This window comes from Streptomyces hypolithicus (assembly GCF_052934925.1).
This window is the reverse complement of record NZ_CM128811.1, coordinates 3,179,217-3,403,706: the sequence shown is the minus strand read 5'-3', so window position 1 is coordinate 3,403,706 and position 224,490 is coordinate 3,179,217. Positions and strand designations below refer to the sequence as shown.

Below are 224,490 nucleotides of genomic sequence, written 5' to 3'. Positions count from 1 at the left end.
ACCCACCTCGACACCCTCGCGCCGCACGCCGCCGATCCCGGCCTCGTACGCCTCGCCGCGTGGTTCCACGACGCCGTCTACCGGCCCGACCGCTCCGAGAACGAGGAGCGCAGCGCCGCCCTCGCCGAGCGCGCCCTGCCCGAGCTGGGCCTGACCGAGCCCGCCACGGCCGAGGTCGCCCGCCTGGTCCGCCTCACCACCACCCACGCCCCGGCCCCCGGCGACACGAACGGCGAGGCCCTGTGCGACTCCGACCTCGCCGTCCTGGCGTCGTCGCCGCCCCGTTACGCCGCCTACGCGGCAGCGGTCCGCGAGGAGTACGCCTTCGTACCCGAGGAGGCTTTCCGCGAGGGCCGCGCCACCGTCCTGCGCGGGCTGCTGGCGCTGCCCGCCCTCTTCCGTACGCCGCACGGCCGCACCCACTGGGAGGCGCGGGCCCGCCAGAACCTCACCACCGAGCTGGAGCTGCTGGCCGCCGGGGCGGGCACGTAGGCGGCGCGGCGCGGCGGGAATGCAAGCGGCATCGGTGGTGTTCTGACCCGTCATGCCCGCCTCTGCTGATTCCTCCGACCGCAGCACCAGCCGTCCCGCCCGCACCCGCCGCACCCGCATGCCGCTCGCCGTGTACATCCTCGGCATGGCGGTCTTCGCACTCGGCACCAGCGAGTTCATGCTCTCCGGGCTGCTGCCGCCGATCGCCGACGACATGGGCGTCTCGATCCCGCAGGCCGGGCTCCTGATATCCGCGTTCGCCATCGGCATGGTCGTGGGCGCGCCCCTGCTGGCCGTGGCGACCCTGCGCCTTCCACGACGCACGACCCTGATCACCCTCATCACGGTCTTCGGCCTCGGCCAGGTCGCCGGTGCGCTGGCTCCCACGTACGAACTGCTCTTCGCCTCGCGCGTGGTGAGCGCGCTGGCGTGCGCCGGGTTCTGGGCGGTGGGGGCCGCGGTCGCCATCGCGATGGTGCCGGTGAACGCGCGGGCGCGGGCGATGGCCGTCATGATCGGCGGCCTCAGCATCGCGAACGTGCTGGGCGTACCCGCCGGGGCGTTTCTCGGCGAGCACTTCGGGTGGCGGTCGGCGTTCTGGGCGGTGGGCGCGGCCTCGGCCGTGGCCCTGGTGGGCGTGATGACCCTCATCCCGCGCATCCCGCTGCCCCAGCAGAAGCCGCAGCTGAGGCACGAACTGGCGATCTACCGCGACCGCCAGGTCTGGCTGGCGGTCACGATCACGGCGCTCGCGGCGGGCGGCGTCTTCTGCGCGTTCAGCTACCTCGCGCCGCTGCTCACCGAGGTGGCGGGGCTGGACGCGGGCTGGGTGCCGACGGTGCTTGGCCTGTTCGGGATCGGCGCGCTGGTCGGTACGACCGTGGGCGGCCGGGTCGCCGACGCGCACCTCTTCGGCGTACTGATCAGCGGCATCGCGGCCTCGACGGTCTTCCTGGTGGCGCTGGCCCTCTTCGCGTCGAGCGCGGTGGTCGCGGTGGCGCTGGCATTCCTGCTGGGCCTGTCGGCGTTCTATACGGCGCCCGCCCTCAACGCCCGCATGTTCAACGTCGCCGGCGCGGCCCCGACCCTGGCGGGAGCGACCACGACGGCCGCGTTCAACCTCGGCAACACGGGCGGCCCCTGGCTCGGCGGCACGGTGATCGACGCGGACTTCGGCTTCGCGTCGACGGCGTGGGCGGGCGCGGCGATGACTCTGCTGGCCCTGGCAGCGGTGGGCCTCGCCCTGCGCCTCCAGCGCGGCGGTGGATCACGTCTGGTGGCGGCGTCGCCGACAAGCGCGCCGGACCGCGCACCAGCCCAATCCGGCCCGCCGTCTTCCAGCCCGTCCGGCGTTTGAGGACCGGGGTCCGGGTCGGAGCCACGGCCTGGAACCCACCGCCCACTACTCCGGCGCCGGCCGCCCCTTCGGCCGCCTCAGCCCCGCATCCGTGAGCCGGCGTACGAGCTCCTTCGACCCCACCTCCACCGCCCCCGCCCGAACCGCGTCCGCGTACCGCACCTCGGGCACGTCGTAGTGGTCCCGTTCGAACGCCCGCGCCGGGCAGCCGATCGCGGCGGCGAAGGCGTGCAGTTCCTCGTACGAGACGTCGCTCACCAGGTGCGACCACATCCGCCCGTGCCCCGGCCACGTCGGCGGGTCGATGTACACCGTCACGCCAGCGCACCGACCGGCGCCACGACCACCGTCGCCTTCGCGCACACCCAGTGCGGATCCGCCCCCAGCTCCGGCTCGACCTCCAGCGCGTGCGGTTCCTCGTCCGAGCAGACCGGGCACAGCGGCCAGCGCCCGTGCCGATCCAGGAGCGCGTCCTGCACGTCCTGGGCGACCAGCCCCGTCACGTACGCCACGCCTTCGGGCCACTGCTCCGCCCACCACCGCCGGTGCGCCACCGCGTCCTCCACCAGCGACACGATGCCCGCGTCGGCGACGTGACGGGCGGCGAGATCGGCCATGACCCGGGCGCGGGCCGCGTGCAGTGCCTGTTCCAGGGGAAGGGGTGTGGCATCCATACGGCCATTGTCCCGCGCCGCGCCCTCTTCGTCCCGAGCCCTCCCCCTACCCCAGCTCGGACCGGCCGACACACGCGTCGGCGTACACCAAGGGGGGGTTGACGCCCAGGGTCCCACGAAAATATCTTTCAGTGGTGACCAATAACGTGAAGGAAATTTTCAGAGGACCGGGCGCCGCCCCACCGGCCCCGCCCGCCCCCGCCGCCCTGGCGGCCAAAGTGCGCACCCTCGCGCCCTCCATGACCCGCTCAATGCAGCGCGTCGCGGAGGCCGTCGCCGCCGACCCCGCAGGCTGCGCCGCCCTCACGGTCACCGGCCTCGCCGAACTCACCGGCACCAGCGAAGCCACCGTGGTCCGCACCGCCCGCCTACTCGGCTACCCCGGCTACCGCGACCTGCGCCTCGCGCTCGCCGGTCTCGCCGCCCAGCAGCAGTCCGGCCGGGCGCCCGCGGTGACCGCCGACATCGCGGTCGACGACCCGATAGCGGACGTCGTCACCAAGCTGGCGTACGACGAGCAGCAGACCCTCGCCGACACCGCCGCCGGCCTCGACACCGTCCAGCTCGGCGCCGCCGTGGCGGCCCTCGCGCATGCCCGCCGCATCGACATCTACGGCGTCGGCGCGTCGTCCCTCGTCGGCATGGACCTGGAGCAGAAGCTGCTGCGCATCGGCCTGATCGCGCATGCCCACACCGACCCGCACCTCGCCGTCACCAACGCCGTGCAGCTGCGCTCCGGCGATGTGGCGATAGCCATCACGCACTCCGGGTCCACCGGTGACGTCATCGAACCGCTGCGGGTCGCCTTCGACCGCGGGGCCACCACGGTCGCGATCACGGGACGCCCGGACGGACCCGTGTCGCAGTACGCCGACCACATCCTGACGACGTCGACGGCCCGCGAGAGCGAGCTGCGCCCAGCGGCCATGTCCAGTCGCACCAGCCAACTACTGGTCGTGGACTGCCTGTTCATAGGCGTGGCCCAGCGTACGTACGAGACGGCCGCACCCGCGCTCGCCGCATCGTACGAGGCCCTGGCCCACCGGCACACGCCCCGCAGCAGAAACAACAACCGTTAGCAGAGAAAGAGCCGCACATTTCATGACCTCCACCAGCACGAACACGAACCCGGGCACGGACGACGCCTCCGCATCCCCTTCCAGCCCCGCCCCCACCTCCACCCCCGCCTATGGCGAACTGCGCGCCGAGCTGGCCACGCTCACCACCGAGGCGTTCCGCCCGGAGCTCGCCGAGATCGACCGGCTCCCGACGGCCGAGATCGCCCGCATCATGAACGGCGAGGACCGCACCGTCCCCGACGCGGTCGCCGCGCGGCTCCCCGAGATCTCGGCCGCGATCGACGCGGCCGCCGAGCGGATGGCACGCGGCGGACGCCTGATCTACGCGGGCGCGGGCACGGCGGGGCGGCTCGGCGTGCTGGACGCGAGCGAGTGCCCGCCGACCTTCAACACCGACCCTTCCGAGGTCGTCGGCCTGATCGCGGGGGGCCCGTCCGCGATGGTCAAGGCGGTGGAAGGCGCGGAGGACTCCAAGGAGTTGGCGGCCACGGACGTGGACTTGCTCGGTGTCACCGAGAACGACACGGTCATCGGCATCTCGGCCTCCGGCCGCACCCCGTACGCGATCGGCGCCGTCGAGCACGCCCGTACCCGCGGGGCGCTCACCATCGGCCTGTCCTGCAACGCGGACAGCCCACTGGCGGGCGCCGCCGAGCACGGCCTGGAGGTCGTGGTCGGCCCCGAACTCCTCACCGGCTCGACGCGCTTGAAGGCGGGCACGGCCCAGAAGCTCGTCCTCAACATGATCTCGACGATCGCGATGATCCGGCTGGGCAAGACGTACGGAAACCTGATGGTGGACGTCCGCGCCTCCAACGAGAAGCTGCGGGCCCGCTCGCGCCGCATCGTGGCCCTGGCGACGGGCGCCGGGGACGCCGAGATCGAGGCGGCTCTCACCGCAACGGACGGCGAGGTCAAGAACGCCATCCTGGTCATCCTGGCCGACGTGGACGCCCCCACGGCAGCCACCCGCCTGGCAACCGCCACCGGCCACCTCCGCCAGGCCCTGACAACACCTCCCACCATCCCCTGACCCACCCCCAGCCCGTCCGGCGTGGTGAGGACCCTCCCAGCCCGTCCGGCGTGGTAAGGACCTTCCCAGCCCGTCCGGCGTTTGAGGACACCCTCCAGCCCGTCCGGCGTTTGAGGACACCCTCCAGCCCGTCCGGCGTTTGAGGACCGGGGTCCGGGGCGGAGCCCCCGGTTCCCCCAACACACCCGCACCGCACAGCAAGGCACCAACCCCCCATGACAGAGAACAAGAACCGCGCCACCGCCGCAGCGATCCTCCCCCTGGTAGGCGGCGCAGCGAACGTCGCGTCCATCGCCCACTGCATGACCCGCCTCCGCCTGGCCCTGCGCGACCGCACGCTCGTCCAGGACGAAGCCCTGAAGGCGCTCCCCGCCGTCATGGGCGTGGTCGAGGACGACACGTACCAGATCGTGCTCGGCCCCGGAACCGTCGCCCGCGTCACCCCCGAGTTCGAGGCCCTGGTCGAGGCCCTGGTCGAGGAGGAGCGCGCGGCCGCACCCGCGCGCGAACCCGCGCCCACCCTCACGCCCGCCGCCGACGGACTGGCCGCCCAAGGCGCAGCGATCAAGGCCCAGCAGAGGGCGAAGAACGCCACCCCCTTCAAGCTCTTCCTCCGGAAGATCGCGAACATCTTCGTCCCCCTGATCCCCGCCCTCATCGGCTGCGGCATCATCTTTGGCCTCAACGGCCTGATGATCAACCTCGGCTGGCTGCCCGCAGTAACCCCCGCCCTGGCCGCCATCGCCTCCGGCTTCATGGCGCTGATCGCCGTCTTCGTCGGCTTCAACACGGCGAAGGAGTTCGGCGGTACGCCGATCCTGGGCGGCGCGGTCGCCGCGATCATCGTCTTCCCGGGGGTCGCGAACATCGACGCGTTCGGCCAGTCCCTCGCCCCCGGCCAGGGCGGCGTGCTCGGCGCCCTCGGCGCGGCAGTCCTCGCCTCGTACGTCGAGAAGTGGTGCCGCAGATGGGTCCCCGAAGCCCTGGATGTCCTCGTGACCCCCACCCTCACGGTCCTCGTCTCCGGCCTGGTCACCATCTTCGGCCTGATGTTCGTGGCCGGTGAGATCTCCTCCGCCATCGGCGACTTCGCGAACTGGCTGCTGGCCACCGGCGGGGCGTTCGCGGGCTTCGTACTCGGCGGGCTGTTCCTGCCCCTGGTCATGCTCGGCCTGCACCAGGCCCTGATCCCGATCCACACCACGCTCATCGAGCAGCAGGGCTTCACCGTCCTGCTCCCTGTCCTGGCCATGGCAGGCGCGGGCCAGGTCGGCGCGGCGGCGGCCGTCTACTTCCGCCTCCCCCGCAACACCTCGATCCGCCGCACCATCAAATCCGCACTCCCCGCCGGTTTCCTGGGCGTGGGCGAGCCCCTCATCTACGGCGTCTCGCTCCCGCTGGGCCGCCCGTTCATCACCGCGTGCGTCGGTGGCGCGTTCGGCGGCGGCTTCGTCGGCCTGCTCAACCAGCTCGGCGACTCGGTCGGCTCCACGGCCATCGGCCCGTCCGGCTGGGCGCTGTTCCCCCTGGTCGACGGCAACAAGGGCCTCGGCACGACCATCGCGATCTACGCGGCAGGCCTGCTCATCGGTTACGTCGCGGGCTTCCTCGCCACCTACTTCTTCGGCTTCAGCAAGCAGATGCTCACCGACCTCAACACCGACCCCGCCGCCGAAACGCTCTCACCCCCGACCCACACCACCGCCCCCGGCGCCCCCACCCCGGGCAATCCGCAAAAAGAACCCGCGGCGCTCTGACACAGCCACCCGACGGCACGAGCAGCCGTGCCGGCCCGGCAACACCGAGCGTCTGGTAGACCTCCAGCTCCTCGGGCAGGTTCTTGTACAACCCGCGCTGCACCTTCGCCGCGATGCCGTTGTGGTGAGCTCGCACGGCTGGGCAGGACAACCGCAGATCGGCAGATCTGCGGCGTTGCCTCGCTCTCCTCACCGTCCCACGATCGGGTGACGCACGCACCGAACTGGCCCCGCCCGCGGCCCCTTAATCTTCCTTCGGCCGCCGCCACTGGTGCGCCCGCCGGCCCCCCGCCGCCTCCGTCACCGTCTCGGCGATACGCGCGGCCCGTGTCTGCGGCTTCTCCGCGTTGCCGATCCACTCCAGGATGGCGCGCCTGACCGAGCGCGGAAAGCCGTCCCACTGCGCTCGCGCCATGCCGTCCGCGTCCAGCGCCTTCGCCAGGTCGTCCGGTTCGGTGAGCTGCTCGACCTGGTCCAGGGCCGTCCACCGGCCGCTCACCTTGGCGATCTCCACCGCCGCGAGGCCACCCGGCTGCATCAGTCCCGCCGCTTCGAGCCGTTCGACACGCTCCTTGTTCAGGCGCGACCAGGCGCTGGCCGGCTTCCGGGGCGCCATGTACAGCATCGACCGGTGGTCATCGAGGCTGCGCTGCACGCTGTCGATCCAGCCGAAGCAGAGCGCCTCTTCCACGATCTCTTCGTACGTGAGCGTGCGCGCGAGGCCCTTGTCGAAGACGAGCCAGATGCTGCCCGAGGCCGCGGCGTTCGTCATGAGCCACTGGCGCCACGCGGGGCGGTCCTTGACATAGACCTGCTCGGTGTCAGGACCAGGCATGGCCGGGCTCGTAACGGCCGAAGCTCCACTCGTAGCCCTCCGGATCGAGCACCCGCGCCCGGCGCGACCCCCACGCGGTGGATTCGGGCGGGAACACGCCGGTGCCGCCGGCCGCGATGGCCCGGTCGTAGAACCCGCCCACGGCATCGACCCGGATGTACAGCCCATGCCCCACGGACCGCTCCTTGAGCACGGCGGTCGAGTACTCCTCGTCCTGGCTGGCCAGCATGACCACCACGTCCCCGAGGCGCAGCTCCGCGTGGGCCACCAGGCCTTCGTCGCCGTCCTGGCGCGTGACCGTCTCGAAGCCCAGTGCTGAAAGCCACTCGATCGCGGCGGGCGCGTCCCGGTAGCTCAGATAGGCGAACAGCGCGGGCGGCTTCTCAGGCATGGCATCCGCTCCTCGGGCTTTCGGCTCCTCAGCTCCTGTTCGTACTGCCAACAGCAACGTAAGAGCGCCCCCGGAGCCCGGCAAGTCGAGCGGCGCCCGAGGAGGCCGAGGACGCCCGGCGCACGGCGTCGGGCCCGGCAGAAGTCACTGCCGGGCCCGATACGACATCGCGCGGGGGTATCAGCGCTGTGTCAGTGCTTGAAGATGTCCTTCATCTTTTCCTTCGCCTGGCGCGCGTCGCCCTTGGCCTGCTCGGTCCGGCCCTCGGCTTCCATGGAGTCGTTGCCGACGGTCCGGCCGGTGGTTTCCTTCACCTTGCCCTTGGCCTGCTCGACCTTCGCCTTGCCCTTTTCGTCACTCACAACGCTCACGTCCTGCCGGTGGTCGGAAAAGTGGACACCCTACGTGTGACCGCCACACCCCCTGTCCAAACAGCGCCAATCCATCCGACCTGCGTTTGCGGAGAAGCGCCGCACCGGATCTCTCCGTCGTGCCAGTCACCGGTCGGCCTCAGCCCGCAGGCAGTGGCGACGGCCGCGGATGCCCGGTGCTCGGGGTGGATGTGGGCCACTACGGTCCCCACGCCCCGCTCGCTGAGCCAGGCCACGAGCCACCGCGCCGCTTCGGTGGCGATGCCCCGCCCCTGCCACGGGGTGCCCACCACCCACGAGATCTCGGCGACCGCACCCCCCGTGAGCAGTACGCGTGATCGTCGCTCCACGTAAAGCGACGCCGACGGCGACGGCGACAACTGCCTCGAGTGGCCGACGGTCACCCCGGTCGCCGCGCCGCCGCCGCACCTCAACCCGAGAGGAACCACGCATGACCGTTCAGCCCGTCCGTGCCAGAGGCGGGGCACGATGTAGGGGAGGAGGCGACGCCATGACCCCCAGCAGCACCGACCACGCCCAGATGACCATTGATGAATTCGAACAGATCGCCCGCAATGCCCCCGAGACCGTGAAGCTCGAATTCATCAAGGGAAAGCTAGAGGTCAAGCCCGTGCCGGATCAGCTTCACGGAGCCATCGTGATGTGGCTGCTTCGACAGTGCATGCAGCACCGCCCAGAGCTGGCGTTGTACCCGGAACAGGGTCTGGAGGTGGAGACCTACCGCAAGGGCCGCGCACGTGCGGACGGTGCTCTGGCACCGCTCGACCACTTCGTCGATCAGGAGGGCGAGTGGGCGCGCCCTGACGGCGTACTGATGGCCGTCGAGGTCACCTCCCAAGACTCCGACACCGATCGCCGCGACCGTATCGAGAAGCGCGACGGCTACGCGGCGGCGAGCATCCCCGTCTACCTCCTCATCGACCGCGACGCCGACACACTCACCGTGTACAGCGAGCCGGAGCGCGGGACCTACCAGCAGCGCCTCTCGTATGCGTACGGCGAGTCGGTCAAGCTCCCCGATCCGGTGGGCATCACCCTGGAGACCGGGAAGCTCAAGGACTACGCCCACTGAAACGCCGGAGGGCGGCACCCCTCCTTCCGTGCGGAAAGAGACGTGCCGCCCTCTGGCGTGTACAGCGGTGAAGCGGTGAAGCTGTGGAGCTACTGAGCCGTGGCTCAGAAGTCCATGTCGCCGCCCGGCATGCCGCCGCCCGCGGGGGCACCGGCCTTCTCGGGCTTGTCGGCGATGACGGCCTCCGTGGTGAGGAACAGCGCGGCGATCGACGCGGCGTTCTGCAGCGCGGAGCGCGTGACCTTCGCCGGGTCGAGGATGCCCTCGGCGATCATGTCGACGTACTCGCCGGTCGCGGCGTTCAGGCCGTGACCGATGGGAAGGTTGCGCACCTTCTCGACGACGACGCCACCCTCAAGACCACCGTTGACGGCGATCTGCTTGAGCGGGGCCTCCAGCGCGAGCTTCACGGCGTTGGCGCCGGTCGCCTCGTCGCCCGTCAGGTCCAGCTTCTCGAAGACGGCCGTGGCCTGCAGCAGCGCAACGCCACCACCGGCGACGATGCCCTCCTCGACGGCAGCCTTCGCGTTGCGCACCGCGTCCTCGATGCGGTGCTTGCGCTCCTTGAGCTCGACCTCAGTGGCGGCACCGGCCTTGATGACGGCCACGCCGCCGGCCAGCTTCGCCAGGCGCTCCTGGAGCTTCTCGCGGTCGTAGTCCGAGTCGGAGTTCTCGATCTCGGCACGGATCTGGTTGACGCGACCCTGGACCTGGTCGCTGTCACCGGCGCCGTCGACGATCGTCGTCTCGTCCTTGGTGATGACGACCTTGCGTGCGCGGCCCAGCAGGTCGAGACCCGCGTTCTCCAGCTTGAGGCCGACCTCCTCGGAGATGACGGTGCCACCGGTGAGGATGGCGATGTCGCCGAGCATGGCCTTGCGGCGGTCACCGAAGCCCGGGGCCTTGACGGCGACGGACTTGAAGGTGCCACGGATCTTGTTGACGACGAGCGTGGACAGCGCCTCGCCCTCGACGTCCTCCGCGATGATCAGCAGCGGCTTGCCCGACTGCATGACCTTCTCCAGCAGCGGAAGGAGGTCCTTCACGTTGGAGATCTTGGAGTTGACGATCAGGATGTACGGGTCGTCGAGCGACGACTCCATGCGCTCCATGTCGGTGGCGAAGTACGCCGAGATGTAGCCCTTGTCGAAGCGCATGCCCTCGGTGAGCTCAAGCTCAAGACCGAAGGTCTGCGACTCCTCGACGGTGATGACGCCTTCCTTGCCGACCTTGTCCATCGCCTCGGCGATGAGCTCGCCGATCTGCGTGTCGGCGGCGGAGATGGAGGCGGTCGAAGCGATCTGCTCCTTGGTCTCCACGTCCTTGGCCTGCTCAAGGAGAGCGGCGGAGACGGCCTCGACGGCCTTCTCGATGCCGCGCTTGAGGGCCATCGGGTTGGCGCCGGCGGCGACGTTGCGCAGGCCCTCACGGACCAGGGCCTGGGCGAGGACAGTCGCGGTCGTCGTGCCGTCACCGGCAACGTCGTCGGTCTTCTTCGCGACTTCCTTGACCAGCTCGGCGCCGATCTTCTCGTACGGGTCCTCGAGCTCGATCTCCTTGGCGATGGAAACACCATCGTTGGTGATCGTGGGGGCGCCCCACTTCTTCTCGAGGACGACGTTACGGCCCTTGGGGCCGAGGGTGACCTTGACGGCGTCGGCGAGCTGGTTCATCCCGCGCTCGAGACCGCGCCGTGCCTCCTCGTCGAACGCGATGATCTTGGCCATGTGAAGTGGTCCTCCCGGACTGGGGTGGAATGCGAGGACCGGAGGGCGCCCGCGACGGACGGCCTGCGACGCCGTGTGGTTCCTTGCCCCACCCGGCCTGCGGGCCTCGCCTACCCAGTCCTTCTGTCACTCTCACTGGGAGAGTGCTAATGCCAATGATTAGCACTCGACCCCTTCGAGTGCAAGCGTCCCCAGCGAAGACCACACGCGTGAAGGGCCCGTACCCCGAGAGGTACGAGCCCTTCATGCGTGAGTGCGTCGGTGGCCGATCGCGCCGAGATCAGACGGCGAGCTTGACCATGTCCGCCTGCGGACCCTTCTGGCCCTGCGAGATCTCAAATTCGACTCGCTGACCTTCTTCAAGGGTGCGGTACCCGTCCATCTGGATCGCGCTGTAGTGGACGAAAACATCCGCACCACCGTCGACCGCGATGAAGCCGTACCCCTTCTCCGCGTTGAACCACTTGACGGTGCCCTGAGCCATGCCTAACTCCCCTATTACTGGCCCTTGCACAGGCCCGCACTTCGCGGACCCGGGTCAGACCTCTACACCCCAACCAGCCCTCCAGCAGGAGGGGGTGTGCGCCGGAACGCGTCGACCGCCGCTGAATGTATCTGCCCAACTGCCCTCTGCAACAGGTCAATCGGACGAGAAATCTGGGCAGGGCTGAACACCCGAAGGGGGAGAATGTGGCGGAGTCCGGGGCAAGTCGGGTCGGACAAGGCGCGCAATAGCGGCAATTGACTCTGGTGATTTGGCTGTTTCTTGTCGCGCGGGACCGCATTCTCATATGCGCCGGGCACAAGCAGCGGGAGGGCCTTCCCCGACTCTACCGCGCTCAACCATGCAGAATTGCCCCCTCCGCCTGTGTCACGGAGAGGGCAATCGGCGTTGCTGTGCGTCGTTCGGCGGTGGCTGGCGCGTCGGCCGGGGCGGGGTCAGCCGCCGGCGACGGCCGGGATGATCGAGACGCCCGCGCCGTCCGGCGTGGCGGTCTCCAGGCCCTGCTCGAAGCGCACGTCGTCGTCGTTGACGTACACGTTCACGAAGCGGCGCAGCTTGCCCTGGTCGTCCAGGACGCGGGCCGCGATGCCCGTGTGGTTGTTCTCCAGATCGGCGATGACGTCGGCGAGGGTCTTGCCCTCGGCCGCGACCTCGGCCTTGCCGCCCGTGTACGTACGGAGGATCGTCGGGATACGAACATTGACACTCATGCGAGTCCAGCCTCTCGGAAAGAGTCCAGGTTGGGGCGGATGACGGCGGACTGGCCCGTGGTCGGGGCCACCGCCTCAAGGGTCTTCAGGCCGTCGCCCGTGTTCAGCACGACGGTGGTGAGGGACGGGTCGAGGAGACCGGCGTCGATCAGCTTCTTCGTCACGCCGACGGTCACACCGCCCGCGGTCTCCGCGAAGATGCCCTCGGTCTCGGCCAGCAGCTTGATCGCGTCCACGACCTGCTCGTCGTTGACGTCCTCGACCGCGCCGCCGGTGCGCCGGGCGATGTCCAGGACGTACGGGCCGTCGGCCGGGTTGCCGATCGCGAGCGACTTGGCGATGGTGTTCGGCTTCTGCGGGCGCACGACGTCGTGCCCGGCCTTGAAGGCCGTCGACACCGGGGAGCAGCCTTCGGCCTGGGCGCCGAAGATCTTGTACGGCTTATCCTCGACGAGGCCCAGCGCGATGAGCTCCTTGAGCCCCTTGTCGATCTTCGTGAGCTGCGAGCCGGAGGCGATCGGGATGACCAGCTGGTCCGGCAGCTGCCAGCCGAGCTGCTCGCAGATCTCGTAGGCGAGGGTCTTGGAGCCCTCGCCGTAGTACGGGCGCAGGTTGACGTTGACGAAGCCCCAGCCCTCGCCGAGCGGGTCGCCGATGAGCTCGGAGCAGAAGCGGTTCACGTCGTCGTAGTTGCCCTCGATGCCGACGAGCTCGCCGCCGTACACCGCGGCCATGATGACCTTGCCCTGCTCCAGGTCGTGCGGGATGAACACGCAGGAGCGGAAGCCGGCCCGCGCGGCGGCGGCGCCGACCGCGCCGGCCAAGTTGCCGGTGGAGGAGCAGGAGAGGGTGGTGAATCCGAAGGCGCGGGCGGCCTCGACGGCGATCGCGACGACACGGTCCTTGAAGGAGTGCGTCGGGTTGCCGGAGTCGTCCTTGACGTACAGGCCGCCGGTTACGCCCAGCTCGCGGGCCAGGTTGTCGGCCTTGACGAGCTTGGTGAAGCCGGGGTTCAGGCTGGGCTTGGACGCCACGTCGGCGGGGACGGGCAGCAGGGGCGCGTACCGCCAGATGTTGTCGGGACCGGCCTCGATCTGCTTGCGCAGCGCCTCCGCGTCTCCGAGGGGGAGGTCGTAGGCGACTTCGAGCGGGCCGAAACAGGAAGAACACGCGAAGATCGGGCCGAGTTCGAAACGTTCGCCGCACTCGCGGCAGGAAAGCGCGGTGGCGGGGCCCAGGTCTACGGGCAGGGAATGCGTGGCATTGGCGTTGGCGTCGGTTGCGACAGTCTGCACAGCCATGATGGCGAGGCCCTTTCTCCTCATCTTCCCCACGACGCATTTCGCCGTGAGACGGAATTGGCACCGTCCCCACCGTTACCTCGCGGTCGGCGGAATGGTTGCCGGGACTTCAACGGGCCGTTCCCTCTGTCCCTCTGGATGAGCGCTATGGCACCGGACGACAGACCCGATGCATTTGTTTCGCGCGGCGACCCCGACATGCGGGCGCCCTCCGCGTTGTTCAAGACTGTAACGGAAGGCATGGGCGGTTGAGACAGTCGTCCGCACCGCGAGATGGATCACCTTGAGAGGGGCAAGCGCGTGCTGGAAGAGGTGGAGCGCTGGCTGGACCTGCGGTCCTGGTCGGCGGCCGACCGCACGCCGGACCGGCTGATCGCGGCCAAGGCCGGGCGCGGCGCCACCGTCAGTGTCGTGCTGCCCGCCCTGGACGAGGAGGCGACGGTCGGCGAGATCGTCACCGCGATACGCCGCGACCTGATGGCCGGCGGACCGCTGCCGCTCGTCGACGAACTGGTGGTCGTCGACTCCGGCTCCACGGACCGCACGGCGCGGGTGGCGGCGGCGGCCGGGGCGCGGGTCGTGCACCGCGACGCGATCCTGCCGCGGGTGCCGACCGTGACCGGCAAGGGCGAGGTGCTGTGGCGGTCGCTGCTGGTCACCAGCGGTGACATCGTGTGCTTCATCGACGCGGACCTGAAGGACTTCTCGTCGTCGTTCGTGTCCGGGATCGTCGGGCCGCTGCTGACCGATCCGGATGTGCAGTTCGTGAAGGCGATGTACGACCGGCCGCTCGGCGCGTCGGCCGGCCAGGGGGGCCGGGTGACGGAGCTGGTGGCCCGCCCGCTGCTGAACCTGCACTGGCCGCAGCTCGCCGGGTTCGTGCAGCCGCTGGGCGGCGAGTACGCGGTACGGCGCTCGCTGCTGGAGCGGCTGCCGTTCCCGGTGGGGTACGGGGTGGAGCTGGGGCTGCTCGTCGACGCGCTGCACACCGTGGGGCTGGAGGCGCTGGCGCAGGTCGACGTCGGGGAACGCAGGCACCGTCACCAGGACGGGCAGGCGCTGGGCCGGATGGCCGCGGCGATCTACCGGACCGCCCAACTGCGGCTTTCGCGTGGGCACTTGGTGCGGCCCGCGCTCACCCAGTTCGAACGGGGCGAGCACGGGTTCGTACCGCGCACGCACGCGGTGGACACGGAGGAGCGGCCGCCGATGCGGGAGATCGCGGAGTACGCGGCGCGCCGGGCGGCGTGACGGACGGGACAGGCGGGCGGGACGGGCGGGCGGGCGGGACGGGCGGGCGGGCGGGACAGCCGGGCGGGCGTACGGGACAGGCGGGCGTGACCGTACGCACGTTTGGGGGGCGGGGCGACGGGCTAGGTTTCGGCACATGGTCTCCGCGCATGCTGCACAGGTTGCTGCCCAGGTTCTCGTCGCTTCCAATCGCGGCCCCGTCTCGTACACGCTCGGGAAGGACGGGTCGCTCGACGCCAAGCGCGGCGGGGGCGGGCTGGTCTCCGGCCTGTCGGCGATCGGGCAGGACGCCGATTCGCTGTGGGTGTGCTCCGCGCTGGGGGAGGGCGACCGGGAGGCGGTACGGCGCGGGGTGGGTGAGCCGGGCGTACGGATGCTGGACATCGACGCGGCCACGCACGCCGACGCGTACAACGGCATCGCGAACTCCGTGCTTTGGTTCGTCCACCACCTGCTCTACCAGACGCCGCTGGAGCCCGCCTTCGGCACGGAGTTCCGGCGCCAGTGGGCGGCGTACGAGTCGTACAACCGCGCCTTCGCGCAGGCCCTGGCGGCGGAGGCGGCGCCGGGGGCGGCGGTGCTGGTGCAGGACTACCACCTGTGCCTGGTGCCCGGCATGCTGCGCGAGCTCCGCCCCGACCTGCGGATCGGGCACTTCTCGCACACGCCGTGGGCGCCCGTCGACTACTTCCGGCTGCTGCCAAACGACATCGCCCGGCAGCTGCTGCGCGGGCTGCTCGGCGCGGACCGGGTGGCGTTCCTGACCCGGCGCTGGGCGGACGCGTTCGAGGCGTGCGCGACAGATGTGCTGGGCGCGGACGCCCTGGACGGGACGGCGGTGGGGGTGCACGGGCTCGGCGCCGACGCGGACTTCCTGCGGGAGCGGGCGCACCGGGCGGACGTGGAGGAGTGGCTGGGGCGGCTGCGGGAGCGCGTCGGGGCGGACCGGAAGACGATCGTGCGGGTGGACAGGACGGAGCTGTCCAAGAACATCGTGCGCGGGCTGCTCGCGTACCGGCAGTTGCTCGCGGAGCGGCCCGAGTGGGTCGGGCGGGTCGTGCACATCGCGTTCGCGTATCCGTCGCGGCAGGATCTGGCGGTGTACCGCGACTACACGGAGTCGGTACGGCGCCTCGCCCAGGAGATCAACGCGGAGTACGGGACGGACGGCTGGCAGCCGGTGCTGCTGGAGGTGGACGACGACTTCGCGCGGTCGCTGGCGGCGTATCGGATGGCGGACGTGGCGCTGGTCAATCCCATCCGGGACGGCATGAACCTCGTGGCGAAGGAGGTACCGGTCGTCTCCGACGAGGGGTGCGCGCTGGTGCTGTCGCGCGAGGCGGGGGCGTACGAGGAGCTGGGCGCCGACGCGCTCGTGGTGAACCCGTACGACGTGACGGCCACGGCGGCGGCGTTGCACGCGGGGCTCGTGATGGAGCGGGGGGAGCGGGCGGAGCGCACGAAGCGGCTGGCTGCGGCGGCGACGGCGCTGCCGCCGGCGGCGTGGTTCCTGGAGCAGTTGGACGCGCTGCGCGAGGCGTAGGGGCGGGCCCTGCTGGGGGGTGTTCCCCTTCCCGCCGCTTCCCGCTGCTTCCCGCTGCTTCCCGCTGCTTCCCGCTGTGGGATCGTGCGGCTCCGGCGCGCGGGGCGCCACCCCGGACCCCCGGCCGCCCTTCGGGCGTTGCCCTCAAACGCCGGACGGGCTGGATATCGCCGCCTGCGGCGGCGGTCAGGCCCGTCCGGCGCTCGCGGACAGGGCGGTGAGCAGGGCCACCACTCCCGAGGGGCCGTCCACCACCAGGTCCGCGCGCTCCGCGAGGGCCCGTACCTCCGTGCCACTGCTGACCAGGAGCCCCCGTACTCCCTCCGTCCGCAGCTTCTCCACAGCCGAGAACGCGGCGAGGTCTCCCAGGTCGTCCCCCGCGTACAACACGACGCTCGCGCCCGTTTCGCGTACGTACTCCGTCAGTGCCACGCCCTTGTCCATGCCAGGCGGGCGCAACTCCAGGACCAGGCGGCCCGGTTCGACCATCAGGCCGTGGCGGGCGGCGAGTTCCGCGAGCGGGCCGCGCAGCGACTCGAACGCCGTTACCGGATCGGCCGCCCGGCGCGTGTGCACGGCGACGGCCTGACCCTTCTCCTCTATCCAGGAGCCGCGCCACGCCCCGATGCCCTCCAGGAAGCCTGGCAGTTCGGCGCGGACCGCCTGTACGCCGGGGTGCGCGGCGGGGGCGCGGACCGTGCCGGTGGCGGCGTCCCAGCGCTCGGAGCCGTAGTGGCCGAGGACGACGAGCTGTTCGAGGCCGGGGACCGAGGCGAAGCCCCCGTAGCGGACGGCGACGGCCGCCGGGCGGCCCGTGACCACGGCCACCGAGCCGACGTACGGCGCCAGCGCCGCCAGCGCCGGTACCGCGCCGGGGTGGGCGCGGGCCTGTTCCGGGTCGGGGACGATGTCGGCGAGCGTGCCGTCGAAGTCGAGGGCGACCACGGCCTGTTCGGGCGCGGCCAGCAGCGCGGCGAGGCCGTCGCGGCCGGCGGGGGTCGCGGGTGTGAAGTCGGTCGGCAGGGGGTGCGGTTGGCTGCCCATGCGCCCGACCCTACCGGCGTACGCCCGAGTGCACACGGCCGTCGCTCAGCGGCGTTCGCGCCGGGCGTCGCGCACCCGGCGCAGCCGGTTGACCGTGACCGGGTCGTGGGCCAGGGCGCGCGGGTCGTCGAGGACGGCGTTCAGGAGCTGGTAGAAGCGCGTCGGCGAGACCCCGAGCTGCTCCCGGATCGCCCGCTCCTTGGCCCCCGGCGCCGGCCAGGACCGGCGCTCGACGGCGAGCACGGCCCGGACGATGCGGTCCCGCTCGGAGGGCTGCGGGAGAGGGGCGTCGTCGGGGGCTGGGGCGTCGTCGGAGGCTTCGGACATGGCGCCAGTCTAGGACTCCGGGGCGTCGGGACCCTGGGCCGTCGGGACCCCGGGCGGGCGGGCCCCTACTCGGCGTTCTCCTCTACCGCGCCTCGCGCCTGATCGCGCCGAGCGTACCGGCCGGGTCGCCGCCCGGGCCGACCGCCGCGCCTATCTGCTTCTTGATCTTCTCGCTGACGCTCGCCCACGTCTTTGGGGGCCTTGAGACCGAGACCGACCGTCGGACCGTCTGAGGAGAACAGCGGAGCAGGCGGCTGCTGGCCCCGAAGGGTCCGCAACACTTCGCCCACCGCTCGCCCGCCGCTGTCCCGGGCCCCTCGCCCGACACTCCCACCGAAGTGGACTAGACCTTTCTCGGGTCCACGCGCGAGACTGTCCTCGTGAGACACGTCATCGCCCTCGATGTGGGCGGCACCGGAATGAAGGCCGCGCTCGTCGGCGCGGACGGCGCACTGCTGTACGAGGCACGCCGGGCCACCGGCCGGGAGCGGGGGCCGGAGGCCGTCGTCGCGTCGATCACCGCCTTCGCCGCCGAGCTGCGCGCGTACGGCGAGAAGACGTACGGGCAGAGCGCCTCCGCCGCCGGAGTGGCCGTGCCCGGCATCGTCGACGCCAAGAACGGCATCGCCGTGTACGCCGCCAACCTCGGCTGGCGGGACGTACCGCTGCGCGCGATGCTCAGCCGGACGCTGGACAGCGTGCCCGTCGCCCTCGGCCACGACGTGCGCACCGGCGGCCTCGCCGAGGGGCGCGTCGGGGCGGGCCGGGGCACCGACCGGTTCCTGTTCGTACCGCTGGGCACCGGGATCGCGGGCGCCATCGGCATCAACGGCGCCATCGAGGCAGGGGCCCACGGCTACGCCGGCGAGATCGGCCACATCGTCGTACGTCCCGGCGGACCCGTGTGCGGGTGCGGCCAGCGGGGGTGCCTGGAGCGCCTCGCCTCCGCCTCCGCCGTGTCCGCCGCCTGGGCGGCCGCCTCCGGGGACCCGGACGCCGACGCCGCCGACTGCGCGAAGGCCGTCGCGTCCGGCGACCCTCGGGCCGAGAAGGTGTGGCAGGAGGCGGTCGACGCGCTCGCCGACGGCCTGCTCACCGCGCTCACCCTGCTGGACCCGCGCACGCTGATCATCGGTGGCGGACTCGCGGAGGCCGGGGAAACCTTGTTCACACCACTGCGCGCGGCCGTCGCGGAACGCGTCACGTTCCAGAAGCTGCCCCGCATCGTTCCCGCGGCCCTCGGGGACACCGCCGGATGCCTGGGGGCGGGCCTGCTCGCCTGGGACCTGCTCGACACGGAATCCACAGAAGCCACGGAGGTATCCGCCTGATGGCCGGACGCGCTGCAACCAAGGTTCTCTCCGGCGCCCGGGTGGTGCTGCCCACCGGGACCGTCGACGGCGGCCGGGTCATCGTCGTGGGCGGCCGCATCGCCGGCGCCGCCCCGGCGGACGCCCCCGCCCTGGACCTGTCCGGCCACTGGATCGTGCCCGGCTTCGTCGACATGCACGTGCACGGCGGCGGCGGCGCGTCGTTCACCTCCGGCACCGCCGAGGACGTGCTCCGCGGCGTACGGACGCACCGCGAGCACGGCACGACGACCATCGCCGCCTCCATGGTGACCGGCGAGATGGACACCCTGGCCCGGCAGGCCGCGCTGCTCGCCGAGCTGGTCCAGCAGGGCGACCTGGCCGGCATCCACTTCGAGGGCCCGTTCATCTCGCCGTGCCGCAAGGGCGCGCACAGCGAGGACCTGCTGCGCGACCCCGACCCGGCCGAGGTGCGCAAGCTGGTCGACGCCGCGCACGGCACGGCGAAGATGTTCACCCTCGCGACGGAGCTGCCCGGCGGCATCGAGTCGGTGCGGCTGCTCGCCGAGCACGGCGTGATCGCCGCGATCGGCCACACGGACGCGACGTACGAGCAAACCGTCCAGGCCATCGACGCGGGCGCCACCGTCGCGACGCACCTCTACAACGCGATGCCCGGCCTCGGCCACCGCACGCCGGGGCCGATCGCCGCACTCCTGGAGGACGAGCGGATCACGGTCGAGCTGATCAACGACGGCACGCACCTGCACCCGGCCGCGCTGGAGCTGGCTTACCACCGGGCGGGCTCGGAGCGGGTCGCGTTCATCACGGACGCCATGGACGCGGCGGGCTTCGGCGACGGCACGTACCACCTCGGCCCGCTGAAGGTCGACGTGCGCGGTGGCGTCGCGCGGCTCGCTGAGGGCGGCTCGATCGCCGGCTCCACGCTCACCCTGGACACCGCGTTCAAGCGCGCCGTGACCGTCGACGACATCCCGGTCGACGACGTCGTACGGTCCATCTCCGCCAACCCGGCGCGGCTGCTCGGCGTCGACGACCGGGTCGGCTCGCTGGAACCGGGCAAGGACGCGGACCTGGTGGTGCTGGACGCGGACTTCACGCTCAAGGGCGTGATGCGCAAGGGTGACTGGGTGATTGAGCCCAAGTAACCACAACTGGGTGGATTTAATCATCAGTTGATATCAAAGCGACATACGGCGGTTGGTCCGGAGCCCTGGGCCAACCGCTTTCTTTTTGGCATGATCGCCCCCGACAGACACCGACAGTGAGGAATCTCGACGGGGGTGCGGGACGAGTGATCCTGACCGTCACGCTGAACACCGCCCTCGACATCACCCACCGCGTCCCGGCCCTGACCCCGCACGCCTCGCACCGGGTGACCCACGTCGCCGAACGCCCCGGCGGCAAGGGCCTCAACGTGGCCCGCGTGCTCGCCGCCCTCGGCCACGACAGCGTCGTGACGGGGTTCGCCGGCGGCCCCTGCGGCGCCGTACTGCGCGACCTGCTCGCGCCGCTGGCCCCCGTCGACGCGCTCGTCCCCGTCGCCGGCCGGACCCGCCGCACGATCGCCGTCGTCGACGACTCCACCGGCGACACCACCCAGCTCAACGAGCCGGGCCCCGCCGTCACCGCCGACGAGTGGGCCGCCCTCCTGACCGCGTACGCCCGCCTCCTGCCCGGCGCCCGGGCGGTGGCCCTGTGCGGCAGCCTGCCACCGGGTGTCCCGGTCGGCGCGTACGCCGAACTGATCCGCCGGGCCCGCGCCGCCGGCGTCCCCGCGCTCCTGGACACCAGCGGCGAACCGCTGAGTCGGGGCCTCGCCGCCGGCCCCGACCTGATCAAGCCCAACGCGGAGGAACTCGCCCAGCTCACCGGCACCGACCTCACCGGCACGGGCCTCAGGGGCGCCGACCTCACCCGCACCGACCTCACCCGCACCCGCGACCCGCTGCGCGCCGTCCACGACGCCCGGCGCCGGGGCGCACACGCCGTGGTCGCCTCGCTCGGCGCGGACGGCCTGGTCGCCGCCGCCCCCGAGGGCCAGTGGCGGGCCGTGCCGCCCGCCCGGGTGAGGGGCAACCCGACGGGCGCGGGGGACTCGGCGGTGGCGGGGCTGCTGTCGGGGCTGGTCGAGGGACTGCCCTGGCCTCAGCGTCTCGCGCGGGCAGTGGCGCTGTCGACGGCGACCGTACTGGCCCCGGCGGCCGGGGAGTTCGACACCCGCACGTACGAAGACCTGCTGCCCCGGATCGAAGTCACCGCGCACGCGAGAGCGGCGTAACCGTCCGACCGCCCATCACCAGGGGATCACATGCCACTCGTCACCACCGGCGAACTAGTCACCGCCGCAAGGGAGTCCGGCCACGCGGTGGCCGCCTTCAACGTCATCACCCTGGAACACGCGGAGGCGATCGCGGCCGGCGCGGAGCGGGCGGGCGCGGGCCACGATGACGTACCGGCCATCCTCCAGATCTCCGAGAACGCCGTGAAGTTCCACGGCGGCGACCTCACCGCGCTGGCGGCCGCGGTTACAGCGGTGGCCCGCGCCTCGGCCGCTCCCCTCTCCCTCCACCTCGACCACGTCGAGTCCGTCGACCTGCTGCGGGCGGCGCACCCGGCGGGCTTCAGCTCGGTGATGTTCGACGCGTCGAAGATGACGTACGGCGACAACGTGAAGGCCACGGCGGACGCCGTCCGTTGGGGCCACGAGCGCGGCATCTGGATCGAGGCGGAGCTCGGCAAGGTCGGCGGCAAGGAAGGCGAGCCCCCGCTCGACGCCCACGCCCCCGGCGTCCGCACGGACCCCGCCGAGGCGGAGGGCTACGTCGCCGACACCGGCGTCGACGCGCTCGCCGTGGCCGTCGGCTCCTCGCACGCGATGACGGACCGCACGGCGGCCCTGGACCACGAACTGATCGGCGCGCTGCGCGACTCGGTCCCGGTGCCGCTGGTGCTGCACGGCTCCTCGGGCGTCCCGGACGAGGAGATCCGCCGGGCGGTGGCGGCCGGCATGGTCAAGATCAACGTGGGCACGGCCCTGAACACGGCCTTCACCGGCGCGGTCCGCACCTACCTGGCCGCGCACCCGACGACGGTCGACCCCCGGAAGTACCTCGTCCCGGCTCGCGAGGCGATGACCGGGACGGTGGCACACTTCCTGGGGCTCATGCACCCGTGACCCACGGCTACTCGATGTGGCCGGACTTGAGGTCGAGCCGGTCGAGGTTGGCCTCGCACTGGTCGCCCTCGCCGCAGGAGATCACGATACTGTTCTCGCCCTTCGTGAGGTTGACGAAGGCATAGGTGTTCGTCCAGCCCTTGTCCCAGGCGCCTTCCTCGGCGTTGGCGAAGTTCTTCATGTTGAGCCCGCCGCCGTGCGGCTTGCCGTTGACGATCAGCGAGGTCTTGGCGTCCTTGCCGGGCACGCCGTAGTCGATGGACAGCGTGTACGGGCCCGCCGCGGGCACCTTCACCGTCCACGTCGCCGTGGCCCCTGGCTGGTTCATCGGGACGTACGCCCCGCTCGACGACTTGGCGCCGGCAATCGTCTTGTCCGTCGTGAACCCGGAGAGCTGGAGCGTCGCCGCGTCCTGCTTGGGGAGCTTCAGCGGCTCCTGCGGCTTCTCCTTCTCCGGGTCCTCGCTCTGCTCGACCTTGTCGGCCCCGGAGGAAGCGTCGGCGGAGGGGCCGGGCTCGTTGCCCTTCGCCTCGCCCTTGTCGCCGCCGCCGAGCAGGGCGATGCCGATGCCGATGACCACGACCGCGACCACCGCGACCGCGCCGGTCAGCAGCGCCTTGGTGTTCGGGCCGCCGCCGCGGCGGCCGCCGATGCCCTCGGACGGGCTCAGGCGGGCGGGGGCGCCGCCGGGCTGGGTCTCGTGGGCGGCGTAGTGCGCGTTGGGGCGGCTGTACTGCTGCTGCGGGGGCACCTGGGCGTACTGCTGCTGCCCGTACGCCTGCTGCTGCCCGTACTGCCGCTCGCCGACCGTCCGCACCTGGTTGTACGACGTCCTCGGCACCCCCGGCTGCGCGGCCTGACCCGGGTAGCCGTAGCCACCGCCCGAGCCGGGCGGGACAGCGCCTGCCGCCCGTCCGTCCTCGTAGAGGTAGCCGAACGGATCGTCGTCCTCAGGCGTGCTCGTGCCGTTGTTCGCGGCAGTCATCCGGGTCACTCCTCACCATGTTCGCCAGCGTCGCCGACCCGGCGAGCCTACCCCGTACGGGCAACCCGAAGGTTTGACGTGGACCACAGTGCGGTAAGGGCGACCGTCAGCCGGCGCGCCGGTGAACCTTTGCGCGGGAGCGTTTCTCGATGTACATCCGCTGGTCAGCGGATTGCAACACTTCGTCGGCCGACATCCCGCAGCTCGCCCAGCCGATGCCGAAGCTCGCTCCGACCCGGACCGCCCGGCCATCGACACGAATGGGCGGAATGATGGCGTTCCTCAAGCGTACGGCCAGGTCGGCGGCGTCCACGTCGGCCAGACCGTCGGCGAGAACGACGAATTCGTCACCCCCGAGGCGGGCGACCGTGTCACCGTCGCGCACGCACGTCGTCAGCCGGCGGGCGACCTCGATGAGAACGGCGTCACCCGTGTGGTGCCCGAACCGGTCATTGATCGACTTGAAACCGTCCAGGTCGCAGAAGAGCACCGCGAGCCCCTTCGAGCCGTCGTCGGGCCCGCCGGCGGCCGACGTGGGCGCGACCATGTGGACGTGGTGGTCGAGGGAGCCCGCGTCGGTGTGCGGGTTGTAGTCGAAGCCGTGCTCGGGCACGGCCGTCCCCGGGGCGGCCCGTTCGCCGTACGCCGCGTCCAGCGCCTCCACCGCCGAGGCCCGCGCCGAGTACGGGCGGCGGCACAGCCGGGAGGCGAGTCGGGTGCGCAGCTCCGCGCTGTTGGGCAGGCCGGTGAGCGAGTCGTGCGAGGCGCGGTGGGCCAAGTGCAGCTCGTGGCGCTTGCGCTCCTCGATGTCCTCGACGTGGGTGAGCAGGAAGCGCGGCCCGTCGGTGGTGTCGGCGACCACGGAGTTGCGCAGCGACACCCAGACGTAACTCCCGTCCCGGCGCGCCAGGCGCAGCTCGGCCCGGCCGCCCTCGGCGGACGTCCGCAGCAGGGTCCCGATGTCCTCGGGGTGGACGAGGTCGGCGAAGGAGTGGCGGCGCATCGCGGAGGCGGGCCGGCCGAGCAGCCGGCACAGGGCGTCGTTGGTGCGCAGCAGCCGGCCGTGCTGGTCGCCGCCCATCTCGGCGATGGCCATGCCGCTGGGGGCGTACTCGAAGGCCTGCCGGAAGGATTCCTCGCTGGCCCGCAGGGCCTGCTGCTCGCGCTCCAGACGGACCAGGGCACGCTGCATGTTCGCGCGCAGCCGGGCGTTGCTGATCGCAATGGCGGCCTGGGACGCGTACATCTGGAGGGCCTCCTGGCCCCACGCGCCGGGGTGCCTGCCGCCGCGGGGCCGGTCGACGGAGATGACGCCGAGGAGTTCCTGGCCGCCGCCGGACGCGTACATCGGGGCGTAGAGCCGGTCGCGGGGGTGCCACTCGTCGGCGAAGCGGGGCTCGGGGCCGTCGGTGTGCCACTGCGGGACGTCGTCCTCGATGAGGACCCAGCCCTCGGTGTGCGGGATGAAGTGCAGGTCGCCCCAGGCCTCGCCCATGGCGAGGCGGCGCTCCCAGGAGGCGCGCGAGCCGACGCGGCCGGTGATCAGGGCCTCCGCGGCGGCGTTGCCCGCGAAGGCGGCGACGACCAGGTCGCCGTCGGGCTGGACGAGGTTGACGCAGGCCAGCTCGTACCCGAGGCCCCCGACGACTCCGTCGGCGACGGCCTGCAGGGTGTCGGCCAGGCTGGTGGCGCGGTTGAGGTCAGCGACCACCTTGTGCAGTTGCCGCAGCGTCGCCAGGCGGACGTACGGTTCGGACTCCGCCTCCATTGTTCGCTCTCCCCGAGACCTCGACAGCAACTCCAGGGTTTCTCATCGCCGCTATGTGCCGCACTGTGCTGCACTATCACGCCACTGAATCACAGCGAGCTGTCCACCCGGTACACAGGGTCAGCAATAACTCGACTCTGTGACTCAAGTCACGCTATGCCATGTCCGGTGCCGGACGGCCCACCGGGGCGTGTTGGAGCGCTCCGCAGTTTTCCGGAACGCAAATCGGCCGGGCCATACGCGGGTCCTAGGACCGGCCTGGTCCCAGCGCCCGATGCGGGAACGGCGGGGCCGGGCATACGGTTCCCGGTGTGTTCCAGACGACCTCACCCCAGAGCGCACCCCAGCCCTCATCCCAGCCCTCACCCGAGAGCCCAGCCAGGACCGCCGGCTCGATCCCCCATCCTGAGGGGGTGAGCAACGACGAGTTCCGCGCCGCCATGTCCCGCTTCAGCGCCGGCGTGACCCTCGTGACGGCACACGATCCGGACAGCGGGGCGCGCGGCGAGGATGTCGGGATGACAGCGACGGCCTTCATGTCGGTGTCGCTGGACCCGCCCCTGGTGATGGTGAGCGTCCGCAACGGCTCCCGCATGGACGATCTGCTGGCCGAGCAGCCCATGTGGGCGGTCTCGCTGCTGTCGGAGAACCAGCGCCACATCGCGGGCCGGTTCGCGATGAAGGGCCGCCTCAGCGACCGGCTGCTCTTCGCGGACGTACCCCACACCCATGGCGCGGTGTCCGGGGCGCCGCTGGTCGGCGGGGCGCTGGCGGTGGTGGAGTGCAGGACCGAGCAGCGGGTGGAGGCCGGGGACCACACGCTGGTGATCGGCCGGGTGCTCGACGTCGGCCTGCCGGGCGAGGACGACGGCCCGCTGACGTACTTCAAGGGCCGCTACCGCCACCTGGGGTAGGGGCGGGGCCAGGGGGGTGTCCGACGGGGCGAAGCTTGCCGGGAGGGGGCACTAGTCCCAGCTGCCGCCGCTGCGCCCGCGCTTGGTCTCTCCGCGGGCCTTCTTGTTGCGCAGGCGGCGCTCGTTGATGCCGCGGGGGATCTTGCGGGCCTTGCGCGGCTTGGGCGGCGGGGCGGTCGCCTCGGCGAGCAGCGCGGCCATGCGAACGAGGGCGGTTTCGCGGTTGCGCCACTGGGAGCGGTGCTCGGAGGAGCGTACGGAAACGACCCCGCCCACCAGCCGGGACGCGAGCCGCTCCAGGGCGCGGTCCTTCCAGACCGGCGGCAGGGCCTCGGTCTTCGCCAGGTCGAAGCGGAGCTCGACCTGGGAGTCGCTGGTGTTGACGTGCTGGCCGCCGGGCCCGGACGACCGGGAGAAACGCCACATGAGCTCCGCCTCCGGGAGGGAGACGGAGCCGCGGATGACATGGGGTCCGGACATGTGTCCCATGATCCCGCCTGCCGGGGCATCACGTCACCCTCTTTTCCACGGGTTTCGCGCCGCTTTCCACGGCTTTCCGGGGCTTTCCACGGCCTTCCGCAGGCATCCCACCCGGACCGGGAACCCTGCGGCGCGCTGTTCGCGTTATGACCAGTGACGGTAGCTTCGGAGCCGACATGTGCTGCGAAGCCCTCACGACTTCAAGGAAGAGGACATCCCGATGGCTGTAAGTCTCTCCAAGGGCGGCAACGTCTCGCTCACCAAGGAAGCCCCGGGCCTGACCGCCGTCACGGTCGGCCTCGGCTGGGACGTCCGTACGACCACCGGTACCGACTTCGACCTCGACGCGTCCGCGATCGCGGTCAACCCGACCGGCAAGGTCTACTCCGACGGCCACTTCGTCTTCTTCAACAACAAGGCGACGCCGGACCAGACCATCGTGCACACCGGTGACAACCGCAGTGGCGAGGGCGCGGGCGACGACGAGGCGATCAACGTCAACCTCGCGGCCCTGCCGGCCGACGTGGACAAGATCGTCTTCCCGGTCTCGATCTACGACGCCGAGACCCGCACCCAGAACTTCGGCCAGGTGCGGAACGCTTACATCCGCATCGTCAACCAGGCCGGCGGCACGGAGATCGCGCGTTACGACCTGAGCGAGGACGCCGCCACCGAGACCGCCATGGTCTTCGGCGAGCTGTACCGCAGCGGCGCGGAGTGGAAGTTCCGCGCGGTGGGCCAGGGGTACGCGTCGGGCCTGACCGGCATCGCCCAGGACTTCGGCGTCGGCATCTGACCAGGGCCGTGGCCAGGGAGCGCGCCGAGCGCCTGCTCGACCGCGTCGGCCTCGCCGACGGCATGACGGTCTGACGCCCGCCCGAAGCGTGTGCGGCGGGACCCACCAGGCAGAGGCAGGCCGGGGTCCCGCCGCGCGTTGCGGGCAGGCGCGTACCGGCGGGGCCAACCCGCCCCGGGCTCAACCCGCCCCGGCCGGGCGCCCCTTGCCGTACAGCCAGGTCTCCCACAGGCCGCTCAGGTCCTTCCCGGACTCCTCCTCGACATACGCCGTGAAGTCGTCCGTGGACGCGTTGCCGTGCCGGTGCGTGGCCGGCCAGCCGCGCAGGAGGGCCCGGAAGGTGTCTTCGCCCACCGCCTCCCGGATCTTGTGGATCACCATCGCGCCGCGCCCGTAGACCGGCGGCGCCGAGATGTCTGCGGCGGTCGGCGGATCGGTGGGCGGGAAAGCCCAGTTAGCCTGGTCGGCGTAGGCTTGGGCGAAACTCGACTCCGCGGGTATGTCTTCGAACTCCTCGTCCCACAGCCATTCGGCGTACGTCGCGAAACCCTCGTTCAGCCACATGTCCCGCCACGACTTCGGCGTCACCGAGTCGCCGAACCACTGATGGGCCAGCTCGTGCACGACGAGCCCCGTGTCGGGCACGCCCGGGTAGACCGGCTTCGTCTGGGTCTCCAGGGCGTACCCGGCGTCGTCGGCCCGCTCGACGATCGAGCCGGTGGAGGAGAACGGATACGGGCCGAAGGTCTCGACGGCCCACTCCATGATGCGCGGGACCCGAGCCAGCACCTTCCTGCTGTCGTCGGCCACGGTCGGGTCCACAGCCGTGAAGACGGGTATGCCGGACCCGGTGCGCGATGTCTTCGTCTCGAACTCGCCGATGGCCACGGTCGCCAGGTAGCTCGCCATCGGTTCGCCGCTCCGCCAGGCGAAGGCGGTACGGCCGTCCCGGGTGCGCTCACTCTGCAACTCGCCGTTGGAGATCGCCTTCAGGCCCGCCGGCACGGTGACCGTGACGTCGTACGACGCCTTGTCACTCGGGTGGTGGTTCCCGGGGAACCACGCCATCGCCCCGGTCGGCTGGCCCAGGGCGAGGGCGCCGTCCTCCGTCCGCAGCCAGCCCTCCCGGGAGCCGTCGGCGTCGGCGATGGCTGCCGGGTCGCCGGAGTAGCGGACGACGGTCGTGAACTTCTCGCCGTCCGCCACGTCGGTGGCCGGGTGCAGCATCAGTTCGCTGCCCGCCCGGTCGACGGAGGCCCTGGCGCCGTCGACGGTCACGTCCCGGACGTCGAGGCCGCGGAGGTCGAGGTTGAAGGAGCTGAGGTCCTGGGTGGCGCGGGCGGTGATCTCGGCGGTGGCCGTGAGGCGGCCCGTGCCGGGGGTGTAGTCGAGGGTCAGGGCGTAGTGCTGTACGTCGTAGCCGCCGTTGCCGAGGCGGGGGAAGTACGGATCGCGTACGCCGGGCGCTCCCGGTGTGCCGGCGCCGCCGACACCGCCCAGGGCGGTGCAGGAGGTGAGCGTGAGCAGGGAGGCGGCCGCTGCGGCGGGGACCGATCGGCGTACGCGAGTCCATTGATCCACAGCTGCGATTTTATCCGCGGAAAGCGCCGCGCACCTGTTCGAGGAGCTCGACGCGGCCGCTGACCTGCGCTTTCACTGCCCGCTGCGGGCCACGAGGGCCCCCAGCAAGCCATGGCGGACCGCCTTCGCGTGCAGCGGCCCTCCCCGGGGCAGGCCGCGCGGCCCGGACACCGGCCTCGTCCCCGCGGAATGCGGCGCCGAGCAGCCTGCGGTCGGCCTCCGGTCGGCGGTCGGCAGGGAGCGGGTTCATGGGAGGCCCTCCCTCGTCCGGACCGTCGCCGCTTGCTAATTTCCCAGCACCGCGACGCCCACCTGCGCGAACTTCTCGTCGAGGTCGCCGCTCGGCGCGCCCGCCACCCCGATGCCCGCCACCGGGGCGCCCTTGACCTGGACCGGGGCGCCGCCCGCGAGGAAGAGCGTGCCGGGAATGTCCTTGAGGTTCGGTGCCTGGGCGAGGCGCTTGGCCAGCTCGGAGGTGGGCGCGTTCCAGGAGACGGCGGTGTACGCCTTCTTCTCGGCCGACTCGTAGGACTGCGGGCCGGCGCCGTCGCCGCGCAGCGTGACGATGGTGTTGCCGTTGCGGTCGACCACGGCGACGGTGACGCGCTGGTTCTCGTTCTCGGCCGCGTCCAGGGTGGCCTCGGCGGCCTTGGTGGCGGCGGCGATCGTCAGGTGCGTGGACTGCTGCAGGTTCTTGTTCGCGGCGTCGGCCTTGACGGTGGCGGCCGGTGCGGAGGCGGGCTCGGTGGCGTTGGCGGACATGGCCCCGAAGGTCCCGGCGCCGAGGGCGGCAGCGGCGGCGACGCATCCGGTCAGGACACGAGTGCGCAGCGAAAGCTTCTTCATGGTGGGACTCCTGGTGTGTGGCTGCCGGGGTGGGAGCGGGCCGGTCGGACCCTGTTCGGCTCTGGTATCGATCCTGGGGCCGCTCCCGGGCCCGTACGGTCGGCGTTCCGGCTGCGTACGGCGCGCGGGACGGCTGACCCGCCCGTCAGCCGATCGGTTGATGCGGGCCTGGTCCCACCGGGTCACCATGGGGTCACAGGCAACAGAGATAGGCAGGCGCAGGCGCGAACAGGTCATCAGCGCCGAACGGAAGCGGTCGAAGAGTGCGGCAGGAGCAGGGCCCCGGGGAACGGCGCGACCCGCACGGTGACCAGCTGGACGGGCGGCACGGCGTCCAGCAGGACCCGGACGCGCGCTGGCTCGCCCCCGTCATGCACACCGCGTTCTTCCTGCTGCTCGGCGCCTCACTCGCCCGGTTCCTGCTGCGCCACCCCGGCGAGGTCCGCACCCCGTGGATCATCGTGCTGAGCATCGCGCTCGCGCTGCTGTACGTCCTCGGCCCCACCGCACCCGGCGCCGACGGCCGCCGCCTCGCGCCCCGGCGGCTGGTCTGGCTGGGCGCCGTCGTGGCCGTGTGGGTGGTACTGGTTGTGCTGGCACCCAGCTTCGCGTGGTGCGCGGTACCGCTCTTCTACACCGGGCTGCGTACGCTCCCGGGGCGCGCGGCGCTTGTCCTCGTCGGCCTGCTCACGGTGTTCGTGGTCGTCGCGCAGCTTCAGCTCTCGGACGGCGGCTTCGACCCGAACCTGGTGCTGGCGCCGCCCGCGGTGGCGGCGGTGGCGACCGCCGTGTTCGTCCACATGCAGCGCCAGGCGGTGCGCCAGCGGTCCCTGATCGGGGACCTCATCCGTACCCGCCGCGAACTGGCAGCCACCGAGCGCCGCGAGGGCACCCTCGCCGAACGCCAGCGGCTGTCGATGGAGATCCACGACACCCTGGCGCAGGGCCTGTCCAGCCAGCAGATGCTGCTCCAGGCCGCCGACCGGCAGTGGGACACGGACCCCGCGACGGCGCGGCGCCATGTGCGTACCGCCGAGTCCATCGCGGAACGCAACCTCGCCGAGGCACGCCGCTTCGTCCACGACCTGGCACCTGCCGACCTCGCGGAGGGCGGCAGCCTGGAGGAGGCACTGCGGATGCTCGCCGCCCGCGAGTCGGCGGCGTTCCGGGTGGACGGGGCGCCCGCCGCCGGGCTGCCCGACCGGGTGCAGTCGGCTCTGCTGCGCATCGCGCAGGGTGCGCTGGCGAACGTGCGCGAACACGCGCACGCTCAGGCCACGGTGGTGACGCTGACGTACCTCGGCGACCAGGTGGTCCTGGACGTGGCCGACGACGGGGCGGGGTTCACAGCCACGGCCACCACGTCCGACGGCGTACGCGGCCACGGCCTGCCCGCGATGCGCGCCCGGCTGCGCCAGCTCGGCGGCACCCTGACCATCGAGTCGTCACCGGGCGAGGGCACCGTGCTCTCGGCCGCGATCCCCCTGGAGCACGCAGCGTGAACGCGCCCGGCACGAATCCGGTACCGGTAAGGATCCTGCTCTGCGACGACCACGCGGTCGTGCGCGCCGGGCTGCTCGCCCTGCTCGGCAGCGAAGGGGACATCGAGGTCGTAGGGGAGGCGGGCAGCGGCGAGGAGGCCGTGGCGATAGCCGCCAAGCTGACGCCGGACGTGGTGCTGATGGACCTCCAGCTGGGCACCGGCATCGACGGAGTGGAGGCCACCCGCCGCATCGCGCCGACCGGCGTCCACGTCCTGGTCCTGACGACGTACGACACGGACGCCGACATCACCCGCGCCATCGAGGCCGGCGCCACCGGCTACCTGCTGAAGGCCGAGCGCCCGGAGGAACTCTTCACGGCGATCCGCTCGGCCGCGCAGGGGCGTACGACACTGTCCCCGCCGGTCGCGAGCCGCGTCATGGACCGCATGCGCGGCGCGGCCCGCCCGACGCTCACCGAACGCGAGAGGGACATCCTGGGCCAGCTCGCGCACGGCCTGGGCAACCGGGAGATCGCCCGCGCGCTGTTCATCAGCGAGGCCACGGTCAAGACCCACCTGGGCCGCATCTACGCCAAGCTCGGCGTGGACACCCGCTCGGGCGCGGTCGCGGTGGCCAAGGAGCAGCGGCTGCTGCCCTGACGCAAGGGAGGGCGGGGTCGGAACTCGCCGGCGTCGAGGTCGAATCCGAGGGGCTCGGGGGTTCGGGGGTTCGGGGGCTGGGGGGCCTCGGGGGCGCGGTCAGCCATATTGTGCAGTGACGTTTCCGCAGGCCAGAGGCGGGTGACGCGGAGCCGTCCGGTGGACGTGACACCATCGACCACGTGCTCGACATCGGCTACTCCCTCTCCCGCCGCTTCCCGGACCCCCCGCAGACCGACTACCGGCGGGCCGGTGTCCGCGACCTGCGGCACGACCTCTTCTGCGGAGACGTGTACCTGGCCGACACCAAAGCGGACCGTGAGGTGTCCACAGCCTGGGGATGGGTGCCCGTGCTCGACTTCGCGTGGGCGCTGTGCGACATCGTCGAGCTGCTCGACCAGGACCCGCGCGGCAGCCGCTCCGCCAAGCCGCAGTTCGCCGAACTGGACTTCACCGAGTCGACGGACCGGATGCTCTTCGAGCGCCGATTCGGCTGGGTCGACATCGCGGCCGACTGGATGCCGGTCGAGGAGGACCCGATCACCTTCGGCCACCGGCTGCTGCGCCGGGAGGCCCGCGACTTCCTGCACGACCTGATCGCGGACCTCACCGACATGCACGACGGCCTCGCCGACAACCCGGCGATCTGGGACCTCCAGGCCCGCTTCCCCCGCCTGCCTTCCTGAGGCTGAGCGACCCGGGCGAAGAACCCCCTACTCCCCCGCGCTCGCCACCCGCACCCCCATCTGCGCCGCGAACGCCGGTGCGAGCGCGAGCAGTTGGGACGGGCTGATGACCGAGCCCGTCAGCCGGTCCACGCCCCGCGCGATGTCCAGCTCGGCGACCGTGCGCAAGTCCACGTCGATCATGGTCACCGCGCTGAAGTCCGCCCGCCGCAGCACACAGTCGCGGAACTCCACCCGCTCCAGGCGCGCCCCGCCGAAGTCCGGCTCGACCAGCACGCACCCCTCGAAAACCACGTCCTTCAGGCGCGCCCGCCGCAGGTTCAGGTAGTCGATCTTCCCGCCGCGCACCACCACCCGCTCCAGTGACGACGCGTGCAGCTGTACGCCGCCGAGCCTGGCGTCGGTCAGCTCCACGTCCCGCAGCGACGCCTCGGCCAGGTCGGTGCCGACGCCCCGCACGCCCTCCAGCACCGAGTCCACGAAACGGGCCCTGCCCAGCCCGGTCTCGTCGAGCGCGACGCCGTACAGCCCGCAGTCCATGAAGCGGGCCCCACGCGCCCCCTGCCCGCCGAGATCCAGCTCCCGGAATTCGAGACCGTCGTAATCCCCGTCCGGCTCCAGCTCACCGGGGCCGAACGGCGCGAGCGGCGGCAGCCGCAGCTCGGGGCGCCGCACCGGACGTACGGCCGGGGACTTCTTCGCATCGCTGTTCCGTGCCATGCGTCCATGCTGGACCCCACCACTGACAATCGCCGATCCCCGGCCCCCAAGCCCGCGCGGCACCATGGACAAGGTGGTTCTCGTACCGTGAGAGCCGGGCCTCAGGCGCCGGACGGACTGGAAGGTGTGCTCAGGTGCCGGAAGGTGTGTTCAAGCGCCGGGCAGACTGGACCGGCTTCCCAGCTCCGCCAGCGCCCCTTCCGTCAGCCGGTACACCGACCACTCGTCCTGCGGCCGCGCCCCCAGCGCCCGGTAGAAGTTGATCGACGGCTCGTTCCAGTTCAGCACCGACCACTCCAGGCGCTCGTACCCCCGCTCCACACAGATCCGCGCCAGCGCGGCCAGCAGCGCCCTGCCGTGCCCGCCGCCCCGCTGCGAAGGCCGCACGTACAGGTCCTCCAGATAGATCCCGTGCACCCCCGTCCACGTCGAATAGTTCAGGAACCACAGCGCGAAGCCCACCGCCTCGCCATCCGGCGACTGGGCGATGTGCGCATACGCCGCCGGGCGCTCCCCGAACAGCGCCTCGTGCAGCTGCTCGGGCGTGGCACGCACCTCGTGGAGCGACTTCTCGTAGTCCGCGAGCTCACGGACCATCTCGTAAATGACAGGGACATCGGCAGGCGTGGCGGTACGAATCATGACCGAAGCGTCTCAGATTGGCTTGGGTTTCCTGGGTGATCCTGGTGTTGCGGGATCGCCTGGGAGACGGTCGGCCGCCCACGGCCTGCACCTGCGTCTCGGCCAGCCCGGCCGGAATGTCGATCATCCGCCGGATACCAGGCTCCCCCGTTGCGCGCCCCACCCCAGCGAGCTAGCGTCCCCGCACCACCACTGAGCGGCAGTGGGAAGCGAAACGAACGCAGGGGCATCATGAGCACCGTCAACGGCGGCATCTCCTACTGGTACGCGAACGAGGGCATACCCGCCCCACGTGAGCCCCTGCCCGGGGATGCGACGGCCGACGTCTGCATCGTCGGCGGCGGCTACACCGGCCTCTGGACGGCGTACTACCTCAAGAAGGCCGTCCCCTTCCTCAACATCACCATCCTGGAAGGAAAATTCTGCGGCTACGGCGCCTCCGGCCGCAACGGCGGCTGGCTCTACAACGGCATCGCCGGCCGCGACCGCTATGCGAAACTGCACGGCCACGACGCCGCCGTCCGCCTCCAGCAGGCGATGAACGACACCGTCACCGAGGTCATCAACACCGCCGCCGCCGAGAACATCGACGCCGACATTCATCAGGGCGGCGTACTCGAAGTCGCCTACACGCCCGCGCAGCTGACCCGCCTCAAGCACTTCCACGCCGCCGAGATCGCCTTCGGCGAGAAGGAACGCACCCTGCACGGCGCCCGCGAAACCGCCGACCGGGTCCACGTCACCGGAGCCGTCGGCTCCACCTGGACGCCGCACGGGGCCCGCCTGCACCCGGTAAAGCTCCTCAAGGGCCTGGCCACCGCCGTCGAAGCCCTCGGCGTGACCATCCACGAGTCGACCCCCGTCACCGAAATCAAACCCAAGCACGCCGTAACCCCTTACGGCACCGTCCGCGCCCCGTACATCCTGCGCTGCACCGAAGGCTTCACCGCCGGGCTCAAGGGCCAGCGGCGCTCCTGGCTCCCCATGAACTCCTCGATGATCGTCACCGACCCCATCCCCGCCTCCGTCTGGGACACCATCGGCTGGGAAGGCCGCGAAACCCTCGGCGACATGGCCCACGCCTACGTGTACGCCCAGCGCACCGCCGACGACCGCATCGCCATCGGCGGCCGAGGCGTCCCCTACCGCTACGCGTCCCGTACGGACAACGACGGCCGCACCCAGCCCGCCACGATCGAAGCGCTCCGCGAGATCCTGGTCCGCTTCTTCCCCACCACCGCGGGCATCCCCATCGCGCACGCCTGGTCCGGCGTCCTCGGCGTGCCCCGCGACTGGTGCTCCACCGTCGCCCTCGACCGCTCGACGGGCATCGGCTGGGCCGGCGGTTACGTCGGCAGCGGCGTGGCCACCACCAACCTCGCCGCCCGCACCCTGCGCGACCTGATCCAGCAGGACTCCGGCCAGGCCGGCCCCACCGACCTGACCACGCTCCCCTGGGTCAACCACAAGGTCCGCAAGTGGGAGCCGGAACCCTTCCGCTGGCTCGGCGTCCAGACCATGTACGCCGCCTACCGCACGGCGGACCGCCGCGAAGCCTTCGGCCGTACGACCGAGACGGACCCCATCGCCAGGTACGCCGACCGCATCGCGGGCCGCCACTGAGCCCCGGTTCGCAAACGGAACGCCGAACGCCCCGGACGATGACGGTCGGTGAAGCTTCCCCTTGATCGTGGACCCGCCGAGGCTGGATCGGCACCCGCTTCTGGCCCGACCGGGCCACCGCCACAACCAAGATCAGCGGGTCAGGTGAACCACCGAGGTTAAACAACAAGCTGAGAACGGCCCCTCCCGTAACACCATGTGATCAGCACTCGGCTGGGCGGTAGAACCACCGCCATCCGGCAACCGCGGGAATGGCCGAAGCGGCCCGGCGGGACGGGCAGACCCGGTACGGGTACCGGTGTCTCGCCCGGGCCGCGTGCACCGCGCCGAGTGCGCCGGTGTAGACGAGTGCGATCTCGTCCGGCTCAGGTGTGTCGAAGCGGTTGAAGAAGTCCCCCCGGCACGGAGGGGGTGACGGTCAGGGCGTTGGCGTCGGCACGCTGGTTGCGCTCGTTCAGCCGCCGCAGGAGTTCGTCCCGCTCGACTGGCAGGTAGACCAGCCGCCAGTGGCCGCCCGCGTGCTCGACGGGCTCACCTCTCGCGTGCGTCGCGCAGCCACAGGCCATGGTCGAGGACGACGTCGTGGCCTGTGGCGAGCTGCCGGCGGACGTCGTCGACGGAAAGGCGGACCATGCCGCGCGCCCGCTTACGGGCGGGCGCCAAGCGCGGGGAGGCAGACCCTCGCCATGGTGGAGGGCGGAAAAATCGCTGTAGGCCTGCTCGACCACTTCCGGGTACTCATGGGCGGCCTATGGATTCGTCGATTCGGCGGCGCGGCGGTATTTGGCGTTGATGCGCTGGGCTTCTTCGAGCTGGTCTTCGAGGATGACGATGCGGCAGGCAGCCTCGATGGGGGTGCCCTGGTCGACGAACTCCCGGGCGCGGGCGGCGATGCGCAGCTGGTAGCGGGAGTAGCGGCGGTGGCCGCCCGCGGAGCGCAGCGGGGTAATGAGGCGGGCTTCGCCGAGGGCACGGAGGAAGCCCTGGGTGGTGCCGAGCATCTCGGCGGCCCGGCCCATGGTGTAGGCGGGGTAGTCGTCGTCATCAAGACGTCCGAACGAGTCGTCTGCTGTCATTGCACCTCTCTGTGGAACGCGTGGAGGGGCCCTGGTGCCATGTGGCACCAGGGCCCCGAAGGAACTGCTACACCATCTGCCGACCCTGGTACTGCGCCGGCCTTCTGTTTCCGCAGACCCAACCTGAATGCTGTCGGGGTTGCGGGGATCGCGGTTGCTTGACCGGAGACCACCTCACTATCGATGTCCTGCGGTACCCGGACTCAGTGACTTCCGTCCGGGCGATCCTGATGGCGCTCAAGTCCTCCGTTCTTTCCCTCTGGATAAACTACTTGCCAAGCGGAACTGCGTACTGCTGGTGTTGCGTACTGCTGGTGGCCTGCCATAGCGCCACTCTTCGGCAGCCAGCCCCGTCGCCCGTCCTGCATCTGCTCTGGCTTAGAACCCCACTGCCGAACTTCCCGGCACGCGCGCCCGCAGCCGACGCCTTTACCGAGGAACCACTGAAAACCGCACTGCTGGTACTGCGGTACTACTCGCGGCGGCCCCTGATGACTGCGGGCCACCCGGTCCGGCCGTCAGTCCCGTCGCCGTCCTGCAACCGCTCTGGCTTCGGAACTCCACCACCGCACCGTCCTGCAACTGCGTGTACCACTGCCCGGCAGTTCATCTCTGCCGGGCCCTGCTCGATCTCGGCTACGAGAGAAACCATAACCACACCAGCACCCGATGTCTACTCCAGCCGACATAGATTTCCGCGTGTTCGACCGTGAGGTAGTCGGCTTCGAACGGACCAGGGGCAGAGCGGCCCCGCACCGGGCGGCCTCAGCGCTCAGGTTGGCGGCGTTACCTCGCTCTCGGCGCCGCGAGCGCCGCAGGCCACCCCGACCGGCTTCGCTCATGACCCGTCGCACGCCCCCGCCGCCGGCTCGGCGGGGCTGGCGGGGCGCATGGGCCGGGTGGACAGGACCGGGGCGTCAGGGCCGCAACCGATCGTTCCGCGATCGCCGCCGGCGCACGCGATAACACCCGAGCTTTCTGGAAGCTCGGGCCGGCCGGCCGGCCGCGCCCTTGTGCGGCGGCGCCTGCTCTGTGCGCGGCGGCAGGTCGGCCGTCGTTACGCGTGGTCGGGCCGGCCAGAGCGCTGGCCGCCGTGCCCGATGAGGGTGTCGAGTTGGGTGGCGAGGCGGGGACGGGCGGCGGTCAGGTAGGGGCCGAGGCCGTTGACGAAAGCGCAGCCCTGAATCGGAGCCAGCCGTTCCGCGCTCGCGCTCACACCACCGGTGAACTTGCCGATGCCCGGCAGCGTGGCGCCCCGCGATCGTGGCCGGGCCAGCCGACACGGCGGTAGCTCCCCGGTGCACCGATGCCCCAGGACGACGGGCCAACGGTTCCCCCTCCGGTGTCGCTCCGCCACAATCGAGAGGACCCCCCTCGTGCGACACCTCCCCTCCGGCGCTGCCCGCCAACGCCCCCGCCCCGCCCCGAAGAGCCGCTCCGGCGCAACCCGCCTCGGGCTGGCGGCTGCCACTGCGGTCATCGGCCTGTGCGCCACCCTCGTGCCCGGCGCCCAGGCCGCGGACAACGCCCAGGCCGCGGCCAATCCGTACGAGCGCGGTCCCGCACCGACCGTGTCGAGCATCGAGGCGTCGCGTGGCTCGTACGCCGTCTCGCAGGCCTCGGTTTCCTCGCTGAGCGTCACCGGCTTCGGCGGCGGCAGCATCTACTACCCCACGTCCACCGCGGACGGTACTTTCGGGGCGGTGGCCATCTCTCCCGGGTTCACCGCCACCCAGTCCACCATCGCCTGGCTCGGCCCCCGGCTGGCCTCCCAGGGCTTCGTAGTCTTCACCATCGACACCAACAGCACATTCGACCAGCCCGCGAGCCGGGGCCGCCAACTCCTCGCCGCGCTCGACTACCTGACTGGCAGCAGCTCCGTACGTACCCGGATCGACAGCACGCGGCTCGGCGTCATGGGTCACTCCATGGGTGGAGGCGGCGCCCTCGAGGCCACCAAGAGCCGTACCTCGCTGCAGGCGGCGATCCCTCTTACCGGCTGGAACACCGACAAGTCCTGGCCCGAGGTGCGCACCCCCACCCTGGTGGTGGGGGCCGACGGAGACACGGTCGCCCCCGTCTCCTCCCACTCCGAGCCCTTCTACACCTCGCTCCCCAGTTCCCTCGACAAGGCGTACCTGGAGCTCAACGGCGCCTCGCACTCCACGCCGAACACCTCGAACACGACCATCGGGAAATACAGCCTCTCCTGGCTGAAGCGGTTCATCGACGATGACACCCGCTACGAGCAGTTCCTCTGCCCGTTGCCGAGGCCGAGTACCACCATCGAGGAGTACCGCGGGAACTGCCCGCACAACTCGTAATAGCCGTCGGCGAGTTGCCCGGTGGGCGTGATGGAGGTCCATCACGCCCACCGGGCAACCGCCGTGCCCCCAGGGGCGCTGCGCCGACGTCGGCCCGGCCGCTGTGCCCGAGCACAGTGCCAAGCAGTCCCGACTGGGGTCACGCCCAGAGTTCACCGCTCTCCACAAGTACAGCGGACGCGTGCCTTCCGGGTTTTGTTTACGCGAGAGTAACGTAGCCGCGTGACTTCATTGACGACCGTGCGCAGACCCCTCCGACTGTACGGCCGAAGCAGTGAAATCGCCGTCATCGAGGGGTTGTTGACCAGCCTACGAGACGGGCGGGGCGGCGCGCTCGTACTCGCCGCGCCCCCCGGCCTCGGGCGCAGCGCCCTCGCGCGCCACACCATGGACAGCCATCACGACGGGCCCGTCCTGTATGCCGCCGCCGCTCCCGCCGAGCAGCACCTGCCGCACAGTGGACTGCACCAACTGCTCTGCTCCGGAGCCGGGTTGCTGCCGGACTCACCGCCCCTGCCGTCCGCCGACGTGCTGAGCGCCGGCTTCGCCCCCACCGCCCTGCTCGACCTGCTGCGCACCCTTGGCGCCCACCGGCCCCTGCTCGTCTGTGTCGATGACGCCCACGCCTGGGACCGCGACTCCAGTGCCGCGCTCGGCTTCGTGGCTCGTCGGCTCGCATCCGGCGCGCGGATCGCGGTCCTCATCACCATGGCCCGGCGGCCGTCCGACCAGGACGTGTTCGGTTGCCTGCCCGCCCTCCGTCTCGACCCGCTCGACGACGCCGCGTCCACCGCCCTGCTCGACGGGCTGACCGCCGACCGGATCGATCCCGCCGTACGCGAGGAACTGCGCCGGAGGTCCGCCGGTAATCCACGCATCCTCACGTGTGCGGCCGAGCGGCTCACCGCCGACCAACTGGCCGGCCGCGCACCCCTGCCCCATCGACTGCCGGGCGCCGAGCGCGTCGTGCAGGCCTACGCCACCCTCCTCGACGCGCTTCCCGACGACACTCGCACTGCGCTGCTGTTCGCCTCCGCCGCGCAGGAGCACGAGCCCCCTGGGGCCGGTGCGGACTGCGCCCTGTTGTGGCGCGCCGCGCAGCTGTCCGGCGAGCTGGACCCCGAATGCCTGGAGCCCGCCGAGCAGGCGGGCCTGATCCACGACAACGGTGTACGCGTCCACTTCACCCATCCGCTGATCAATACGGCACTCCTGCGCCGGATCCCGCCCGCCCGTCGCCGCGCCGTGCACCACCTGCTGGCCGGACTGCTCGACGGCCCGCACCGCACACTGCCGAGACTTGTCCAGCGGGCCTGTGCGACGAGCCGGTACGACCCGGCGCTGGCGGATGCGCTGGCTCGTGCGGCCGCAGCGCCACGACCGCACGCGGACCGCGCCGTGGCGCTCGCCCGCTCCGCCCTACTCTGCCCCGAAGGGGCCCAACGCGGCGCCCGGTTCGCAGCGGCGGCTGAACACGCCTGTCTCGGCGGGGACCCCGGGCGGGCACGTGATCTCCTGGCCCAGGTACGCGTCGTACCGCCTGCCGGGCATGTCCACTACGTACGCGGGCTGCTCGCCCTGCGCGACGGCCCCGTGGCCGACGCCCGGGAGACTCTGCTCGCCGCCGCGGCGCTGCTCGCCCCGCGCGATGAACGCCGCGCGGCGGAAGCCCTGCTCGGAGCGGCGGAGGCTGCTTGGGCAATGGGGGACGCGCCCGCCTTTCTCGACGCGATGAGCCGCGTTCCGGCGCCGCTGCCCGACCTGGCGGCGGAGGCGTACCGGGCCGGGATGTGCGCTGTGTTCGACGGCAGGGGAAGGCAGGGCCGCGAACTGTTGCGGCGCTGCCTTCCCCCCACGGCCGGCGCGGACGATTTGGCCGCGCTCCTCCGGGCGGGAGTCGCCGCGCTCGTCCTGGGCGAGGTCGACATGGCCTGCCGGACCGGCGCCAGGGCACTCGTGGCGGTCCGCTCCCACGGCCCGGAGTTCCTGCTCCCGCAGACCCTGGAGCATCTCGCGTACGGAGAGCTCAGAGCCGGTCGCCACACACGCGCCCGTGCCCACGCGAGCGAAGGACTGCGCGCCGCACACCGGCTGGGCCAGCGCAACCAGGCGGCCCAGCTGCGAGCCGTGCTCGCCCTCGTCGCGTCCGTTGAAGGCGGTGCGGCTGCCGCCGCCGAGCATGCCGCGTCCGCCGCGGCGACCGCGGGTCCGCACGGCCTCGTCCAGGCCGCCACACTCGCCACCTGGGCGGTCGCCCGGGCCGACCTGGCCGAAGGCAGATCCGCGGAAGCGGCGGCACGGCTCTTCCCTCTCGTCGGTCCCGGGCCGTTACGGGGCCATTTCGCGGCCCGGATGCTGGCAGCACCGTGCCTCGTGGAGGCGGCGGTGCTTTCCGGCCGCGCGGCCGAGGTCGCCGGGGCAGTCGACGAGTTCGCGGTGTGGACGACCGCGACCGCAGATCCACAGGCTCCGGCACAGCTGGCCCGGTGCCGGGCGCTGCTGGCGCCCGCTCACCAGGCCGCTGCCCACTATGAGGAGGCGCTCGCACACCACGCACGAGCGGGGGGCGACTTCGAAGGCGCGCGCACCCGGTTGCTTTACGGGCAGTGGCTGCGCAGGCAACGCAAGACCCGCGAGGCGCGCGGCCCGCTGCGCGACGCCCTGGTCGCCTTCGAGCGCTGCGGAGCGGGGGCCTGGGCCGAACGCGCCGCCGGGGAACTGCGCGCTGCCGGCGAGACTGTGGCCGGCGACACCGGAACAGGTCTGCAACCCCCTTTGACCGCACAGCAGTTGCGCATAGCCCGGTACGTCGCGCAGGGTGCCACCAACAGGGAGGTGGCGGCCCGCCTCTCAGTGAGCCCACGCACCGTCGACCACCACCTCAGAAATGTCTTCGCCGCGCTCGGCGTGCGCTCGCGCCTGGAACTGGCACGCCTGCTGGACCGTGAGGAGAAAGGTCGTGCGGTGCGAGAGGGTACGACCGCCGAACTTGATGAAGACGCCTGCGGCCGCTGACTCAGGCGTGCAGCGGGCAGAAGTTCACCGACGACACCGTCTCGCCTGTTGGCCGCGCGCCGCCTCGACGAGGCGTCTCTCTCCTTCGCACGGGTCTCGGCGGCTCTCGGTGAGCCCGTCAGTGTAGAGGATGAGGAGATCCCCCGGACCGACCCGCGTGTTGAGGATCCTCTCGCTCCCGGGTAGAGGGAACCCCACACCGCTGCTCATGACGTTGAGGTAACTCGCTGTGCCGTCAGCCCGGATCAGGAGCGCGGGCGGGTGGCTGCCGTTTGCGATGCGGAGTTCTCCGGTGACCGGGTCGAGGCGGGCGAGGAGAACCGTGGCCATCAGTTCGGGGTCGAGCGGCCACAGGATTTCGTGGGTGCGGGCGACGATCGACTTGAGCGGATGCCTTCGAGGAGGGTGAAGTCCGCAGCGCCGGCATCGAAGCGCAGAACGTTCACGACCGGCTCCTCCGTAGCGATGTCCCTGGATGATTCTCCACCAGTGGCCAGCGCGGCTCTCCTGGTTTAAGGGAACCCTTAACAGCCCGCCGCCAGCGGCCCGGTGTGCACCGCCTCGCAGCCCCATAGCCAGTCGCGCGATGGTCCGCTTCCCGCACGCCTGCTTGTCCACCGCTCTGCACGCTCGCTGCACGCGTGTCCACCGGCGACCCGGAGCGGCAGTCTTCGGGCCGGCCGAGCCCGGCAACACCTGGTCACAGAAAGTAAAAAGCCCAGGTCAGCGGCTTGCTGACCTGGGGTTTCCCGGAGCCCCCTGTCGGATTCGAACCGACGACCTACGCATTACAAGTGCGTTGCTCTGGCCGGACTGAGCTAAGGAGGCATCGCCCATGTCACAGCCGTGCGCAAGGGCTCCCACACTCTACACAGAGCCCGCTGGCGCGGAAGAAATTTCATCATGGTCCGGCTACTGACAGGACCCGCTCGGCCAGGTAGCGTCACCGCAGGTCCACAGGTGTGGACTACACCACTCCCTTACAACGGATCGTCCGGCACGTTCCTGCCGGTGAAGGAGAAGATCACCATGGCCACTGTCTCGTTCGACAAGGCGACCCGGGTCTACCCGGGATCCACCAAGCCCGCCGTCGACCAGCTCGAACTCCACGTCGAGGACGGCGAGTTCCTCGTCCTCGTCGGCCCCTCCGGCTGCGGCAAGTCGACCTCCCTGCGCATGCTCGCGGGTCTGGAGGACGTCAACGGCGGCGCGATCCGCATCGGTGAGCGTGAGGTCACGCACCTGCCGCCGAAGGACCGGGACATCGCCATGGTGTTCCAGAACTACGCGCTGTACCCGCACATGTCCGTCGCCGACAACATGGGCTTCGCGCTCAAGATCGCCGGTGTGAACAAGAGCGAGATCCGCAAGAAGGTCGAAGAGGCCGCGAAGATCCTCGACCTCTCCGAGTACCTGGACCGCAAGCCCAAGGCGCTCTCCGGCGGTCAGCGCCAGCGCGTGGCGATGGGGCGCGCGATCGTGCGTGAGCCGCAGGTCTTCCTCATGGACGAGCCGCTGTCGAACCTCGACGCCAAGCTGCGCGTCTCGACCCGTACCCAGATCGCGTCGCTCCAGCGCCGCCTCGGCATCACCACGGTGTACGTGACGCACGACCAGGTCGAGGCCATGACGATGGGCGACCGGGTCGCCGTACTGAAGGACGGTCTGCTCCAGCAGGTCGACTCCCCGCGCAACATGTACGACCGCCCCGCGAACCTCTTCGTCGCCGGCTTCATCGGCTCGCCCGCCATGAACCTGGTCGAGGTCCCGATCACCGACGGCGGCGTGAAGTTCGGCAACAGCGTCGTGCCGGTGTCCCGCGAGGCGCTGTCCGCCGCGGCCGACCGGGGTGACACGACCGTCACGGTCGGCGTGCGCCCCGAGCACTTCGACATCGTCGGGCAGAGCGGCGCCGCCGCGGCCTCGCTCACCAAGTCGGCCGACGGCGCACCGGCCGGTCTGGCCGTCACCGTCAACGTCGTCGAGGAGCTCGGCGCCGACGGTTACGTCTACGGCAGCGCGAACGTCGGCGGCGAGCACAAGGACTTGGTGGTCCGCGTCAACGGCCGCGCCGTACCGGACAAGGGCACCGAACTGCACGTGATCCCGCGGGCCGGCGAGACGCACGTCTTCTCGTCGTCGACCGGCGAGCGCCTCAGCGACTGACCCCGGCGCACCGAAGACACAGAGCGGGCCCCGCACTTCGGTGCGGGGCCCGCCGTGCGTGGCGGTGCTGTCGACGAATACCCCGGCAGGCGGGTCATTTCGGACCGCTCGCGTCAACACGCGATTCGAAAGAAGACATCGAACCATCACCCACGCGAGTGACTAAATGTCGCCAAATCATTACTGGCCGCTACGCTCACTCGCGTGACCCACACAGCCCGCCGAATCGGCCGAAGTCTCGCCCTCGTCCTGCCCGTCGTCATGGTCCTCTCCGGGACCCTGGCGGTCGCCCGCGTCCCGTGGACCACGACCGGGCCCGAGGCGCAGGTTCTGACCGCCTCCTCCCAGGAGGTCAACGTACGCGCCAAGTCGCGTGCCCCGCAGGACATCCTGCGCGACAAGCTCCTCGTCGAGCTTCAGGAGAAGAACCCGACCGTCGCGCTCACCCACCTCCAGCGCGAGGTCGAGCGGCGTCCTTCGCTCGCCCGACACTGCATGTCGATCGCCCGCTCGCTCGGCCGTGCCGCGGTCAACCAGTACGGGCCCACGCGCGCCCAGACGTTCTCGCGCCCCGTCTGCGACACGTCGTTCGCCTCCGGCGTCGCCCAGCAGACCGGCTGAGCGGCCGGACGAGCGAGCCGCCGAGAGGCTGACCGGAGCCGGGCACCGGCGGGACGGCGACGTCCCGCCGCATATCGTGCCCCGTATGACTACGTCTCCGACGCAGGCCGTGATTCTGGCAGGCGGCCAGGGCTCGCGACTGCGCCCGTACACCGACGACCGCCCCAAGCCGATGGTCGAGATCCCTGGCACCGGGACCCCGATCATCGGCCATCAGCTTGCCTGGCTGGCAGGCGAGGGGGTGACCGATGTGGTCATCTCCTGCGGCCATCTCGCCGGTGTGCTCCAGGAATGGCTGGACTCGGCCGACCTCCCGCTGCGTGTCACCACCGTGGTGGAAAACGAACCGCTGGGCCGCGGCGGCGGCCTCAAGTACGCCGCTGCGCACCTCCCCCACCCGGATCGCCCCTGGTACGCGACGAACGGCGACATCTGGACGCGCTTCTCGCTGCGCGACATGGCCGCCTTCCACGCCGAGCGCGACGCCACCGCGACGCTCGCCCTGGCCCGCCCCCGTATCCCCTGGGGGGCCGTCGAGACGGACGCGTTCGGGCACATCACGGACTTCATCGAGTCGCCGCCCTCGCCGTACCTCATCAACGCGGGCGTGTACGTGTTCTCAGCGGCCTTCCGCGGGCTTCTCCCGGACCTGGGCGACCACGAGCGCACCACGTTCCCCGGACTGGCGCGAGAGCGCCGTCTAGCGGGTTTCCCGCTGCCGAACGGGGCGTACTGGCGGGCCATCGACACGGCGAAGGACCTCACCGAGGCCGCCAAGGAGCTGGCCGCCGTGCGCGGTTGACCCCTGGGCAGCCCGCACCGCCAACGCGGAGAAGGGCCCGGCATGCGCGCATCCTCGCGCGTGCCGGGCCCTTGTGCCGTGTGCCGTGTGCCGTGGTGCCGCGCGCGTTGTACGGGCGCTAGCCGAGCAGTCCGCCGATCACCCGGCCGCCGCCGCTGCTCCCGCCGCTGCTCCCGCCGCTGCCGCTGCCGCTTCCGCTGCTGCTGCTTCCGCCGGTCGTGCCGCCGCTGCCACCGCCGGTTCCGCCACTGCCGCTGCCGCCGGGGGTGCCGCTCCCGGTCGTACCGGCGCCCGGGGCAGTGCCGCCGCCCGTGGTTGTGCCCCCGGTGCTTCCGGTGCTCCCGGTGCTCCCGCCGCTGGACGTCGGGCCTGCGCTGGTCGGGGGCGCCTGCGTGGGCGCGGTCTGCTGCGGGGGTGCCTGACCCGCTGTGGTGCCCTGCGTCTGGCTGGGCTGCTGGGCGCCCTGGGGGCCCGCCGTGGCGGTCCCGGGGGCCGTGCTCGGCGTCGTGGCCCCGGCCGAGGGGCCGGCGGAACTGGTGGCCGTCGGGGCGGTGGAGGGCGTGCCGGTCGGACCCTGCGAGGCGCGGCCCGCTGCTGCGCTTTCGCGGGGGAGCGGGGCGCCGGGGAGGTAGTTGGTCGGGTCGTCGTTCGGCCCCGGCACGGTCACCATGTCGGAGGAACGCACCGCGCCGCCCAGCATCGAGCCGAGCAGCAGCGTAAGTCCGACCACCACGCCGGCGACCAGGGAGCCGCGGCGCAGTACGCGCCGGCGCAGGTCCCAGAGTTCGGAGCGCGGTCCGAGCTTGCGCCAGGCCTCGCCGGCGAGGCGGCCGTCGACCGAGTACACGGGTGCGCCGGCGATGATCAGCGGCGACCAGGCGGCGAGGTAGATGATGTCCGGCGTGTCGTAGACGGGGACGGTCCGCCAGCTCACCGTGACGATGAGGGCGGCGGACAGCAGGGTCCCGAAGGAGGCGGCGAGGCGCTGCCACAGGCCCAGCACGGTCAGGACGCCGACGACGATCTGGAGGAACGCGACGGTCAGGCCTGCGCCCACCGGGTGCGTCAGCGCGAAGTCTCGCAGCGGCTCGGCCGCCGTCCAGGGGTTCAGCGACGTAAGCCACTTGACCATGGAGCCGCGTTCGCCGCCGTCGAAGTAGACGGGGTCGCTGAGCTTGCTGATCCCGGCGTAGAGGGAGATGAAGCCGAGGAACACCCGGAGCGGCAGCAGCACCACACCGAGGTTCATCCGCCGCCCGGGGTAGTAGGCGTGGCGAACGCTGTCGGGACCCGGGCGTCGGCCGCGTGTCCCGTCGGCGGCGTCTGTGTCGCCCGTGCCGTCCGTGTCGTCGTAGGGATCTGCGTCGCCGAACTGCCCGACGACGTACGTGTCTTCGTCCCCCGGGTCGGCGTCGTAGGCGCCGACGGCCTGCTTCATCCTCGGCAGCATCGGCGTCAGGGGCGGTTCGGGGCTGCGCGGCCCGACGACGGTGGGGATCGCCTCGGTGTCCTCCCCGACGGAGATCCGGGGGATGACCTGGGTGGCGCCGCCGCCGTCCAGCAGGGCGCCGCCCGCGCCGCCGCCGGCGGAGGAGGAGGAGTTGCGTACGGCCTGGAGGAGCCCGCCCGCGCCGGGGTCGCCGGGCGCGGACCTGCCGCTCCACACCACGGGCGCGCGCCGCCGGCCGGCCGCGCCGCTCATCGCCGGAATCCGCGCCGTGTTCCCCAGTCCACTGCCCACACCGCCCGCGCCCGCGTACGGGAGAACGGGCCGCCGGCTCTTGGCCGGGGCGAGCTGCACGCGGAAACTGGCGTGGTTGACGATGACCTGCGCTGGGTCGCAGGGCACCTTGACCATGCTCAGGGCGGGCTGATCGTCGAACCCGGGTGTTCTGGTGTCCACACTCATCTAACCGAGTGATGTGTGTTTAGGACACTGCCTTGACGGGCCCGATCTGTCCGAGACCCGTCAAGACTCCCTTACCGGACAAAACATCCGACCGGCCAGCGCCGGACAGGCCCTTGGGCCTACCGCCGCTGATCCGCCGGACCGGACCCGGGTCAGCGGCGGCGCTGCGCGGTCTCGTACAGCACGATGCCCGCCGCCACGCCCGCGTTCAGCGATTCGGCGCCGCCCGGCATCGGGATACGTACCCGGTAGTCGCAGGTCTCGCCGACGAGGCGGCCGAGGCCCTTGCCCTCGCTGCCGATGACGATGACGACGGGGCCGCCGAGTGCTTCGAGGTCCTGCACCGTGTGCTCGCCGTCCGCCGCGAGGCCGACGACGGTGATGCCGGCCTTCTGGTAGCCCTCAAGGGCGCGGGTCAGGTTGGTGACGCGGGAGACCGGCGTACGGGCGGCCGTACCGGCGGAGGACTTCCAGGCGCCCGCCGTCATGCCAGCCGCGCGACGCTCGGGAACGACCACGCCGTGGCCGCCGAAGGCGGAGACGGAGCGGACGATCGCGCCGAGGTTGCGCGGGTCGGTCACGCCGTCGAGCGCGACGATCAGCGGGTCCTCGTGCTTGTCGTACGCCGCCGCCGTGAGGTCCTCGGGGTGCGCGTACTCGTACGGCGGGACCTGGAGGACGAGGCCCTGGTGGTTCAGGCCGTTCGTCATCCGGTCGAGCTCGGGGCGCGGCGCCTCCATCAGGTTGATGTTGCCGCGCTCGCTCGCGAGCTGGAGCGCCTCGCGGACCCGCTCGTCGTTGTCGATGTACTGCTGGACGTACAGCGTCGTCGCCGGTACGCCGTCGCGCAGGGCCTCGTAGACCGGGTTGCGGCCGACGACCATCTCGGACGTGCCCTTGGCGCCGCCGCGGCGCGGGGCCGGGCGGCGGACCGCGGCCTGCTTGGCCTTGGCGGTGGCGATGCGGTTCTTCTTGTGCTTCTTGCGGGCCTCGGCGGGCGGCGTCGGGCCCCTGCCCTCCAGGCCCTTGCGCCGCTGGCCACCGCTGCCGACCTGCGCGCCCTTCTTGTTGGACGTGCGGCGGTTCTTGCGCTGGCTGTTCCCGGCCATGACGTGTACCTGTTTCGTTGCTTCAGACGTGCGTACGTATAAGGGGAAGTGTGCCGCCCGGGACGCCGGGCGGCACACCGCGCGTGGCGCGCGGGGTGTTCAGCGCGGTGTTCACCGCCGTGCTCAGCGCGGTAATCACCGCCGTGCTCAGCGCGGTCCGAGGGTCCACCGCGGGCCCGAGGGGCTGTCCTCGATGACGAGGCCGGACTGCTGGAGCTGGTCGCGGATGGCGTCGGCCGAGGTCCAGTCCTTGCGGTCGCGGGCCGACTGACGCTGGTCGAGTACGAGCCGTACGAGCGTGTCGACGACTCCGTGGAGGTCTTCGCCGCGGTCCGAGCCGCCGCCGGACCAGTGGTCGTCGAGCGGGTCGAGGCCGAGGACACCGAGCATGGCACGCACCTCGGCGAGCCGGGCGACGGCCTCGTCCTTGTCGTCGGCGGCCAGCGCGGAGTTGCCCTGGCGGACCGTGGTGTGGATGATCGCGAGCGCCTGGGGGACGCCGAGGTCGTCGTCCATGGCCTCAGCGAAGACGGGGGGCACCTCGCCGGCGGGCTCGACGGTCTTCCCCGCCTTCTCGATGACCCGCTGCACGAAGCCCTCGATCCGAGCGAAGGCGGACTCCGCCTCGCGCAGGGCGTCCTCGCTGTACTCGATGGTGGAGCGGTAGTGCGGCGTACCGAGGTAGTAGCGCAGCACGATGGGGCGCCAGGCCTTGACCATCTCACTGACCAGCACCGAGTTGCCGAGCGACTTCGACATCTTCTCGCCGGCCATGGTGACCCAGTGGTTGTGCACCCAGTACGTCGCGAAGTCGTCGCCGAAGGCCTTGGCCTGGGCGATCTCGTTCTCGTGGTGCGGGAAGATCAGGTCGATGCCGCCGCCGTGGATGTCGAAGGCCTGGCCAAGGTACTTGTGGGCCATGGCCGAGCACTCCAGGTGCCAGCCGGGCCGTCCGCGTCCCCACGGGGTCTCCCAGCTCGGCTCGCCGGGCTTCGCGGCCTTCCACATGGCGAAGTCGCGCGGGTCTCGCTTGCCGGTCTCGCCGTCGCCGGAGGGCTGGCGCAGGTCGTCGAGGTCCTGGTTGGAGAGCTCCAGGTAGCCGGGGTGGGAGCGGACGTCGAAGTAGACGTTCCCCTCGGCCTGGTATGCGTGCCCGCGCTCGATGAGGCCGCGCATCATCTCGACCATCTCGGTGATGTGGCCGGTGGCGCGGGGCTCGTAGGTGGGCGGGAGGCAGCCGAGCGCGTCGTAGCCGTCGTTGAAGGCGCGCTCGTTCTCGTAACCGATGGACCACCAGGGACGGCTCTGGTCCGCGGACTTCTTGATGATCTTGTCGTCGATGTCCGTGACGTTTCGGATGAACGTCACGTCGTAGCCCCGGTAGGTGAACCAGCGGCGCATGATGTCGAAATTCAGGCCCGACCTGATGTGCCCGATGTGCGGGGCGGCCTGCACGGTGGCGCCGCACAGGTAGATCGAGACGCAGCCCGGCGTGAGCGGGGAGAAGTCACGAGTCTGCCGGGCGCCGGTGTCGTACAGCCGAATAGTCACCCCACCAGGGTAGTGGGCCGACACCAGTGCCCCGCGACCCTTTCCGGGCCGCGGGGGGTGGTTTTCGCCGCTGCGGGGAGCGTCGTCCGGGTCAGAGACTCCCGACGATCTTGTGCGGCTTCACCCGGACCACGACGCGCTCGGCGTCCTCGCCGGCCGCCGGGTTGAAATCGGCGTACTGCTGGCCGGTGTACTTCATGGCCAGTTCGTCGATGAGCTCCTGGCCGCCCTCGGTGGTCATCTCGGCGGTACCGCGGATCTCGGCGTAGGTGTACGGGGAGTCGAACGGCAGCAGCAGGACGGTCACCCGGGGGTCACGGCGCAGGTTCTTCTCCTTGCGGCGCCCCACCGTCGTCGAGAACAGCAGGTCGTCGCCGTCCCGCTTCACCCATACCGGCGAGACCTGTGGGCTGCCGTCGGGCTGGATCGTGGAGACCTGGATGAAGACGGGGGTGTCGAGGCGCTCTTTGAGCTGGTCGGAGAGTGCGGCTGCCATGGTGGGGGGCCTTCCGTGGGGGACGCTGCCGGCTGACGGCTTTTCACGTACCCGATCCTCAGGCACCCCAGCGACTCCGCGCGGCATTTCAGCCGGTATTTCCGCGGGTACGGACCACCAGCGCCGTGGCGATCGCCGCGAGGCCTTCGCCCCGGCCGGTGAAGCCAAGGCCGTCGGAGGTGGCGGCCGACAGCGAGACCGGGGCGCCGGCCGCGGCGGAGAGGACCTTCTGCGCCTCATCGCGCCGCTTGCCGATCTTCGGGCGTACGCCGACGACCTGGACGGCGACGTTGCCGATGGCGAAGCCTTCGGACCGGACGATGCGGGCGGCCTCGGTGAGCAGGGTGATGCCGGAGGCGCCGGACCACTGGGGGCGGCCGGTGCCGAAGTGGGCGCCGAGGTCACCGAGACCGGCGGCGGAGAAGAGCGCGTTACAGGCGGCGTGCGCGACGACGTCGGCGTCCGAGTGACCGGCGAGGCCGGGGCCCTCGCCCTCCCAGAGCAGTCCGCCGCACCAGAGCTCGCGGCCCTCCTCGAAGGCGTGGATGTCGGTGCCGATGCCGACGAGGGGGAGCGGGGGAAGCGGGGCGGCGGGGGGCAGGTCCGCGGATTGGTCGCGCTGGTTGGCGGACCGGTCCGTGGGGAGATCAGAAGCCATCGGTGGCCCTCCTGCGGGCGAGAACCGCCTCGGCCAGGACGAGGTCCAGCGGCCGGGTCACCTTGAACGCCTCTTCGTGCCCGGGTACGACGACGACCTGTTCGCCGAGCTGCTCGACCATCCCGGCGCAGTCAGTGGCACCCTCGCCGCGCCCGGCGACCGTCTCGTGGGCGCGGACGAGGGTGGCGCGGTCGAAGCCCTGCGGAGTCTGTACCGCGCGCAGCAGGGCTCGCTCGGGGGTGGCGACAACGGGCTCGGGCCGGCCGTCGCCACTGGGCTCGACCTGCTTGACGGTGTCGGCCAGGGGCAGCGCGGGGACCACCGCGGGCGCTCCGTCCCGTACGGCCTCGATGACGGCGTCCACGGTGTCCACGGGCACGAGGGGGCGGGCCGCGTCGTGGACGAGGACGGTCGTGATGCCGGAGGGGAGGGCTTCGAGGCCGAGCCGCACCGATTCCTGCCGGGTGTCTCCGCCGGGTACGACGAGGTAGTCCGTGCGCTCGGGCAGGGCGTGTTCGTCGAGGAGGTTCTTGACCTCGACCGCGCCGTCCCTGGGGGCGACCACGACGACGAGTGACACGGCTCTGGAGTTGGCCATGGCGCGTACCGCGTGGATCAGCATGGGGGTGCCGCCCAGCGCGCGGAGCGCCTTGGGCGCGCCGGGACCGAGCCGCACCCCGCGGCCGGCCGCGGGGATCACGGCGGCGGTGCGGGGCAGGCGCGGTTCTGCGGTGGGGCGCGGTTCGTCTGTCATCGGTAGCTCCGGGGCCGACAGCTTCGGGAACGGGATGGATTACGTCGCCGGCCTCGGGTGCGCCGGGCTTGAAACGACAGGTTTGTGTCGGCGGGGCAGGTGGGTATGGCCACAACGTGCCCGGCGCGACGCCTTGACCGGCCCCTTCCGTGACGACCGGTCGAGTCGCCCGCTCGGGCGGGCACAGCTTGTACGGGCACAGCTTGTACGGGCACAGCTTGTACGGACGGCGCGGGAAGTATCGGTCGAAGGGCTCGGAAAGCCCGGCCCGGAGTCTGGCGTCGACGCACGAACGAGACATGCCGCAGCGCCCGGCAACAAAGGCTGGACGGCCTTGTCGGCGGGCACCACGGCAGCACGGGGTATCAGGGGTCTGGTCGGTGGGGCCGCCCATTTCCCGGGACCCGGATTCAGGACGCGAGGACCTCGTCGAGCAGAGCCTCGGCCTTGTCTTCATTCGTGTTCTCCGCGAGCGCGAGCTCGCTCACCAGGATCTGGCGGGCCTTGGCGAGCATGCGCTTCTCACCTGCGGAGAGACCGCGCTCACGCTCACGGCGCCACAGGTCGCGCACTACTTCTGCGACCTTGATGACATCACCGGAGGCGAGCTTTTCGAGATTTGCCTTGTAACGCCGGGACCAGTTCGTCGGCTCTTCGGCATACGGGGCGCGAAGCACCTCGAAGACCCGGTCGAGCCCTTCTTGACCCACTACATCGCGCACACCGACGAACTCCGCATTGTCCGCAGGTACACGAACAGTCAAGTCACCCTGGGCGACCTTGAGCACCAAGTAGGTCTTGTCCACGCCTTTGATCTGGCGAGTCTCGATAGCCTCGATCAGCGCGGCCCCGTGATGGGGATAGACCACGGTGTCGCCAACCTTGAACGTCATGTGACAGGTACCCCTTCCGTGGCTATCCAGAGTAACACGGAAACAGCTTCTTCTGAATGGCGTTTCCGCAGGTCAGGGCGCATCTCGGGGCTTGACAACAACAACAGGAACGTGCTGCGCGGGCCTTCCGGAACCGGGTATTCGCAGGTCGGAGCGGCTGCACGGGGCGAGAGAAACGCGTACGGTACACCGACCCCGGACGCCACCGAAGTGACCGAACATCCCGATTTGCCTGGTTCGAAGCGGCGCACTCGGCCTACTCCGTTCGGCCATCGGTCACCCGTTCGGCTTGAATCCGCAATTGATCACAGATGCGATGCGGATGTGATCAATTTCTCGGTCCTGCCCATTACCCGCGGATAATCCGCACGCGGTCCGCCGCCGGCCCACAGACACGCCATCGGCCGGTTATGCGAACGGCGCGGCGAACTCGTTCCCAGCCGGCGGCGGACGTGCCGGGTGGGCGGGGTGGGGCGGGTCGGGTGCGGGCGCTGGGCGACGGCTCGGTAACCTGAGCCCGCTGACACATCCTTAGGACGGCTTTACGTCGCCCGGGCCCGTATCGGCGCCCCACGTCCGAACTTCCGAACGTCCGAATGTCTTAGAGGAGATGCCGCCGCCGTGAGCCGCAGCCTTCGACGCGGTGCCGTCGCCGCCACCGCCATCGTGTTCTCGATCGCATCGCTTGCCGCGTGCGGCGCGGGCAACGACGCACAGACGCTGGGGGTCAGGCCGGACAACGCCGCGACCGCCGTCGACGACATCAAGATCCAGAACGCGGCTGTCGTCACTCAGCCGAAGCCCGAAGCCGATGGACCGGCGGTCGTCACCGGCACACTGTTCAACAACGGCGACAAGGCCGAGACCCTCGAATCGGTGAAGCTTCCCGGCACCAGCACCGAGGTGACGCTCAAGCCCGCCAAGGGCGCCGGACCGGTGACCGTGCCGGCGGGCGGCTCGCTGCTCCTTGGCGGCCGGGGCAACGCCTCCGCCGTCATCGCCGACGGAAGCCAGGCCACACGCAACGGTGACGTGCAGCGGGTTGTCTTCGAGCTGAGCGAGACCGGCGCGGTGGAGCTGCAGGCATTCGTCGTCCCCGCGACGCAGTACTTCAAGGGCATCGGCCCCTCCGAGCTCCCGAAGCCGTCGGCCGCGTCGCCGGCCGGCACGGGCACCGCGACCCCGTCGGGCTCGCCGTCCCCGGCCACCCCGTCGGCTGAGGCCTCCGATGCGCCCTCGGGTGCGGCGTCCGGGACACCGGCGGGGTCGGCCGACGACACCGCCGGCGCGGAAGCGGACGACGAGTAACCCGCCGAGGAGCGCGACGCGGGCCGCTGAGGCCCGTACACGTACATGTGGGGCCGCCCCGCCGGTTGTGTCCGGCGGGGCGGCCCCACATGTACGTACGGCTATGTAGGTGCGGCTATGTACGCACGGCATGTACGTAGCCGTCGTCGTCGGGCTTACGGCTCGAACTTGTAGCCGAGTCCTCGGACCGTCACCAGGTATCTCGGTGCGCCCGGGTCCGGTTCGATCTTGGCGCGCAGGCGCTTCACATGGACGTCGAGGGTCTTGGTGTCCCCCACGTAGTCCGCGCCCCAGACCCGGTCGATCAGCTGCATACGGGTCAGCACGCGGCCCGCGTTGCGCAGCAGCATCTCCAGGAGGTCGAACTCCTTCAGCGGCAGGTCGACCTTGCCGCCGCTGACCGTGACCACGTGGCGGTCGACGTCCATGCGGACCGGACCGGCCTCCAGGGCCGCCGGGCTGACCTCTTCCGGCTCTCCCCTGCGGCGCAGTACGGCGCGGATGCGGGCGACCAGCTCGCGGGAGGAGAAGGGCTTGGTCACGTAGTCGTCGGCTCCTATCTCCAGACCCACGACCTTGTCGATCTCGCTGTCCTTGGCGGTCACCATGATCACCGGGACGTTGGACCGGCTGCGCAGCTGGCGGCAGACCTCGGTGCCGGGCAGGCCGGGGAGCATCAGGTCCAGCAGGACGAGGTCGGCGCCATTGCGCTCGAACTCGTCGAGCCCGTCGGGGCCCGTGGTCGCGATGGCGACCTCGAAGCCCTCCTTGCGCAGCATGTAGGACAGGACGTCGCTGAAGGATTCCTCATCCTCGACAACGAGCACTCGGGTCACGGAAGGACCTCCGGGGCAGGGATGGATGCGCGATCAGTGGTCTCGTACGGACCGGCGTCGGCGTCGTCGTCGTCGTCGTCGTCGTCGACAGCGTGGTTTGGGGCGGCGACCGGTGACCGGTCGCGGGGCGCGGCTGCCTCGGGCAGCCGCAGGGTGAAGGTGGAGCCCTGTCCCTCGGAACTCCACACGGTGACCTCCCCGCCGTGCGAGGCGGCCACGTGCTTGACGATGGCCAGGCCCAGGCCCGTACCACCGGTGGCCCTGGAGCGGGCCGGGTCCACGCGGTAGAACCGCTCGAAGACGCGCTCGCGGTCCTTCTCGGAGATGCCGATGCCCTGGTCGGTGACGGCGATCTCGATGAGGTCACCGCCGGGTGCGGGCACCCGGCGGCCGGCTATGCCGACGCGCGTGCGGGCCGGGCTGTAGTTGACGGCGTTCTCGACGAGGTTGCCGAGGGCCGCGGCGAGCTGGCCGCGGTTGCCCCATACGTGCAGGCCGGCGCTACCGCCCGCGGCCATCGTGATGTTCTTGGTGGAGGCGGCGTGGCGGCTGCGATCCATGGCTTCGGCGACGAGTTCGTCGACGCGAACCGGCTCGGAGTCATCGAGCGGGTCGTCGTTCTGCACCCGGGAGAGATCAATGAGCTCTTGGACCAGATTGGTGAGACGAGTCGCCTCGATCTGCATCCGGCCGGCGAAACGGGTGACCGCCTCGGGGTCGTCCGAGGCGTCCATGACGGCCTCGGAGAGCAGGGAGAGCGCGCCCGTAGGAGTCTTGAGTTCATGGCTGACGTTCGCGACGAAGTCGCGCCGTACCGCTTCTATGCGGCGGGCCTCCGTGAGGTCCTCCACCAGGAGCAGGACGAGGCGCGAGCCCAGCGGGGCCACCCGTGCCGAGACCGCGAGGGCCTCGCCGCGTCCGGTGCCGCGGCGGGGCAGGTCCAGCTCGATCTGGCGTATCTCACCGTCCCTGCGGGCGTCGCGTGCCATGTGGAGCATCGGGTCCACGGCCAGCTTTCCGCCTCTGACCAGCCCGAGGGCGTACGCCGCGGAGCTTGCCTTGACGACGCTGTCGCTCTCGTCGAGCACGACGGCGGAGGAGCGGAGAACGGACAGCACGGTGTCGACACCGGGCGGCAGGAGCGCGTTGATGTCGGGCCGCAGGGAGGAACGGGTGGGCCTTGCCTGGTCGCGCTCGCTCCAGCGGAACGCCAGCACGGCGATCACGCCGGTCATCAGACCTGCGATCGCTGCTGCTGCGGCGACTGCCGCGTTCACGTCCATGCACCCAGGTTAAGCGGGGGTACCGACACTCCCCCAGCCAAACGGGTGGCCACTCGAACACTCGTCGCTCAGAGTTCACCGAGGGGATGGGGTTGGTTCACTTGGGGGGCCGGAACCGGACGCGTAACGGACAGAACGTGGGAGCGTGGGGTTCAGAGGCAAGCCTCAGCAGGAACAAGAGAGGGACTTTCATGCGCGACGCGTACCACGAGGAACTTGACTCGATCGGCGAAGCCCTGGTCGAGATGGCCCGGCTCGTCGGGTCGGCGATCGGGCGGGCGACGACGTCCATGCTCGACGCCGACCTCAAGCTCGCCGAGAGCGTGATCGCGGGCGACCAGAAGGTGGACGATCTCCAGCACGACCTGGAGGCCCGCGCGATAGCCCTGCTGGCTCGCCAGCAGCCCGTCGCGACCGACCTGCGGATCGTGGTGACCTCGCTGCGGATGAGCGCCGACCTGGAGCGTTCCGGCGACCTCGCCCAGCACGTGGCGAAGCTCGCCCGCCTGCGGTTCCCGGCCACGGCGGTGCCGAACGACCTGCACGCCACGATCCTGGAGATGGGCCAGCTCGCGCAGCGCCTGATGGCGAAGGCGGCAGAGGTCATCATCACCAAGGACGTCGACCTCGCACTCCAGCTGGAGCAGGACGACGACGAGATGGACCTGCTGCACCGCACGCTGTTCCAGCACCTGATGGACGACCGCTGGAAGCACGGCATCGAGACGGCCGTCGACGTCACCCTGCTGGGCCGCTACTACGAGCGCTTCGCCGACCACGCTGTGTCGGTGGCCAAGCGCGTCGTGTACCTGGTCACGGGTGAGCACGCGGACGAGCTCCAGGCGGCGGCTGCGCCGGCGCAGGGCGAGTAGGAGGGGGCGCGGGAGCTTTCCTGCCGCGGGGCATTGCGCGTGTGCGCCGTTGATGCGCCCGCTGGAGTGGGCGTCCAATGGGCAGCAGGAGTACGCCGCGTGCCCCTTCGAGGAGGAACCCCCATGGCCGATTCCCCCACGCCCAACTCCCAGCAGCAAGCGCCGGTCGAAGTGGCCCACCTGCCCACGCTGCCCGTCCTCGGCGCGTGCGGCTGCGGCTCGGGCTGCGGCTGCGGCTGCCAGTCCGGCGCGCCGTGCCAGTGCGGCGGGTGCTGCGGCTAGGAGGCGTCCGGCGCCGCCCCTCAGTCCGGCGCCGCCCCTCAGTCCGGCGCCGCCCCTCAGTCCGGCGCCGCCCCTCAGTCCGGCGCCGCCCCTCAGTCCGGCGCCGCTCCTCGGGCCCGCGCCGCCCTTCGGGCCCGTACCGAAAGTGCCCCGTCCCGCTCGGACGGGGCACTTCGCGTGCGTTGGGGGTGCCCGTTCGGGTGCCCTCCGGGTGCCCTTCGGTCAGGCCGGGTAGGCGGGTTAGACGGGGTAGTACGCCTCGTCGTCCTCCATGGTCTCGTCGTCCTCCAGGCCGAAGTTCTCCGGCATCTCCAGCATCGCCTCCCGGTGGTCGGGGCGCGTCTCCTTCATGGCCGTCTGTCTGAAGAGCGCCGCGAGCAGGTGGCGGTCCTCCGCGGGCAGTCGGCCCAGGCTGTCGGCGAGATCTTCGAACCACGTCGTCGCCACATCCGGGTCGACGTCGTCGTCGCCCGTCAAGTCGATGGCCGTGACCAGCTGCGCCATGGCAGTGGCCAGTGTGGTCAGCAGGGTGTCGCTCATGTCGTGCTCGCCTCTTCGCATACGTTTCGGACCGTCGGCCATCTGTGCGTCACGCAACATCGAGCCCCCTGACGCGGCGATTCCGCGGCAGGGGGCTCGATCCGTACGTGCGTCTTCTCGGGGCTACTTCTTCTTGCCCTGGTTCTTCACGGCCTCGATGGCGGCCTTCGCGGCCTCCGGGTCGAGGTACTTGCCGCCCTTGGTGACCGGGCGGAAGTCGGCGTCGAGCTCGTAGTAGAGCGGGATACCGGTGGGGATGTTGAGGCCGGTGATCTCCTCGTCGGAGATGCCGTCGAGGTGCTTGACCAGGCCGCGCAGCGAGTTGCCGTGGGCTGCGACCAGGACGGTGCGGCCCGCGAGCAGGTCCGGGACGATGCCGTCGTACCAGTACGGCAGCATGCGCTCGACGACGTCCTTGAGGCACTCGGTGCGCGGGCGCAGCTCGCCGGGGATCGTCGCGTAGCGCGGGTCGTCGGACTGCGAGAAGTCCGCGCCGTCCTCGAGGACCGGCGGCGGGGTGTCGTACGAGCGGCGCCAGAGCATGAACTGCTCCTCGCCGAACTCGGCGAGCGTCTGCGCCTTGTCCTTGCCCTGGAGCGCACCGTAGTGGCGCTCGTTCAGGCGCCAGGAGCGGTGGACGGGGATCCAGTGGCGGTCCGCGGCCTCCAGCGAGAGCTGGGCGGTGCGGATGGCGCGCTTCTGGAGAGAGGTGTGCAGTACGTCGGGCAGCAGGCCGGCGTCCGTGAGCAGCTCACCGCCGCGTACCGCCTCCTTCTCGCCCTTCTCGGTGAGGTTGACGTCCACCCATCCGGTGAACAGGTTCTTCGCGTTCCATTCGCTCTCGCCGTGGCGGAGGAGGATCAGCTTGTACGGTGCGTCGGCCATGGGCCAGAGCCTAATCGACGTCGCCCGATCCCGATTGACGGCTGTCGTCAATTGAGTGGCCCCCCGTAGCAGCGCACTTGTAACGTGCGGATGTCTGCCGAGCCGCTTACATCCCCGGGGGGAAACCCGTTGTCCGCTGAGCGTATGAGACGGGCCGTGCGAGAGAGCGTCGCCGGGCTCCCCAAGGAGTTCTGGTGGTTGTGGACGAGCACACTGGTCAACCGGCTCGGAGCGTTCGTCGCGACCTTCATGGTGCTGTATCTGACCCTGGACCGCGGCTACTCGGCGTCGTACGCCGGACTCGTGGCCTCCCTGCACGGACTCGGCGGGGTCATCTCCTCGCTGGGCGCGGGCGTGCTGACCGACCGGCTCGGCCGCCGGCCCACGCTGCTGATCGCGCAGACCTCGACAGCCTTCTCGGTGGCGCTGCTCGGCTTCATGCAGCACCCGGTGGCGATCGCGGGCGTTGCCTTCCTGGTCGGCATGGCGAGCAACGCCTCCCGGCCGGCCGTACAGGCGATGATGGCGGACATAGTGAAGCCCGAGGACCGGGTGCGGGCGTTCGCGCTCAACTACTGGGCGATCAACCTGGGTTTCGCGATCTCGTCGGCGGGCGCCGGGTTCATCGCGCAGTACAGCTACCTGGCGGGCTTCCTCGGTGAAGCGGCGATGACGCTGGTGTGCGCAGTGCTGGTCTTCGTGAAGCTGCCGGAGTCGCGGCCGCCGCGGGAGATGGACGCGGACGGCAGACCGACCGAACCGGATGTCGGGCTCAGGGCCGTTGTGCTCGACGGCCGCTTCATGGGTGTGGTCGGGCTGTCCTTCGTTCTCGCCCTGATCTTCCAGCAGGGGTACGTCGGCCTGCCGGTGGCGATGGGCACGGACGGGTTCAGCAGCGCCGACTTCGGTATGGCTATCGCGGTCAACGGGGTGCTGATCGTGGCCCTGCAGATCCCGGTGACGCGTTTCATCGAGCACCGCGACCCGCGACGGTTGCTGATCGTCTCGTCGTTGCTCGCCGGGTACGGCTTCGGGCTCACCGCGTTCGCCGGGTCGATCGCGGTGTACGCGCTGACGGTGTGCGTGTGGACGCTCGCGGAGATCGTCAACTCGCCGACGCAGACGGGCCTGGTGGTGCGGCTCTCGCCGACGCACGGCCGTGGGCGCTACCAGGGCGTCTACACGATGTCGTGGTCGGCGGCGGCGCTGGTCGCCCCGCTGATGTCGGGCTTCATGATCGACCGGTACGGCGCGGAGTGGCTGTGGGGGGCGTGCGCGGCGCTCGGCACGGTGGCGGCGTTCGGCTACTGGCTGCTGATGCGGGGCCTCCCGTCCGAGGCGCCGGTACTGACGCCACCGCGGACGCCGACGGCGCCGGCCGTACGGGAGAAGGCGCCCGGCGTACGGGAGAAGGCGCCGGCCGTACGGGAGCAGGCACCGGCGGCCGACTGACGAAGCCGCCGTTCAGGGGGCCACGGAGCCGGGGCCCGCCGCGCCGGGCTGCGCCCCGGCGGTGCCCGGCGCCCCCGGAGTGCCCGGCGCCCCGACTCCGCCCGGCTGAGCCTCCGTCACGCGCGTACCCGGATGCCTGATCGTGCACAGATAGGCGACGGCGAGCGCGATGGCCATGCCGTAGAACACCCACTGGTTGGCCTGGGCGAAGTCCATCCGGATCGTGTCCATCGCGTCCCGCATGACCGAGGCGATCGGCCCTTCGCCAGTCGGCTGCCGCTCGTCGGGGTACGGCGAAGAGCATCGCCGCCAGGGCCAGCGTCCGACTCGGAGCCCCCTGGAGGGACGCTACGGGCGCTGCGGGGCCTGCGGTGCCTCGGCTGCCTCCGGTGCCTCGACCGCCAGATCCCCTGTTATCGCCCATAGGGGGAAGTTTCGCCCTGCCGGGCATGCGGCGCGCCCTGAGCAGCCGTCTCGGGCGGCCCCGCAAGCCAGGCGGGTGACTGGGGCCGGGGTCGGGGGGGGGCGGGAGGGCGGACGCCCTGTTCAGGCGGGCGGACGCTCGGTGTCAGGCGGGCGGACGCTCGGTCAGGTGGGTGAACGCTTCGAGGTTCCGCGTCGACTCGCCACGCGAGACGCGCCACGCGTACTCCTTGCGGATCGCGCTAGCAAAGCCCAGTTCCAGCAGGGTGTTGAAGCTGTCGTCCGCCGCCTCCAGCACGCTGCCCAGCAGTCGGTCTACTTCCTCGGCAGTGACGGCCGCGAGCGGGAGCTTTCCCGCGAGGTAGATGTCGCCGAGGCTGTCGATCGCGTAACTGACCGCGTAGAGGCGCAGGTTGCGCTCCAGCAGCCAGCGGTGCACCGCCGCGTCGTTCTCGTCCGGGTGACGGATTACGAAGGCATTGACGGACAGGGAGTGCCGGCCGACGATCAGCGAACAGGTCGTGGACAGCTTGCGGGTGCCGGGGAGGGTGACGACGTACGAGCCGGGCTCGGGGCTCTCCCACTCCAGATCCGCGTCCTTCAGCGCCTGCTCAAGTGCTTCAGTGGTGGCGCTGCCCTGCGTGACCTGCGTGACCTGCCGTGCGTCAGCCATGGTGCGAGCGTACGCGACGGCGATGTTCGTGCATCGCGGCCGTGTAGACGTCGGCGGTGGCGGACGCGGCGGTGTCCCAGCCGAAGGACTGCGCGTGCCGGGTGGCCGCCGTGCCCATCCGGTCCACCAGCCCCGGCTCGTCGATGAAGCGCCGCAGCGCCCGGGCGTACCCGGCCGGATCGTGGCCCTCGACGAGGATGCCGGTCTGTCCGTCCCGTACGGCGACCGGAAGGCCGCCCACCGCCGCCGCGACGACAGGGGTGCCGGACGCTTCGGCCTCGATGGCGACGAGGCCGAAGGATTCGCTGTACGACGGCATGACCAGCACGGACGCCGCACGGAACCAGTCGGCGAGGCGGTCCTGGCCGACCGGCGGCCGGAAGCGCACCACGTCGGCGATGCCGAGGCGGGCGGCGAGCTTCTGCAGGCCTTCGGGCTTGGCGAGGCCGCTGCCGCTCGGTCCGCCGACGACCGGCACGACCGTCTTCGCCCGCAGCGACGGGTCCTCGTCCAGCAGCACGGCGACCGCGCGCAGCAGGATGTCCGGCGCCTTGAGCGGCTGGATACGGCCCGCGAAGAGCGGGATGAACGCGTCTTGGGGCAGACCGAGCCGTTCCCGGGCCGCCGCCCTCCCGTCGGCCGGACGGAAGCGTTCCAGGTTCACCCCGGGGTGTACGACGGCGGCCTTGCCGGGGTCGGCCTCGTAGAAGCGGACCAGATCGTCGGCCTCCTCTGCGGTGTTCGCGATAAGGCGGTCGGCCGCCCGCACGATCTGCGTCTCGCCTATGACGCGGGCGGGCGGTTCGGGGATGTCGCCGTCCGCGAGCGCGGCGTTCTTGACCTTGGCCATGGTGTGCATGGCGTGCACGAGGGGTACTCCCCAGCGTTCGGCGGCGAGCCAGCCGACGTGGCCGGAGAGCCAGTAGTGGGAATGGACGAGGTCGTAGTAGCCGGGGCGCTGGCCGGCCCACGCCTGCATCACTCCGTGGGTGAAGGCGCAGAGCTGGGCGGGCAGCTCCTCCTTGGCGAGGCCTTCGTACGGGCCGGCGTCGACGTGGCGGACGAGGACGCCGGGGGCGAGCGCGACGCTCGGGGGCAGGCCGCCGGTGGTGGCGCGGGTGAAGATCTCGACTTCGACGTTGATCGCGGCCAGGCGCTTGGCCAGCTCGACGATGTAGACGTTCATGCCGCCCGCGTCACCCGTCCCCGGCTGATGCAGCGGCGAGGTGTGGACACTGAGCATGGCGATCCGGCGCGGCCTGCGGTGGTGCCCGCCGGGCAACCGGAGGCGGGGCGGCGCCGCCAGAGTGCCGGCGAGTCGGGAGACGTACTGGCTCACGTCGAGAGTCCTCCTCGCTCGGGGCATGACATGGGGAAGCCGGGGCCCCCTCCGTTCAGCGGCAACAGCGGAATGCCCCGCTCCAATTTCCGTTTTGCCAAATCATTACTTGGACTGCCTCAACCTTTACGGAGCCGGGCGGGCTCTGCCGGGAATCTGTACCGGGCCGGGCGGGCTCTCCCGGGCGACCGCGAGCTGGGACGGGCGGCGCATACCCTCACTGCATGGCCCCCCGCACCTCCCCCGCGCGCCCCGTCGGCGCCGTCACCCGCGGGACCACCAATCCGAACCGCCTGCGCCGCATGGACCGCTGGATCACCGCCGTGCACGGCCCCGAGCTGCGCAGGGCGGCGGATCCCGTGTCGGTCGACCTCGGGTACGGCGCCGCGCCATGGACCTCCGTCGAGCTGCTGGGGCGCCTGCGCACGGTCGCTCCGGCCGCCGAGGTGGTCGGCATCGAGATCGACCCGACGCGGGTGGCCGCCGCGAAACCGTACGAGCGGGACGGCCTCACGTTCCTGCGGGGCGGCTTCGAGGTTCCGCTGCCGGGCGGGCGCCGCCCGGCGCTGATTCGGGCGGCGAACGTCCTGCGCCAGTACGACGAGGCCGAGGTGGCCGCCGTCTGGGCGCGGCTGTGCGGGCGCCTGGCGCCGGGCGGGCTGCTGGTCGAGGGGACGTGCGACGAGATCGGGCGGCGGCACGTGTGGGTGGCGCTCGGGGCCGAGGGGCCGCGCACGGTCACCTTCGCCACCCGGCTCGGCTCACTGGAGCGCCCCTCCGACCTCGCGGAGCGGCTGCCGAAGGCGCTCATCCACCGCAACGTGCCGGGCGAGCCGGTGCACGCCTTCCTGCGGGACTTCGACCGGGCGTGGGCGGCTGCCGCTCCGTACGCCTCGCTGGGCGCCCGGCAGCGCTGGATCAAGGCGGTGCGCGACCTGGCGGGCGACTGGCCGCTGGCGGACGGTGAGCGGCGGTGGCGGCAGGGCGAAGTGACCGTGAACTGGGCCGCTCTCCAGCCCCGCACGAGCTGAAACCGCTCCGGACCTCCTCGAACGTGTGGTCCGCCAGGGGAACATGACGCGCGGTCCGTTCGTCGGAAATCTTGAGCGACGATCACTGTCGCTTTGCCGGAGGGCATGGCAGCATCACCGCAAGCACACCTAAGTTACTGACGGTTAATCACATGCCGGGCATGTGATCCGGGATATGGGATCCGGGGGATCCGGGGGGACTCGTGAACCGACGTCGAAGTGTCGCGACCGCCATAGCGCTGGTCTGCGCCTTGACCGTACTGGCCGCGCCGGCCCAGGCGTTCGCCGACCCGGTGCCGGCGGCCGGCGAGCAGCGCCTGCAGGAGGTGCGCCGCGAGATCGGCGCTCTCTACCGCAAGGCCGGGGCGGCCACCGATGCGTACAACCTCGCCGAGGAGCGCGCCGACCAGCAGTCCTCGGAGATACAGAAGCTGGCCAAGGAGATGGAAAAGGGCAGGCAGCGGATCGACGGGCTGAAGCAGCGGGTGGGGGCCGAGGCCCGCGCCCAGTACCGCAGCGGCGGATTGCCGCCCGGGGCGCAGATGATGCTGAGCGGCGACCCCCAGCTCTTCCTGGAGGGGGCGGGCAGGATCCGCGAGGGTGGGCACGCGACCAAGGGTCTCCTGGGCGAACTGTCACGGGAACAGTACGACTTGGAGTCATACGCGAAGGACGCCGCCTCCCAGTGGAAGAAGCTGGAGGCCGGCCGCAAGAAGAAGGACGCGGCGAGGAAGGAGATCGAGAAACAGGTCGACGCCGCCGAGAAGCTGGAGTCGACGCTGGAGAAGGACGAGCGCGAGCGGCTCCGGAAGATGGAGCAGCAGGCGGAGCGCCGGGCGCAGACCGCCTGGCTCGACTCCGGCGCCATGGCGGAGGTCGGCGGCGAGGCGACGGAGCGGGGCAAGGCGGCCGTGGCGTTCGCGACCGCGCAGATCGGCAAGCCGTACGTATGGGGCGCGGAGGGGCCGGGCTCATTCGACTGCTCGGGGCTGACGTCGAAAGCGTGGCTCGCGGTCGGCAAGGCAATACCCCGCACCTCGCAGGAGCAGTGGAAGCGGCTGCCGCGCGTCGACGTGAAGGACATGCGGCCCGGTGACCTGATCGTGTACTTCGACGACGCCAGCCACATCGGGATGTACGTGGGCGACGGCTCGATGGTGCACGCTCCGCGCCCCGGCAGGGACGTGACGATCGCGGGGGCGGGCTCGATGCCGATTCTGGGCGTCGTAAGACCGGACGACGAGTAGGCGACCGGTGGAGGGCGGCCAACGGTCGCCCACCGGGCCACCGGTCGCGGCGAGGGCCCGGATGGGTGCTCCGGGCGTGACGTTTGTCATGACCCGGTGACCTCCCACACCGTCGGATGCGTTGTGGGAGGCGGTATTTGGCCGCGCGTGATTTCCGCGCACCATTCCGTTGCGGCGCCGGGTGACGCTATGGTCCCCGTTTGGCGGAACGTCGATCGTCGTGCCGCCGCACCCTCGGGGGGAGGGAAGGAAACCGAAACCGATGACCGCACCCGTACCGCGGCAGCGCGAGAGCCCGGCCGTGGAACACGGTCAGGCCGTCCTGCCGAAGCAACAGGCGGGGAGCAGCCTGCGCCCCGCCGCACAGGCCGCCCACCCGACCCGCGCCGCCGCCCACCCGACCCGCGCCGCCGGCGCTCCGGCCGCATCCGCGATCGGCACCGACCTCACGCTGCTGGTGATCGAGAACGACCCGGCGGGGACGTTCACCGTCCCCTCGCTGCTCGACGCGGCCGGCACCCGCGTGCGTATCCGCACCGCCCGCAACCTCACCGAGGCCGAACGGTTGCTCACCGACGACGTGCACTGCATCCTGCTCGACCTCGCCCTGCCCGGCCCCTCGGCCGACAACGGTGACGAGCTGGCGACGCTGCGGCACGTACTGCGTCTGGCCCCCCGGCACGCCGTCCTCGCCCTCACCTCGCAGACCGATGTCGAGCGGGCCGCGGAGGCGGTGCGTGTCGGCGCCCAGGACTACCTCTTCCGCGACGAACTCGACGGTCGCCAGCTCAGCCGCGCCATCCGGTACGCCGTCGAACGCAAACGCGCCGACAGCGCGCAGCACAAGCTCGCCGAGTCGCGGCTGCGCGCCCAGGAGAACGCCCGCCTGGAGCGCGGTCTGCTCCCCACGCCGCTGCTCGAAGGCTCCAACCTGCGCTTCGCCTCCCGCTACCGCCCCGGCCGCTCCCGCGCGCTGCTCGGCGGCGACTTCTACGACACGGTCCGCACCTCCGACGGCACGGTCCACGCCATGATCGGAGACGTGTGCGGCCACGGCCCGGACGAGGCGGCGCTGGGCGTGGAGCTGCGCATCGCGTGGCGGGCGCTGACCTTCGCGGGGCTGTGCGGCGACGAGCTGCTGTCCACCCTCCAACAGGTCTTGGAGCACGAGCGCGAGAGCGACGAGATCTTCGCGACGCTGTGCACGATCGACATCGCCCCGGACGGGCGGCGGGCGGGCATGTGCCTGGCCGGCCATCCGTCACCGCTGATAGCCCGAAACGGCAGGGCGGCGCAGCTGCTTCCGTACGAGGACGGGGGCCCCGCACTCGGTCTGCTGCCGCGCGCCCGCTGGTCGCGTCGGCAGGTCGAGCTGGGCGGTTCATGGAGCCTGATGATGTACACGGACGGCCTGATCGAGGGCCGCGTCGGCCCGCCCGGCTCGAAGCAGCGCCTCGGTCAGGACGGCATGGTCGAGATGATCAACCGCCGTCTGGCGGCCGGGCTGACCGGCGAGGATCTGCTGGAGGCGGCGCTCACCGAGGCGCGCGACCTCAACGGCGGCGAACTGACCGACGACGTGGCGCTGCTCCTGCTGGACCGCCTCTGACCGAGGCCGCCGACGCCGTGAGAGCTGCCCGGGCCGTGCGAGCTTGTTGGGGCCGTGCGAGTGCCTGGCTAGCGCCCGCCGTTGTAGGGCCCGTACGGCCCGTCACTGCTGCTGCCGCCCTTGCGTCCGCGGCCACCACCGCCACCCGACACCTGCTTGACCGCGGGCCGCACGTCGACCATGAAGACGATCGTGGCGATCAGTCCGGCGATCTGCAGGAACAGCAGCGGGACGAAGAGATTCACGGCGACCGTCACACCGAGCAGGACGAGCCAGAAGACCTTCGTCTGCTTGTCGGCGGCGCGGTAGGCGTCCTCGCGTGCCGTCACGGCGAAGATCAGCGCCACCACCGCGAGGACGAGCATGGCGAGGTTGAGCAACGACAGCAGAGTGCCGAATCCCTGGAGCAACATGCGGTACACCGCCTAGTGAGTGGATGAGCGCCTCGCGGCCAAGGTACCCGGACAACGGGCCGGACACCCACAAGGTGCCCGGCCCGTTACCCGTACCGCCGCGTGCTCGCCCGTACCGCCGGGTGCTTACCCGGCCGCCGTTACTTCCCGGCCGACGGCGTGGCCTTCTTGGCCTGCGCCTTGCGGGCGGCGGCGGGCTTCTTCGCCGAAGCGCCGGCGGTCGGGGCCGCGGACGCGGTGGTCGGGGTCGTCGCGGCTGCCTCCGACTTCTTCTGGGGCTCCGGGTCGGGCTCGACGGCGACGGCGATCTCGTTGATCTCCTCGGCCGCCCCGCCCCGCCAGGTCTTCACGCTCTGCTCGCCGTGCTCGGCGACCTTCTCGTACGTCTCACGCGCCTTGACCGCGTACTCCGCGGCCACGCCCACGCTCCGCAGCGCCAGGTCCTGGGCCTGCTCGGTCAGCTTCTTCAGGTCGGTGTCGAGCGACCCGAGCACCTCGGTGACCCTCGCCTGCACGGTGGCCTGGGCCTCCCTGGCCCCACTGGTCACCTTGTCCTGCACACTCTTCGGGTCGGTGTTGCGCACGGCCTCGATCCGCGCCGGCGCCTCGGCGCGCAGCTGCTCGATCAGCGCCGGCACCTTCCGCGCCTGCTGCACGGCGAGGTCCGCGGTGCCCGCCGCGAAGTAGAGGGGAGTGGGGTCGGTGAGGGTCTTACGCAGGTCATCGGTGATGGCCATGACTGTGGTCCTCCCGGAGCTCAGTTTCCTGTGTGGGTGATCAAGATGATGCGTCTGCACCACTGCCGTCGGCCGTGCGAGGGCCGCCGGCGGGGACATCCGTGACGGCGTCCGCCGCGTCCGTACCGTTCTCTTTCCGGAACGACTCGTAGATCTGCAGCAGCACCTGCTTCTGCCGCTCGTTGATCGACGGGTCGGCGAGTATGACGGCGCGCGTCTCCAGCTCGTCGCGCTCCCGCTCGTCGAGGATCCCGGCCTGCACGTACAGCGTCTCGGCGGAGATCCGCAGCGCCTTGGCAAGCTGCTGCAGGATGTCCGCGCTCGGCTTGCGCAGGCCGCGCTCGATCTGGCTCAGGTACGGATTGGACACCCCGGCGGCATCGGCAAGCTGCCGCAACGACAGCTGCGCCGTGCGCCGCTGCTCGCGCAGATACTCGCCGAGATTGCCGACGTTGAGTGATGCCATGTCCCGATAGTGCGGCATCATCGCTAACTTTTGCAAGCACCCGCTTGCAAAAGTGTTCCCCCCCCACGCCACACGCGCCGTCATCAGAGAACGGCGCTGAGGCGTTGGATGGCAGCCCGGGTCGTCTCTTCAGAGCCCGCTGCGGCGCCAGCGGTTAGCGCACCGGTGGCGATAGGGGCGAGGTATCCCTTGAGAGCCGCTACCGCGCGGCGGATCCTTCCACGATCCGGCTCCGCCTGGATGACCTCATTCCGAACCTCTTCCCCGGCTGCGGCCGCATCCTCGATATCTTCCTCAGAGACGCCCATGACCGCCTGGGCGATAGCTTCGAACCCGGGCGCGATCTGCTGCTATGCCTGATTCTGTGTCTGGTTAACGGTGCTGTAGCCCCCGGACCGCTCCCCCAGCACGCAGAACTCATTCCCCTCCGGGTCCGCAAGCACCACCCACGGCTCGTCCCCCCGCTGCCCGACGTCCGCGTGGCGAGCGCCGAGTGCCAGGAAGCGCTCGACCTCCGCGTCCCGGTCGTCGGGGCGGAAGTCCAGGTGGAGGCGGTTCTTGACGGTCTTTCCCTCCGGTGCGGGCCCGAAGAGCAGGCCGGGCAGCCGGTCGGGCTCCGGCCTGATCTCGTACTCCTCAGGCGAGTCGTTCACCACGGTCCAGCCGAGCGCCTCGCGCCACCAGCGGCCCAGGGCGACCGGGTCGGCGGCGTCGATGACGAGCTGTTCCCATTCGAGTCCCATGGGCCCGAGGCTAGCGCCGGGCACCGACAGCAGTCTCTAGTTCGGGTCTCTTCGCGCAATCGCTCGAACGAGGGGTTTGGGTCCCGTTCGGTCTGATCAGTCCCTGTGGATCTGCACAGTGGCGTGCATGGGCTACGTGAACCGCTCCGGGTTCGGTAGAGACTCTAGATTGTGGCTGTGACCTGCGGTTTTTGTGTGTTCTGGTAGTGGGTGGCTTCGTATTCGGCGGGTGGGACATGTCCGATCTCACCTTGGAGCCGACGGTGGTTGTACCAGTCGATGTACTCGGCGGTGGCCAACTCGACGTCGCTGAGAGCTTTCCAGGGCCGCGGGGGCTTGATGAGTTCGGTCTCGTAGAGCCCGATGGTCGGTTCCATCAGGGCGTTGTCGAGGGCTCCCCCGACGGTGCCGATTGACGCGGCGATCTGTTCGGCGGCCAGGTGGGTGGCGAGACGGAAGTTGGTTGACCTTCACCTTGGGGGAGGGCCCAGCATCGGTGGGGCCGGGCGACGTGCTCGGCATGAGGAGGAGAGCGAGCATGGGGTCGCTGACCATCGGGACGTTCGAGAGGGCGTCCCTCGTTCACATCGGCGACTCCCGCGTCTACCTCCTGCGCGACAGAGAGCTGTTCCAGATCACTCACGATCACACCGTGGTGCAGTCGATGGTCGACGAAGGGCGCATCAGCCCGGAAGAAGCCGTATCTCACCCCCAGCGGTCTCTGTTGATACGAGCCCTGGGCCAAGGAGCCGATGGCACCCCTGACATGCGCCTGTACGACGCGCAGCAGGGAGACCGGTATCTGCTCTGCTCCGACGGTCTGTCGACCGTCGTGCCGACCGAAGAGATCCGCCGGGGGCTCTCCGAGATCAGGGAGCCCGAGCAGGCGGTTCGCGATCTCATCGCCCTCGCCAATGGCACCGGCGGTCCCGACAACGTCAGCTGCGTGATCGCCGACGTTACGGAGCTCCAGCAGTAGGAGCGAGCGGCATGCATTTCGAGTTGCACCAGATCCGCTCTCAGGAACTCATCCTTGAAGCCGACGCATACCGCCTTGCCCAACAAGCCAAGGGAGCCAAGTCGGCTCCCCGAGCCATGGCAGCCAGCACCTCGCGGCCGACTCTACGGCGCCTGCTGGCGTGGCTCCGCGGGTGAATGATCAGGCTGCCTGCGGTTGATTGGGACACCGACCGCCAAACCTGTCCCACTCAACCGTAGGCACCGCAGGTCAGAGCCCCGCCCTGCCCACAGTTATCTGGGACAGGTCATGTAGCGCCTCAGGATGCGGTAGCCACCTTTTTGTGGGTACTTGGCGGCGGCCACCCGGCTGAGCGAATCTGTTCACGGGTGGTCCAACGGCCGCCGGATCCGGACGAAGAGATGCGGGGTGGCGTATCACGAGACCGGCTGGGACTCGGCAAGCTTCTCCAAGCGGCGGTGGCCCCAGTCGGAAAGGGGAGCCAGCAGCTCGGACAGTTCACGGCCGAACGCGGTCAGCGAGTACACCGTCTTCAGCGGCAGGACATCGTGCACGTCCCGGTGCACCAGCCCGTCGGTCTCCATCTCGCGGAGCGCCTGAGTGAGCACCTTCTCGCTGAGGCCCGGCAGCCTCCGCCGCAGCTCGCCGGGGCGTTGCGGACTGGACTCCATGAGCCACAGAAGAGCCGTCTTCCACTTGCCGTCGATCACAGCAATCGCGGCAGCCACTCCGCAGACGTTCGGATCCTGGGCGCGACTGCGCGTCATCGTCTTCCTGCCCCCTCGTCCGGTTGGCATGTTTTCCATGTTTGCAACATTTGGCACATTTCCATAGGAGTGAACAATGTCGTCACACACCGAACAGTCTGCCGTCACGGTGCTCGGTCTGGGGCCGATGGGCCGCTGCCTGGCCGGCGCCTTTCTGGCTGCCGGCGTACGGACCACGGTCTGGAACCGGACGCCGGGCAAAGACCGGGAACTCATCGAGCGGGGTGCCGTCGGCGCCCGGTCGGCAGAGGAAGCGGTCGCCGCCAGCCCACTGACCGTGGTCTGCGTCGTGAACTACGAAGCGGTGGACGCCATCGTGCGGCGCGGGACGGTCACTGACGCGCTCAGGGGTCACACCCTGGTGAACCTGACCGCCGACACCCCGAACAGGGCCCGCGACACCGCGGCGTGGGCGGCCGGGCACGGCATCCGGTACCTGGAAGGCGCGATCATGACGCCGACCACGACCATCGGAACACCGGCTTCGGTCTTCATCCACAGCGGCCCGGAGGAGCTGTACCGGGAGCACCGGCCGGTGCTGGATGCGCTGGGCGGCTCACACACCCACCTCGGCGAGGAGATCGGCCGGGCGGCGGCGTACGACATCGTGCTGCTCGACATCTTCTGGACCGCGATGGCCGGCTTCAGCCACGCACTGGCCGTGGCGCGTGCGGAGGGCATCACCGCGCGTGAACTGGCCCCGTTCGCCAAGGGAATCGGGGAGATCCTGCCGTCGATCTTCGAGGAGAGCGCGGCGGAAATGGACAGGGGCAGCTTCTCCGGCGAGGGGAACCCCATGACATCGGCGGTGTCGACCATGGCCCACGTCGTCGATACGTCCGAGGCGCACGGCATCGACGCGGGCGTGATGCGCGCGGCCGAGGGAATGGCCCGCCGCGCGATCGGACTGGGACACGGAGCGGACGGATTCATCCGGGTCGCCGAGGTCCTGGGCCGCCGCTGAGAGACGCCCGATGTGCAGGACGATGATTCAGCCACGGCGTGGGTCGACCTCGGCATCCCCCACTGACTTCAGACTCCGGTACGGCCGTCCGCCAGTTCACGCAGCACGTCGAGGTGGCCGTTGTGACGGGCGGTCTCCTCGATCAGGTGCAGCAGGATCCAGCGCAGATTGACCCGGCCCCCGCTGCCGTTGGCGCGCTTCGCCACGGAGTCCAGGTCGTGTGCGGCGACGAGCTGCCGATAGCGGGCGCACTGGGCGTCGTACCCCGAAAGCAGCTCGGCCAAGGGAATGTCGAGCGCGATGCGCATCTCGCGGTCGGGGTCGTCCTCGGTCCAGGGGCCGGCGTCCTCCTCGCCGAGGAACACGACCTGGAACCAGTAGTACTCGACCCAGTGCAGGTGGCTGATGAGCCCGCCCAGGGTCATCAGCGGCGACCCGACCAGCGGCGCCTTACGCACGTCGTCCTGCGACACGTCCTCGCACTTGGCGCGCGCGGTGTCGCGGACGTAGTCGAGGAACGTCGCGAGCGAGGCGCGCTCGTCGGGCGCCGGAGACATGTCGGTTCGAGTCATCAGGGTGAATCGTCTTTGCTCATGGGCCGGTTGTCGAGTCAATTGGGCCACCATGCGGGGCGCCCCCTGCCTGCTCCTCGACTACGTCGGACGACCCAGCGGCGGGGGCGCCCCGCCCAGCACCGTGCCAAGTGGCGCCCGCGCGGACCGCCCATCGGTTCGACACAGTCGGCGCGCTTGACCTCAACAGAGCTTGAGGTCGAAGACTGTTGGCACAGACACCGACCGAGTGGGGAGTGAGCGGCATGCGCGCGATTCAGGTGACGGAGTTCGGCGGGCCCGAGGTGCTGGTGGCGACCGAGCTGCCGGACCCGGTGGCGGGGCCTGGTGAGGTCGTCGTGCAGGTGTCGGCGACCGACACGATCTATGTCGAGACGCAGATCCGTGGCGGCTGGGGCGCCCAGTTCGGCATCGAGCCGCCGTACGTGCCGGGGGGCGCGGCCGCCGGAACGGTGGCATCGGTGGGCGAAGGCGTGGACCGGGCGTGGGTCGGCCGGCGGGTGGTGGCGGGTCCCGGCACCAAGGGGACGTACGCCGAGCAGGTCGCCACCCCGCTCGACCGAGTGATTCCGATCCCGGACGGCGTCGGCCTGCGAGAGGCGGCGGCGCTGGCGCACGACGGCGTGACGGGTTTCGGCCTCGCCGAGGGCGTCGGTCTGAGGTCCGGCGACCGGGTGCTGATCCTGGGGGCGTCGGGCGGCATGGGCACGCTGCTGGTGCAGATGGCGCACGCGGCCGGGGCCCATGTGGTGGGTGCGGCGCGCGGGCAGCGGAAGCTGGATCTCGTACGTGAGCTGTGCGCGGACGCGGTGGTGGACTACTCCGAGGCGGGCTGGATCGAGCAAGCCCGGAAGGCGCTCGGGGGCGCGGGCGCGGACGTATTGCTGGACGGGGTGGGCGGTGAACTGGGCCTCGCGGCGTTCGCGTTGACGGCCGACGGCGGCCGGGTGTCGGCGCACGGTGCGTCCAGCGGAGACTTTGCGGAGATCGACTCGGACGAGGCCGAACGCCGTGGGATCACGCTGCGCGGGATCACCGAGCTCCAGTTCTCGGCGGCGGACAGCACCCGGCTCGCGGCGAAGGCGCTGGGAGAGGCGGCGGGGGGCCGGCTGCGGCCGGTCATCGCGGCGACGTTCCCTCTGGAGCGGGCGACGGACGCGCACACGGCGATCGAAGCGCGCACGGTCGCGGGCAAGGCGCTGCTGCTGGCTTCGCCCGCCGAGTGATCACTGCGCTACCGCGACCGTGACACGAGAAATCCGCTGGGGCGCGTTCCCGCCCGCATGGCACGGTGCCGCCATGGCCCCCGACGTCATGCTCAAGCGTCTCGACCGTGGCCTCCTCGACGAGTTGCTGCGCTCCGCAGTGGAGGACGCCGATCCCGACGAGGTGATGCCCCCGGTGGCGGGGCCAAAGGATGGACCCCGGAGCGTCGAGCGGCTTTCGTGCGCTTTCACCGGTCGAGATCGCTGGCCGCCGTGCCGGTCGAGGCCACCTTCGCCGTCGTCGTGGGCGGCGCGGTGGCGGGGGCCGCGCGCCTGTGTCCCGTGGACGGTCCGAAGCGGGCCGTCGAGGGCGGCGTATGGATTGGACGTTCCCACCGGGGCAGCGGGGTGGGCGGGGCGGTGCTCGGGCTCCTCGTCGACCGAGCCCGCACCCACGGTTTCGAGGCGCTGCTGGTGAGCACCACGCCGGACAACGCCGCTGTGCACCGCATGCTCGCCCGCCTGTGCGTCCACCCCGTCCGGGACGGGGGGTCGGTCACCGCTTGGGTGGACCTCACCACCGCTCGCTGACTGCCACTATGTCCCCCACGGTAAACCGTGGTTCAGACTCCGGTAGCAGGTCGGTCAGGGGAATGTCGAGCGCGATGCGCATCTCGCGGTCGGGGTCGTCCTCGGTCCAGGGGCCTGCGTCCTCCTCGCCGAGGAACACCACCTGGAACCAGTAGTACTCGACCCACTGCAGGTGGCTGATGAGCCCGCACAGGGTCATCAGCGGCGAACCGACCAGCGGGGCCTTACGCGCGTCGACCTGCGACACGTCGTCGCACTTGGCGCGCGCGGTGTCGCGGACGCAGTCGAGGAACGTCGCGAGCGAGGGGTGAATCCTCATCGCATCTGTGCCCGCTGTCGAGCGAATTGGCGGGAGGATGTCCACTACGACAAGCACGACAAGCACGAAACGACGAGTAGGAGTGGCACGCGTGACTCGGGACATCAAGGACGAGGACGACGGCGGTCTCGGCGTGAAGATCAGCCCCACCGACTGGGTGGCCAGACAGGCCGAGTTGTACGAGCAGTCCGGCGGCATCAAGGGCACCACCCAGCAGGGCGCCCCCTGCCTGCTGCTCGACTACGTCGGCCGCCGCAGCGGCACCGCACGCCGCACCGTGCTCATCTACGGCCGCGACGGCGACGACTACCTGATCGTGGCGTCCGCGGGCGGCGCGGACGAGCACCCGCTGTGGTTCCTGAACCTCCAGGCCGACCCGGATGTACGGATCCGGGTCGAGACGGAACGCTTCGCGGCGCGCGCCGCGAAGCTCTCCCCCGAGGAGAAGGCCCGGGTGTGGCCGCACCTGGTGGAGGTGTTCCCGCCGTACGACGGCTACCAGAAGAAGACCAGCCGCGACATCCCGGTGGTGCGGCTCCGACGCACTGGCGGCTGACCGGCCGTTCAGGGCAGCATCGCGGCCGGCAGCGGAAGCCGGTGGAGCACGTCGAGGCGGCTGACCGCGCGCGTCAGGACCACATACAGCCTGTGCAGGCCGCGTTCCTCGGCGGCGGCGATCTCCGCGGGTTCCACGGCGACGACGTGATCGTATTCGAGCCCCTTGGCTCGCGTGGCGGCCAGCACCGACAGCCGGGGGGATGTTGCCGCTGCCCCGAGCCGCTCCGTCAGCGCCTCCGCGAGTTCCGGCACCCGCGCCGCGTCGGCAACGACTCCCACCGAGCCCTCCCTGCCGAGCGCCACCCGTACCGCGTCGACCGTCGCCTCGATGAGATCAGACACCTCACGTACCGTCAGCTCTCCGTCGGTGCGCAGCGAACGGCCCGGAGGTACGTCGACGTCGAGCGTTTCGAGCAGCCGGTTCGCCAGCTCCACGATCGCGGCAGGGACGCGAAAGCCGGTGGTCAGTGAGACCACGCCTGCCGTGCCCTTGCCGAGGTGGGCCAGGAGTTCGGGCCAGGTGCGGGCTGCCCAAGGCGTCGTGCCCTGCGCCAGATCGCCCAGCACCGTCACCGAACCGAAGCCGACGCGGCGGGCGATGGCCCGGCACTGCATCGGGGACAGGTCCTGTGCTTCGTCGACGACGATGTGGTCGTAGCCGTCGGGGCGTTCGACGAGCCCCGCCACCTCGTCGATCAGCACCAGATCCGCAGCGGACCACCTGGCGCTCTTCCAGGACCGGGGAGACTTCCCCCACCGGATGGCCCGCTGTTCGTCGGCGTTGAGGAGCGGATTGCTGGGATCGGCGAGTACCGCGGCCACGACCTCCTCCGGGCGGACCTTCGGCCACACCGAGTCGACGAACGCTCCGACGACCCCGGACCGTTCCATTCTCCGGTGCCACCCGGGGCCGCGCGGCCCCGCCCTGCGCTCGGCCTGCAGCTGGATCGCCCGGACCGTGCGGGTACGGACGCGTTCACGGGCCACCGCGTACGCCGGGGCCTCGGCGCGTACCTCCTCAACGATGCGCTCCAGTTCATCGAGCGGAATACGCCAGCGGTACGAGCCGTCCGGCACCACCAGCGTCTCGGCAGGCGCCGAAACCCGTCCGTGGAGGGCGCTGTGGAGCACGGCCGCCATGCGTACGTCGTGCTTGACGGCGGCGGCCGCCGGCTCGTCATGGGCTCGGACGGGGTGGCGGGCGATCTCGTCGTCGACGGTCGACTGTCTGACGCCTGCCTCTCCCAGAGCGGGCAGCACCTCGGAGATGTACGACAGGAACGCGCGGTTCGGCCCGAGGATCAGCAGGCCGCCGCGGGTGAGGCGCTGCGGATGCGTGTAGAGGAGGTACGCGGCGCGGTGCAGGCCGACGGCGGTCTTGCCGGTGCCCGGAGCCCCCTGCACGCAGAGGGACTGGGCGAGGCCGGAGCGTACGAGGTCGTCCTGCTCGGGCTGGATGGTGGCGGCGATGTCACGCATGGGGCCGACGCGGGGCCGCTCGATCTCGCCGGCCACGATGCCGCCCCCGTGTACGCCGCTGCGCTCCCCCTCTCCCTCCCCCAGTCGCTCGTCCTCAAGTCCCGTCAGATCCTCGGACGCCCCCTTGCTCCAGGGCGCCCAGCCGAACCGTCGACGGACCAGCACCCCTTGGGGGTCGCGGGCGCTCGCCTGGTAGAAGGTGCGGGAAACGGGGGCGCGCCAGTCGACGACCAGTGGCGGATCCGCGGGGTGCTCGGCGATGCGGCGGCGGCCGATGTGGTGACTCCGGCCGTCCGCCAGGTCGATCCGGCCGAAGAAGAGCGGCCCGTCGGGCTCCTCCCGCAACTCATTCTCGCGACTGCGCAGGTGGAAGCCGAGCGCTTCGGCGTCGGCACCGGAGGCGGAGACGTCCTCACCGGTGGCGACCTGTGCACCGGCGCCTTCCTTCATCCGGGTCAGGGCGGCGCGGCAGGCGTCGTGGAAGGCTCGTTCCTGGCTGAGGGCATGGTGGGGTGACGTCATCCACCCACAATAACTTAACTCAGTAACAAAGTTTACTTCGTCTCACTGCGAGGACTGCGAGGTCGGAATTCCGGTCCTCAGCTGCACGAAGGCCAGGTCGGCCGCCGCCACCGCCCCCGCCAGGACATCGTCCGCGCTCTCCCCCGCATCGATCCGGCGCCAGTTCGCCTCGGCGAGGATGCGCTGGACGGCGACGATCTGCCCGGCCGCCAGGCGTGACGCCAGAGCATCCGGACCACCGAGTGCGCGGGCCAGCGCCTCCTCGGAACGGTTCACGTACGCATGCAGCCTGGCGACCAGGCTGGGCGTTCCGTACAGCAGCCGATGAAAGGCCAGCACCTGCACCTCGTCGCTCAGCCCGGTCACCGGGTCACGGCGTTCGAGGCCGACGAGGAAGTGCCGGTGCAGGGCATCCAGTGGCGCGAGCCCCTCGGGACGCCCTGCCACCACCTCAGCCGCCTCGTTCTCGTGGTCGGCGAAGCGGTGCAGCGCGAGATCCTCCTTGGCCGGGAAGTAGCGGAATAGCGTGGGCTTGGAGATCTCCGCGGCTGCCGCCACCTCCGCGACCGAGACGCTGTCGAAGCCCTTCTCCAGGAAAAGGCCGATCGCGGCGTCGGAGATCACCCGATACATCCGCTGCTTCTTGCGCTCGCGCAAACCACTGGTCATGACCCCGAAGCGTACGCGCTGACCTCAACAGAGCTTGAGGTCACCGGCCGGCGAGCAAGGCCGGCGAGCACAGACACTGATCGAGTGGGGAAGTGAGCGGCATGCGCGCGATTCGGCCCTGTTCTCGTATAGCTACGGCCAAGTGGCGAGTAGCCCGGCTGCCCGAGCGTGCGGCTCCGCCTGGGGCGGCGGGTCTTGCGTCTCAGGCGACGACCTGGGCTCTGATGAGCGGGCAGGCCGCACCCGGAGCCTGCCCGGTCTGCTCTTCAGTGAGCGACGCGAGCGAGTAGGCGTCGATGCGAGTGCCCATGTTCCATCGGCGGCCGGCACAGAGTTCCACCGTGCGTTCCCATCGCCGTGCCACACCTCCAAGGAGAACACGGCGGACGCCGTGTGAAGCATCACTCGCTTCTGAGCAGGTCGACCGTGCCCGCCAGGCCCTCGTCGCCGTGGCCCTGGGCCACCCGGTGGCGCATCAGCTCCATATAGGGGGTGAGAAGCCGGGGGTCGACGGACTGTTCCTCCGCCGTGGCCAGGAACGTGGCGTTCCCCGCTGCCATCATCGCGAGATTGGAGGTGACGCCCTCGGTGTAGTCGCCGCTCTCCAGTTGAGCGGCTATGCCGTGGGCGGCACCGGCCATGGCGCCGAGCCAGTCCGCGAGCAGGGTGGCGAATCCGGCATGGTCGAGGTCCTTCTCGGGGCGCACCAGGGCGAAGGCGTGGGTGAGGCCGGCGAACATGCCGGTCATCGCGCTGAGCAGGGCGATGTCGTGCAGCGCCGCATGACCGGGGTCCTCGCCAACGAACTTCGCGCCGGCGGGAGCCTCCAGCGCCTCGCGATGGCATTCGAACAGTGCGCGATCCCCGCTGTAGAAGACGTAGCCGCCGGTCTCGGGCCGGCCGATCATCGGGGGAATGGCCATGATCCCGCCGTCCAGGAAACGCGCCCCGCGCTCCTCTGCCCACTGGGCGCGCTGCTGGGCCTGGGCGGGGGTGCTCGTGGTCAGGTTGACCACGTCCCTGCCGTTCAGGTCGATGCCGTCCAGCGCCTCGCCCACGGAGTCGTCGTCCAGGAGGCACAGGATGATGGGACCGGTGGCCGCGGCCACCGCCTCGGCCGGGGTCGCCGCCACCCGGGCACCCTCGCCCGTCAGGGCTTCGGCCTTGGCCCGGGTGCGGTTCCAGACGGTCAGCGGGTGTCCTGCGGCGAGCCAGGCGTGGCCGAGGGCGGTGCCCATGGCGCCGAGACCAAGGAGGGTGACGGGGGCGTGTGAAGTGGTGTGGGTGTTCATGCGGACCAGCCTCGTGCGAGCCCAGACCACGATCAAGTACGCACTCTTTTGTGGGTGGTTACCTTAAAGTGAGTGCATGACCAGGCGGGACACGTACGTGTGTGGCATTGATGCGGCGATCGACCTGGTCGGCGGCAAGTGGAAGGTGCTCATCCTGTGGGCGCTCAATGCAGGGCCCTGCCGGTTCGGCGAGCTACGGCGCGGTATCCCCGGCGTCACCGAGAAGGTTCTTGCCTCGCATCTGCGGGAGTTGGAGTCCGACGGCATCGTCGTCCGGGAGGAGGCTTTCGAGGGGGCAGTACGCCGCGTCACTTACGCTCTCACCCCGCTGGGTGTCTCCCTCAACGAGGCGCTGAGCCCCCTCGGCACCTGGGGCAGAAAGCACCTCCTCGGTGGGCGGAGCGCACACGACGAAGTACCCGACTCCTCGCACTGAGTGGCCGAGGCGGGCATGCGGGAACGCGAGGAATTGCATCCTGGGCCTCCAAGGCGCGCAGCGCCGGAGGCGGCGTGCTGTCGTCCAGCGCGGGCCAGGTATCGCGTCTGGAATCTCGGGACATGGCGCCACGTGGGGCGTCAGCTACGGGGTGAGGTAGGTGGTGCAGGTCGAACATTTCCGACGCCCGTGCAGGCGCCGGCACTTGGGGCGACCCTGCGCGGCCGGTGGGCCGATCCGTAGCGTCAGAAGACGTCCGGGCACCACGGGCGCCTCGGCGTACGGAACAGGGTGTCGGCGACGGCGGCGGCGACCGCCGACTTCGCCTCGATCCGGCCCAGCGCCACCAGCCGCACAGCGGACTCCTCACCCAGGTACAGCGCTCCCAACTCCCTTACATCCAGGGTCAGATCAGCCACCTCCCGTGAAGGAGAGCACTGAGCTCCCTCCCCCGAGGCCCCCAAGGCCTCCAGCCGGAACCGCCCGCCGGCCAGCCCCGCGGCGTCGTGCACCTCCAGCACCAGCGAGCCGGGCACCGCATACGTACGCGCCTCAAGGGCCCGTACGACGTCCAGAACCCGCACCCACAGGAAGTCGGCCTGCGTGACGATCCTGGCGGCCCGGGGGTCCGGGAGCAGGAGGGGAAGCAGATCGTCGCCGGCCCGGTATCCGGACCGTACCGTCGTGATCCAGTCGACCGAGCACAGGTAGTGCCACAGCGCGCGCTCGGCCGCCGGCGTCACCGCGATCATGTCGCGTACGGTCGCGGTGTTGAGCGGCTGCTTGCCGTCGCCCCACTTCTGGTCCGCCTCGTAGCACAGCAGCCCGTCCACACCCTCGGACCGGTACACCGCGTAGAACGGCTCGCTCCAGGCCCGGTGCGCCACCCGATCCAGCCCCGTGCTGAGCGCCCACCACCGCTCGTCCCGGTCGATGGCACCGTGCTGCACGGCCCGGAGCCGTTCGTGCAACTCGGGCCCCAACGTACGTACATCGCCCCCCTCGACCAGCTCGACCCGCCCGTCGTCGGGCCCGGACCAGCGTGGATCGAGCCCCGCCCGGGGTACGTCGATCTCCCACTCGGTGGCCGAGGCGGCGGGCCCGAACCCGTACCGCCCGTAGATCGGATACTCGGCGGCGATCAGCGTGGACAGCACATCCCCACGCTCCTTCGCCGCGACCAGATCACCGTCCATCATGCGGCTGAGCAGCCCACGCCGCCGGTGCGTGGGCAACACGCTCACGGTGGTGACGGCACTCGCGGCAACCTGCGCACCACCCACCACCGTGAGTTCCTGCGCGTACGACCGGAAGGTCGCCACGCACCGCCCGGCGTCGAACGCCCCCTGCATCCGCGCCAAGTCCATATGCTTCGCGCGCTCGGCGGCTTCCTGCTCCGCCACGACGGGTTCCCGCAAGAACCCAGTGGCGTGGGCCCGCAGCCACCCCGGAACCTCAGCTTCACTGACAGCACGCACTTCGACAGCCATAGGCCCCACGCTAGACACCCCCACCCCACGTGTCGCGCGCTTTATCCCCGCCCCCGCCCGAACCCACCGGCGCAAGCCAGAGGACCCCGTGCGGCGCCGGCCAGGACCCCCGTCAGAACGCCGCCCGAATCTCCCCCACCACAGCCGCCCCACCCATCAGCTCCACCTGCCCGATCCGCTCGACCACCGGCGCGTCCACGCCCAGCAGCCGCAGCGCCCGCGCCAGCACCGGCCCCAGCGCCCGCGTACCGCCGTCGTCGACCTTGAACGCCAGCGCCCGCCCGTCCCCCAGCGCCACCGCCTGCACCGCCTCCGCGCCCATCTTCGACAACGTCCCCGGCACCTCGCGCATCAGCCAGGTGTCGGGCCGTCGCGTTCCGGCCACGTACTCCGGGTGCGCCCGCATCGCATCCGCGACCCGGCGCTCCGCGGTGCCCGGCTCGGCGAGCACGAACGACCGGAACGCGCGCGCCAACCCCACCAGGCTGACCGCCATCAACGGCGCCCCGCAGCCGTCCGTACCCACCACGGAAACCCGCTCACCACTGGCGTCCTCGACCACATCCAGCACCAGCCGCTGAAGCGGGTGTCCGGCATCCAGATAGGACCGGGTGTCCCACCCGTTCAACCCGCACACCGCCAGCATCGCCGCGTGCTTGCCCGAACAGTTCATGGTCAGCCGCTCCCGCACCCCGCCCCCCGCGAGATACGCCTCCGCCTCCACGGGGTCCAGTGGCAGATCCGGCGGCGTCTGGAGATCGGCCTCCGACAGCCCCGCCTCGGCGAGCATCTTGCGTACGAGCTCCAGATGGAACCGCTCCCCCGAGTGGCTCGCGGCCGCCAGCGCCAGCCGCTCCCCCGAAAGGTCGAGCCCGGCCCGCAGGATGGCCGCGGCCTGCATCGGCTTGTTGCTGGAGCGCGGGAACACGGGCGTGAACGGGTCACCGATCGCCAGCTCCACGCCCCCGTCCGCCGCCAGCACGACCAGAGCCCCCCGATGGTGGCCTTCGACGAAACCGGAACGAACGACTTCGGCGAGGACCGGAGGTATGGCGGAGGCGGCCGCGTTACCGGCTGCGGCGTCACCGGCGCCCGCGTTGCTGCTGGAGGAGGACATCATCGACCTTCGGGAGCGGGACCGGCTCCCCGGCCGTATCCAGGATCGGATCGCGGTCTCAGGTCAGCAGGTCGTCTACTTGAGCTTCGCCATCACGGTACCTGCGGGCGATCTCCGCACTGCAATCGTCCGCGGTCCGCTGCAGGTGGTACCGGCGCCGCGAGACCTGCTGCTCGTAGCGGACCAGGCGCCCGGTCGCCGCGTGCAGCTCTTCGTCCGTTCGGGCGTCGAGGTCCGACAGCTCGACCTCGGCCAGCATCTCCGCGGCCAGCAGCCGGAACTCCTCGCTGTGCGGCGTCGAGAGCGTGACGTGCCGGGCGGAGGACCGGTGCCGGGACGGCGCGTCCGCGAGGATCTCGGAGAGCCGGTCGACGACAGGGGACTGAGGCCCGGTACGCCGGGACAGCTCGGCCCGCAGGATGTCGATGCGCCCGTGCAGCAGCCGCCGTACGTAACTGAGGTCCGCCTCGTCGCGCTGCGAGTCCCTGCGCAGGCCGCGCAGCTCCGGCAGCCGCAGCCCCACCAGGTCAGGCTTGTCACCCACGGGCGCACCCGCCGGAGCGCCCCGCTGCGCCGGTGGTCGTGCGGCGGCGGAAGCGGAAGACGTGACCTGCATCATCGGCATGTGTACGGGGCCGGGCGACTGCCCGGCGCCAGGTGTGCTCATGAATTGTTCCGTCCCCTCGACCGGTGCTGCGCGCACCGCCTGACTGCATCGTGTCACTCCTGACCATGGCTGTGCAGGCGCTCTGCGCCCGTTCAGCCCCGGATAGATTGGTCCGCATGCGTGCAGTGGTGCAGAGGGTCGACGGAGCGAGCGTCGTCGTGGCGGGGGACCCCGCGGGAGAGACCGCCGGCGAGATCGTCGGCGAAGGCCTGTGTGTGCTGGTGGGAGTGACCCATGAGGACACAACGGACAAGGCCGCACAGCTCGCCCGGAAGCTGTGGTCGGTTCGGATCCTTGCGGGCGAGAAGTCCTGCTCCGATGTGAATGCACCTCTTCTGGTCATTTCACAGTTCACTCTCTACGGGGACGCCCGCAAGGGCCGCCGCCCCACCTGGAACGCCGCGGCGCCCGGCGACGTGGCGCAGCCGCTGGTCGACGAGGTCGTGGCGCAGCTCAGGCTGCTGGACGCGCAGGTGGAGACGGGCCGTTTCGGAGCGGACATGCGCGTCACGCTCACGAACGACGGCCCGTTCACGGTCCTGATCGAGGTCTAGGAGGGGCGTTCGGATCAGACCGGATCAGGCTGATCAGGCCGCATCAGGGCTGATCAGGGCTGATCCGGGCTGATCATGGTTGATCCAGAAGCGGTCCCGGTCAGATCCCACTCACGGCTCGACCACGACTTCCTGCGCCGCCGCCGTGTTCCCCGCCAGCAGCTCCGCGTCCACCGCCACATTGCGCTTGACCAGGGCGAGCGCGATCGGCCCCAGCTCGTGGTGGCGGGCCGAGGAGGTGATGAAGCCCAGCTGGCGCCCCTCCTCGCCGTCGGCCGCGAGCCGCACCGGCGTCCCGTGCCCGGGCAGCAGCACCTCGCTGCCGTCCAGGTGGAGGAAGACGAGCCGGCGCGGCGGCTTCCCCAGGTTCTGGACGCGGGCGACGGTCTCCTGGCCGCGGTAGCAGCCCTTCTGGAGGTGTACAGCGCTGCCGATCCAGCCCAGCTCGTGCGGGATGGTGCGGTGGTCGGTCTCGAAGCCGAGCCGGGGCCGGTGCGCCTCGACGCGCAGCGCCTCGTACGCCAGGATGCCCGCCGCCGGGCCGTACGCCTCGGCGAACGCCTCCAGGCCGGCCCGCGGCAGGAAGAGGTCCCGGCCGTGCGGCGTCTCCCGTACGGCCGTCCCGTCGGGTACCCCGGCGATGGAGCCGGCCGGCAGGTGGACGACGGCGAAGTCGTCGCTGCGGTCGGCGGTCTCGACCCGGTAGAAGAACTTCATCGACTCCAGGTAGGCGAGCAGATCGGCCTGCGTACCCGGTTCGACGTGCATCCACACCGTCTCGCCGTCGTCGACGAGGTACATCGCGTGTTCGACGTGACCGTGCGCGGTCAGGATCAGCGCTTCCGTGGCCTGCCCCGCCGGCAGGTCGCTGAGGTGCTGGGTGAGGAGCAGGTGCAGCCAGCTGAGCCGGTCGTCGCCGGTGACGGTGACCACGCCCCGGTGGGAGAGGTCGACGAAGCCGGTGCCGGCGGCGAGTGCGCGCTGTTCGCGGAACAGGTCGCCGTAGTGCGCGGCGACACCTTCGTCGCATCCCTCGGCCGGAACGGCGCCGGGCAGGGACAGTAGGGGGCTGGTCGGTGTGTGTCGCAGCATGCGCCCAGCCTACGACTCCGCCTATGGCGTCTCGGCGGGCGGAGCCCCGGCGGCGCAGCTCTCGCAGCGCCCGAAGATCGCGAAGTGCTTCATGTCCGTCTCGAAGCCGAACGTCTCGCGCAGCTTGCGCGTGAACTCCGCCGCGATCTTGATGTCGGCCTCGATCACGTTCGTACAGTCACGGCAGACCAGGTGGATGTGGTGATGACGGTCCGCCAGGTGGTACGTCGGCGCCCCGTGTCCCAGGTGCGCGTGACTGACCAGACCCAGCTCCTCCAGGAGCTCCAGGGTCCGGTAGACGGTGGAGATGTTCACGCCGGAGGCCGTTCGGCGCACCTCGGAGAGGATGTCGTCGGGCGTCGCGTGCTCCAGCGTGTCCACGGCTTCCAGGACAAGCTGGCGCTGCGGTGTCAGCCGGTAACCGCGCTGCCGCAGATCACTCTTCCAGTCGGTGCTCACCACGCCCCCAGTGTATGGGGACGCTCGCCCATCCCTACTTGAAGAAGGCGATTCCGTCGTCCGGGAGGTCACCGAGGCCCTTCGCCATCGCCTCGACCTCCTCCGGCGTGACGACCTTCTTCAGGTGCGCCGACATGTAGGGGCGCAGCTCGACGTCCGGGGTGGACTTCTCGCCGACCCACATCAGGTCGCTCTTGACGTACCCGTAGAGCCGCTTGCCACCGCTGTACGGACCCGAGGCGGCGGTACGCGCCACGGCGTCCGTGACCAGGTCGATCTGCGGCTTCTGGTTGGCCAGCTCGCCATACCAGATCTCGACGACGCCCTGGTCACGGACCATGACGACCTCGACCTTGCGGTCCTTGCCGATGCGCCAGAAGCCGGACTCGGTCTCCAGCGGCTTCACCTTGTTGCCCTCGGCGTCGAGGATCCAGGAGTGCGAGACGTACTCCAGGAAGTCGCGGCCGTCGTGGCTGAAGGTGACTTCCTGGCCGAAGTTGGCCTTCTCCTCACCGGGGAAGTCGGTGACGCCGGCGCCTGTCCAGTTCCCGAGAAGGAAAACGAGGGGGACGAGGTCCGGGTGGAGGTCGGACGGAATCTCGATCATGAGCGGCTCAGACGATCTGTGAGGATACGGCGGGAGGGGGAGGGGAGGCTGAGGTTCCGGAGGGAAAGGTCAGCGCTGACCCTGGTAGAGCTTCTTCACGGTCAGAGCGGCGAAGGCGAGAACGCCGACGCAGACCAGAACCAGCAGAACTTCGAAGGCGATCTCCAGCACGGGGTGCTCCTTGCATGAACGGCGGGGCGGGTACGGGGCCGGGCCCCAGCTTAGTCGGCGGGACCCCGGCGTTCTCTGCGAGGGGCGCTGAGCGGGGCGTCAGCCCGGCAGCTGCGTCCGGAGGGTGGTTCTGCGTGGGCGGATTACAGTTCGGGCATGGCGAAGAAGCTCGTGATCAAGGTGACAGCCGGGGCCGACGCCCCGGAGCGGTGTTCGCAGGCGTTCACGGTCGCGGCGGTGGCCGTGGCCAGCGGGGTGGAGGTCTCGCTCTGGCTGACCGGTGAGTCCTCGTGGTTCGCCCTGCCGGGTCGCGCCGCCGAGTTCGAGCTCCCGCACGCCGCCCCGCTCCCCGACCTGATCGAGTCGATCACCGCCGCCGGGCAGATCACGCTCTGCACGCAGTGCGCGGCCCGGCGCGAGATCACCGAGAAGGACGTCATCGGGGGCGTACGGATCGCGGGCGCGCAGGTTTTCGTCAGCGAGATCATGGGCGACGGCGTCCAGGCGCTCGTCTACTGACGTTTCTTCCCGTCCAGCTCGTCCCACCAGTCGTCGGACTTCGGGTCTCCCGACGGATCGTCCCACCAGCGGTCATCGGGGCCCCGCCGGTTCGCGACCACGGCCGCGACCGGCGGGATCACCATGGCGACGACACACATCCCCACGGCCACCGGCACGGACCACAGCCGCACGACGGACCAGGCGGAGACGAACAGGAAGATGCACCCGCCCATCAGCAGGAAATAGCCGCGTCGGCGCCGCGCGTACATACCTCCACGGTACGACCGAAGGGCCGCACCCCGTGCAGGTAAGACCGACCGGCAATTGGGGGGTGGGAGAAGGAGCGGGGCTGGGGTGCGTGCATCGCAAGGCGGAGTATTGAGCGATGGCGGAGCCATCGGGATTGACGACAACGCCGCGAGGCGCGCACCCCAGCCCCGCGACGCCGCCCCCCAATTGCCGGTCGGTCTTAGGCGTCCAACTCCCTGGGGTGCGGCCCTTTCGGCCGGAGATCAGAACCGGAGATCAGAACCGGCGATCAGAACCGGCGATCAGACGGCGATCGCGACATCCGCGAGGCCACCGGTCTGGGCGACGACCGTGCGGTCGGCCGTGCCGCCCGGCACCAGCGCTCGCAGCGTCCAGGTGCCTGCGGCGGCGTAGAAGCGGAACTGGCCCGTGGCCGAGGTGGGGACCTCGGCGGTGAACTCGCCGGTCGAGTCCAGCAGGCGGACGTAACCGGTGACGGGCTCGCCGTCGCGGGTCAGGCTGCCCTGGATGGTGGTCTCACCTGGCTTGATCGTCGAGACGTCGGGGCCGCCGGCCTTTGCTCCACACATGTTGAATCCGTCCTTCAGAGGGCGAGAGGGGTCGGGTCGTCGAGGGTTCTGAGGGTTACTTGTTGGCGCCGAGCTCGATCGGCACGCCGACCAGCGAGCCGTACTCGGTCCAGGAACCGTCGTAGTTCTTGACGTTGTCGACACCGAGCAGCTCGTGCAGGACGAACCAGGTCAGGGCCGAGCGCTCACCGATGCGGCAGTACGCGATGGTGTCCTTGGCCAGGTCGACCTGCTCGGCCTCGTAGAGGGCCTTGAGCTCGTCGTCCGACTTGAAGGTGCCGTCGTCGTTGGCGTTCTTCGACCACGGGATGTTGCGCGCGGACGGGACGTGGCCCGGGCGCTGCGACTGCTCCTGCGGGAGGTGGGCCGGGGCGAGCAGCTTGCCGCTGAACTCGTCGGGCGAGCGCACGTCGACCAGGTTCTGGTTGTTGATCGCCGTGACCACGTCGTCGCGGAAGGCGCGGATGGAGGAGTCCTGCGGCTGGGCGTTGTAGTCGGTGGCCGGGCGCGAGGGGACCTCGGCGACCAGGTCGCGGGAGTCGAGCTCCCACTTCTTGCGGCCGCCGTCGAGCAGGCGGACGTCGCTGTGGCCGTACAGCTTGAAGTACCAGAAGGCGTACGAGGCGAACCAGTTGTTGTTACCGCCGTAGAGAACGACCGTGGTGTCGTTGCCGATGCCCTTCTCCGACAGGAGCTTCTCGAAGCCGGCCTGGTCGATGAAGTCACGGCGGACCGGGTCCTGGAGGTCCTTGGTCCAGTCGATGCGGATCGCGTTGCGGATGTGGTTCTTCTCGTACGCCGAGGTGTCCTCGTCGACCTCGACGATGGCGACCTTCGGGTCCTCGATGTGGGCCTCGACCCAGTCTGCGTCTACCAGGACATCGCTGCGGCTCATGCTGTTCTCCTCCGGGGCAGTCTGCGGGGGTGGTGCGCGAGGGGGACGGTCGTGTGGGTACGTGCGGGTACGCGCACGGGCTGCGTACTGCGGCACGGGGTGGCCCTGACTCCGAATGCGCCGGGACTCCGGATGGCACGGAATGTGCCGGTTCGGTCGGTCGAAGGGCCGGGAGGCGGGTCTGGAGAGCCCGCTCAGGCAGCGCGACAGAGCATGGCGGCGACGCGGCACAGGTCTACTGCCCGCCGCTTCGTGAGGTCCGCCTGTCGCTGCTGCATGGGTCCGATCGTAGGGACGTCACGACCGGCGTGTCACCGGCGTGTCGCATGGTGAGACGCGATCGTCCGTATCGCGAGACGCGAGTGCCGTACGGGGGCTGCGCGCGCGGTGCCGGGACCGGCTGCGTCCGCCCGGTATCTGAGGGGCGGACGCAGGTGTCTCACTATCCGGCGAGGGCCACGTCCGTGCCCGTCACGGAGATCTCCAGACCGCTCTTCGTCGCCTCGGCCTTTTCGAGCTTCAGCCCGGTCGGCAGACCGCCGATCTTGCGGTCGAAGTCGGTCTTCTGGCGGACCAGTTCCTCAAGGCCGGGGATGCCCTCGCCCGGGATCTCGTCGGCCCGTACCCGGATCGTGCCGCCGTCGGCCACGCTCACGGTCGCCAGCACGTCGCGCGAGATCGTGCGGCCGAGGATCTTCACGGAGCCGTCGACCTTCACCTTGCCGTTGCCGCCGTAGGAGAGGCGTACGTCCTCGTCGGCCACCCGGGTCAGGTCCGCGTACGAGACGGTGGCCCGGCCCGTGGCGCGCTCCGCGGTGGCCCCGGAGAAGGCGCTGAGGCTGCCGGTCACCTCCACGTCGTGCAGTTCCGCCGCCATCTCGCGGATGCGGATCGTGCGGCCCTCGGCACTCGCTTCGAGATCCTTCTGGATGATGTCGACCTGGTCGAGGTGCTTGGCGGCGACCTGCGTCAGGAACGGGAAGCCCTTGATGGACACGTCGGTCGTGCCCGCCTGGGCGCCCTGCCGGGCCTGGACGCGCTCCGCGACCTCCGCCTCGGCGTAGTTGACCGCGAAGCGGTCGAGGGCGACGAAAATGCCCCCCAGGATCACGGCCATGACCAGCAGTATTCGCAGTGCTCGCATTGCTTTCGGGTCCCCCACTCGTCCAACTCGTGCCATGCCCCCGACACCCGCGAGCCTACTGCCCGGTATCAGGCGATGACCCGGCCGATCAGGTAGACGGCGGGCGCGGCGACCGTCAACGGCAGGGCCACTCCGGCAGTCATGTGGACGAACCGGGACGGGTAGTCGTAACTGGCGACCCGCAGGCCGATCAGCGCGCACCCGCCTGCCACGAGTCCCAGCAGTGCGCCCTCGGGTCCGATGTCCGTCAGCCCGCCGGCCGCGATGCCGGCCCCGGTGGCGGCGAGCAGCGAGACGACGACGGAGGGTACGCCGGGCAGCGGGAGCGCTCGGGTCAGTACGGCCACGGCAACCGCGGCGGCGCCCACGGTCACCGCCGCGGAGACCGCCGCGAGGTGGCCGGCCGCGAGGACGGCGAGGGCGGCGGAGGTGATGGTGGCCGTCAGGCCGTACATCCGCTCGTCGGCGGGGGCGCGGTTGCGCAGCTGGAGCACGAGCGCGAGCACCACCCAGACACCGAGCGTCCCGATGATCGCGGCGGGTGCGTGCGCGGCGTCGACGGCGAGCAGCGCGATGTCGGCGGTGACACCGCCGAGGAAGGCGAACGCGATGCCCTGGCGGGCCGGCCACATGCCGTTGAGCCGGAACCAGCCCGCCGCGGTGACGGCCTGGAGCAGCACGAGCGGCGCGACGAGGGCGTACGGTCCCACCGCGGCGGCGCCGGCCAGCAGCAGCGCGAGCAGGGCGGTCAGGGCGGCGGGCTGCATCCCGGGCGCGATGATCGGCGACCGGCCCTCGGCGCGAGCGCGCTGCGCGTCGGTGACGCGTGCGTTGCCCAGGGTCGTGGGGGAGCCGTACGCCTCGGAGTCGAGCAGTGCGGGAGACGGTACGGGCGGGTCCGGGGCGGGCACGGCCGCGGGCCCCGGAGCGGGCTCGTGGGCGGCGGAGGCGGCGGAGGCGGCGTGGCCGGCGGTCTCGGGCGGGAGCGGGTGGGCGCCGTTCTGGGGCGGCAGGTACGTGGTGTCGGCGGCGGAGGGCTGCGGCGGCGGCTCGTACTGGTACTGGTACTGGTACCGCTCGGCCTGCTGGCCGTATGCCGGCTGCTGGGGGTCGTACGGCTGCTGCGGCTCGTAAGGCTGCGGCTCGTAGGACTGCGGCTGCGGCGCCTGCGGCTGCACCGGCTGGTACTGGGTGTCCCAGGTCTGGCCCTCCCAGGTCTGGGTCAGTGGCTCGGCGGGCTGCTGCTCCTGGTGACCTTCGTACGGGTCGGACGGGTCGTACGAGTCATACGGGTTCGGCTGCTGGTGGCTCATGGTGTGAAGGTCATCCTCCTGCGAACGGCGGGAGCACCTCGACCGTGCCGCCCTCGGCAAGCCGTACGGTCTCATGACCACGGGTCCCGACGGGCGCACCGTCTATGAGAAACGAACACCGCTGGAGTACGCGCGTCAGCTCCCCGGGGTGCCGCTCGCGCACCGCGTCCAGCGCCTCGGCGAGCGTCCCCGCCGCGTACGGCTCCTCGGCGGTCCCGGCGGCGGCCTTGGCCGCGGCCCAGTAGCGGATGGTCCCCGCTGCCATGTCGGCGCTCCTTTCGTCGGCTTCCATCCCTCGATCTTCGCAGGGAATCCGGGCCTCCGGACAGGGAGGCGTCGCGATGGGCTATGCCTCGGACAGCCAGACGCCGATACGGGTCAGGAGTGCCTCCCCGGCCGTGTTCTCGGCGTGGCCCATGCCGGGCTCGATCCACAGCTCGCCGCGCCCCGTCCCCGTCCCCGTCCCCGACCCCGACCCGGCGGCCGCGTCGGCCAGCATGCGCGGGTGGTCCAGCGGGAAGTAGGCGTCGCGGTCGCCGTGCACGACCAGCAGCGGCGTGGCGCCGAGCCGGGCGGCCGCCTCGACGGGCGGCAGCGGCACCGTGTCCCACTCGCGCGGGTGGATGCGGGTACGGAAACCGAAGCGCCCGACGAGCCGCCCCGCCGGCCGGGTCACCACCCAGTGCAGCGCCGCATGGGCGCCGTACCCCGGTAGTACCAACGCGCCGGGGCGCTCACCGCCACGACCGCGTCGGTGTGAGCTTCTGTGCGCCCCCCGTGCGCTGCGGCGCGCCCCACGGCCCCCTCCGCGGCTCCCCGGGGCGCCGTTCACGCCGTACAGCGCCGCGTGCCGGACGGCGACCGAGCCGCCCATCGAGAACCCCACCGTCACCACCCGGGTGTGCCCGAGCGACCGCGCCCAGCCGACCGCCGCCGCGAGGTCCAGCACCTCCCGGTCGCCCACCGTCGAGTGGCCCCCGGAGCGGCCGTGCCCCCGGAACGAGAACGTGATCACGGCCCCGAACTGCGAAAACACCCCTGCCGCTCGCCGCACCGCCGGGCGGTCGACCGACCCCGTGAAGCCGTGCGCCACGACGATCGCCAGGGCGTCCGCGCCGCCGGCACCCACCGCACCGCCCCGCGCCGGCTCGTACCGCGCCTCGATCCGGACCCCGTCCCCCGCACACAGAAAAGTCCGCACAGTTGTTCGCTGCGGCGAGCCGGCGGGGCCGTGCGTGAGCAAAGAAACAGGTGATCTGCGGGTGCGACCCTCGGGCTCGGAGCTCATGTGAGCTATTCTGCTGGGAAGAGGACCTGGGCAAAGTTGCCCCCGGGTCCTTTTGCGCTTTCTGACCGTTGTTACGGACAGATGACGCAGCGGGCCCCAGGGGCGCGGGGCCGCGAAGCACGAAGCAGCGCACAGCAGTACGAAGCAGTGGAAGCAGTACGAAGCAGGGCCGCATAATCCCCCATAGCCTCAGGGGCATGGGTGGGACCCCCTCCGCAGGGACCGAGGAGGAACCGACGTAATGGGCGAGCGAACCGTGCACGAGAGTCCGATGCAGGCAGGTGGCGGACGATGAGTTCTCTGCTGCTCCTGACCAATGCCCTTCAGCCGTCGACGGAGGTGCTCCCCGCCCTCGGCCTGCTGCTGCACAGTGTGCGGGTCGCCCCCGCCGAAGGCCCGGCCCTCGTCGACACCCCCGGTGCCGACGTCATCCTGATCGACGGCCGCCGAGACCTCCCACAGGTCAGGGCGCTGTGCCAGCTGCTGAGGTCCACCGGGCCCGGCTGTCCGCTGATCCTCGTCGTGACCGAGGGCGGCCTCGCCGCGGTCACCGCCGACTGGGGCATCGACGACGTCCTGCTCGACAGCGCGGGGCCCGCCGAGGTCGAGGCGCGGCTGCGGCTCGCGATGGGCCGCCGGCAGATCACCTCGGACGACAGCCCGATGGAGATCCGCAGCGGTGACCTCTCCGTCGACGAGGCGACATACAGCGCGAAACTCAAGGGGCGGGTCCTGGACCTGACCTTCAAGGAGTTCGAGCTGCTGAAATACCTCGCGCAGCACCCCGGCCGGGTCTTCACCCGTGCCCAGCTCCTCCAGGAGGTCTGGGGGTACGACTACTTCGGCGGTACGCGCACGGTCGACGTGCACGTCCGGCGGCTGCGCGCGAAGCTCGGCCCCGAGCACGAGTCGCTGATCGGGACCGTACGCAACGTCGGCTACCGCTTCGTGACCCCCGAGAAGGTAGAGCGGGCGGCGGCCGAGGAAGCCAGGGCGAAGGCGGCCCGCACACCGCCCGCGACCGTCACCCGGCCGGCGGGCACGGGGCCGCTGGAGGAAGCGGCCATTCAGCAGGTGAACCGGTAGGTCACCACGCGTAGACTGCCGCGCGTGGCCAAGGTGACGCGGGACGATGTGGCGAGACTGGCGGGGACTTCGACCGCGGTCGTCAGTTACGTCGTCAACAACGGACCCCGGCCGGTCGCCCCGGCCACGCGCGAGCGTGTCCTCGCCGCGATCAAGGAGCTCGGCTACCGGCCGGACCGGGTCGCGCAGGCCATGGCGTCCCGCCGCACCGACCTGATAGGCATGATCGTCCCCGACGCCCGGCAGCCGTTCTTCGCCGAGATGGCGCACGCGGTCGAACAGGCCGCCGCCGAGCGCGGAAAGATGGTCCTGGTCGGCAATTCGGACTACCGCGACGACCGCGAGGTCCACTACCTGCGGGCCTTCCTCGGCATGCGGGTCTCCGGCCTGATCCTGGTCAGCCAGGGCCCCAGCGAAGGGGCCGCGGCCGAGATCGAGGCGTGGGACGCCCGGGTGGTGCTGCTGCACGAGCGGCCCGAGGCGATCGACGACGTGGCGGTCGTCACCGACGACATCGGTGGCGCGCAGCTCGCGACCCGCCACCTCCTGGAACACGGTCACGCGTACGTCGCCTGCCTCGGCGGCGTGGAGTCGACCCCGGCGGTGGGCGACCCGGTGGCGGACCACGTCGAGGGCTGGCGTCGGGCGATGCAGGAATCGGGCCGGTCCACGGAGGGCCGGCTCTTCCAGGCCCCGTACAACCGGTACGACGCCTACCAGGTCGCGCTGGGCCTGCTGGCCGGTCCGGACAGGCCGCCGGCGATCTTCTGCGCAACGGACGACCAGGCGATCGGCGTGCTGCGGGCCGCCCGTGAGCTGCGTATCGACGTTCCCGGCGAGCTGGCGGTGGCCGGCTTCGACGACGTGAAGGAAGCCGCGCTCACCGATCCGCCGCTGACGACGATCTCCTCCGACCGGCCGGCGATGGCGCGGGCGGCGGTGGACCTGGTGCTGGACGACGGGCTGCGGGTGGCGGGGTCGCGGCGCGAGCGGCTGAAGCAGTTCCCCTCCGCGCTGGTGATACGCCGGTCCTGCGGCTGCCCGCCCACGTCGTGAGGCCCGACCGGTCTTAGGGAGCGGCGTCGTCCTCACATGGGGCATAACGCTTCTGTGGGGCTTCTCAGCGCGCACTCAGACGGTTCTCATGACCGCTCGCCAGGCTTGCGGACATGACCGAGAGCCCCCGCCGCAGTGGCGAGTACCCCGAGCCCGAGCAGCAGCCCTCCCCCTCCTACGCGGCCTGGACGTATCCCCCGCCGCCCGCGTACGCACCCGAGCCGGCCCCCGCGGCCCCCGCCCAGGCCTCGCGCCGGGCCCGGCGCCCCGTGGCCCTGCTGGCCGCGGTCGCCATCGTCGCGGCGGCCATCGGCGGCGGCACGGCGGCCTTCGCCGAACGCCTCACCGCCGACGACCTCACCGTCGCGGGCGGCAACGGCGCGAGCGGTACGAACGTCTCGCAGAGCAGCAAGGGCACCGTCTCCGGCGTCGCGCAGGCCGTGAGCCCCAGCATCGTCGAGATCAGCGCCGAGACCGCCTCCGGCAGCTCCACCGGCTCCGGTGTGATCATCGCCGGCGACGGCGAGGTCGTCACCAACAACCACGTCGTATCCGGCGCCTCCGCCGTCAAGGTCACGACGAACGACGCCAAAGGCAGCAAGACCTGGACCGCTGATGTCGTCGGCACCGCTCCCGGCAAGGACCTGGCCCTCATCAAGCTCCGGGACGCGAGCGGCCTGAAGGCGGCCGCCCTCGGGAACTCCGACGACGTGTCGGTCGGCGACCAGGTCGTGGCGATCGGCTCGCCGGAAGGCCTGACAGGGACGGTGACCAGCGGAATCGTCTCGGCGCTCGAACGGGATGTGACGGTGGCGAAGGACGAGAACCCGGGAGAGCGGCAGGGTCAGCAGGGCCAGAGCCAGGGGGGCGGCACCCGGTGGCCGTTCGAGTTCGGCGGGCAGCAGTTCAACGGCGAGACCGGATCGTCGAAGACGACGTACAAGGCCCTCCAGACCGACGCCTCCCTCAACCCCGGAAACTCCGGCGGCGCCCTGATCAACATGGACGGCGAGATCATCGGCATCAACTCCGCGATGTACTCGCCCAGCGGAGCGACCGGTTCCACCTCGGGCAGCGTCGGACTGGGCTTCGCCATCCCGGTCGACAGCGTCAAGGCGGACCTGGACCAGCTCCGCGCCGGCAACAACGGGTGATCTGCCGCGCCGTGCGACGCTGAATGTCGGCCGCAGCAGCGACGAGGGACGGACACGCACCCCCGATGAGCAACCCCAGCAACCCCAGCAGCGCCAGCAACTCCAGCAACTCCAGCAGCCCCAACACCCCCAGCACCCCCAGCACCCCCGCCGAGCGCATCCTGATCGTCGACGACGAGCCCGCCGTGCGCGAGGCCCTGCAACGCAGCCTGGCCTTCGAGGGGTACGCGACGGAGGTCGCCGTCGACGGCGTCGACGCGCTCGCCAAGGCCGCGTCGTACGAACCGGACCTCATCGTCCTCGACATCCAGATGCCGCGGATGGACGGCCTGACCGCCGCCCGCCGCATCCGCTCCTCCGGGGACACCCTCCCGATCCTGATGCTCACAGCCCGCGACACGGTCGGCGACCGGGTGACGGGGCTCGACGCGGGCGCCGACGACTATCTGGTGAAGCCGTTCGAGCTGGACGAGCTGTTCGCCCGCATCCGGGCGCTGCTGCGGCGCAGTGCGTACGCCGCCGGGGTGCCGGCCGGCGAGGACGTACCCGGGCACCTGCTGTCCTTCGCCGACCTGCGGATGGACCTCGCGACCCGCGAGGTGACGCGGGCGGGGCGGGCGGTGGAGCTGACCCGTACCGAGTTCACCCTGCTGGAGATGTTCCTCGCGCACCCGCGCCAGGTCCTGACGCGCGAGCAGATCCTCAAGGCGGTGTGGGGCTTCGACTTCGAGCCGAGCTCGAACTCCCTGGACGTGTACGTCATGTACCTGCGCCGCAAGACGGAGGCGGCCGGCGAACCGCGCCTGGTGCACACGGTGCGGGGTGTGGGCTACGCGCTGCGGGGCGGTGAGGCGTGAGCGGTGAGCCCCGCAGGTCCCGGGTGCTGCCGCTGCGGCCCAGCGCGCTGACGCTGCGGTCCCGGCTGGCGCTGCTGACGGCGGTGGCGGTGGCGTTCGCGGTGGCGGCGGTGGCGGCGGCGTGCTGGTTCGTGACCCGGGCGCAGCTGGCGGAGCAGCTCGACACCTCACTGCGGGGTGTCGAAGTGAGCGAGCCCTACGTCCGCAACCTCCGCCTGGCGTGCGCGGGGGGCGATGCCGTGGTGGCGCCGCCCGAGGGCTCGTACCGCATCCAGATCGTCGACGCCTCCGGCGCCACCTGCACCTCCCCCGGCGTCGCCCGGATCCCCGCGCAGGACGGCGACATCGCGGTGGCGGCCGGTGAGCGGGGCGACGACCTGCACACGAGCGAGGACATCGACGGGCAGGAGATGCGGGTCTACACCTACCGGCTCCAGGACCGGCCGCAGGACCTGCTCGACTCCTCCTTCGCCGTCACCGTCGCACGCCCGATGAGCGAGGTCGACGACCCACTGGGCAGCCTCGCCTGGGTGCTGCTGGTGCTGTCCGGAATCGGCGTGGTGGGCGCGGGAGCCGCCGGGCTGTGGGTGGCCAGGGCGGGTCTGCGCCCGGTGGACGAGCTCACCGGCGCCGTCGAGCATGTGGCGCGTACGGAGGACCTGACCGTACGTATCCCCGTCGAGGGCGAGGACGAGATCGCCCGGTTGTCGGCCTCCTTCAACGCGATGACGGCCGCGCTGGCGACCTCCCGCGACCGTCAGGCGCAGCTGATCGCGGACGCCGGGCACGAGCTGCGCACCCCGCTGACCTCGCTGCGTACGAACGTCGAACTGCTCGCCCGCAGCGACGAGACCGGCCGGGTCATTCCGCCCGCCGACCGGGCCGCGCTGATGGCTTCCGTCAAGGCGCAGATGACGGAACTGGCCGCCCTGATCGGCGACCTGCAGGAGCTGGCCCGCCCCGACACGACCGACCGGGCCGGCCCGCTGCGAGTGGTCGCGCTGCACGAGATCGCCATGGCCGCCCTGGAGCGGGCCAGGCTGCGCGGACCGGACCTGACGATCACCACGGATCTGACACCGTGGTACGTACGGGCCGATCCGGCGGCGCTGGAGCGGGCGCTGGTCAACGTCCTCGACAACGCCGTGAAGTTCAGCCCGCCGGGCGCCGCGGTGACCCTCACCCTGAACGGCCGCGGCGAGCTGACGGTCCGCGATCACGGCCCCGGCATCCCGGCCGGCGAACTCCCCTACGTCTTCGAACGCTTCTGGCGCTCACCGTCCGCCCGCGCTCTGCCGGGGTCGGGCCTCGGCCTGTCCATCGTGGCCCGCACGGTCCACCAGACGGGCGGCACCGCCGAACTGCGCCCCCCGAAGGACGGCGCGGCGGGCACGGAAGCCGTGCTCCGCCTGCCGGGCGCACCCACGCCACCACCGGACACGGGGTGACGCGGGCACGCCTTGGCTGTCCCGCTACTTCGACTGTCCCGCTACTTCACCACCGTGATGCGGTCGGCCGCCGGCGGGGTGATCGGGGCGGAGGCGGTCGAGTTCGCTGCCAGGTAGGCGTTGAAGATGTCCAGGTCGGACGCTCCGACCAGCTTGTTCTTGTGCTCCTTGAAGACCGCGAAGCCGTCGCCGCCGCCCGCCAGGAACTCGTTCATCGCGACGCGGTAGGTCTTCGCCGGGTCGAGTGCGACGCCGTTCAGCTTCACCGAGGCCACGTCGATCCGGGCCGCGCCCGTCTTCGTCAGGTCCAGGGTGTACGTGAAGCCCTTCGACACCTGAAGGATCTTCGGCGAGGACTCGTTCGAGCCGCTGACCTGCTGCTGGAGCGCGGTGACCAGCTGCGCGCCGGTCAGGTCGACGACGTTCATCATGTTGGTGAACGGCTGCACGGTAAACGCCTCGCCGTAGGTCACCACCCCGTCGCCCTCGCTCCCGCTCGCCTTGAACACCAGGTCGGAGCGGATCCCGCCCGGGTTCATGAGCGCGAGCTGCGCCCCGCCCTTGTCGGCCGGGGACAGGCCCGCCAGCTGGGCGTCGGCGATCAGGTCGCCGAGCGGCTTCTCGGGGGCGGTGGAGCCGCGCCCGTTGATGTCGGCGGAGATGAAGCCCTGCGGCTTGCCGGCGATCGGCGCGGCCAGCGCGTTCCAGCGCCCGATGAGCGAGGTCATGTCCGCGGCCTTGGGCTGGTCGCGGGTGACGACGTGGTTCGCGGAGGTGGCGGACTTGACCGACGTACGGACGATGTCCCTGGTCCGGCGGTCGTACGTCAGCGTGGTGTCCGTGTAGAGCTTGCCGTACGAGGACGCCGAGGTGACCATGCGCGGGTTGCCGGCCGGGTCGGGGACGGTGCACACGTACGCCTGGTGCGTGTGGCCGGTGACCAGCGCGTCGACGCGCGGTGAGATGCCCTTGGCGATGTCGGTGATCGGGCCGGAGATGCCGTCACCGGCGCCCGGCGAGTCGCAGTCGTAGTTGTACGAGGAGGAGGCGGGCGAGCCGCCCTCGTGGATCAGGGCGACGATCGACTTGACGCCCTTGCGGTCGAGTTCGCGGGCGTACTTGTTGACCGTCTCGATCTCGTCGTGGAATCCGAGGCCCTTGACGCCTTCGGCGGTGACGATGCCCGGCGTGCCTTCGAGCGTCACGCCGATGAAGCCGATCTTGACGCCGTCCTTCTTCCATACCGTGTACGGCTTGAGGACGGGCTTGCCGGTCTTCTCGCGCGTGACGTTCGCGGCCAGGTAGGGGAAGTCCGCGCCCTCGAACTCCCTGCCCTTCTCGAAACAGCCCTCGACCGGGTGGCAGCCGCCGTTCTGGATGCGGGCCAGCTCGGCGGCGCCCTCGTCGAACTCGTGGTTGCCGACGGCCGACACGTCGAGGTCGAGCTTGTTCAGCGCCTCGATGGCCGGCTCGTCGTGGAACAGCCCGGACATCAGCGGGCTGGCCCCGATCATGTCGCCGCCGGCCGCGGTGACGGAGTACCGCTTGCCTTCGCGTGCCTTGCGCAGCGACGTCGCCAGGTACTCGACGCCGCCGGCCGGGATCGCCTTCGTCGTCCCGTCGGCCTGTGTCTCGGTGACCGTGCCGGCCGAGCCCGCCGGGGGCTCCAGGTTGCCGTGCAGGTCGTTGAAGGAGAGCAGCTGTACGTCCACGGTCCGCGACTTCGGCTCGTGCTTGCCGCTGTGCGCCCGGTCCGCGTCCTGGGCGGCGCCGGCGGGCATGGCGGCCACGAGTGCGCCCGCGGTGGCGAGTCCGGCGGCGGTGGCGAGTATGCGCCGCGTCGCGCGCTGCGAGCGGGTGGTGCGAGGGTGCGCTGACATCGGTCCCCTTGTGAGTTCAGCGTGACGGTCGACGGCAGCCTAGAGTCAACGCGCGTAGCGCGACAGGGGGTGACGGGTTACGAGCTGATTGCCGTTGGCCGTCCATGGCGGTCCCGCCTCGGCCGTCCCCCTGACGGTCTCCCTTGCCGGTCCCCCTTGGCGGTCCGTCAGCGAGCGGGTGGCCGACGGGAGAATCACGGGGGCCGCCGTAGGCTCGTATCCATGACGAATGACCCTGCGGCCCCCGCTCCCCTCCGGAAGATCCAGACCCTCGACGCGCTCACGGAGCAGCAGGCCCAGGAGGTCCTGGCGCTCCTCGACGAGGCCGCCCGCACGGACGGCGTGCAGGCCGTGTCCGAGCAGGGCCGGCTGCAACTGCGCGGCGGTCACCGGGAGGGCGTGCGGCACTTCCTGCTGTACGTCGGCGACGGGCCGCTCCTCGGATACGCGCAGCTGGAGGACACCGACCCCGTCGAGGCGCCGGCCGCCGAGCTGGTCGTCCACCCGTCGCACCGCGGCAACGGGCACGGCCGCACGCTCGGGACGACGGTGCTGGACGCGTCGGGCAAGCGGGTACGGATCTGGGCGCACGGCGGGAAGTCGGCGGCGCGCCACCTCGCGCAGGTGCTCGGGCTCACCCTCTTCCGCGAACTGCGTCAGATGCGGCGCCCGTTGAGCCCGATGGACATCCCGGAGCCGGTGTACCCGGCGGGCGTGGAGGTGCGCACCTTCGTCCCCGGGCAGGACGACAGCGCGTGGCTGGAGGTGAACGCGGCCGCGTTCGCCCACCACCCCGAACAGGGCGGCATGACACAGCGTGACCTGGACGACCGCAAGGCCGAACCGTGGTTCGACCCGAAGGGTTTCTTCCTGGCGGAGCGCGACGGCCGGCTCGTCGGCTCGCACTGGACGAAGGTGCACCCCGACGAGCAGCTCGGCGAGGTGTACGTCGTCGGCATCCGCCCCGACGCGCAGGGCGGCGGCCTCGGCAGGGCACTGACCGCGACGGGCCTGCGGCACCTGGCGGAGCAGGGCCTGCCGACGGCGATGCTCTACGTCGACGCGGACAACACGGCGGCCGTGACGGTGTACGAACGGCTCGGCTTCAGCACGCATGAGACAGACCTGATGTACCGCACGGAGTCGTAGCCGGGTCGAACAGGAATGGGGCGGTGTCTGTTGACACCGCCCCATTCTTGGATCACTATTCCACTACTTGACTAGTGAAAGGGGGTTTACCGCGTGGTCGAGTACCGCATCGACCGGCGCACCGGCGTGGCCACGTACGTCCAGATCGTGCAGCAGACCAAGCAGGCGCTGCGGCTGGGCCTGCTGGAGCCGGGCGACAAGCTCCCCACGGCCCGCGAGGTCGTCGAAGCCACCGCCATCAACCCGAACACCGTGCTGAAGGCCTACCGCGAGCTGGAACGCGAGGGCCTGGTCGAGGCCCGGCGCGGCCTCGGCACGTTCGTACGCAAGTCCCTCGGCAACGCACCCGCCGACTCGGCACTGCGCGGCGAACTCGCCGAGTGGGCCGCGCGGGCCCGCGAAGCCGGACTCGACAAGGACGACGCCCTGGCGCTCGTCACGTCCGTACTGGACGAACACTTTCCGGATCAACACTTCAAGGGGGACCACGCATGACGGACACCGCCATCGAGGCGGCCGGCCTGGGCAAGAGATACGGTCGGCGGGGCTGGGCCCTGCGCGACTGCTCATTCCGACTGCCCGTGGGCCGTATCTGCGCCGTCGTCGGACCCAACGGCGCGGGCAAGTCGACACTGCTCGCCCACGCGGCCGGCCTGCTCCGCCCCAGCGAGGGCTCGCTGACCGTGCTCGGCACCGACCCCGCGACGGCCCGCGACCGTGTCGCCTACGTCGCCCAGGAAAAGCCGCTGTACCCCCAACTCACCGTCTCCGACACCCTCCGGCTGGGTGCCGAGCTGAACCCGGCCCGTTGGGACGCCCGCATCGCGGAGCGCGTAGTACAGGATGGCGGCTTCGACGCCGGCGCGCGGATCCGTAACCTCTCCGGCGGCCAGCGCACCCGCGTCGCGCTCGCCCTCGCACTCGGCAAACGGCCCGAACTCATGCTGCTGGACGAGCCGATGGCCGACCTGGACCCCCTCGCCAGGCATCAGCTGATGGGCACGCTGATGGCCGAGGCCGTAGAACACGGCACCACCGTGGTGATGTCGTCGCACATCGTCAGCGAACTGGCGGACGCCTGCGACCATCTGCTGCTGGTCTCGGGCGGCCACATCCGGCTGGGCGGGGGCACCGACGACCTGATCAACGCTCACACCCTGGTGACCGGACGGGCGCCGGCGGCGGACCTCGCCCCGCACACCGTCGTCGAATCCCGCACCACGGGGCGCGGCACCACCGCCATGATCCGACCCGACGGCCCGGTCGGTGACGGCTGGGAGACCGAAGCGCCCACCCTGGAGGCACTGTTGCTCGCCCATCTCCGCTCGCCGAACGCGCCACCGCTGCTCACCCCGGGCACGACGGCCCGCGTGGCGCGGGAGGTGACGGCGTGAGCACGCTGACCTCGCCCGAGACGGCGACGGGCACCCTGGCCCCCGTCCCTCCGGGCCTTGCGCGGGGGCCGTTCTGGGCTCTCCTGCGCATCCACCGCACCGCACTGCGCATTTCGCTCGGCTTCATTGTCCTGGCAGCCGCGCTGACCGGTTTCCTGCGCTGGGCGGCGGCGGCCTACCCCTACAAGGAGCTGGACTGTTCCGCCGGCGGCCCGTGCAGCGATCTGTTCCTCGGCTTCGCCAGCGCCGAGGACCTGCTCGTCGAGTACATGAAGCGCGGCTCCGAGGGCGCCCTGTTGCTGCCCCTGCTGATCGGCGCCTTCGTCGCGGGCCCGGTCGTCGCCCGCGAGCTGGAGGCGGGGCTGCACCGCCTGACGTGGACTCAGTCGTTCGCCCCCGCGCGCTGGCTCGCCTCACAGCTCGCGCTCACCGCGACGCTCGTCCTCGCCGGAACGCTCGCCCTCATGGGCGTCTTCCAGCTCGGCGCGTCCGGCCTGCTGGGCCAGTCGGACCTCAGCTGGCCCGACCGTGGCCTGTACGAGGCGACCGGCCCGGCCCTCCCCGCGTACTGCCTCCTCGCGGTCGCCCTGGGCGCGCTCATCGGTCTGCTGGTACGCCGCACACTGCCGGCCGTTGCCGCCTCGGGCATCGTGACCGGCGCCGTGCTGCTGCTCATGGGCAGCCTGCGGTGGAGCCTGATCCCGGTGCGCACGATCACCGGGCCCGCGACCGGCGGGGGCTATCAGCGGTCCTTCCCGCCCGTGGGCTCCTTCATGACCGACATGGGCGTCCAGAACGCGGCCGGCGAGCGGTTCGTGTACCGCGAGTGCCTTCCGGACAGGATGCCCGGCGCGCACTGCCCCACCGACCTCCAGGTCACCGCCTGGTACGTCGACCACCACCCCCGCTCGCACTTCTGGTACACCCAGCTCCTCGAAACCTCCATCGCGCTCGCCCTCGCGGCGGCGGCAACCTACGCCGCCTTCCGCGTCCTGCGCCGTCGGCACGCCTGATCCGGCCGGGCCGGGGCCGAGGACGGGGGCTGGGGACGCTGGGCCGGGGCCGAGGACGGGGGTCCCGGCCCCGGCCCCGCTTCCTGCATGTCATGTCGCCGTTACCGGCCATTCAGACACCCTTGCGACGCTCGGGGAATGCAGCCCGCTGTGCCACCCTCCCCGCGCGCGAACGGGAGCACCTCCCGCACCTCGCCCCTGCTCGGCGCGCCCGGCGGCCCCTCCGCGCGGAACAATGGGGTCATGAGCCAGCAGCGGAGCACCGACGTCCCCTTCCAGCCCGCTCAGCCGTCCGTCGGTTCAATCACCGCGCACCGCCCGGACACCGTGGCGGCGTCCCAGGTGGCCGGGGGGCTGAACCCCGACATCGATGCCGACCCGGACTCGTACGCCGGGGACGCGGAGGCCGACACCGAGCTGCCCCAGGGCCGTTTCCTGGACCGCGAGCGCAGCTGGCTGGCCTTCAACGAGCGGGTGCTGGAGCTTGCCGAGGACCCGGCGACGCCCCTCCTCGAACGGACTAACTTCCTCGCCATCTTCGCCTCCAACCTGGACGAGTTCTTCATGGTCCGGGTGGCCGGCCTGAAGCGCCGTATCGCCACCGGTGTCGCCACCCGGTCCGCGTCCGGTCTCCAGCCCCGCGAGGTGCTGGACCTCATCTGGACCCGCTCGCGCGAGCTCATGGCCCGGCACGCCGCCTGCTACCAGCAGGACATCGCCCCGGCCCTCGCCGAGGAGGGCGTCCACCTCATCCGCTGGCCCGAGCTGTCCGAGAAGGAGCAGGCCCGCCTCTTCACCCTGTTCCGCCAGCGGATCTTCCCCGTCCTGACCCCGCTGGCCGTGGACCCCGCGCACCCCTTCCCGTACATCTCCGGGCTCTCGCTCAACCTCGCCGTGGTCGTACGCAACCCGGTCAGCGGCCACCGCCACTTCGCCCGGGTGAAGGTGCCGCCGCTGCTGTCCCGGTTCCTGGAGGCGTCGCCGCAGCGGTACGTACCCCTTGAGGACGTCATCGCCGCGCACCTCGAAGAGCTGTTCCCCGGCATGGAAGTGCTCGCGCACCACATGTTCCGGGTGACCAGGAACGAGGACCTGGAAGTCGAGGAGGACGACACCGAGAACCTGCTCCAGGCCCTGGAGAAGGAACTGATGCGGCGCCGCTTCGGGCCGCCGGTGCGGCTGGAGGTCGAGGAGTCCATCGATCCGTACGTGCTGGACCTGCTCGTGCGCGAGCTGAAGATGTCGCACTCCGAGGTGTACCCGCTGCCGGGCCCCCTCGACCTCACGGGCCTGTTCGGGATCGCCGCGCTGGACCGGCCGGAGCTGAAGTTCCCGAAGTACATCGCCGGAACCCACCGCGACCTCGCCGAGGTCGAGTCGGCGTCCGCGCCCGACGTCTTCGCGGCGCTGCGCGAGCGCGACGTGCTGCTGCACCACCCCTACGACTCCTTCTCCACCTCCGTGCAGGCCTTCCTGGAACAGGCCGCGGCCGACCCGGACGTCCTCGCCATCAAGCAGACGCTGTACCGGACGTCCGGCGACTCGCCGATAGTGGACGCGCTGATCGATGCCGCCGAGTCCGGCAAGCAGGTCCTGGTCCTCGTCGAGATCAAGGCCCGCTTCGACGAGCAGGCCAACATCAAGTGGGCGCGCAAGCTGGAGGAGTCCGGCTGCCACGTCGTGTACGGGCTCGTCGGCCTCAAGACGCACTGCAAGCTCTCCCTGGTGGTCCGCCAGGAGGGCGACCTGCTGCGCCGCTACTCGCACGTCGGCACCGGCAACTACCACCCCAAGACGGCCCGCCTCTACGAGGACCTGGGCCTGCTGACCGCCGACCCGCAGGTCGGCGCGGACCTCTCGGACCTCTTCAACCGGCTCTCCGGCTACTCCCGCCGCGAGACGTACCGCCGGCTGCTCGTCGCCCCGAAGTCGCTGCGGGACGGCCTGGTCACCCGTATCAACAAGGAGACCGCGTACCACCAGGCGGGACGCCCCAGCTACGTCCGGATCAAGGTCAACTCGCTCGTCGACGAGGCCGTCATCGACGCCTGCTACCGGGCGTCGAGGGCGGGCGTGCCGGTCGACATCTGGGTCCGCGGCATCTGCGCGATACGCCCCGGGGTCGCGGGCCTCTCCGAGAACATTCGGGTCCGCTCGATACTCGGCCGCTTCCTCGAACACTCACGGGTCTTCGCCTTCGGCAACGGCGGCGAGCCCGAAGTCTGGTTCGGCAGCGCCGACATGATGCACCGCAATCTCGACCGCCGCATCGAGGCGCTGGTACGAGTCACCGACCCGGGGCACCGCGCGGCGCTCAGCCGGCTGCTGGAAACCGGCATGTCCGACACCACCTCCTCCTGGCACCTCGGCTCCGACGGCGACTGGACGCGGCACGCGACGGACGCCGAGGGACAGCCGCTGCGGCACGTGCAGGAGATGCTCATAGACGCCCGGAGGCGCCGGCGTGCAACACCGTGACACCGCATCCCGACCCCGCACCCGGCAGGACGCCGGGCCCGGGCTGCCACCGGCTACGGGGCTCCCACCGGCGGCGGGACTCCCCCAGGCGACAGGGCTCCCGCAGCCGGCGGGTGACGTCCTGTGCCGGGAACTGCTCGCCCCCTACCTCCACGCCCAGGCGGCGGGCTTCCTGCGCAGCCTGCGTCTGCACAGCGAGAGCGGGCACAGCCCGCAGGGCGCTACGGACGCCGCCGACGCCGCCGAGGCGGCCCGGGCGATCCGGGGCGCGGCGCGCCGGATCAGCGGGACGCTGCACACGTTCCGCCCCCTGACCGACACGGGCTGGTCGGACATGCTGCGCGCGGAGCTGGCCTGGCTCTCCGGGACGCTGGCCCGCGAGCACGCGTACGCGGCGCGCCTGACGCGGCTGCTGGACGCGCTGAACCGGCTGTCGGGCGGCGGTACGGGTGCCGCTTCCCCGGCCCGTACGAGCGCGGCCCCCGCCCCGGACTCCGTCGACCCGGCGGCCGCGGTGCCCGCCGCCCGTGACGGCAGGGCATCCTCCGCCGCCGCGCACGCCTCCGGCGCCCTGACCGTCGGCGCGGCCAGGGCCGGGGCGCTGCTGGAGCGGCAGCTGACGCTGGCCAGGACGCGGGCCCACTCGGCGGCGCTCCAGGCACTGGGCTCGTCCCGGTTCCACGCCGTCGCCGACGCCGTGGCCTTACTGGCCTCGGAGGTCCCGCTCGGCCCGGCCGCCGAAGCCACCGCCTCCGAGGTGCTCACCCCGCTCGCGGTGGGCGCCGAGCAGCGGCTGCTGGAGGCGGTCGCCGCACTGCCCCTGGGGCGGGCGGCGCACCCGTACAACGCGGAGGCACTCCTCCACGGCCTGGCCGCCGCGCCGACGAGCGAGGCCCAGGACGCGCCATGGCACCAGGTACGGCTGCTCCTGCGCCTGCACCGCTACGCCCAGGAGGTCGTCGCCGCCCCGGCCGACACCCTCCCGGCAGCCCGAGCGCTGGAACACCACCGTGACGCGGCGGAGGCGGCCGGCGCGGCCGCCGCAGCTGCCCGCACCCCCCGGATCGCCCCGGCGACGGCGTACGCACTCGGCGTCCTGCACGCCGACCAGCGCCACGAGGTGGAGGCCGCGCGCTTCGCCTTCCAGCAGGCCTGGCAGCCATGACGGGCGAACCGCCGCCGGGCCCGGTCCTGGCGGCCGGCTGCCTGCTGTGGCGCCGGTCGCCGTTCGACGGCGGCCTTGAGGTGTGTCTCGTACACAGGCCGAAATACGACGACTGGTCGCACCCGAAGGGCAAGCTGAAGCGCGGCGAGGACCCGCTGGCGGGGGCCCTGCGCGAGGTACTGGAGGAAACCGGCCACCGGTGCACACCGGGCGCCCGGCTGCCCACCCTGCGGTACGAGGCGAACGGCCGCTCGAAGCACGTGTCCTACTGGGCGGCCGAGGCGACGACGGGGGTGTTCACCCCGAGCGACGAGGTGGACCGGATCCTCTGGCTCTCCCCCACCGCCGCCAGATCCCGCCTGACACAGCCCAGGGACCGGGCGTTGGTGACGGCCCTGCTGGAGGTGCTGCGCCACGCGTAGGCGCCGCGCCACGCGTAGGCGCTGCACCACGACCTCGCGCACCACACCGTTCGACACGGTTCACCTTCCGTTCACCCGCTTCCGTCGACGGCTTCACCTGTTCTGCCTAATTTCGGACGTACACGGTGCGAGGCACATCGAAAGATGCTGACCCCACTGCGTAGCTGGACCACCGAGAACAGATAGCTCTTCGCACGCCGCCACAGCGTCCACACGGGACCGGCGGCTCCTGGAAGGAACACCCGAAAGTGAAGCTTCAGCGCAAGAACCGGCTTCGCGCCACCGCGCTCGGCGCCCTCGCCGTCTCCGGCGCCCTGGTCCTCACGGCGTGCGGCTCGGACGACAACGCAGGCAGCACCGGCGGCAGCGGCGAGAAGACCACGGCCGCCTCGAACATCGAGTGCGAAGGCGCGAAGGGCAAGCTGCTCGCGGCCGGCTCGACCGCCCAGAAGAACGCCATGGACCTGTGGGTCAAGAACTTCCAGGCCGCCTGCTCCGGCGTCGAGGTCAACTACCAGGCCATCGGCTCCGGTGGCGGCATCACCAAGTTCAACCAGGGCCAGGTCGCCTTCGCCGGCTCCGACTCCGCGCTCAAGCCCGAAGAGGTCACCGCGTCGGAGAAGATCTGCAAGACCGGCAAGGGCATCAACCTGCCCATGGCGGGCGGCCCCATCGCCATCGGTTACAAGCTGAGCGGCGTGGACGACCTCGTCCTGGACGCCCCGACGCTGGCCAAGATCTTCGACTCGAAGATCACCAAGTGGGACGACCCGGCGATCAAGAAGCTGAACCCGGAAGCCAAGCTCCCCGGCACCAGCATCCAGGCCTTCCACCGCTCGGACGAGTCCGGCACCACGCAGAACCTCGGCAAGTACCTCGCTGACGCCGCCCCGGCCGACTGGAAGTACGACCCGAAGACGAAGTCGTGGCCCGCCAAGGGCGGCCAGGCCGCCAACGGCTCCTCCGGTGTCGCCACCGGTGTCAAGGACGCCGAAGGCGCCATCGGCTACTTCGAGCTCTCCTACGCCACGGCCAGCAAGATGAGCACGGTCAAGCTCGACACCGGCGCCTCCGCCCCGGCCGAGGCGACCACCGAGAACGCGTCCAAGGCGATCGCCGCCGCGAAGGTCAAGGGCACGGGCAACGACCTCGCCCTGTCCCTCGACTACCAGACCAAGGCCGAGGGCGCGTACCCGATCGTCCTGGTCACGTACGAGATCGCCTGCGACAAGGGCAACAACCCCGAGACGCTGCCCACCCTCAAGGCGTTCCTGAACTACGCGATCAGCGAGGACGGCCAGAAGGTCCTCGCCGACGCCGACTACGCCCCGATCCCGGCCGAGATCGCGGCCAAGGTCCGCGAGATCGTTCCGACCCTGTCCTGATTCCGGCCGGGGCCGGTCCGGGCCGCACCACGGCCCGGACCGGCCCCGGCATCCGGTGCACCGCCGCCAGGAGCCACCCGCTCCGCAGACCGGAGAGTCCCATGGTTACAACGACCACCACCGAAACACCGCCGCCCGACCGGCGCGGCAGCGTCCGCGCGTCCAAGGGCAGCACCCGCCCCGGTGACCGGGTCTTCCTCGGGCTGTCCCGCGGATCCGGCATCACCCTGCTCGTGATCATGGCCGCCATAGCGGTCTTCCTCACCTACCGGGCCGCCCTCGCCATCTCCAAGGACGGGGCGAACTTCCTCACCACCTCCGAGTGGAACCCGGCCGGTGACCCCCCGATCTTCGGCATCGCCGTGCTGGCCTTCGGCACCGTCGTCAGCTCGGTCATCGCCATGCTCATCGCCGTGCCGATCGCGATCGGCATCGCGCTGTTCATCTCGCACTACGCGCCCCGCAGGCTCGCCGCGCCGATCTCGTACGTCGTGGACCTGCTCGCCGCCGTGCCCAGCATCATCTACGGCCTCTGGGGCGCCATCTTCCTGGTCCCCTACCTCGACGGCCTCAACAAGTGGCTGGGCGAGTACTTCGGCTGGACGTACATCTTCGAGCGGACCAGCGACGGCGTCGCCCGCAACCTCTTCACCGTCGGCATCCTGCTGGCGATCATGATCCTGCCGATCATCACCAACGTCACCCGTGAAGTCTTCCTCCAGGCGCCGAAGATGATCGAGGAGGCCGCCCTGGCCCTCGGCGCGACGCGCTGGGAAGTCATCCGGATGTCAGTCCTCCCCTTCGGCCGTTCCGGCATCATCAGCGCCTCGATGCTCGGCCTCGGCCGCGCGCTCGGCGAGACGATGGCCGTGGCCGTGGTGCTCTCCCCGAGCTTCCTGATCTCCGGCCACCTGCTCGACCCGGGCGGTGGCACCTTCGCCCAGAACATCGCGGCGAAGTTCAACGAGGCCAACGAGTTCGGCCGGGACGCGCTGATCGCGTCCGGCCTGGTGCTCTTCCTCATCACGCTGCTGGTCAACGGCGCGGCACGATGGATCATCGCCCGCCGCAAGGAGTACTCGGGGGCCAACGCATGAGCCACGTCATCCAGGACAACCGGCCCACCGCCGCCGTCCCCCACGCCACCCTGACCCACGCCCGTCTCCCGCGCTGGGCCCCGGCCGTCATCGCCGCCGGGTCGATCGCCGCGGGCTGCGGTCTCGGCATCGCCGCCGGCTGGCACAGCCGCGTCCAGTGGGGTCTGCTGGCCGCTGTGTTCTTCGTGGTCACGAGCTACCTCATCACCACCAAGGTGGAGGGAGGCCGCCAGGCCAAGGACCGATTCGCCACCAGCCTGGTCTGGGTCTGCTTCGTCCTCGCCGTCGTGCCCCTGCTGTCGCTCGCCTGGGTCACGATCAGCAAGGGCGTCAAGGTCCTCGATCCGTACTTCCTGACCCACTCGATGAACGGCGTCCTCGACGCCGACGTCGGCGGCGGCATCTACCACGCGCTGCTCGGCACCATCGAGCAGGTCCTCATCGCCACCGTGATCGCCGCGCCCATCGGGCTGCTGACCGCGATCTACCTGGTCGAGTACGGACGCGGAAGGCTCGCCAAGGCCGTCACGTTCTTCGTCGACGTCATGACCGGCATCCCCTCGATCGTCGCGGGCCTGTTCATCCTCGCCACCTGGAACCTGATCCTGGGCTTCGGCCCCTCCGGGTTCGCCGGCGCGATGGCGCTCGCCATCCTGATGATGCCGGTGGTCGTACGCTCCACCGAGGAGATGCTCAAGCTCGTCCCGAACGAGCTGCGCGAAGCCTCGCTGGCCCTCGGCATCCCGAAGTGGCGCACTATCCTCAAGGTTGTCCTTCCCACCGCGATCGGCGGCATCACCACGGGCATCATGCTCGCCGTGGCCCGTATCACCGGCGAGACGGCCCCCGTGCTGCTCCTCGTCTTCGGTACGAAGCTGATCAATGACAACCCCTTCGAAGGCGCCCAGTCCTCGCTGCCGCTGTACGTGTACGAGCAGTACGCCGTCGGCACCGACGCCGCGATCGACCGCGCCTGGGCGGCCGCCCTCGTGCTGATCGCCTTCGTCATGATCCTCAACCTGGTGGCCCGCGGCATCGCCCGCTGGAAGGCCCCGAAGACCGGCCGTTAGGCCAGCAGAAAGCAGTGATTCAGATGGCCAAGCGAATCGACATCAGCGGCCTGTCGGCCTACTACGGCACCCACAAGGCGATCGACGACATCTCGATGACCGTCGAGCCCCGCTCGGTGACGGCCTTCATCGGCCCGTCCGGCTGCGGCAAGTCCACCTTCCTGCGCACCCTGAACCGGATGCACGAGGTCACCCCCGGCGGCCGCGTCGAGGGCAAGGTGCTGCTGGACGACGAGAACCTGTACGCCAAGGAGGTCGACCCGGTCGCCGTACGCCGTACGGTCGGCATGGTCTTCCAGCGCCCCAACCCCTTCCCCACCATGTCGATCTTCGACAACGTGGCGGCGGGCCTGCGCCTCAACGGCTCGTACAAGAAGAACAAGCTGAACGAGATCGTCGAGAAGTCCCTCAAGGGCGCCAACCTCTGGAACGAGGTCAAGGACCGCCTGAACAAGCCCGGCTCCGGCCTCTCCGGCGGCCAGCAGCAGCGCCTGTGCATCGCCCGCGCCATCGCGGTGGAGCCGCAGGTGCTCCTGATGGACGAGCCGTGCTCGGCGCTGGACCCGATCTCGACTCTCGCGATCGAGGACCTGATCGGTGAGCTGAAGGAGCGCTTCACGATCGTCATCGTGACGCACAACATGCAGCAGGCGGCGCGCGTCTCGGACCGTACGGCCTTCTTCAACCTCTCGGCGGTCGGCCAGCCCGGCAAGCTCATCGAGATCGACGACACCGAGCGGATCTTCTCCAACCCCTCCGTGCAGGCCACGGAGGACTACATCTCCGGCCGCTTCGGCTAAGCCGGCACCCCTGTCCTGCGGTGCTGCATGGCGGTGCCACCGCAAGACAAAGGGCCCGCCCTCCACTCCTTCCAAGGAGCAGAGGGCGGGCCCATTTCACGTCTCGCAGGTCCGGCGACATGGCATCCCCACAGGCCCGGCGACTTCACCCAGCCGGTGCCGCACCATTCAGCCCGTCCGGCGTTTGAGGACCGGGGTCCGGGGCGGAGCCCCGTTCGGGAAGGGGCACCCGCACCCGCGTCAGCCAAACGCCAGAAGTACGACCCAATAACTCGCCGCAGCCACCAGCGCCGCAGCCGGCATCGTAATGAACCACCCCATCACGATGTTCTTGGCCACCCCCCACCGCACCGCACGCGACCCCTTGGTCGACCCCACACCCATGATCGCGGAGGTGATGACATGCGTCGTCGAGATCGGCGCGTGGAACATGAACGACGCCGTGTACATCACGGACGCCGCAGTCGTCTCCGCGGCGAACCCCTGCGGCGGGTCCAGCTCAATGATCCGGCGCCCCAGCGTCCGCATGATGCGCCAGCCACCCGCGTACGTACCGAGCGAAAGCATCAGCGCACACGCGATCTTGACCCAGGTCGGGATCGCATCGCCCTGGTCCTCGACATCGGCGATGACCAGCGCCATCACCACGATGCCCATCGTCTTCTGCGCGTCCTGCAGACCGTGCCCGAGCGCCATCGCGGCCGCCGAAACCGTCTGGGCTATACGGAAGCCGCGCTTCGCCTTGGACGGGTTGGCCTTGCGGAACATCCACAGGATGGCGACCATCACCAGATATCCGAGGATGAGCCCCACGAACGGGGACACGAACATCGGAATGACGACCTTCTCCAGGACGCCGGACCAGTAAACGGTCGTACCGCCCGCGAGCGCCGCACCCACCATGCCGCCGAACAGCGCATGCGAGGACGACGAAGGCAACCCGAAGTACCAGGTCACAAGGTTCCATACGATCGCGCCGATCAGCGCCGCGAAGAGGATGCCCATCCCCTTCGCGCCCTGGGGGGTCGCGATCAGCCCCTCGCTGACGGTCTTGGCGACACCGCTGCCGAGGAAGGCACCGGCGAGGTTCATCACGGCGGCCATGGCAAGAGCCGCGCGCGGGGTGAGCGCCCGCGTGGAAACCGAAGTCGCGATGGCGTTCGCGGAATCGTGAAAGCCGTTGGTGTACGTGAATCCGAGCGCGACCCCGATGGTCACGATGAGCGCAAAGGTGTCCACCGGGGGTCAGGACTCCTTGACGGCGATCGTCTCGACCGTGTTGGCGACGTGCTCGAAGGCGTCGGCCGCCTCCTCCAGCACATCCACGATCTGCTTCAGCTTGAGCACGTCCATGGCGTCGTACTTGCCGTTGAACAGTTGCGCGAGAAGCTTGCGGTGAATCTGGTCGGCCTGGTTCTCGAGGCGGTTGACCTCGATCCAGTACTCGGTGAGGTTGTCCATGGTCCGCAGGTGCGGCATGGCCTCGGCCGTCAGCTCGGCGGCCCGCGCCAGCACCTCGATCTGCTGCTCGACACCCTTCGGCAGCTCCTCGACCTGGTACAGCACGACCAGGTCGACGGCCTCCTCCATGAAGTCCATGATGTCGTCGAGCGACGAAGCGAGGTTGTAGATGTCCTCGCGGTCGAACGGCGTGATGAACGAGGAGTTCAGCTGGTGGAAGATCGCATGAGTCGCGTCGTCCCCCGCGTGCTCCGCTGCCCTCATCCGCTCCGCGATCTCGGCCCGGGCGGAGGAATCCGCCCCGAGCAGTTCCATGAGGAGCTTGGAGCCCGTGACGATGTTGTCCGCGGATGCGGAAAACATGTCGTAGAAGCTCGTCTCCCTGGGGGTCAGACGAAAGCGCACGTGGGGTCCTCGGGGTGCATTGGTTTCGGTCAGGGTGATGCTAGGCGCATCATCCGGCCACGGCTAACCGGCGTTGTTCAGTGTCGCCCATCGGGCACAGTGATCAGCACGGGCCCCCGGACCCCTACCCACGAAATTCGCTACCATATACCCATCAGGGGTATACAACCCCTTTCAGGACAAGGGAGGACGCCATGACGACCAGCGAGGCGGCCGGCGCGACCACGACCGAAGCGCCCTCCGGAAGCTCATCTTCCATCGTGACCGACCACGACCGAGGTGTGCACGGTTACCACAAGCAGAAGGACGAGCACCTCAAGCGCCTGCGCCGGATCGAGGGCCAGATCCGTGGCCTCCAGAGGCTGGTCGACGAGGACGTCTACTGCATCGACATACTCACCCAGGTCTCCGCTTCGACGAAGGCGCTCCAGTCCTTCGCGCTCCAACTCCTGGAGGAGCACCTGCGGCACTGCGTGGCCGACGCGGCGGTCAAGGGAGGCGGGGAGATCGACGAGAAGGTCGAAGAAGCGACCAAGGCCATCGCCCGCCTGCTGCGCACCTGACCCCGCCGGGGTCCGCACCCCTCATCAGCAGCTCAGCCGCCGCCCACGTACGCCGCGCCCTACACGCCCTCAACTTTCAGCACCTCGTCGATACGGTCCGAGCTGAGCCGTTCCTCGTCGGCAGTGGACGCCGCGATCATCAGCTCACCGCACAGCTCGATCTCGGCCAGGGCGATGTGGTCCTGGACGGGTGTACTGGCCATCGGAGCCACGTGCATCACCTCTTTCAGCCGTCGTCGGCTTCCTAGCGTAGGCAGCGGCACACACAACGCGCATGGCACGGACGGACCATTTCCGCCCCACCCACCCCCCTTCCTACGCCTGGATCTTCCTACGCCTGGATCTTCCCGGCGTAGATGTCCCGGTCGGCGGGAAACCGCACCTCGACCGGCGACCCGAAGGCGTAGAGGAGCGTGGTCGAGGCGACGGCGACCGTACGCCCCGCGTTGGCGAAGTCGAAGCGGTGGCGGACCTTGCGCAGCCGCCCCTCGTCGTCGAAGTACGCGTCGAACGGCACCGCGTCCTTGGAGAACCCTTTCGCCGCCGCGGCCAGCGCGGCGCGCGCGTGCGGCGCGGCGGTACGGGCGGCCGCCCCGATGTCCGTGACCCCCCGGTAATGCCGGACGGAGGTCCCGGCCAGGTCGGCCTTCCCGACGTACGTCGCTTCCTTCGTCCCGCGCAGCAGCTCGGCGGCGGCCAGCGGATCGGTCGCACCCCCGGTGACCAGATTGCCGTCGTCCAGGTCGGTGGTGTCGATACGCACCCACTTGTCGGCGGGCACGCCCGCCCCGCGGTTCTTCATGTAGAGCGCGCCGGGGGCCAGCAGTTCGGTGATCGGCCGGTGCTTGTCGACGCCGGTGGGATCCTGCGGCAGCATCACCTTGAGCTGCCCCGTCCGCTTCCGGAAGTCGTACGCTCCCTCGCCCCGGATGGTGACCCGGGTACCGCCGGTGGCCATGACCATCGACGTACGGGCCTTGGAGCTTCCGGCGGCGACGAGCGCGTCGGCGGCCTTGCGCACGGTCTCGACGGGGTCGCCGGCCTGCTGGTCCTCGGCGACCGCGCCACCGCCGGAACACCCGGCGGAGGCGATCAACCCCGCGACGACGGCTACGGCGACCGCCCCGCCCTTGGCCCTCTGCTGCACCACCATCGCCGCCAACCCCCAACGCCTACCGCACCAGGTCCAATCCACCCGCCCCTCCTAACGACCCCCCACCACCCCAGTAACGCCCCCGCGAAAGGCGACCCGTCCCACCCCCCCCCCGCCCGCCGCGCCCGCCCGAGCCACACAGCGCTGCGCCGACCGCCGAACCCGCCCACCCCACCACCCCCAGTACCGTGGACCCGTGCTCCACCACCCCCCGACGCACACCCCCCAGACGCACCACACGTCCTCCCGACGCGCCCCTCGCATCACTCGGCCCCAAGGGGCCTCCTGAGCTTCGGCCCGCTGCGCCGGCCTCCGACCGCCGAACCCGCCACCCCACCACCCCAGTACCGTGGACCCGTGCTCCACCACCCCCCGACGCACGCCACCCAGACGCACCGCACCGGCACCACCGAACGCGGTTCCTTCTGCTACGCCCACTGCTCCTGCGGCTGGCGCGGCCCCGCCCGTCGTTCGCGCGACCGAGCCCGCACCGACGCGGAGCTGCACGCGGTGGCCGGCTGACCTGTGACGTAGGCGGTGCGGGCTGTGGTGAGGCGCGCAGCGTCCCGCACGTCTCAGGGGTCCGGGGGCTTGCCCCCGGTTTCGGGAAGGGGCGGGGCTGGGGAAAAACCCACCCGGCACTCACCCGCGCCCGATGGAACCCGTTGCACCCGAACGCCGTCTCGTTGGTGGGGAGGCAACAACCATGGAGCGGCGCTCACTTCTGGCCTCGGCCACGGCCCTCGCGGCCACGGCCGCAGCAACCGCCTGCACAGGCGCCACCCCCGGCACCGACAGCCGCAACGGCACGGGCACAGACGCCGGCCCAAACCCCCGCCCCCGCCCAAACACCCGCACGGCCGCCCCTGCGCGAGTCCCCACCTGGCCGGCTCTCGCCCGCAGCCTCGCCGGCTCGCTCGTCCGCCCGGACGACGCCCAGTACAAGACCGCCCGCCAGCTCTACAACACCCGCTTCGACAGCCTGAAGCCGGCCGCCGTCGCCTACGTCGCGAACGACGCGGACATCAAGGAGTGCCTGACCTTCGCCAGATCGCACCGCACCCCCGTAGCCATCCGCAACGGTGGTCATTCCTACGCGGGCTGGTCCAGCGGCACCGGCCGCCTCGTCATCGACGTATCGAAGCTGGCAGGCGTCAAAGCGAACCGCACCGCCGCCACCATCGGCGCCGGCGCCAAGCTCATCGACGTCTACCAGGGCCTCTCCCGCGCCGGCCACCGCACCGTCCCCGCGGGCTCCTGCCCCACCGTCGGCATCTCCGGTCTCACCCTCGGCGGCGGCCACGGAGTCGTCTCCCGCGCGTACGGCCTGACCTGCGACAGCCTCACCTCCGCCACTCTCATCACCGCCGCTGGCAAGCGCCTGCGCTGCTCGGCCACCGAGAACGCCGACCTCTTCTGGGCCCTGCGGGGCGCGGGCAGCGGCAACTTCGGCGTAGTGACCGAACTGACCTTCCGCACCCACGACGCCCCCGCCGGCGTCTCCGCGTTCCTCTCGTGGCCCTGGTCGAAGGCGCACGCGGTCGTCGCGGCCTGGCAGGAGTGGGGCCCGACCCAGCCCGACGAGATCTGGTCGTCGATGCATCTCGCCGCGGGCGCCGGCGGAGCGCTCCCCACGGTCTCCGTCTCCGCCTTCTCCCTCGGTGCGTACGGCGAACTCCAGAACGCCGTCGACCGCCTCGCCGACAAGATCGGCGCCCCGGCCCGCTCCGTCTCCCTGCGCCGCCGCAGCTACCAGGAAGCGATGCTCCTGTACGCCGGCTGCGCCGGTCTCAGCGACGCCCAGTGCCACCTGCCCGGCACCACCCCCGGCCGCGCCCCCGAAGGCGTCCTCGGCCGCGAGACCTACGCGGCCCGCAGCGACTTCTACGACCGTTCGCTGCCCTCGGCCGGTATCCGCGCGCTGCTCGCCCGGGCCGAGGCGTTCACCCGGATCTCGGTGGCCCAGGGCGCCGGCGGCGGCAGCATCGCGCTGACCGCACTCGGCGGTGCGGTGAACCGCGTCGACCCGCTCGCGACGGCGTTCGTGCACCGGCGCTCACGGATGCTCGCCCAGTACATCGGCGCCTGGCGCGCCGGAACGCCCGGCACCGCCCAGCAGACCTGGCTGAAAAACACCCATGGGGCGATGCGCCGGTACGCCTCGGGCGCGGCGTACCAGAACTACACGGACCCGTCCCTGACCGACTGGCGCTCGGCGTACTACGGCGCTGCCGCGGACCGCCTGACCGAGCTGAAGAAGCGTTACGACCCCGACCGGCTCTTCGACTTCCCGCAGGCGCTGTGACGGAACCGGCGCACGCCGGCCCACTCAGCTCAGGCCGCGAGGTCGTTGCGCTCGCTGTCCGCGGCCCGCTGGCCAGGCACCACAGCGCCCCCGCCCGGACCGGAACCCGAACCGTCCGCCGGGCCCGTTCCCACGCCGGCGACCGCCACGCCCCGCTCGGCGGAGCCCTTCGCCCGTACGAGCCAAGCCACCTTCTCCGAACGGGCGATCGCACCCATGAGCGGCGTGAGCAGGGCCATCGCGACCGGCGCGAGCAGCAGCGCCACGGCCGTGCCGAGGGCGAGTCCGCCGACGACGTCGGTCGGGTAGTGCACGCCCATGTAGACGCGGCAGAAGCCTTCGACCAGCGCCAGCCCGATCGCGGCGAGACCGAACTTCCGGCTGGCCATGAAGACGCCGACGCCGATCGCCATCGCCATCGTCGCGTGGTCGCTGACGAACGAGTAGTCGGTCTTGCCGGCCACCAGGACTTCCAGGCCCTCGTGGTCGTTGAACGGTCTCGGCCGTTCCACGAACCCCCGGATGGGAATGTTGATCAGCAGCGCGATTCCGGCCGCCAGCGGCGCCCACACGAGCGCGGCGACCGAACCGACCGCGTCCTCGCCGCGACGCACGCTCCACCAGCACCCGAGCGCCACCAGGATCATGCCCAGCATGATTCCGTACTCGCCGGTGAACTCCATGACCCGGTCGAACCAGCCCGGCGCATCCGCGGCCAGTCCGTTGATGTCGTAGAGCAGACTGACGTCGGGGTTCGCCCCATCCAGTGCGAGTCCAGCCATCTGCCGCGGCCCCTTGCCTTGTTGCCTGCTGCGCGGCACACGTGACTGCGTGCCGCTCCTGCGAATCCCCGTGATCCACGCCCACTGCCCCGGTCAAGGGAACGCCCCGTCCGCCCCAGCCGTTCCAGTCTCCACCGAAAGATCACCATGACGTTATCGAAGAGAGACGGATCGCCGCAGCTCAGGGGGCACGACTGGCAGAGAGTTCAAGCCATGTCACGTAGCGCTGCGGTCTCCCGGCAGGTCCGTGGGGAGAGCTTTCGCACCGTCTTCGGTGACTCGCGTCGCACCGAAGTAGTCCGGGGTATCGATCTTGTCGAAGCGGATCACGGCACCGGTGAAGGGCGCATTGATCATGTACCCGCCGCCAACGTACAGACCGACGTGCCGGATCGCGCGTGAATTCGTCAAGTCGTCCGAGAAGAAGACGAGGTCCCCGGGGAGCAGCTCGTCCCGCGAGGGGTGCGGCCCGGCGTTGTACTGGTCATTGGCGACGCGCGGCAGCTCGATCCCGACCGTCCGGTACGCGGCCTGCGTAAGCCCCGAGCAGTCGAAACGCCCGCCCTGGTCCGGCGTCCCGTTGCCACCCCACAGGTACTTCGTGCCCAGCTTCTTCTGCGCGAAGTAGATCGCCCCCGCCGCCTGCCGCGACGGCTCGACCCGCCCGACGGGGCGCGCGAAGCTCTGCTCCAGACTGGTGATGATCTTCACGTAGTTCTGTGTCTCGCGGTACGGCGGCACACCCCCGTACTTGATGACGGCGTACGCGCCGGCGTTGTAGGCGGCGAGCATGTTCTTCGTCTGATCCCCCGCCACCTTCTTTACGTATCCGGCCAATTCGCAGTCGTACGTCGCGGCTGACGGAATCGCGTCGGCCGGATCCCAGATGTCCCGGTCGCCGTCACCGTCCCCGTCGATCCCGTGGGAGGCCCACGTCCCGGGGATGAACTGCGCGATGCCACGCGCGTTGGCCGGGCTCTGCGCCTGCGGGTTCCAGCCACTCTCCTGGTACAACTGCGCAGCGAGAAGCGCGGGGTTGATGGCCGGGCACAGGTTGCCCCACTTCTTTACGAGCGGCTGGTAGCGCCCGGGTACGGCCCCCTTGGCCAGCCCGACCGCCCGCCCGCCCCCCGCAGCACCGGCCAGCCCCGCGGCGGCGGAGAAGGTCCCGACGACGAGCAGCGCGACGAAGCTCAGGCACAGCCCTATTCCGACTCCACTGGCCACCCAGACTTTGCGCACCCCCCAACCCTCCCCCATCGAAGCCGGGTTCACAGCTGTTTGCGTCAAGCGACCGATGCGGTGTCGCACACGTCGTCACATAGGTCCGAGCCGCCGTTCACAAGGGAGATCAGCCGGGGTGGATCAGCTCGACCCTCGGAAAGTAGGTGCGATAACGCGCCACGTCCCGCGTGAGCAGGCGATACGACCGGACCGCCGCGTGCGCGCCGATGTAAAAGTCAGGCAGCGGCGAGGCCTTCGTCCCGCCTTGCCGCCGGTAGGCCAGGAACGCCTTGCCTGCGAGGAAGCCGGCCTCGTAGGGAAGTTGTTCCCTGCTGTAGTCGTCCGGCGGGAGCACTGCGTCCAGCGCCTCGATGGAGGCAAACCCAACGGACACCTCGGCGTAGACCAGCGGATTGATGACCACGTCCCCCTCGTCGCGTGCCCGCGCGAGGGCCTCGTCCGACCAGTCGGCCCACTTGGGATGGTTGGTCGCGATGTCGAGCAGCACACAGGAGTCGATGAGGGTGACCGGGGCCGCTCGCGCCTCCCGGGCCGACTCGACCGCGCGCAGATGCCTACTCGCCACGCAACAGCTCCATGAGCTCGTCCGTACTCAGGTCGGTCGTCGCGGTGCCGCGCAGCCGACGCGTGGCTCGCTGCCCCCGCGTAGCGCTGCCCTCCCGGCGCACTATGCGCAGCGTGCCGCCTTCCGCCACGACATCGACCTCGTCTCCGGGCCGGAGCCCGATCTGCTCGCGCAGCTCGGCGGGGATCGTCACCTGCCCCTTGCTGTTCACCCTCACAGGGCACCTCCGCTGCCGCCTGGCTCCGACCGTATCCCGTAATACACGTACCACGTAATACTAGCTCCACCCTCACCGCACGCACTCGACAGAGCCGCGCACCTGAGCTGTCCCCGCCGGACATCGAGCACCGCGTTTCGTTCCGCATCATGCGCCAAGCCGTCCTGTATGAGCCTGAGCCGCGCCAGTATCAGGCGCTCATCCACGAAGCCGCGCTACGCACGGAGGTCGGTGGGCGCAAGATCGCACGGGCGCAGCTCCAGCACCTCCTCGACATGAGCGAGCGTGACCACATGACCATCCAGGTCATCCCGTTCAAGGCCGGCGCTATCCCGGGTTCGGGCCAGTCCATCTACTACGCCCACGGCCCAGTTCCCCAGTTGGACACCGTCCCCCTCGACCAGTCCCATGGCCTCGCGTTCCTCGATGCGGAGAATCAGCTCCAGAACTACCGCACCCTGTTCACCCTGATCGAAGCTGCTGCGGTGTCCCCGGCAGTCACTCGGGACATGATCCACAACATCGGCCGACACCTTGAGGGGAACACCCATGCCCGCGTATGACCATTGGCAGAAGTCCTCCTACTGTGCCCAGGGCGACTCGTGCGTCCACGTCGCCCTCGGCACAAGCGGGGCGGTCAAACTCACGGAGAGCAGCGACCCGACTGGCGCCATACTCAGCAGCACCCCCACCGCCTTCGCGGCCCTGACCCGATCCCTCAAGGAGCGTCCCCATGACTGACGCCTCCGCCTGGCAGAAGTCCTCGTATTGCGCGCAGGGCGAGGCATGCGTAAGCGTTACCGCAGCGAGCGGCCGTACGGTCAAACTGAGCGAGAGCGCTGACCCCGCCGGGGTCATACTCACCACGAACCCCACCGCCTTCGCCGCCCTGCTCCGCACCGTCAAGGAGTCCTGAACCATGGCTGAGATCCCCGCCGACCTGGACTGGGTCCGCGCCGCCCCCGAGGGCGACCAGGGGCCCGGCCCCTGGATCGAGATCGCATTCGGCCCCGACGAGCTGGTCTACCTCCGCGAGACCAGCGACCCGGAGAACGTCGTCACGACGACCCAGAAGAAGTGGGATGCGTTCGTACTCGGCGTACAGGCAGGCGAGTTCGATCACTTCGCCGGACTGGACTAACGGCGGCCAATCCCCGCGTCGCGGGCGCGGCCGAAGCGCTCCGCGTCCTGGGACAGCTCGCGGAACTGATCGAAGCTCAGCCGCGAGCCGCGTCCCAGGCTCATCAGCCCACCGCCACCAGGCAGTGCTATCACTCCGCCGAACGCAGGGTCGCCGGCGAACCATGCGCCGTTCTCCATCTCCGCCGACCAGCGATTCCAGCGAAGCGGATTACGTGCCCGCATGGGCTCCGACCAGTCGTCGTCGCCAGGTCCGGTCCTGAGCTGAACGGGTACGCCGTCCGGTTGCTTCTGGCTCAACCGGCGGGCGGCCCCCCGGAGCTCCCAGGCGTACAAGCGCATCACCTTGCGCATGCGGCGCAGCCGGAGCAGGGCGCCGAAGTACGCGTACAGCACGCAGGGGAAAACGATGCCCATGAGAAGGGCGATCGCGAAGCCTGCAGGCGCCCTTCGCGGTCTCGGCAGCGAGCGAAGCCAGGAAGGTGAGCAGCGCCAGGACGCCGCCTCGTTCAGCGAACGCTCGGCGGCACGCAGCCGCGCCGTCGCGGCGTCAGCCTCCTCCTGGCTGGGGAACTGCCGGCCCGCCAGCTTGAGGTCCGGATGCCGGCCGGCCTCGTCGTGCCGCCCCTTGGCCTTGCCCGCCGCGGTCTTCTTCTCGCCGGCGTCGGCGTCGTACTTCTTCGCCAGGTCGTGATGAGCCGTGAGATCGCCGTCCCAGGTGTCCAACCAGGTGGCGGCCTTCTCCAGCGACTGCGCGGCATTCTTCATATGCAGCGGGAGTTCACCGTCGAGAGCCAAAATGATCGCCCGCAGGATACATCTCGGGCCGCACGGCCTTTCTCCTGCATTCAGAAAGCGGAAACGCAGACAACCTCTTCACTAAATGACTTCGCCGCGAACCATTCATGATTACTCGTCAGCTTTACGGGGCACCGGGGCCGGCCTCCGGCACGGGGACACCCGGCCGCAGCGCGCCGGACACATCAACCCGACCAAAGGTGTATAACGCCAATCATTGCCCGCAGTCACCCCTCGTGGTACACAGAGTGACCATACGCGTTTGGCGTACATCCGGTCGTGACCGCAGGTCAGGGCGGCGGGACCGGTGATCGGTGCGAAAGTCGGGTAAAGACAGCCACGAAGTCGACATACCAGTGCGGTTTCATCAGCGAAGATAGAACGTGACTCCTGCCGTACGGCAGGGGCGACGAACTACCCGACAGGGGCGGTGACTTACATGAACCTGGCAGCCGAGAAGGGCGACATCACCACCATCATCGGTGGAATCGCCCCCAACTGGGGTCCCTTCGGGACCTTGGGGAACGAAGCCCGCATCATGATCGAGGTCGTGATGGCAGTCGCCATCCTCCTCTGCCTCGGCATCGCGATCTGGGGAGCCGCAAAGCAGCGCATCGGCGCGACGGCTCTGCGGGACACCTTCAGTGCGGAACAGGGCAAGGGCCTCATCGTCGCCGGCCTCACCGGCGTCTTCATCATCGGATCACTCGGCACGCTCTTCACCATCGTGTACGGGATGGCTGTCTAACGCACCGTCATTCGGCCGGGCCGCCCCACGCGCGTGCCCGACCAACTCACCCCACCTCCCCCACCCCTCTCCCCCATCCCACCCGTCCGTCGTGCCCACCGGCTGAGGTTGCGTCTCCCTGATGTCGAGTCACCACACCGCGTCCGCGCGGGAACCAGCACGGCTACCGTCGTACTACGACGCGGATCCGCACACGGTTAAGGGGGCGTACCCGGCATGAGTCTCGGCGACGAGCAGGGCTACGGCGGCGACACGGGTCGCGGCACGGACCGCGTCGGCGGCTCCGGCCAGACCCGCACGCGCCTTCCCGACGGCAGCGGAAGCGACGTGTACGGGGGTGCGCGGCGGCCTGTTCGGACGTCCCGTTCCCTCATCACCGTGGTGGGCGTGGTGGTACTGCTGATCGCCGCTATCGCGTTCGCGAATCGGGGTGGTGGCGCGAGTGAGTCGGGCGACGAGCTGAAACGGGGAGGAGCGGCGGCGGAACCGACGGCCGCGACGGGCGTGAAGCCGGTCGCGGGCAAGAACGGGACGATCGCGTCCGGCTTCGCGCAGGACGAGCAGGGGGCCCAAAGCGCCGCCTCGAACTATGCGGTGGCTCTCGGGTCCAACGGCATGTTCAAAACGACCTCCCGCCACGAGATCGTCGACGCCGTCTACACGCCCGGGGCCGCCCAAAGGCTCAAGGGCCCCCAGGACAAGGCCTACTCGTCGGATTTCCTGAAAAAGCTCGGCCTTGACGCAGATGGCAACCCGCCGCCGGGTAGCACCTTCGTCTCACGGACCGTCCCGGTCGGAACCAAGGTCGAGCACTACAGCGACGCAACCGCGCAGGTCTCCGTCTGGTACACGGGTCTGATTGGTATGTCCGGACAGGGGTCGACGGATCCCGTGAGCAATACGTGGAAGACCTGGACCTTCGATCTGGAATGGGCCGACAACGACTGGAGAGTCACCGCTGACTCCCAGAAGGACGGCCCCGCCCCAGTCCCTGGGGACATCGCGGCCGCGACGTCCGACGAGATCAGCAAGGCAGCCGAAGAGTACGGAGGGTTCACTTATGCCCGATAGCCCCCGGCTCCGGTCGGTCGCCGCTGCACTGGCAGCTGTGCAGGCTGCGGCCCTCCTCTTCGCAGCACGCGCTGTCGCAGCGCCCACGCCCACCCCAACGCCTTCGCCAAGCAAGAGCGATGACCCCTGCGACCTGCTGATCGGTCCTGCCAAGGAGTACTGCGAGGACGGCGAAGGCGGCAGCTCCCGCCTCCGCGCCCCCACCGACCCCGCCGACGCCGTAGACCCCCTCTCCTCCCTCGCCAAGGGCTGCGCCGACGCCGCCGCCTGGATCGTGGGGAAGCTGAGCGAGGCCGTGGAGTCGACAGCGACGGTCGACTTCACGAACTCCAAGTTCCTCCAGCAGTACGCCGTCGTCTTCGCCGCATCCGCCGTCCTCACGCTCGTTCTGTGGCTCCTCGCCGTAGCCAAGCGCGCCATCCGTGGCGTGCCGCTGTCGATCGCCGTGTCCGAGGCCATCGGGTTCCTCTGGCTCACCGTTCTCGCGTCCGCCTTCACGCCCCTGATCCTCTATACGGTCGTATCCGCCACCGACAGCATCACCGAAGTCATCGCCGCCAGTACCGGCGGCCAGACCGACGTCTTCTTCGGATCGTTCGCCGAGGCGCTCAAGAAGGGCGACGACATCGGGGGCGGGCCGATCATGCTGATCGTCGTGTCGCTGGTGACCATCCTCGCCGCCGGCGTGCTCTTCCTGGAGCTGTTCATCCGCGCCCTGCTCCTCTACGTCGGCGCGCTCCTCGGCGTAGTCGTCTATGCGGGGCTCGTGGACAAGAACATGTGGGGGCACACCCGCCGATGGGCCGGAATGATGATCGCGATCATCATGGTCAAGCCCGTCATCGTGATCGTCCTCGGCCTCGCCGGGGCCCTGTCCTCCGACGACGGGCCGAACGCCTTCTCCGCCGTCGTTTCCGGCCTCGCGATCATCCTTCTCGCCATCTTCGCGTCCGGCATGATCTACCGCTTCGTCCCCGGCTTCGGAGACGAGATCGCCTCCGCCCGGTCCAGCCGCAGCAAGGCCACCGACGGAGCCCAGGCGGCCGCCGTCATCAGTTCCCCCGCCGCACTGGTCTCACAGGGCATCAAGGCTCACAGCAGCCGCGGCGGCGGGGGCGGCGGCGGCAACGGCCAGAGCGGCTCGCCGCCCCGCCAGGCCAATCCCGTCAGCGGCGGCGTCGCAGCGCACAGCGCCCGCTCCGGAGGGGGAGGCGGAGGCGGCGGATCAGCAGCGGCATCGCCGGGCGGCAGCAACAGCGGCGGCGGAATCATCCCCTCCGCCGCCCCCTCCGCCCGTAGCAACGCCACCCACGCGAACCGCGGCACCGGCAGCGGCAACGGCAACACAGGCAGCACAAGCACAGGAGGTGCAGGGCGTTGACGACGCAGTCCCCACCCATCACGCCGCGCCGTACGTATCTCATCGGCCGGGCCCGGCCGAACGCGATCATCGGCAAGAACCGCGAGACCGGCGAGATCGCGCTGATCATCGCCGGCGCGTTCCTCGGCATGATGAGCGGACTGCTGGTCCCCGTCCTGTCCCTGCGGATCGTGCTCCTCATGGGCTTCCCGATGCTCGCCCTGGTCGTGGTGTACGTCCCGTACAAGCACCGCACCTTCTACAAGTGGTTTGAAATCAACCGCAGCTACAAACGCTCCCTGCGCAACGGCACCGCCTATCGCAGCTCCGCCATGGAAGCCGGCGTACGCAGCGACGGCCGCGAGGTCGAGGTGGGGCCGCCGCCCGGCATCGGCCGTATCAACTGGCTCGCCGCTCCCTTCGGCCCCGACGAGATCGCCGTACTCCTGCACGCCGACCGACGCACCGTCACCGCGGCCATCGAGATCGAGGGGCCGGGCGTCGGCCTGCGCGACAGCGAGGACCAGGAAGCCCTCGTCGACCGTTTCGGCACGCTGCTCAAGCACGTCGCCAACGGCGACGGCTTCGTGACGCGCCTCCAGATGCTCGCCCGCACCCTGCCCGCTGACCCCGACGCCCACGCCAAGGACGTCTCCCAGCGCGGCGACAAGCACTCCCCCGGCTGGCTCCAGGAGTCGTACGACCAGCTGCAGTCCATGGTCTCGACCTCCAGCGAGCAACACCGCGCCTACCTCGTCGCCTGCATGCACTACTCCCGCGATCTCGCCGCCGAGGCCAACGCCATGGCCCGCGCCGCCCGCCCGCACGGCGGCCGCAAGCTCGACCGGGACTCGGGGCTCGCCGTCGTCATGGCGCGCGAGCTGACCGACATCTGCGCGCGGCTCGCGGAGGCCGACATCCGCGTACGCCAGCCCCTCGGCCAGGGCCGCCTCGCCTCACTCGTGCACTCGATGTACGACCCCGACCACCCCATGGACCACATCCAGGCAATGACCAAGCGCAACGCCTGGCCGGCCGAGCTGGACGCCATGGAGGCGACGTACCTCCAGGCCAAGACCCGCGAGTCGTCGACCCGCGCGCCCTGGTGCCACGCCACCGCGTGGGTCAAGGAGTGGCCGATGACGCCGGTCGGGGTGAACTTCCTCGCGCCGCTGCTCGTCCACACCCCCGACGTGATCCGCACGGTCGCGGTCACCATGGACCTGGAACCGACCGAGATCGCCATCGAGCGGATGCTGACCGAGAAGACGAACGACGATGCGGAGGCCAGCCGTCAGGCCAAGATGAACCGCACCGTCGACCCCCGTGACATCGCCGCGCACGGGCGGCTCGACCAGCGGGGTGAAGATCTCGCGAGCGGTGCGGCCGGTGTCAACCTCGTCGGGTACATCACTGTGTCGTCACGTTCGCCCGAGGCCCTGGCCCGCGACAAGCGGACCATCAGGGCCTCGGCCGGAAAGTCGTACTTGAAGCTGGAGTGGTGCGACCGCGAGCATCACCGGGCGTTCGTCAACACCCTGCCGTTCGCCACCGGTATCCGTCGCTGAGGGGGTGTCTTTCGGATCACGCCGGGCTCGTGGGTCTGGCACAGCACCGCACCGCATCGCGCCGCACCCGCCGCGTTGTCGTCAGTCAGCGACGCTCCGCATCGCCTGCCTCCTCCGCCTTGCTGAACACCGCCCCAGACCCCGCCCCCTGATCCGGCCCGACCCGAAAGACAACCCCTAACCGAGAGGGCAGACCCGCCATGCGAGATCCGCTGTCCGCAGTCACGGATGCCTTCACCAGCTTCCTGTTCGGGAAGGTCGAGACGACCAGACTTCCCGTCCGTACGTCGACGGGGCAGGCCCAGGCCGTCTACCTGCCCACCGCGGCGCCCGGCCTCGGCGACTCCGGCGTGATCATCGGCCGCGAGGTCTACAGCGGCAAGGGGTACATCTACGACCCCTTCCAGCTGTACGGCCAGCAACTCCCCGCGCCGCACTGGCTGGTCCTCGGCGAGTCCGGCAACGGCAAATCGGCGCTGGAGAAGACGTACGTACTGCGGCAGTTGCGTTTCAAGGACCGGCAGGTCGTCGTCCTGGACGCGCAGGGCGAGGACGGCGCCGGCGAGTGGAACCTGATCGCGCAGGAGCTGGGTATAACCCCCATCCGGCTCGACCCGATGGCGGCGCTCGGCGGCGGCATCAGGCTCAACCCGCTCGACCCGGCGATCACGACGACGGGGCAGCTGGCCCTGCTCCGTACGATCATCGAGGTCGCGATGGGCCACGGCCTCGACGAGCGCTCCGGTTTCGCCCTCAAGGTCGCGCACGCCTACGTCAACGAGACGATCGTCGACCGGCAGCCGGTACTCACCGACATCGTCGAGCAACTGCGCCACCCGGAACCGGAGTCGGCGGAGGCGATGAACGTCGACCTGGACGACGTACGGGCCTGGGGCCTGGACGTGGCGCTCGTCCTGGACCGGCTGGTCGACGGTGACCTGCGGGGCATGTTCGACGGCCCGACGACGGTCGGCATCGACCTGGACGCGCCGCTGATCGTCTTCGACCTGTCCCACATCGACCGCAACTCGATCGCCATGCCGATCCTGATGGCGATCGTCGGCGTGTGGCTCGAACACACCTGGATCCGGCCCGACCGCAAGAAGCGCATCTTCCTGGTGGAGGAGGCGTGGCACATCATCAACTCGCCGTTCGTCGCCCAGCTCTTCCAGCGTCTGCTGAAGTTCGGCCGCCGGCTCGGCCTGTCCTTCGTTGCGGTGGTGCACCACCTGTCGGACGTCGTGGACGGCGCGGCGGCGAGAGAGGCCGCAGCGATCCTGAAGATGGCCTCGACCCGGACGATCTACGCCCAGAAGGCGGACGAGGCGCGCGCCACGGGCCGGGTACTGGGGCTGCCGCGCTGGGCGGTCGAAATCATCCCGACGCTCACCCCCGGCATCGCGGTGTGGGACGTGAACGGCAACGTCCAGGTCGTCAAACACCTGATCACCGAAGCGGAACGCCCACTCGTCTTCACCGACCGCGCCATGACCGAGACCTCGGCGGACATGCTCGCGAACGACGCCCTCCGGGACGGCGCGCTCTCGGACGACATGCAGGCCGCGGAGCTGGAGGCGGAGCGGAGGGCCACGCTGATAGAGCAGCAGATGAACGAGTCCTCGGAATCGACGGTTGCCTGACATGACGCACAGCGAGCAGCGGCAGGGCCGGCCGGACCGGCAGGGCACCGAACGCGGCATCCCGGACTCCCTGGTGATCGGTCTGCTGGCGTTCCTACTGGGTCTGACGGTCATGGCGTGGCTCGCCGCGGGGCTGGCCGGCCTGTTCGCCCATGGCGCGTGGCCGGACGGCGTCACCTTCGCCCGTACGCCGCTGGCCCTGCGCCGTCTGCTGGGCGCACCCCAGGACATCGCGGCGGCGTGGCCGGACACGCCGCCGGAGCAGCTCTCGGGGTACGGGCTGTTCTGGGGACTGCTCATCGGCGAGCTGATGGTGCTGTTCGTACTGACGATCTTCGTGACGGGCGTCCTGGCACGCGTGAAAGCGCAACGCACGAGAGCGCGCGGGGCGGCCTGGGTGAAGAGAGCGCAGCACACCGCCGGCTCCACGAGCTCGTACGTCGACAACCAAAGCGCCGTTCCCGGGAACGGCGCGTTTCCCCACCCGGGCACGCTCCCCGCACCCCAAAATGCCGTTCCCGGGTACGGCGCGTTTCCCCACCCGGGCACGCTCCCCGCACCCCAAAGCGGCGTTCCGGGGAACAGCGCGTTTCCCTCCGCAGGCGCGTTCCCGGGACGCGCTGACGACGGCACAGGGTTCGCCTCGCCGACGGGGGTGCCTGCGGCGGCCGGCCCTGCGGCGCCGCCCGAGGAGTGGCCGACCCGTGAGCCCGCCCCGCTGCCCGGCACGGCGGGCCTGAGCAGCCTGGTCGCCTCACCAGCGGTCCCGGCGCCTCGCAGCCGTGCGCCCCGCTTCGTCTACGGAGGCCCTCAGACACGCCGGCCCACCGCAATCCAGGCCATCCTGGACGCCGAAGGCGCCGCGCTCGTCGTCACGTCGGACCCCACCCTGTGGGCCGAGACGAAGGACGCGCGAGCCAAGCTCGGCCCCGTCCTCGTGTACGACCCCGGCCACCTCTGCGACACCCCGGCCCGCATCCACTGGTCGCCCACCACCGGCTGCGCACAACCCGACACCGCCGCGGCCCGAGCCGCCGCGCTGCTCGCTCCCGTACGGCCGCAATCGCGTCTGGACGCCGCCACGGCCGACACCGCCGAGACGCTGCTCAGCAGCTGGCTGCACGCCGCCGCCGTGGACGGCCGCCCCTTCCGGCAGGTACACCGTTGGGCACTGGGAAACAGCGCCCAAGAAGCGGTACGCATCCTCCGCACCCACCCCAAGGCATCGAGCGGCGCTGCGGGCCTCCTGGAGTCGGCGCTCACCGCCTACCCCGAACGTCGAGAGGTGGCACAGGAGTTGACGGTCCGCGCCCTGGCCGCTCTCTCCTCGATCCATATTCGCGACGCCTGCACCCCGAACCGAAACGATTCGCTCACGTTGGAATCATTTATCGACGAAGGGGGCACTCTTTATGTGGTGGGTGAAGCAATCGAGGACCCCAAGTCGCGCCCCGCAGCGATGCCTCTGCTCACCGCACTCGTATCAAGCGTGGTCGAGCACGGCCGCCGCATGGCCGCACGGTCATCCGACGGTCGGCTCGACCCACCAATGACGTTCGTTCTGGACGACGTCGCCGCCGTCGCTCCGCTGCCTGAGCTGCCCGGCCTGCTGTCGACCGGTCAGGACCAAGGCCTGCCGGCCCTGGTCCTGCTCCGCTCACAGGAGCAGGGCCGGGCACGCTGGCCCGGGGACCACGTGTTCCCGCCCGCCTCGACGCCGCCCCCCAATTGCCGGTCGGTCTAAGCCCCCTTCGGGCGCGGAACCACCATCTCGTTCTCCTTCGCCGTGGGGTCGTCGGCCGCCGCCACGGTGTTTCCACTTCGCACGAATCCGGCCTTTCGATAGAGCGCCTCCGCACGTACGTTGCGCTCGTGCACGAACAACCGCGCCCGGTCGATACGCGGAACCGGCAACGACCAGGCCCAGTCCAGCGCGGCCCGGAACAGCTCCTCCGCCAGTCCGCTCCCGCGCGCCTCGGGACGTACGAAGACTCCCGCGATGTACACCTGGCCCACGCGCGCATCCGCGGCCGGCGGTTCGGGGTTCGATCCCTCGGCGCCCACCCGCTCGACGATCGCCGAGACCGAGCCCGCCCAGCCGCCGTCCGGCCCCGCGGCGACGAACTGCCGTACCGCAACTCCTGCCGCAGCCGTGTCCGTACGCTCCTGCCAGAACGAGTCGGGTTGCGCCGAGGCTCGCTCGTACGTCTCCAGGAAAGCGATGCTCGCGAGCGGATCCTGGAGCCCGGCGAGCCGCAGCTCCCTCACCTTCTCCCAATCGCCAGTGCGCACGGGCCGTATCACGTGATCCATGGGGAAGATCATCGCATGAACGCAGAAAAGCCCCGCACCATAAGGTGCGGGGCTTTCCCACAATGATTGTTCGGCGGCGTCCTACTCTCCCACAGGGTCCCCCCTGCAGTACCATCGGCGCTGAAAGGCTTAGCTTCCGGGTTCGAAATGTAACCGGGCGTTTCCCTAACGCTATGACCACCGAAACACTATGAAGTTGCACAAACCGGTGACAGCACAGTTCGTTACTTCAGAACTAACACAGTGGACGCGAGCAACTGAGGACAAGCCCTCGGCCTATTAGTACCAGTCAGCTCCACCCGTTACCGGGCTTCCACATCTGGCCTATCAACCCAGTCGTCTACTGGGAGCCTTAACCAATCTAGTTGGTGGGAATACTCATCTCGAAGCAGGCTTCCCGCTTAGATGCTTTCAGCGGTTATCCTTTCCGAACGTAGCCAACCAGCCATGCCCTTGGCAGGACAACTGGCACACCAGAGGTTCGTCCGTCCCGGTCCTCTCGTACTAGGGACAGCCCTTCTCAATATTCCTACGCGCGCAGAGGATAGGGACCGAACTGTCTCACGACGTTCTAAACCCAGCTCGCGTACCGCTTTAATGGGCGAACAGCCCAACCCTTGGGACCGACTCCAGCCCCAGGATGCGACGAGCCGACATCGAGGTGCCAAACCATCCCGTCGATATGGACTCTTGGGGAAGATCAGCCTGTTATCCCCGGGGTACCTTTTATCCGTTGAGCGACAGCGCTTCCACAAGCCACTGCCGGATCACTAGTCCCGACTTTCGTCCCTGCTCGACCCGTCGGTCTCACAGTCAAGCTCCCTTGTGCACTTACACTCAACACCTGATTGCCAACCAGGCTGAGGGAACCTTTGGGCGCCTCCGTTACTCTTTAGGAGGCAACCGCCCCAGTTAAACTACCCATCAGACACTGTCCCTGATCCGGATCACGGACCGAGGTTAGACATCCAGCACGACCAGAGTGGTATTTCAAGATTGACTCCACACACACTGGCGTGCATGCTTCACAGTCTCCCACCTATCCTACACAAGCCGAACCGAACACCAATATCAAACTGTAGTAAAGGTCCCGGGGTCTTTCCGTCCTTCTGCGCGAAACGAGCATCTTTACTCGTAGTGCAATTTCACCGGGCCTATGGTTGAGACAGTCGAGAAGTCGTTACGCCATTCGTGCAGGTCGGAACTTACCCGACAAGGAATTTCGCTACCTTAGGATGGTTATAGTTACCACCGCCGTTTACTGGCGCTTAAGTTCTCAGCTTCGCCATGACGAATCATGACTAACCGGTCCCCTTAACGTTCCAGCACCGGGCAGGCGTCAGTCCGTATACATCGCCTTACGGCTTCGCACGGACCTGTGTTTTTAGTAAACAGTCGCTTCTCGCTGGTCTCTGCGGCCACCCCCAGCTCACGGAGTAAATCCGATCACCAGTGATGGCCCCCCTTCTCCCGAAGTTACGGGGGCATTTTGCCGAGTTCCTTAACCATAGTTCACCCGAACGCCTCGGTATTCTCTACCTGACCACCTGAGTCGGTTTAGGGTACGGGCCGCCATGAAACTCGCTAGAGGCTTTTCTCGACAGCATAGGATCATCCACTTCACCACAATCGGCTCGGCATCAGGTCTCAGACTATATGCACGACGGATTTACCTACCGTGCGTCCTACACCCTTACCCCGGGACAACCACCGCCCGGGCTGGACTACCTTCCTGCGTCACCCCATCGCTTACCTACTACCGCATTGGGCCGGCGGCTCCACCACTCCCCTTTGCCCGAAGGCTCCAGGGCGGCTTCACGGCCTTAGCATCAACGGATTCGATACTGGGCGTTTCAAAGCGGGTACCGGAATATCAACCGGTTGTCCATCGACTACGCCTGTCGGCCTCGCCTTAGGTCCCGACTTACCCTGGGCAGATCAGCTTGACCCAGGAACCCTTAGTCAATCGGCGCACACGTTTCTCACGTGTGTATCGCTACTCATGCCTGCATTCTCACTCGTGAACCGTCCACAACTCGCTTCCGCGGCTGCTTCACCCGGCACACGACGCTCCCCTACCCATCCACACTCCCGTTGGGGATATATGTGTGAATGACACGACTTCGGCGGTACGCTTGAGCCCCGCTACATTGTCGGCGCGGAATCACTTGACCAGTGAGCTATTACGCACTCTTTCAAGGGTGGCTGCTTCTAAGCCAACCTCCTGGTTGTCTCTGCGACTCCACATCCTTTCCCACTTAGCGTACGCTTAGGGGCCTTAGTCGATGCTCTGGGCTGTTTCCCTCTCGACCATGGAGCTTATCCCCCACAGTCTCACTGCCGCGCTCTCACTTACCGGCATTCGGAGTTTGGCTAAGGTCAGTAACCCGGTAGGGCCCATCGCCTATCCAGTGCTCTACCTCCGGCAAGAAACACACGACGCTGCACCTAAATGCATTTCGGGGAGAACCAGCTATCACGGAGTTTGATTGGCCTTTCACCCCTAACCACAGGTCATCCCCCAGGTTTTCAACCCTGGTGGGTTCGGTCCTCCACGAAGTCTTACCTCCGCTTCAACCTGCCCATGGCTAGATCACTCCGCTTCGGGTCTAGAGCGTGCAACTCATGCGCCCTATTCGGACTCGCTTTCGCTACGGCTTCCCCACACGGGTTAACCTCGCTACACACCGCTAACTCGCAGGCTCATTCTTCAAAAGGCACGCAGTCACGACGCACTGAGTAAACTCAATGCGCGACGCTCCCACGGCTTGTAGGCACACGGTTTCAGGTACTATTTCACTCCGCTCCCGCGGTACTTTTCACCATTCCCTCACGGTACTATCCGCTATCGGTCACCAGGGAATATTTAGGCTTAACGGGTGGTCCCGCCAGATTCACACGGGATTTCTCGGGCCCCGTGCTACTTGGGTGTTGCACAAGCAAGCCGTTGATGTTTCAGCTACGGGGGTCTTACCCTCTACGCCGGACCTTTCGCATGTCCTTCGCCTACACCAACGGTTTCTGACTCGCCCAACAGCCGGCAGACTGTTGAAGTGCAATCCCACAACCCCGTATGCGCAACCCCTGCCGGGTATCACACGCATACGGTTTGGCCTCATCCGGTTTCGCTCGCCACTACTCCCGGAATCACGGTTGTTTTCTCTTCCTGCGGGTACTGAGATGTTTCACTTCCCCGCGTTCCCTCCACATACCCTATGTGTTCAGGTATGGGTGACAGCCCATGACGACTGCCGGGTTTCCCCATTCGGAAACCCCCGGATCAAAGCCTGGTTGACGGCTCCCCGGGGACTATCGTGGCCTCCCACGTCCTTCATCGGTTCCTGGTGCCAAGGCATCCACCGTGCGCCCTTAAAAACTTGCCCACAGATGCTCGCGTCCACTGTGCAGTTCTCAAGCAACGACCAGCCACCCATCACCCCGCTCCGAAGAACGAGTGCACTGGGGCCGGCATCGCGAAGATAAGGACCGAAGTCCGTACCCTCAGATACCCAACAGCGTGCCCGACCCGGCCAATCCAGACTGTGTTCCACGCCGAAGCAGTACTAACAGTCCCAACCAACCGTGCCGAATAGTCAACGTTCCACCCATGAGCAACCAGCACCGGACGTTCGCCGATGAACTGGCCTCTGACCAAACCGAAGCCTGGTAAGAAGTGCTCCTTAGAAAGGAGGTGATCCAGCCGCACCTTCCGGTACGGCTACCTTGTTACGACTTCGTCCCAATCGCCAGTCCCACCTTCGACAGCTCCCTCCCACAAGGGGTTGGGCCACCGGCTTCGGGTGTTACCGACTTTCGTGACGTGACGGGCGGTGTGTACAAGGCCCGGGAACGTATTCACCGCAGCAATGCTGATCTGCGATTACTAGCAACTCCGACTTCATGGGGTCGAGTTGCAGACCCCAATCCGAACTGAGACCGGCTTTTTGAGATTCGCTCCGCCTCACGGCATCGCAGCTCATTGTACCGGCCATTGTAGCACGTGTGCAGCCCAAGACATAAGGGGCATGATGACTTGACGTCGTCCCCACCTTCCTCCGAGTTGACCCCGGCGGTCTCCTGTGAGTCCCCATCACCCCGAAGGGCATGCTGGCAACACAGGACAAGGGTTGCGCTCGTTGCGGGACTTAACCCAACATCTCACGACACGAGCTGACGACAGCCATGCACCACCTGTATACCGACCACAAGGGGGCACCTATCTCTAGGTGTTTCCGGTATATGTCAAGCCTTGGTAAGGTTCTTCGCGTTGCGTCGAATTAAGCCACATGCTCCGCTGCTTGTGCGGGCCCCCGTCAATTCCTTTGAGTTTTAGCCTTGCGGCCGTACTCCCCAGGCGGGGAACTTAATGCGTTAGCTGCGGCACCGACGACGTGGAATGTCGCCAACACCTAGTTCCCAACGTTTACGGCGTGGACTACCAGGGTATCTAATCCTGTTCGCTCCCCACGCTTTCGCTCCTCAGCGTCAGTAATGGCCCAGAGATCCGCCTTCGCCACCGGTGTTCCTCCTGATATCTGCGCATTTCACCGCTACACCAGGAATTCCGATCTCCCCTACCACACTCTAGCCTGCCCGTATCGAATGCAGACCCGGGGTTAAGCCCCGGGCTTTCACATCCGACGTGACAAGCCGCCTACGAGCTCTTTACGCCCAATAATTCCGGACAACGCTTGCGCCCTACGTATTACCGCGGCTGCTGGCACGTAGTTAGCCGGCGCTTCTTCTGCAGGTACCGTCACGTCCGGGAAAACCCAGTCGCTTCTTCCCTGCTGAAAGAGGTTTACAACCCGAAGGCCGTCATCCCTCACGCGGCGTCGCTGCATCAGGCTTTCGCCCATTGTGCAATATTCCCCACTGCTGCCTCCCGTAGGAGTCTGGGCCGTGTCTCAGTCCCAGTGTGGCCGGTCGCCCTCTCAGGCCGGCTACCCGTCGTCGCCTTGGTAGGCCATTACCCCACCAACAAGCTGATAGGCCGCGGGCTCATCCTTCACCGCCGGAGCTTTTAACCCCTCCCCATGCAGGGAAGAGTGTTATCCGGTATTAGACCCCGTTTCCAGGGCTTGTCCCAGAGTGAAGGGCAGATTGCCCACGTGTTACTCACCCGTTCGCCACTAATCCACCCCGAAGGGCTTCATCGTTCGACTTGCATGTGTTAAGCACGCCGCCAGCGTTCGTCCTGAGCCAGGATCAAACTCTCCATGAATGTTTGCTCGTAATCGAGCTCACACACACTTAGAGCGGAACAGATCGGGCCGGAATATGGCCCGCTGTCCTCAGCGTCCTCGCTGTGTTCGCCTGACCACCACACGGGCGGCCAGGACTTTTCAAAGGAACCACCAACCCACCAGAGGTGGGCCGGGGTATCAACATATCTGGCGTTGACTTTTGGCACGCTGTTGAGTTCTCAAGGAACGGACGCTTCCTTTGTACTCACCCTCGCGGGCTTTCCTCCGGGCGGCTATCGTTCGGTACTTCGTGTTTCCGACTCTATCAGACGCTTTCGCGTCCGACTTCCTCGGCGCTTTCCAGTTCTTCGCTTTCGCGTTTCCCTTTCCGGCGTTTCCAACTCTATCAGGCTCTTTCGAGCCCGACTCCCAGTCAGCGGGTTTCGTCTTCGCGGCTGTTGGGCCGTTCCGACGTCCCGAACACTAGCGGATTCATCCGGGCGACTCATAATCGAGCCGGCCGAACTTGTCGAGTGCATTTCGGCATGCCGAAATTGGTCTCGACTGGGGATCACGCTGAGGTTGGGTTTGCCGTATCAACGGCGTAGCCGCTGCCGCAGAACCGTTCCGGCTCTGTGACAACTCGAAGAACCCTACGGATCGACCGGGGGTCTGTCAACCCACCCCGAGTTCACCTACGGAGCCCGCCCTCATGGGCTGTCAGTCCAGGTCGGTGAGGCGCCCACCGGCGTCCGGCTGGGCGTCCTCGACCCTGCGCAGCAGGCGGATCAGCATGTCGCCGAGTGAGGCTCGTTCGTCCCCCGAAAGGTCCTGGAGCAGGTCCTCCTCGAAGATCGACGCCATCCGCATCGCCTCGAGCCACTTGGTCCGGCCCTCGTCGGTGAGTTCCACAATCACCCGTACGCGATTGTTCTCGTCCCGGTCCCTGGTGACGAGACCCTCGGCCGCCATCCGGTCGACGCGGTGGGTCATCGCGGCCGGCGTGAGGCCGAGACGCTTCGCGAGCTCACCGGGGCCCAGTCGGTAGGGGGCGCCGGACACCACGAGCGTCTTGAGGACTTCCCACTCCGTGTTGCTGATGCCAAGCGTGGCGACCTGGCGGCCGTACGCGACGTTCATACGGCGATTGAGGCGGCCGAGGGCCGACACGACCTTCTCGACCTGGGGATCCAGATCGCCGTACTCGCGCTGATAGGCGGCGATCTGTTCGTCGAGGCCCGGCTCCTGGAGGCCGTGCGGCTCTGAGGTCTCTGGCATGCCGGGCAGTATGACACGACAGTCGTTGCCATTAAGTCCTTCCCTGTGTACGGTTGAGGTGTTAACTTTAGCGTTGAAGTCTTCAGGCTTCAGCTCTTCGGCTTTTTCTTCGAAACCTTGAGGCAGGTGAGTGTGACCAGGGCGATGGGTGCCGCGATGCGCCGGATCCAGACGGGGAACGCGCTGAGTGCGTTCGGCATCGGCTTCACCGTTCCGTATCTGTACGTGTACGTGGCACAGGTGAGGCATCTGGGCGCGAGTACGGCGGGGGTCGTGCTCGCGGTCTTCGCCGTGGCCGCGCTCGTCGTCCTGCCGTTCACCGGCCGGGCGATCGACCGGCGCGGCCCCCTGCCTGTGCTGGTCGGGGCCGCGGTGACTGCCTCGGTCGGCGCCCTGTGCATGGGGCTCTCCGACAGCGTGCCGACGGCTCTGCTGTCCGCCGCCCTGCTCGGCGCCGGTACGGCCGTCATGCAGCCGGCGCTCGCCACGATGATCGTCTGGTGCTCCACGCCCGTCACCCGCACTCGGGCCTTCGCCACCCAGTTCTTCCTCGCGAACCTCGGCCTCGGCATCGGCGGTCTCATCGGCGGCCAGCTCGTCGACGAGAGCCGGCCCGGCAGCTTCATGCTCTTGTTCAGCATCGAAGCGGTGATGTTCCTGGTGCTCGCCGGGATCGGCGCGAGCATCAGACTGCCGCGTACGACTGTCATCGCCGACGCCATGCCGCAGAACGACGCCGCGCCCAGGGGCGGATTGCGGGTCCTGCTGAAGCACCGCGCCATGGTGCAGCTGTGCGGACTCGGGTTCGTACTCTTCTTTGCCTGCTACGGGCAGTTCGAGTCGGGGCTCGCGGCGTACGGCACCGAGGCCGCCGGGATCGAGCCGGCCACGCTCGGCATCGCGCTGGCCGCCAACACGGCGGTCATCGTGATCGCCCAGTTCGTGGTGTTGCGGCTGGTCGAACGGCGGCGGCGTTCGCGCGTCGTGGCACTGGTCGGGCTGATCTGGACCGTCGCGTGGATCGTGGCCGGTTACGCCGGGCTCGGGCACGGCAGCCAGACGATGGCCACGGCAGCGTTCATCTCGACGTACGCCCTGTTCGGGCTCGGCGAGGCGATGCTGTCGCCGACCGTCGCGCCGCTGGTCGCGGACCTGGCTCCGGAATCGATGGTCGGTCAGTACAACTCGGCCTTCGCGCTGGTCAAGCAGCTCGCGCTGGCTATCGGTCCTGCGGTGGGCGGGCCTATGGGGGCCTCGCTGCACACGCCGTACATCCTCACCTTCATCGTCTTCTCGCTGGGCATCAGCGTGCTGGCGCTGCGGCTCGGCAAGCACCTCACACCCGCCCAGGACCGGCCGCTGCCGGTCAAGTCGCTGGTCGTCGCGACGAACGTGGCGGAGAACACGCGGGAGGGGGACCCCCTCACCGCGGCCCGTTGAGCCGGGCGAGACAGCGAGACAGACGTCAGACGTCAGACGTCAGACGTCAGGCGTCAGGTGGTCGGGAGTGTGAATTCGCACCAGACCGCCTTGCCACCTCCCGGCGTTCGCCGGCTGCCCCAGGACGAGGCGATCGTCGCGACGATCGAGATGCCGCGGCCGGCTTCGTCCGCCGGTTCGGCGCGGCGGCGGCGCGGCAGGTGGTCGTCGCCGTCCGTCACCTCGATGATCAGGCGACGGTCGGTCCTGCGTAGCCGCAGCCGCATGGGCGGCGTGCCGTGCTGGAGAGAGTTGGCGACCAGCTCGCTCGCCGCCAGTACGCCCAGGTCGCACAGTTCCATGGGGAAGCGCCACGACGCGAGGACGCCCTGGGCGAAGGCACGCGCGCGCGGCGCGGCCTCGATGCCGCCGAGCAGCTCCAACGCGGCGTTGCGGAACAGCTCGGCGTCCGCGCCCGTGCGTGCGGGGTGCTGGAGGACCAGGACGGCCACGTCGTCGTCGTGCTCGGCGGTGACGCCCAACGCGCGGATCAGGCGGTCGCAGACGATCTGCGGGGTGCCGGTGGCGCCGGACAGGGCGCGCTCCAGGGCTGCCACTCCCTCGTCGATGTCCTCGCTGCGGCGCTCGACCAGGCCGTCCGTGTAGAGGACGGCGGTGGAGCCCGGGGGCAGGGCGATGGTGCCCGAGGTGTGCATCCAACCGCCGGTGCCCAGGGGCGGGCCGGTGTGGTCCTCGGCGCGGCGGACCGTGCCGTCCTCGTCGCGGACCAGGATCGGGAGGTGGCCGGCCGACGCGTAGACCAGGCGGCCCTCGTCGGGGTCGTGGACGGCGTACGCGCAGGTGGCGATCTGGCTGGCGTCGATCTCCGCGGCGAGGCCGTCGAGCAGTTGCAGCACTTCGTGGGGCGGCAGGTCCAGGCGTGCGTACGCGCGGACCGCGGTGCGGAGCTGGCCCATGACGGCTGCGGCGCGCACCCCGCGGCCCATGACGTCGCCGATGACCAGGGCCGTACGGCCGGCGCCGAGGGTGATCACGTCGTACCAGTCGCCGCCGACCGCGGCGTCCGTGCCGCCCGGCTGGTAGGTCGCGGCGATGCGCAGGTCGTCGGGCTGCTCCAGCTCCTGCGGGAGCAGCGAGCGCTGCAGGGTGACGGCGGTTTCGCGCAGACGGCGCTCGCTGGCGCGCAGCCGCTCGGCGGCCTCCGCGTGGTCCGTGACGTCGGCGGCGAAGACGAGGACGCCCGACCGGCCGTGCCCCTGCTCGGCGGCTGCGGCCCGCGTTTCGACGGGCATGCAGGTGACCGTGTAGGAGCCGCCCTTGGGCACCTTGCGGGACTTGACCGTACGGGGCGTGCCGCTGCGCAGGACCTGATCCATGAGCGGGAGCAGGCCGAGCTCGTCCAGTTCGGGCAGGGCGACGGCGGCGGGGGCGCCGGTCTCGCGAGGGCCGAAGGCCGCGGCGTAGGCGTCGTTGACGTACGCGACGCGGTGCTCGGGGCCGTACACCAGGGCGATGAGGGCGGGGAGCCGGCCGAGAATCTTGGGGACGGAGAGGTCCGTCAGAGTGTGCAGAGCGTCCAGGGCGCCATCTGTGGGGACGTCCGGGTCGTGTTCGGGCAGCCGGCCGTATTCACCGCGGGCGGCGGGCACGGAACCACGGTCGGTCCGCGGCGCGGCGCGGCGCTGCGTTCCGGGGAGCCGGGCGCTCCAGCGCGTGAAGTTCACTGACTTTCAGGCCTCATGGTGTCGCGTTGCTGTCGCTGGGGGCTGGGGGTTGGGAGTAACTGGGCGGCTGGGCTTTGTGGGCGTGGGGCGTGCGGGGTCGCCTGCGCGGCTACAGCGAGTGACCCTGAGCCGGTGTGAGCCCACCTATGGTCACACGCCCAGTGTGACCGACCGCACTGACAGTCGTCATGTGCGCTTGGGGGGTTTGCCGCCCGCCGCCAGTTCGAATTCGGCGCGCGGGTGTTCCAGCGAACCGAGCGACACGATCTCGCGCTTGAAGAGTCCGGAGAGTGTCCATTCGGCGAGGACCCTGGCCTTGCGGTTGAAGGTCGGAACCCTGCTGAGGTGGTACGTACGGTGCATCAGCCAGGCCGGGTAGCCCTTGAGTTTACGGCCGTAGACGTGGGCGACTCCCTGGTGGAGGCCGAGCGAGGCGACCGAACCGGCGTACTTGTGCTCGTAGTTCGACAGCGGTTCGCCGCGCAGGGAGGCCACGATGTTCTCGGCGAGGACCTTGGCCTGGCGCACGGCGTGCTGGGCGTTGGGCGCGCACTCCTTGCCCATTTCGCCCGCGGCGAGGTCCGGCACTGCGGCGGCGTCACCGGCCGTCCAGGCGTGCTCCGTCCCCTCGATCCGCAACTGGGCGGTGGCGGCGAGACGGCCGCGTCCGTTCAGGGGGAGGTTGCTCGCGGCGAGCACGGGGTGCGGCTTGACGCCCGCGGTCCACACGACGGTGCGGGTGGGGAACCGGGAGCCGTCGCTGAGGACGGCGACGCGGTCCTCGCAGGAGTCGAGCCGGGTGTCCAGACGTACGTCGATGTTGCGGCGGCGCAGCTCGCTGACCGCGTACTTGCCCATCTCCTCGCCGACCTCGGGAAGGATGCGCCCGGTGGCCTCGACGAGGATCCACCTCATGTCCTCGGCCTTGACGTTGTGGTAGTACCGCGCGGCGTAGCGGGCCATGTCCTCCAGCTCGCCGAGGGCTTCCACGCCCGCGTATCCGCCGCCGACGAAGACGAAGGTGAGGGCGGCGTCCCGGACGGCCGGGTCGCGGGTGGCGGACGCGATGTCCATCTGCTCGATCACGTGGTTGCGCAGGCCGATCGCCTCTTCGACGGTCTTGAAGCCAATGCCGTAGTCGGCGAGGCCGGGGACCGGGAGGGTGCGGGAGACGGAGCCGGGGGCGAGGACGAGTTCGTCGTACGTGATCTCAATGGCGCCGGTCCCGTCGTCGGCGGTGGCGAGGGTGGTGACGGTCGCGGTCCGCTTGGCGTGATCGACCGAGGTGACCTCACCGATGACGATTTTGCAGCCGCCGAGTACGCGGCGGAGCGGGACCACCACGTGGCGCGGGGAGATGGAACCGGCCGCCGCCTCCGGCAGGAACGGCTGGTACGTCATATAGGGATCTGGGGTTACCACAACGACCTCGGCCTCACCGCTCCTCAGCTTCCGCTGAAGTCGCAGCGCGGTGTACATCCCGACGTAGCCGCCGCCGACAACAAGAATGCGCGCAGGTTCTGTCACTGTCCCATGACGCAACGCGCTTCGGACTTTGTCCACAGCCCCAGCAAATTGTGTGACCGGAGGTCATGCCCGCCGGGCGTCGGGCTTCTTGCGGCCCGGATGGGAAGGCCCGCAGGTCAGGGGGTGGGAGCGGGGTGGTGCAGGGGGGAAGAATCAGTCAGGTTCCGGCCCATACGCCGATCGGGCGGGCGCCCCGTGCGGAACTACCCCCTTCTGAATCCAGGCGCACTCAACTATGTTCGTATCTCGTCGGGGCGGCCGGGTATGCGGCTCCGGCCGACTGTCAGGGCGGGGAGTCTCCGGGGGGAGACATCATTACCGGGGGAACGCTGATGCACATTCAGGACTCTCATTTGCAGACTGCCGTCGCATCCGACGGCCATCCCCGGGCGGGGGCGGGCGGGTCCCGTTCGGCGCCGCTGCGGGTGGACGCACAGCGCAATCTTGAGCATGTACTGCGGGCCGCTCGTGAGGTTTTCGGCGAGCTCGGCTACGGGGCACCGATGGAAGACGTGGCGCGACGGGCCAGGGTCGGTGTGGGGACGGTCTACCGCCGGTTCCCGAGCAAGGACGTACTGGTACGCCGGATAGCCGACGAGGAGACTTCCCGGCTGACCGAGCAGGCACGTACGGCTCTCGGGCAGGAGGACGAGCCGTGGTCTGCACTGTCCCGGTTCCTGCGTGTCTCGGTGGCGTCCGGGGCGGGCCGGCTGCTGCCGCCGCAGGTGCTGCGGGTGGGGGTGGACGTCGACGACGAGCCAGCGGTGTCGACTGTGATCGCGTCGCCCGTCGTCGCGTCGCCGGTCGCTTCGGCGGGTGAGGTCCGGGTGCCGCAGCAGCGGCAGGCGGGCGTTGCCCCGGCGGGGCCGGAGCTGCGGCTGGTGGACGGCCGGTCACGGGGGGCTGACGGGGACATCGAGCCCCCCGGCGGGAACGGGGACGGCCTGGGGGGCGGCAGGGGCCGCCTGGTGGCGCTGGACGGCCCCGGAGGTCCGGATGGTGCGGCCGACAGCGTGGACGCGGGTACTGCGGCCTTGCTGGAGGTGGTGGGGCGGCTGGTGGACCGGGCACGGGCGGCCGGTGCGCTGCGAGGCGACGTGACAGTGGCCGATGTGCTGCTCGTGATAGCCACGGCCGCGTCGCCTTCGCTGCCGGATGCGGCGCAGCAGGCGGCGGCCTCCTCACGGTTGCTGGACATTCTGCTGGAGGGGCTGCGGTCCAGACCGGTGTAGGCCGGGCGGCCGTAACTGAGCGGTGTGCGCGCGTCGTTGACTCGGCAAGCCATTGGCAGCCCGGCCTTGGAGCGCTACTCGTTCGAGTGGTGACTGGTGCTCGCGTACGAGTCATCAACTCGGTCGAGTGATCGCTGCGGCTGAGCCGGGGACCGCGCCTCGTCCTGTGAAATTCTCGTCCGGTATTCCGGTATTCCGGCTATTCCGGTTTCCGTACGAGGGTGCTGACGGGGGCTTCCGCGATGGGTGTTGAAGGGCGGGACGAGCGTCTCGACCGTGTCGGCGACATGGAGTCCGGCGCCGGCGGACTGCCCTCGCGTCAGGTGCCGGGCCAGGCGGGGCGGCACCGGCGGGCGAACGGTCACGCGGAGACGTCGGCGGACCGCGACGGGTACGCCGACGGTGCGGGGGGCGGCGACGGGGCTGACCATGCCCACCATGCCCCTGTTGACGGCCCCGGGGGTGTGGCCGGGACCGTGCTGCCCGGACCGTGGCCGGCCCTGGACGGCAACGAAGCCAGTGTTCCGGCCCAGCGGGACGGCAGCGGCGAGGGAGGTGGCCGGTCGGGGCAGACACAGGCGCGGGCTCAGGCTGAGGCGTGGACTCGGGCACAGGCGCGGGCTCAGGCACAGCTGCCGTTGTCGGATGCGGCGTTGGTCCAGCGGATGCGTGGCGGGGACGACGGCGGGGACGACAGTGCGTTCGGGGAGCTGTACCGGCGGCACTCCGACGCGGTCAGGAGGTACGCCCGTACCTGCTGCCGGGACGCCCACACCGCCGACGACCTGACCGCTGAGGTATTCGCGCGGACTCTGCAGGCGGTGCGCCGGGGAGCGGGGCCGGAGCACGCGGTACGGGCGTACCTGCTGACGACGGTGCGGCGAGTTGCGGCGGAGTGGACGAGGACGGCCAGGCGCGAGCACCTGGTGGAGGACTTCGCGTTGTTCGCCGCGCACTCCACCCGCTCGGCCGAGGTGTCGGACGACACCCTGGATCTCGGCGCCGACGTAAGGGCCATGCACGAGGCCGAGCAGACCCTGGCCGTGCGGGCGTTCCGGAGCCTGCCCGAGCGCTGGCAGGCGGTGCTCTGGCACACCACGGTGGAGGAGGAGTCACCGAGCGAGGTCGCACCACTGTTCGGCCTGACGGCCAACGCCACCGCCGTACTGGCGAGCCGGGCCCGGGAGGGGCTCAAGCAGGCGTACCTCCAGGCCCATGTGAGTACGGCGCTGCTCGCGGGCGGCGACTGCGCACGGTACGCCGACCGACTCGGGGCGTACGCCAGGGCCGGACTGCGGGTGCGCGCCGAGCGCGGGCTGCGCAAGCACCTGGAGGAGTGCGCGAAGTGCCGGGCGGCCGCTGGTGAGTTGAGCGACATCAACGCGGGCATTCCGGCGCTGCTCCCGGTCGCGGTCATCGGCTGGTTCGCCGGCGGGTACGCCGTCAAGACCGCCGGTCTGGTGGCGGGGGGCGCGGCGGGGGCGGCCGGCGCGGGAGTGGCTGCGGGTGCTGGGACCGGGGCCGGGGCCGGGGCCGGGGCCGGGGCCGGGGCCGGGGCCGGGGCCGGGGCCGGTGGAGGGTCCGCCGGCGGTGCGGCGGGGGCGGCCGGCGCGGAGGCTGTCGGCGCCCCGGTGAAGGTCGCGATCGCCGCGGCGGTGGCCGTCGCGGTGGCGGCCGGGGTGGTGTTCGCGCTGGTCGGCGAGGAGGCGAAGCCGCCGGGGCCCAAGCCTGTGGCCGAGGCGCCAGAGTCGCGGCCTGTGGTGCCGCCAGAGCCGCCGGTGCCGTCTGTGCCGTCTGTGCTTCCGGATCCGGAGCCGCCGCCGGTCGCTGAGCGCGGTGCCGGGGTCTTGGCTGCGCCGCCGCGGCCGGACGCGGTGGTGCGCGCGCCTTCGCCCTCGCCCGCGACCTCGGCCTCGCCCTCGCCCTCCCGGGCGGAGCCGGCTCCGGAGCCTTCCGCGCGGCCGTCGGCGCTTTCGACTCCGCCGGCGAAGCCGACGCCCGTCCCGAAGCCGCCGATTCCGCCGGCACCGCCGGCACCGGCTGTGTATCAGGTGAACCAGTTGGGGTACGGCACCTTCGGCGACCATGCCGGGCCCGAGATCCGGCTCGGTGGGAGTGGTGGGCCGCTCTGGCAGCGCGACGGCCTGTCCATCGGCGGCGTGCGGTACGGGCACGGTGTCACGATGTACGCGAAGTCCTCCGTGACCATCGACCTCAACCTCGCTTGCACCCGTTACGACGCCATAGTGGGCATCGATGACATCGCCCAGGGGCTGGGGGCCGCCCGGTTTGCTCTGTACGGGGACGAGGCACTGCTGTGGCAGTCGCCGATCGTCCGTGGTGGGGAGGGAGCTCTGCGGGTCAGCGCGGACATCTCGGGACGGGAGAGCATTCGGCTCGTTGTCGAGCTTGAGGGATCGGCGGCGTGGGTGGCGAGGCCGGTGGAAGGTGCGGCGGTCGTGGCCGACTGGGCGCGGGCGCGCATCCGTTGCGGTGGGTAGTCGCCTGCGGCGGGCTTGTTCCCCACCCCATCCCTTCCCGGCAGCGCCGGGGAACTACAAAGCCCGGCGCGGTGGGACTCCGGCGGCTACCGCGCGTTGGCGGGGGGCCGCCGAGCCCGTCCAGCAGGTCCCCCGGCGGGAGATCAGCCGACGCAGCCACAGCTCCGTGGAGACCAGGTCCGCGAGCCCGTCCAGCGGCACCGGTTCGCCGTCCGCGGCCGCCCGCAGCGCCCGGCGTACGACGCGGGCCTCGATCAGGCCCGCGTCCGCCAGCAGAGGCGCGTCGAAGAGCGCGATCAAGTCACCCACCGCCGCCCGCAGCCCAGCCCGGGAAGCCTCCGTCGCCGACGCGTGGGACGTGGCGCCCCACCCCGGTGGCAGGTCCCGTACGCCGGCGCCCGACAGCACCGTGCGCAGGATCGCGGCCCGAGCGCCCGGCTGGACGCGCAGGGCCTCGGGGAGGGTGCGGGAGGCCCGTACGACCTGGTTGTCGAGGAAGGGGGCGTGCAGCCGCTGGCTGCGGATCTCCGCCGCCTGCTCGAAGACCCGGTGGTCGGCCGCGGCGCGAGCCAGCGCCGCGCGCGCACGCGCCTCACCGGGGCGCTGCACCGACGCCGGTCGGCCCGCCGACGCCTGGAGGCGAACCGATACTTCAGCCAGGGCCTCGCCCGTGAGCCACCGCGCCGCCGGGCCTGGCCGCGTCCAGGCGAGGGCCGCCAGCGAGGCGTCCAGCGCGCCGCCCGTGCCCCCGCCCCACGTGTCGTCGAAGCGGCGTTCCCTGAGGCGGCCCGCCGCCTCCTCGATGCCGGCGCGGTACGGCGTACGGGCAAGGCGGCGTGCCGCCCGGTAGACGGTCAGCGGTACGAAGAGCGAGTGCGCCGAGGGTCCTTCCACCTTCGCCAGCGCGGCCACCGGGCGCAGCAGGTCGCGCCTTCTTCGGTCCATCAGGAGGTCGGCGAGCCGGGCCGGGTGCGCGTCGAGGACCTGGCGTGCGCCGTGCCCGGTGAAATGGTCGGCGCTACCCGCGGCGAGCCGGCGGCGGTGGCGCTCGGCGACGACCAGGGAAGGGCCGGGCTCGTCGGTGAGCGGGCCGCTGTCGAGGTCTGCGTACGGGAGGGCCTCCGCGCCGGCGGCGACCACGACGTGGTGCAGGCGCGGGTTCGCGGCGATGGCGCCGGCCCGGGACAGTTCGGCCTCCGCGCTCGGTCCTTCGGCGGTCAGGTCGTTGAACGTGACGGCGAGCAGCCGCTCCCCCGCGCCCGTGCCGTGGCCGAGTACGGTGCCCGGCACCCCCGGCAGCCCCGCCGCGAGGAGCGCGAGCGTCGCCGACGCGCTGCCGCCGGACAGGTCGGCACCGATGCCGGGGACGGGCGCGCCGCGGGCCGCACGGCGTTCGGCGGGGCCCATGCCGGGGACGGGCCCCGGGTCGGGCGGCAGAGTCTCCGGGGCGTGGCGTGGGGCGGTGAGCCGGGCGCGTACGGCTTCGACCAGGGCGTCGCGTACGCCGTCCACGGCGCGTACCGGGTCGAGTTGGGGTGCGGCGACGGCGAGGGACGCCACCTGCTCGTAACCGGTGATCTCCCGCGACCCCTGGCGCAGGACGAGCGCGTGCCCCGGTGGAATGCGCCGTACACCGGCGTACGGCGTGCCGTCGCGCAGCGCCTCCGGTACGTCGGGGCAGGCGAGCAGCGCCGCGAGGTGGCCGATGTCGAGCTGTGCCTCGATGAGGTCGGCGAGGGGGAGCGCGGCGGTGGCGTACGCCGTGCCGTTGGCCCAGGGCGTGTAGAAGACGGGGCGGGCGCCTGCCAGGTCACCGACGACCGTGACGCGGCGGCCCGCCTGGACGACGGCGGTGTAACTGCCGGACCACGCCGTCAGGTGCCGCAGTGCGCCGCCGCGCGCCGCGAAGAGGCCGACGCGCAGCTCTTCGTCGGTGGCGCCGCAACAGCCGAGGACGGCGATCCGGGTGAAGGGGTCCACGCTGACGGTGCGGACCTCGTCGGGGCGCCAGTCGCCGACCGCCCAGAGCGGGTCGGGGTCGCCCCACAGGAGCTGGGAGCCGACGGGGTGCACGGTGCGGGCCTCGTAGTCGGAGGCGGCGGATGCGCCGGACGCGGCGGACGCGGCGGATGCGCCTGAGCCGCCTGAGCCGTTGGACGGGTAGGTGGAGCCGGAGGCATGGGAGACACCGGCGCCGGCCGTACCGACCGCCCCCACCGTTCCGAAGCTGGCGGCGACACTGCTCCACCCCACCAACCACCGCATCGCCGCCTCCACAGGCTGTGGGCAACCCAACGCACGCACGTACCGAAGTAGCTTCGGGACCATGCTGCCACGACAACGGCGTACGGGAAGGCCTGCGGAAGGCGTGTGGGCGCGGCAATGCGGCCGCCGCGCGCAGGACTTCGGCCGGTTTGGGCGACAGGCACCATTCAGCCATTCTGCGGGCGCGGCGCGGCCACGGGTGAACGCACAGCCCGGGAGGCGCAGTTCGCCTCCCGGACCGTTCCACCGCCCGCGGGGATGTAGGCGGCGGTGTCCCCCAGCCCACTGGATCCTGTGCAGCGGGCCGACCCACGCAGCGCCCATCGAAGCGCTCCCACGCCGGCCGGAGGAGAGCGCAGGGCGGGCGCACGGCCACACACACGGAGCACGGCGGCGGTTCGCGGGTGACTGCCCGGGTACAGAAATCCCGCCATAGGGAACACCGCCCCTTAACGGTCGGGATGCGGAGAACTACGCTGGGTTTACTGATGTCCTGAGCGGGCCGCATATTCCGGCTGGGCTGGCCGCGTGGTTGTGCGGGCGGGAAGGCCGGAAATGTCCCGCCGGACGGCCGTCTGTGTCGAGGGGTGGGCGCATGTCCAGGGAGCAACGCGGGCCGAATGACAAGCTCGGCACGGTTCTCGCCCTCGCGGGAATCAGCAACGCCGGCCTGGCGAGGCGGGTCAACGATCTGGGGTCGCAGCGCGGTCTGACGCTCAGATACGACAAGACGTCCGTGGCCAGGTGGGTTTCCAAGGGCATGGTGCCCCAGGGCGCCGCCCCGCACCTGATCGCCGCGGCCATCGGCGCCAAGCTGGGCCGCCCCGTGCCGCTGCACGAGATCGGCCTCGCGGACGCCGACCCGGCGCCGGAGGTGGGCCTCGCCTTCCCGCGCGACGTATCGGCGGCGGTCCGTTCGGCGACCGAGCTGTACCGGCTGGATCTGGCGGGCCGGCGGGCGGGCGGTGGCGGGATCTGGCAGTCGCTGGCCGGCTCGTTCGCGGTCAGCGCGTACGCCACACCGGCCTCGCGATGGCTGATAACACCCGCCGACTCCTCGGTCGCGCGCGACTCCACGGCCGACGGGACCACCCCGGAAGCGACACCGCTGCGCGTGGGACACGCCGATGTGGCCAAGCTGCGGGAGGCCGCGCAGGACGCGCGGCGCTGGGACTCCAAGTACGGCGGCGGAGACTGGCGTTCCTCGATGGTCCCGGAGTGCCTGCGGGTGGACGCGGCGCCGCTGCTCCTCGGCTCGTACAGCGACGACGTGGGCCGCTCCCTCTTCGGGGCCACCTCCGAACTGACCAGGCTGGCCGGCTGGATGGCCTTCGACACGGGGCAGCAGGAGGCCGCGCAGCGGTACTACATCCAGGCGCTCAGGCTCGCCCGAGCGGCGGCCGACGTGCCGCTGGGCGGGTACATCCTGGCGTCGATGTCGCTGCAGGCGACCTACCGGGGCTTCGCCGACGAGGGCGTGGACCTCGCGCAGGCGGCGCTGGAGCGGAACAGGGGCCTCGCCACGGCCCGCACCATGAGCTTCTTCCGGCTGGTGGAGGCCCGCGCGCACGCGAAGGCGGGCGACGCGCAGGCGGCGGGGGCCGCGCTGAAGTCTGCGGAGGGGTGGCTGGAGCGGGCGCGGGAGGGCGATCCCGATCCGTCCTGGCTGGGCTTCTACTCGTACGACAGGTTCGCGGCGGACGCGGCGGAGTGCTACCGCGATCTGAAGGCGCCGCGTCAGGTTCGGCGGTTCACAGAGCAGGCGCTGTCGCGGCCGACGGAGGAGTTCGTACGCTCGCACGGACTGCGGCTGGTGGTGTCGGCCGTGGCGGAACTGGAGTCGGGGAACCTGGACGCGGCGTGCGCGGCGGGCACGCGCGCGGTGGAGGTCGCCGGGCGGATCTCCTCGGCGCGCACGACGGAGTACGTACGGGACCTGCTGCACCGGCTGGAGCCGTACGGCGACGAGCCGCGCGTGGTGGAGCTGCGGGAGCGGGCGCGGCCGCTGCTGGTGGCGCCGGCGTAGGGGCGGAGGCGTGGGGGCGGAGGCGTGGGGGCGCGGGGGCGCGGGCCGGGGCTGGGTCTCCCTTGGTTTGAAGGCGTTGTCAGTGGGTCAGTGCATCATCGGGAGTCCGGGGCGCTCCCGGGACGACACAGCGCCGGTGGGAGGTGACGCGAGCGATGCCGTACGACTGTGATGTGGACGTGGCGGTGATCGGCGCGGGAATCGTCGGTCTGTCCGCGGCGTACGCACTCACGCGCGCCGCGCCCGGCACCCGCGTGACGGTGCTGGAGAAGGAGCGCGGCCCGGCCCTGCACCAGACCGGGCGCAACAGCGGCGTCATCCACAGCGGCATCTACTACCGGCCGGGCTCGCTCAAGGCGCGGTTCGCGGTGCGGGGCGCGGCCGAGATGGTCAAGTTCTGCGCGGAGCACGGCATCGCGCACGAGGTCACCGGCAAGCTGATCGTCGCGACGGAGCGCGACGAACTGCCCAGACTGCACGTCCTGGCGCAGCGCGGCCGGGAGAACGGCATCGCGGTGCGGGAGCTGGGCCCGGCCCAGCTGGCGGAGTACGAGCCGCGGGTGCGGGGCCTGGCCGCGATCCGGGTCGCCACCACCGGGGTGTGCGACTACGGAGCGGTCGCGGGGCAGTTCGCGCAGATCCTGACGGCGTCCGGCGCGGAGATCAGGTACGGCGCGGAGGTGACCGTCGTCGACCGGCGCCCCTGGGGTGTCGCCGTGCGCACGGCCGACGGGGCGGTGGTGCGGGCGCGGGTCCTGGTCAACTGCGCGGGGCTGCACTGCGACCGGTTGGCGCGGCTCGCCGGAGACGACCCGGGGGTGCGGATCGTCCCGTTCCGGGGGGAGTACTACGACCTGGCGCGGCCGGAGCTGGTGCGCGGCCTGGTGTATCCGGTGCCGGATCCGGCGTTCCCCTTCCTCGGGGTGCACCTCACCCGGGGCATCGACGGCGGCGTCCACGTCGGGCCGAACGCGGTGCCGGCGCTGGCGCGCGAGGGGTACGCGTGGTCGGTGGTCCGGCCGCGCGAGCTGGCCGGCACGCTCGGCTGGCCGGGCTCCTGGCGGATAGCCCGACGCCACTGGCGGTACGGCGCCGGGGAACTGCACCGCTCCCTGTCGAAGCGTGCCTTCGCCGAGGCGGTGCGGCGACTGCTCCCCGAGGTCACGGAGGCGGATCTGCGGCCCGCGGCAGCGGGGGTACGGGCGCAGGCGGTACTGCGGGACGGGACGCTGGTCGACGACTTCCTGATCCAGGAGGCACCCCGCACGATCCACGTACTGAACGCCCCGTCTCCGGCGGCGACCGCGTCACTGCCGATCGGTCGACAGGTGGCCCGGCGGGCGCTGGCGGTGCTGGGCGGGGTGTAGGGCGCCGGCGGCGCCCGCGACCCCGGCTGCGTGCGGCGCCTTGGCCGGACGGGCTGGATTTCGCCGGGCCGGGCTTTCAGGTGCGCACCTCTCCGCCCCTCCGGCGTTTGAGGAGCCGCAAGGTCGGCGGCGGAGCCGCACCATGTCACAACCGGAAGAGGCGGATCGGGGAACGCGCCCCAGGCACCCAGGGCCGACGCCCCCCATCCGCACCACCCGCCGCCCCGTAGAATCGCCCCCACTGTGTCTGAGCCACCCCGCACCCCCACCCCCGCCCCCCTCCGGGCGAAAGGCGAGCCCCGTTTCCCCGGCGGCCCCGCCCCCGACCCCGCAGGGTCGCACCACGAGCGGCGGATCCGCAGCTTCCAGCCGCGTCGCAGCCGGGTGACCACCGGGCAGGCAGAGGCGCTGCAGCGGCTGTGGCCGCGCTGGGGCCTGGACATCGACGGCCTGCGCACCCTCGACCTCGACGCGCTCTTCGGAGCGCCGGCCGGCGCCCCGGGGCTGCCCGTCGTCCTGGAGATCGGCTTCGGGATGGGCGAGGCCACCGCCCAGATGGCGGCCGAGGACCCCACCACCGGCATCCTCGCGGTCGACGTGCACACACCCGGCCAGGGCAACCTCCTCGGCCTCGCCGAGCGTGCCGGTGTCAGCAACGTCCGGGTCGCGAACGGCGACGCGATCATCCTGATCCGCGAAATGCTGCCGCCCGCCTCCCTCGCCGGACTGCGCGTCTACTTCCCCGACCCCTGGCCGAAGAAGCGCCACCACAAGCGCCGCCTCATCCAGCCCGAGTTCCTCGACCTCGTCGCACCCCGCCTCGCACCCGGCGCCCTGGTCCACTGCGCGACCGACTGGGAGCCGTACGCCGAGCAGATGCTGGACGTACTCACCGCGCACCCCGGCTTCGAGAACACCGTGCCGGACGGCGGCTACGCCCCCAGGCCCGCCTTCCGGCCGCTGACCCGCTTCGAGGGCCAGGGCCTGGACAAGGGCCACATCGTTCACGACCTGCTCTTCCGCCGCCGCCCGCAGGACGGCCGACGCACCGACTGACGCACCGACTGACGCACCGGCTAGCGCACCGGCTGACGCACCGGCTAGCGCACCGGCTGACGCACCGGCTGACGCAGCACCCACAGACTGGCCGACGCACCGGCCGACGCGATCGCACCATCGCCAGGTGTCAGTGCCCCTCGTTAGGGTCATTGGGTGTACGAGACGCCTCCGCACCCCCGGCAGCACCCGGCGGTCCCCGACTGTGAGCCGACGCCGCAGTTCACCGCCGTACCGCCTCGTGCGCACTGGCGCTACAAGCCGCGCCACACCTGGTGGCGCACCCGGGCGGTGCGCGCGGGTGCGGTGATCACGCTGCTCGCCCTGTGCGCGCTGGTGATCCTCGCCATCGTCCGCGACCAGACCGGCACTCAGGGCTTCCTGGTCGGCCTGGGCCTGGCCGTGCTGCCCGTACCGCTGCTGGTCACGGCGTTCCGCTGGCTGGACCGGGTCGAGCCGGGGCCCTGGCGGAATCTGGTGTTCGCCTTCGCCTGGGGCGCGTTCGCCGCCGCGCTGGTCGCGATCCTCGCGAACAGTTTCGCGACCCGCTGGATAGCCACGGCCACCGCCGACCCGGCCGGGGCCGAATCCCTCGGCGCTACGGTGATAGCCCCGGTCGTCGAGGAGAGCGCGAAGGCGGCGGCCATCGCGTTGATCTTCTTCTTCCGCAGACGGGACTTCAACGGGATCGTCGACGGAGTGGTGGTCGCCGGCTTCACCGCGACCGGCTTCGCCTTCACCGAGAACATCCTCTATCTCGGCAACGCCTTCGGCGAGGACCAGCAGGCCGGCGCCTCGGGCCTCGCCTCGGTGACGGCGGCCACCTTCTTCGTGCGGATCGTCATGTCGCCGTTCGCGCACCCCCTGTTCACGGTGCTGACGGGCATCGGCTTCGGGATCGCCGCGCTCGCCCCGCGGCGCTCGGGCCGGTGGCGGCGCATCGCACTGCCGCTGGCCGGTCTGGTGCTCGCGATGGGCATGCACGCCCTGTGGAACGGCTCGGCGGTCTTCGGCGGGTACGGCTTCTACGCGGTGTACGCCCTGTTCATGGTCCCCGCCTTCGCCCTGCTGACCTGGCTGGCGGTGTGGACCCGGGGCAGCGAGCTGCGCACCATCGCCGCCGAACTGCCCGCCTACGCCGCCGCCGGGTGGCTGCTCCCCGCCGAACCGCTCGCGCTCTCCTCGATGCGGGCCCGCTCGCTGGCGCGGGGCGCGGCCGCCCGCACGAGCGGCGGGCGGGCGGCCGCCCGCGCTGTCGCCGAGTACGAGACCTTCGCGACCTCGCTGGCCTTCCTGCGCCACCGCGCCCACCGGGGCACCGTGGGGGCCGACTTCACGGCCCGCGAGCAGGAGCTGCTGCACCATCTGTGGCAGCGCAAGGAGATCGCCCGCCCGGCCCTGGAGTACGCGGCGCGGGCCACGGGCCGGGCGCGCCCGCCACAGCAGTGGCCCGCACCCCCGGGGCCCGGGCACTCGTGGCCCGCACCCCCGTGGCCCCCGGGCCACCAACTCCGGCCTTACGGGTACGGTCCCCCGCCCCAGCGCCCCGCCCCGCACCGGGACTACTACGTCCCCGACAACCCGTACCGCCGCCTGCCCTAGGGGGTGTCTGACCTACTGGCCCACCGCTCTCAGGCGGACGCCGCCGTCAGCTGCGCCAGCTCGCCGTCCGTCAGCTCCAGTTCCGCCACCGCCAGCAGGGCCGGCAGTTGCTCCACGGTCCGCGCGCTCGCGATCGGCGCCGCGACGGTCGGCTGCGCCGCCAGCCACGCCAGCGCCACGGTCGCGACCTCGGCGCCGCGCGCCCCCGCCACCTCGTCCAGCGCCGCCAGTACCTTGCGTCCGCGCTCCGTCTCCAGGTGCTTGGCGGCGCCCTCGGCCCGCGCGCTCGCTACCGCGTCCCCGTCCGCCCGGTACTTGCCGGTCAGGAAGCCCGAGGCGAGCGCGAAGTACGGCACGGCGGCGAGCCCGGCGCGCGCGGCCGTGTCCTGGAGCCCGCCCTCGTAGGTACCGCGCGAGACGAGGTTGTAGTGCGGCTGGAGGGCGACGTAACGCGCCACTGACTCCCGTTCCGAGAAGTCCAGCGAGGCCTGCAGCCGCTCGGGGCTCAGGTTGGAGGCGGCGATGGCACGGACCTTGCCGTCCTTCACCAGTTGGTCGAGGGCGGTGATGATCTCCTCGACCGGCACCTCGGTGTCGTCGAAGTGCGTGTAGTACAGGTCGATGTGGTCGGTGCCCAGTCGGCGCAACGATTCCTCCGCGGCCGCCTTGATGTTCGTAGCGGAGAGCCCCTTGTACGACGGGTGGGCGCCGACCTTGGTGGCGACGACGATCTCGGAGTGGTTGCCGCGCGCGGCGAGCCACTTGCCGATGATCCGCTCGGACTCGGCGCCCTCGTTGCCGGGGGCCCAGGCGGAGTAGGAGTCGGCGGTGTCGACGAAGTTGCCGCCTCCCGCGGCGTACGCGTCGAGGACGGCGAAGGACTGCGCCTCGTCGGCGGTTCAGCCGAAGACGTTGCCGCCGAGGGCGAGCGGGAAGACATCGAGATCGGACGTACCCAGCTTGCGGAGAGAAGTCATGGGGTCGTCAACCCCGCGGCAGGCGCCGGCTATTCCGCGAAAGACCGGCAGCCCTGGCGTCGGGGGGTGAGCGCCAGGGCTGCCGGGGACTGGGGAGACCAGAGGGGCCAGGGGGCCAGGGGGCCATAGGGAGCAGGGCCAGGGGGGCCGGGGGATTGGCTGTCAGACGGAGAGGCCCTTGTCGCGCAGCCACGCCGCCGGGTCGATGCCGGAGCCGTCGGCCGTGTGCACTTCGAGGTGCAGGTGCGGGCCCGTCACATTGCCGGTGGCGCCCACACGTCCGATGGTCTCGCCCGTACCGACGGTCTGGCCGGCGGACACCGTCATCGAGGAGAGGTGCGCGTACCAGACCTCGGTGCCGTCCTCGAGTTCGAGCACGACGCGGTAGCCGTACGAACCCGACCAGCCTGCCGACTTGATGGTTCCGCTGTGCACCGCCTTGGCCGGCGTACCGGTCGGAGCTGCGAAGTCCAGGCCGGTGTGCTGGCCCGACGACCACATCGAGCCGGACTGGCCGTAGGTCGAGGTGAGCGTGTACGACGAGGTGGGCAGGGAGTAACTGGCGGCGAGCTTGGCGAGCCGCTCCTCCTCCGCCTTGCGCTTGGCCTCGGCCGCCGCCTCGCGCTTCCTCTCCTCGGCCTCGCGCTTCTTCTCGGCCGCCTCGGCCTCGGCCGCGCTCTGCTGCTTCCGGGCCTCGGCCGCGGCCTTCTCGGAGGCCTCCTTCTCGGCGGCCTCCTTGACCTGGGCGTCGGCTGCGTCCTGCTGCTGCTCGGCCTGCTGGAGGATGCGGGCGCGCAGTGCCTCGCCCGCGTCGGTGGTGCCCTGCTGCGCGTCGGCGGTGGTGACACCCGCCGTGGTGAGAGGGGCCGCAGCGAAGACGGCTTCGCCCCCGGAGCCCGCCGGGGCGCCGGAGCCTGCGTCGGCATGGTCGTCGGACATGAAAGAGCCGACGCCGGGAAGGGACTTGGCGTCGGGCAGTGAGTCGGATATCGCGTCGGGCATCGAGATCGAGATGGCCGGCTTGTCCTGCGCGGTGGCTATGCCGCCCGCGCCGACCGCGGCGATGACGCCGACGCCCAGCACGGTGGAGCTGCGGCCGATTCCGCCGCGCTGCTTGGCCACCCGGTGCCGGCCGCGTACGGGCCGTATGGACTCCTCAGTGGGATTCCATTCTTCCCACGTCCCCTCGCCGCCACCGAAGTTCTCGGTGTGGTTCGCCGCCCCGAAGGGGGGCAGGGTGGTGGTGGGGGCAGGGCTGTTGGACGCCACGGAGGCGTGCTCCTTTCCTTCCTTCTCGCCTACCGGGTTAGCTGACGGGTTCGGAGCAGGAAGGTCTCCTACGGGCCTCTTCGCTGACGCGAAGCAGCCCGATTCACCCCAAGGATTGGTTCCCCGGTTCCCTTGCGGAATTCGGCGCGTGCGCACGGTGTCGTCTCTGGCGACGACTGGGACAACCGCGCTGCGTTATCGAACGTTAATAGACGCGGGGGCCGGATTCCAAGCCGCTCCGACTGATCGTTACCGCCATTGGCCCGAACAAATACGCACAGAATAGCTCACACCGGGACGACTTGATCATCACTCAGGAAACATGCGTTTCTTGACGGTTCGTCAATTATTATCAAAAGCGATCAGGCCGACTACCCAGTGTCGCGAGCGATAAATTCTCCTCCATGGTGGTCAACAGCACGCAGTCCGTGGCCCGTCGCTACCGCGAGTTCTCCGAGCAGCAGGCGCGGGGCGTCTCCCCCGTGTACGCCGAACTAACCGCCCGTATCAGCGAGGACGAGGACCTCTGCGCCCTCGTCGCCGCCCTCCCGCCGGGCAACAAGCAGCAGCCCAATCTCCTCCTCGGCGCCGTCCGCCACCTCGGCGGACCGTACGAGCAGTGGGAACCGTTCCGCGCGTGGACCCTGGCCCACTGGGACGACGTACGCGCGGTGATGCTGGAGCGCTTCACCCAGACCAACGAGCCCGCGCGCTGCGCGACCCTGCTCCCCCTCCTCGCCTCGCTCCCCCAACCCCTCGCACTCATCGAGGTCGGCGCCTCGGCCGGCCTGTGCCTGCACCCGGACCGCTACGCCTACCGTTACGACGGCGGCCCCGTCCTCGGCTCGTCCCCAGTCACCTTCGACTGCCGTACGCAGGGCCCCGCGCCCGTACCCGCCGCGCTCCCCCGCATCGCCTGGCGCGCGGGCATCGACCTCAACCCCCTTGACCCCACCGACGAGGACGACGTCCGCTGGCTCCAGTCACTGATCTGGCCGGGCCAGAGCGAGCGGCCCCGCCAACAGCTCGGCGCCATCGAAGCGGTACGTACGGCGCCCCGCCCCCGTATCGTCCGCGGGGACCTCGTCGACGAACTTCCGGAGCTGGTCGCCGAGGCACCGGTGGGCGCCACCCTCGTCGTCTTCCACACGGCCGTACTGACCTACCTGCCGCTCGCCCGCCGCGAGGAGTTCGCGGCCGTCGTCCGCGCCCTGCCATGCCACTGGATCTCCAACGAGCACTACACCGTGCTGCCCTGGCTGGACGCCCCCGCACCCGACGACGAGCACCTGCTCACGCTCTCCCTCAACGAGAGCGCCGTCGCCTACACCGCTCCGCACGGCCAGAGCCTGCACTGGTTCGGCCCGACCGCTGAGCCGACCCCTGGCCCGACCGCTGGCCCGACCGCTGGCCCTACCCCTGGGCCGACCCCTGCCCCTACCTCTTGACGATTCCGACCGTCCTGCGGCGTCCGTGCTGCCCCGCGGACGGCCGTGCGACCGCGAGCAGCGCCATGTCGTCGGTGGCAGCCCCGCCCGTGTGCAGCCGTACGTCGCCGGTGAGCGCGTCCAGCAGCTCTTCGGGGCCGGGGAAGATCCGCCCGCGCAGCCGGTCGGACGGATCGTAGAAAACCCCCGCAGTGTTCCTGGCCTCGGAGAGGCCGTCTGTATAGAGAAGCAGCGTGGCGCCGGCGGGGAACGTGCGCCGCGTCGCCCGGTCCGGCCACGACCCCAGGTCGCCCATGCCCAGCGGCAGAGCGGCGGCGTCAGGTTCGATCGCGTCCAGCGACCCGTCGGCGTACAGCAGCAGCGGCTCGGGGTGGCCGCGGTTGACCACCCTGACGATGTCCTCGCCGTGCGGGATCTCGGCGAGGACGGCCGTGGTGAACCCCTCGAAGGCGTCGATATCGTCGCGCCGCGCGCCCTCCCGGGTCAGCGCCCGCTCCAGCCGCCGTGCGACCCCTTCGAGGGAGCCCTCCTGCTCGGCGGCCTCCCGGAACGCCCCGATGACTACCGCCACCGCCTCGACGGCGTCGAGGCCCTTGCCGCGTACGTCGCCGACCACCAGACGTACCCCCGCCGGGCTGTCCTGCACGGCGAAGAGGTCGCCGCCGATGAACGCGTCCGCCTGAGCGGCTTCGTACCGTGCCGCGATGTGCAGCCCGCCGATCCAGTCGCCGGGTGTGGGGAGTACGGCGCGCTGGGCGGCCTCGGCGATGGTGCGGGCGGAGGCGAGCTGCCTTCCGCTGCGGCGTACGACGCGGTTGATGACGACCGCGAAGGCGGCCACGGTGGCGATCGTCACCAGCTCGGTGATGGACTCCACCCTGGTCGAGGTGTGGCTGACGAAATGCAGAAGTACGACGGCACAGACGGCGGCGGCGCCGGTCAGCAGCGTGTAGCGCAGGGAGTACAGGGGTGCGGCGATCAGCGGTGCGGCGGCGAAGAGCGGGGATCCGATGAAGCTCGGCGGGGTGGTGATTTCGAAGACGTATCCGCCGACGATCAACAGCGTCGGCAGCGCACGGGCGAACCCGCGAGCCTTTCCGTCTGGCTTCCCCACCTGTGCTCTCCTGCCCGCTCCGCTCCCGGGTGCGGACCGTACCGCGCCAGGCCCAGGCTGGCCGTAGCCGCGCCGGACAGCCAGCGGGGGTCGGCCGACCGGGTGACGGACACCCACCCCTGGCCCACGCACCGGACTGAGGCACCGGACAGTGCCACCGGAAACGACGAAGGCCCGGATCTCTTCCGAGATCCGGGCCTTCGTTTTCTTCTTCAGTAGCGGGGACAGGATTTGAACCTGCGACCTCTGGGTTATGAGCCCAGCGAGCTACCGAGCTGCTCCACCCCGCGCCGTTGAACCCAACTGTACGCCATCAGGGAACGAACACCGACCACCTTTCCGGCGAACGCAACCCGCACCGACCCACGGGGCTCCACGCGGACCTACTCGGACCCACCTGACCCACGCTGACCCACGCGGCCCTATTCGGCGATCTCCGTGCGCTCCCACCACTCGTAGACGGTGAGCCGCCCCTCCGCACCTTCCTGATGCCTCGACGTGGCTTTGAAGTGCTCGTACCCACCGCGATGCGGGATCTTGAGCTCCTTGCCGGGGGGCGTGATCGCCACGATCCGCTCCGGCAGATCGTCCGGACCACCCTCGAGAAGCGCCTTGTGCGTCATGCCCCCAGTCTCCTGACCGGCGCCCGACCCCGCACGTCGGGCTTCGCGTTCGTGCTGCGGTCAGGACACGTACTGCCCCATCCCGCAGCACGACTAGCTTCCGTCGCTCTTCCGCGCCCCGCGACAAGACGGGGCGTCACGTCGGACGCGAGCGTCCTGGACTTTGGCTGCGGCGGGGGCGGCAACCTGGCACGCGGCGCTGCTTTCAGTGCCCGCGCCGTCGGCGTCGACGTGTCGCTCGCCCAACTGAAGGGCCACCGAGGCACGCTGGACGGACAGCGGCATCGTCCTCCACCGCACAGACGCCGTCCGGTTCCTGACGGAGACCCCAGCCAGCGATCCCCAGGCTCCGGAAACGAAGACCAGCCCCAGATCAGAACCTCTCTGACCTGGGGCTGAGCGGTAGGCCGTGTGGGACTCGAACCCACAACCAACGGATTAAAAGTCCGCTGCTCTGCCAATTGAGCTAACGGCCCTCGGCGGATCACCCACGAGCATAGCTGCCGCGAGCGCGGCAGCCGATCCGGTATCGGTTGCCGGGCCCGTCGCGGGGTGCGCGGGGGCTGGACTGGCCCTTGTGGACCTGCCAGCAGGTGGGGATCTGTGTGCGGCTGCTGAGGTCGCCGACGCCGGCCACGGAGTTGTACGAGCGGCCCAGTCGTTGAGACCTGCACGCGGCCCTTGGCCGTGTCGTTGAGATTCCGCGCTGCCCACCGGACACGCCCGCGCAGAAGTACGTGCCACCGGTCGATGTCTGACGGGCGACCAGGTCCGTGAGGCCGTCACCGCTCATGTCGCCGGACGAGCGGCGTACCAACACGTCGTTGCCCCGGTCGCCGTTCACGTCGCCAAAAGAAAAGCGGGCCCGTTCGTGGAGAACGGGCCCGCTTTCGCAGGTCAGCGACTTACGCCGCCGGGTCGATCAGGGTGACGGTCAGCCGTTGCGCTTCCAGCGCGGCTTGTCGTCGCGGCGGCCGAACGAGCCGGTGCCGGTGCCCGTGCTGCCGCGGTGGTCGTCGCGACGGCCCTGCGGGCGGTCGTGGCCGCCGGCGCGGAAGCCGCCGCCGGCCGGACGGTCGTCGCGGTTGAACGGACGGTCGTGGCCGCCGGCGCGGAAGCCGCCACCGGTCGCCGGGCGGTCGTCACGACGCTGGAAACCACCGCGCTCACCACCACCGGTCGCCGGACGGTCGTCACGACGCTGGAAACCACCGCGCTCACCACCACCGGTCGCCGGACGGTCGTCACGACGCTGGAAACCACCGCGCTCACCACCACCGGTCGCCGGGCGGTCGTCGCGGCGGAAGCCGCCACCACGGTTGTCGTCGCGACGCTCGAACGAACGGCCACCACGGTCGCCACCGGCCGGACGGTCGTCACGACGCTGGAAACCACCGCGCTCGCCACCACCGGTCGCCGGGCGGTCGTCGCGGCGGAAGCCGCCACCACGGTTGTCGTCGCGACGCTCGAACGAACGGCCACCACGGTCGCCACCGGCCGGACGGTCGTCACGACGCTGGAAACCACCGCGCTCGCCACCACGGTCACGGTTGAAACCGCCACGGTCGCCACCGCGGTCGTCACGACGGAAGCCGCCACGGTCTCCACCGCGGTCGTCACGGCGCTGGAAGTTGCCGCGGTCGTCGCGGCGCTCCGCCTGGGCCGGCACAGCGGCGGCCTCGGCCGCGGCTGCGGCCGCGACCTCCGCCTCGGCGGCCTGCGCCACCTCGGCGACAGCGGCCTCCGGGTCATCGCCGCGCTCGCGCGCCGCGCGGGCGACCAGACGGTCGGCCTCCCCGCGAAGCTCGGTGGCACGGCGCTGGACGCGCTCCAGCTCCCGGGTCAGGTCCTTGGCCTCGCGCTCGGCCTGCTTGGCGAGGTTGTTGGCCGAGTCGGCCTGCACCTCGGTCAGCGAACGCGCGCCGGTGATCTCGGCGACCTCCGGCTCGAACGCACCGGCCCCACCGACGATGTGGCGCGAGGCGTCGACGCCCGCGTCCTCCATCAGCCGGAAGATCTGACGCCGCTGGTGCGGCAGCGACAGGGATACGACGACACCGGACTTTCCGGCACGGGCGGTACGGCCCGAGCGGTGCAGGTAGTCCTTGTGGTCACCGGCCGGGTCCACGTTCAGGACCAAGTCGATGCCGTCGACGTGGATACCGCGGGCGGCGACGTCGGTGGCGACGAGCGCGTTGACGTAGCCCTTCTTGAAGTCTTCGAGGACGCGGGTACGGGCGCCCTGCGTCATGCCGCCGTGCAGCGCGTCGGCCTTGACGCCCGATTCCTGGAGCTGCTCGGCGATACGGTCCGCGCCCAGCTGGGTGCGTACGAAGATGATCGTGCGGCCCTTGCGGGCGGCGATCGCGGCCGTGACCGGCGCCTTGTCCTTCGGCTTCACGACGAGGACGTGGTGGGTCATGGTCGAGACGTTGCCCTGGGCGCTGTCGACCTCGTGGGTGACCGGGTTCGTCAGGTAGCGCTTGACCAGCGTGCTGATCTCGTTCTCCATGGTGGCGGAGAAGAGCATCCGCTGGCCGCCGCCGGGGATCTGGTCGAGCAGCTCGGTGACCTCGGGCAGGAAGCCCAGGTCGGACATCTGGTCGGCCTCGTCGAGGACGGCGACCTGGACGTTGGCGAGCGAGCAGGCGCCGCGGCTGATGATGTCGCGCAGACGGCCCGGGGTGGCGACGAGGACGTCGACGCCGCGCTCCAGGGCGTAGATCTGGTTACTCATGGACGTACCGCCGCAGACGACCTTCATCTTCAGGCCGAGTACGTCGCCGTACGGCTGAAGCGCGTCCGCGACCTGCATCGCGAGTTCACGCGTCGGGGTGAGGATGATCGCGCGGGGCTTCTTCTTCTCGGTGTGACCGCCGGCCAGCGTGGCCAGGGTCGGCAGACCGAAGGAGAGGGTCTTACCGGAGCCGGTGCGGCCACGGCCGAGGATGTCCTTGCCGGCCAGGGCGTCCGGGATGGTCGCGGCCTGGATCGGGAAGGGGGCGGTGACGCCGTTCTGAGCGAGCTTGCGGACGACGCCCTCGGGCAGGCCCAGGCTGGTGAAGGTGATGCCGGGCTCGGAGTCGGCCTCTTCGGCCGCGTCAGCGATCTCGGCTGCGTCGGCGATCTCAGCTGCGTCAGCGATCTCGGCTGCGTCGGCGATCTCAGCTGCGTCAGCGATCTCAGCTGCGTCAGCGATCTCGGCGACCTCGACGGCGACGGTGGTGTTCTCGGTGAGCTCTGCGGCCTCGATGACGTCGGCGGCCGGTGCGGCCGTCTCGTTCTCGGGCATGGCGGTGCGGTCAGTACTGGAAATGGACATGCGGAATGCGAAACCTCTCGGAGTCTCGGCACGCGCCCAAACTCCGTGAAATCGCAAATCGACCGCCTCAATGCGGTCAGTCACGGCAAGGGAGAGTACGCGCCACGGGGCGCTCCAGGTCCTCGCTCTTTACGGGGACACAACGGCGCCGGGCAATGGGATCAAACGATCTATAACCATACGCACCCTCCCCCGCATTAGGCAAATCGGGCCCCCCGAACCGGCCCCACCTGCGGCGATGCCTCCGGCTCACGCCACATCTCCCGGTGCTCCGCGTGCTCCGAGGCCCGCAGATCCGCCGCCGGCGACGCGGAAGGCGGCGGAGGTGTCGGCTCGGGTTCGGACGGCTCCGGGGGCGGCGGCTCCGTCACCGGCGGCGGGGTCGGCTCGGGCGGCGGCGCCGGGGGCGTCGTGCCACCCCCCGAGGGGGGCGTCGGCACGCCGGGGCGCGGCTTCGGCCGGGTGCCGCCCTGCACCGGGGGACGGCCGGGCTCCGGCGGCGCGGCGGAAGTACCCGGCGACGCGCCGGGGCTCTCCGAAGCGCCGTCGTCCCCGGCGCCCTCGCCGTCCCCGCCGCCCTCGCCACCTGGGGACTTCCCCTCGCGGTCCCCGTGACCCTTCTTCCCGCTCGCCCGCTTCCCGTCGGCGCCGGGCGCCTCCCAGGCGCCCGTGCGGCCGATCCCCGTCCCGCTCTGCGCCTTCCCCGCGTCCGGCTCCGCCGCCGCGCCCTGCCCGGCGCCCGTACGGGACGGGGCGGGGGCGGCGCCCTCGTCGCTGACGCTCATGCAGCCAGCGGACGCCGCGACCGCGAGTACGGCAGCGGCCAATCTCACAGCGGCCGATCTCACGGCGACCAATCTCACAGCGGCCGATCGGGCAGGCGGGAGCAACTGGCGCACGGGGCGGCACCTCCGGGGCAGGGCGAGCAGGGCTGCACTGCCCAACTCCCTTTGCCCCGCAAGGGACACGCGGGCCGCGCCGTTACTCCATTCGTCTACTGCATTCGTCGCACCGGCCGGTCGCGCCGGCCGTTACGCCGACAGTCCCCGCGCGAGCCCGGACCCCAGGGCGACCGCGCCGAGCCCCACCAGCAGCGAAGCCGCCACGTTGACCGCCGCGAGGAACGGCCGGCCGCGCTCGGCCAGCGTGAGCGTCTCGTAGCTGAAGGTCGAGTACGTCGACAGGGCCCCGCACAGCCCGGTCCCGAGCAGCGCGTACGTTCCCGAGGACACCAGGGCCCCCGACACCAGGGCGCCTGACACCAGGGCCCCCGTCAGCACTCCCAGCACCAGGCTCGCCACGGCGTTGACCACGAATGTCCCCCACGGGAACAGCCCCTCCCCGGCGCACCGCCCCTGCACCGCACGGTCCGTCAGGTACCGCAGCGGCGCCCCGATCGCGGCCCCGACGGCCACCAGCACCCAGATCACGGCGACTTCGCCGCCGCCCGGGACCGTGCGGTACCGGCCCGCGTCCCGGCATCGGCCCGCGTCAGCGTCGCCGCCAGCCACACCGCTACCAGCGCCCCCGCGCACGTCCCCGCGGCGTACCCCATCGCGGTGACCGCCTCGCCCCGCTCCAGGAGCCGCGCCACATCCACGGCGTACGTGGAGAAGGTCGTGAAGCCGCCGAGCACGCCGACCCCGAGGAACGGCCGGAGCAGCGGGTGCCCCCGGCCCTGCTCGCCGACCAGCACCATCAGCACGCCGATCAGCCCGCTGCCCAGCACATTGACGCCGAAAGTCGTCCACACACCGCCCGGCCACAAGGCCGCCGCCCCGTGCCTGGCCAGCGCGCCCAGCACCCCGCCGGCCGAGACCGCCGCGAGCACCCGCCACCTGCCGCGCCCGGCGGTCTCGGCGCGCTGCGCGGCCACCCGCAGGTCGACATCCGGGTCGACACCCCGGCCACCCCCCAGGCCGGCTTCCCGACCGGCCCCCGGGTCGGCACCGCTCACCCGTACCCCAGCGCGTGCAGCCGCTCGTCGTCGATCCCGAAGTGGTGCGCCACCTCGTGGACGACCGTGATCTCGGTCTCTGCGACCACGTCCTCCCGGGACTCACAGAAACGCAGCGTCGGGCCCCGGTAGATCGTGATCCGGTCCGGCAGCACCCCCGCGTACCACTCACCACGGTCCGTCAGCGGCGTTCCCTCGTAGAGCCCGAGCAGCTCGGGCTCCTCCGTCGGCGGTTCGTCCTCCACGAACACCGCGACGTTGTCCATCAGCCGCGTCAGCTCCGGCGGGATCCTGTCCAGCGCCTCGGCGACCAGTTCCTCGAACTCCTCACGCGTCATCTCCAGCACCAGCCCATTGTCACCCGTGTCGTCACCCGTGTGACCTTCCGCCGATCTCCCGGCGCCTGCCCGAACGCAGTAACCACCCGGCATGGGCGACCGCCCGGGTGGGCATAGGGCAGCAATGGCCCGCGCCCCTTTCCGTGCCACGTCCGCCCGCCTACTGCGCCACTACCGCTCACGCGACACAGCCCCCACCAGCACCCTCATGCACACACCCCACCCGTACGCGCGGGTGCTCGGCCTGATGACCGTGGTGCTGATCGGCGCGTGGCTCGGGCTGCTGATCGTCGGCAGCGTGCGCACGCCGGTCGGGCCGGTGGACACCAGCATGACCCTGCGGCCGTCCGCGTCCGGCGGCACGAAGATCAACGTCTCGCCGCTCGGCGCGCTCGAACTCGACACCCACATCGCTCCGCTGCGCCTCGACGTGGACGTCGACCAGCTCGACCCGGTCCGCTCCCAGGCCCTCGTCGAACACCCCGAACGCCTGTCGGGCCTCCAGGAGGAGATCACCGGCGATGTCGCCGATGGCACCACCGAGCTGGCCGTACGCTCCTGTGTCGCCGTCGTCTCCGGCGCCACCGCCCTCGGCCTGGCCGTCTACCGGCGCCCCCGCCGCGCCCTGGCCGCGGGCGGCCTCGCGCTCGCGCTGCTGGCGGCGTCCGGCGCGAGCGCGTACGCCACCTGGAATCCCAAGTCCGTACTGGAGCCGAAATTCTCCGGCCTGCTGTCCTCCGCCCCGGCCGTCGTCGGCAACGCGCGCAGCATCGTCACCGAGTTCGACGTCTACCAAAAGGAGCTGGCGCGGCTCGTCACCAATGTGACCAAGCTGTACGAGGCCACCTCGACCCTCCCGACCTACCAGCCGGACCCGGCCACGATGCGCGTACTGCACGTCTCGGACATCCACCTGAACCCGGCGTCGTGGCACATCATCGGCTCGCTCGTCGAGCAGTACGAGATCGACGTGATCATCGACTCGGGCGACACGATGGACCACGGCAGCGGCGCCGAGAACAGCTTCCTCGACCCGATCTCCGACCTCGGCGCGCCCTACGTCTGGGTCCGCGGCAACCACGACTCGGCCGGCACACAGCGCTACCTGGAGGGACTCCAGGGCGTGCACGTCCTCGACGAGGGCCGCGCGGTCACGGTGGCGGGCCTGCGGGTCGCGGGTACGGGCGATCCACAGTTCACCCCGGACCGCACGGTCGTGGCCGAGGGCGACCCCGCCGAACGGATGGCGGGGATCCGTCTCGCCTCGGCCCTGCGCGACCAGAAACGGGCCGGCACGCCGGTGGACATCGCGGTGGTCCACAACCCGGTGGCGGCCCGCGAGACGGACGGGACGGTTCCGCTGGCACTGGCGGGGCACGTACACAACCGCTTGAACGAGGTTCTCCCGCACGGCACCCGTCTCAAGATCGAGGGCTCGACGGGCGGCGGCGGCCTGCGGGCGCTCCAGAACGACAAGCCGGAGAAGGTACGGGCGTCGGTGCTCTACCTGGACCGCACGAGCAAACGGCTGCAGGCGTGGGACGAGATCACCCTGGGCGGCCTGGGCCTGACGACGGCCGAGGTCAGCCGCCGGCTCCCCAAGGGGCCGTGACCCATGACCCGAGACACATGACCCGCGACACCCGTGGCCGGTGACACCCGTGACCCGTCAACGCCACCCGGGTTCGCCCCGGCCTCCCAAGACCGTCTAAACCGTTTTGGCGAACGGTCCCGCCATCACCTATGCTTCTGACGTCCCCGACGCGCTGCAAAGCGCCCAGGCGGGCCTTTAGCCCTCATCGTCTAGTGGCCCAGGACGCCGCCCTTTCAAGGCGGTAGCACGGGTTCGAATCCCGTTGGGGGCACGCACAACCGTGTGCGAGACTTGTCTCGCACCACGCTTGGTCCTGTGGAGCAGTTTGGAGTGCTCGCCACCCTGTCAAGGTGGAGGCCGCGGGTTCAAATCCCGTCAGGACCGCTGCATCTCGCAAGAGGTGCGTGGCTGGGTAGCTCAGTTGGTACGAGCGATCGCCTGAAAAGCGATAGGTCGCCGGTTCGATCCCGGCCCCAGCCACCACACCCAAAGACCCCGCCCACCAGCGGGGTCTTCTGCGCTCCCCACCCGCACAGAGGCCGCGCCCGCGGCGGAGCCGCCATCAGACACAGCAAATCCCGTCAGGACCGCTGCATCTCGCAAGAGGTGCGTGGCTGGGTAGCTCAGTTGGTACGAGCGATCGCCTGAAAAGCGATAGGTCGCCGGTTCGATCCCGGCCCCAGCCACCAGACCTAACGGCCTGGTGCGCGATAGGGGACGGGCCCGCGACGCCGGCTACGGCACCTCGCCCCACAGCGGGGTCTTTTGCGTTACGTCCACCGGCGACAGGCCGCGCGAGCGATCGGCCCCCGCCACCACGCCGAAGGGGCCCCGCCCGTCGCTGGGCGGGACCCCTTCACGTCAGCCCTCCATCAGCCCTCCTTCGCCGGTTCCCTGCGGGAGCGGAGCCAGGTGCGCACGCCGAAGGCTGCTGCCGCCAAAGCCACTACGCCGGTCAGCAGCACCGCGTCCGGCACCGCCTCGCCGAGGCCGCCCACCCACTCCTCGACCGCGAACGAGTCGTCCACGTCCAGCAGTCCGGGCAGCGCTGTCGTCCCGTCGAAGACGAGGAAGAGCGTGCCCAACGCGATGAAGAAGAGCCCTGACAGCAGCGACGTGCTGTGCAGATCGAAACGGCCGAGCCGCAGCGCGCGGCCGCGCAGCCACTGCCGTTTGCCCAGCTCGTAACGCTCCCAGAGCAGGGCGAGGAGGAACAGCGGTACGGCCATTCCCAACGCGTAGACGGCCAGCAGCAGGCCGCCGTACACCGGGCTGCCGCTGACGGCCGCGACCGTCAGGACGCTGCCGAGGATGGGGCCCGCGCAGAAGCCCGCGAGGCCGTAGACGGCCCCCAGGGCGTACACCGAGACCGCGGTTGTCGGACGGATCCGCCCCGAGATCGCTGCGATACGGCGCGAGGCGAAGCCCATCCCGAGGAGCTGCGCGACGCCCAGGGCGATGATCAATGACCCGCCGACGAGGACGAGCTGGTCACGGTGCCCGTAGAAGAGCCGACCGGCGTACGAGCCCGCCGCGCCCAGCGGCACGAGAGTGGTGGCGAGGCCGGCGTAGAAGATGCCGGTCCTGGCCATCAGCCGCGACGTCGAGTCGATCGAGTACGCGAAGAAGGCGGGGAGCAGCAGAGCGCTGCACGGGCTGAGGAGGGCGAGCAGCCCGCCGAGGAAGGCGGCCAGATACCCGATGTCGGCGGTCACTTGGCGCCCTTCGCCTTCTTCTGCTGCGCCTCCGCGGTCCTCGCGGCCGCGTCGATCGCCCGGGTGAAGGTCTCGGTGGGCTGGGCTCCGGCGATCGGCCTGCCGTTGATGAGGAACGACGGCGTGGCGGTGGCACCCAGGCCGTACGCCTCCTCCTGGTCCGTCTTCACGGCCTGTTCCGCGGCGCCGCTCCCGGCGTCCTTCGTGAAGCGGGCGAGGTCCTTGACCCCCGCCTCCTCGGCCAGCGCCTCCAGCCGGTCCTGCCCGAAGCCCTCCTCCTTGGCCCCTTCGGCGTACGCCGCGGCGTGGAACTGCCAGAAGCGGCCCTGCTCCCCGGCCGCCCAGGCAGCGCGGGCCGCCGCTTGTGACTCCTGGCCGAAGACCGGGAAGTTGCGCCACTCGATGCGCAGGACGCCCTTGTCGACGTACTCCTTCACGAGTTCGGGTTCGGTGTCGCGGGCGAACTTTCCGCAGAAGCCGCATTTGAAGTCGGCGTACTCGATGAGGACGACGGGCGCGTCCTTCCGGCCCTGCGCGAGGGTGTCCCCGGCGTCGCGCCGGGCGAGCTTCGCGAGCTCGGGATAGACGCCGGCCCCCGGGTCCGCGGACACGTCGGCGGCCGGGGCGTCGGCGGCGGGGCGGTCGGTCGCCGGCTTGGTGGCGGTATAGGAGATGACGCCGAGCAGTGTGGCCGCGACGGCGATTCCCGCGACGGCGACGCCTCGACGGGACGTCTTCCTTGGCTTGGGCGTGGGACTGGGCGTGGGCTTGGGTTTGGGCGTGGTCATGCGGTCGGTGCTCCGATACGGATGAGCGGCGCGCGGGGCGCCGAGGCGTGGGAAGGAGGTGTGCGGACGCGGGTCAGCGCGCGGGGACCGGGCAGGCGACCTCGCCGGCCAGTCGGCGTATGACCGCCACCGTCAGCAACGCCAGCGAGAACACGGCGAGGGCGGGCTGGAGGGGTGCCCAGAGGGTCTGCGCGCCGGAGGTGCCGATCGCGAGCAGCACCAGCTTGTTGCAGACGGGGCAGCCGATCGCGAGGAACGACAGCACCCCGCCGACGACACCGAGACGGCCGCGCGGCGCTTCGGGAAGGCGCGGCGCTTCGGGAAGGTCCCCTGCGACGCGGTCGGCGGCGCCGGTGCGGTCTTCTCCGGTGCGTACATACGTCGCCGCGAGCAGCCCGCCGAGCGCGGCGGACACGGCGAGTACCGGGTAGTTCCACCACTCGGGCGCCAGGATGCGGCCGAAGACCGGATTCGGCACGAGGGCGGTGGGCAGGCCGAGCAGCAGCGCGCACGCCACCGCGGCGCAGACGGCCACGACCCAGCGAGCGGGGGGCCAGGCGGCCGCGGCGCGCAGCGCCGACCGCGGGGAAAGAGGCATGAGGTGTTCTTCTCCTGTCCAGGTACGTCGGTGATGTGGCCCGGCGACAGGGACCTACACGCGCAGGAGGACGGAGAGATCTATCGGGGAGTGATGGATGAGCCGCGGCGGCCCGCGGTCGGGGGCCATGGCCAGGAGCGACTCGTCGACGGCCCAGGAGGCGCAGGCAGCGCGGGCGCCGTGCGGTTCGGGCAGCAGGTCCTGCGGCGAACCGCCGCGCGGCGGAGTGACGGAACCGGTTCCGCTGTCGTGCCGGGGCGTCTCTCCGCACCCGGGGACCTGCCGTTCGTCGGCGGCGGCGACGGCGACGGCGGGCGCATCGGCCGTGACGCCGGCCGTGGTCGGCTCCCCCGCCCCGGTGTCGGCCGTGGCTGCTGCCGGGAGCGCCGCAGCGGCCACATCGGCCATACGGGCATGCGCTCCGGCCGGGTCACCCCCGGTGGCCGCGCCCGCCGAAACGCCCGAGCACAGGAGCAGTCCGAACAACGCCCCGAACAGCACGCTCACGGTCGCCGCGAAGCGGCACCGTCGGCGGGCGGCACGGGGCATGGGCTGGGCCTCTTCTCAGCGGGTTCTTGGCTGGGCTATCGGCCGGGTTCTCGGCGGGTTTTCAGCGGGCGCGCGGACGCCCGAGTACGTACGTGTCCCAAAAGAGTAAAGGCCGCGCCGGCCTGGAACGCGGTGGGCCCCTGCGGTCACGCCGGAAATGGGTTCGCCAGTCGCGACCGGCGGGTGAGATCCTGAGTCAGGTATGTCTACTTCCTTCACCGACCTCCAGGCCGCGCTCGCCGCGTTGCCGCTCCGCGACGCCCACCGGCTCGGCCGCCGCCTCGACGGCGCCCGTCGCATCCGGGGGCCCGAGGCCCGGCAGTCCGTGCTGGACGACATCGCCGCCGAGGCGGAGAAGTCCGCCGCCCGGCTGGCGCGGCGCGCTGCCCGGATGCCGGAGATCACGTATCCCGAGTCGCTGCCGGTCAGCCGGCGCAAGGACGACATCGCCGAGGCGATACGCGACCACCAGGTCGTGATCGTGGCGGGCGAGACAGGCTCCGGCAAGACGACGCAGATCCCCAAGATCTGCATGGAACTGGGCCGCGGCGTCAAGGGCATGATCGGCCACACCCAGCCCCGCCGCCTCGCCGCCCGTACCGTCGCCGAACGCATCGCGGACGAACTGAAGACCCCGCTCGGCGAGGCGGTCGGCTGGAAGGTCCGCTTCACCGACCAGGTCAACCCGGACGCGACGTTCGTCAAGCTCATGACGGACGGCATTCTGCTCGCCGAGATCCAGACGGACCGCGAGCTGCGCGCGTACGACACGATCATCATCGACGAGGCCCACGAGCGGTCCCTCAACATCGACTTCCTGCTGGGGTACCTCGCCCAGCTGCTCCCGAAGCGGCCCGACCTCAAGGTCGTGATCACCTCCGCGACCATCGACCCCGAGCGCTTCTCGCGCCACTTCGGTGACGCCCCGATCGTCGAGGTCAGCGGTCGTACGTACCCCGTCGAGGTCCGCTACCGCCCGCTCCTCGAGGAGGACGGCGACGACTCCGACCGTGACCAGATCACCGCGATCGCCGACGCCGTCGACGAGTTGCAGGCGGAGGGGCCCGGCGATGTCCTCGTCTTCCTCTCCGGCGAGCGCGAGATCCGCGACACCGCCGACGCGCTGAACAAGCGCAACCTCAGACACACCGAGGTCCTCCCCCTGTACGCCCGCCTGTCGCACGCCGAGCAGCATCGCGTCTTCCAGCGCCACACGGGCCGCCGTATCGTCCTCGCCACGAACGTCGCCGAGACGTCCCTCACCGTCCCCGGCATCAAGTACGTGATCGACCCGGGCACCGCCCGTATCTCCCGCTACAGCCACCGCACCAAGGTCCAGCGCCTGCCGATCGAGCGGATCAGCCAGGCCAGCGCCAACCAGCGCAAGGGCCGTTGCGGCCGTACGTCCGACGGCATCTGCATCCGGCTGTACGACGAGGACGACTTCGTCACCCGGCCCGAGTTCACGGACGCCGAGATCCTGCGGACGAACCTGGCGTCCGTCATCCTCCAGATGACCGCCGCCGGGCTCGGCGACATCGAGAAGTTCCCCTTCCTCGACCCGCCGGACCACCGCAACATCCGCGACGGCGTGCAGCTCCTGCAGGAGCTCGGCGCACTGGACCCCACGGAAAAAGACCCGAAGAAGCGCCTCACCGAGCAGGGCCGCAAGCTCGCCCAGCTCCCCGTCGACCCGCGCCTGGCCCGCATGGTGCTGGAGGCCGACCGCAACGGCTGCGTACGCGAGGTGATGGTGATCGCCGCCGCGCTCTCCATCCAGGACCCGCGCGAGCGCCCGTCGGAGAAGCAGCAGCAGGCGGACCAGCAGCACGCGCGCTTCAAGGACGAGACGTCCGACTTCCTCGCCTTCCTCAACCTGTGGCGGTACGTCCGCGAGCAGCAGAAGGAGCGGGGTTCCTCCAGTTTCCGCCGGATGTGCAAGTCGGAGTACCTCAACTTCCTGCGCATTCGCGAATGGCAGGACATCTACGCCCAGCTGCGCTCCGTCGCGAAGCAGATGGGCATCCACATCAACGAGACTGTGTCCGATCAGGGAGCTCCGCTCCCTGGCGCGCCCGAGCAGTCCGTGCACCAGTCGCTGCTGGCCGGTCTGCTCTCCCACATCGGCCTGAAGGACACGGAGAAGAACGAGTACCTCGGTGCCCGCAGCGCCAAGTTCGCGATCTTCCCCGGCTCGGCGCTCTTCAAGAAGCAACCGCGCTTCATCATGTCCGCCGAACTCGTCGAGACGTCCCGGCTGTGGGCCCGCGTCAACGCGAAGATCGAACCGGAGTGGATCGAGCCGCTCGCCCAGCACCTTCTCAAGCGCACCTACAGCGAGCCGCACTGGGAGAAGGACCAGGCCGCCGTGATGGCGTACGAACGAGTGACGCTGTACGGCGTCCCGATCGTCGCCCAGCGCAAGGTCAACTACGGCCGGATCGACCCGGAGACGAGCCGCGACCTTTTCATCCGCAACGCCCTGGTCGAGGGCGACTGGCGTACACACCACAAGTTCTACGCCGACAACCGCAAGCTCCTCACCGAGGTCGAGGAACTGGAGCACCGCGCCCGCCGCCGCGACATCCTGGTGGACGACGAGACGCTCTTCGACTTCTACGACGGGCGCATCCCGCAGGACGTGGTGTCCGGCGCCCACTTCGACGCGTGGTGGAAGCACAAGAAGCGCGAGGAGCCCGAACTCCTCGACTTCGAGCGCGAAATGCTCATCAACGAGAAGGCCGGCGCGGTCACCAAGGACGACTATCCGGACTCATGGCGCCAGGGGACGCTGAAATTCCGGGTGACGTACCAGTTCGAGCCGGGCGCCGACGCGGACGGTGTGACCGTCCACATCCCGCTCCAGGTCCTCAACCAGGTCACGTCCGACGGCTTCGACTGGCAGATCCCGGGCCTGCGCGAGGAGGTCGTGACCGAGCTGATCCGCTCGCTCCCGAAACCGATCCGCCGCCATTACGTCCCCGCGCCGAACTACGCCGACAAGTTCCTGGACCGGGCGGTGCCCCTGCAGGAACCGCTCCCGTTCACCCTCGCCCGTGAGCTGAAGCGGATGGTCGGCGTCCCCGTCGAGGCGGACGACTTCGACCTGTCACGGGTCCCGGACCACCTGAAGATCACGTTCCGAATCGTAGACGAGCGGCGCAGGAACCTCGCCGAGGACAAGGACCTGGAGGCGCTGCGGCTGAAGCTGCGCCCCAAGGCCCGCCAGGCCCTCTCCAAGGCCGCGGCGGCCACCGCGGGACCAACGGGCGAGTCCATCGAACGTACCGGCCTCACGGACTGGACGATCGGCTCGCTCAGCCGCGTCTTCGAAACGCGGCGGGCCGGGCAGCCGGTGCGGGCGTATCCGGCCCTCGTCGACCAGGGCGGGACTGTCGCCGTACGCCTCTTCGACACGGAGGCCGAACAGCAGCAGGCGATGTGGCAGGGCACCCGCAGGCTCATCCTGCTCAACATCCCCGTCAGCCCTGCCAAGTTCGCCTCGGACAAGCTCAGCAACCAGCACAAGCTGGCGCTGTCCCGCAATCCGCACGGCTCGATCCAGGCGCTCTTCGAGGACTGCGCGACCGCCGCGGCCGACAAGCTGATCGCGGACCACGGGGGCCCGGCCTGGGACGAGGAATCGTTCCGGAAGCTGTACGACAAGGTCCGCGCCGACCTGGTGGACACGACCGTACGCACGGTGAACCAGGTCCAGCAGATCCTCGCCGCCTGGCAGGCCTGCGAGCGCCGCCTGAAGGCCACCACCAGCCTGGCCCTGATGACCAACCTCGCCGACGTACGCGACCAGCTGGCGGCTCTCGTGCCGGCCGGCTTCGTCACGAAGACCGGGCTGCGCAGGCTGCCCGACCTGATGCGCTACCTGGTCGCCGCCGACCGGCGGCTCCAGCAGATGCCGACGGCCGTGCAGCGCGACACCACGCGCATGCAGAAGGTCCACGAGATGCAGGACGAGTACGCCTGGCTGCTGGAACAGCTGCCGCAGGGGCGGCCGGTGCCGCAGCAGGTCCTCGACATCCGGTGGATGATCCAGGAGCTGCGGGTGAGCTACTTCGCGCACGCGCTGGGGACGGCGCAGCCCGTCTCGGACAAGCGGATCGTGAAGGCGATCGACGCTGCGGCGCCGTAAACCGGCTCCGTTGCGATCGGGTTCGACCGCACCCTCTGACCTGCTGTACAGTCTGTCTTCGCAGCGCCACGCAAGACGGCGAAGCGAATCAAGGTCCTGTGGAGCAGTTTGGAGTGCTCGCCACCCTGTCAAGGTGGAGGCCGCGGGTTCAAATCCCGTCAGGACCGCACAGATCGAAGGCCCGGATCCACAAGGATCCGGGCCTTCCTGCGTCTTGACTGTGTCATCTGCCACCGGTACCCAGGCATCAGGGCATCGGGGGCCCGCACCGGGAGGTGGCGCATGGGGGCATCCACGGTCAGGCACGAGACGCGCGCACTGCTGCGCGCCCATCTGGCGGCCTCGACGGGGTTCCGGCATCTCACAAGGCACTGCCCCATCTGCCATCGCCTCCTGAGGCTCGCCTTGGAGCCCGAGGCGGCCGAAGAGGCAGAGGCGAACGGGGAGCCCGTAGAGCCCGAGGCGTACGGGGACGCCGCCGGCAACGCGGAGGACCACGCGGAGGACCAAGGCCCCTCGTCGCCGTGACCAACGGCGCTGGCAGGGCCCTCCGTTCGCTGGGACTCTCGGAAGAGGCAGACCTCATGCCGTGTGACGGGGGTCACTCAACCAGTTTTTGAAACCGGTGGACTTACACCCCCCCTACAACAGGTCAATTTAATATGTGCAATTGCACTGCCCTCAGAGGGCCGGCCCGGGGCCGCCAGGACCCGTCGGATCGCAGGTCAGAGGGGTCGCCAGGGGCCCCAAGGAAGCCCGGACACCGACGCGAGCGCGGGCACAAAAAAAGATCGCGCTGGACCCGGCGGAGTCCAACGCGATCAACGACGCACCCGTATTGCATGGATGTGGCGCCTGTTGGGGCAGACGCCTGTCGCGTGGTGCGGGGTGGGCGTCCGGGTTGGGGGACCCGGAGGATTGCCCGGTAATGCGGGTTATTCGGTTGTTCAGGCCTCGCTGCGCTGCTGCGGAATGCCCGCAAGCAGTGCGCGGACCTCTGCCTCGCGGTAACGCCGGTGTCCACCAAGCGTGCGGATGGACGTGAGCTTGCCTGCCTTGGCCCAGCGCGTAACCGTCTTCGGGTCCACGCGGAACATCGTGGCAACCTCAGCCGGGGTCAGCAGCGGCTCGGCGTCAGGGGTGCGAGCGGTCATGAGCGGCCTCCTCGGGAGAACCGAACCATCACGGTTCTTTCCTCTAAATTCTGCACCTTGACCCGCGTTGCCCGAAATGGTGGACGCGGGCCGAGTCGGTTATAGGACGAACGGCTTGTCCTCGGCACTACAACTACACCATCCGTCCAGCCACGTCGGCCAAACCGATGGAATTGCCCTCCCAGGTGTTCATCAGCGACGAAGCCGATGGACCATGCCATAGCGGACAGTCACGTCACAGTGACGATCAGTCACAGAGCGATCAGGAGCCACCAGGCTCCCCATAGCAAGCAATACCGAGCTATTCCGCCCTTAGTCGGACGGAAGGAGCCCTCGCCGGGCTCCTTGTCCTATTTTGGCACGAGGAAGGGGGATGGGCGCAAGAGCCCACTAAGTGCTGTCCATCACGCTTGACACAAAGGCCCGGTTCAGGACCTACGTCCCGGACCCCGGCCCCGGCCCCGGCCCCGGCTGCCGGACGTCAGTTCGCGAACTGCCGTTGCCGCACTGCCCGCCAACGCTCCGTCAGGCGCCCGTACGCCTCCTCGGCACCCTCGCCGTCCCCGGCCCGCAGCGCGGCGACCGCCTCCGCCGCGTCCACGGCCGAGAGATCGTCGGCCAGCTGGTCCGGCGTGAGCAGGTGCACCAGACCGCCGTAGTCGAGCTCGACCAGAGACTTGGGGTGGAACTCCTCCAGCCATCGCCCCACATCCACCAGGCCGTCGGTGAGCGGACGGGCCGCGTCGTCGTCGAGCTGCTCGCGCAGCGTCCTGAGCGTCCGCGCCAGCCGCCGCCGCGCCTGCACCATCGGCGTCCGGTAGCGCAGTACGGGCGCCTCCTCCCCCTGCGCCTTCGCGTGCTCCCGCTCGTCGCCGGCGAAGAGGGTGAACCAGCGCACCGGCACCTGCCACACCGCGCTCCTGATCCACGGCCGCGCCTGCGGGTTGCGCTCCAGCCACCGCTCGAAGTCCGCGGCCGCCCGCTCCCGCACCAGCGGCGGCAGCGCCGCGTCCAGCAGCGGGGCCGGCAGGAGCCCGGGCAGTTCCGCCAGGGCCAGCCAGCCGCGCAGCCTGGTCCGCCACGGGCAGACGCACACCACCCCGTCCATCTCGGTCACGAAGGCGTCGCCGCTCTCCTGGACCGGCACCGGGGCGGGCGCTGCGCCCCGCAGACCGGCGAGGGAGCGCCGCAGTTCGTCCTGGGCGGTGGGCAGCCGCTCGCGCCCCGCGTAGCGCTCCCAGTGACCGCGTTCCGGCTCGGGGAACGCGGCCAGCGGTTCGTACACCCTCAGATACGAGGCGTACGGGACGATCAGCGACGACGCCTGGGCCACACCTGCTCCTCACACTCGGGCCGGACAGAACCGGAGCCGACCGGAGTGGAATCGTCCCACGGGTACTCCTCACGGGGGTCATCCCCGGCACGGGGTCCCACCGGGGGCCCGGCAGGTCTTACGCTCTTGCCCACCGGCCCTCCCCACCCGCAGGAGGGCACACGCCTCGTACTTGGGAGTCACCACCGTGACCGACGCAACCGACGGCGTCCTGCACACCCTGTTCCGATCGGAGCAGGGCGGCCACGAGCAAGTCGTGCTGTGCCAGGACCGTGCCAGCGGCCTCAAGGCCGTCATCGCCCTCCACTCGACCGCCCTGGGCCCGGCCCTCGGCGGCACGCGGTTCTACCCATACGCGAGCGAGGAAGAGGCCGTCGCCGACGCGCTGAACCTCGCGCGCGGCATGTCCTACAAGAACGCGCTGGCCGGCCTCGACCACGGCGGCGGCAAGGCCGTGATCATCGGCGACCCCGAGACGCTCAAGAGCGAGGAACTGCTGCTGGCCTACGGCCGGTTCGTCGACTCACTCGGCGGCCGTTACGTGACCGCCTGCGACGTCGGCACCTACGTCGCCGACATGGACGTCGTCGCCCGGGAGACCCGCTGGGCCACCGGCCGCTCCCCCGAGAACGGCGGCGCCGGCGACTCGTCGGTACTGACCGCCTTCGGCGTCTTCCAGGGCATGCGGGCCTCTGCCCAGCACCTGTGGGGCGACCCGACGCTGCGCGGCCGCAAGGTCGGCGTCGCAGGCGTCGGCAAGGTCGGTCATCACCTCGTCGAGCACCTGCTGGCGGACGGCGCCGAGGTCGTGATCACGGACGTGCGGGAGGAGTCGCTGAGCCGGGTCACCGACCGGCACCCGCAGGTGACCGTCGTCACGAACACCAGGACGCTGATCGGCGTCGAGGGCCTCGACATCTACGCCCCCTGCGCGCTCGGCGGCGCCCTCAACGACGAGAGCGTCCCGGCGCTCGCGGCGAAGGTGGTGTGCGGCGCCGCCAACAACCAGCTCGCCCACCCCGGCGTCGAGAAGGACCTCGCGGACCGCGGCATCCTCTACGCGCCGGACTACGTGGTGAACGCCGGTGGTGTGATCCAGGTCGCCGACGAGCTGCACGGTTTCGACTTCGACCGGTGCAAGGCGAAGGCCACGAAGATCTTCGACACCACGCTGGCGATATTCGCACGTGCGAAGACGGACGGCATTCCGCCGGCCGCGGCGGCCGACCGGATCGCCGAGCAGCGGATGGCCGAGGCGCGCGGCCACTGACGTCGCCCGGGGACGGCCCGCCGGCGGCGAGACATGACTCACCCCCGTCGGCGGGTCGGCCCTCAAGAAAGGGTTAAAATCGCAGTGACCAGCGAGGACGGGGCTTCTCGCGGGTTCTGTGGAGAGGCCTTGCATGCGGGCGGCGTACCGTATGGCCGCGTAAGCAGGTACCGTTGATGCCCTACGGACCGGTCTCTCCACGGGGAGCCCGTTCCGAATCATGAACGCGTGTCAAGACTCTGGGGCCGTCGAGCCCCGTCACCGAGGGGGTCGAGCCATGGGGCGCGGCCGGGCAAAGGCCAAGCAGACCAAGGTCGCCCGCCAGCTGAAGTACAGCAGCGGCGGGACAGACCTGTCGCGTCTGGCCAATGAGCTGGGCGCTTCGACTTCGCAACAGCCGCCGAATGGCGAGCCGTTCGAGGACGATGACGAGGAAGACGACCCGTACGCACAGTACGCGGATCAGTACAACGATGACGGGGATGAGGACGACCAGTCCGGTCCTTCGGCACATCGTCGCGGCGCTTGACGCCCGTACACCTCGACACAGCAGCATCACCACACCTGACCCGGTCCTGGGGCCTCGGCCCCGGACCGGGTTCTGTGCTGCTACCGGCGATTACTTGGCGTAGTCATTCGTGAGCGTCGCGCCGGTGAGGTGGGTGCCGCGCTCGGTGATCTCACCGGCGACCCAGGCGTCGACGCCCCGGTCGGCGAGGGTTTCCAGGGCGGCGTCCACCGACTCGCCCGGGACGACGGCCATCATGCCGACGCCCATGTTGAGGGTCTTCTCCAGTTCGAGCCGCTCGACCTGACCGGCCCTGCCGACGAGGTCGAAGACCGCACCGGGGGTCCAGGTGGAGCGGTCGACCGTGGCGTGCAGGCCGTCGGGGATCACACGGGCCAGGTTGTTGGCAAGACCGCCGCCCGTGATGTGGCTGAAAGCGTGCACCTCGGTGGTGCGGGTGAGGGCCAGGCAGTCCAGCGAGTAGATCTTGGTGGGCTCCAGCAGCTCCTCGCCGAGCGTGCGGCCGAACTCCTCGACCTCACGGTCCAGCGACCAGCCGGCGCGGTCGAAGACCACATGCCGCACGAGCGAGTACCCGTTCGAGTGCAGCCCGGAGGACGCCATGGCGATCACCGCGTCACCGCTTCGGATACGGTCCGCGCCCAGCAGCCGGTCGTACTCCACCACGCCCGTACCGGCGCCGGCGACGTCGAAGTCGTCCTCGCCGAGCAGACCCGGGTGCTCGGCGGTCTCGCCGCCGACCAGCGCGCAGCCGGCCAGGACACAGCCCTCGGCGATGCCCTTGACGATGGCCGCGACACGCTCGGGATGCACCTTGCCGACACAGATGTAGTCGGTCATGAAGAGGGGCTCGGCACCGCACACGACCAGGTCGTCGACGACCATGCCGACGAGGTCGTGGCCGATCGTGTCGTACACGCCCATCCTGCGCGCGAGGTCGACCTTCGTGCCGACACCATCGGTGGCGGAGGCAAGCAGCGGACGCTCGTAGCGCTTGAGGGCGGATGCGTCGAAGAGGCCGGCGAAACCGCCCAGGCCGCCAAGGCCCGCGACTTCCGCGCGTTGCGTCTTCTTCACCCACTCCTTCATCAGCTCCACGGCGCGGTCGCCTGCTTCGATGTCCACGCCCGCGGCTGCGTAGCTGGCACCAGTCGTCTCAGACATGACGTTGAGATCTTTCGGGTCGTTGAACGGGGGCGTTACGGACGGCGGAGCGCCTCGGCCGCGGCGTTCGCCGGGCCGGCCGCGAGCTCGGTCTCCAGCAGCTGCTTGCCGAGCAGCTCGGGGTCCGGGAGCTCCATCGGGTACTCCCCGTCGAAGCAGGCGCGGCACAGGTTCGCCTTGGGAATGGTGGTCGACTCGATCATCCCGTCGATGGAGATGTACGAGAGCGAGTCGGCCCCCAGCGACGTGCCGATCTCCTCGATCGTCATGCCGTTGGCGATCAGCTCCGCGCGGGTGGCGAAGTCGATGCCGAAGAAGCACGGCCACTTCACCGGCGGGGAGGAGATCCGGATGTGGATCTCGGCGGCGCCGGCCTCGCGGAGCATCTTGACCAGGGCGCGCTGAGTGTTGCCGCGGACGATCGAGTCGTCGACGACCACCAGGCGCTTGCCGCGGATGACTTCCTTGAGCGGGTTGAGCTTCAGACGGATGCCGAGCTGGCGGATCGTCTGCGACGGCTGGATGAAGGTCCGGCCGACGTAGGCGTTCTTGACGAGGCCCGAGCCGTACGGAATTCCGCTGGCTTCCGCGTACCCGATGGCGGCGGGGGTGCCGGACTCGGGCGTAGCTATCACCAGGTCGGCATCGGCCGGGGCTTCTTTGGCCAGTTTCCGGCCCATCTCCACACGCGAGAGGTAGACGTTGCGGCCCGCGATGTCGGTGTCGGGGCGCGCCAGGTAGACGTACTCGAAGACACAGCCCTTGGGCTTCGCTTCCGCGAATCGCGAGGTGCGCAGACCGTTCTCGTCGATGGCGAGCATCTCGCCCGGCTCGACCTCGCGGACGTACGCGGCGCCGCAGATGTCCAGGGCGGCGGACTCGGAGGCCACCACCCAGCCGCGCTCCAGCCGGCCGAGGACCAGGGGGCGGATGCCCTGCGGGTCGCGGGCGGCGTAGAGCGTGCCCTCGTCCATGAAGACCAGGGAGAAGGCGCCCATCACGTCGGGCAGGATCTTGGCGGCCGCTTCCTCGACGGTGAGGGGCTTGCCGTCGTCGTCCGTCTGGCCGGCCAGCAGGGCGGTGACCAGGTCGGTGTCGTTGGTCGCGGCGACCTGGGTCGCGCGGCCGTTCTCCTTGGGCAGTTCGGCGACCATCGCGGCGAGCTGCGCCGTGTTGACCAGGTTGCCGTTGTGACCCAGGGCGATCGATCCGTGCGCGGTGGCACGGAAGGTCGGCTGCGCGTTCTCCCACACCGAGGCGCCGGTGGTGGAGTAGCGGGCATGGCCCACCGCGATATGGCCCTGGAGGGAGCCGAGGGAAGTTTCGTCGAAGACTTGCGAGACGAGGCCCATGTCCTTGAAAACCAGGATCTGGGAGCCGTTGCTCACTGCGATGCCCGCGGACTCCTGTCCACGGTGCTGCAAGGCATACAGTCCGAAATAGGTGAGCTTGGCGACCTCTTCGCCGGGAGCCCAGACTCCGAAGACGCCGCAAGCGTCCTGGGGTCCTTTCTCACCGGGGAGCAGGTCGTGGTTGAGTCGTCCATCACCACGAGGCACGCCACCGAGTGTAGGCGAGATCGACCACTGGTCCGAATTGGGGATCCGCCGGAGCCTACACAGAGCCACCGATCCGGGGCCGGGCACGGGGCGGCGGCCCGTATCGGCGGATCTCCGGGCGGCCGTGCGCTGTCCATCCGGGCGTGCGCAGTCCGAGACGGGGCCGCTACTGCGTGACCATGACCGAGACGGCTTCCAGTCCCTTGCCGTCGGCTCCGGTGAGGGTCAGGGAGCGCTCGCGGATCTCGTACGTCGTCCTGCCGTCCAGGATCCCTAGCAGCGCACGCTCGGTGTCCATCACCTCCGGGGTGCAGAGCTTCCGGGTCGTGGCGATCTTGGAGAACGTGATGTCCGACCCGGAGACCTTCGCCGTGCCGGAGACGTTGTTGCAGCCGAGGTGGCCGCCGACCGAGCCGTCCTTGCCGAAGACCAGCTTGGCCTCGCCCTCCGCCTCCTTGCCCACAGACGTCGTGGAGTCCCCATCGCGCAGCGACTCCACGCGCCACTGGGTGCCGACGAGGGGCGAGGCGGGCGCGGGCTTCGCCGCGGACAGGTTGATCGTGTTCCCGTCTGCGGTGGTCAGGGTCAGCCGGTCGTCCGTGACCTTGCCCTGGAGCTTGCCGCTGAAGGTGCGCTGGATGTTCTCCTCGAACTTCATGAGGTCCTTCTGACAGCCGATCTCGGTGGTCGCTCCGCGCTCCACAGTGACCGTGTCGCCCTTGATCGTCACCTCCCCGCCGAATCCGTTGCAGCCGGTTGTACCCGAGGCCCGGCCCCTGTCGTCGATCTTGAGCGTGGCCTTCTCGGGCGGCGTCATCTTCTTGCCGTCGACGGTCACGCTGTCGACGCTCCAGTCCGTGCCGGCGAGCTGGAGATCCGGCTTTACGGTCCCGCCACCGCCGGCGCCCGAACCCTGCTCCGTGCCGCAGGCGGCCAGGGACAGGAGGGCCAGGACGGTGACGGCGCCGGCGAGGGGTGCGGGGCCGGGGAAGCGGGTGCGTGTCGTATTCATGGCGATGGGACGGGACGAGTGGGGTTTCTGGTTCCCTTCACGGCCTGGTCCCCACGACGACGGTGGCGTACAGCTCCTCGGATGTGACGACCCGGGGGAGCAGCCCGTCGCGGGCGACCGTTTCGACGGCCTGCGGCGTCTGACGTTCACTCGTCTCGAACAGCAGGTGCCCGCCCGGGGCCAGCCATCGCGCCGCCTCGGCGGTCACCCGGCGCAGCACGTCGAGCCCGTCGGCTCCCCCGTCGAGCGCGACACGTGCCTCGTGGATGCGGGCCTCCGGCGGCAGCAGCTCGATCTCCTCAGTGGGTACGTACGGCACATTGGCCAGCAGTACGTCGACGCGCCCGGCCAGGACCGCGGCCGGCAGCGGCTCGTAGAGGTCGCCCTCGTAGACCCGCCCGCCCAGCCCTGCGACGTTGCGCCGTGCGCAGCGCACCGCGGCCGGGTCGACATCGGCGGCGTACAGCTCGACCTTGGCGAGACTCGCGGCCAGCGCGGCGCCCAGCGCGCCGGAGCCGCAGCACAGGTCGACAACGACGGCGCCGCGCTGTGGTGCCAGAGCCAGGGCGTGCTGGACGAGGAACTCGGTGCGGCGGCGGGGGACGAACACCCCGGGGTCCACGGCGATGCGCCGGCCGTGGAACTCGGCCCAACCCAGCACGTGTTCGAGGGGCAGACCGGTGACACGACGTTCCACCATGGCGGCCAGCTCGGCGTTGCTCTGCGCGGTGGTCACCAGCAACTGCGCCTCGTCCTCGGCGAATACACAGCCTGCGACGCGAAGTCGGCCTACGACGGCGGAAAAAGAGTGCGACAAGGGGAACCCTTCGGGATGCCGATGGGCGCTCCCTCGGTCACCTATGTCCGGTGAACCGCGCGGTCGCGACGAGAGGAGAGCACCCGACCTGATACAGCAGCAGTAATGGGGCTCACCTCCTCGGTGCGTGTTCCTGCGCCGGTCCTGCGCCGGCGTCGGCCACCCTACATGATCAGTTGACGGCTATCCGAGGACGGGAAGCAGCCCGGAAAGGTCGGCGCGCTCGCCGCTGGCGCGGACCTTCGCGTCGGCCAGGGCCGCGTCCCAGGGCGTACGCCCGGTGGCGAGCCGGAGCCAGGTCAGCGGGTCGGTCTCGACGACGTTCGGCGGTGTACCGCGGGTGTGCCGGGGCCCCTGCACGCACTGCACCACGGCGTACGGCGGGACGCGGACCTCGACCGAGGCGCCGGGTGCCTTCGCGGCGAGGGCGTCGGCGAGGAGGCGGGTGCAGGCGGCGAGGGCCTGGCGGTCGTACGGGACGGCCAGGCCGGCGGCGCGGTTCAGGTCGTCGGTGTGGACGACGAGTTCGACGGTGCGGGTGACCAGGAAGTCGTCGAGGCGCACCGCGCCGACGCGGGTCGCCAGGAGCCGGTCGTCGGACGCGGCGGGCAGCAGCTCGGTGAGGCGGGCGCCGGTCCGCTCGTACAACGCGGACAACGTCTCCGGGTCGGGCACGGATTCGGCGAGCGCCAACGCGTCGTCGGAGATCTGCCGGGCGAGCGCGGCGGAGGCGAACGGCCATTGCAGCAGGGTGACTTCCTGCTGGGACGGGGCGGGCTGTTCTAGCGTACGGCTGACGGCGCCGACGGTGGCCGCGAGGTGCGCGGCGAGGTCACGGACCGTCCAGCCGGCGAGGTGGGTGGGGAGCGCGAGCTGCGCGGGAGTCAGCCCCTGGACCGCCGCCCGTACGTGGCCGAACTGCGCGAGGACGGCGGCGCGGGTCTTGGCAGCGTCGTAGCGGCGGGGGCGGCGGCTCCGGGCGGCGGGTGGCATGGGGCCGAGCGTAGCCGCCGCCCACGGGGCTCCGCCCGAACCCCGGTCCTCGAACGCCGGGGGCGGGAAGGGGCGGGGTGGCGAAAGGAAAGCCCCGCCCCGCCCCTTCCCCCGCCGTCAGGCGAACAGCGCCGGCAGCGTCGCCTCGTGCGCCGCCCTGAGCTCGCTCAGCGGGATGCTGAACTGCCCCTGTACCTCGATCTCGTCACCATCGACGACACCCACCCGAGTCACCGGCAGGCTCCGCGCCCCGCACATGTCGTTGAAGCGGAGCTCCTCGCTGCGCGGCACGGACACGACCGCGCGGCCGGCCGACTCGGAGAAGAGGAACACGAACGCGTCAAGGCCGTCCGGCACGATGAGCCGGGCGCCCTTCCCGCCGCGCAGGCAGGACTCGGTGACCGCCTGGATCAGGCCGCCGTCACTCAGGTCGTGCGCCGCGTCGATCATGCCGTCGCGCGAGGCGGAGATCAGGATCTCGCCGAGCAGCTTCTCGCGGTCCAGGTCCACCTTCGGCGGCATACCGCCGAGGTGGTTGTGCACCACCTGGGACCAGGCGGAGCCGCCCAGCTCCTCGTGTGTGTCGCCGAGCAGGTAGAGGAGCTGGCCCTCTTCCGCGAAGGCGACCGGCGTACGCCGGGTCACGTCGTCGATCACGCCGAGCACCGCGACGACGGGCGTCGGGTGGATCGCCGTCTCGCCGGTCTGGTTGTAGAGCGACACGTTGCCGCCGGTCACCGGCGTACCCAGCTGCAGGCAGCCGTCGGCGAGCCCGCGCGTGGCCTCCGCGAACTGCCACATGACATCCGGGTCCTCGGGGGAGCCGAAGTTCAGGCAGTCGGAGATGGCGAGCGGCCTGGCGCCGGACGCGGCGACGTTGCGGTACGACTCGGCGAGCGCGAGCTGCGCACCGGTGTACGGGTCGAGCTTGGCGTACCGGCCGTTGCCGTCGGTCGCCATCGCCACGCCGAGGTTCGTCTGCTCGTCGATCCGGACCATGCCGGCGTCCTCGGGCATGGCGAGCACCGTGTTGCCCTGCACGAAGCGGTCGTACTGGTCGGTGATCCACGACTTCGACGCCTGGTTCGGCGACGCGACGAGCTTCAGCACCTGCGCACGCAGCTCGTCCGCGTTCGCCGGGCGCGCCAGCCGGTTCGCGTCGTCGGCCTGAAGCGCGTCCTGCCAGGCGGGACGGGCGTACGGCCGGTGGTAGACGGGACCCTCGTGGGCGACGGTCCGCGGCGGTACGTCGACGATCTGCTCGCCGTGCCAGAAGATCTCCAGCTGCGAGCCGTCGGTCACCTCACCGATGACGGTGGCGATGACGTCCCACTTCTCGCAGATCTCCATGAACCGGTCGACCTTGTCCGGCTCCACGATCGCGCACATGCGCTCCTGCGACTCGCTCATGAGGATTTCCTCGGGCGAGAGGGAGGAGTCACGCAGCGGCACGGTGTCCAGCTCGACCCGCATACCGCCCGAGCCGGCCGACGCCAACTCGGAGGTCGCGCAGGACAGGCCCGCGCCGCCAAGGTCCTGGATGCCCGCGACGAGGTGCTCGCGGAAGATCTCCAGGGTGCACTCGATGAGGAGCTTCTCCTGGAAGGGGTCACCGACCTGCACGGCGGGGCGCTTCGCGGGACCCGTTGACTCGAAGGTCTCGGACGCCAGCACCGAGACACCGCCGATGCCGTCGCCGCCCGTGCGGGCGCCGTACAGGATGACCTTGTTGCCGGGGCCGCTCGCCTTCGCGAGGTGGATGTCCTCGTGCTTCATCACGCCGATACATCCGGCGTTGACCAGCGGGTTTCCCTGGTAGCACGCGTCGAAGACGACCTCGCCGCCGATGTTGGGCAGGCCCAGGCAATTGCCGTAGCCGCCGATGCCCGCGACGACGCCGGGAAGCACCCGGCGGGTGTCGGGGTGGTCGGCCGCGCCGAACCGCAGCGGGTCGACGACCGCGACCGGGCGGGCGCCCATGGCGAGGATGTCGCGGACGATGCCGCCGATGCCGGTTGCCGCGCCCTGGTAGGGCTCGATGTACGAGGGGTGGTTGTGCGACTCGACCTTGAAGGTCACGGCGTAGCCCTGACCGACGTCGACGACGCCCGCGTTCTCGCCGATGCCGACGAGCATCGCGTCGTTGGCGGGCACCTTCTCGCCGAACTGCTTCAGGTGGACCTTGCTGCTCTTGTACGAGCAGTGCTCGGACCACATGACGCTGTACATGGCGAGCTCGGCGCCGGTGGGACGGCGGCCCAGGATCTCGCGGATGCGCGCGTACTCGTCCTCCTTGAGGCCGAGTTCCTTCCAGGGCTGCTCGGTCTCGGGGCTCTCGGCCGCGTGCTTGACCGTGTCGAGGCTCATGCGGTGACCAGCTTCTTGAGGATCGAGGTGAAGAATCCGAGGCCGTCGGTGCGGCCGGTGCCGACGAGCGGCTCCACGGCGTGCTCCGGGTGCGGCATCAGACCGACGATGTTGCCCGCCGCGTTGGTGATACCGGCGATGTCGCGCAGCGAACCGTTCGGGTTGCCGTCGAGGTAGCGGAAGGCGACGCGGCCCTCGGCCTCCAGCTCGTCGAGCACGCGCTCGGCGGCGACGTAACAGCCGTCCATGTTCTTCAGCGGAACCTGGATCTCCTGACCGGCGGTGTAGTCCGCCGTCCAGGCCGTCGCGCTCGTCTCGACACGCAGCTTCTGCTCGCGGCAGATGAAGTGCAGATGGTTGTTCTGCAGCATCGCGCCGGGCAGCAGGTGCGCCTCGGTGAGGATCTGGAAGCCGTTGCAGATACCGAGGACCGGCAGGCCGGCCTTCGCCTGCTCGATGATGGTCTCCATCACCGGCGAGAAGCGCGAAATGGCGCCGGCGCGCAGGTAGTCGCCGTAACTGAAGCCGCCCGCGAGCACGACCGCGTCGACCTGCTTCAGGTCCTTGTCGCGGTGCCACAGCGAGACCGGCTCGGCACCTGCGACGCGGACGGCCCGCAGGCTGTCCTGGTCGTCGAGCGTTCCCGGAAAGGTGACGACTCCGATACGAGCAGTCACTTCGGCTCCTCCACCTTCACGGTGAAGTCCTCGATGACGGTGTTGGCGAGAAACGACTCGGCCATCTCATGGATGCGGGCGAGGGCCGCGTCATCGACGGGCCCATCGACCTCCAGCTCGAAACGCTTTCCCTGACGTACGTCCGCGATCCCCTCGAAGCCGAGACGGGGCAGTGCGCGCTGCACCGCCTGTCCCTGCGGGTCGAGGATCTCGGGCTTGAGCATGACGTCGACTACGACGCGTGCCACTGGCACTCCCGGTGGTGGTGTGGTGCGAAGGCGGTTCCATCAGCGTACCCGCCCCGAGATTCTACGCGGGTAGATATCGCTTGACGGCGATCACGTTCCGGTATCGGGAGCAACAACCTCGGGGAAAAATCCCGGGAAAAACCACCGGAGGACACGCGGACAGAATTAACTGGGCTTCACAATGCAATGCTTTTCGCTGTACAAAGGAATAGCGCCAAAATCAGCACTGCTTCAAATCAGCCGGAAGGCCCGCATCACCGCATGTCAGACGCGGTGCTGCCGCATGAAAGGACCAATATCCGTGGCTCAGCGCGTCGTGGTCACGCTCTCCGACGACATCGACGGAGGGGAAGCAGCGGAAACGGTCAGCTTCGGCCTGGACGGGAAGTCGTACGAGATCGACCTCAATCCCGCCAATGCAAAGAAACTGCGCAAGGCCCTCGGGCCCTTCGTGGCGGCGGGCCGAAAGCAGTCCAAGTCGGGCAAGGTCTACCGCCACACCGCCGTCGCCCCCGATCCGGCGGCCGTGCGGGCGTGGGCGCGCTCGCACAAGATGGACGTGCCGGCCCGCGGCCGCATCCCGAAGACGGTGTACGAAGCCTTCGCGAACGCCTCGTGACAGGCCCTGGGGGCAACCGACTTGCATTGCACCCCTGATCGTCGGCTAGAGTCTGGAGCACGCCGAGGGGCCAGGCCGCAGGGCCGGACCTCACGTAGCGTGCGGGTGTAGTTCAGTAGTAGAACATCCCCCTTCCAGGGGGAAGGCGCAGTGTGCAATTCCTGTCACCCGCTCTGCATCGCTTGTCGACGGACCACTTCGGTGGCTCCGGTACAGTGGTGGCACCAAATGCGGACGTGGCTCAGTTGGTAGAGCATCACCTTGCCAAGGTGAGGGTCGCGAGTTCGAATCTCGTCGTCCGCTCTGTGTGTGTACGAAGGCCCCGGTCATGGCGACCGGGGCCTTCGTCGTTTCCCCGCCCCGGAAACGTCGTGTCCCCCGCCGTGTCCCCCACGTGGGCCGTGCTGACATTTGTCATGTGCGGCGATGACAGCGCGCACTGCCCGCGGGCCCGGCCGCGCGGAAGCCTTGTGGCATGACCAGCAACGAGTTCGTGATCGACGCCGAGGGGCTCCGGCGTACCTACAGTGGCGGCTTCGAAGCCGTCCGTTCCCTCTCCTTCTCCGTGGCGCGCGGCGAGCTCTTCGCGCTGCTCGGCACCAACGGCGCGGGCAAGACCTCGACCCTGGAGCTGCTGGAGGGCCTGGCCCGGCCAAGCGGCGGCAGCGTGCGGGTTCTCGGCCACGACCGCACTCCGAACGCGCGAAGGTCCGCCCCCGGATCGGCGTGATGCTCCAGGAGGGCGGCTTCCCCTCGGAGCTGACGGTGCGCGAGACGGCCAGGATGTGGTCGGGGTGCACCAGCGGGGCCAGGCCGGTGAGCGAGGCGCTGGTTCTGGTGGGTCTGGGGCGGCGGGCGGGCGTACGGGTCAAGCAGCTGTCCGGCGGTGAGCGGCGGCGGCTGGACCTGGCGATGGCGCTGCTCGGCCGGCCGGAGGTCCTCTTCCTGGACGAGCCGACGACGGGGCTCGACGCCGAGGGGCGGCGCGAGACCTGGGAGTTGGTGCGTGAGCTGCGTGACGGGGGGACGACCGTGCTGCTGACCACGCACTACCTGGAGGAGGCCCAGACCCTGGCCGACCGGCTGGCGATCATGCACGAAGGGCGGATCGCGGCCGAGGGACGGGTGGACGAGGTGGTGGCGGCGTACCCCTCGCAGATCTCCTTCGAGCTGCCGGACGGCTACCACCTGGGGACCTGCCGCCGCTGGTCGGGCTGGGCGTCACGAGGCACGAACGGGTGCGCCGCAGGGCGCTGCTGTTCACGGACGGGCTGCAGCGGACCGCGACCGGGCTGCTGTCGTGGGCCGAGTCGGCCGGGGTGGAGCTGCGCGGGCTCGATGTGCGCTCCGCCTCGCTGGAGGAGGCGTTCCTGAGCATCGCACGCGAGGCGAAGACAGCGGGGGAAGCGGACACGGGCACAGGCACAGGCACGGCGAAGGGCGAGGTGGCGGCGGCGCTGACGCGCGCCGAACTGACCCTGCTGGTACGGCACAAGGCGGTGCTCTTCACCTCGCTGGCCTTGCCCGTCGCCATGACGTACGCGATGCGGCCCGTCCTGGACGACATGGACCTGGACGCGGCGGGCCTCTCGCTCGGGGCGGTGATGATGCCGATGGCGGTGGCGTTCGTGCTGCTCTTCGGCGTCTACTCGTCGCTCGTCAGCGTCTATGTGGTGCGGCGCGAGGAACTCGTACTCAAGCGGCTGCGGGCCGGCGAGCCGGGCGACGTGGAGATCCTGACCGGGACGGCCGCCGCCTCGTTGGTGGCCGGGCTCGCCCAGTGCGTGGTGCTGGTGGTCGCGGGGGCGGCGGTCCTCGGCATGGAGATGCCGGCCGATCCGCTGCTGGTGGTCGTGGGCATCGCGCTGGGGCTCGCGGTCACGGGCACGATGGCGGCCGCGACGACGGCCTTCACCAAGACCGCCGAGGGCGCGCAGATCGTGATCCTGCCGATGATGCTCGTGTCGATGGCCGGGTCCGGGGTCGTCGTACCGCTGGAGCTGCTGCCCGACAAACTCGCCTCGGTCTGCGAGCTGTTGCCGCTGTCGCCGGTCGTCGAGCTGGTACGGGGCGGCTGGACCGGGCAGCTGGGGACGTGACGAGCTTCCGGCGGGCGTTCAGTCGGCGCTCGGCTGGGTCGTACGGGAGGCGACGACGAACGTGCTGCGGCACGGCGACGCGCGTACCTGCACGGTGCGGCTGACGGCGGACGCCGGGCACGCGGTGCTGGTGGTGGAGAACGACGGGGCAGGCAGAGCGCCGGCGGGCGTCGGGCCCGCCGGGGACGGGGCCGGATCGGGCCTGGCCGGGCTGCGGGAGCGGCTGACGGCCGTCGGCGGGACGCTGCGGGCGGGGCCGGCCGGCGACGGCAGGTTCCGGCTGACGGCCGAGGTGCCGCTGGCGCAGGAGGCGGCGCTGCGATGACGGATTTCCCAGTGGTGTCTCCTGCGGTTTCTCCCGCAGTGTCTCCTGCGGTTTCTCCCGCGGTGTCTCCTGCGGTGCGGGTGCTGCTCGCCGACGACGAGCATCTGATCCAGGGCGCGCTCGCCGCTCTGCTCGCGCTGGAGGACGACCTGATCGTCGTCGCCCAGGCGGCTTCGGGGCCGGAAGCGCTGGCGATGGCGCGTGCGCACCGGCCGGACGTCGCCGTACTGGATCTGCAGATGCCGGGCGCGGACGGTGTGAGTGTGGCCACAACGCTGCGGGCCGAGCTTCCCGAGTGCCGCTGCATGATCGTGACCAGTCATGGGCGTCCGGGACACCTGATACGGGCGCTGGCGGCGGGGGTGCGGGCGTTCGTGCGGAAGACCGTGAGCGCGCAGCGCCTGGCGGAGCTGATCCGCAGCGTACGAGACGGAAACCGTTACGTGGACCCGGAGTTGGCGGCCGACGCGATCTCCGCCGGGGACTCGCCGCTGACCGCGCGCGAGGCGGAGGTGCTGGAGCTGGCGGCGGACGGGGCGCCGGTCGCCGAGGCCGCGCGGTGGGCGGCGCTGTCGCCGGGGACGGTGCGCAACTACCTGTCGTCGGCCGCATCGAAGCTCGGCGCCGAGAACCGGCACACGGCGGTGCGCGTCGCACGGTCGCGAGGTTGGGTATAGTGGGCATCGCGCTTCGGCGCTTGCGGACGTAGCTCAGTTGGTAGAGCGCAACCTTGCCAAGGTTGAGGTCGCCAGTTCGAACCTGGTCGTCCGCTCAGAGTAAGAAGGCACAGTCAGAAGGCCCCGGTCACCCGACCGGGGCCTTCTGCGTTGCTCCGACGCTGTTTCTGCGAGCGGGGCCGCGCTCTGCGAACGGCCGTGCTCTACGACCAGGTCGTGCCGGTCAGCAGCTCGTACGCCTCAAGGTACTTCGCCCGGGTCGCGTCCACGACCTCCTGCGGAAGCGGGGGCGGCGGCAGCTCGGCCCGCCGGTCCCAGCCGGACGCGGTGGAGGTCAGCCAGTCGCGGACGTACTGCTTGTCGTACGACGGCTGGGCGTGGCCGGGCTCCCAGGTGGCGGCGGGCCAGAAGCGGGAGGAGTCCGGGGTGAGCACCTCGTCGGCGATGACCAGCCTCTCGCCCTCGTAACCGAACTCGAACTTCGTGTCGGCGAGGACGATGCCGCGCTCGCGCGCGATGTCGCGGGCCCGGTTGTAGACGGCGATCGTCGTCTGGCGCAGCAGGGCGGCGGTCTCGGCGCCGACCTGGCGGGCGACCTCTTCGTAGCTGACGTTCTCGTCGTGATCGCCGACGGCCGCCTTGGCGGCGGGTGTGAAGATCGGCGCGGGGAGTTCCGAGCCGTCGACGAGGCCCTCGGGGAGAGCGAGACCACAGACGGTGCGGGTCTGCTCGTACTCGCTGAGGCCCGATCCGGTGAGGTAGCCGCGGGCGACGCACTCGACCGGGACCATCTGGAGGGACTTGCAGATCAACGTGCGACCGGCCCAGTCGGCCGGGGCGGCGGCGGGCAGCTCGGTGGAGATGACGTGGTGGGGGACGAGGTCCGCGAGCTGATCGAACCACCAGAGCGAGAGCCGGGTCAGGACCCGGCCCTTGTCGGGGATCTCGGTGGGCAGCACCCAGTCGTACGCGGACATGCGGTCGCTGGCGACCATGACGAGGTCGCCGGCCTCGTTCTGGTAGAGGTCACGCACCTTGCCCATGTGGAGGTGGGTCAGGCCCGGGACCTGAAGCGGCTCGGGCTTTTCTACGAATCCGGACACGGTTCCTCCGCGTAGGTTGATCCAGGAGCGACTCTGATTCTCCCGTATGCGGGCCGTGCCCGTGGGGGCGGGGCGCGCCGTGACCGTGGGAGCGGGGCGTCGGGCCCGCGGGGGCCGGCTCAATAGCGCTTGCAGATGCGGTCGAGGAGGTTGGCGGTGGCGCGCTGGATGCGGGGGTCCACGTGGCCGGGCCGGTCGAGGGCGGGGGACCAGGCGAAGGTGCCGGACGCGAAGACGAGGGCGCCGCTGGGGGCCCGGTAGAGAGACGTCTCCTGGTGGCGCAGGGCGCCCTCGCCGTCCCGGTAAGGCGAGTGGGCGAGCAGGATGCGGCCCTCGTGCTGGGGCAGGGCGGTGCGCGGGAAGTAGCGGTCCGCCTCGCCGGCGACCAGGCCGTCGATCTCGTCGTTCTCGTGGGCGCCGGTCGCGTCCCAGAGCCAGTGGTCCGCGTTGCGCACGACCAGGGGGCTCGGCTCGGGGACCCGGCCGGCGTACTGGATGCCCATCAGCTGCTGCTCGGGCCGGTCGACCTCGCGCCACAGGGCCGGCTTGCCGGGGCCGCGGCGCTTGCGGCAGGTCAGCAGACGGTCGGGCGCGCCGGAGGGGGAGGGGCTGAGCTCGACCTGCCAGTACATGGTGTTGGCGGAGAGGAAGACCAGGGAGGTCCCTGCCTCACGGGCCAGTTCGGTGGTGCGGCGCATGGGGGCCGACCAGTACTCGTCGTGGCCGGGGAAGACCAGGCCCCGGTAGCGGGTGGGGTCGACTCGGCCGGCGTGCAGGTCACGGGCGTCGGCGTAGGCGAGGTCGTACCCGTACCGCTCGGCCCAACGGATGAAGTCGTACGCGTGGCCCACATGCAGGGGCAGGCCCGCGCCGGCGTACGGCCGGTCGAAGGAGATCGACGTCGCCGCGTCCTCCTCGCCGAGCAGGCGGCCCATGCGGTCCCAGGCGTGGTAGAGGCTGGCGCCGGTGCGGCCGTCCTCGGGATAGAGGTTGTACGACTGCCAGGTGACGTCGGGCAGGAGCAGGAGGAGGTCGGCGGGGTGGCTGTCGCGGACCGTGAAGGGGATGTGGGAGCGGTAACCGTCGGCGGTGGTGAGCACGGCGACGTACGCCCCGATGTTCCAGAAGTCCGGGATCTGGAGCCGCCAGGAAAGCCACCAGTGGTGGCAGGAGACGGTGCGGTCGGCGGTGAGCGGGGCGGGCTGGACGATGCCGGACAGGCGGGGGCTGGTGGTGATCTTCGCTGCGCCGTCGCCGCCGTAGTGGCCGATGCGGTAGATGTCGACGGAGAACTGCTGGGGCGGGTCGACGGTGACGTGGAAGTCGATGGCCTCACCGGGAGCGGCCGCGCCCGGCGAGGCGAACCCCTTGATCTGCTGGCGTACGTCGTCGGCGTTGCGGGGGCCGCCGGTGGGGGCGGAGCGGGGCTGCGGGAGCTTCACGCCGGTTACCGGGTCGACGTGCTCGGCGTACCAGGGGATGACCTGCCCGCTGTCACTGAAGTAGTGCTCGCCGCCGCGCAGCCACGGCAGCGGACCCTGGCCGAAGGGATCGGACACTGCATGCGCGAGGGCACCCGATTCCCAGCGCCGGATGTGCTCATCCCCCATGCCGCTTCCCTCCCTCTGGCCCCCGAGACAACAGTGACGCACCGCTTGTCAGCTACTGACCCCCAGCACATCACATAAAGCACGCACTCCGTCACCGTTCGTCGCGAATTGACGTGAACGGAACGATGGCGTCCGGTTGGGGCGGGTGGGCGTGGGGCGTTGGGGGCGTCGGTGGCGCGGTAGGGCGCGTGGGGCCTCCGCCGAGGCGCAGGCTGCGTTGGGGGCGGTGCCGTGCCGGGGCGTCTCCTCGGGTGCCGAACGTTCGGCGGGGTCGCGTTGTGCGGCCACTCTGCGTTCGACACCCTGCGGGGAGCGCCCCAACACGCCCCCCTCCCGGCACCTCGGGAAGCTGGGCGGGGTCCGCCAAGACGCGGGCGGCTACGCGGGCGGTGCCGGGGCGTCCGTCGCGGGGCCGCGCCAATCGCCGACCATCGGCCACGCAACCCACGCTGGGCCGGCACGCCGCACCGCCGACCCGACCCGAAGGGCGCCTCAGACCAACCGCACCGGCTTCTCCGGGCGCACCCCCACCTCCGCCAGCCACAACCGGAGCGGCTCCGCATCACCGTCCTCGACCAGGCGCAGAACACCCCCGCCGAGATCCGCCCGTCGCTCGCCGTCGACAAGAAGTACCGGCCCGTCCAGCCAGTCCAGTCCGGGCACCGCCCCCGCGGTGTCGACAGCGGCGCAGCAGACCATCGCGGATACGTGGTCGGCGAGCAGGTCGCGCCCGATGCGCGGTGGCTGGAGCGGGAAGAGGGGAAGGGCTCCGGTGTCCCAGAGCTCGTCGTCGCCGACCCCCGGCGGCACCGGCTCGGGAGCCGCGGCGTCTTCTCGGGCGACAGCCGCCCCGATCGCGGCAGCAAGCACCTCCGCCACAGCACTGGCCCCGTCCTTACTCCCAGCACCGACTTCGGCCTCAGCCCCGGCCAAGCCCCCTTCCGCCACCACACCGGCCCCGCGCTCCTTGCCCGGCCCACCACCGGCCCCCTCGGTCAACGCGCCGGCAGCCACAGCCGGGCTCGTTGCGCCCGGCGCATCGCCGGCTCCCGCACTGAGGTGGTCCACGACCCGGGCCAGCGTCGGCGTGCCCGCGCCGGAGCGGCGGATTCCCATCGCGTCCATGACCCGATGGAGCCGGGCGGCGTCCGCGCGCCACTTCCGGTCGACGATCTCTTCGGGGTACTGCTGCCAGTCCACCGGGGCCCACCCCGGCCCGGGCTCGGCCGGACCGCCGTGGAACAGACGGGCCGCGAGCAGGGATGCGGCCTCGTCGATGATGCCGGGCTCGTCCAGCAGGTCGCAGGCCGGACGCTCACCCAGCCGGGAGGTGAACCCCTCGGCCAGACGGTCACGGCGGGAAAGCTCGGTGAGCGCGGACACCACACCCGCGTCGAGGCGGGACGGCCAGCGGCCCATGCGCCAGGCGGGCAGCGCGACCCGGGTGAGCAGCCGGTCCCAGCCGGCGTACGCGAGGCCGACTTGCTCCTGGGCGACGATCCGCAGCCCGTAGTCCACGGTCTGCGCCCGCTCGGCCGCCGCCATGGCCACTCCCCGCTCCATTTCCGCCGCATGCACCCGGCAGCTGCGCAGCATCAACCGCGCGACCCAGCCCACGAAACCCAGCGCGATTCGGCTCACCGGTCCGCGCCCCGGACTCGACGCCACGGCCACGGCGGCGTCCAGCCCCCGTAGGAAGCGACGGGCCGCGGCTATGTCGGGGTGCGCGGAGGGGCCCGTACCGGCGACGACCGGGGCGAGGACGGCCCGCAGCTCCGCCACCCGCATCCACCACAGGAACGGCGAACCGATGACCAGCACGGGCGCGGGCGCGGACGACGACGCCGCCACCGACGCCCGGTGACTGACGTGCGCCTGGTGCGAGCGGTGCGTGCGGTCCTCCAGCCAGCTGTCGCAGTCAGGGGTGAGCGCTATCGCCGAGGGCGCCGGAACGTCCAGCCGGTCCGCCAGGTCGCGCACCAGCCGGTACAGATCAGGGGCGGATTCCTCGGCCACCGCGACGGTCGGACTCACCGCCGGTCTCGCCCGCGCGATCACGGCCGCGACTCCGGCGGCGACCAGCAGCACGACCACCGCGCAGCCCGTCACCACCCAGCGCGCCGTGTCCCAACTACCGCCGGCCGCTTGGCCCGTGGCACCGCCCACCAGCAGCACGACGGCGACGGCCGCGGGCAGCAGAGCGACGGCCAGCGCTGTGCCGCGCACACGCAGCACAGCCAGGGCCCTGGAGCGCGCCGACTGCGCGCCCATCACCACACCCACACCGGTACCGGACACGGCCGGACGTCACCCCCTTCGCCCTTCGACGGCTTTGCTCACTCCCCCACTGTGGCACCCACCACTGACATCGCAATGTCGGTGGGCCAAGTGCCGGAATGCTTGCGCCGCACCATAGTTGGGGCTGCGGCGACCGTCAGCCGGATAGCCCAGCGGTCACTCGATGGAATGGCTTTGGGGAAAGCTGCTGACACCGCTGGTCGCCCGAGGGGCGCCGGAGCAGGGTGCCCAAAGGGGCGTCCCGGCAGGTCAAAGAGGGCGGACGGCCCGCAGGCCCGGACCATCCGACTCGGTCAGGCGTTCGATGCCGCTTTCTGTGCGATGTCCGTCCGGTGCTGAGAACCGTCGAGTCGGACCTTCACCACCGCCGCGTACGCACGCTCCCGCGCCTGAGTGAGGTCGGCCCCGGTCGCGGTGACCGACAGCACACGGCCGCCGGCGCTCACCACGGCGTCGCCGTCGAGCCTGGTCCCGGCGTGCAGGACGTACGCGTGGGGCGCATCCTGGGCCGCGACCTCGTCGAGGCCCTCGATCCGGTCGCCGGTGCGCGGCGTACCGGGGTAGTTGTGCGAGGCGATGACGACCGTCACGGCGGCGTCGTCGCGCCAGTTCAGCGGGGGCTCGACGTCGAGGGTTCCGTTGGCGGAGTTGAGCAGCACGCTCGCGAGCGGCGTCTTGAGACGCGCCAGCACCACCTGGGTCTCCGGGTCGCCGAACCGGGCGTTGAACTCGATGACCCGTACACCGCGCGACGTCATCGCGAGCCCCGCGTACAGCAGCCCGGAGAAGGGCGTGCCGCGGCGGCGCAGCTCGTCGACGGTCGGCTGGAGAACGGTCTCCATGACCTCGTCGACCAGCTTGGGATCGGCCCACGGGAGCGGGGAGTACGCGCCCATGCCGCCCGTGTTCGGGCCTTCGTCGCCGTCGAGCGCGCGCTTGAAGTCCTGCGCGGGCTGCAGCGGCAGCACGGTCACACCGTCGGTGATGGCGAAGAGTGACACCTCGGGGCCGTCGAGGAACTCCTCGATGACCACGCGGTCGCAGGCCAGCGCGTGCGCCCTGGCCGCCGCGAGGTCGTCGGTGACGACGACGCCCTTGCCGGCCGCGAGACCGTCGTCCTTGACAACGTACGGAGCACCGAAGGCGTCCAGCGCCGTGTCGATCTCCTCGGGGGTGGCGCAGACGTAGCTGCGGGCGGTGGGAACGTTGGCCGCGGCCATCACGTCCTTGGCGAAGGCCTTGGAGCCCTCCAGCCGGGCGGCCTCCCCCGACGGTCCGAAGCAGGGGATCCCTGCCGCGCGCACGGCGTCGGCGACCCCGGCGACCAGGGGCGCCTCCGGACCGACGACCACGAGACCGGCGCCGAGCCGGGTGGCCAGCCGCGTGACGGCCGCGCCGTCGAGGGCGTCCACCGGGTGCAGCTCCGCCACCTCGGCGATGCCGGCGTTGCCGGGGGCGCAGTACAGCGCGGTGACGTCGGGATCGAGGGACAGAGAGCGGCACAGGGCATGTTCGCGGGCGCCGCCGCCGATGACGAGAACCTTCACGGGGCGCAGCCTAGCCCGCGCGGCGCGCGGGCCCTGACGGACTACTCGTTCGTGAACTCCTCCACGACCGTCGCGCCCAGCTCCCGCACGATCAGGTCGTGACCGGACAGCGCCGAGTCGACGAGGTCCGGGTCGTCCTCCTCAGGTACGTCGTCCTCGATGGCCACCGGCGGGCGCGGGGGCGGCGAGTCGGCGGCTCGGGAGGACGGGCCGGGGCCGGTGTCCGGCCGGGAGCCGTGCCCGGACGCGGAGCCCGAAGAGGCGTCGGGAGCGGGGCGCGACGGGGCGGAGGGCCGGGCGGCGGAGGGGGCGGCCGGGGCCTGCTGAGCGGGACGCGGGGCGGGGGCCGGAGCCGCGGCGGGCGCCTGGGGACGGCCACCGAACCCGCCGCCACCGCCACCGCCGTAGCCGCCTCCTCCGGCTGGCTGCGAGCCGCCCCCCGGACCGCCGCCCGCACCGCCGCCGCCCGCACCGCCGGACGGGTCGACGACGGACTCAACCTTCCACTGCACATTGAAGGACTCGGCCAGCGCCTGCTTCAGCACGTCCTCGCTGCCGCTGCTCGCGAAGTTGTCCCGCGCCCCGGCGTTGATGAAAGCGATCTGGAGTGTGGTCCCGTCGAAGCCGCTGACCTGGGCGTTCTGGCTGAGCAGGATCCAGGTGAAGCGCCGCCGGTTCTTGACGGCCTCCAGGATGCCGGGCCACATGCTCTGTACCTGTATGGCGCCCTGGGCGGCCGAGGGCGAAACCCCGCCCGGACCTGCGGCATCGGCAGGCGCCGCGACCGGAGCCGGGGCGGGCGCGGCCTGCGGTTCCGGCCGCCCCTGACCCGGAGCGGAGGCCGTGGGCCACCCACCGGGCCGGCGTCCCGCGTCCTGCTGACCGCTACCCCCTCCCGAACCCGGCCAGGAGCCCGGCCGCTGCCCGCCACCGTCGGCGGGTCCCGCTCCGGCATCGACGGCGGGCGGTGCGGGCTCGGCGGCAGCCACGGGTGCGGGCGGTACGGGTGCGGCGGCCGCGGGAGCCGCACCCGCGTTCCCGGCACATCCGTGCGCCTCGGGCCCCGGTACGTACCCCATCGCGGGTCCAGGAGCCGAAGTGGCCGGCATGAACCCGCCACCACCGCCCCCGCCGCTTCGCTCCAGGCGGTCGAGCCGTGCCTGGAGGGACCGCTCATCGTCGAACGCGCCGGGCAGCAGCACCCGCGCGCAGATCAGCTCCAGCTGGAGGCGCGGTGAGGTGGCTCCCCGCATCTCGGTGAGCCCCGTGTTGACCAGGTCGGCGGCACGGCTCAGCTCGGCCGCCCCGAACACCGAGGCCTGGGCCTGCATCCGCTCCACCACGTCGGCGGGGGCGTCGATGAGGCCCTTCTCACGCGCGTCCGGCACCGCGGCCAGGATCACCAGGTCCCGCAGCCGCTCCAGCAGGTCGGCCACAAACCGGCGCGGGTCGTTGCCCCCCTCGATGACCTGGTCAACGATTTCGAACGCGGCGGCGCCGTCACCCGCGGCGAACGCGTCCACGACCGAGTCGAGGAGTGAGCTCTGCGTGTATCCGAGGAGGGAGGTGGCCATGGCGTATGTCACACCGTCTTCGGCCGCGCCCGCCAGAAGCTGGTCCATGACCGACATCGAGTCACGCACAGACCCGGCCCCGGACCGCACAACCAGCGGAAGCACCCCTTCCTCGACCGGGATGTCCTCCTTGCCGCACACCTCGCCGAGGTAGTCGCGCAGCGTCCCGGGCGGCACCAGACGGAAGGGGTAATGGTGCGTGCGCGAGCGGATGGTGCCGATGACCTTCTCGGGCTCGGTGGTCGCAAAAATGAACTTGAGGTGCTCCGGGGGCTCCTCGACCACCTTCAGCAGGGCGTTGAAGCCCGCCGGGGTGACCATGTGGGCCTCGTCGATGATGTAGATCTTGTAGCGGCTGCTCGCCGGCCCGAAGAAGGCCTTTTCCCGCAGGTCACGGGCGTCGTCCACACCACCGTGCGAAGCAGCGTCGATCTCGATGACGTCGATCGATCCTCGCCCGTTCCTGGCCAGGTCCTGGCAGGACTGGCACACCCCGCAGGGGGTGGGCGTGGGCCCCTGCTCGCAGTTCAGACAGCGGGCCAGGATGCGCGCGCTGGTCGTCTTTCCACAGCCGCGCGGCCCGCTGAACAGGTATGCGTGGTTGACCCGGTTGTTACGCAGGGCCTGCTGCAGCGGGGCAGTGACATGCTCCTGCCCGATGAGCTCGGCGAACGACTCGGGACGGTAGCGGCGGTACAGCGCAAGGGACGACACGTATACGAGGTTATCGGGACCCACTGACAACTGTCCCCGCCCAACGCAAGCGCCCCCCACGCACCCGCCAGAGCCCACTTACCCTTGCTGCCTTCCGGCCCTGGGGGAGTTCGGTGAGATAGCGCCACGTGAGGGGCTGGCCCCCACACTAGCGGATCCCCCACCAGGAAAACGACCCGGGTCCGGGCCCCCGGCAACGGGTTCGCGAGCACTCCTCAACGTCTTGTATTGTTTGCGGCGGAGGATTCGCCTAGTGGCCTAGGGCGCACGCTTGGAAAGCGTGTTGGGGGCAACCCCTCACGAGTTCGAATCTCGTATCCTCCGCACCCGCCTGAACAGGCGAAACGAAGATCCCGGCCGCTTAAGCGGCCGGGATCTTCGGCATTTTCTGGTCTCAGTTTTGGTCTCATTCATTTCCGGCATTCACGACATTTGACCAGAGTGCGGCGAAGTGAACCTTCTCTTGGCGGCCGGCCGCCGTCAGGCCAGTGGGTAGCCCAGGGCGAGGGCAGCCTTGCGGAACCTCGGCAAGAGAACAGGGGAGACGGCCAAGTGGCGTTCGCCGAGTCGGGTGCATAGGGCCCGCAGGCGGCGGTCGTTGACGATGAGGGTTGCCAGGGCCTCGTCCGCGCACTCGATGAGATGGCTCTGCCCTGTGTCGCGGAGCCGGCCGGTGCGGCGGCCGACGTCGTCCAGCAAAGTGGTGACGGTCTGCGGCAGGGGGTGCGTGGTGGCCTGGTCCAGATAGCCGCGCAGCTCGTCCAGGGAAAGCCCGCGATCGAGGGCGTTCAGTAGGGAATCGGTGGTGAGAGTCCAGACCCGGTCGGATGTGCGGTCGGAGAAGGCGTCCAGGAGAAGTGCGTCGGCGGAGGGCAGCCCGTCGAGGGCGACGATGTCGAAGTTCGCCCGGACAGTGACCATGCCCGTCGGGACGGCCGGTGCCGGTATCGGTTCGGGAGTGTAGTCGCCGGTGAGGCCGACGGCATAGGCACCAAGGGGGTTGAGGCGCGCTGCGGCCAGGCCGTCGTAGCGGCTGAGCCGGTCAGGGTAGTCACCGCCCCAGTTGTGCCGGTAGTCGTCACGGGCACCCGGCGCGGGGACGTACTCCACATCGATGAGGCCGAGAGTGGCGGCGTACTCGAAGAACACCGCAAGGGTGTACCGGCCCTGGAGCAGGGACCAGCCGTGGTGGCCGTCGTAGCCGAGGCTGCCGTACTGGGCATCCTCCAGATACAGCTTCCACAGGGCGCGCTCATTACGGTGGACGGCGGGGTCGAGGCCGGCCGCACGCATATCCGTGAACAGGCCGTCGACGGACGTCCAAGCACCGGGTGTGAGTCCGGCCAGCGCCTGGCCAACGAGCTTGCGGCGCGGTTTAGCAGCGGTCAGGACGTTCGCCGCGCGCTGGCCCTTGATCTCCTCCACGCGGGAGAACTCGTCCAGGAGGCTGTTGTTCAGCCAGCGCCGCCAGAGCTGGGCGAGGATCAGGTGTGGCGGCCGGGTCAGTGCGGCCCGCCCGCGCGCGGTCGGCGTCAGCCGCCCGCCGGTGAGCTCGGCGAGGCCGCCCGCCTGGAGCAGCATCGGCCAGGCGAAGGCGGCGATGGCCTCGTGCGGGTAGAAGTCGCCGCCGTCCAAGATGTCACCAACCGCCGCGACGGTGGCGGTGCCGGGGCGGCGCGTCTTCTCACTGCACCGCAGCTTCCCTGCCGCGCACAGGCGCAACATCGCCAGCAGATTGGCCTGCGCCGCGCGCTCGGTGCACCGGACCTGCGGTGCGTCGGTGTGCCCTTGTTCCACTGTCCTCGTCCCGATCCCGTTCCAGTTCGCCCCCGCTCCTACAGGTGGGCGATATAGTGGTAGTTGCCGGTGCCGCAGGTGCGCTCCAGGGTCCGGACCACCTTGCGCGGGTCGTCGTAGGGGCCGGAGAGGTAGAACGGTTTGCCGTCCTTGCCGAAGCCGATGGCCGGCCGGTCGGCGGGCGGAGTGCCCAGGTGCACGGCAGCGTCAGCGAAGTCGGCTGCCGGTTCGAAGCCGAGGCTGCGGGCGTAGGCGACCGCGTCGTGCACGATCGCCTGTGCCTGCTCCACGCCGATCGACAACGGCGGGTGGCCGAAGGCCGAGTAGTACGTCGGTACGTAGCTGGTCAGGGAGCCGGCCCCCATCACCTCCGGGCCGGTCACGTTCTTCACCCCCAGGCAGTACACGTCCACCAGGAACCCGGTGACGGTCACCTTGCTGGCACGTTCCCGGCGGGCCAGCAGCACCTGGGCGAAGCCGCCCGTCTCCGAGTCCGGGTCCGGGTCCTGGCCAAGTCGGTCGGCCACCGCCCAGTCAGGGGCTTCGGCCACGTCCAGCCCCGCGCTCCAGCCCACGTTGACCCAGCAGCCCACTACCGGCCGCTCGTCCGGTGCGGTGTGCGCCTGTGCCGCCTCGGCGACCCGTCTCACCAGCGCGGCGGCCTGGGCCGGGCGCAACCCCAGCGCCCTCGCGATCTGCTTCGGCGCGCTGCCGCGCTCCCTCAACTCCCGAACCCGGGCCATCAGTTCCTCATCGTGCGTAGTCACCTTCACAGTCTGGCAGCTCCGCGTCACCACCGATGCCCAGTACAGGTTGCGCCTACCCTTTGCCATCCTGGACTCGTACGAGAAGCAGGACACGAACCGGAATGGGTGGATCAGCGTGGGTGAGGCAGCGGGCAGGACCGTCGAGCAGGTGCAAGCACTGGTCCGATGGGTCGGCGCGGGCCGCAGACTGACGCAGACCGGTCGTGTGACGCTCGCCGACGCGCGGGCACTGCTGGAGGTTCTGGACACCGGCGACCGGATGGACCCGGTGATCGGGGACCGTACATTCAAGACGAAATCCAGCGAGGAGCTGTACCACCTCACGCTGCTGGTCGAGTGGGCCAAGGCGGCCCGACTGCTACGGACCGCGGGCGGGCACCTGCTCCCGGTGAAGAAGAACGCCAAGCTGCTGGACCGCCCCGACGAGCTGCGTGGCGCGCTGTTCGCCGCGCTGCCCCGCATCGGGCCGAATGTGACGGTCTCCGGCTGGCTGGAGTCACTGTTCTCGCACGAGTACGACCGGGGCCTGCGGGCGTTGCTGTACACCCTGTACGCGGCCACAGCCCCGGTCCAGCTCAGTGACCTGTGCGAGGTGACGTGGCAGGCGATCAGCCCGCTGTACGTGCTCGACGACCTGTCCCCCGACCGCCTCCGGCATCTGCGCGCCGCCAACGACCACGACGTCCAACGGGCCCTGAAGGCCCTGGCCTCTCTGGATGCCGTCCACCTCACCGAGGACACCGCCGAACTGACCGCGGACGGACGTATGGGGACGGCCCGGCTGCGCGGCGAGCCGCAGCCCGGCGACCCGGTGCTGGGAATTCTCGTCGAGCTGGCCGACGTGGACGAACCCCGGGTATGGCGGAGGCTGCTGGTACCGGCGGCAATCCGCCTCGACCGGCTGCACTCAGTGATCCAGGCCGCGATGGGCTGGCAGAACTGCCACATGCACGCGTTCGCCCTCGGCGGTGTCCAGTACGGGCGACCCGACGGTGAGCTCGGCTTTCGCGACGAGCGCACCGCCGCTCTGACCGCTCTCCTCAAGCCGGGCACCCACTGCGTGTACACGTACGACTTCGGGGATTCCTGGGAACATCGCATCACCGTCGAACAGCATCTGACGGCCGAAGCAGGGCTCCACTACCCGCGCTGTGTGGACGGCGCCGGGGCGTGCCCACCCGAGGACTGCGGCGGCAGCCCCGGCTACAGCGACCTCAAAACGATCCTCGCCGACCCGGCGCATGGGGAACACCACACCATGCTGGCCTGGCTCGGGCTGCGGTCCGCCACGGAATTCGCCCCTGCCCGCTTCGCGCCGGACGAGGCCGACATGCGGCTGCTGCGCCTCACGACGCCATAAAAGCAAAGCGTCGTGCCCGGCCACCGGTCGCGGCGTGCACTGGTAAGGGGGCCGATACCAGGAGTATGGTCTCTGATATGGCGACTAAGAAGGTGACGGTGACGATCCCCGCGGATCTCCTCGACGAGATCCGCGCGGAGGCCGCAGAACGGGGCCTGTCGGCGTACGTCGCCGAGGCGCTGCGCTTCAAGCGCGACCGGGACCGACTGCGAGAACTGGCCGACTGGCTACAGGAGGAGCACGGACCAGTCACCGCAGACGAGCGCGCAGCAGCGTTCGAGGAACTGGCGGATCTCGACGCCGAGCACGAGCGCCGCCACGCCGCTGGAATGCACAATGCCGGAGAGGCCGCGTGAAGAAACGCGCCGGTGAGCACGGGCAGCCGCCACTGCGCATCTTCGTACTCGACTGTGAAGCCCTGTCCCTGGCCGTGCGCGGCGACCGGAAGATGATCGCCTGGCTCGCCCTCGCGGCCCGGGGTGAGGCCGAAGTGGTGACGTCTCCGATGACGCTGGTCGAGGCGTACGACGGCAGAACCACCGAGCAGCGCTGGGACTGGGTCCTCTCCCGGCTCAAAGTCGCCGACATCGGGAAGGACGAGGCCCGCCAGGCCCGCCGGCTCCTGGCCGACGCCAAGCTGCACGGCCACAAGTACGCGATCGATGCGGTGCTCGCCGTCATCGCGCGACAGCAGAAGGGGCAGGTCACCGTCTTCACCTCGGACGTGGACGACCTGGAACGGCTGGTCCCGGACTCCATCGTCGTCAAGAAGGTATGACCCGACGCTCTGGTCTCAATCCAGGTCTCATTCACCACCGTCCAGCACCGTCCGAAACATCAACACTCACTTGCTCCGCCGCAGGTCAGGACGGGTACGACCTCAGCCGGACGGGCATACGAACATTTGGAAAGCGTGTTGGGGGCAACCCCTCACGAGTTCGAATCTCGTATCCTCCGCACCCGCCCACCTGGGCAGATGAAGGTCCCGACCGCTGAGCGGTCGGGACCTTCATCGTTCCGTGGTTGCAGTTTTGGTTGCAGTAGGTGGTGCATCGGGGCCACGCGGCACCAGATCCTCCTCGGCCCATTCGGCGGCGCGTGATCGACTCCGCAGCACGCATGCAAAGGCAGCACCGGGCCGCACCCGCCCTCGGGTTCCTTTACGTCAGCAGAGCATCGCGCAGCTCGTCGTCCCGAAGCAGCGCGAGGACAGGCGCGTCAGTCTCAGCGAAAACGTTCCGGGCGGCGCCGGTGTCCACGTGGTGGAGGGCTGCCTGATAGACGTCAGCGAACGGCTGGTTTCGTATGCAGTACTCGGCAAACCGCATGTCCTTTTGGTTGTGCTCACCACGCGCCCGGTCCCAGGCGAGAAGATGCCCGGCGATCTTCACCCACGCCTCGGCCCTCGCTCTTGAGCGTTTGCCCTTGTTAAGGCCGCACACCTCGATGGTCCACACCCCCTTCCGGGAACCCTCTACGGGTCGATAGACGCCGCTGTCGAGCCATAGGGTGAGATGGTCGAACGGGTCTTCCCTCGTCGGGTCAACGAGCAGAGAACCAAGGAGCCCATCACTCTCGTGCTCCTCGCCCTTGTAACGCGAGTTGCAGGTGGAACAAGCAAGGAGCAGATTGGGCCAGTAGAAGGTGCGCAGGGCGCAGCGCGCCTTGGGGACCAGATGGTCGACCGTGTCCGCGAGCTGATCACCGCAGTACATACAGCAGTCGATCCCGGGGGCCATGTACTCCAGAGCTTCCCGCACCGGCACGTACACGTTCTGGCGGAAGGTATCCCGCTTCCACATGCGCTTCACGTGCTTCGGCCGTTCGGGAACCGGGGTGCCTGCGAGTTCCTCGGTCAACTTAAGAAGCGCGGTTTCCAGCTCTGCAGGCAGGCGTGGCCGCGTGATCTTAATCACGGCCCGCTAGCCTCCCCCCTTCTCGCTCCTAGATCCAACTCTCCCAACCGGGTGGACTGGGAACTCGCTAGTTCTCTGCGCAGCTCACGGAAGCGACGCGTCATCGCCTCGTCTGCCTGCCCAGTCGCGACCTCGTACTCCAGGTCCGCCAGCTCCTCTCGCATCTCCTCGGCCCTGCGCGAGAACGGCGACTCGAGCCCAAAGAAGTCCGACAAAACCGCATCGTCACCGGTGCCGTAGACGACACGTCCGAAAAGCTTGTCGTCCACCACTGCGGGCGGGACTTGCTCGTTCGGCCCTGGGAGCCTGATCAACCCACCCGGGTCGGCGGCCTGGCAGATGTAAGGGCTGTGGGTGGAGACGATGAACTGCACAGCGGGAAAGTGGGCCTTGAACCACTCGCCGATGCGCTGCTGCTGCCAAGTCACATGAAGATGAGCATCGACTTCGTCGATCAGGACGATCCCCGAGTGAGGCAGATACGGCCGGCCGTTATTCTCGCGAAGCTCCAACGTTCCGTACGCGGCGTACATCTGCCGTACGACGTCCAGGACCAGCGCGGTGACCGTACGAAGGCCGTCGCTCATGCGCCGCAGGGCGATAAGAGGCCCCTCGCCGTCGATCCGGCGCAGCCACAAGCCGCGTGAGGTGACCTCCTCGACGCAGTAGTCGCCAGGCAACAATCCGTCGTTGAGAAGGGCGAGGACCGACTCGAGTAGGCGACCAACTCCCGCTTCGCCCTCCATCTGGCGCATACGCACGGATACGAGCCAGTCGACCGACTCCGTGAGCGCCGACTCTTCCTGAAAGAGAGTCCGCAGGGCCTCGGCTCGATCAAGAGTTTGGGGGTTGCGTTCCCGCAGCACCGTGCCGCTCAGGCGTCTGAAGGGTCCATATGTGTGAGCGATCACGAAATTCCCCAGGTGAGGCGGGTTCCGCGTCACGTAATTCCCCACCCCCGCGGTCACGTAATTCCCCATGGGGACGACGGACGCAGCGGGTAGTGGTCCTGGCCGTCGAGATGACGGACGCTTCCTCGATCAGTGGTTCGAGGTCGAGGGAAGCGCACGATGGCAAGGAGAACGTTCAACGTGGTCGATGTGACCGAGATCTATGTCCACTGGTACGCGGGCCGCTCCAAGAGCGAGCTGGCCGCGTCGCTGGGACTGGACCGCAAGACGATCAGGAAGTACCTGGCCCCGGCGGAGGCCGCCGGGATGGCCCCGGGCGGGGCGGCGATGGCCGCGGAGGACTGGGCCTCTCTGATCAAGGGCTGGTTCCCCGAGCTCGCCGATGCCCGGTTGCGGCAGGTGACCTGGCCCGAGATCGACAAGCACCGTGATTACATCAAGAGCCTGCTGGGGACGGTGACCGTCGCCACGATCCACCAACGGCTGCGGGACGAGAACGAGTTGGTGGTTTCGGTGTCGTCGCTTCGGCGGTGGATATCGGCGACGCTGCCCGAGGAGACCCGTCGCTCTCAGGTCACGGTCCTGCGCGACGAGATCGAGCCGGGGCTGGAGGCTCAGATCGACTACGGCTTCCTTGGCCAGTGGATCAACCCGCGGAGCGGGAAGCGGCACCGGATCTGGGCGTTCGTGATGGTGCTGCCGTGCTCGCGGCACATGTTCGTCCGCCCGGTGATCCACCTGGACCAGCACTCCTGGACCGAATCCCACGTCGAAGCCTTCAGATTCTTCGGCGGCGTCCCGCAGCGGCTGGTGCCCGACAACCTGAAGACCGGGGTGGACAAGCCCGACCTCTACGACCCTAAAATCAACAAAGCGTATGCCGAACTCGCGGCCCATTACGGTGCGTTGGTAGATCCAGCCCGCGCTCTGAAGCCAAAAGATAAACCGCGCGTCGAGCGCCCTATGCCCTATATACGTGATTCCTGGTGGCGGGGCCGGGAGTTCTTCTCGCTCGAGCAGATGCAGGCCGAGGCCATCCGGTGGTGCACCGAAGTCGCCGGTCAGCGGCAGTGCCGCCCGCTGGGCGGGGCCGCCCCGGCCTCGGTTTTCGAGGCCGTCGAGGCGTCCACGCTGCTGCCGCTGCCGAAGACCCCGTTCGTGCTCGCGAAGTGGTCGACGGCCACCGTCGGCCCGGACATTCACATCAAGGCCGGCCGCACCCTCTACTCGGTGCCGTGGAAACTGATGGGCAAGCGGGTCGACGTCCGCTCGACCGCGACCTTCGTGCAGGTCTTCCACGACGGCGAACTGGTCAAGACCCACGGGGCACTTGAGCAGGGCAAGCGCACCCATGCCAGCGACTACCCGCCGGAGAAGATCGCTTTCCACATGCGGACCCCGACCTGGTGCCGGACCCAGTCCGCGCAGGTCGGCACGGCCTGCCGCGAGGTGGTCGATGGGCTGCTGGAGGTCAACGCGCTCTATCGGCTCCGCGCCGCCCAGGGGATCCTCGGCCTGCGCAAGAAGTACGGCGAGGGCAGGCTGGAGGCCGCCTGCGCCAAGGCGACCCTGGTCGGCGACCCGTCCTATCGCACGATCAAGGGCATCCTCGTCGCCGGCACCGAGACCGAGCCGGCCCCCGAATCCTCCGGCGATGGCGGAGCCGCCGCCTTCCTGCACGGACCTCAGCGGCTCTTCGCGACCGCGACACCCCCCGACATGACGAACGACGACCGTGATGACCACCGTCACGAAGAAGGAGTGGCGTGATGAGCATCATGGACACCGCCCTGCGGGACGCGCTTCGCGCGCTGAAGCTCTCGGGCATGCTGGAAACTCTCGACGCCCGCCTCTCGCAGGCCCACGGCGGCGAGCTCGGCCACCTGGAGTTCCTCCAGATCCTCTGCCAGGACGAGATCACCCGCCGGGAGACCGTCGCCTTCCAACGGCGCCTGACCCGGGCGAAGTTCGAGCAGCAGGTCACCTTGGAGGAGTTCGACTTCGCGGCCTCCCCGAAGATACCCGCGGCCCAGGTCCGCGACCTTGCGGCACTGCGCTGGCTGCACACCGGCGAGTCCGTAATTTTGTTCGGGCCGGTCGGCGTTGGGAAGACACACGTCGCCCAGGCACTCGGACATATGGCGATCCGCCAGGGCGCCAACGTCCGCTTCGCCAAGACCAGCCGGGTTCTGGCCGACCTGGCCGGCGGCCACGCGGACCGCACCTGGGACCGCCGACTGCGCGAACTGGTACGGCCCGACGTGCTCATCCTGGACGACTTCGCGATGCGCCAGCTGACCGCGGCCCAGGCCGACGACCTCTACGAGCTGGTCTCCGAGCGGCAGGGCCGGTCGCTGATCCTGACCAGCAACAGGGCGCCGAGCGACTGGTATCCGCTCTTCCCCAACCCCGTCGTCGCCGAGTCCCTCCTGGACCGGCTCATCAACACCAGCCATCAGGTGATCATGAACGGTCCCAGCTACCGCCCCAACAAGCGGCCCCGCGCAGGCGTCACCGACAAGACAAACAAGCCCTCGATCAAGTAGACATGGACGAGGCCAGGACCTGGGGAATTACGTGACGCTGAGCCCGGGGAATTACGTGATCGTCCACAATATGCCGCGTAAAACCAACCGTCAGGAGGCGACGGCGACCACAAGAGGCGTGTGGCCTTGGTGCGAGAGACGAAGCGCGCCCGCGTCGGTGGCTCATCTTGTGGAGTAATCGGCTCCCGATCCGGTCCCCATTCGAGCGCCACCTTGAGCCGTTCGGACGGTCTGGGAGCACCCAGGTCGGCATCTGGGTCGGCGCGGAAAGTTAGCTCCAGCTGGCCACGCGCCAACCCGTACGAGAGATGGTCCTCAATCTCATTGTCCAGCCGACTGGCCCGCTCAGTGGCTGTTGTTCTTTCGAGTGTGATCGGCTGGTTTCTGCAGGTCAGGCATAGGTGCCCCGGTGGTGCGGCAGAACTGTTCCAGCATGTTGCTGCCGAGAGGGAGGATGTTGCCGATGCCGTCGGTGATGGGACTGTTGGAAGCCGAAGAACGTGCCGCTCGGCGGCGGGTGGAGGCGCTGCGTGAGCAGACGGACCGGCTGCTGGCTGAGTTGCACGAGTCCGAGACAGACTGGCAGGAGTTGGTCATCGCCCAGCAGCGGGTCGGCCGGGTCCTGGCCGGGCAGCATCAGGACGACGCTGCTGGCCCCGCCGGCGAACCGGTCGGGCAGGCGGTAGGAGAGCCTGAAGTTCCCGTCGTGGTGAGCGAGTTGGGCCCTTCGGCCGTCGTTGCCGCGCGGCCCGGATCGATCTTGCCGCCGTGGAGTCCTGGTGCCGATCCTGGAGCGCTCGCGGTGGACTACCAGCGCATTCTTGCCGTTCTGGCCGACGCCCGGCACCGCGGTGAGGAGCCCATGGCCTGTAAACAGATCGCTACCGCGATGGGCATCGAGCTGACACCGTCGAAGATCGAGGGAGTGGTGCGTTCCCGGGCACGCCGCCTGGCAGAGCGCGGCTGGCTGGCCCAGGCATCGGCGGGGAAGTTCACCCTGGCCGGCGGGCCAGCCGGCGCCGCATCAGCATGACCATCGACCAGTAGATCATCGTCTCGGACGAGTAGGTGCGCCGCTCGTAGTCACGGTCCAGGCGGCGGGTGCGGCACAGCCACGCGTTGGTGCGCTCCACTACCCAGCGGCGCGGCAGGATCTGGAAGCCTTCCGCGTCGTCACTGCGTTTGACGATCTCAAGGACCAGGCCGAGTACAGCCGCGCACCACGACACGAGGAAGCCGGTGTATCCGCCGTCGGCCCAGATCAGCCGGATGCGGTGGTGGCGTGCGCCGGCCTGTTGGATCAGGCGCTGGCCGGCGTCGCGGTCCCCGACATCGGCGCCGGTGACAGTGACGGCCAGCAGCATGCCGATGGTGTCGGTCAGCAGGTGGCGTTTGCGGCCGACCGTCTTCTTGTTGCCGTCGTAGCCGGAGGTGGCCGCTGGAACGGTGGGGGTGGAGCGGATGGTCTGCGAATCGATGATGGCGGCGGTCGGCTCGGGGTCGCGTCCGGCGTCCTCGCGTACTCGTGCGCGCAGCCGGTCGTGCAGCTCGATGGTCAGTCCGCGGTCCCGCCAACGGTGGAAGAAGGCGTAGACGCGGTCCCAGGGCGGGAAGTCGATGGGCATCGCACGCCATTTGATGCCGCCGTCCAGGAGGTAGAAGACGGCGTCGAGCATCTGGCGGTGGCAGTAGGACTCCGGGCGTCCGCGCCGGCTCTCCAGCCAGGCCGGGACGGGCATGGCCGCACGCAGGATCGCCCACTCGGCGTCGGTCGTATCGGAGGGATAGCGTGCTGCCCGGTCAGGGTGGTCGCCGGCGTTCCCGAACCGGTGGGCCAGGCAATCGCACCGCGACACGCCGGAGTTGGACGTCATGGCCGCGAGCGCGACAGACTGGAGCACCAGGGTCTCCTCCTGCTCGTTGGACTTCGACATCCCCGAGCTGTGCAGGAGACCCTGCTTTCATGCGCGGACCGCTAAATGATCATCCGAAGGTGGATCCGACTGGCATCCCCGTTCGACCGTCAAGCATCCCGACCGAATGAGCAACAGCCAGTCAACCCTGAACCCCCCGCGCCAGTGATCAGAGCGGAGGGATCGGCGTCCTGGATGAGCGGCGGCACCTCACTGAGACTGAGGCGGGCCGTGGAGGTGGGGTGGATCACCGCCGCATGAGGTTGATCGGCGTCACGGAGCCAACCGCGTGCGGTGGCCGCAACGAGGACCGCTTCAGGACCGGCGGACGCTGCGGCGCACTGTCCGCATGCGTCGAGTGCGAGGAGAAATTCGGTGATGACCTCACCCGGTGCGTCGCGGGTGAAATAGGCGGACCAGTCCGCAGCCGGGCTGCTCGCGTCCGAGCGGGCAGAGACCTGCCACGCGATCGGCAGCCCACCTAGGTAAAACGGCTCGTCCGGCAATACCCACTGCGCCCACCGAAGCGCGTCGGGACTGATGTGCAGGACCGTGCTGCGCAGCACCTGAAGGTCCTCCAGCGGCTCATCGAGCTCACGCCGCCCTCGAACGACTGTCAGGCTCGTCCAGCCGAAGCTGGCGAGACTGTCGGCGACGGCATCGTAGAGACGACCGTCGTCGCCGGCCAGGTGCCGGGGACTGACCCAGTACGCCGGAGGGGTGCCGCTCGCAAGGGACGGATCGAATGGGAGATGCGGATTCAGGAGCGCCTCCAAGGGCATGAGGGTGGATCTTCTGCCGCGGCGAAGCGGGCGGAACGCCGACGGCCGGGGGCCGACACAGCAGAGCCATCGGCGGTGGGATGCGGGTTTACCAGAGCCCCACCCCTGCTCCGAACCACGTGGCCTGAAGATCTCCGGGAAGGTCATTTACGTTGACATGCCTTTCCCCTCGTTGCCAGTCTTTCTGCGGGCTTTCCTGTCTGCCCCCGGCGAACTGGCTCGAATTCTGGAAAGAATCATCCGTTTCAACGGCACTTGCCGTAGTCGAATCCGATACATGAGCGCATGACCTGCCCGGTTACGGCACCGAGGTGAGCTGAGATTGGCGGTCCGGGTGGGCGCGGCCAAGGCAATCCGTTCCCATGGGGTGCTGTCATACGCGAGGACAGGAAATGGCAACGGCGGTGCCCACTACGAGTGGGCACCGCCGTTCGCTGACCTCAGCTGTCGATACGGGCGACCTTCCGGCCCACCTTGAGGTACAGATCGGCGCCTTCACTGCTCTCGGCCTCGGCCAATGCGGCGGCGAGGGTCTGCTGTACCGCGCTTTCGGGGAGCGTCGTGCTGTACTGGTCGGCGTTGCCGGTCTCGCTGATCAGCCGAAGGCCGTCCTGCTTGGCGATACGGCGGACAGCGGAGGAGCTGGGAGCGAAGTCCAGTACCTGACTGATCAGCTGGCCCAGCGTGGTCTCGGCGTGCTCCTTGAGAGAGACGACCGGGAGGTTCTGCGCGTCACCGAACGAGCGCTTGGAGAAGCGGGCGGTGAACTCCGCACGGGCTGCCTCGGCGGCCTCCAGGCCGTGGACGGCCGCCACGACCTCGCTGGCGAGGATGCGCTTGACGGCCATGGGGTGCGCGGTGCCGTCTGCCAGCCGCTTGGAGACCAGCTGGATCTCGTCGTCCGTCCACTCCGTGAGCAACTTGAGGTAGGACTCGGTGACGTGGTCGGGGATGGACATCAGACGGCCGTAGATCTCGTCCGGGGCGGCGGAGAGGCCCACGTAGTTGCCCTTGGACTTGCTCATCTTGGAACCGGTGCCGTCGGTACCCTCAATGAGAGGGGTGGTGATGACGACCTCGGGGGTCTGGTCCCTGATTTCCATGACCTTGCGGCACATCTGAAGGTTAAGGAGCTGGTCGACACCGCCGAGTTCGACGTCGGCGGTGATGGCGACCGAATCCAGTGCCATGACCACGGAGTAGACGAACTCCGCGACCGACAGGCCGTCGCCGGCGGCGAGCCGGCTGCGGAAGTCCTCGCGCTGGAGGGACATGGAGACCGGTACGCGGGCGAGAATCTCCACCAGCTCAGGCAGGCTGACCTTGTTGAGCCACTCGCCGTTGAAGCGCAGGTCGGCTCGTTCGAAGTCGATGAACGGGGTGACCTGGGCCTGGTAGCCGGAGAGGTTGGCCGCGATGTCGGAGTCGGTGAGCGGCGGACGATCGGAGGAGCGTCCGGACGGGTCGCCGATCTTCGCGGTGACGTCGCCGATGATGAACACGACGTGATGGCCCATGCGCTGGAACCGGCTCGCGATGATGATGGGCACCGAGTGGCCGAGGTGCACGTCCGGCGAGGTCGGGTCGATGCCGTATTTCACGATGAACTGCCGGCCCGCGGACTGCGCAGCCGTGATCTTGTCGGCGAGGGTGGAAGCCGACGGGATCACGTTGATGGCGCGGCCTTCGACCAGAGCGGCCTGCTCCTGGGGGGAGAGGTCCGACAGGTCCAGGGAGCGCCGCGTATATGTCTCTTCCAGGAGCCGGGCGACCGTATAGTCCGCGGCCAGGTCCGATCCAGAGAGGATCTGCATGGCGCGGGTTACGGACTCGCTGAGGCGGCTCATGATGCCTGTTCGCTCCTGGGTTGGATCACTGGCGGGGCCAGTAGAGAGGGGAAGCGGCGATTTTATCACCGCTGGTCACGCCCTCGTATTTGAATGATCACTTTCGGTGTCCCCGGCTCCGCTGTTATCGAGCTCTCGGAGCGGCGCTTGCGGGTGGCCGGTCACCGCGCTGGCGACCGCCCTCAGCCAGGGGCGGGGCGGTGCGCAAGATCGGATGGTGCCGGCCAGCATGGCGGCGAGCGGGCGCCAGCAGGCGTGACGGTGTCCGGTCTGTATGTACGCCTCGACTCGGTGTCCGGCGGCTTGGGCATGGAAGTGGTGGGCCATCCCGCGCAGGACGCTGGCGGTGGTCCAGGTCGGGGGCTCCGCGGCCATGGAGCGCAGTCGGATGGCGAGTGCGGTACAGACGTCGGCCCGATAGCGCTGGGAGACCCCGGGGGTACGGCGGTCGGTCATGTTGTGCGCGTGGACGCGGTAGTGGACCAGGGGCACGGGGAGAACTCGGCCGTGACCCGCGTGACGCAGGGCGTGGAAGAAGATCTCGTTGACGACGGGCAGCAGCGTGAGAGCGGCCTCCCGTTGCACGAGCAGGGTGCTGGTGTTTCCGCCGGGATGAGGATCGGCGACGAGTGGTCGGCCGGCTGCGTCGACGACGTACTCCCAGTGCTCGATGAGGAGACGGTCGCCGGTGATCGCCTCGGCGCACGTACGGAGCTTGGCGGGGTGGAACCAGTCATCGGCGTCGAGCGGGGCCACCCAGTCGCCGTCGGCGAGGAGGAAGGCGTCAGTCAGGGTGGGGCCGAAACCCCGGGAGTCGCGGCGGACGATCCGGACGCGATCTCGGTAGCGCCGGCACACTTTCGCTGTCTCGTCGGTGGAGCCGTCGTCGATGACGATGATCTCGTGCAGGACGTAGTCGCCGGGTTCCTGGTCGAGGCAGCTGGTGATGGCACGGTCGAGGTAACAACCGTAGTTGTGGCACAGGATGACGCACGAGATTCGGGGCGGCGTGGTCATCGGCCACCTCCGTACACATCGGCGTAGGCGGCGAGGATCGCCTTGTGTTCCTGAGCGCGGTGCTCCAGGAAGGTGCGGTCGAGTCGCCGAGGACCAGAGCCCGTGCGGGAGCGGGCGTTCTCGACAGCCGCGAGGAAGCGTTCGCCGAAGAGGTTCGGGTGGCCGGTCGTCCAGTCGAACCATTCTGGTTCGGTGACGAGTTGCCCGTGCTGCCGGTACTGCTCGGGCAGATGGCCGATACGCGAGCACACAGGGAGCAGGTTCAGGTCGAAGGCAAGCTCCAGCTGTCCGGAGTGGCTCCCCCAGAGGTAGGGGAGCAGGAGTACGTCCGAGGCGAGGCCCGCGTCGGTGACCTCCTCGTCCGTGGGGTAGGGGCGCATGGACAGGCGGATGCGTGGATCGTGGCGAGCCGTCTCCAGGAGGAGGGGGACGGGGCTGCCCGGAATGAAGTCGGCGGGGCTGAAGGCGCGCAGGAGCAGCCGGAGGGTGCTGTCGGGGTCGGTGACTCCCAGGCTCCAGTTGACGACGGGGGAGAGTTGGTCCCTGCTGGGGCGCGAGGCGCCGAACATGAGGAAGCGAGCTGAAGCGGCGGCCTGCTCGCGCTCCCGGCCGCGGAGCGCCTCCGGAGGTACGACGTAACCGTGCGGAACGACGGTGGCCGGCGGGGCAGCGCCGAGGATGTCGGCCATCTCAGTGCGGGAACTCTCCGTGAGGAAGACCCAGTGGACGTCCGCGCTGAGGAGAAGCCGGAGCCGTTCGGTGAATGCGGATACATCGCCGTGCATGGAGTGGGTGTCGTGGGCGGTGAAGACGACGCGGACTCCGGATTCCGCGCAGGCGTCGAGGAGGCGTTCCAGAACAGCCTTCTCCTCGATGTCGATGTGGTGGAGGTGGAGCACGTCGAGCCAGGTGAGCGGAGCGTGGGCGAGGAGCCCCGTAGCGGTCACCGCTGCGGGAACGACGGCACCGGAGCTGATCTCGGTGCCGTTGAGGATGTGGAAATCGGGTCCGTGCAGTTTGCGCGCGTACGGGGTGCGGGCCGGGACGTGGACGACGCGCAGTCCTCGGCTGGGCGAGAAGGTCGTGGTCACGGGTTCTCCTTCCCGAGACCGACGACGACCAGCTGCGTGGAAAGCCCGTTGGACACGTCGTCGCTGCGGGTCAGCCCCGCGTAGTGGATCTCGAAGCCGGAGGCGCGGAGCAGTGCCTGGAACTCGTCGCCGGCCCACTCGCGGACGTGACTGGGGTTCCGGGGAGGGCCGGGCGTTTCGTATCCGCTGCGGAACTCGCGCGCCGGAGTGGAGAAGACCGCACAGGGGCTTCCGGCGGCGAGCAGTCCGCGTACCAGGGCCAGGAGCGGGCGCGGGTCGAGTACGTGTTCCACCACGTCGGAGCAGACCACAAGGGAACGCTTGATGACTGCGGGGCCGAGGGGGAGGGTGCGGGTGGTCTCCAGATCCGCCTCGATCCACTCGCCGAAGTGCTGGTTGGCGCGGCACCAGCGGAGGTTCTCGCCGACGTCGACCCCGACGAAGGACCAGTCGGGGTGCATGGAGGCGAGGGACGCGAGCTTGCCGGCACGGCCACATCCGATGTCGATCAGCGCGTCGCAGCCGAGCTGCGCGGCGCGGGCGGCGGCGTAGGGGTAGACGTCGGGCTGCCAGACCGTGGCCTCGTCGGTCTCGTCGGCGAAGTACTCCACGCTGTCGCGGCTGCGGTACCCGGCCCGGATGAAGTACGAGGCGGCGTTGCCGAGCGGAAGGGTGGAGAGCACAGGTGCGGTAGGCATGTCAGGGCTCCGTCCGTCACTTCGGCCAGTGGGCGAAGAGGGTGATCAGGCGTTCGACGAGCTCCTCGCGCAGTACCCGCCACTCGGGGGAGCCGATCCTGCGGGCCGCGGCGGCGCGGTCGTAAGAGGCGCCGTCCACCTCGGGCAGACAGGCGTACATCTGAAGCAGAGCCGAGCCCTCGTCCTCGTCCTCGCCGGACGTGTCGCGGTCGCGGTCGCGGTCGCGGTCGCCAGAGATCAGGGCCCGGATGTCATCGGCGGGCATCGATGCGTCGAGGCCGGAGCCGGGGATGCTCTTGCTCATCTTCGGCAGTCCCCCGAGGCCGGGGATCATCTTGGTGTAGATGCCGGACAGCCGGTCTGCGGGCAGGCCCCAGCGTGCGGCCCCGCGTCGGGCGAGCGCCACGTACTTGTGCTCGTCGACGCCGAGCGAGACCAGGACGTGCCGGCCCTCGGTCAGCAGCTGGACGAAGTCGGCGGCCATGAGGAGCGTGGCCTGCTTCATGCCGTAGGTGAGGCCGTCGAAGACGCCGTGATTGCGGTAGAGACCGGAGAGGTCCTCCTCGGCCCATTGGAAGTCCTCGTCGTCCAGGTGGCGGGAGAGGAGGAAGGCTGTGGCCAGGACATCGGTGTGGCCCTCCTGGCGGCGCAGTACGCCGCGCTGCTCGTCGAACCCGAGACGGCGGACGAACTCCTCGTACTGGTCGGCGGTGCGGCGCACCTTGTCCAGCGGGGTACGGCGGGCGTTGTACGAGTCCAGGTCGCCGAGCACGATCTGCACGTCGAGGCCCTGCTGCTGGAGCTTGACGGCGCGCAGGAGCTGGAAGAGGGTGCCGGCGTGCGGCGGTCCGCCGAGGCCGACGCCCGTGGTGACGATGGCGGGCTTGCCGGCCGCCACGGCCACGGCGAAGTCGAGGGCGCCGGTGTGACACATCCACTTGGTGCGGAGGTCGTCCGGGCTCATCCCGGCCAGAGCGAAGTCGATGGTTCCCAGGCCGAGGCGCTCGTACCGGTGCTGGTCGATGACGTTGTCGTAATAGGCCGTGTCGAACTTCATGCGGACGTCTCCTCGGGTGTGGTCGGCGCGGTGCGGGAGGGATCGGCCTCGCGAAGGGCGAAGGCATGGCGGACGAGGGACTCGAAGCCGTCGTCCAGGAGGTTGCCGAGCTCGGTGTTGCGGGGCGCGGCCACGCTGCCGAGGTCGGCGGTGACCGTGCCGTCGCCCAGGACCCAGACTCGGAAGGGATAGGCGTCGTCCGGCTCGCGGGTGGGCTGCGCATAGACCGGCAGATCCGGAACGACATCGCGTACGCCGTTCACCGCCTGGACGAATTCCTCGCGACTGAATCCGTAGATCCCGGCCTTGCGGGAATTCGCCCGCCCGATCGGCCTGTACTGGGAGATCAACCAGTACTCGACCGGGGTGGCCTGGGCGTAGTCGGCGATTCTCCCGGCGAGCCGCGGGAGTTCGGCGAGTGAGGCAGCTGTGGTGAAGGTGTTGAAGGCCAGGCGCCGATGGTCGGCGATGAGCATGGCCGTGTTGGCCTGGAAGCGGTCGAAGTAGCCCTGCCCGCGGAACCAGTCGGCGCTCTCCGCGTCAGGTCCGTCGATGGCCAGGGAGTACACCGTGACGTTCTCGCGCAGGCCGGGGTAGCGGTCCTTGAGGAGAAGGCCGTTGGTGTGCAGGTTCGTGTCGAAGCCGCTGCCGTGCGCGTGCTGAAGGGCGGGCTCAAGGTGGTTGTCGTACGGCATGACCGGGTCCCCGCCGGTGAAGACGATGCGGTGCGCTGAGGACTCGGCTCGGATGCGGTCGATCACCTGGGCGATGACCGCGGGGGTGGTGGTGACCCGGTTCCGCTCGCGGTAGCAGAAGCGGCACACGCCAGGGGACGCGGTGGCCGGGGCCAGGTCCCACGCATTGCAGTCGGTGTTGAGCACCAGGTGGACGATGCCCAGCTCGTCGCGGGTCAGCACGGGATCTCCTCCTTGCGTGACGTCCGGGCGGAGGCGGCCCCGTACGCGGCCGTCGGCAGAAGTCCCTCAAGCGCGTGCGGGCAGCCGCCGGTGAGCCTGATGAAGCACCGCAGGGTGCCGAAGGCCGCGTCCGTGCGCAGGATGGCTTGCGCGGTGGCGAGTCCGGCTCGGAGGGTGGGGGCGGCTTGGCCGGCCACCATGAGCAGAGCCGCGTTGAGGGCTACGGCGTTGCGGGCCGACGAGCTGCCGTGGCCCGCCAGCACGCTGACGGCGGCGGCCACGTTCTCGTGGGGATCGGGCCGCTGGGCGATGGAGCGCAGGTCCCTGGGCATGGCCGGCGCGGCAAGGCGCACCTCCCGGGGCAGGGACGAATCGCCGAGCCCGTCTCGGATGCGGCTGGTACGCACCGTGGCGCCGGGCAGCAGCTCGTCTACCTGCAGGGCGCCGTCGGCGGACGAGTTGACGACGGTCACGTCCGCCAGCCCGAGCCGGGCGAGGAGCTGCGCGGAGACGTCGACGGCGGGGTGCGAGAGCCCGTACACGTAGGAGGAGCAGACGACTGGGCTGAGCAGAGCGGGAAAGGCCAGGCTGAGTGCGTGCACGGCTTGGAACCGGCCGCCGTATCGGCGGTCGAATTCGGGTACCCGGTGCTCGATGGAGAAGAATCCGAACCCGCACTCGGCGGCGATGCCGACCATTTCGTCGTGCGGCACCGCGTCGCAGCCTGCGCCCACCAGGTCGATGAAGTCCCGTGAGCCTGTCTTCGACGAGGCGCTGCGCGAGCCGAGCTTGGCGATGTGAGCGCCGCCGGTGGCGGCGACGAAGGCCGCGGCGGAGCTGAGATTGAGGGTCTTGAAGGTCTTCTTCCCACTACCGGTGTAACCCACGAATCGCACACCTGCGGCCGGCCGGCAGTAGTCCCAGCCGTCCCGGTCCAGGCAGGTGGCGGCCCGGACGGCGGCTTCGACTTCGGCGATTCTCGGGCCCCGTAAGAGGAGACCGGTCAGGACGCTTCCCAGCATCACGTCTCGCGTGTGGCCGTCGGGAAGGCCGAGGATGCCGAGGATGCCGTCATGGACGTCGTGGGGGTCGATGTCGGCAGGGGAATTGATTTTGTGGACCAGTGGTGGGATCTGCAAAGCCACGGTGAGCGCTCCATTCAGGTCGGATCGGTCAGAAATTGACGGTGAGCAGGGCCTTCAGCGGCCGGTGCCTGTCCACGCCGCGGAGATCGGTCAGCGCCCGCGGCAGATCGAGAAGTGGGTAGCGATCCTTGGTGAGCAGGTCGGCCCAACTACCGCCGCCGGTCAGGAGGGTCAGGGCGTCGCGGAAGTCGCCGCGTCCCTTCGCGCGGCAGTAGGAGTAGGAGCCGCAGACGGTGATCGAGCGGCGGAAAACGTCACGAAGTGGCAGGGACAGCGCGACCTGCGGTGCGTAGGCGTTCTGGACGACGACAGTGCCGCCGTCCCGGACGCAGGACACGGCCTGCCGCAGCGGGGCGTCGTCCTGACCGGATGCCGCATCCACCACGGCCTCGCATGGCGGCAGCGTGCCCTGGTGCACGGCGACGTCACCGAGAACCTGGTGCAGTCGGTCACGACGCTCGGCGGATCGAGCGGCAAGGTGGACCTCCCATCCGGCCTGAACAGCACAGACGGCGGTGCACACGGCTATGGCGCCGGTCCCGATGACGCCCAGGCGACCCGGTCGCATGGACAGGCCACAGCGCACCCCGTGCAAGGCCACCGCCATGGCATCGGCCAGGACCGCGTGCGCCGGGTCGCGCAGGGCGGGGAGCCGCACGACGCTGGAGGACGGCACGCGGACCGCTTCGGCGAACCCGCCCGGAAGATCCCAGCCGACACGCCGCAGACCGTGGCAGAGATGCACCTGGCCATCCACGCATGCGGCGCACGACCGGCATCCGATCAGCGGGTCGACGCAGACCCAGTCGACTGTGCGGGCAACGGTGCCGACGATCTCGTGTCCCGGGAACCACGGTCTCGGCACCGGGCCACGCCACGACGGGCAGAGCTTGGCGAGGTCGCTTCCGCAGATCCCTGAGTAACGGACGTGGATCAACGTGGTGTCTTCGGTGTCGGTGGGACTCGGAGCAGCCGTGAGACGCAACGCGCCGTCACGCACGGCCCAGGCGCGTACCGGGGTCATCGGCCCCGCCTCGCGGTCAGCGCGGCGGGCACGGCCTCCACGGAGGCCACAGAGTCTCCGTGCCAGGGCGTCTCACCGAAGGCGAGCCCGGCCGGGCCGCCCCGCCGCTCTACGCGCAGCGCACGAATTCCGGCCCTCCGCGCGCCCGTCAGTTCATCGCCGCCCCCGTCTCCGCAGTAGAAGCTGCGCTGGGCGGCGACGCCGAGCTGTTCCAGCGCTCGTGCGAAGAGTCCGGGATCCGGCTTGATCGCACCTTCCTCGCAAGAGAACACCGCCGTGGGAAAGTAGGACGCCAAAGGCGTCCTACCCCAACATTCGGCGATCTCCGGGGAGGCGTCGCTGAGGAGTGCCAGCCGGATTCCGGCACGCCGCAGCGTGTCCAGCACCAGGAATACGGGGCGGTCAGCTCGTAATCGGGCTAAGGCCAAGCGCCGCAGCGTCGTCTCCACGTCGTTCACGCGGCCCCTGGCCGCGCCACACCGCGATACCAGGTACGCGGCGACTTCTCCGACCGATGAGAGTCGGCCGTCGTGGCGTGCACGCCAACTGACTCCCAGGACCGAGTCGACGATGCCGGTGCCGACCTCCATCGCGGCGGCGAACTCGCACACAGCTGCTCTACGTTCGGCATCGCTGGGAGCCGGCACGAGTGTGCCGAACAGATCGAAGATCACAGCCTCGCACTCGTACTCCACGGCATGAGTGCGCTCAACGCGGTCGTTCCTCGTGCGGGGTGCGGTGGGCACGTTGCCTCCCGATCGACACAGCGGCCAGTCCGCCGTTTCGCCGAAGCGACGACGGGTTGGCCTGGGTGGTGTGACCGTAGAGGCGTTCTGTGAGCGCACCCTGGAAAATCTTTCCGGGGTCGTCCGGGCAAGGACGGGGAGGATCTGGCCATGCGCGGAATCAGTGACACCTTGACCATCGGCGAGCGGGTCGCGTGGTACCGACGGCGCCGCGGGCTGTCCCAGGACGTACTGGCCGGGCTCGTGGGCAGGACCACGGACTGGCTGAGCAAGGCGGAGAACAACCGAATCGAACTCGACCGGCTGTCCGTGATCCAGACCCTGGCCGGCGCCCTCGGAGTGACGGTCGGCGACTTACTGGGCGAGCCGACGCTCGTGGACTGGGGTTCCGACACCGGTCGGCACGCCCTGCCCGACCTGCGCGCGGTCCTCATGGACTACCGCACACTCACCCCTCTGTTCACTCCCGGCCAACAGGAGGGCGAGCCGATCGGGCTCATGGGGCTTCACCGGGACATATCCGCTGCAATGGACGGCTACCAGGCGGCCCGGTACACGTGGATTGTCGACCGGCTCCCCGAGCTGCTCGCGTACGCGCTCGCCGCCACCCGCGCCCATCACGGCGCGGAGCGCGACGAGGCCCAGCGGCTCCTGGCGCTCGCGTACCAAGCCACCGCCCAAGTACTAGGGAAGGTGGGCGAGGCAGAACTCGCCTGGATGGCCGCGGACCGAGGGCTCGCCGCCGCCCAGCAGAGCGGTGACCTCGTGGTGACCGGGTCGCTGCTGAGGTCCGTGATGCACTGCCTCACCTCGACCGGCCGGTTCGACGCCGCTCTGAACCTGCTGGAGGACGCCGAGACGCTGCTGCGGCCGACGGATTCGGAGTCCGCCGGAGAGCATGTGTCCGTGTACGGCGCGCTGCACCTGGCCGGCGCGATGGCAGCGGCCCGCGCCGGAGACCGGAACGCCGTACGCGACATCCTCGGCCGGGCCGATCAGGCCGCTCAGCGCCTCAGGGCGGACAGCAATGAACTCTGGACCGCGTTCGGCCCCACCAATGTCGCCATCCACACGGTGGCCACCGCCGGCGAGCTCGGTGACCACCAGATCGCAGCCGACCTCGGACAGCGCGTAGACACCAGCGGCCTCCCCGTCGAAAGGCAGGTGCGCCACCATCTCGAAGTCGCCCGAGCCCTCGCAGCCCGCAATCGGGGTGACGAAGCCCTCGAGATCCTGCTCCAGGCGGAGTCCATCGCACCCGAGCAGATCCGGCACCACCCCATGAGCCGGGAACTGGTCCTCCGCTGGATACGCAACTCCCGAGGTCGGCCTCACGGCAATCTCGCCGCGCTCGCCCACCGGCTCCATGTCGTGGCCTGAAGGCACGGGCTGCGGTCGGCTGCGCAATGGATAGGGTGCCCCGCATGGACCGCAGCGAATTCCTGGTCGGCAAGGCCACACCCCTCATGGCGGCAGGCGCCCTGTTCTTCGACGAGGCCGGACACGTGCTGCTGGTCGAGCCGACCTACAAAGACTACCGCGACGTCCCTGGCGGGTACGTCGAGCAGGGCGAGTCACCGCTCCAGACGTGCGTCCGCGAAGTGCGCGAAGAACTTGACATCACCCCGCCGATCGGGCGGCTCCTCGCGATGGACTGGGCCCCCTCGGAAGCGGAGGGCGACAAGATCCTCTACCTGTTTGACGGCGGAGTCCTGGACCAGGCCACCTTGAACCGCGTCGTGTTCAAGGACGGCGAGATCCGGGCGGTCGCCTTCCACCCGGTCTCCGAGATCGCGAAACTGACCATCCCGCGCCTGGCCCGCCGGATCGAGCAGGCCGTCCAGGCGCGGCAGCGCGGCGAGACGGTCTACCTGGAGCACGGGGCCTTCCCGGGAGCTGACAGCACCCAGTAGAGGCGCGTAAACCCTCCGTTTCGACCAGCCTGCGGCCTTTACATCGCTTGGCCGGCCACGGCGAGCGTCCTCCTCGGTTGTGTCCCGCGGGGTGGTGTACGGGATCAAGCGTTGCGTGTTCCGGTACGACATCCCTGACGCGCACGAGGAACTCATCCCGGACAGCGGCGACACCCGATACCGTCGCCGCTGAACCGACCACAAGGGGGGAAACAAATGCGCGACAAATGGGGATGGGTCGTACTGGGTGCTGTCGCGCTTGCCGGCCATCTGGTCGCAAGCGCACGGCAGCGCGACACCGCCGAGGCAGACGAGGAGGTCATCCGCAAGTTTGGCGACGACCCAGGCAATTTCGGCACCCACTGGAACAGCGGGTCCGGCGGGTACCGGCAGTGCGGCCACCGAGTGTGCAGCAAGAAGGCGCACCGGTTCATCACGAGTCATGATTGTTGCACCCGGTGCGAGCGCTCCCGGAACTGTTACGCCGAAATGATGCGCGAGTACCAGGGGCCAGGCCGTTTCCCTCACGACTGCCACGACGGAATCATGCAGCCCGGCGTGTGCATCACCTGCGGCGAACCCGTCGACGAAGACTGACTGCCGCGAAGCGATCTGATTTCAACGAGTCACATATCCGTTCAACAGGCCGTGCCAGCAGTTCGCAGGCGAGGTGGGCGCGCACATTGGCCAAGAGCGGCTACACCACCCGGCGATACGCCATCTCCTCCTCAAGGACGTCGTTGACGCTACCGGGCCGCGGAAGAAGCCGTGGAAGCACAACGGACCGGCTCGGCCTGCTGCACCTCGCGCCGGCCCTGGTTCGAGATGGCTTCGAAGACGGCGAACACGACAGCGGACCGTGCCCGTTCCTCCTGCTCCAGGGCTTGGGCGACTGCACAGAGTCCGGGCTGATCGATACCCGTCATACGGGCCCAGCGGAGAAGGGAAAGGCCGTGCCAGACAGCCCGGCTGGTCCCGACGGCGTCGTTCCCTGTCGCCGCTGGCGTGGGGATACTGGCCGCCATGACTTCGTCTTCGCACGTAGAGATCGGCGACGTAGCAGCGGCCGTCACGAATATGCACCGCGCCACAGTTCCGGGCGAGCACGCTCAGGCCGCCACGCATGCTGCCCTCTCTGTCAGCCTTGGGTGAGACGTCCCGCTTCGACGGGTTAGCCTTAGAGGGCACCGACAGGAGAACCCCCCTTCATGACCAGCACCAACCCCGCCGGATCCGATCCGGCCCCCAGGCCGAAGCGCCGCTCCTTCAGCCCCGAGTACAAGCTGCGGATCGTGGCCGAGTACGACGCCGCGCCCAAGAACGAGAAGGGTGCGGTCCTGCGCCGCGAGCGCCTGTACCACTCACACGTCACCGAGTGGCGGGCCGCGCGGGACGCCGGGGCCCTGGAGAAGCTGGTCGACAAGCGCACCAGCCCGGCCCGGCCGAAGAAGCCGGCCGCCGAGGCGGAGAACGAGAAACTGCGCCGCCAGGTGGAACGGCTGGAGAAGGAACTGGCCCGGAACAAGGCCGCGCTGGAAGTCATGGGAAAAGCTTCCGCGCTCTTGGAAATGATCTCCGAGAGCGCGGACTGAAGTCTGACGCCGACCCGGTGGGCGACGACGCATTCAGCGGCGTCGAGGCAGAGTTGGGCATCACGGCGGCGTGCCGGCTGACCGGCCGATCGAGGGCCACCCACTACCGCCGGCTGCGGCCCCCACCACCGCGCAGGCCCCG

206 protein-coding genes, 12 tRNA genes, 3 rRNA genes, 1 other RNA gene, 9 pseudogenes and 2 riboswitches (2 of these 233 running past the window's edge) are annotated in these 224,490 nt (G+C 70.2%); of the genes and pseudogenes, 105 read left to right on the top strand and 126 right to left on the bottom strand.

Annotated elements, in window-relative coordinates; genetic code table 11:
- Together ACU6WZ_RS16180 and ACU6WZ_RS16175 are read left to right on the top strand one after the other, a co-directional pair.
- Positions 1–492, top strand: partial view of an HD domain-containing protein gene (locus tag ACU6WZ_RS16180; RefSeq protein ID WP_447028758.1) — the 3' portion only. It extends 192 nt beyond the left edge of the window; the window shows 492 of its 684 coding nt (coding positions 193–684); its start codon lies beyond the left edge, outside the window; its stop codon occupies positions 490–492.
- 118 nt (positions 493–610) lie between these two features.
- Entirely contained in the window at positions 611–1,849 is a 1,239-nt protein-coding gene (locus ACU6WZ_RS16175; protein WP_447034064.1) for a Cmx/CmrA family chloramphenicol efflux MFS transporter, read from the top strand.
- A gap of 45 nt (positions 1,850–1,894) precedes the next feature.
- Here the strand turns inward: ACU6WZ_RS16175 and ACU6WZ_RS16170 are convergent, their stop codons facing one another.
- Both ACU6WZ_RS16170 and ACU6WZ_RS16165 read right to left on the bottom strand, forming a co-directional pair.
- On the bottom strand, positions 1,895–2,167 hold the full coding sequence (locus tag ACU6WZ_RS16170) for a DUF4031 domain-containing protein (protein ID WP_447028757.1): 273 nt from the start codon (positions 2,165–2,167) through the stop codon (positions 1,895–1,897).
- Entirely contained in the window at positions 2,164–2,523 is a 360-nt protein-coding gene (locus ACU6WZ_RS16165) for a DUF8819 family protein (RefSeq protein ID WP_447028756.1), read from the bottom strand. Before ACU6WZ_RS16165 ends, ACU6WZ_RS16170 begins: the two co-directional genes overlap by 4 nt.
- Before the next feature lie 134 nt (positions 2,524–2,657).
- Between ACU6WZ_RS16165 and ACU6WZ_RS16160 the strand changes: the two genes are divergently transcribed.
- The 3 genes from ACU6WZ_RS16160 (at position 2,658) to ACU6WZ_RS16150 (ending at position 6,392) form a co-directional block, all read left to right on the top strand.
- A complete protein-coding gene (locus ACU6WZ_RS16160; protein WP_447028755.1) occupies positions 2,658–3,602 on the top strand; it encodes a MurR/RpiR family transcriptional regulator in 945 nt (314 codons plus the stop codon).
- Positions 3,603–3,624: 22 nt separating this feature from the next.
- Positions 3,625–4,635, top strand: a complete 1,011-nt coding sequence (gene murQ / locus ACU6WZ_RS16155) for an N-acetylmuramic acid 6-phosphate etherase (RefSeq protein ID WP_447028754.1) — start codon at positions 3,625–3,627, stop codon at positions 4,633–4,635.
- 215 nt (positions 4,636–4,850) lie between these two features.
- Entirely contained in the window at positions 4,851–6,392 is a 1,542-nt protein-coding gene (locus ACU6WZ_RS16150; protein WP_447028753.1) for a PTS transporter subunit EIIC, read from the top strand.
- 244 nt (positions 6,393–6,636) lie between these two features.
- Here the strand turns inward: ACU6WZ_RS16150 and ACU6WZ_RS16145 are convergent, their stop codons facing one another.
- From ACU6WZ_RS16145 to ACU6WZ_RS16130, 4 genes and pseudogenes are all read right to left on the bottom strand, one after another.
- Entirely contained in the window at positions 6,637–7,227 is a 591-nt protein-coding gene (locus tag ACU6WZ_RS16145; RefSeq protein ID WP_447028752.1) for a YdeI/OmpD-associated family protein, read from the bottom strand.
- The gene (locus ACU6WZ_RS16140; RefSeq protein ID WP_447028751.1) at positions 7,214–7,618 is read right to left on the bottom strand and encodes a VOC family protein; all 405 of its coding nucleotides are present in this window, start codon (positions 7,616–7,618) and stop codon (positions 7,214–7,216) included. The genes ACU6WZ_RS16145 and ACU6WZ_RS16140 overlap by 14 nt, the downstream gene beginning before the upstream one ends.
- A gap of 191 nt (positions 7,619–7,809) precedes the next feature.
- Complete coding sequence (locus ACU6WZ_RS16135) at positions 7,810–7,980, bottom strand: CsbD family protein (RefSeq protein WP_447028750.1); 171 nt, start codon at positions 7,978–7,980, stop codon at positions 7,810–7,812.
- Positions 7,981–7,985: 5 nt separating this feature from the next.
- Positions 7,986–8,306 (bottom strand): annotated as a pseudogene (locus ACU6WZ_RS16130) (GNAT family N-acetyltransferase); the annotation flags it as partial.
- A 194-nt stretch (positions 8,307–8,500) separates the two neighbouring features.
- Here ACU6WZ_RS16130 and ACU6WZ_RS16125 point away from each other — a divergent pair.
- A complete protein-coding gene (locus ACU6WZ_RS16125; protein WP_447028749.1) occupies positions 8,501–9,082 on the top strand; it encodes a Uma2 family endonuclease in 582 nt (193 codons plus the stop codon).
- Between the two features lie 104 nt (positions 9,083–9,186).
- Here ACU6WZ_RS16125 and groL read toward each other — a convergent pair whose 3' ends face one another.
- The 4 genes from groL to thrC all read right to left on the bottom strand — a co-directional run bounded on the left by groL (position 9,187) and on the right by thrC (position 13,325).
- Positions 9,187–10,809 carry a chaperonin GroEL gene (gene groL / locus ACU6WZ_RS16120; protein ID WP_447028748.1) on the bottom strand — a complete coding sequence of 541 codons (1,623 nt, stop codon included), beginning with the start codon at positions 10,807–10,809 and terminating at the stop codon, positions 9,187–9,189.
- A gap of 280 nt (positions 10,810–11,089) precedes the next feature.
- Positions 11,090–11,293: a cold-shock protein gene (locus ACU6WZ_RS16115; protein ID WP_005315736.1), complete on the bottom strand. Its 204-nt coding sequence runs from the start codon at positions 11,291–11,293 to the stop codon at positions 11,090–11,092.
- Positions 11,294–11,748: 455 nt separating this feature from the next.
- On the bottom strand, positions 11,749–12,024 hold the full coding sequence (locus ACU6WZ_RS16110; RefSeq protein ID WP_447028747.1) for a ubiquitin-like small modifier protein 1: 276 nt from the start codon (positions 12,022–12,024) through the stop codon (positions 11,749–11,751).
- Positions 12,021–13,325, bottom strand: coding sequence for a threonine synthase (thrC, locus tag ACU6WZ_RS16105; RefSeq protein WP_447028746.1), 1,305 nt, complete (start codon positions 13,323–13,325; stop codon positions 12,021–12,023). The genes ACU6WZ_RS16110 and thrC overlap by 4 nt, the downstream gene beginning before the upstream one ends.
- Positions 13,326–13,342: 17 nt before the next feature.
- Positions 13,343–13,470, bottom strand: a riboswitch (SAM riboswitch).
- Between the two features lie 155 nt (positions 13,471–13,625).
- Between thrC and ACU6WZ_RS16100 the strand changes: the two genes are divergently transcribed.
- Positions 13,626–14,576 (top strand): glucosyl-3-phosphoglycerate synthase, encoded by a 951-nt coding sequence (locus ACU6WZ_RS16100; protein ID WP_447034063.1) that lies wholly within the window; start codon positions 13,626–13,628, stop codon positions 14,574–14,576.
- A 136-nt stretch (positions 14,577–14,712) separates the two neighbouring features.
- Positions 14,713–16,119: an alpha,alpha-trehalose-phosphate synthase (UDP-forming) gene (locus ACU6WZ_RS16095; protein ID WP_447028745.1), complete on the top strand. Its 1,407-nt coding sequence runs from the start codon at positions 14,713–14,715 to the stop codon at positions 16,117–16,119.
- A gap of 186 nt (positions 16,120–16,305) precedes the next feature.
- Here ACU6WZ_RS16095 and otsB read toward each other — a convergent pair whose 3' ends face one another.
- Positions 16,306–17,163 carry a trehalose-phosphatase gene (gene otsB, locus ACU6WZ_RS16090; RefSeq protein ID WP_447028744.1) on the bottom strand — a complete coding sequence of 286 codons (858 nt, stop codon included), beginning with the start codon at positions 17,161–17,163 and terminating at the stop codon, positions 16,306–16,308.
- A 45-nt stretch (positions 17,164–17,208) separates the two neighbouring features.
- Entirely contained in the window at positions 17,209–17,490 is a 282-nt protein-coding gene (locus ACU6WZ_RS16085; RefSeq protein WP_447028743.1) for a DUF3263 domain-containing protein, read from the bottom strand.
- A gap of 380 nt (positions 17,491–17,870) precedes the next feature.
- On the opposite strand from ACU6WZ_RS16085, the gene ACU6WZ_RS16080 reads away from it, so the two are divergent.
- The 4 genes from ACU6WZ_RS16080 to ACU6WZ_RS16065 all read left to right on the top strand — a co-directional run bounded on the left by ACU6WZ_RS16080 (position 17,871) and on the right by ACU6WZ_RS16065 (position 21,999).
- Complete coding sequence (locus tag ACU6WZ_RS16080) at positions 17,871–18,821, top strand: ROK family protein (protein ID WP_447028742.1); 951 nt, start codon at positions 17,871–17,873, stop codon at positions 18,819–18,821.
- The gene (nagA, locus tag ACU6WZ_RS16075) at positions 18,821–19,969 is read left to right on the top strand and encodes an N-acetylglucosamine-6-phosphate deacetylase (RefSeq protein WP_447028741.1); all 1,149 of its coding nucleotides are present in this window, start codon (positions 18,821–18,823) and stop codon (positions 19,967–19,969) included. The genes ACU6WZ_RS16080 and nagA overlap by 1 nt, the downstream gene beginning before the upstream one ends.
- Positions 19,970–20,115: 146 nt before the next feature.
- Complete coding sequence (locus ACU6WZ_RS16070; RefSeq protein WP_447034062.1) at positions 20,116–21,102, top strand: 1-phosphofructokinase family hexose kinase; 987 nt, start codon at positions 20,116–20,118, stop codon at positions 21,100–21,102.
- 30 nt (positions 21,103–21,132) lie between these two features.
- Positions 21,133–21,999: a class II fructose-bisphosphate aldolase gene (locus ACU6WZ_RS16065; RefSeq protein WP_447028740.1), complete on the top strand. Its 867-nt coding sequence runs from the start codon at positions 21,133–21,135 to the stop codon at positions 21,997–21,999.
- A gap of 7 nt (positions 22,000–22,006) precedes the next feature.
- Here the strand turns inward: ACU6WZ_RS16065 and ACU6WZ_RS16060 are convergent, their stop codons facing one another.
- Together ACU6WZ_RS16060 and cdgB are read right to left on the bottom strand one after the other, a co-directional pair.
- On the bottom strand, positions 22,007–22,984 hold the full coding sequence (locus tag ACU6WZ_RS16060; protein WP_447028739.1) for a carbohydrate-binding protein: 978 nt from the start codon (positions 22,982–22,984) through the stop codon (positions 22,007–22,009).
- Positions 22,985–23,090: 106 nt separating this feature from the next.
- Positions 23,091–24,752 (bottom strand): diguanylate cyclase CdgB, encoded by a 1,662-nt coding sequence (gene cdgB, locus ACU6WZ_RS16055; RefSeq protein ID WP_447028738.1) that lies wholly within the window; start codon positions 24,750–24,752, stop codon positions 23,091–23,093.
- A 395-nt stretch (positions 24,753–25,147) separates the two neighbouring features.
- Between cdgB and ACU6WZ_RS16050 the strand changes: the two genes are divergently transcribed.
- A complete protein-coding gene (locus ACU6WZ_RS16050; protein ID WP_447034061.1) occupies positions 25,148–25,666 on the top strand; it encodes a flavin reductase family protein in 519 nt (172 codons plus the stop codon).
- A gap of 51 nt (positions 25,667–25,717) precedes the next feature.
- On the opposite strand, the gene arfB is transcribed toward ACU6WZ_RS16050, so the two are convergent.
- The gene (gene arfB / locus ACU6WZ_RS16045) at positions 25,718–26,146 is read right to left on the bottom strand and encodes an alternative ribosome rescue aminoacyl-tRNA hydrolase ArfB (RefSeq protein ID WP_447028737.1); all 429 of its coding nucleotides are present in this window, start codon (positions 26,144–26,146) and stop codon (positions 25,718–25,720) included.
- 220 nt (positions 26,147–26,366) lie between these two features.
- On the opposite strand from arfB, the gene ACU6WZ_RS16040 reads away from it, so the two are divergent.
- Positions 26,367–26,942, top strand: a complete 576-nt coding sequence (locus ACU6WZ_RS16040; RefSeq protein WP_447028736.1) for a TerD family protein — start codon at positions 26,367–26,369, stop codon at positions 26,940–26,942.
- A 180-nt stretch (positions 26,943–27,122) separates the two neighbouring features.
- Here ACU6WZ_RS16040 and ACU6WZ_RS16035 read toward each other — a convergent pair whose 3' ends face one another.
- The gene (locus tag ACU6WZ_RS16035; RefSeq protein WP_447028735.1) at positions 27,123–28,523 is read right to left on the bottom strand and encodes a M1 family metallopeptidase; all 1,401 of its coding nucleotides are present in this window, start codon (positions 28,521–28,523) and stop codon (positions 27,123–27,125) included.
- Positions 28,524–28,808: 285 nt separating this feature from the next.
- Positions 28,809–29,369 (bottom strand): GlcG/HbpS family heme-binding protein, encoded by a 561-nt coding sequence (locus ACU6WZ_RS16030; protein ID WP_447028734.1) that lies wholly within the window; start codon positions 29,367–29,369, stop codon positions 28,809–28,811.
- 371 nt (positions 29,370–29,740) lie between these two features.
- Between ACU6WZ_RS16030 and ACU6WZ_RS16025 the strand changes: the two genes are divergently transcribed.
- From ACU6WZ_RS16025 to ACU6WZ_RS16015, 3 genes are all read left to right on the top strand, one after another.
- On the top strand, positions 29,741–30,871 hold the full coding sequence (locus tag ACU6WZ_RS16025) for a sensor histidine kinase (protein WP_447034060.1): 1,131 nt from the start codon (positions 29,741–29,743) through the stop codon (positions 30,869–30,871).
- Positions 30,868–31,512 carry a response regulator gene (locus ACU6WZ_RS16020; protein WP_447028733.1) on the top strand — a complete coding sequence of 215 codons (645 nt, stop codon included), beginning with the start codon at positions 30,868–30,870 and terminating at the stop codon, positions 31,510–31,512. The genes ACU6WZ_RS16025 and ACU6WZ_RS16020 overlap by 4 nt, the downstream gene beginning before the upstream one ends.
- A gap of 182 nt (positions 31,513–31,694) precedes the next feature.
- The gene (locus ACU6WZ_RS16015) at positions 31,695–32,198 is read left to right on the top strand and encodes a hypothetical protein (protein ID WP_447028732.1); all 504 of its coding nucleotides are present in this window, start codon (positions 31,695–31,697) and stop codon (positions 32,196–32,198) included.
- Between the two features lie 27 nt (positions 32,199–32,225).
- On the opposite strand, the gene ACU6WZ_RS16010 is transcribed toward ACU6WZ_RS16015, so the two are convergent.
- Both ACU6WZ_RS16010 and ACU6WZ_RS16005 read right to left on the bottom strand, forming a co-directional pair.
- Positions 32,226–32,918, bottom strand: a complete 693-nt coding sequence (locus ACU6WZ_RS16010) for a pentapeptide repeat-containing protein (protein WP_447028731.1) — start codon at positions 32,916–32,918, stop codon at positions 32,226–32,228.
- Positions 32,919–33,068: 150 nt separating this feature from the next.
- Positions 33,069–33,560 carry a GNAT family N-acetyltransferase gene (locus ACU6WZ_RS16005; protein WP_447028730.1) on the bottom strand — a complete coding sequence of 164 codons (492 nt, stop codon included), beginning with the start codon at positions 33,558–33,560 and terminating at the stop codon, positions 33,069–33,071.
- A 231-nt stretch (positions 33,561–33,791) separates the two neighbouring features.
- Between ACU6WZ_RS16005 and ACU6WZ_RS16000 the strand changes: the two genes are divergently transcribed.
- On the top strand, positions 33,792–35,183 hold the full coding sequence (locus ACU6WZ_RS16000; protein ID WP_447028729.1) for an NAD(P)/FAD-dependent oxidoreductase: 1,392 nt from the start codon (positions 33,792–33,794) through the stop codon (positions 35,181–35,183).
- Positions 35,184–35,932: 749 nt separating this feature from the next.
- Here ACU6WZ_RS16000 and ACU6WZ_RS15995 read toward each other — a convergent pair.
- Positions 35,933–36,259 carry a MerR family transcriptional regulator gene (locus ACU6WZ_RS15995; RefSeq protein ID WP_447028728.1) on the bottom strand — a complete coding sequence of 109 codons (327 nt, stop codon included), beginning with the start codon at positions 36,257–36,259 and terminating at the stop codon, positions 35,933–35,935.
- 1,057 nt (positions 36,260–37,316) lie between these two features.
- Positions 37,317–37,475 (bottom strand): hypothetical protein, encoded by a 159-nt coding sequence (locus tag ACU6WZ_RS15990; RefSeq protein WP_447028727.1) that lies wholly within the window; start codon positions 37,473–37,475, stop codon positions 37,317–37,319.
- A 160-nt stretch (positions 37,476–37,635) separates the two neighbouring features.
- On the opposite strand from ACU6WZ_RS15990, the gene bdeA reads away from it, so the two are divergent.
- Together bdeA and ACU6WZ_RS15980 are read left to right on the top strand one after the other, a co-directional pair.
- Positions 37,636–38,583 (top strand): bis(hydroxyethyl) terephthalate hydrolase, encoded by a 948-nt coding sequence (bdeA, locus tag ACU6WZ_RS15985; RefSeq protein WP_447028726.1) that lies wholly within the window; start codon positions 37,636–37,638, stop codon positions 38,581–38,583.
- Between the two features lie 240 nt (positions 38,584–38,823).
- Complete coding sequence (locus tag ACU6WZ_RS15980) at positions 38,824–41,598, top strand: helix-turn-helix transcriptional regulator (protein ID WP_447034059.1); 2,775 nt, start codon at positions 38,824–38,826, stop codon at positions 41,596–41,598.
- Between the two features lie 57 nt (positions 41,599–41,655).
- Here the strand turns inward: ACU6WZ_RS15980 and ACU6WZ_RS15975 are convergent.
- Positions 41,656–41,991 (bottom strand): annotated as a pseudogene (locus ACU6WZ_RS15975) (PP2C family protein-serine/threonine phosphatase); the annotation flags it as partial.
- A gap of 360 nt (positions 41,992–42,351) precedes the next feature.
- Positions 42,352–42,426 (bottom strand) — tRNA-Thr (locus ACU6WZ_RS15970).
- A 201-nt stretch (positions 42,427–42,627) separates the two neighbouring features.
- Between ACU6WZ_RS15970 and ACU6WZ_RS15965 the strand changes: the two genes are divergently transcribed.
- The 3 genes from ACU6WZ_RS15965 to ACU6WZ_RS15955 all read left to right on the top strand — a co-directional run bounded on the left by ACU6WZ_RS15965 (position 42,628) and on the right by ACU6WZ_RS15955 (position 45,187).
- Positions 42,628–43,764 (top strand): ABC transporter ATP-binding protein, encoded by a 1,137-nt coding sequence (locus ACU6WZ_RS15965; protein ID WP_447028725.1) that lies wholly within the window; start codon positions 42,628–42,630, stop codon positions 43,762–43,764.
- A 204-nt stretch (positions 43,765–43,968) separates the two neighbouring features.
- Positions 43,969–44,385, top strand: a complete 417-nt coding sequence (locus tag ACU6WZ_RS15960; protein ID WP_447028724.1) for a hypothetical protein — start codon at positions 43,969–43,971, stop codon at positions 44,383–44,385.
- 85 nt (positions 44,386–44,470) lie between these two features.
- A complete protein-coding gene (locus tag ACU6WZ_RS15955; RefSeq protein WP_447028723.1) occupies positions 44,471–45,187 on the top strand; it encodes a nucleotidyltransferase family protein in 717 nt (238 codons plus the stop codon).
- A gap of 118 nt (positions 45,188–45,305) precedes the next feature.
- Here the strand turns inward: ACU6WZ_RS15955 and ACU6WZ_RS15950 are convergent, their stop codons facing one another.
- The 7 genes from ACU6WZ_RS15950 to ACU6WZ_RS15920 all read right to left on the bottom strand — a co-directional run bounded on the left by ACU6WZ_RS15950 (position 45,306) and on the right by ACU6WZ_RS15920 (position 52,557).
- On the bottom strand, positions 45,306–47,096 hold the full coding sequence (locus tag ACU6WZ_RS15950) for a DoxX family protein (protein ID WP_447028722.1): 1,791 nt from the start codon (positions 47,094–47,096) through the stop codon (positions 45,306–45,308).
- A gap of 152 nt (positions 47,097–47,248) precedes the next feature.
- Complete coding sequence (gene rlmB, locus ACU6WZ_RS15945; RefSeq protein WP_447028721.1) at positions 47,249–48,205, bottom strand: 23S rRNA (guanosine(2251)-2'-O)-methyltransferase RlmB; 957 nt, start codon at positions 48,203–48,205, stop codon at positions 47,249–47,251.
- 147 nt (positions 48,206–48,352) lie between these two features.
- Entirely contained in the window at positions 48,353–49,756 is a 1,404-nt protein-coding gene (cysS, locus tag ACU6WZ_RS15940) for a cysteine--tRNA ligase (protein ID WP_447028720.1), read from the bottom strand.
- 91 nt (positions 49,757–49,847) lie between these two features.
- Positions 49,848–50,252, bottom strand: a complete 405-nt coding sequence (locus tag ACU6WZ_RS15935) for a PPOX class F420-dependent oxidoreductase (protein ID WP_447028719.1) — start codon at positions 50,250–50,252, stop codon at positions 49,848–49,850.
- Between the two features lie 88 nt (positions 50,253–50,340).
- Positions 50,341–50,910 (bottom strand): 2-C-methyl-D-erythritol 2,4-cyclodiphosphate synthase, encoded by a 570-nt coding sequence (ispF, locus tag ACU6WZ_RS15930; RefSeq protein WP_447028718.1) that lies wholly within the window; start codon positions 50,908–50,910, stop codon positions 50,341–50,343.
- On the bottom strand, positions 50,900–51,664 hold the full coding sequence (ispD, locus tag ACU6WZ_RS15925) for a 2-C-methyl-D-erythritol 4-phosphate cytidylyltransferase (RefSeq protein WP_447028717.1): 765 nt from the start codon (positions 51,662–51,664) through the stop codon (positions 50,900–50,902). Before ispD ends, ispF begins: the two co-directional genes overlap by 11 nt.
- Before the next feature lie 410 nt (positions 51,665–52,074).
- A complete protein-coding gene (locus ACU6WZ_RS15920; protein WP_006380568.1) occupies positions 52,075–52,557 on the bottom strand; it encodes a CarD family transcriptional regulator in 483 nt (160 codons plus the stop codon).
- A 621-nt stretch (positions 52,558–53,178) separates the two neighbouring features.
- Between ACU6WZ_RS15920 and ACU6WZ_RS15915 the strand changes: the two genes are divergently transcribed.
- The gene (locus ACU6WZ_RS15915; protein ID WP_447028716.1) at positions 53,179–53,865 is read left to right on the top strand and encodes a copper chaperone PCu(A)C domain-containing protein; all 687 of its coding nucleotides are present in this window, start codon (positions 53,179–53,181) and stop codon (positions 53,863–53,865) included.
- Between the two features lie 155 nt (positions 53,866–54,020).
- On the opposite strand, the gene phoP is transcribed toward ACU6WZ_RS15915, so the two are convergent.
- Positions 54,021–54,701 carry a two-component system response regulator PhoP gene (gene phoP, locus ACU6WZ_RS15910; RefSeq protein ID WP_447028715.1) on the bottom strand — a complete coding sequence of 227 codons (681 nt, stop codon included), beginning with the start codon at positions 54,699–54,701 and terminating at the stop codon, positions 54,021–54,023.
- Positions 54,698–55,984 (bottom strand): two-component system sensor histidine kinase PhoR, encoded by a 1,287-nt coding sequence (gene phoR, locus ACU6WZ_RS15905; protein ID WP_447028714.1) that lies wholly within the window; start codon positions 55,982–55,984, stop codon positions 54,698–54,700. Before phoR ends, phoP begins: the two co-directional genes overlap by 4 nt.
- A gap of 191 nt (positions 55,985–56,175) precedes the next feature.
- On the opposite strand from phoR, the gene phoU reads away from it, so the two are divergent.
- On the top strand, positions 56,176–56,856 hold the full coding sequence (gene phoU, locus ACU6WZ_RS15900) for a phosphate signaling complex protein PhoU (protein WP_447028713.1): 681 nt from the start codon (positions 56,176–56,178) through the stop codon (positions 56,854–56,856).
- A 123-nt stretch (positions 56,857–56,979) separates the two neighbouring features.
- Complete coding sequence (locus tag ACU6WZ_RS15895) at positions 56,980–57,138, top strand: hypothetical protein (RefSeq protein ID WP_447028712.1); 159 nt, start codon at positions 56,980–56,982, stop codon at positions 57,136–57,138.
- 240 nt (positions 57,139–57,378) lie between these two features.
- On the opposite strand, the gene ACU6WZ_RS15890 is transcribed toward ACU6WZ_RS15895, so the two are convergent.
- Positions 57,379–57,678: a hypothetical protein gene (locus ACU6WZ_RS15890; RefSeq protein ID WP_447028711.1), complete on the bottom strand. Its 300-nt coding sequence runs from the start codon at positions 57,676–57,678 to the stop codon at positions 57,379–57,381.
- 123 nt (positions 57,679–57,801) lie between these two features.
- Positions 57,802–58,563: a phosphoglyceromutase gene (locus ACU6WZ_RS15885; RefSeq protein WP_447028710.1), complete on the bottom strand. Its 762-nt coding sequence runs from the start codon at positions 58,561–58,563 to the stop codon at positions 57,802–57,804.
- A gap of 144 nt (positions 58,564–58,707) precedes the next feature.
- Between ACU6WZ_RS15885 and ACU6WZ_RS15880 the strand changes: the two genes are divergently transcribed.
- On the top strand, positions 58,708–60,015 hold the full coding sequence (locus ACU6WZ_RS15880) for an MDR family MFS transporter (RefSeq protein WP_447028709.1): 1,308 nt from the start codon (positions 58,708–58,710) through the stop codon (positions 60,013–60,015).
- A gap of 12 nt (positions 60,016–60,027) precedes the next feature.
- Here the strand turns inward: ACU6WZ_RS15880 and ACU6WZ_RS15875 are convergent.
- The 3 genes and pseudogenes from ACU6WZ_RS15875 to mshA form a co-directional block, all read right to left on the bottom strand.
- Positions 60,028–60,300 (bottom strand): annotated as a pseudogene (locus tag ACU6WZ_RS15875) (MFS transporter); the annotation flags it as partial.
- 283 nt (positions 60,301–60,583) lie between these two features.
- Positions 60,584–61,111 (bottom strand): type III secretion system chaperone family protein, encoded by a 528-nt coding sequence (locus ACU6WZ_RS15870; RefSeq protein WP_447028708.1) that lies wholly within the window; start codon positions 61,109–61,111, stop codon positions 60,584–60,586.
- Positions 61,104–62,450 (bottom strand): D-inositol-3-phosphate glycosyltransferase, encoded by a 1,347-nt coding sequence (gene mshA, locus ACU6WZ_RS15865; RefSeq protein ID WP_447028707.1) that lies wholly within the window; start codon positions 62,448–62,450, stop codon positions 61,104–61,106. Before mshA ends, ACU6WZ_RS15870 begins: the two co-directional genes overlap by 8 nt.
- Positions 62,451–62,674: 224 nt before the next feature.
- On the opposite strand from mshA, the gene ACU6WZ_RS15860 reads away from it, so the two are divergent.
- From ACU6WZ_RS15860 to ACU6WZ_RS15850, 3 genes are all read left to right on the top strand, one after another.
- The gene (locus ACU6WZ_RS15860) at positions 62,675–63,481 is read left to right on the top strand and encodes a class I SAM-dependent methyltransferase (protein WP_447028706.1); all 807 of its coding nucleotides are present in this window, start codon (positions 62,675–62,677) and stop codon (positions 63,479–63,481) included.
- A gap of 203 nt (positions 63,482–63,684) precedes the next feature.
- Positions 63,685–64,728: a C40 family peptidase gene (locus ACU6WZ_RS15855; RefSeq protein WP_447028705.1), complete on the top strand. Its 1,044-nt coding sequence runs from the start codon at positions 63,685–63,687 to the stop codon at positions 64,726–64,728.
- A 262-nt stretch (positions 64,729–64,990) separates the two neighbouring features.
- The gene (locus ACU6WZ_RS15850; protein WP_447028704.1) at positions 64,991–66,337 is read left to right on the top strand and encodes a PP2C family protein-serine/threonine phosphatase; all 1,347 of its coding nucleotides are present in this window, start codon (positions 64,991–64,993) and stop codon (positions 66,335–66,337) included.
- Between the two features lie 68 nt (positions 66,338–66,405).
- Here the strand turns inward: ACU6WZ_RS15850 and ACU6WZ_RS15845 are convergent, their stop codons facing one another.
- From ACU6WZ_RS15845 to ACU6WZ_RS15825, 5 genes are all read right to left on the bottom strand, one after another.
- The gene (locus ACU6WZ_RS15845; RefSeq protein WP_447028703.1) at positions 66,406–66,750 is read right to left on the bottom strand and encodes a DUF2516 family protein; all 345 of its coding nucleotides are present in this window, start codon (positions 66,748–66,750) and stop codon (positions 66,406–66,408) included.
- A gap of 140 nt (positions 66,751–66,890) precedes the next feature.
- A complete protein-coding gene (locus tag ACU6WZ_RS15840) occupies positions 66,891–67,487 on the bottom strand; it encodes a hypothetical protein (RefSeq protein WP_447028702.1) in 597 nt (198 codons plus the stop codon).
- A gap of 40 nt (positions 67,488–67,527) precedes the next feature.
- Positions 67,528–67,953 (bottom strand): helix-turn-helix domain-containing protein, encoded by a 426-nt coding sequence (locus ACU6WZ_RS15835; RefSeq protein ID WP_447028701.1) that lies wholly within the window; start codon positions 67,951–67,953, stop codon positions 67,528–67,530.
- Positions 67,954–68,303: 350 nt separating this feature from the next.
- Positions 68,304–68,696, bottom strand: coding sequence for a VOC family protein (locus ACU6WZ_RS15830; protein ID WP_447028700.1), 393 nt, complete (start codon positions 68,694–68,696; stop codon positions 68,304–68,306).
- A gap of 164 nt (positions 68,697–68,860) precedes the next feature.
- Positions 68,861–69,073 carry an IS3 family transposase gene (locus ACU6WZ_RS15825; protein ID WP_447028699.1) on the bottom strand — a complete coding sequence of 71 codons (213 nt, stop codon included), beginning with the start codon at positions 69,071–69,073 and terminating at the stop codon, positions 68,861–68,863.
- Positions 69,074–69,270: 197 nt separating this feature from the next.
- Between ACU6WZ_RS15825 and ACU6WZ_RS15820 the strand changes: the two are divergent.
- A pseudogene (locus ACU6WZ_RS15820) lies at positions 69,271–69,675 on the top strand (PP2C family protein-serine/threonine phosphatase); the annotation flags it as partial.
- 416 nt (positions 69,676–70,091) lie between these two features.
- On the opposite strand, the gene ACU6WZ_RS15815 reads toward ACU6WZ_RS15820, so the two are convergent.
- Complete coding sequence (locus tag ACU6WZ_RS15815) at positions 70,092–70,442, bottom strand: winged helix-turn-helix transcriptional regulator (protein WP_447028698.1); 351 nt, start codon at positions 70,440–70,442, stop codon at positions 70,092–70,094.
- A 76-nt stretch (positions 70,443–70,518) separates the two neighbouring features.
- On the opposite strand from ACU6WZ_RS15815, the gene ACU6WZ_RS15810 reads away from it, so the two are divergent.
- Positions 70,519–71,406, top strand: coding sequence for an NAD(P)-dependent oxidoreductase (locus ACU6WZ_RS15810; protein WP_447028697.1), 888 nt, complete (start codon positions 70,519–70,521; stop codon positions 71,404–71,406).
- A 68-nt stretch (positions 71,407–71,474) separates the two neighbouring features.
- Here ACU6WZ_RS15810 and ACU6WZ_RS15805 read toward each other — a convergent pair whose 3' ends face one another.
- Positions 71,475–71,978, bottom strand: coding sequence for a DinB family protein (locus ACU6WZ_RS15805; protein WP_447028696.1), 504 nt, complete (start codon positions 71,976–71,978; stop codon positions 71,475–71,477).
- A 245-nt stretch (positions 71,979–72,223) separates the two neighbouring features.
- Between ACU6WZ_RS15805 and ACU6WZ_RS15800 the strand changes: the two genes are divergently transcribed.
- Together ACU6WZ_RS15800 and ACU6WZ_RS15795 are read left to right on the top strand one after the other, a co-directional pair.
- Positions 72,224–73,204 (top strand): zinc-binding dehydrogenase, encoded by a 981-nt coding sequence (locus ACU6WZ_RS15800; RefSeq protein ID WP_447028695.1) that lies wholly within the window; start codon positions 72,224–72,226, stop codon positions 73,202–73,204.
- A 219-nt stretch (positions 73,205–73,423) separates the two neighbouring features.
- Positions 73,424–73,774, top strand: coding sequence for a GNAT family N-acetyltransferase (locus tag ACU6WZ_RS15795; protein ID WP_447028694.1), 351 nt, complete (start codon positions 73,424–73,426; stop codon positions 73,772–73,774).
- Positions 73,775–73,805: 31 nt separating this feature from the next.
- On the opposite strand, the pseudogene ACU6WZ_RS15790 reads toward ACU6WZ_RS15795, so the two are convergent.
- A pseudogene (locus ACU6WZ_RS15790) lies at positions 73,806–74,093 on the bottom strand (mycothiol transferase); the annotation flags it as partial.
- Positions 74,094–74,196: 103 nt separating this feature from the next.
- Here ACU6WZ_RS15790 and ACU6WZ_RS15785 point away from each other — a divergent pair.
- Entirely contained in the window at positions 74,197–74,649 is a 453-nt protein-coding gene (locus ACU6WZ_RS15785; RefSeq protein ID WP_447034058.1) for a nitroreductase family deazaflavin-dependent oxidoreductase, read from the top strand.
- 8 nt (positions 74,650–74,657) lie between these two features.
- On the opposite strand, the gene ACU6WZ_RS15780 is transcribed toward ACU6WZ_RS15785, so the two are convergent.
- The 3 genes from ACU6WZ_RS15780 to ACU6WZ_RS15770 all read right to left on the bottom strand — a co-directional run bounded on the left by ACU6WZ_RS15780 (position 74,658) and on the right by ACU6WZ_RS15770 (position 78,613).
- Positions 74,658–76,652 carry a HelD family protein gene (locus ACU6WZ_RS15780; protein WP_447028693.1) on the bottom strand — a complete coding sequence of 665 codons (1,995 nt, stop codon included), beginning with the start codon at positions 76,650–76,652 and terminating at the stop codon, positions 74,658–74,660.
- Positions 76,653–76,694: 42 nt separating this feature from the next.
- Positions 76,695–77,321, bottom strand: a complete 627-nt coding sequence (locus ACU6WZ_RS15775; protein WP_447028692.1) for a TetR/AcrR family transcriptional regulator — start codon at positions 77,319–77,321, stop codon at positions 76,695–76,697.
- Positions 77,322–77,722: 401 nt separating this feature from the next.
- On the bottom strand, positions 77,723–78,613 hold the full coding sequence (locus tag ACU6WZ_RS15770) for an NAD(P)-dependent oxidoreductase (protein ID WP_447028691.1): 891 nt from the start codon (positions 78,611–78,613) through the stop codon (positions 77,723–77,725).
- A 76-nt stretch (positions 78,614–78,689) separates the two neighbouring features.
- On the opposite strand from ACU6WZ_RS15770, the gene ACU6WZ_RS15765 reads away from it, so the two are divergent.
- Positions 78,690–79,049 carry a winged helix-turn-helix transcriptional regulator gene (locus tag ACU6WZ_RS15765; protein ID WP_447028690.1) on the top strand — a complete coding sequence of 120 codons (360 nt, stop codon included), beginning with the start codon at positions 78,690–78,692 and terminating at the stop codon, positions 79,047–79,049.
- Between the two features lie 245 nt (positions 79,050–79,294).
- Here the strand turns inward: ACU6WZ_RS15765 and ACU6WZ_RS15760 are convergent, their stop codons facing one another.
- The 3 genes from ACU6WZ_RS15760 to ACU6WZ_RS15750 all read right to left on the bottom strand — a co-directional run bounded on the left by ACU6WZ_RS15760 (position 79,295) and on the right by ACU6WZ_RS15750 (position 82,323).
- Positions 79,295–80,539 carry a GNAT family N-acetyltransferase gene (locus ACU6WZ_RS15760; RefSeq protein WP_447028689.1) on the bottom strand — a complete coding sequence of 415 codons (1,245 nt, stop codon included), beginning with the start codon at positions 80,537–80,539 and terminating at the stop codon, positions 79,295–79,297.
- A 112-nt stretch (positions 80,540–80,651) separates the two neighbouring features.
- Positions 80,652–81,656: an asparaginase gene (locus ACU6WZ_RS15755; protein ID WP_447028688.1), complete on the bottom strand. Its 1,005-nt coding sequence runs from the start codon at positions 81,654–81,656 to the stop codon at positions 80,652–80,654.
- Positions 81,657–81,714: 58 nt separating this feature from the next.
- On the bottom strand, positions 81,715–82,323 hold the full coding sequence (locus ACU6WZ_RS15750) for an RsiG family protein (protein ID WP_447028687.1): 609 nt from the start codon (positions 82,321–82,323) through the stop codon (positions 81,715–81,717).
- Between the two features lie 116 nt (positions 82,324–82,439).
- Here ACU6WZ_RS15750 and dtd point away from each other — a divergent pair, with 116 nt between their 5' ends.
- Complete coding sequence (dtd, locus tag ACU6WZ_RS15745) at positions 82,440–82,877, top strand: D-aminoacyl-tRNA deacylase (RefSeq protein ID WP_447028686.1); 438 nt, start codon at positions 82,440–82,442, stop codon at positions 82,875–82,877.
- A gap of 111 nt (positions 82,878–82,988) precedes the next feature.
- On the opposite strand, the gene ygfZ is transcribed toward dtd, so the two are convergent.
- The 3 genes from ygfZ to ACU6WZ_RS15730 are packed head-to-tail and all read right to left on the bottom strand — an operon-like array spanning position 82,989 to position 85,035.
- Positions 82,989–83,969, bottom strand: a complete 981-nt coding sequence (gene ygfZ, locus ACU6WZ_RS15740) for a CAF17-like 4Fe-4S cluster assembly/insertion protein YgfZ (protein WP_447028685.1) — start codon at positions 83,967–83,969, stop codon at positions 82,989–82,991.
- Positions 83,970–83,990: 21 nt separating this feature from the next.
- Positions 83,991–84,431 carry a Fur family transcriptional regulator gene (locus tag ACU6WZ_RS15735; protein WP_447028684.1) on the bottom strand — a complete coding sequence of 147 codons (441 nt, stop codon included), beginning with the start codon at positions 84,429–84,431 and terminating at the stop codon, positions 83,991–83,993.
- 31 nt (positions 84,432–84,462) lie between these two features.
- A complete protein-coding gene (locus ACU6WZ_RS15730) occupies positions 84,463–85,035 on the bottom strand; it encodes a heme-binding beta-barrel domain-containing protein (protein WP_447028683.1) in 573 nt (190 codons plus the stop codon).
- Between the two features lie 327 nt (positions 85,036–85,362).
- Between ACU6WZ_RS15730 and ACU6WZ_RS15725 the strand changes: the two genes are divergently transcribed.
- Positions 85,363–85,725: a DsrE family protein gene (locus ACU6WZ_RS15725; RefSeq protein WP_447028682.1), complete on the top strand. Its 363-nt coding sequence runs from the start codon at positions 85,363–85,365 to the stop codon at positions 85,723–85,725.
- Here the strand turns inward: ACU6WZ_RS15725 and ACU6WZ_RS15720 are convergent.
- The 8 genes from ACU6WZ_RS15720 to ACU6WZ_RS15685 all read right to left on the bottom strand — a co-directional run bounded on the left by ACU6WZ_RS15720 (position 85,719) and on the right by ACU6WZ_RS15685 (position 91,099).
- Positions 85,719–85,976 carry a DUF3099 domain-containing protein gene (locus ACU6WZ_RS15720; RefSeq protein ID WP_447028681.1) on the bottom strand — a complete coding sequence of 86 codons (258 nt, stop codon included), beginning with the start codon at positions 85,974–85,976 and terminating at the stop codon, positions 85,719–85,721. The two genes, ACU6WZ_RS15725 and ACU6WZ_RS15720, sit on opposite strands and share 7 nt — an antisense overlap.
- A 282-nt stretch (positions 85,977–86,258) precedes the next feature.
- Positions 86,259–86,546: a DUF1416 domain-containing protein gene (locus tag ACU6WZ_RS15715; protein ID WP_447028680.1), complete on the bottom strand. Its 288-nt coding sequence runs from the start codon at positions 86,544–86,546 to the stop codon at positions 86,259–86,261.
- 55 nt (positions 86,547–86,601) lie between these two features.
- Complete coding sequence (locus tag ACU6WZ_RS15710) at positions 86,602–87,441, bottom strand: sulfurtransferase (RefSeq protein ID WP_447028679.1); 840 nt, start codon at positions 87,439–87,441, stop codon at positions 86,602–86,604.
- Between the two features lie 194 nt (positions 87,442–87,635).
- A complete protein-coding gene (locus tag ACU6WZ_RS15705) occupies positions 87,636–87,719 on the bottom strand; it encodes a putative leader peptide (RefSeq protein ID WP_447034057.1) in 84 nt (27 codons plus the stop codon).
- Positions 87,720–87,883: 164 nt separating this feature from the next.
- On the bottom strand, positions 87,884–88,585 hold the full coding sequence (locus tag ACU6WZ_RS15700) for an LmeA family phospholipid-binding protein (RefSeq protein WP_447028678.1): 702 nt from the start codon (positions 88,583–88,585) through the stop codon (positions 87,884–87,886).
- A 68-nt stretch (positions 88,586–88,653) separates the two neighbouring features.
- A complete protein-coding gene (locus ACU6WZ_RS15695) occupies positions 88,654–89,898 on the bottom strand; it encodes a hypothetical protein (RefSeq protein ID WP_447028677.1) in 1,245 nt (414 codons plus the stop codon).
- A 10-nt stretch (positions 89,899–89,908) separates the two neighbouring features.
- Complete coding sequence (locus ACU6WZ_RS15690) at positions 89,909–90,163, bottom strand: MoaD/ThiS family protein (RefSeq protein ID WP_447028676.1); 255 nt, start codon at positions 90,161–90,163, stop codon at positions 89,909–89,911.
- Positions 90,164–90,244: 81 nt separating this feature from the next.
- A complete protein-coding gene (locus ACU6WZ_RS15685; RefSeq protein WP_447028675.1) occupies positions 90,245–91,099 on the bottom strand; it encodes an alpha/beta hydrolase in 855 nt (284 codons plus the stop codon).
- Between the two features lie 378 nt (positions 91,100–91,477).
- On the opposite strand from ACU6WZ_RS15685, the gene ACU6WZ_RS15680 reads away from it, so the two are divergent.
- The 5 genes from ACU6WZ_RS15680 (at position 91,478) to ACU6WZ_RS15660 (ending at position 96,787) form a co-directional block, all read left to right on the top strand.
- Positions 91,478–92,272 carry a response regulator transcription factor gene (locus tag ACU6WZ_RS15680; protein WP_447028674.1) on the top strand — a complete coding sequence of 265 codons (795 nt, stop codon included), beginning with the start codon at positions 91,478–91,480 and terminating at the stop codon, positions 92,270–92,272.
- Positions 92,273–92,296: 24 nt separating this feature from the next.
- Complete coding sequence (locus ACU6WZ_RS15675) at positions 92,297–93,328, top strand: LacI family DNA-binding transcriptional regulator (protein WP_447028673.1); 1,032 nt, start codon at positions 92,297–92,299, stop codon at positions 93,326–93,328.
- 113 nt (positions 93,329–93,441) lie between these two features.
- Positions 93,442–94,482, top strand: coding sequence for a S1C family serine protease (locus tag ACU6WZ_RS15670; protein WP_447028672.1), 1,041 nt, complete (start codon positions 93,442–93,444; stop codon positions 94,480–94,482).
- A 23-nt stretch (positions 94,483–94,505) separates the two neighbouring features.
- On the top strand, positions 94,506–95,339 hold the full coding sequence (locus tag ACU6WZ_RS15665; protein WP_447028671.1) for a response regulator transcription factor: 834 nt from the start codon (positions 94,506–94,508) through the stop codon (positions 95,337–95,339).
- Positions 95,336–96,787, top strand: a complete 1,452-nt coding sequence (locus tag ACU6WZ_RS15660) for a sensor histidine kinase (protein ID WP_447028670.1) — start codon at positions 95,336–95,338, stop codon at positions 96,785–96,787. Before ACU6WZ_RS15665 ends, ACU6WZ_RS15660 begins: the two co-directional genes overlap by 4 nt.
- A 41-nt stretch (positions 96,788–96,828) precedes the next feature.
- On the opposite strand, the gene ACU6WZ_RS15655 is transcribed toward ACU6WZ_RS15660, so the two are convergent.
- Positions 96,829–98,667, bottom strand: a complete 1,839-nt coding sequence (locus tag ACU6WZ_RS15655; RefSeq protein WP_447028669.1) for a bifunctional metallophosphatase/5'-nucleotidase — start codon at positions 98,665–98,667, stop codon at positions 96,829–96,831.
- A gap of 222 nt (positions 98,668–98,889) precedes the next feature.
- On the opposite strand from ACU6WZ_RS15655, the gene mshD reads away from it, so the two are divergent.
- From mshD to pstB, 11 genes are all read left to right on the top strand, one after another.
- Positions 98,890–99,816, top strand: a complete 927-nt coding sequence (gene mshD / locus ACU6WZ_RS15650) for a mycothiol synthase (protein WP_447028668.1) — start codon at positions 98,890–98,892, stop codon at positions 99,814–99,816.
- A gap of 93 nt (positions 99,817–99,909) precedes the next feature.
- The gene (locus tag ACU6WZ_RS15645) at positions 99,910–100,311 is read left to right on the top strand and encodes a GntR family transcriptional regulator (protein WP_447028667.1); all 402 of its coding nucleotides are present in this window, start codon (positions 99,910–99,912) and stop codon (positions 100,309–100,311) included.
- Positions 100,308–101,210 carry an ABC transporter ATP-binding protein gene (locus ACU6WZ_RS15640; protein ID WP_447028666.1) on the top strand — a complete coding sequence of 301 codons (903 nt, stop codon included), beginning with the start codon at positions 100,308–100,310 and terminating at the stop codon, positions 101,208–101,210. Before ACU6WZ_RS15645 ends, ACU6WZ_RS15640 begins: the two co-directional genes overlap by 4 nt.
- Positions 101,207–102,223, top strand: a complete 1,017-nt coding sequence (locus tag ACU6WZ_RS15635; RefSeq protein WP_447028665.1) for an ABC-2 membrane transporter-related protein — start codon at positions 101,207–101,209, stop codon at positions 102,221–102,223. The genes ACU6WZ_RS15640 and ACU6WZ_RS15635 overlap by 4 nt, the downstream gene beginning before the upstream one ends.
- Before the next feature lie 243 nt (positions 102,224–102,466).
- Positions 102,467–104,701, top strand: coding sequence for an RNA degradosome polyphosphate kinase (locus ACU6WZ_RS15630; protein WP_447028664.1), 2,235 nt, complete (start codon positions 102,467–102,469; stop codon positions 104,699–104,701).
- Positions 104,702–104,822: 121 nt separating this feature from the next.
- A complete protein-coding gene (locus tag ACU6WZ_RS15625; RefSeq protein WP_447034056.1) occupies positions 104,823–105,866 on the top strand; it encodes a CHAD domain-containing protein in 1,044 nt (347 codons plus the stop codon).
- Complete coding sequence (locus ACU6WZ_RS15620) at positions 105,863–106,288, top strand: NUDIX hydrolase (RefSeq protein ID WP_447028663.1); 426 nt, start codon at positions 105,863–105,865, stop codon at positions 106,286–106,288. Before ACU6WZ_RS15625 ends, ACU6WZ_RS15620 begins: the two co-directional genes overlap by 4 nt.
- Before the next feature lie 248 nt (positions 106,289–106,536).
- The gene (gene pstS, locus ACU6WZ_RS15615; protein WP_447028662.1) at positions 106,537–107,673 is read left to right on the top strand and encodes a phosphate ABC transporter substrate-binding protein PstS; all 1,137 of its coding nucleotides are present in this window, start codon (positions 106,537–106,539) and stop codon (positions 107,671–107,673) included.
- Between the two features lie 101 nt (positions 107,674–107,774).
- Positions 107,775–108,770 carry a phosphate ABC transporter permease subunit PstC gene (pstC, locus tag ACU6WZ_RS15610; protein ID WP_447028661.1) on the top strand — a complete coding sequence of 332 codons (996 nt, stop codon included), beginning with the start codon at positions 107,775–107,777 and terminating at the stop codon, positions 108,768–108,770.
- Positions 108,767–109,840, top strand: a complete 1,074-nt coding sequence (pstA, locus tag ACU6WZ_RS15605) for a phosphate ABC transporter permease PstA (RefSeq protein WP_447028660.1) — start codon at positions 108,767–108,769, stop codon at positions 109,838–109,840. Before pstC ends, pstA begins: the two co-directional genes overlap by 4 nt.
- Positions 109,841–109,863: 23 nt before the next feature.
- On the top strand, positions 109,864–110,640 hold the full coding sequence (gene pstB / locus ACU6WZ_RS15600) for a phosphate ABC transporter ATP-binding protein PstB (RefSeq protein ID WP_447028659.1): 777 nt from the start codon (positions 109,864–109,866) through the stop codon (positions 110,638–110,640).
- A 240-nt stretch (positions 110,641–110,880) separates the two neighbouring features.
- On the opposite strand, the gene ACU6WZ_RS15595 is transcribed toward pstB, so the two are convergent.
- Both ACU6WZ_RS15595 and ACU6WZ_RS15590 read right to left on the bottom strand, forming a co-directional pair.
- Positions 110,881–111,879 (bottom strand): inorganic phosphate transporter, encoded by a 999-nt coding sequence (locus tag ACU6WZ_RS15595; protein WP_447028658.1) that lies wholly within the window; start codon positions 111,877–111,879, stop codon positions 110,881–110,883.
- A gap of 6 nt (positions 111,880–111,885) precedes the next feature.
- A complete protein-coding gene (locus ACU6WZ_RS15590; RefSeq protein WP_447028657.1) occupies positions 111,886–112,506 on the bottom strand; it encodes a DUF47 domain-containing protein in 621 nt (206 codons plus the stop codon).
- A 194-nt stretch (positions 112,507–112,700) separates the two neighbouring features.
- Here ACU6WZ_RS15590 and ACU6WZ_RS15585 point away from each other — a divergent pair, with 194 nt between their 5' ends.
- Positions 112,701–113,069: a metal-sensitive transcriptional regulator gene (locus ACU6WZ_RS15585; RefSeq protein WP_447028656.1), complete on the top strand. Its 369-nt coding sequence runs from the start codon at positions 112,701–112,703 to the stop codon at positions 113,067–113,069.
- A gap of 59 nt (positions 113,070–113,128) precedes the next feature.
- Here ACU6WZ_RS15585 and ACU6WZ_RS15580 read toward each other — a convergent pair whose 3' ends face one another.
- Positions 113,129–113,272: a hypothetical protein gene (locus ACU6WZ_RS15580; protein ID WP_447034330.1), complete on the bottom strand. Its 144-nt coding sequence runs from the start codon at positions 113,270–113,272 to the stop codon at positions 113,129–113,131.
- A gap of 128 nt (positions 113,273–113,400) precedes the next feature.
- On the bottom strand, positions 113,401–114,222 hold the full coding sequence (locus tag ACU6WZ_RS15575) for an SCO4651 family lipoprotein (RefSeq protein WP_447028655.1): 822 nt from the start codon (positions 114,220–114,222) through the stop codon (positions 113,401–113,403).
- Positions 114,223–114,579: 357 nt separating this feature from the next.
- On the opposite strand from ACU6WZ_RS15575, the gene ACU6WZ_RS15570 reads away from it, so the two are divergent.
- Positions 114,580–114,744, top strand: a complete 165-nt coding sequence (locus ACU6WZ_RS15570; RefSeq protein WP_447028654.1) for a hypothetical protein — start codon at positions 114,580–114,582, stop codon at positions 114,742–114,744.
- 184 nt (positions 114,745–114,928) lie between these two features.
- Positions 114,929–116,527 (top strand): FAD-binding oxidoreductase, encoded by a 1,599-nt coding sequence (locus tag ACU6WZ_RS15565; RefSeq protein WP_447028653.1) that lies wholly within the window; start codon positions 114,929–114,931, stop codon positions 116,525–116,527.
- A gap of 29 nt (positions 116,528–116,556) precedes the next feature.
- On the opposite strand, the gene ACU6WZ_RS15560 is transcribed toward ACU6WZ_RS15565, so the two are convergent.
- The 4 genes from ACU6WZ_RS15560 to ACU6WZ_RS15545 all read right to left on the bottom strand — a co-directional run bounded on the left by ACU6WZ_RS15560 (position 116,557) and on the right by ACU6WZ_RS15545 (position 119,330).
- The gene (locus ACU6WZ_RS15560) at positions 116,557–117,309 is read right to left on the bottom strand and encodes a phosphatase PAP2 family protein (protein WP_447028652.1); all 753 of its coding nucleotides are present in this window, start codon (positions 117,307–117,309) and stop codon (positions 116,557–116,559) included.
- A gap of 216 nt (positions 117,310–117,525) precedes the next feature.
- A complete protein-coding gene (locus ACU6WZ_RS15555; protein ID WP_447028651.1) occupies positions 117,526–118,551 on the bottom strand; it encodes a bifunctional lytic transglycosylase/C40 family peptidase in 1,026 nt (341 codons plus the stop codon).
- Positions 118,552–118,660: 109 nt separating this feature from the next.
- Entirely contained in the window at positions 118,661–119,119 is a 459-nt protein-coding gene (locus ACU6WZ_RS15550; protein ID WP_447028650.1) for a type II toxin-antitoxin system VapC family toxin, read from the bottom strand.
- Positions 119,109–119,330, bottom strand: coding sequence for an AbrB/MazE/SpoVT family DNA-binding domain-containing protein (locus ACU6WZ_RS15545; protein WP_447028649.1), 222 nt, complete (start codon positions 119,328–119,330; stop codon positions 119,109–119,111). Before ACU6WZ_RS15545 ends, ACU6WZ_RS15550 begins: the two co-directional genes overlap by 11 nt.
- Positions 119,331–119,377: 47 nt before the next feature.
- On the opposite strand from ACU6WZ_RS15545, the gene ACU6WZ_RS15540 reads away from it, so the two are divergent.
- The 4 genes from ACU6WZ_RS15540 to ACU6WZ_RS15525 are packed head-to-tail and all read left to right on the top strand — an operon-like array spanning position 119,378 to position 120,477.
- A complete protein-coding gene (locus ACU6WZ_RS15540) occupies positions 119,378–119,899 on the top strand; it encodes a DUF5753 domain-containing protein (protein ID WP_447034054.1) in 522 nt (173 codons plus the stop codon).
- The gene (locus ACU6WZ_RS15535) at positions 119,886–120,077 is read left to right on the top strand and encodes a DUF397 domain-containing protein (RefSeq protein ID WP_447028648.1); all 192 of its coding nucleotides are present in this window, start codon (positions 119,886–119,888) and stop codon (positions 120,075–120,077) included. Before ACU6WZ_RS15540 ends, ACU6WZ_RS15535 begins: the two co-directional genes overlap by 14 nt.
- The gene (locus tag ACU6WZ_RS15530; RefSeq protein WP_447028647.1) at positions 120,070–120,252 is read left to right on the top strand and encodes a DUF397 domain-containing protein; all 183 of its coding nucleotides are present in this window, start codon (positions 120,070–120,072) and stop codon (positions 120,250–120,252) included. Before ACU6WZ_RS15535 ends, ACU6WZ_RS15530 begins: the two co-directional genes overlap by 8 nt.
- A 3-nt stretch (positions 120,253–120,255) precedes the next feature.
- On the top strand, positions 120,256–120,477 hold the full coding sequence (locus ACU6WZ_RS15525; protein ID WP_447028646.1) for a DUF397 domain-containing protein: 222 nt from the start codon (positions 120,256–120,258) through the stop codon (positions 120,475–120,477).
- Here ACU6WZ_RS15525 and ACU6WZ_RS15520 read toward each other — a convergent pair.
- Entirely contained in the window at positions 120,474–121,244 is a 771-nt protein-coding gene (locus ACU6WZ_RS15520) for a hypothetical protein (protein WP_447028645.1), read from the bottom strand. The genes ACU6WZ_RS15525 and ACU6WZ_RS15520 overlap by 4 nt on opposite strands.
- Before the next feature lie 469 nt (positions 121,245–121,713).
- Here ACU6WZ_RS15520 and ACU6WZ_RS15515 point away from each other — a divergent pair, with 469 nt between their 5' ends.
- The 6 genes from ACU6WZ_RS15515 to ACU6WZ_RS15490 all read left to right on the top strand — a co-directional run bounded on the left by ACU6WZ_RS15515 (position 121,714) and on the right by ACU6WZ_RS15490 (position 129,405).
- The gene (locus tag ACU6WZ_RS15515; protein ID WP_138899619.1) at positions 121,714–122,022 is read left to right on the top strand and encodes a DUF8827 family protein; all 309 of its coding nucleotides are present in this window, start codon (positions 121,714–121,716) and stop codon (positions 122,020–122,022) included.
- Between the two features lie 216 nt (positions 122,023–122,238).
- Positions 122,239–123,093, top strand: a complete 855-nt coding sequence (locus ACU6WZ_RS15510) for a DUF8175 domain-containg protein (RefSeq protein ID WP_447028644.1) — start codon at positions 122,239–122,241, stop codon at positions 123,091–123,093.
- On the top strand, positions 123,083–124,474 hold the full coding sequence (locus ACU6WZ_RS15505) for a hypothetical protein (RefSeq protein ID WP_447028643.1): 1,392 nt from the start codon (positions 123,083–123,085) through the stop codon (positions 124,472–124,474). Before ACU6WZ_RS15510 ends, ACU6WZ_RS15505 begins: the two co-directional genes overlap by 11 nt.
- On the top strand, positions 124,471–126,021 hold the full coding sequence (locus ACU6WZ_RS15500; protein WP_447028642.1) for an SCO6880 family protein: 1,551 nt from the start codon (positions 124,471–124,473) through the stop codon (positions 126,019–126,021). The genes ACU6WZ_RS15505 and ACU6WZ_RS15500 overlap by 4 nt, the downstream gene beginning before the upstream one ends.
- 200 nt (positions 126,022–126,221) lie before the next feature.
- On the top strand, positions 126,222–127,661 hold the full coding sequence (locus ACU6WZ_RS15495) for an ATP-binding protein (RefSeq protein ID WP_447028641.1): 1,440 nt from the start codon (positions 126,222–126,224) through the stop codon (positions 127,659–127,661).
- A gap of 1 nt (position 127,662) precedes the next feature.
- Complete coding sequence (locus ACU6WZ_RS15490) at positions 127,663–129,405, top strand: type IV secretory system conjugative DNA transfer family protein (RefSeq protein WP_447028640.1); 1,743 nt, start codon at positions 127,663–127,665, stop codon at positions 129,403–129,405.
- On the opposite strand, the gene ACU6WZ_RS15485 is transcribed toward ACU6WZ_RS15490, so the two are convergent.
- The 5 genes from ACU6WZ_RS15485 to ACU6WZ_RS15465 all read right to left on the bottom strand — a co-directional run bounded on the left by ACU6WZ_RS15485 (position 129,402) and on the right by ACU6WZ_RS15465 (position 136,438).
- Entirely contained in the window at positions 129,402–129,953 is a 552-nt protein-coding gene (locus ACU6WZ_RS15485; RefSeq protein ID WP_447028639.1) for a GNAT family N-acetyltransferase, read from the bottom strand. The genes ACU6WZ_RS15490 and ACU6WZ_RS15485 overlap by 4 nt on opposite strands.
- Positions 129,954–130,042: 89 nt before the next feature.
- A 5S ribosomal RNA gene (gene rrf / locus ACU6WZ_RS15480) occupies positions 130,043–130,159 on the bottom strand.
- A gap of 74 nt (positions 130,160–130,233) precedes the next feature.
- Positions 130,234–133,357, bottom strand: a 23S ribosomal RNA gene (locus ACU6WZ_RS15475).
- Between the two features lie 301 nt (positions 133,358–133,658).
- Positions 133,659–135,198: ribosomal RNA gene (locus tag ACU6WZ_RS15470) — 16S ribosomal RNA — on the bottom strand.
- Together the 16S, 23S and 5S rRNA genes form the textbook arrangement of a ribosomal RNA operon.
- A gap of 682 nt (positions 135,199–135,880) precedes the next feature.
- A complete protein-coding gene (locus ACU6WZ_RS15465) occupies positions 135,881–136,438 on the bottom strand; it encodes a MarR family winged helix-turn-helix transcriptional regulator (protein WP_447028638.1) in 558 nt (185 codons plus the stop codon).
- A 144-nt stretch (positions 136,439–136,582) separates the two neighbouring features.
- Here ACU6WZ_RS15465 and ACU6WZ_RS15460 point away from each other — a divergent pair, with 144 nt between their 5' ends.
- Positions 136,583–137,878: an MFS transporter gene (locus tag ACU6WZ_RS15460; protein ID WP_447034053.1), complete on the top strand. Its 1,296-nt coding sequence runs from the start codon at positions 136,583–136,585 to the stop codon at positions 137,876–137,878.
- Positions 137,879–137,931: 53 nt separating this feature from the next.
- Here ACU6WZ_RS15460 and ACU6WZ_RS15455 read toward each other — a convergent pair whose 3' ends face one another.
- Both ACU6WZ_RS15455 and ACU6WZ_RS15450 read right to left on the bottom strand, forming a co-directional pair.
- Positions 137,932–139,602 (bottom strand): ATP-binding SpoIIE family protein phosphatase, encoded by a 1,671-nt coding sequence (locus tag ACU6WZ_RS15455; RefSeq protein ID WP_447028637.1) that lies wholly within the window; start codon positions 139,600–139,602, stop codon positions 137,932–137,934.
- Between the two features lie 186 nt (positions 139,603–139,788).
- Positions 139,789–141,081, bottom strand: coding sequence for an NAD(P)/FAD-dependent oxidoreductase (locus tag ACU6WZ_RS15450; protein WP_447034051.1), 1,293 nt, complete (start codon positions 141,079–141,081; stop codon positions 139,789–139,791).
- A gap of 380 nt (positions 141,082–141,461) precedes the next feature.
- Here ACU6WZ_RS15450 and ACU6WZ_RS15445 point away from each other — a divergent pair, with 380 nt between their 5' ends.
- Both ACU6WZ_RS15445 and ACU6WZ_RS15440 read left to right on the top strand, forming a co-directional pair.
- Complete coding sequence (locus ACU6WZ_RS15445) at positions 141,462–142,361, top strand: TetR/AcrR family transcriptional regulator (RefSeq protein ID WP_447028636.1); 900 nt, start codon at positions 141,462–141,464, stop codon at positions 142,359–142,361.
- Between the two features lie 242 nt (positions 142,362–142,603).
- Positions 142,604–144,862, top strand: coding sequence for a sigma-70 family RNA polymerase sigma factor (locus tag ACU6WZ_RS15440; protein ID WP_447028635.1), 2,259 nt, complete (start codon positions 142,604–142,606; stop codon positions 144,860–144,862).
- A 54-nt stretch (positions 144,863–144,916) separates the two neighbouring features.
- On the opposite strand, the gene ACU6WZ_RS15435 is transcribed toward ACU6WZ_RS15440, so the two are convergent.
- Positions 144,917–147,127, bottom strand: coding sequence for an asparagine synthase-related protein (locus ACU6WZ_RS15435; RefSeq protein WP_447028634.1), 2,211 nt, complete (start codon positions 147,125–147,127; stop codon positions 144,917–144,919).
- A gap of 595 nt (positions 147,128–147,722) precedes the next feature.
- Here ACU6WZ_RS15435 and ACU6WZ_RS15430 point away from each other — a divergent pair.
- The 4 genes from ACU6WZ_RS15430 to ACU6WZ_RS15415 all read left to right on the top strand — a co-directional run bounded on the left by ACU6WZ_RS15430 (position 147,723) and on the right by ACU6WZ_RS15415 (position 153,178).
- Positions 147,723–149,153: an NsdA family TPR-like regulatory protein gene (locus ACU6WZ_RS15430; RefSeq protein WP_447028633.1), complete on the top strand. Its 1,431-nt coding sequence runs from the start codon at positions 147,723–147,725 to the stop codon at positions 149,151–149,153.
- A 155-nt stretch (positions 149,154–149,308) separates the two neighbouring features.
- Positions 149,309–150,520, top strand: coding sequence for an L-2-hydroxyglutarate dehydrogenase (gene lhgD, locus ACU6WZ_RS15425; RefSeq protein ID WP_447028632.1), 1,212 nt, complete (start codon positions 149,309–149,311; stop codon positions 150,518–150,520).
- Positions 150,521–150,763: 243 nt separating this feature from the next.
- Complete coding sequence (gene trmB, locus ACU6WZ_RS15420; protein WP_447028631.1) at positions 150,764–151,576, top strand: tRNA (guanosine(46)-N7)-methyltransferase TrmB; 813 nt, start codon at positions 150,764–150,766, stop codon at positions 151,574–151,576.
- A gap of 156 nt (positions 151,577–151,732) precedes the next feature.
- Positions 151,733–153,178: a PrsW family intramembrane metalloprotease gene (locus ACU6WZ_RS15415; protein ID WP_447028630.1), complete on the top strand. Its 1,446-nt coding sequence runs from the start codon at positions 151,733–151,735 to the stop codon at positions 153,176–153,178.
- Between the two features lie 29 nt (positions 153,179–153,207).
- On the opposite strand, the pseudogene ACU6WZ_RS15410 reads toward ACU6WZ_RS15415, so the two are convergent.
- Together ACU6WZ_RS15410 and ACU6WZ_RS15405 are read right to left on the bottom strand one after the other, a co-directional pair.
- Positions 153,208–154,155: pseudogene (locus tag ACU6WZ_RS15410) on the bottom strand (aldo/keto reductase).
- Between the two features lie 162 nt (positions 154,156–154,317).
- Complete coding sequence (locus ACU6WZ_RS15405; RefSeq protein ID WP_447028629.1) at positions 154,318–155,424, bottom strand: M23 family metallopeptidase; 1,107 nt, start codon at positions 155,422–155,424, stop codon at positions 154,318–154,320.
- Positions 155,425–155,435: 11 nt separating this feature from the next.
- Positions 155,436–155,581, bottom strand: a riboswitch (cyclic di-AMP (ydaO/yuaA leader).
- Positions 155,582–155,828: 247 nt separating this feature from the next.
- Between ACU6WZ_RS15405 and ACU6WZ_RS15400 the strand changes: the two genes are divergently transcribed.
- Positions 155,829–156,872, top strand: coding sequence for a DUF2332 domain-containing protein (locus ACU6WZ_RS15400; protein WP_447028628.1), 1,044 nt, complete (start codon positions 155,829–155,831; stop codon positions 156,870–156,872).
- Here the strand turns inward: ACU6WZ_RS15400 and ACU6WZ_RS15395 are convergent.
- The 9 genes from ACU6WZ_RS15395 to ACU6WZ_RS15355 form a co-directional block, all read right to left on the bottom strand.
- Positions 156,862–157,986: a PP2C family protein-serine/threonine phosphatase gene (locus ACU6WZ_RS15395; protein ID WP_447028627.1), complete on the bottom strand. Its 1,125-nt coding sequence runs from the start codon at positions 157,984–157,986 to the stop codon at positions 156,862–156,864. The two genes, ACU6WZ_RS15400 and ACU6WZ_RS15395, sit on opposite strands and share 11 nt — an antisense overlap.
- Positions 157,987–158,202: 216 nt before the next feature.
- A tRNA-Met gene (locus ACU6WZ_RS15390) sits at positions 158,203–158,276 on the bottom strand.
- Positions 158,277–158,408: 132 nt separating this feature from the next.
- Complete coding sequence (locus ACU6WZ_RS15385; protein WP_447028626.1) at positions 158,409–158,609, bottom strand: DUF5988 family protein; 201 nt, start codon at positions 158,607–158,609, stop codon at positions 158,409–158,411.
- 403 nt (positions 158,610–159,012) lie between these two features.
- Positions 159,013–159,085: transfer RNA gene (locus tag ACU6WZ_RS15380), tRNA-Lys, on the bottom strand.
- Between the two features lie 458 nt (positions 159,086–159,543).
- On the bottom strand, positions 159,544–161,931 hold the full coding sequence (locus ACU6WZ_RS15375; protein WP_447028625.1) for a DEAD/DEAH box helicase: 2,388 nt from the start codon (positions 161,929–161,931) through the stop codon (positions 159,544–159,546).
- A 197-nt stretch (positions 161,932–162,128) separates the two neighbouring features.
- Complete coding sequence (locus ACU6WZ_RS15370; protein WP_447028624.1) at positions 162,129–162,716, bottom strand: hypothetical protein; 588 nt, start codon at positions 162,714–162,716, stop codon at positions 162,129–162,131.
- A 246-nt stretch (positions 162,717–162,962) separates the two neighbouring features.
- Positions 162,963–163,361, bottom strand: coding sequence for a fluoride efflux transporter FluC (locus ACU6WZ_RS15365; protein WP_447028623.1), 399 nt, complete (start codon positions 163,359–163,361; stop codon positions 162,963–162,965).
- Positions 163,358–163,888: a fluoride efflux transporter FluC gene (locus ACU6WZ_RS15360; protein ID WP_447028622.1), complete on the bottom strand. Its 531-nt coding sequence runs from the start codon at positions 163,886–163,888 to the stop codon at positions 163,358–163,360. The genes ACU6WZ_RS15365 and ACU6WZ_RS15360 overlap by 4 nt, the downstream gene beginning before the upstream one ends.
- Complete coding sequence (locus ACU6WZ_RS15355; protein WP_447028621.1) at positions 163,885–164,235, bottom strand: metallopeptidase family protein; 351 nt, start codon at positions 164,233–164,235, stop codon at positions 163,885–163,887. Before ACU6WZ_RS15355 ends, ACU6WZ_RS15360 begins: the two co-directional genes overlap by 4 nt.
- 115 nt (positions 164,236–164,350) lie before the next feature.
- Between ACU6WZ_RS15355 and ACU6WZ_RS15350 the strand changes: the two genes are divergently transcribed.
- From ACU6WZ_RS15350 to ACU6WZ_RS15330, 5 genes are all read left to right on the top strand, one after another.
- Complete coding sequence (locus ACU6WZ_RS15350; RefSeq protein WP_447028620.1) at positions 164,351–165,838, top strand: metallophosphoesterase family protein; 1,488 nt, start codon at positions 164,351–164,353, stop codon at positions 165,836–165,838.
- A 180-nt stretch (positions 165,839–166,018) separates the two neighbouring features.
- Positions 166,019–166,091: transfer RNA gene (locus ACU6WZ_RS15345), tRNA-Glu, on the top strand.
- A gap of 38 nt (positions 166,092–166,129) precedes the next feature.
- Positions 166,130–166,204 (top strand) — tRNA-Asp (locus tag ACU6WZ_RS15340).
- A gap of 22 nt (positions 166,205–166,226) precedes the next feature.
- Positions 166,227–166,303 (top strand) — tRNA-Phe (locus ACU6WZ_RS15335).
- 129 nt (positions 166,304–166,432) lie between these two features.
- A tRNA-Phe gene (locus ACU6WZ_RS15330) sits at positions 166,433–166,509 on the top strand.
- A gap of 183 nt (positions 166,510–166,692) precedes the next feature.
- Here the strand turns inward: ACU6WZ_RS15330 and ACU6WZ_RS15325 are convergent.
- The 4 genes from ACU6WZ_RS15325 to ACU6WZ_RS15310 form a co-directional block, all read right to left on the bottom strand.
- Entirely contained in the window at positions 166,693–167,535 is an 843-nt protein-coding gene (locus ACU6WZ_RS15325) for a cytochrome c biogenesis CcdA family protein (protein ID WP_447028619.1), read from the bottom strand.
- The gene (locus ACU6WZ_RS15320; protein WP_447028618.1) at positions 167,532–168,323 is read right to left on the bottom strand and encodes a DsbA family protein; all 792 of its coding nucleotides are present in this window, start codon (positions 168,321–168,323) and stop codon (positions 167,532–167,534) included. The genes ACU6WZ_RS15325 and ACU6WZ_RS15320 overlap by 4 nt, the downstream gene beginning before the upstream one ends.
- Positions 168,324–168,396: 73 nt before the next feature.
- The gene (locus ACU6WZ_RS15315) at positions 168,397–168,921 is read right to left on the bottom strand and encodes a hypothetical protein (RefSeq protein ID WP_447028617.1); all 525 of its coding nucleotides are present in this window, start codon (positions 168,919–168,921) and stop codon (positions 168,397–168,399) included.
- A gap of 54 nt (positions 168,922–168,975) precedes the next feature.
- The gene (locus tag ACU6WZ_RS15310) at positions 168,976–169,470 is read right to left on the bottom strand and encodes a hypothetical protein (protein ID WP_447028616.1); all 495 of its coding nucleotides are present in this window, start codon (positions 169,468–169,470) and stop codon (positions 168,976–168,978) included.
- Positions 169,471–169,672: 202 nt separating this feature from the next.
- Here ACU6WZ_RS15310 and hrpA point away from each other — a divergent pair, with 202 nt between their 5' ends.
- The 3 genes from hrpA (at position 169,673) to ACU6WZ_RS15295 (ending at position 174,148) form a co-directional block, all read left to right on the top strand.
- On the top strand, positions 169,673–173,620 hold the full coding sequence (hrpA, locus tag ACU6WZ_RS15305; RefSeq protein ID WP_447028615.1) for an ATP-dependent RNA helicase HrpA: 3,948 nt from the start codon (positions 169,673–169,675) through the stop codon (positions 173,618–173,620).
- 92 nt (positions 173,621–173,712) lie between these two features.
- Positions 173,713–173,787, top strand: a tRNA-Asp gene (locus ACU6WZ_RS15300).
- A gap of 115 nt (positions 173,788–173,902) precedes the next feature.
- Entirely contained in the window at positions 173,903–174,148 is a 246-nt protein-coding gene (locus tag ACU6WZ_RS15295) for a DUF6274 family protein (RefSeq protein ID WP_447028614.1), read from the top strand.
- Positions 174,149–174,567: 419 nt separating this feature from the next.
- Here ACU6WZ_RS15295 and bldC read toward each other — a convergent pair whose 3' ends face one another.
- Both bldC and ACU6WZ_RS15285 read right to left on the bottom strand, forming a co-directional pair.
- Complete coding sequence (bldC, locus tag ACU6WZ_RS15290) at positions 174,568–174,774, bottom strand: developmental transcriptional regulator BldC (RefSeq protein WP_003949541.1); 207 nt, start codon at positions 174,772–174,774, stop codon at positions 174,568–174,570.
- A 481-nt stretch (positions 174,775–175,255) separates the two neighbouring features.
- Positions 175,256–176,107, bottom strand: a complete 852-nt coding sequence (locus tag ACU6WZ_RS15285) for a DUF8083 family protein (protein ID WP_447028613.1) — start codon at positions 176,105–176,107, stop codon at positions 175,256–175,258.
- 187 nt (positions 176,108–176,294) lie between these two features.
- Here ACU6WZ_RS15285 and ACU6WZ_RS15280 point away from each other — a divergent pair, with 187 nt between their 5' ends.
- Together ACU6WZ_RS15280 and ACU6WZ_RS15275 are read left to right on the top strand one after the other, a co-directional pair.
- Positions 176,295–177,377 (top strand): Leu/Phe/Val dehydrogenase, encoded by a 1,083-nt coding sequence (locus tag ACU6WZ_RS15280; protein ID WP_447028612.1) that lies wholly within the window; start codon positions 176,295–176,297, stop codon positions 177,375–177,377.
- 277 nt (positions 177,378–177,654) lie between these two features.
- The gene (locus ACU6WZ_RS15275; protein WP_447028611.1) at positions 177,655–177,906 is read left to right on the top strand and encodes a DUF3073 domain-containing protein; all 252 of its coding nucleotides are present in this window, start codon (positions 177,655–177,657) and stop codon (positions 177,904–177,906) included.
- A 90-nt stretch (positions 177,907–177,996) separates the two neighbouring features.
- Here the strand turns inward: ACU6WZ_RS15275 and purM are convergent, their stop codons facing one another.
- The 8 genes from purM to purS form a co-directional block, all read right to left on the bottom strand.
- Positions 177,997–179,070, bottom strand: coding sequence for a phosphoribosylformylglycinamidine cyclo-ligase (gene purM, locus ACU6WZ_RS15270; RefSeq protein WP_447028610.1), 1,074 nt, complete (start codon positions 179,068–179,070; stop codon positions 177,997–177,999).
- A gap of 35 nt (positions 179,071–179,105) precedes the next feature.
- Positions 179,106–180,629 (bottom strand): amidophosphoribosyltransferase, encoded by a 1,524-nt coding sequence (gene purF, locus ACU6WZ_RS15265; RefSeq protein WP_447028609.1) that lies wholly within the window; start codon positions 180,627–180,629, stop codon positions 179,106–179,108.
- A gap of 166 nt (positions 180,630–180,795) precedes the next feature.
- Positions 180,796–181,641, bottom strand: a complete 846-nt coding sequence (locus tag ACU6WZ_RS15260) for an META domain-containing protein (protein ID WP_447028608.1) — start codon at positions 181,639–181,641, stop codon at positions 180,796–180,798.
- Positions 181,642–181,678: 37 nt separating this feature from the next.
- On the bottom strand, positions 181,679–182,458 hold the full coding sequence (locus ACU6WZ_RS15255; RefSeq protein WP_447028607.1) for a putative protein N(5)-glutamine methyltransferase: 780 nt from the start codon (positions 182,456–182,458) through the stop codon (positions 181,679–181,681).
- Between the two features lie 183 nt (positions 182,459–182,641).
- A complete protein-coding gene (locus ACU6WZ_RS15250) occupies positions 182,642–183,451 on the bottom strand; it encodes a maleylpyruvate isomerase family mycothiol-dependent enzyme (protein ID WP_447028606.1) in 810 nt (269 codons plus the stop codon).
- Positions 183,452–183,568: 117 nt separating this feature from the next.
- The gene (gene purL, locus ACU6WZ_RS15245; RefSeq protein WP_447028605.1) at positions 183,569–185,818 is read right to left on the bottom strand and encodes a phosphoribosylformylglycinamidine synthase subunit PurL; all 2,250 of its coding nucleotides are present in this window, start codon (positions 185,816–185,818) and stop codon (positions 183,569–183,571) included.
- Positions 185,815–186,495, bottom strand: a complete 681-nt coding sequence (purQ, locus tag ACU6WZ_RS15240) for a phosphoribosylformylglycinamidine synthase subunit PurQ (protein ID WP_447028604.1) — start codon at positions 186,493–186,495, stop codon at positions 185,815–185,817. Before purQ ends, purL begins: the two co-directional genes overlap by 4 nt.
- Positions 186,492–186,743 carry a phosphoribosylformylglycinamidine synthase subunit PurS gene (purS, locus tag ACU6WZ_RS15235; RefSeq protein WP_447028603.1) on the bottom strand — a complete coding sequence of 84 codons (252 nt, stop codon included), beginning with the start codon at positions 186,741–186,743 and terminating at the stop codon, positions 186,492–186,494. Before purS ends, purQ begins: the two co-directional genes overlap by 4 nt.
- Positions 186,744–187,044: 301 nt before the next feature.
- Here purS and ACU6WZ_RS15230 point away from each other — a divergent pair, with 301 nt between their 5' ends.
- The 8 genes and pseudogenes from ACU6WZ_RS15230 to ACU6WZ_RS15195 all read left to right on the top strand — a co-directional run bounded on the left by ACU6WZ_RS15230 (position 187,045) and on the right by ACU6WZ_RS15195 (position 190,558).
- Positions 187,045–187,362, top strand: a complete 318-nt coding sequence (locus ACU6WZ_RS15230) for a histone-like nucleoid-structuring protein Lsr2 (RefSeq protein ID WP_447028602.1) — start codon at positions 187,045–187,047, stop codon at positions 187,360–187,362.
- 101 nt (positions 187,363–187,463) lie between these two features.
- Positions 187,464–187,535 (top strand) — tRNA-Gly (locus ACU6WZ_RS15225).
- A gap of 57 nt (positions 187,536–187,592) precedes the next feature.
- Positions 187,593–187,665: transfer RNA gene (locus ACU6WZ_RS15220), tRNA-Gly, on the top strand.
- A 172-nt stretch (positions 187,666–187,837) separates the two neighbouring features.
- Positions 187,838–188,352 (top strand): annotated as a pseudogene (locus tag ACU6WZ_RS29285) (ABC transporter ATP-binding protein); the annotation flags it as partial.
- A gap of 248 nt (positions 188,353–188,600) precedes the next feature.
- Positions 188,601–189,461, top strand: coding sequence for an ABC transporter permease (locus tag ACU6WZ_RS15210; protein ID WP_514132729.1), 861 nt, complete (start codon positions 188,601–188,603; stop codon positions 189,459–189,461).
- Positions 189,460–189,786: pseudogene (locus ACU6WZ_RS15205) on the top strand (sensor histidine kinase); the annotation flags it as partial. The gene ACU6WZ_RS15210 and the pseudogene ACU6WZ_RS15205, both read left to right, overlap by 2 nt.
- Before the next feature lie 62 nt (positions 189,787–189,848).
- Entirely contained in the window at positions 189,849–190,463 is a 615-nt protein-coding gene (locus tag ACU6WZ_RS15200) for a response regulator (protein WP_447028600.1), read from the top strand.
- 22 nt (positions 190,464–190,485) lie between these two features.
- Positions 190,486–190,558, top strand: a tRNA-Gly gene (locus tag ACU6WZ_RS15195).
- A 108-nt stretch (positions 190,559–190,666) separates the two neighbouring features.
- On the opposite strand, the gene ACU6WZ_RS15190 is transcribed toward ACU6WZ_RS15195, so the two are convergent.
- The 6 genes from ACU6WZ_RS15190 to ffs form a co-directional block, all read right to left on the bottom strand.
- Entirely contained in the window at positions 190,667–191,566 is a 900-nt protein-coding gene (locus ACU6WZ_RS15190; RefSeq protein WP_447028599.1) for a phosphoribosylaminoimidazolesuccinocarboxamide synthase, read from the bottom strand.
- Between the two features lie 119 nt (positions 191,567–191,685).
- Positions 191,686–193,176 (bottom strand): N,N-dimethylformamidase beta subunit family domain-containing protein, encoded by a 1,491-nt coding sequence (locus ACU6WZ_RS15185; RefSeq protein WP_447028598.1) that lies wholly within the window; start codon positions 193,174–193,176, stop codon positions 191,686–191,688.
- A gap of 492 nt (positions 193,177–193,668) precedes the next feature.
- Positions 193,669–195,447: a M48 family metalloprotease gene (locus tag ACU6WZ_RS15180; protein WP_447034050.1), complete on the bottom strand. Its 1,779-nt coding sequence runs from the start codon at positions 195,445–195,447 to the stop codon at positions 193,669–193,671.
- Between the two features lie 320 nt (positions 195,448–195,767).
- The gene (gene purD / locus ACU6WZ_RS15175) at positions 195,768–197,021 is read right to left on the bottom strand and encodes a phosphoribosylamine--glycine ligase (protein ID WP_447028597.1); all 1,254 of its coding nucleotides are present in this window, start codon (positions 197,019–197,021) and stop codon (positions 195,768–195,770) included.
- Between the two features lie 41 nt (positions 197,022–197,062).
- The gene (locus ACU6WZ_RS15170; protein WP_447028596.1) at positions 197,063–199,309 is read right to left on the bottom strand and encodes a DNA polymerase III subunit gamma and tau; all 2,247 of its coding nucleotides are present in this window, start codon (positions 199,307–199,309) and stop codon (positions 197,063–197,065) included.
- A 42-nt stretch (positions 199,310–199,351) separates the two neighbouring features.
- Positions 199,352–199,450: signal recognition particle sRNA small type (gene ffs / locus ACU6WZ_RS15165), an RNA gene on the bottom strand.
- Between the two features lie 98 nt (positions 199,451–199,548).
- On the opposite strand from ffs, the gene ACU6WZ_RS15160 reads away from it, so the two are divergent.
- Positions 199,549–199,633: transfer RNA gene (locus tag ACU6WZ_RS15160), tRNA-Ser, on the top strand.
- 156 nt (positions 199,634–199,789) lie between these two features.
- Here ACU6WZ_RS15160 and ACU6WZ_RS15155 read toward each other — a convergent pair.
- A complete protein-coding gene (locus tag ACU6WZ_RS15155) occupies positions 199,790–201,106 on the bottom strand; it encodes a helicase-associated domain-containing protein (RefSeq protein ID WP_447028595.1) in 1,317 nt (438 codons plus the stop codon).
- 38 nt (positions 201,107–201,144) lie between these two features.
- On the bottom strand, positions 201,145–201,873 hold the full coding sequence (locus tag ACU6WZ_RS15150) for a hypothetical protein (protein WP_447028594.1): 729 nt from the start codon (positions 201,871–201,873) through the stop codon (positions 201,145–201,147).
- 115 nt (positions 201,874–201,988) lie between these two features.
- On the opposite strand from ACU6WZ_RS15150, the gene ACU6WZ_RS15145 reads away from it, so the two are divergent.
- The 3 genes from ACU6WZ_RS15145 (at position 201,989) to ACU6WZ_RS15135 (ending at position 204,011) form a co-directional block, all read left to right on the top strand.
- Positions 201,989–203,233, top strand: coding sequence for a plasmid pRiA4b ORF-3 family protein (locus ACU6WZ_RS15145; protein WP_447028593.1), 1,245 nt, complete (start codon positions 201,989–201,991; stop codon positions 203,231–203,233).
- A gap of 77 nt (positions 203,234–203,310) precedes the next feature.
- Positions 203,311–203,589, top strand: coding sequence for a CopG family transcriptional regulator (locus ACU6WZ_RS15140; protein WP_447028592.1), 279 nt, complete (start codon positions 203,311–203,313; stop codon positions 203,587–203,589).
- A complete protein-coding gene (locus tag ACU6WZ_RS15135) occupies positions 203,586–204,011 on the top strand; it encodes a PIN domain-containing protein (protein WP_447028591.1) in 426 nt (141 codons plus the stop codon). Before ACU6WZ_RS15140 ends, ACU6WZ_RS15135 begins: the two co-directional genes overlap by 4 nt.
- A gap of 382 nt (positions 204,012–204,393) precedes the next feature.
- Here ACU6WZ_RS15135 and ACU6WZ_RS15130 read toward each other — a convergent pair whose 3' ends face one another.
- Together ACU6WZ_RS15130 and ACU6WZ_RS15125 are read right to left on the bottom strand one after the other, a co-directional pair.
- Positions 204,394–205,149, bottom strand: a complete 756-nt coding sequence (locus ACU6WZ_RS15130) for an HNH endonuclease (protein WP_447028590.1) — start codon at positions 205,147–205,149, stop codon at positions 204,394–204,396.
- Positions 205,146–206,060: an AAA family ATPase gene (locus ACU6WZ_RS15125; RefSeq protein WP_447028589.1), complete on the bottom strand. Its 915-nt coding sequence runs from the start codon at positions 206,058–206,060 to the stop codon at positions 205,146–205,148. The genes ACU6WZ_RS15130 and ACU6WZ_RS15125 overlap by 4 nt, the downstream gene beginning before the upstream one ends.
- Positions 206,061–206,240: 180 nt before the next feature.
- On the opposite strand from ACU6WZ_RS15125, the gene istA reads away from it, so the two are divergent.
- The 3 genes from istA (at position 206,241) to ACU6WZ_RS15110 (ending at position 209,639) form a co-directional block, all read left to right on the top strand.
- Positions 206,241–207,830, top strand: a complete 1,590-nt coding sequence (gene istA / locus ACU6WZ_RS15120) for an IS21 family transposase (RefSeq protein ID WP_447033763.1) — start codon at positions 206,241–206,243, stop codon at positions 207,828–207,830.
- Positions 207,830–208,606 carry an IS21-like element helper ATPase IstB gene (istB, locus tag ACU6WZ_RS15115; RefSeq protein ID WP_447028588.1) on the top strand — a complete coding sequence of 259 codons (777 nt, stop codon included), beginning with the start codon at positions 207,830–207,832 and terminating at the stop codon, positions 208,604–208,606. Before istA ends, istB begins: the two co-directional genes overlap by 1 nt.
- A 409-nt stretch (positions 208,607–209,015) precedes the next feature.
- Positions 209,016–209,639 (top strand): hypothetical protein, encoded by a 624-nt coding sequence (locus ACU6WZ_RS15110; protein ID WP_447028587.1) that lies wholly within the window; start codon positions 209,016–209,018, stop codon positions 209,637–209,639.
- Here ACU6WZ_RS15110 and ACU6WZ_RS15105 read toward each other — a convergent pair.
- From ACU6WZ_RS15105 to ACU6WZ_RS15055, 11 genes and pseudogenes are all read right to left on the bottom strand, one after another.
- Positions 209,599–210,540 (bottom strand): IS5 family transposase, encoded by a 942-nt coding sequence (locus ACU6WZ_RS15105; RefSeq protein WP_447028586.1) that lies wholly within the window; start codon positions 210,538–210,540, stop codon positions 209,599–209,601. The two genes, ACU6WZ_RS15110 and ACU6WZ_RS15105, sit on opposite strands and share 41 nt — an antisense overlap.
- 116 nt (positions 210,541–210,656) lie before the next feature.
- Positions 210,657–211,295 (bottom strand): annotated as a pseudogene (locus ACU6WZ_RS15100) (SPDY domain-containing protein); the annotation flags it as partial.
- A gap of 446 nt (positions 211,296–211,741) precedes the next feature.
- Positions 211,742–213,148, bottom strand: a complete 1,407-nt coding sequence (gene tyrS, locus ACU6WZ_RS15095; protein ID WP_447028585.1) for a tyrosine--tRNA ligase — start codon at positions 213,146–213,148, stop codon at positions 211,742–211,744.
- A 75-nt stretch (positions 213,149–213,223) separates the two neighbouring features.
- Entirely contained in the window at positions 213,224–214,165 is a 942-nt protein-coding gene (locus tag ACU6WZ_RS15090) for a glycosyltransferase family 2 protein (protein ID WP_447028584.1), read from the bottom strand.
- Positions 214,162–215,256 (bottom strand): glycosyltransferase family protein, encoded by a 1,095-nt coding sequence (locus ACU6WZ_RS15085; protein ID WP_447028583.1) that lies wholly within the window; start codon positions 215,254–215,256, stop codon positions 214,162–214,164. Before ACU6WZ_RS15085 ends, ACU6WZ_RS15090 begins: the two co-directional genes overlap by 4 nt.
- Positions 215,253–215,954, bottom strand: a complete 702-nt coding sequence (locus tag ACU6WZ_RS15080) for a class I SAM-dependent methyltransferase (protein WP_447028582.1) — start codon at positions 215,952–215,954, stop codon at positions 215,253–215,255. The genes ACU6WZ_RS15085 and ACU6WZ_RS15080 overlap by 4 nt, the downstream gene beginning before the upstream one ends.
- A 16-nt stretch (positions 215,955–215,970) precedes the next feature.
- Positions 215,971–217,011 carry a nucleotidyl transferase family protein gene (locus ACU6WZ_RS15075; RefSeq protein ID WP_447028581.1) on the bottom strand — a complete coding sequence of 347 codons (1,041 nt, stop codon included), beginning with the start codon at positions 217,009–217,011 and terminating at the stop codon, positions 215,971–215,973.
- Positions 217,008–217,928 carry a radical SAM protein gene (locus ACU6WZ_RS15070; RefSeq protein ID WP_447028580.1) on the bottom strand — a complete coding sequence of 307 codons (921 nt, stop codon included), beginning with the start codon at positions 217,926–217,928 and terminating at the stop codon, positions 217,008–217,010. Before ACU6WZ_RS15070 ends, ACU6WZ_RS15075 begins: the two co-directional genes overlap by 4 nt.
- A complete protein-coding gene (locus ACU6WZ_RS15065) occupies positions 217,922–219,073 on the bottom strand; it encodes a hypothetical protein (protein ID WP_447028579.1) in 1,152 nt (383 codons plus the stop codon). Before ACU6WZ_RS15065 ends, ACU6WZ_RS15070 begins: the two co-directional genes overlap by 7 nt.
- Before the next feature lie 28 nt (positions 219,074–219,101).
- On the bottom strand, positions 219,102–220,097 hold the full coding sequence (locus tag ACU6WZ_RS15060; protein ID WP_447028578.1) for a zinc-dependent alcohol dehydrogenase: 996 nt from the start codon (positions 220,095–220,097) through the stop codon (positions 219,102–219,104).
- Entirely contained in the window at positions 220,094–220,792 is a 699-nt protein-coding gene (locus ACU6WZ_RS15055) for an HAD family hydrolase (protein WP_447028577.1), read from the bottom strand. Before ACU6WZ_RS15055 ends, ACU6WZ_RS15060 begins: the two co-directional genes overlap by 4 nt.
- Before the next feature lie 201 nt (positions 220,793–220,993).
- Here ACU6WZ_RS15055 and ACU6WZ_RS15050 point away from each other — a divergent pair, with 201 nt between their 5' ends.
- From ACU6WZ_RS15050 to ACU6WZ_RS15030, 5 genes are all read left to right on the top strand, one after another.
- The gene (locus ACU6WZ_RS15050; protein ID WP_447028576.1) at positions 220,994–222,223 is read left to right on the top strand and encodes a helix-turn-helix domain-containing protein; all 1,230 of its coding nucleotides are present in this window, start codon (positions 220,994–220,996) and stop codon (positions 222,221–222,223) included.
- A gap of 44 nt (positions 222,224–222,267) precedes the next feature.
- Positions 222,268–222,756, top strand: coding sequence for an NUDIX domain-containing protein (locus ACU6WZ_RS15045; RefSeq protein ID WP_447028575.1), 489 nt, complete (start codon positions 222,268–222,270; stop codon positions 222,754–222,756).
- A gap of 216 nt (positions 222,757–222,972) precedes the next feature.
- On the top strand, positions 222,973–223,353 hold the full coding sequence (locus tag ACU6WZ_RS15040; protein ID WP_447028574.1) for a hypothetical protein: 381 nt from the start codon (positions 222,973–222,975) through the stop codon (positions 223,351–223,353).
- 611 nt (positions 223,354–223,964) lie between these two features.
- A complete protein-coding gene (locus tag ACU6WZ_RS15035) occupies positions 223,965–224,348 on the top strand; it encodes a transposase (protein WP_447028573.1) in 384 nt (127 codons plus the stop codon).
- Between the two features lie 17 nt (positions 224,349–224,365).
- Positions 224,366–224,490: the 5' portion of an IS3 family transposase gene (locus tag ACU6WZ_RS15030; RefSeq protein ID WP_447028572.1), read on the top strand. 991 nt of this gene lie beyond the right edge of the window; 125 of the gene's 1,116 nt are visible here — the first part of the coding sequence; the start codon lies at positions 224,366–224,368; its stop codon lies beyond the right edge, outside the window.

What these genes read in the sequence shown, in the direction of transcription:
- ACU6WZ_RS15515 (WP_138899619.1), top strand. Translation starts at nt 121,714, where the DNA reads ATGAACCTGGCAGCCGAGAAGGGCGACATCACCACCATCATCGGTGGA.
- ACU6WZ_RS15260 (WP_447028608.1), bottom strand. Translation starts at nt 181,641, where the DNA reads ATGAATACGACACGCACCCGCTTCCCCGGCCCCGCACCCCTCGCCGGC.
- purM (WP_447028610.1), bottom strand. Translation starts at nt 179,070, where the DNA reads ATGTCTGAGACGACTGGTGCCAGCTACGCAGCCGCGGGCGTGGACATC.
- ACU6WZ_RS15620 (WP_447028663.1), top strand. Translation starts at nt 105,863, where the DNA reads ATGACGGGCGAACCGCCGCCGGGCCCGGTCCTGGCGGCCGGCTGCCTG.
- istB (WP_447028588.1), top strand. Translation starts at nt 207,830, where the DNA reads ATGAGCATCATGGACACCGCCCTGCGGGACGCGCTTCGCGCGCTGAAG.
- ACU6WZ_RS15710 (WP_447028679.1), bottom strand. Translation starts at nt 87,441, where the DNA reads ATGAGCCGCAGCGATGTCCTGGTAGACGCAGACTGGGTCGAGGCCCAC.
- ACU6WZ_RS15805 (WP_447028696.1), bottom strand. Translation starts at nt 71,978, where the DNA reads ATGACTCGAACCGACATGTCTCCGGCGCCCGACGAGCGCGCCTCGCTC.
- ACU6WZ_RS15250 (WP_447028606.1), bottom strand. Translation starts at nt 183,451, where the DNA reads ATGCCACCCGCCGCCCGGAGCCGCCGCCCCCGCCGCTACGACGCTGCC.
- ACU6WZ_RS15035 (WP_447028573.1), top strand. Translation starts at nt 223,965, where the DNA reads ATGACCAGCACCAACCCCGCCGGATCCGATCCGGCCCCCAGGCCGAAG.
- ACU6WZ_RS15760 (WP_447028689.1), bottom strand. Translation starts at nt 80,539, where the DNA reads ATGGCTGTCGAAGTGCGTGCTGTCAGTGAAGCTGAGGTTCCGGGGTGG.
- ACU6WZ_RS15045 (WP_447028575.1), top strand. Translation starts at nt 222,268, where the DNA reads ATGGACCGCAGCGAATTCCTGGTCGGCAAGGCCACACCCCTCATGGCG.
- ACU6WZ_RS15180 (WP_447034050.1), bottom strand. Translation starts at nt 195,447, where the DNA reads ATGGGCGCGCAGTCGGCGCGCTCCAGGGCCCTGGCTGTGCTGCGTGTG.
- ACU6WZ_RS15140 (WP_447028592.1), top strand. Translation starts at nt 203,311, where the DNA reads ATGGCGACTAAGAAGGTGACGGTGACGATCCCCGCGGATCTCCTCGAC.
- mshD (WP_447028668.1), top strand. Translation starts at nt 98,890, where the DNA reads ATGACGAATGACCCTGCGGCCCCCGCTCCCCTCCGGAAGATCCAGACC.
- ACU6WZ_RS15920 (WP_006380568.1), bottom strand. Translation starts at nt 52,557, where the DNA reads ATGACGTTCAAGGTTGGCGACACCGTGGTCTATCCCCATCACGGGGCC.
- ACU6WZ_RS15630 (WP_447028664.1), top strand. Translation starts at nt 102,467, where the DNA reads ATGAGCCAGCAGCGGAGCACCGACGTCCCCTTCCAGCCCGCTCAGCCG.
- ACU6WZ_RS15825 (WP_447028699.1), bottom strand. Translation starts at nt 69,073, where the DNA reads ATGGAACCGACCATCGGGCTCTACGAGACCGAACTCATCAAGCCCCCG.
- ACU6WZ_RS15845 (WP_447028703.1), bottom strand. Translation starts at nt 66,750, where the DNA reads ATGTTGCTCCAGGGATTCGGCACTCTGCTGTCGTTGCTCAACCTCGCC.
- ACU6WZ_RS15890 (WP_447028711.1), bottom strand. Translation starts at nt 57,678, where the DNA reads ATGAGCGACACCCTGCTGACCACACTGGCCACTGCCATGGCGCAGCTG.
- ACU6WZ_RS15295 (WP_447028614.1), top strand. Translation starts at nt 173,903, where the DNA reads ATGGGGGCATCCACGGTCAGGCACGAGACGCGCGCACTGCTGCGCGCC.
- ACU6WZ_RS16065 (WP_447028740.1), top strand. Translation starts at nt 21,133, where the DNA reads ATGCCACTCGTCACCACCGGCGAACTAGTCACCGCCGCAAGGGAGTCC.
- ACU6WZ_RS15765 (WP_447028690.1), top strand. Translation starts at nt 78,690, where the DNA reads ATGACCAGGCGGGACACGTACGTGTGTGGCATTGATGCGGCGATCGAC.
- ACU6WZ_RS16145 (WP_447028752.1), bottom strand. Translation starts at nt 7,227, where the DNA reads ATGCCTGGTCCTGACACCGAGCAGGTCTATGTCAAGGACCGCCCCGCG.
- ACU6WZ_RS16175 (WP_447034064.1), top strand. Translation starts at nt 611, where the DNA reads ATGCCGCTCGCCGTGTACATCCTCGGCATGGCGGTCTTCGCACTCGGC.
- ACU6WZ_RS16140 (WP_447028751.1), bottom strand. Translation starts at nt 7,618, where the DNA reads ATGCCTGAGAAGCCGCCCGCGCTGTTCGCCTATCTGAGCTACCGGGAC.
- ACU6WZ_RS15075 (WP_447028581.1), bottom strand. Translation starts at nt 217,011, where the DNA reads ATGAAGTTCGACACGGCCTATTACGACAACGTCATCGACCAGCACCGG.
- ACU6WZ_RS15750 (WP_447028687.1), bottom strand. Translation starts at nt 82,323, where the DNA reads ATGAGCACACCTGGCGCCGGGCAGTCGCCCGGCCCCGTACACATGCCG.
- ACU6WZ_RS15580 (WP_447034330.1), bottom strand. Translation starts at nt 113,272, where the DNA reads ATGGCCAGTACACCCGTCCAGGACCACATCGCCCTGGCCGAGATCGAG.
- ACU6WZ_RS16060 (WP_447028739.1), bottom strand. Translation starts at nt 22,984, where the DNA reads ATGACTGCCGCGAACAACGGCACGAGCACGCCTGAGGACGACGATCCG.
- ACU6WZ_RS15090 (WP_447028584.1), bottom strand. Translation starts at nt 214,165, where the DNA reads ATGACCACGCCGCCCCGAATCTCGTGCGTCATCCTGTGCCACAACTAC.
- ACU6WZ_RS15385 (WP_447028626.1), bottom strand. Translation starts at nt 158,609, where the DNA reads ATGACGCACAAGGCGCTTCTCGAGGGTGGTCCGGACGATCTGCCGGAG.
- ACU6WZ_RS15810 (WP_447028697.1), top strand. Translation starts at nt 70,519, where the DNA reads ATGTCGTCACACACCGAACAGTCTGCCGTCACGGTGCTCGGTCTGGGG.
- phoU (WP_447028713.1), top strand. Translation starts at nt 56,176, where the DNA reads ATGCGCGACGCGTACCACGAGGAACTTGACTCGATCGGCGAAGCCCTG.
- ACU6WZ_RS15315 (WP_447028617.1), bottom strand. Translation starts at nt 168,921, where the DNA reads ATGCCTCTTTCCCCGCGGTCGGCGCTGCGCGCCGCGGCCGCCTGGCCC.
- ACU6WZ_RS15530 (WP_447028647.1), top strand. Translation starts at nt 120,070, where the DNA reads ATGACTGACGCCTCCGCCTGGCAGAAGTCCTCGTATTGCGCGCAGGGC.
- thrC (WP_447028746.1), bottom strand. Translation starts at nt 13,325, where the DNA reads ATGGCTGTGCAGACTGTCGCAACCGACGCCAACGCCAATGCCACGCAT.
- ACU6WZ_RS15950 (WP_447028722.1), bottom strand. Translation starts at nt 47,096, where the DNA reads ATGAGTGTGGACACCAGAACACCCGGGTTCGACGATCAGCCCGCCCTG.
- ACU6WZ_RS15375 (WP_447028625.1), bottom strand. Translation starts at nt 161,931, where the DNA reads ATGTCCATTTCCAGTACTGACCGCACCGCCATGCCCGAGAACGAGACG.
- ACU6WZ_RS15350 (WP_447028620.1), top strand. Translation starts at nt 164,351, where the DNA reads ATGGCCCGCGCCCCTTTCCGTGCCACGTCCGCCCGCCTACTGCGCCAC.
- ACU6WZ_RS15725 (WP_447028682.1), top strand. Translation starts at nt 85,363, where the DNA reads ATGGCGAAGAAGCTCGTGATCAAGGTGACAGCCGGGGCCGACGCCCCG.
- ACU6WZ_RS15880 (WP_447028709.1), top strand. Translation starts at nt 58,708, where the DNA reads ATGAGACGGGCCGTGCGAGAGAGCGTCGCCGGGCTCCCCAAGGAGTTC.
- ACU6WZ_RS16030 (WP_447028734.1), bottom strand. Translation starts at nt 29,369, where the DNA reads ATGAAGAAGCTTTCGCTGCGCACTCGTGTCCTGACCGGATGCGTCGCC.
- ACU6WZ_RS15655 (WP_447028669.1), bottom strand. Translation starts at nt 98,667, where the DNA reads ATGTCAGCGCACCCTCGCACCACCCGCTCGCAGCGCGCGACGCGGCGC.
- ACU6WZ_RS15815 (WP_447028698.1), bottom strand. Translation starts at nt 70,442, where the DNA reads ATGACGCGCAGTCGCGCCCAGGATCCGAACGTCTGCGGAGTGGCTGCC.
- dtd (WP_447028686.1), top strand. Translation starts at nt 82,440, where the DNA reads ATGCGTGCAGTGGTGCAGAGGGTCGACGGAGCGAGCGTCGTCGTGGCG.
- ACU6WZ_RS15525 (WP_447028646.1), top strand. Translation starts at nt 120,256, where the DNA reads ATGGCTGAGATCCCCGCCGACCTGGACTGGGTCCGCGCCGCCCCCGAG.
- cdgB (WP_447028738.1), bottom strand. Translation starts at nt 24,752, where the DNA reads ATGGAGGCGGAGTCCGAACCGTACGTCCGCCTGGCGACGCTGCGGCAA.
- ACU6WZ_RS15770 (WP_447028691.1), bottom strand. Translation starts at nt 78,613, where the DNA reads ATGAACACCCACACCACTTCACACGCCCCCGTCACCCTCCTTGGTCTC.
- ACU6WZ_RS15670 (WP_447028672.1), top strand. Translation starts at nt 93,442, where the DNA reads ATGACCGAGAGCCCCCGCCGCAGTGGCGAGTACCCCGAGCCCGAGCAG.
- ACU6WZ_RS15700 (WP_447028678.1), bottom strand. Translation starts at nt 88,585, where the DNA reads ATGCGAGCACTGCGAATACTGCTGGTCATGGCCGTGATCCTGGGGGGC.
- ACU6WZ_RS15755 (WP_447028688.1), bottom strand. Translation starts at nt 81,656, where the DNA reads ATGTCCTCCTCCAGCAGCAACGCGGGCGCCGGTGACGCCGCAGCCGGT.
- ACU6WZ_RS15995 (WP_447028728.1), bottom strand. Translation starts at nt 36,259, where the DNA reads ATGACAGCAGACGACTCGTTCGGACGTCTTGATGACGACGACTACCCC.
- ACU6WZ_RS15680 (WP_447028674.1), top strand. Translation starts at nt 91,478, where the DNA reads ATGAGTTCTCTGCTGCTCCTGACCAATGCCCTTCAGCCGTCGACGGAG.
- ACU6WZ_RS15185 (WP_447028598.1), bottom strand. Translation starts at nt 193,176, where the DNA reads ATGGGGGATGAGCACATCCGGCGCTGGGAATCGGGTGCCCTCGCGCAT.
- ACU6WZ_RS15830 (WP_447028700.1), bottom strand. Translation starts at nt 68,696, where the DNA reads ATGGGACTCGAATGGGAACAGCTCGTCATCGACGCCGCCGACCCGGTC.
- ACU6WZ_RS15445 (WP_447028636.1), top strand. Translation starts at nt 141,462, where the DNA reads ATGCACATTCAGGACTCTCATTTGCAGACTGCCGTCGCATCCGACGGC.
- ACU6WZ_RS15835 (WP_447028701.1), bottom strand. Translation starts at nt 67,953, where the DNA reads ATGGCATCACTCAACGTCGGCAATCTCGGCGAGTATCTGCGCGAGCAG.
- ACU6WZ_RS15800 (WP_447028695.1), top strand. Translation starts at nt 72,224, where the DNA reads ATGCGCGCGATTCAGGTGACGGAGTTCGGCGGGCCCGAGGTGCTGGTG.
- ACU6WZ_RS15730 (WP_447028683.1), bottom strand. Translation starts at nt 85,035, where the DNA reads ATGATCGAGATTCCGTCCGACCTCCACCCGGACCTCGTCCCCCTCGTT.
- ACU6WZ_RS15535 (WP_447028648.1), top strand. Translation starts at nt 119,886, where the DNA reads ATGCCCGCGTATGACCATTGGCAGAAGTCCTCCTACTGTGCCCAGGGC.
- ACU6WZ_RS15505 (WP_447028643.1), top strand. Translation starts at nt 123,083, where the DNA reads ATGCCCGATAGCCCCCGGCTCCGGTCGGTCGCCGCTGCACTGGCAGCT.
- ACU6WZ_RS15435 (WP_447028634.1), bottom strand. Translation starts at nt 147,127, where the DNA reads ATGCGGTGGTTGGTGGGGTGGAGCAGTGTCGCCGCCAGCTTCGGAACG.
- phoR (WP_447028714.1), bottom strand. Translation starts at nt 55,984, where the DNA reads ATGGACGTGAACGCGGCAGTCGCCGCAGCAGCAGCGATCGCAGGTCTG.
- ACU6WZ_RS15705 (WP_447034057.1), bottom strand. Translation starts at nt 87,719, where the DNA reads ATGCAGCAGCGACAGGCGGACCTCACGAAGCGGCGGGCAGTAGACCTG.
- ACU6WZ_RS15885 (WP_447028710.1), bottom strand. Translation starts at nt 58,563, where the DNA reads ATGGCCGACGCACCGTACAAGCTGATCCTCCTCCGCCACGGCGAGAGC.
- ACU6WZ_RS15895 (WP_447028712.1), top strand. Translation starts at nt 56,980, where the DNA reads ATGGCCGATTCCCCCACGCCCAACTCCCAGCAGCAAGCGCCGGTCGAA.
- ACU6WZ_RS15105 (WP_447028586.1), bottom strand. Translation starts at nt 210,540, where the DNA reads ATGTCGAAGTCCAACGAGCAGGAGGAGACCCTGGTGCTCCAGTCTGTC.
- ACU6WZ_RS16005 (WP_447028730.1), bottom strand. Translation starts at nt 33,560, where the DNA reads ATGATTCGTACCGCCACGCCTGCCGATGTCCCTGTCATTTACGAGATG.
- ACU6WZ_RS15430 (WP_447028633.1), top strand. Translation starts at nt 147,723, where the DNA reads ATGTCCAGGGAGCAACGCGGGCCGAATGACAAGCTCGGCACGGTTCTC.
- ACU6WZ_RS15575 (WP_447028655.1), bottom strand. Translation starts at nt 114,222, where the DNA reads ATGGTGGTGCAGCAGAGGGCCAAGGGCGGGGCGGTCGCCGTAGCCGTC.
- ACU6WZ_RS15690 (WP_447028676.1), bottom strand. Translation starts at nt 90,163, where the DNA reads ATGGCAGCGGGGACCATCCGCTACTGGGCCGCGGCCAAGGCCGCCGCC.
- ACU6WZ_RS15840 (WP_447028702.1), bottom strand. Translation starts at nt 67,487, where the DNA reads ATGGCCATCACCGATGACCTGCGTAAGACCCTCACCGACCCCACTCCC.
- groL (WP_447028748.1), bottom strand. Translation starts at nt 10,809, where the DNA reads ATGGCCAAGATCATCGCGTTCGACGAGGAGGCACGGCGCGGTCTCGAG.
- ACU6WZ_RS16115 (WP_005315736.1), bottom strand. Translation starts at nt 11,293, where the DNA reads ATGGCTCAGGGCACCGTCAAGTGGTTCAACGCGGAGAAGGGGTACGGC.
- ACU6WZ_RS15440 (WP_447028635.1), top strand. Translation starts at nt 142,604, where the DNA reads ATGGGTGTTGAAGGGCGGGACGAGCGTCTCGACCGTGTCGGCGACATG.
- pstB (WP_447028659.1), top strand. Translation starts at nt 109,864, where the DNA reads ATGGCCAAGCGAATCGACATCAGCGGCCTGTCGGCCTACTACGGCACC.
- ACU6WZ_RS15850 (WP_447028704.1), top strand. Translation starts at nt 64,991, where the DNA reads ATGACCGCACCCGTACCGCGGCAGCGCGAGAGCCCGGCCGTGGAACAC.
- ACU6WZ_RS15965 (WP_447028725.1), top strand. Translation starts at nt 42,628, where the DNA reads ATGGCCACTGTCTCGTTCGACAAGGCGACCCGGGTCTACCCGGGATCC.
- ACU6WZ_RS15585 (WP_447028656.1), top strand. Translation starts at nt 112,701, where the DNA reads ATGACGACCAGCGAGGCGGCCGGCGCGACCACGACCGAAGCGCCCTCC.
- lhgD (WP_447028632.1), top strand. Translation starts at nt 149,309, where the DNA reads ATGCCGTACGACTGTGATGTGGACGTGGCGGTGATCGGCGCGGGAATC.
- ACU6WZ_RS15860 (WP_447028706.1), top strand. Translation starts at nt 62,675, where the DNA reads ATGGCCCCCCGCACCTCCCCCGCGCGCCCCGTCGGCGCCGTCACCCGC.
- murQ (WP_447028754.1), top strand. Translation starts at nt 3,625, where the DNA reads ATGACCTCCACCAGCACGAACACGAACCCGGGCACGGACGACGCCTCC.
- ACU6WZ_RS15640 (WP_447028666.1), top strand. Translation starts at nt 100,308, where the DNA reads ATGACGGACACCGCCATCGAGGCGGCCGGCCTGGGCAAGAGATACGGT.
- tyrS (WP_447028585.1), bottom strand. Translation starts at nt 213,148, where the DNA reads ATGAGCCGCCTCAGCGAGTCCGTAACCCGCGCCATGCAGATCCTCTCT.
- ACU6WZ_RS16010 (WP_447028731.1), bottom strand. Translation starts at nt 32,918, where the DNA reads ATGGCACGGAACAGCGATGCGAAGAAGTCCCCGGCCGTACGTCCGGTG.
- ACU6WZ_RS15870 (WP_447028708.1), bottom strand. Translation starts at nt 61,111, where the DNA reads ATGGCTGACGCACGGCAGGTCACGCAGGTCACGCAGGGCAGCGCCACC.
- arfB (WP_447028737.1), bottom strand. Translation starts at nt 26,146, where the DNA reads ATGTCCGGACCCCATGTCATCCGCGGCTCCGTCTCCCTCCCGGAGGCG.
- ACU6WZ_RS15780 (WP_447028693.1), bottom strand. Translation starts at nt 76,652, where the DNA reads ATGACGTCACCCCACCATGCCCTCAGCCAGGAACGAGCCTTCCACGAC.
- ACU6WZ_RS15400 (WP_447028628.1), top strand. Translation starts at nt 155,829, where the DNA reads ATGGTGGTCAACAGCACGCAGTCCGTGGCCCGTCGCTACCGCGAGTTC.
- ACU6WZ_RS16125 (WP_447028749.1), top strand. Translation starts at nt 8,501, where the DNA reads ATGACCCCCAGCAGCACCGACCACGCCCAGATGACCATTGATGAATTC.
- ACU6WZ_RS16000 (WP_447028729.1), top strand. Translation starts at nt 33,792, where the DNA reads ATGAGCACCGTCAACGGCGGCATCTCCTACTGGTACGCGAACGAGGGC.
- ACU6WZ_RS16040 (WP_447028736.1), top strand. Translation starts at nt 26,367, where the DNA reads ATGGCTGTAAGTCTCTCCAAGGGCGGCAACGTCTCGCTCACCAAGGAA.
- bldC (WP_003949541.1), bottom strand. Translation starts at nt 174,774, where the DNA reads ATGACCGCTCGCACCCCTGACGCCGAGCCGCTGCTGACCCCGGCTGAG.
- ACU6WZ_RS15510 (WP_447028644.1), top strand. Translation starts at nt 122,239, where the DNA reads ATGAGTCTCGGCGACGAGCAGGGCTACGGCGGCGACACGGGTCGCGGC.
- ACU6WZ_RS16150 (WP_447028753.1), top strand. Translation starts at nt 4,851, where the DNA reads ATGACAGAGAACAAGAACCGCGCCACCGCCGCAGCGATCCTCCCCCTG.
- nagA (WP_447028741.1), top strand. Translation starts at nt 18,821, where the DNA reads ATGGCCGGACGCGCTGCAACCAAGGTTCTCTCCGGCGCCCGGGTGGTG.
- hrpA (WP_447028615.1), top strand. Translation starts at nt 169,673, where the DNA reads ATGTCTACTTCCTTCACCGACCTCCAGGCCGCGCTCGCCGCGTTGCCG.
- pstA (WP_447028660.1), top strand. Translation starts at nt 108,767, where the DNA reads ATGAGCCACGTCATCCAGGACAACCGGCCCACCGCCGCCGTCCCCCAC.
- pstC (WP_447028661.1), top strand. Translation starts at nt 107,775, where the DNA reads ATGGTTACAACGACCACCACCGAAACACCGCCGCCCGACCGGCGCGGC.
- ACU6WZ_RS15665 (WP_447028671.1), top strand. Translation starts at nt 94,506, where the DNA reads ATGTCGGCCGCAGCAGCGACGAGGGACGGACACGCACCCCCGATGAGC.
- ACU6WZ_RS15370 (WP_447028624.1), bottom strand. Translation starts at nt 162,716, where the DNA reads ATGAGCGTCAGCGACGAGGGCGCCGCCCCCGCCCCGTCCCGTACGGGC.
- ACU6WZ_RS15490 (WP_447028640.1), top strand. Translation starts at nt 127,663, where the DNA reads ATGACGCACAGCGAGCAGCGGCAGGGCCGGCCGGACCGGCAGGGCACC.
- ACU6WZ_RS16085 (WP_447028743.1), bottom strand. Translation starts at nt 17,490, where the DNA reads ATGTCCGAAGCCTCCGACGACGCCCCAGCCCCCGACGACGCCCCTCTC.
- ACU6WZ_RS15715 (WP_447028680.1), bottom strand. Translation starts at nt 86,546, where the DNA reads ATGTGTGGAGCAAAGGCCGGCGGCCCCGACGTCTCGACGATCAAGCCA.
- ACU6WZ_RS15060 (WP_447028578.1), bottom strand. Translation starts at nt 220,097, where the DNA reads ATGACCCCGGTACGCGCCTGGGCCGTGCGTGACGGCGCGTTGCGTCTC.
- ispD (WP_447028717.1), bottom strand. Translation starts at nt 51,664, where the DNA reads ATGACAGACGAACCGCGCCCCACCGCAGAACCGCGCCTGCCCCGCACC.
- ACU6WZ_RS15495 (WP_447028641.1), top strand. Translation starts at nt 126,222, where the DNA reads ATGCGAGATCCGCTGTCCGCAGTCACGGATGCCTTCACCAGCTTCCTG.
- ACU6WZ_RS16110 (WP_447028747.1), bottom strand. Translation starts at nt 12,024, where the DNA reads ATGAGTGTCAATGTTCGTATCCCGACGATCCTCCGTACGTACACGGGC.
- ACU6WZ_RS15565 (WP_447028653.1), top strand. Translation starts at nt 114,929, where the DNA reads ATGGAGCGGCGCTCACTTCTGGCCTCGGCCACGGCCCTCGCGGCCACG.
- ACU6WZ_RS16025 (WP_447034060.1), top strand. Translation starts at nt 29,741, where the DNA reads ATGCACACCGCGTTCTTCCTGCTGCTCGGCGCCTCACTCGCCCGGTTC.
- ACU6WZ_RS15320 (WP_447028618.1), bottom strand. Translation starts at nt 168,323, where the DNA reads ATGACCACGCCCAAACCCAAGCCCACGCCCAGTCCCACGCCCAAGCCA.
- ACU6WZ_RS15450 (WP_447034051.1), bottom strand. Translation starts at nt 141,081, where the DNA reads ATGTACACCGCGCTGCGACTTCAGCGGAAGCTGAGGAGCGGTGAGGCC.
- ACU6WZ_RS15775 (WP_447028692.1), bottom strand. Translation starts at nt 77,321, where the DNA reads ATGACCAGTGGTTTGCGCGAGCGCAAGAAGCAGCGGATGTATCGGGTG.
- ACU6WZ_RS15695 (WP_447028677.1), bottom strand. Translation starts at nt 89,898, where the DNA reads ATGAGCCACCAGCAGCCGAACCCGTATGACTCGTACGACCCGTCCGAC.
- ACU6WZ_RS15050 (WP_447028576.1), top strand. Translation starts at nt 220,994, where the DNA reads ATGCGCGGAATCAGTGACACCTTGACCATCGGCGAGCGGGTCGCGTGG.
- ACU6WZ_RS16095 (WP_447028745.1), top strand. Translation starts at nt 14,713, where the DNA reads ATGGTCTCCGCGCATGCTGCACAGGTTGCTGCCCAGGTTCTCGTCGCT.
- rlmB (WP_447028721.1), bottom strand. Translation starts at nt 48,205, where the DNA reads ATGGCCGGGAACAGCCAGCGCAAGAACCGCCGCACGTCCAACAAGAAG.
- ACU6WZ_RS15560 (WP_447028652.1), bottom strand. Translation starts at nt 117,309, where the DNA reads ATGGCTGGACTCGCACTGGATGGGGCGAACCCCGACGTCAGTCTGCTC.
- ACU6WZ_RS15935 (WP_447028719.1), bottom strand. Translation starts at nt 50,252, where the DNA reads ATGGCAGCCGCACTCTCCGACCAGCTCAAAGAGCGCCTCGACACCCCC.
- ACU6WZ_RS15040 (WP_447028574.1), top strand. Translation starts at nt 222,973, where the DNA reads ATGCGCGACAAATGGGGATGGGTCGTACTGGGTGCTGTCGCGCTTGCC.
- ACU6WZ_RS15275 (WP_447028611.1), top strand. Translation starts at nt 177,655, where the DNA reads ATGGGGCGCGGCCGGGCAAAGGCCAAGCAGACCAAGGTCGCCCGCCAG.
- purL (WP_447028605.1), bottom strand. Translation starts at nt 185,818, where the DNA reads ATGAGCCTCGACACGGTCAAGCACGCGGCCGAGAGCCCCGAGACCGAG.
- ACU6WZ_RS15465 (WP_447028638.1), bottom strand. Translation starts at nt 136,438, where the DNA reads ATGCCAGAGACCTCAGAGCCGCACGGCCTCCAGGAGCCGGGCCTCGAC.
- ACU6WZ_RS15520 (WP_447028645.1), bottom strand. Translation starts at nt 121,244, where the DNA reads ATGAAGAATGCCGCGCAGTCGCTGGAGAAGGCCGCCACCTGGTTGGAC.
- ACU6WZ_RS15955 (WP_447028723.1), top strand. Translation starts at nt 44,471, where the DNA reads ATGACTACGTCTCCGACGCAGGCCGTGATTCTGGCAGGCGGCCAGGGC.
- ygfZ (WP_447028685.1), bottom strand. Translation starts at nt 83,969, where the DNA reads ATGCTGCGACACACACCGACCAGCCCCCTACTGTCCCTGCCCGGCGCC.
- ACU6WZ_RS16165 (WP_447028756.1), bottom strand. Translation starts at nt 2,523, where the DNA reads ATGGATGCCACACCCCTTCCCCTGGAACAGGCACTGCACGCGGCCCGC.
- ACU6WZ_RS15720 (WP_447028681.1), bottom strand. Translation starts at nt 85,976, where the DNA reads ATGTACGCGCGGCGCCGACGCGGCTATTTCCTGCTGATGGGCGGGTGC.
- otsB (WP_447028744.1), bottom strand. Translation starts at nt 17,163, where the DNA reads ATGGGCAGCCAACCGCACCCCCTGCCGACCGACTTCACACCCGCGACC.
- ACU6WZ_RS15080 (WP_447028582.1), bottom strand. Translation starts at nt 215,954, where the DNA reads ATGCCTACCGCACCTGTGCTCTCCACCCTTCCGCTCGGCAACGCCGCC.
- ACU6WZ_RS15310 (WP_447028616.1), bottom strand. Translation starts at nt 169,470, where the DNA reads ATGCCCCGTGCCGCCCGCCGACGGTGCCGCTTCGCGGCGACCGTGAGC.
- ACU6WZ_RS15460 (WP_447034053.1), top strand. Translation starts at nt 136,583, where the DNA reads ATGGGTGCCGCGATGCGCCGGATCCAGACGGGGAACGCGCTGAGTGCG.
- ispF (WP_447028718.1), bottom strand. Translation starts at nt 50,910, where the DNA reads ATGGCTTCTGATCTCCCCACGGACCGGTCCGCCAACCAGCGCGACCAA.